Origin of the sequence: Pseudomonas farsensis (genome assembly GCF_014268805.2) — a bacterium.
GTDB lineage: Bacteria > Pseudomonadota > Gammaproteobacteria > Pseudomonadales > Pseudomonadaceae > Aquipseudomonas > Aquipseudomonas farsensis.
In genome coordinates, this window is sequence record NZ_JABWRF020000003.1 from 90,001 (window position 1) to 317,289 (window position 227,289).

Annotated in this window: 196 protein-coding genes and 4 pseudogenes (1 of these 200 only partly in view); 117 read left to right on the plus strand and 83 right to left on the minus strand. The window is 64.2% G+C overall.

Annotated features, from left to right (window positions below; translation table 11 throughout):
- Positions 1-127: 127 nt before the first annotated feature.
- Both HU719_RS16640 and aptA read right to left on the minus strand, forming a co-directional pair.
- On the minus strand, positions 128-1,621 hold the full coding sequence (locus HU719_RS16640; RefSeq protein ID WP_186521001.1) for a CoA-acylating methylmalonate-semialdehyde dehydrogenase: 1,494 nt from the start codon (positions 1,619-1,621) through the stop codon (positions 128-130).
- A gap of 73 nt (positions 1,622-1,694) precedes the next feature.
- A complete protein-coding gene (aptA, locus tag HU719_RS16645) occupies positions 1,695-3,041 on the minus strand; it encodes an omega-aminotransferase AptA (protein WP_186536750.1) in 1,347 nt (448 codons plus the stop codon).
- Positions 3,042-3,159: 118 nt separating this feature from the next.
- Here aptA and HU719_RS16650 point away from each other — a divergent pair, with 118 nt between their 5' ends.
- From HU719_RS16650 to HU719_RS16660, 3 genes are all read left to right on the plus strand, one after another.
- A complete protein-coding gene (locus HU719_RS16650) occupies positions 3,160-4,077 on the plus strand; it encodes a LysR family transcriptional regulator (RefSeq protein WP_186520999.1) in 918 nt (305 codons plus the stop codon).
- A gap of 91 nt (positions 4,078-4,168) precedes the next feature.
- Complete coding sequence (locus HU719_RS16655) at positions 4,169-4,831, plus strand: TetR/AcrR family transcriptional regulator (RefSeq protein WP_186520997.1); 663 nt, start codon at positions 4,169-4,171, stop codon at positions 4,829-4,831.
- Positions 4,832-4,840: 9 nt separating this feature from the next.
- A complete protein-coding gene (locus tag HU719_RS16660; protein ID WP_186536751.1) occupies positions 4,841-5,425 on the plus strand; it encodes an IMPACT family protein in 585 nt (194 codons plus the stop codon).
- Positions 5,426-5,701: 276 nt separating this feature from the next.
- On the opposite strand, the gene HU719_RS16665 is transcribed toward HU719_RS16660, so the two are convergent.
- Entirely contained in the window at positions 5,702-6,133 is a 432-nt protein-coding gene (locus HU719_RS16665; protein WP_186520994.1) for a hypothetical protein, read from the minus strand.
- Positions 6,134-6,221: 88 nt separating this feature from the next.
- Between HU719_RS16665 and HU719_RS16670 the strand changes: the two genes are divergently transcribed.
- From HU719_RS16670 to HU719_RS16685, 4 genes are all read left to right on the plus strand, one after another.
- Entirely contained in the window at positions 6,222-6,596 is a 375-nt protein-coding gene (locus tag HU719_RS16670; protein ID WP_186520993.1) for a MerR family transcriptional regulator, read from the plus strand.
- The gene (locus HU719_RS16675; RefSeq protein ID WP_186536752.1) at positions 6,593-7,279 is read left to right on the plus strand and encodes an SDR family oxidoreductase; all 687 of its coding nucleotides are present in this window, start codon (positions 6,593-6,595) and stop codon (positions 7,277-7,279) included. Before HU719_RS16670 ends, HU719_RS16675 begins: the two co-directional genes overlap by 4 nt.
- Positions 7,280-7,399: 120 nt before the next feature.
- Positions 7,400-8,755: an 8-oxoguanine deaminase gene (locus HU719_RS16680; RefSeq protein ID WP_186520991.1), complete on the plus strand. Its 1,356-nt coding sequence runs from the start codon at positions 7,400-7,402 to the stop codon at positions 8,753-8,755.
- An 82-nt stretch (positions 8,756-8,837) separates the two neighbouring features.
- A complete protein-coding gene (locus HU719_RS16685) occupies positions 8,838-9,791 on the plus strand; it encodes an adenosine deaminase (protein ID WP_186536753.1) in 954 nt (317 codons plus the stop codon).
- On the opposite strand, the gene HU719_RS16690 is transcribed toward HU719_RS16685, so the two are convergent.
- Positions 9,788-10,492, minus strand: coding sequence for an ArsR/SmtB family transcription factor (locus HU719_RS16690; RefSeq protein ID WP_186536754.1), 705 nt, complete (start codon positions 10,490-10,492; stop codon positions 9,788-9,790). The genes HU719_RS16685 and HU719_RS16690 overlap by 4 nt on opposite strands.
- Before the next feature lie 454 nt (positions 10,493-10,946).
- Here HU719_RS16690 and HU719_RS16695 point away from each other — a divergent pair, with 454 nt between their 5' ends.
- Positions 10,947-11,144, plus strand: a complete 198-nt coding sequence (locus tag HU719_RS16695; RefSeq protein ID WP_186520988.1) for a hypothetical protein — start codon at positions 10,947-10,949, stop codon at positions 11,142-11,144.
- On the opposite strand, the gene HU719_RS16700 is transcribed toward HU719_RS16695, so the two are convergent.
- Entirely contained in the window at positions 11,095-12,276 is a 1,182-nt protein-coding gene (locus HU719_RS16700; RefSeq protein ID WP_186536755.1) for a multidrug effflux MFS transporter, read from the minus strand. The two genes, HU719_RS16695 and HU719_RS16700, sit on opposite strands and share 50 nt — an antisense overlap.
- A gap of 96 nt (positions 12,277-12,372) precedes the next feature.
- The gene (locus tag HU719_RS16705; protein ID WP_186536756.1) at positions 12,373-12,570 is read right to left on the minus strand and encodes a heavy-metal-associated domain-containing protein; all 198 of its coding nucleotides are present in this window, start codon (positions 12,568-12,570) and stop codon (positions 12,373-12,375) included.
- Between the two features lie 146 nt (positions 12,571-12,716).
- Here HU719_RS16705 and HU719_RS16710 point away from each other — a divergent pair, with 146 nt between their 5' ends.
- The 5 genes and pseudogenes from HU719_RS16710 (at position 12,717) to HU719_RS23925 (ending at position 18,082) form a co-directional block, all read left to right on the plus strand.
- Positions 12,717-13,103, plus strand: a complete 387-nt coding sequence (locus HU719_RS16710; RefSeq protein ID WP_186520985.1) for a hypothetical protein — start codon at positions 12,717-12,719, stop codon at positions 13,101-13,103.
- A gap of 54 nt (positions 13,104-13,157) precedes the next feature.
- Positions 13,158-15,551 (plus strand): heavy metal translocating P-type ATPase, encoded by a 2,394-nt coding sequence (locus tag HU719_RS16715; RefSeq protein ID WP_186536757.1) that lies wholly within the window; start codon positions 13,158-13,160, stop codon positions 15,549-15,551.
- Complete coding sequence (gene cueR, locus HU719_RS16720; RefSeq protein ID WP_186520983.1) at positions 15,548-15,946, plus strand: Cu(I)-responsive transcriptional regulator; 399 nt, start codon at positions 15,548-15,550, stop codon at positions 15,944-15,946. The genes HU719_RS16715 and cueR overlap by 4 nt, the downstream gene beginning before the upstream one ends.
- 348 nt (positions 15,947-16,294) lie before the next feature.
- Positions 16,295-17,224 (plus strand): annotated as a pseudogene (locus HU719_RS23920) (cache domain-containing sensor histidine kinase); the annotation flags it as partial.
- A gap of 129 nt (positions 17,225-17,353) precedes the next feature.
- Positions 17,354-18,082, plus strand: a complete 729-nt coding sequence (locus HU719_RS23925) for a methyl-accepting chemotaxis protein (protein WP_422631733.1) — start codon at positions 17,354-17,356, stop codon at positions 18,080-18,082.
- Positions 18,083-18,130: 48 nt separating this feature from the next.
- Here the strand turns inward: HU719_RS23925 and HU719_RS16730 are convergent, their stop codons facing one another.
- Both HU719_RS16730 and HU719_RS16735 read right to left on the minus strand, forming a co-directional pair.
- Complete coding sequence (locus HU719_RS16730; protein WP_186520981.1) at positions 18,131-18,493, minus strand: hypothetical protein; 363 nt, start codon at positions 18,491-18,493, stop codon at positions 18,131-18,133.
- A gap of 77 nt (positions 18,494-18,570) precedes the next feature.
- Positions 18,571-19,848, minus strand: coding sequence for an acetyl-CoA C-acetyltransferase (locus HU719_RS16735; protein ID WP_186536759.1), 1,278 nt, complete (start codon positions 19,846-19,848; stop codon positions 18,571-18,573).
- 115 nt (positions 19,849-19,963) lie between these two features.
- Here HU719_RS16735 and HU719_RS16740 point away from each other — a divergent pair, with 115 nt between their 5' ends.
- The 7 genes from HU719_RS16740 to HU719_RS16770 all read left to right on the plus strand — a co-directional run bounded on the left by HU719_RS16740 (position 19,964) and on the right by HU719_RS16770 (position 26,681).
- Positions 19,964-21,316, plus strand: a complete 1,353-nt coding sequence (locus HU719_RS16740) for a 3-oxoacyl-ACP reductase (protein ID WP_186520979.1) — start codon at positions 19,964-19,966, stop codon at positions 21,314-21,316.
- Between the two features lies 1 nt (position 21,317).
- On the plus strand, positions 21,318-22,169 hold the full coding sequence (locus HU719_RS16745; protein WP_186536760.1) for a MaoC family dehydratase: 852 nt from the start codon (positions 21,318-21,320) through the stop codon (positions 22,167-22,169).
- Positions 22,170-22,233: 64 nt separating this feature from the next.
- Complete coding sequence (locus HU719_RS16750) at positions 22,234-22,539, plus strand: MazG-like family protein (protein ID WP_186520977.1); 306 nt, start codon at positions 22,234-22,236, stop codon at positions 22,537-22,539.
- Positions 22,536-23,285: a methyltransferase gene (locus HU719_RS16755; protein ID WP_186520976.1), complete on the plus strand. Its 750-nt coding sequence runs from the start codon at positions 22,536-22,538 to the stop codon at positions 23,283-23,285. Before HU719_RS16750 ends, HU719_RS16755 begins: the two co-directional genes overlap by 4 nt.
- A gap of 20 nt (positions 23,286-23,305) precedes the next feature.
- Positions 23,306-23,935 (plus strand): DUF4136 domain-containing protein, encoded by a 630-nt coding sequence (locus HU719_RS16760; RefSeq protein ID WP_186536761.1) that lies wholly within the window; start codon positions 23,306-23,308, stop codon positions 23,933-23,935.
- Between the two features lie 19 nt (positions 23,936-23,954).
- Positions 23,955-24,515, plus strand: coding sequence for a DUF4136 domain-containing protein (locus HU719_RS16765; protein WP_186520974.1), 561 nt, complete (start codon positions 23,955-23,957; stop codon positions 24,513-24,515).
- A 225-nt stretch (positions 24,516-24,740) separates the two neighbouring features.
- On the plus strand, positions 24,741-26,681 hold the full coding sequence (locus HU719_RS16770; RefSeq protein WP_367616477.1) for a pilus assembly protein TadG-related protein: 1,941 nt from the start codon (positions 24,741-24,743) through the stop codon (positions 26,679-26,681).
- Here the strand turns inward: HU719_RS16770 and HU719_RS16775 are convergent.
- Together HU719_RS16775 and HU719_RS16780 are read right to left on the minus strand one after the other, a co-directional pair.
- Positions 26,666-29,284 carry a PAS domain-containing sensor histidine kinase gene (locus HU719_RS16775; RefSeq protein WP_186536762.1) on the minus strand — a complete coding sequence of 873 codons (2,619 nt, stop codon included), beginning with the start codon at positions 29,282-29,284 and terminating at the stop codon, positions 26,666-26,668. The genes HU719_RS16770 and HU719_RS16775 overlap by 16 nt on opposite strands.
- The gene (locus HU719_RS16780) at positions 29,281-29,724 is read right to left on the minus strand and encodes a TadE/TadG family type IV pilus assembly protein (RefSeq protein WP_186536763.1); all 444 of its coding nucleotides are present in this window, start codon (positions 29,722-29,724) and stop codon (positions 29,281-29,283) included. Before HU719_RS16780 ends, HU719_RS16775 begins: the two co-directional genes overlap by 4 nt.
- A gap of 75 nt (positions 29,725-29,799) precedes the next feature.
- Here HU719_RS16780 and HU719_RS16785 point away from each other — a divergent pair, with 75 nt between their 5' ends.
- Together HU719_RS16785 and HU719_RS16790 are read left to right on the plus strand one after the other, a co-directional pair.
- A complete protein-coding gene (locus HU719_RS16785) occupies positions 29,800-30,270 on the plus strand; it encodes an A24 family peptidase (protein ID WP_186536764.1) in 471 nt (156 codons plus the stop codon).
- Positions 30,271-30,384: 114 nt separating this feature from the next.
- Positions 30,385-31,167: a response regulator transcription factor gene (locus HU719_RS16790; protein ID WP_189659961.1), complete on the plus strand. Its 783-nt coding sequence runs from the start codon at positions 30,385-30,387 to the stop codon at positions 31,165-31,167.
- 152 nt (positions 31,168-31,319) lie between these two features.
- Here HU719_RS16790 and HU719_RS16795 read toward each other — a convergent pair whose 3' ends face one another.
- The 8 genes from HU719_RS16795 to cpaB are packed head-to-tail and all read right to left on the minus strand — an operon-like array spanning position 31,320 to position 38,715.
- Entirely contained in the window at positions 31,320-31,574 is a 255-nt protein-coding gene (locus HU719_RS16795) for a DUF3613 domain-containing protein (protein WP_186536831.1), read from the minus strand.
- Positions 31,575-31,586: 12 nt separating this feature from the next.
- Positions 31,587-32,288, minus strand: a complete 702-nt coding sequence (locus tag HU719_RS16800; RefSeq protein WP_186536830.1) for a tetratricopeptide repeat protein — start codon at positions 32,286-32,288, stop codon at positions 31,587-31,589.
- Positions 32,289-32,299: 11 nt separating this feature from the next.
- Positions 32,300-33,187, minus strand: a complete 888-nt coding sequence (locus HU719_RS16805) for a type II secretion system F family protein (RefSeq protein WP_186536832.1) — start codon at positions 33,185-33,187, stop codon at positions 32,300-32,302.
- A 2-nt stretch (positions 33,188-33,189) separates the two neighbouring features.
- Positions 33,190-34,071, minus strand: coding sequence for a type II secretion system F family protein (locus tag HU719_RS16810; protein WP_186520183.1), 882 nt, complete (start codon positions 34,069-34,071; stop codon positions 33,190-33,192).
- Positions 34,068-35,324, minus strand: a complete 1,257-nt coding sequence (locus tag HU719_RS16815; RefSeq protein WP_186520180.1) for a TadA family conjugal transfer-associated ATPase — start codon at positions 35,322-35,324, stop codon at positions 34,068-34,070. Before HU719_RS16815 ends, HU719_RS16810 begins: the two co-directional genes overlap by 4 nt.
- A complete protein-coding gene (locus HU719_RS16820) occupies positions 35,321-36,511 on the minus strand; it encodes a CpaE/TadZ family protein (protein ID WP_186520179.1) in 1,191 nt (396 codons plus the stop codon). The genes HU719_RS16815 and HU719_RS16820 overlap by 4 nt, the downstream gene beginning before the upstream one ends.
- Positions 36,508-37,749: a type II and III secretion system protein family protein gene (locus tag HU719_RS16825; RefSeq protein ID WP_186536829.1), complete on the minus strand. Its 1,242-nt coding sequence runs from the start codon at positions 37,747-37,749 to the stop codon at positions 36,508-36,510. Before HU719_RS16825 ends, HU719_RS16820 begins: the two co-directional genes overlap by 4 nt.
- A gap of 18 nt (positions 37,750-37,767) precedes the next feature.
- Complete coding sequence (gene cpaB, locus HU719_RS16830; protein ID WP_186536828.1) at positions 37,768-38,715, minus strand: Flp pilus assembly protein CpaB; 948 nt, start codon at positions 38,713-38,715, stop codon at positions 37,768-37,770.
- Positions 38,716-39,001: 286 nt separating this feature from the next.
- Between cpaB and HU719_RS16835 the strand changes: the two genes are divergently transcribed.
- Both HU719_RS16835 and HU719_RS16840 read left to right on the plus strand, forming a co-directional pair.
- The gene (locus tag HU719_RS16835) at positions 39,002-39,184 is read left to right on the plus strand and encodes a Flp family type IVb pilin (protein WP_186520176.1); all 183 of its coding nucleotides are present in this window, start codon (positions 39,002-39,004) and stop codon (positions 39,182-39,184) included.
- Positions 39,185-39,208: 24 nt separating this feature from the next.
- Complete coding sequence (locus tag HU719_RS16840; RefSeq protein ID WP_186536827.1) at positions 39,209-39,610, plus strand: response regulator; 402 nt, start codon at positions 39,209-39,211, stop codon at positions 39,608-39,610.
- Positions 39,611-39,871: 261 nt separating this feature from the next.
- Here the strand turns inward: HU719_RS16840 and HU719_RS16845 are convergent, their stop codons facing one another.
- From HU719_RS16845 to pbpC, 3 genes are all read right to left on the minus strand, one after another.
- Positions 39,872-41,542: a ShlB/FhaC/HecB family hemolysin secretion/activation protein gene (locus tag HU719_RS16845; RefSeq protein ID WP_186536826.1), complete on the minus strand. Its 1,671-nt coding sequence runs from the start codon at positions 41,540-41,542 to the stop codon at positions 39,872-39,874.
- A 90-nt stretch (positions 41,543-41,632) separates the two neighbouring features.
- Complete coding sequence (locus HU719_RS16850; RefSeq protein WP_186536825.1) at positions 41,633-43,066, minus strand: collagen-like triple helix repeat-containing protein; 1,434 nt, start codon at positions 43,064-43,066, stop codon at positions 41,633-41,635.
- Positions 43,067-43,299: 233 nt separating this feature from the next.
- Positions 43,300-45,648 (minus strand): peptidoglycan glycosyltransferase PbpC, encoded by a 2,349-nt coding sequence (pbpC, locus tag HU719_RS16855; RefSeq protein ID WP_186536824.1) that lies wholly within the window; start codon positions 45,646-45,648, stop codon positions 43,300-43,302.
- 59 nt (positions 45,649-45,707) lie between these two features.
- Between pbpC and HU719_RS16860 the strand changes: the two genes are divergently transcribed.
- Entirely contained in the window at positions 45,708-46,001 is a 294-nt protein-coding gene (locus HU719_RS16860; RefSeq protein WP_186520171.1) for a hypothetical protein, read from the plus strand.
- 51 nt (positions 46,002-46,052) lie between these two features.
- On the opposite strand, the gene HU719_RS16865 is transcribed toward HU719_RS16860, so the two are convergent.
- Positions 46,053-50,957 (minus strand): alpha-2-macroglobulin, encoded by a 4,905-nt coding sequence (locus HU719_RS16865; protein WP_186536823.1) that lies wholly within the window; start codon positions 50,955-50,957, stop codon positions 46,053-46,055.
- Between the two features lie 301 nt (positions 50,958-51,258).
- Between HU719_RS16865 and HU719_RS16870 the strand changes: the two genes are divergently transcribed.
- The gene (locus tag HU719_RS16870) at positions 51,259-52,596 is read left to right on the plus strand and encodes an MATE family efflux transporter (RefSeq protein ID WP_186536822.1); all 1,338 of its coding nucleotides are present in this window, start codon (positions 51,259-51,261) and stop codon (positions 52,594-52,596) included.
- A gap of 288 nt (positions 52,597-52,884) precedes the next feature.
- Here the strand turns inward: HU719_RS16870 and HU719_RS23630 are convergent.
- From HU719_RS23630 to HU719_RS16890, 5 genes and pseudogenes are all read right to left on the minus strand, one after another.
- Positions 52,885-53,340: pseudogene (locus HU719_RS23630) on the minus strand (REP-associated tyrosine transposase).
- A gap of 164 nt (positions 53,341-53,504) precedes the next feature.
- A complete protein-coding gene (speA, locus tag HU719_RS16875) occupies positions 53,505-55,418 on the minus strand; it encodes an arginine decarboxylase (protein WP_186520168.1) in 1,914 nt (637 codons plus the stop codon).
- Positions 55,419-55,568: 150 nt separating this feature from the next.
- Positions 55,569-55,940 (minus strand): translation initiation factor Sui1, encoded by a 372-nt coding sequence (locus HU719_RS16880; RefSeq protein ID WP_186520167.1) that lies wholly within the window; start codon positions 55,938-55,940, stop codon positions 55,569-55,571.
- 210 nt (positions 55,941-56,150) lie between these two features.
- Positions 56,151-56,693 carry an NUDIX domain-containing protein gene (locus HU719_RS16885; protein ID WP_186520166.1) on the minus strand — a complete coding sequence of 181 codons (543 nt, stop codon included), beginning with the start codon at positions 56,691-56,693 and terminating at the stop codon, positions 56,151-56,153.
- A 1-nt stretch (position 56,694) separates the two neighbouring features.
- On the minus strand, positions 56,695-57,762 hold the full coding sequence (locus HU719_RS16890; RefSeq protein ID WP_186520165.1) for a DUF2333 family protein: 1,068 nt from the start codon (positions 57,760-57,762) through the stop codon (positions 56,695-56,697).
- Positions 57,763-58,011: 249 nt separating this feature from the next.
- Between HU719_RS16890 and HU719_RS16895 the strand changes: the two genes are divergently transcribed.
- The 6 genes from HU719_RS16895 to accC all read left to right on the plus strand — a co-directional run bounded on the left by HU719_RS16895 (position 58,012) and on the right by accC (position 66,639).
- Positions 58,012-59,628 (plus strand): response regulator, encoded by a 1,617-nt coding sequence (locus HU719_RS16895; protein ID WP_186520164.1) that lies wholly within the window; start codon positions 58,012-58,014, stop codon positions 59,626-59,628.
- Positions 59,629-61,091: 1,463 nt separating this feature from the next.
- Positions 61,092-61,874, plus strand: a complete 783-nt coding sequence (locus HU719_RS23930; protein WP_437179686.1) for a methyl-accepting chemotaxis protein — start codon at positions 61,092-61,094, stop codon at positions 61,872-61,874.
- A 456-nt stretch (positions 61,875-62,330) separates the two neighbouring features.
- Entirely contained in the window at positions 62,331-64,082 is a 1,752-nt protein-coding gene (locus HU719_RS16905; RefSeq protein WP_186537233.1) for a protein-disulfide reductase DsbD, read from the plus strand.
- A 175-nt stretch (positions 64,083-64,257) separates the two neighbouring features.
- Positions 64,258-64,710 carry a type II 3-dehydroquinate dehydratase gene (aroQ, locus tag HU719_RS16910; RefSeq protein ID WP_011535870.1) on the plus strand — a complete coding sequence of 151 codons (453 nt, stop codon included), beginning with the start codon at positions 64,258-64,260 and terminating at the stop codon, positions 64,708-64,710.
- Positions 64,711-64,810: 100 nt separating this feature from the next.
- A complete protein-coding gene (gene accB, locus HU719_RS16915; protein WP_186537232.1) occupies positions 64,811-65,266 on the plus strand; it encodes an acetyl-CoA carboxylase biotin carboxyl carrier protein in 456 nt (151 codons plus the stop codon).
- A 17-nt stretch (positions 65,267-65,283) separates the two neighbouring features.
- The gene (gene accC / locus HU719_RS16920) at positions 65,284-66,639 is read left to right on the plus strand and encodes an acetyl-CoA carboxylase biotin carboxylase subunit (RefSeq protein WP_186537231.1); all 1,356 of its coding nucleotides are present in this window, start codon (positions 65,284-65,286) and stop codon (positions 66,637-66,639) included.
- A 65-nt stretch (positions 66,640-66,704) separates the two neighbouring features.
- Here accC and HU719_RS16925 read toward each other — a convergent pair whose 3' ends face one another.
- Positions 66,705-68,555, minus strand: coding sequence for a sigma-54-dependent Fis family transcriptional regulator (locus HU719_RS16925; RefSeq protein ID WP_186537230.1), 1,851 nt, complete (start codon positions 68,553-68,555; stop codon positions 66,705-66,707).
- A gap of 280 nt (positions 68,556-68,835) precedes the next feature.
- Here HU719_RS16925 and HU719_RS16930 point away from each other — a divergent pair, with 280 nt between their 5' ends.
- From HU719_RS16930 to HU719_RS16990, 13 genes are all read left to right on the plus strand, one after another.
- Positions 68,836-69,891 carry an ATP-NAD kinase family protein gene (locus tag HU719_RS16930; protein WP_186537229.1) on the plus strand — a complete coding sequence of 352 codons (1,056 nt, stop codon included), beginning with the start codon at positions 68,836-68,838 and terminating at the stop codon, positions 69,889-69,891.
- Positions 69,892-69,913: 22 nt separating this feature from the next.
- The gene (locus HU719_RS16935) at positions 69,914-70,891 is read left to right on the plus strand and encodes a thiamine pyrophosphate-dependent dehydrogenase E1 component subunit alpha (protein ID WP_186520157.1); all 978 of its coding nucleotides are present in this window, start codon (positions 69,914-69,916) and stop codon (positions 70,889-70,891) included.
- Between the two features lie 33 nt (positions 70,892-70,924).
- A complete protein-coding gene (locus HU719_RS16940) occupies positions 70,925-71,947 on the plus strand; it encodes an alpha-ketoacid dehydrogenase subunit beta (RefSeq protein ID WP_186520156.1) in 1,023 nt (340 codons plus the stop codon).
- Positions 71,944-73,050, plus strand: a complete 1,107-nt coding sequence (locus tag HU719_RS16945; protein WP_186537228.1) for an acetoin dehydrogenase dihydrolipoyllysine-residue acetyltransferase subunit — start codon at positions 71,944-71,946, stop codon at positions 73,048-73,050. Before HU719_RS16940 ends, HU719_RS16945 begins: the two co-directional genes overlap by 4 nt.
- Positions 73,051-73,106: 56 nt before the next feature.
- Positions 73,107-74,171, plus strand: a complete 1,065-nt coding sequence (locus HU719_RS16950; protein ID WP_225917318.1) for a 2,3-butanediol dehydrogenase — start codon at positions 73,107-73,109, stop codon at positions 74,169-74,171.
- A 231-nt stretch (positions 74,172-74,402) separates the two neighbouring features.
- Positions 74,403-75,287, plus strand: a complete 885-nt coding sequence (gene prmA, locus HU719_RS16955) for a 50S ribosomal protein L11 methyltransferase (RefSeq protein ID WP_186537227.1) — start codon at positions 74,403-74,405, stop codon at positions 75,285-75,287.
- Between the two features lie 35 nt (positions 75,288-75,322).
- Positions 75,323-76,648 (plus strand): DUF3426 domain-containing protein, encoded by a 1,326-nt coding sequence (locus tag HU719_RS16960; RefSeq protein ID WP_186537226.1) that lies wholly within the window; start codon positions 75,323-75,325, stop codon positions 76,646-76,648.
- 574 nt (positions 76,649-77,222) lie between these two features.
- Positions 77,223-78,236, plus strand: coding sequence for a tRNA dihydrouridine synthase DusB (gene dusB, locus HU719_RS16965; RefSeq protein ID WP_186523445.1), 1,014 nt, complete (start codon positions 77,223-77,225; stop codon positions 78,234-78,236).
- On the plus strand, positions 78,233-78,553 hold the full coding sequence (gene fis, locus HU719_RS16970) for a DNA-binding transcriptional regulator Fis (protein WP_008093076.1): 321 nt from the start codon (positions 78,233-78,235) through the stop codon (positions 78,551-78,553). The genes dusB and fis overlap by 4 nt, the downstream gene beginning before the upstream one ends.
- A gap of 77 nt (positions 78,554-78,630) precedes the next feature.
- Positions 78,631-80,238: a bifunctional phosphoribosylaminoimidazolecarboxamide formyltransferase/IMP cyclohydrolase gene (gene purH / locus HU719_RS16975; RefSeq protein ID WP_186523443.1), complete on the plus strand. Its 1,608-nt coding sequence runs from the start codon at positions 78,631-78,633 to the stop codon at positions 80,236-80,238.
- 139 nt (positions 80,239-80,377) lie between these two features.
- Entirely contained in the window at positions 80,378-81,673 is a 1,296-nt protein-coding gene (purD, locus tag HU719_RS16980) for a phosphoribosylamine--glycine ligase (protein WP_186536260.1), read from the plus strand.
- 136 nt (positions 81,674-81,809) lie between these two features.
- On the plus strand, positions 81,810-84,575 hold the full coding sequence (locus HU719_RS16985; RefSeq protein WP_186536259.1) for a hybrid sensor histidine kinase/response regulator: 2,766 nt from the start codon (positions 81,810-81,812) through the stop codon (positions 84,573-84,575).
- 443 nt (positions 84,576-85,018) lie between these two features.
- Entirely contained in the window at positions 85,019-85,615 is a 597-nt protein-coding gene (locus tag HU719_RS16990) for a MarC family protein (protein ID WP_186520538.1), read from the plus strand.
- A gap of 9 nt (positions 85,616-85,624) precedes the next feature.
- Here HU719_RS16990 and cobJ read toward each other — a convergent pair whose 3' ends face one another.
- The 4 genes from cobJ to cobG are packed head-to-tail and all read right to left on the minus strand — an operon-like array spanning position 85,625 to position 89,976.
- Positions 85,625-87,313 carry a precorrin-3B C(17)-methyltransferase gene (cobJ, locus tag HU719_RS16995; RefSeq protein ID WP_186536258.1) on the minus strand — a complete coding sequence of 563 codons (1,689 nt, stop codon included), beginning with the start codon at positions 87,311-87,313 and terminating at the stop codon, positions 85,625-85,627.
- On the minus strand, positions 87,301-88,032 hold the full coding sequence (locus HU719_RS17000; protein ID WP_186520536.1) for a precorrin-2 C(20)-methyltransferase: 732 nt from the start codon (positions 88,030-88,032) through the stop codon (positions 87,301-87,303). Before HU719_RS17000 ends, cobJ begins: the two co-directional genes overlap by 13 nt.
- Positions 88,032-88,658 (minus strand): precorrin-8X methylmutase, encoded by a 627-nt coding sequence (locus HU719_RS17005; RefSeq protein WP_186520535.1) that lies wholly within the window; start codon positions 88,656-88,658, stop codon positions 88,032-88,034. Before HU719_RS17005 ends, HU719_RS17000 begins: the two co-directional genes overlap by 1 nt.
- Complete coding sequence (gene cobG, locus HU719_RS17010) at positions 88,651-89,976, minus strand: precorrin-3B synthase (protein WP_225917295.1); 1,326 nt, start codon at positions 89,974-89,976, stop codon at positions 88,651-88,653. Before cobG ends, HU719_RS17005 begins: the two co-directional genes overlap by 8 nt.
- Before the next feature lie 135 nt (positions 89,977-90,111).
- On the opposite strand from cobG, the gene cbiE reads away from it, so the two are divergent.
- The 7 genes from cbiE (at position 90,112) to HU719_RS17045 (ending at position 95,267) form a co-directional block, all read left to right on the plus strand.
- Positions 90,112-91,323: a precorrin-6y C5,15-methyltransferase (decarboxylating) subunit CbiE gene (gene cbiE, locus HU719_RS17015; protein WP_186536255.1), complete on the plus strand. Its 1,212-nt coding sequence runs from the start codon at positions 90,112-90,114 to the stop codon at positions 91,321-91,323.
- A complete protein-coding gene (locus HU719_RS17020; protein ID WP_186536253.1) occupies positions 91,316-92,410 on the plus strand; it encodes a cobalt-precorrin-5B (C(1))-methyltransferase in 1,095 nt (364 codons plus the stop codon). The genes cbiE and HU719_RS17020 overlap by 8 nt, the downstream gene beginning before the upstream one ends.
- Entirely contained in the window at positions 92,407-93,135 is a 729-nt protein-coding gene (locus HU719_RS17025; RefSeq protein ID WP_186536251.1) for a cobalt-precorrin-6A reductase, read from the plus strand. Before HU719_RS17020 ends, HU719_RS17025 begins: the two co-directional genes overlap by 4 nt.
- Before the next feature lie 82 nt (positions 93,136-93,217).
- Entirely contained in the window at positions 93,218-93,448 is a 231-nt protein-coding gene (gene vapB, locus HU719_RS17030) for a type II toxin-antitoxin system VapB family antitoxin (RefSeq protein ID WP_186520530.1), read from the plus strand.
- A complete protein-coding gene (gene vapC, locus HU719_RS17035) occupies positions 93,448-93,846 on the plus strand; it encodes a type II toxin-antitoxin system tRNA(fMet)-specific endonuclease VapC (RefSeq protein ID WP_186520529.1) in 399 nt (132 codons plus the stop codon). The genes vapB and vapC overlap by 1 nt, the downstream gene beginning before the upstream one ends.
- Before the next feature lie 104 nt (positions 93,847-93,950).
- Positions 93,951-94,385, plus strand: a complete 435-nt coding sequence (locus HU719_RS17040; RefSeq protein ID WP_186520528.1) for an NfeD family protein — start codon at positions 93,951-93,953, stop codon at positions 94,383-94,385.
- 27 nt (positions 94,386-94,412) lie between these two features.
- The gene (locus tag HU719_RS17045) at positions 94,413-95,267 is read left to right on the plus strand and encodes an SPFH domain-containing protein (protein WP_186536250.1); all 855 of its coding nucleotides are present in this window, start codon (positions 94,413-94,415) and stop codon (positions 95,265-95,267) included.
- A gap of 327 nt (positions 95,268-95,594) precedes the next feature.
- Here the strand turns inward: HU719_RS17045 and HU719_RS17050 are convergent, their stop codons facing one another.
- The 9 genes from HU719_RS17050 to HU719_RS17090 form a co-directional block, all read right to left on the minus strand.
- Positions 95,595-98,642, minus strand: coding sequence for a multidrug efflux RND transporter permease subunit (locus HU719_RS17050; RefSeq protein ID WP_186536293.1), 3,048 nt, complete (start codon positions 98,640-98,642; stop codon positions 95,595-95,597).
- A gap of 11 nt (positions 98,643-98,653) precedes the next feature.
- Complete coding sequence (locus HU719_RS17055) at positions 98,654-99,796, minus strand: efflux RND transporter periplasmic adaptor subunit (RefSeq protein WP_186519974.1); 1,143 nt, start codon at positions 99,794-99,796, stop codon at positions 98,654-98,656.
- Positions 99,797-100,012: 216 nt separating this feature from the next.
- On the minus strand, positions 100,013-101,110 hold the full coding sequence (locus HU719_RS17060; RefSeq protein WP_186536315.1) for a DUF1513 domain-containing protein: 1,098 nt from the start codon (positions 101,108-101,110) through the stop codon (positions 100,013-100,015).
- A 2-nt stretch (positions 101,111-101,112) separates the two neighbouring features.
- Positions 101,113-102,177 carry an imelysin family protein gene (locus HU719_RS17065; protein ID WP_186536294.1) on the minus strand — a complete coding sequence of 355 codons (1,065 nt, stop codon included), beginning with the start codon at positions 102,175-102,177 and terminating at the stop codon, positions 101,113-101,115.
- Between the two features lie 19 nt (positions 102,178-102,196).
- Positions 102,197-103,618 carry a di-heme oxidoreductase family protein gene (locus HU719_RS17070; protein ID WP_186536295.1) on the minus strand — a complete coding sequence of 474 codons (1,422 nt, stop codon included), beginning with the start codon at positions 103,616-103,618 and terminating at the stop codon, positions 102,197-102,199.
- Positions 103,619-103,835: 217 nt separating this feature from the next.
- A complete protein-coding gene (locus HU719_RS17075) occupies positions 103,836-105,170 on the minus strand; it encodes an imelysin family protein (protein WP_186536296.1) in 1,335 nt (444 codons plus the stop codon).
- Positions 105,171-105,330: 160 nt separating this feature from the next.
- Entirely contained in the window at positions 105,331-107,382 is a 2,052-nt protein-coding gene (locus HU719_RS17080) for a putative bifunctional diguanylate cyclase/phosphodiesterase (RefSeq protein ID WP_186536297.1), read from the minus strand.
- 270 nt (positions 107,383-107,652) lie between these two features.
- A complete protein-coding gene (locus HU719_RS17085) occupies positions 107,653-108,249 on the minus strand; it encodes a superoxide dismutase (RefSeq protein WP_186519979.1) in 597 nt (198 codons plus the stop codon).
- A gap of 222 nt (positions 108,250-108,471) precedes the next feature.
- The gene (locus HU719_RS17090; RefSeq protein WP_186519980.1) at positions 108,472-109,071 is read right to left on the minus strand and encodes a LysE/ArgO family amino acid transporter; all 600 of its coding nucleotides are present in this window, start codon (positions 109,069-109,071) and stop codon (positions 108,472-108,474) included.
- 91 nt (positions 109,072-109,162) lie between these two features.
- On the opposite strand from HU719_RS17090, the gene HU719_RS17095 reads away from it, so the two are divergent.
- From HU719_RS17095 to HU719_RS17105, 3 genes are all read left to right on the plus strand, one after another.
- A complete protein-coding gene (locus HU719_RS17095) occupies positions 109,163-110,059 on the plus strand; it encodes a LysR family transcriptional regulator ArgP (RefSeq protein ID WP_186536298.1) in 897 nt (298 codons plus the stop codon).
- 43 nt (positions 110,060-110,102) lie between these two features.
- Positions 110,103-111,098 carry an NAD-dependent epimerase/dehydratase family protein gene (locus HU719_RS17100; RefSeq protein WP_186536300.1) on the plus strand — a complete coding sequence of 332 codons (996 nt, stop codon included), beginning with the start codon at positions 110,103-110,105 and terminating at the stop codon, positions 111,096-111,098.
- A gap of 85 nt (positions 111,099-111,183) precedes the next feature.
- Positions 111,184-112,005 (plus strand): ATPase, encoded by an 822-nt coding sequence (locus HU719_RS17105; protein WP_186519983.1) that lies wholly within the window; start codon positions 111,184-111,186, stop codon positions 112,003-112,005.
- Between the two features lie 372 nt (positions 112,006-112,377).
- Here HU719_RS17105 and HU719_RS17110 read toward each other — a convergent pair whose 3' ends face one another.
- Positions 112,378-113,427 (minus strand): alkene reductase, encoded by a 1,050-nt coding sequence (locus HU719_RS17110; protein ID WP_186536302.1) that lies wholly within the window; start codon positions 113,425-113,427, stop codon positions 112,378-112,380.
- Positions 113,428-113,444: 17 nt separating this feature from the next.
- Positions 113,445-113,747, minus strand: coding sequence for an ArsR/SmtB family transcription factor (locus HU719_RS17115; protein WP_186519985.1), 303 nt, complete (start codon positions 113,745-113,747; stop codon positions 113,445-113,447).
- Between the two features lie 151 nt (positions 113,748-113,898).
- Between HU719_RS17115 and HU719_RS17120 the strand changes: the two genes are divergently transcribed.
- Positions 113,899-114,483 carry an acyl carrier protein phosphodiesterase gene (locus HU719_RS17120; RefSeq protein WP_186519986.1) on the plus strand — a complete coding sequence of 195 codons (585 nt, stop codon included), beginning with the start codon at positions 113,899-113,901 and terminating at the stop codon, positions 114,481-114,483.
- Here HU719_RS17120 and HU719_RS17125 read toward each other — a convergent pair.
- Positions 114,465-115,253 (minus strand): lysophospholipid acyltransferase family protein, encoded by a 789-nt coding sequence (locus HU719_RS17125; RefSeq protein ID WP_186536304.1) that lies wholly within the window; start codon positions 115,251-115,253, stop codon positions 114,465-114,467. The two genes, HU719_RS17120 and HU719_RS17125, sit on opposite strands and share 19 nt — an antisense overlap.
- Positions 115,253-116,008, minus strand: a complete 756-nt coding sequence (gene olsB / locus HU719_RS17130; protein ID WP_186536305.1) for an L-ornithine N(alpha)-acyltransferase — start codon at positions 116,006-116,008, stop codon at positions 115,253-115,255. The genes HU719_RS17125 and olsB overlap by 1 nt, the downstream gene beginning before the upstream one ends.
- A 194-nt stretch (positions 116,009-116,202) precedes the next feature.
- Between olsB and HU719_RS17135 the strand changes: the two genes are divergently transcribed.
- The 6 genes from HU719_RS17135 (at position 116,203) to HU719_RS17160 (ending at position 124,010) form a co-directional block, all read left to right on the plus strand.
- On the plus strand, positions 116,203-116,796 hold the full coding sequence (locus tag HU719_RS17135; RefSeq protein WP_186519989.1) for a YceI family protein: 594 nt from the start codon (positions 116,203-116,205) through the stop codon (positions 116,794-116,796).
- A gap of 1 nt (position 116,797) precedes the next feature.
- Positions 116,798-117,955: a phospholipase D-like domain-containing protein gene (locus tag HU719_RS17140; RefSeq protein WP_186519990.1), complete on the plus strand. Its 1,158-nt coding sequence runs from the start codon at positions 116,798-116,800 to the stop codon at positions 117,953-117,955.
- Between the two features lie 75 nt (positions 117,956-118,030).
- The gene (locus tag HU719_RS17145; RefSeq protein ID WP_186519991.1) at positions 118,031-118,609 is read left to right on the plus strand and encodes a DJ-1/PfpI family protein; all 579 of its coding nucleotides are present in this window, start codon (positions 118,031-118,033) and stop codon (positions 118,607-118,609) included.
- Between the two features lie 413 nt (positions 118,610-119,022).
- Positions 119,023-119,613, plus strand: a complete 591-nt coding sequence (locus HU719_RS17150; protein ID WP_186523525.1) for a GNAT family N-acetyltransferase — start codon at positions 119,023-119,025, stop codon at positions 119,611-119,613.
- Positions 119,614-119,794: 181 nt separating this feature from the next.
- On the plus strand, positions 119,795-123,694 hold the full coding sequence (gene purL / locus HU719_RS17155) for a phosphoribosylformylglycinamidine synthase (protein WP_186523526.1): 3,900 nt from the start codon (positions 119,795-119,797) through the stop codon (positions 123,692-123,694).
- Positions 123,695-123,698: 4 nt separating this feature from the next.
- Positions 123,699-124,010, plus strand: a complete 312-nt coding sequence (locus HU719_RS17160; RefSeq protein ID WP_186536306.1) for a YqfO family protein — start codon at positions 123,699-123,701, stop codon at positions 124,008-124,010.
- 299 nt (positions 124,011-124,309) lie between these two features.
- Here the strand turns inward: HU719_RS17160 and HU719_RS17165 are convergent, their stop codons facing one another.
- The 5 genes from HU719_RS17165 to HU719_RS17185 form a co-directional block, all read right to left on the minus strand.
- A complete protein-coding gene (locus HU719_RS17165) occupies positions 124,310-126,346 on the minus strand; it encodes a PhoX family protein (RefSeq protein WP_186536307.1) in 2,037 nt (678 codons plus the stop codon).
- Between the two features lie 137 nt (positions 126,347-126,483).
- On the minus strand, positions 126,484-130,926 hold the full coding sequence (locus HU719_RS17170) for a hemagglutinin repeat-containing protein (RefSeq protein WP_186536308.1): 4,443 nt from the start codon (positions 130,924-130,926) through the stop codon (positions 126,484-126,486).
- 28 nt (positions 130,927-130,954) lie between these two features.
- Positions 130,955-132,622: a ShlB/FhaC/HecB family hemolysin secretion/activation protein gene (locus tag HU719_RS17175; protein ID WP_186536309.1), complete on the minus strand. Its 1,668-nt coding sequence runs from the start codon at positions 132,620-132,622 to the stop codon at positions 130,955-130,957.
- 190 nt (positions 132,623-132,812) lie between these two features.
- Positions 132,813-133,370, minus strand: a complete 558-nt coding sequence (locus HU719_RS17180) for a L,D-transpeptidase family protein (RefSeq protein ID WP_186521253.1) — start codon at positions 133,368-133,370, stop codon at positions 132,813-132,815.
- A 24-nt stretch (positions 133,371-133,394) separates the two neighbouring features.
- On the minus strand, positions 133,395-133,946 hold the full coding sequence (locus HU719_RS17185; RefSeq protein ID WP_186536310.1) for an NUDIX hydrolase: 552 nt from the start codon (positions 133,944-133,946) through the stop codon (positions 133,395-133,397).
- Positions 133,947-134,082: 136 nt separating this feature from the next.
- Between HU719_RS17185 and HU719_RS17190 the strand changes: the two genes are divergently transcribed.
- From HU719_RS17190 to purT, 5 genes are all read left to right on the plus strand, one after another.
- Positions 134,083-134,682, plus strand: coding sequence for a CoA pyrophosphatase (locus HU719_RS17190; RefSeq protein ID WP_186521252.1), 600 nt, complete (start codon positions 134,083-134,085; stop codon positions 134,680-134,682).
- A gap of 46 nt (positions 134,683-134,728) precedes the next feature.
- Positions 134,729-135,253, plus strand: a complete 525-nt coding sequence (locus HU719_RS17195) for a gamma carbonic anhydrase family protein (RefSeq protein ID WP_186521251.1) — start codon at positions 134,729-134,731, stop codon at positions 135,251-135,253.
- Positions 135,246-135,452 (plus strand): DUF1289 domain-containing protein, encoded by a 207-nt coding sequence (locus tag HU719_RS17200; protein ID WP_186536311.1) that lies wholly within the window; start codon positions 135,246-135,248, stop codon positions 135,450-135,452. Before HU719_RS17195 ends, HU719_RS17200 begins: the two co-directional genes overlap by 8 nt.
- A gap of 78 nt (positions 135,453-135,530) precedes the next feature.
- Positions 135,531-135,998, plus strand: a complete 468-nt coding sequence (locus tag HU719_RS17205; protein WP_186521258.1) for a 7-cyano-7-deazaguanine/7-aminomethyl-7-deazaguanine transporter — start codon at positions 135,531-135,533, stop codon at positions 135,996-135,998.
- Positions 135,999-136,493: 495 nt separating this feature from the next.
- Positions 136,494-137,675 carry a formate-dependent phosphoribosylglycinamide formyltransferase gene (gene purT / locus HU719_RS17210; protein ID WP_186536312.1) on the plus strand — a complete coding sequence of 394 codons (1,182 nt, stop codon included), beginning with the start codon at positions 136,494-136,496 and terminating at the stop codon, positions 137,673-137,675.
- 92 nt (positions 137,676-137,767) lie between these two features.
- Here purT and HU719_RS17215 read toward each other — a convergent pair whose 3' ends face one another.
- The 3 genes from HU719_RS17215 to HU719_RS17225 form a co-directional block, all read right to left on the minus strand.
- A complete protein-coding gene (locus tag HU719_RS17215; RefSeq protein ID WP_186521246.1) occupies positions 137,768-139,072 on the minus strand; it encodes an MFS transporter in 1,305 nt (434 codons plus the stop codon).
- A gap of 242 nt (positions 139,073-139,314) precedes the next feature.
- Positions 139,315-140,502 (minus strand): transporter associated domain-containing protein, encoded by a 1,188-nt coding sequence (locus HU719_RS17220; RefSeq protein WP_186536313.1) that lies wholly within the window; start codon positions 140,500-140,502, stop codon positions 139,315-139,317.
- A 9-nt stretch (positions 140,503-140,511) separates the two neighbouring features.
- The gene (locus HU719_RS17225; RefSeq protein ID WP_186521242.1) at positions 140,512-141,321 is read right to left on the minus strand and encodes a cytochrome C assembly family protein; all 810 of its coding nucleotides are present in this window, start codon (positions 141,319-141,321) and stop codon (positions 140,512-140,514) included.
- Between the two features lie 769 nt (positions 141,322-142,090).
- Between HU719_RS17225 and ffh the strand changes: the two genes are divergently transcribed.
- The 11 genes from ffh (at position 142,091) to HU719_RS17280 (ending at position 152,053) form a co-directional block, all read left to right on the plus strand.
- A complete protein-coding gene (ffh, locus tag HU719_RS17230; RefSeq protein ID WP_186521239.1) occupies positions 142,091-143,467 on the plus strand; it encodes a signal recognition particle protein in 1,377 nt (458 codons plus the stop codon).
- A gap of 234 nt (positions 143,468-143,701) precedes the next feature.
- Positions 143,702-143,953 carry a 30S ribosomal protein S16 gene (rpsP, locus tag HU719_RS17235; protein WP_011535318.1) on the plus strand — a complete coding sequence of 84 codons (252 nt, stop codon included), beginning with the start codon at positions 143,702-143,704 and terminating at the stop codon, positions 143,951-143,953.
- A gap of 5 nt (positions 143,954-143,958) precedes the next feature.
- On the plus strand, positions 143,959-144,495 hold the full coding sequence (rimM, locus tag HU719_RS17240; protein WP_186521238.1) for a ribosome maturation factor RimM: 537 nt from the start codon (positions 143,959-143,961) through the stop codon (positions 144,493-144,495).
- 3 nt (positions 144,496-144,498) lie between these two features.
- Positions 144,499-145,251, plus strand: coding sequence for a tRNA (guanosine(37)-N1)-methyltransferase TrmD (gene trmD / locus HU719_RS17245; RefSeq protein WP_186521237.1), 753 nt, complete (start codon positions 144,499-144,501; stop codon positions 145,249-145,251).
- 42 nt (positions 145,252-145,293) lie between these two features.
- Entirely contained in the window at positions 145,294-145,644 is a 351-nt protein-coding gene (gene rplS / locus HU719_RS17250; RefSeq protein ID WP_011535315.1) for a 50S ribosomal protein L19, read from the plus strand.
- Positions 145,645-145,950: 306 nt separating this feature from the next.
- Positions 145,951-146,847 (plus strand): site-specific tyrosine recombinase XerD, encoded by an 897-nt coding sequence (gene xerD / locus HU719_RS17255; protein WP_186521236.1) that lies wholly within the window; start codon positions 145,951-145,953, stop codon positions 146,845-146,847.
- Between the two features lie 153 nt (positions 146,848-147,000).
- Positions 147,001-147,750 (plus strand): DsbC family protein, encoded by a 750-nt coding sequence (locus tag HU719_RS17260; protein WP_186521235.1) that lies wholly within the window; start codon positions 147,001-147,003, stop codon positions 147,748-147,750.
- A gap of 82 nt (positions 147,751-147,832) precedes the next feature.
- Positions 147,833-149,137 carry a homoserine dehydrogenase gene (locus HU719_RS17265; RefSeq protein ID WP_186521234.1) on the plus strand — a complete coding sequence of 435 codons (1,305 nt, stop codon included), beginning with the start codon at positions 147,833-147,835 and terminating at the stop codon, positions 149,135-149,137.
- A 169-nt stretch (positions 149,138-149,306) separates the two neighbouring features.
- Complete coding sequence (thrC, locus tag HU719_RS17270) at positions 149,307-150,716, plus strand: threonine synthase (RefSeq protein WP_186536846.1); 1,410 nt, start codon at positions 149,307-149,309, stop codon at positions 150,714-150,716.
- Positions 150,717-150,868: 152 nt separating this feature from the next.
- A complete protein-coding gene (locus HU719_RS17275; RefSeq protein ID WP_186521232.1) occupies positions 150,869-151,243 on the plus strand; it encodes a histidine kinase in 375 nt (124 codons plus the stop codon).
- 528 nt (positions 151,244-151,771) lie between these two features.
- Positions 151,772-152,053 carry a DUF3509 domain-containing protein gene (locus HU719_RS17280; protein ID WP_186523528.1) on the plus strand — a complete coding sequence of 94 codons (282 nt, stop codon included), beginning with the start codon at positions 151,772-151,774 and terminating at the stop codon, positions 152,051-152,053.
- Between the two features lie 136 nt (positions 152,054-152,189).
- On the opposite strand, the gene HU719_RS17285 is transcribed toward HU719_RS17280, so the two are convergent.
- Together HU719_RS17285 and HU719_RS17290 are read right to left on the minus strand one after the other, a co-directional pair.
- On the minus strand, positions 152,190-153,068 hold the full coding sequence (locus HU719_RS17285; RefSeq protein WP_186537473.1) for a TIGR02285 family protein: 879 nt from the start codon (positions 153,066-153,068) through the stop codon (positions 152,190-152,192).
- Between the two features lie 23 nt (positions 153,069-153,091).
- Positions 153,092-154,291, minus strand: a complete 1,200-nt coding sequence (locus tag HU719_RS17290) for a CaiB/BaiF CoA transferase family protein (RefSeq protein WP_186523529.1) — start codon at positions 154,289-154,291, stop codon at positions 153,092-153,094.
- Between the two features lie 150 nt (positions 154,292-154,441).
- Here HU719_RS17290 and HU719_RS17295 point away from each other — a divergent pair, with 150 nt between their 5' ends.
- From HU719_RS17295 to HU719_RS17305, 3 genes are all read left to right on the plus strand, one after another.
- Entirely contained in the window at positions 154,442-154,984 is a 543-nt protein-coding gene (locus tag HU719_RS17295; RefSeq protein ID WP_186523530.1) for a YaeQ family protein, read from the plus strand.
- Between the two features lie 30 nt (positions 154,985-155,014).
- Positions 155,015-156,724: a single-stranded-DNA-specific exonuclease RecJ gene (gene recJ, locus HU719_RS17300; protein ID WP_186537472.1), complete on the plus strand. Its 1,710-nt coding sequence runs from the start codon at positions 155,015-155,017 to the stop codon at positions 156,722-156,724.
- 280 nt (positions 156,725-157,004) lie between these two features.
- Complete coding sequence (locus HU719_RS17305) at positions 157,005-158,111, plus strand: NADH:flavin oxidoreductase/NADH oxidase (RefSeq protein WP_186537261.1); 1,107 nt, start codon at positions 157,005-157,007, stop codon at positions 158,109-158,111.
- A 1-nt stretch (position 158,112) separates the two neighbouring features.
- Here HU719_RS17305 and HU719_RS17310 read toward each other — a convergent pair.
- The 6 genes and pseudogenes from HU719_RS17310 to ydcS all read right to left on the minus strand — a co-directional run.
- A pseudogene (locus HU719_RS17310) lies at positions 158,113-158,220 on the minus strand (toxin-antitoxin system HicB family antitoxin); the annotation flags it as partial.
- Positions 158,221-158,359: 139 nt separating this feature from the next.
- Positions 158,360-159,784, minus strand: coding sequence for a gamma-aminobutyraldehyde dehydrogenase (locus tag HU719_RS17315; protein ID WP_186537260.1), 1,425 nt, complete (start codon positions 159,782-159,784; stop codon positions 158,360-158,362).
- A 16-nt stretch (positions 159,785-159,800) separates the two neighbouring features.
- Positions 159,801-160,607, minus strand: a complete 807-nt coding sequence (locus tag HU719_RS17320) for an ABC transporter permease (RefSeq protein ID WP_186522498.1) — start codon at positions 160,605-160,607, stop codon at positions 159,801-159,803.
- Complete coding sequence (locus HU719_RS17325; protein ID WP_186522497.1) at positions 160,597-161,532, minus strand: ABC transporter permease; 936 nt, start codon at positions 161,530-161,532, stop codon at positions 160,597-160,599. The genes HU719_RS17320 and HU719_RS17325 overlap by 11 nt, the downstream gene beginning before the upstream one ends.
- Complete coding sequence (locus HU719_RS17330; protein WP_186522496.1) at positions 161,529-162,554, minus strand: ABC transporter ATP-binding protein; 1,026 nt, start codon at positions 162,552-162,554, stop codon at positions 161,529-161,531. The genes HU719_RS17325 and HU719_RS17330 overlap by 4 nt, the downstream gene beginning before the upstream one ends.
- A 201-nt stretch (positions 162,555-162,755) precedes the next feature.
- Positions 162,756-163,895: a putative ABC transporter substrate-binding protein YdcS gene (gene ydcS, locus HU719_RS17335; protein ID WP_186522495.1), complete on the minus strand. Its 1,140-nt coding sequence runs from the start codon at positions 163,893-163,895 to the stop codon at positions 162,756-162,758.
- A gap of 199 nt (positions 163,896-164,094) precedes the next feature.
- On the opposite strand from ydcS, the gene HU719_RS17340 reads away from it, so the two are divergent.
- The 15 genes and pseudogenes from HU719_RS17340 (at position 164,095) to HU719_RS17410 (ending at position 180,546) form a co-directional block, all read left to right on the plus strand.
- Positions 164,095-164,778, plus strand: coding sequence for a tellurite resistance TerB family protein (locus tag HU719_RS17340; protein WP_186522494.1), 684 nt, complete (start codon positions 164,095-164,097; stop codon positions 164,776-164,778).
- A gap of 128 nt (positions 164,779-164,906) precedes the next feature.
- On the plus strand, positions 164,907-166,529 hold the full coding sequence (locus HU719_RS17345; protein ID WP_186537259.1) for a methyl-accepting chemotaxis protein: 1,623 nt from the start codon (positions 164,907-164,909) through the stop codon (positions 166,527-166,529).
- Positions 166,530-166,534: 5 nt separating this feature from the next.
- Positions 166,535-167,056: a chemotaxis protein CheW gene (locus tag HU719_RS17350; protein ID WP_186522492.1), complete on the plus strand. Its 522-nt coding sequence runs from the start codon at positions 166,535-166,537 to the stop codon at positions 167,054-167,056.
- Positions 167,053-168,297 carry a CheR family methyltransferase gene (locus HU719_RS17355; protein ID WP_186537258.1) on the plus strand — a complete coding sequence of 415 codons (1,245 nt, stop codon included), beginning with the start codon at positions 167,053-167,055 and terminating at the stop codon, positions 168,295-168,297. Before HU719_RS17350 ends, HU719_RS17355 begins: the two co-directional genes overlap by 4 nt.
- A 14-nt stretch (positions 168,298-168,311) precedes the next feature.
- Positions 168,312-168,959: a chemotaxis protein CheW gene (locus tag HU719_RS17360; protein WP_186522502.1), complete on the plus strand. Its 648-nt coding sequence runs from the start codon at positions 168,312-168,314 to the stop codon at positions 168,957-168,959.
- On the plus strand, positions 168,956-171,235 hold the full coding sequence (locus HU719_RS17365; RefSeq protein ID WP_186537257.1) for a hybrid sensor histidine kinase/response regulator: 2,280 nt from the start codon (positions 168,956-168,958) through the stop codon (positions 171,233-171,235). The genes HU719_RS17360 and HU719_RS17365 overlap by 4 nt, the downstream gene beginning before the upstream one ends.
- Positions 171,232-172,245: a chemotaxis response regulator protein-glutamate methylesterase gene (locus tag HU719_RS17370; RefSeq protein ID WP_186522489.1), complete on the plus strand. Its 1,014-nt coding sequence runs from the start codon at positions 171,232-171,234 to the stop codon at positions 172,243-172,245. Before HU719_RS17365 ends, HU719_RS17370 begins: the two co-directional genes overlap by 4 nt.
- 51 nt (positions 172,246-172,296) lie before the next feature.
- Positions 172,297-173,329, plus strand: a pseudogene (locus tag HU719_RS17375) (diguanylate cyclase domain-containing protein); the annotation flags it as partial.
- 414 nt (positions 173,330-173,743) lie between these two features.
- A protein-coding gene (gene prfB / locus HU719_RS17380; RefSeq protein ID WP_186522957.1) for a peptide chain release factor 2 occupies positions 173,744-174,839 on the plus strand; the annotation gives its coding sequence in 2 pieces (ribosomal slippage) (positions 173,744-173,815 and positions 173,817-174,839; 1,095 coding nt in all).
- A 92-nt stretch (positions 174,840-174,931) separates the two neighbouring features.
- A complete protein-coding gene (gene lysS, locus HU719_RS17385; RefSeq protein ID WP_186522959.1) occupies positions 174,932-176,434 on the plus strand; it encodes a lysine--tRNA ligase in 1,503 nt (500 codons plus the stop codon).
- A gap of 215 nt (positions 176,435-176,649) precedes the next feature.
- Positions 176,650-177,354: a TetR family transcriptional regulator gene (locus tag HU719_RS17390; protein WP_186522984.1), complete on the plus strand. Its 705-nt coding sequence runs from the start codon at positions 176,650-176,652 to the stop codon at positions 177,352-177,354.
- 27 nt (positions 177,355-177,381) lie between these two features.
- The gene (locus HU719_RS17395; RefSeq protein ID WP_186537337.1) at positions 177,382-177,930 is read left to right on the plus strand and encodes a hypothetical protein; all 549 of its coding nucleotides are present in this window, start codon (positions 177,382-177,384) and stop codon (positions 177,928-177,930) included.
- A gap of 120 nt (positions 177,931-178,050) precedes the next feature.
- Positions 178,051-179,328, plus strand: coding sequence for a flavohemoglobin expression-modulating QEGLA motif protein (locus HU719_RS17400; protein WP_186522964.1), 1,278 nt, complete (start codon positions 178,051-178,053; stop codon positions 179,326-179,328).
- Positions 179,300-180,223, plus strand: coding sequence for an alpha/beta hydrolase (locus HU719_RS17405; protein ID WP_186537336.1), 924 nt, complete (start codon positions 179,300-179,302; stop codon positions 180,221-180,223). Before HU719_RS17400 ends, HU719_RS17405 begins: the two co-directional genes overlap by 29 nt.
- Positions 180,220-180,546 carry a PA3694 family proteiin gene (locus HU719_RS17410; RefSeq protein ID WP_186537335.1) on the plus strand — a complete coding sequence of 109 codons (327 nt, stop codon included), beginning with the start codon at positions 180,220-180,222 and terminating at the stop codon, positions 180,544-180,546. Before HU719_RS17405 ends, HU719_RS17410 begins: the two co-directional genes overlap by 4 nt.
- 121 nt (positions 180,547-180,667) lie before the next feature.
- Here the strand turns inward: HU719_RS17410 and lptF are convergent, their stop codons facing one another.
- The 4 genes from lptF to HU719_RS17430 are packed head-to-tail and all read right to left on the minus strand — an operon-like array spanning position 180,668 to position 182,529.
- Positions 180,668-181,456, minus strand: a complete 789-nt coding sequence (gene lptF, locus HU719_RS17415) for a lipotoxin F family OmpA-related lipoprotein LptF (RefSeq protein ID WP_186522970.1) — start codon at positions 181,454-181,456, stop codon at positions 180,668-180,670.
- Between the two features lie 48 nt (positions 181,457-181,504).
- Positions 181,505-181,918, minus strand: a complete 414-nt coding sequence (locus HU719_RS17420) for a DUF4398 domain-containing protein (protein ID WP_186522973.1) — start codon at positions 181,916-181,918, stop codon at positions 181,505-181,507.
- Positions 181,909-182,154 carry a hypothetical protein gene (locus HU719_RS17425; protein ID WP_186537334.1) on the minus strand — a complete coding sequence of 82 codons (246 nt, stop codon included), beginning with the start codon at positions 182,152-182,154 and terminating at the stop codon, positions 181,909-181,911. Before HU719_RS17425 ends, HU719_RS17420 begins: the two co-directional genes overlap by 10 nt.
- A 30-nt stretch (positions 182,155-182,184) precedes the next feature.
- Entirely contained in the window at positions 182,185-182,529 is a 345-nt protein-coding gene (locus tag HU719_RS17430) for a pilin assembly protein (RefSeq protein WP_186537333.1), read from the minus strand.
- 145 nt (positions 182,530-182,674) lie between these two features.
- Here HU719_RS17430 and ppc point away from each other — a divergent pair, with 145 nt between their 5' ends.
- From ppc to HU719_RS17465, 7 genes are all read left to right on the plus strand, one after another.
- The gene (gene ppc, locus HU719_RS17435; protein WP_186537332.1) at positions 182,675-185,302 is read left to right on the plus strand and encodes a phosphoenolpyruvate carboxylase; all 2,628 of its coding nucleotides are present in this window, start codon (positions 182,675-182,677) and stop codon (positions 185,300-185,302) included.
- Between the two features lie 259 nt (positions 185,303-185,561).
- Positions 185,562-186,212, plus strand: a complete 651-nt coding sequence (adk, locus tag HU719_RS17440) for an adenylate kinase (RefSeq protein ID WP_186522981.1) — start codon at positions 185,562-185,564, stop codon at positions 186,210-186,212.
- 90 nt (positions 186,213-186,302) lie between these two features.
- Complete coding sequence (tsaB, locus tag HU719_RS17445) at positions 186,303-186,977, plus strand: tRNA (adenosine(37)-N6)-threonylcarbamoyltransferase complex dimerization subunit type 1 TsaB (protein ID WP_186522982.1); 675 nt, start codon at positions 186,303-186,305, stop codon at positions 186,975-186,977.
- A 566-nt stretch (positions 186,978-187,543) separates the two neighbouring features.
- Positions 187,544-187,831: a hypothetical protein gene (locus HU719_RS17450; protein WP_186522518.1), complete on the plus strand. Its 288-nt coding sequence runs from the start codon at positions 187,544-187,546 to the stop codon at positions 187,829-187,831.
- 3 nt (positions 187,832-187,834) lie between these two features.
- Positions 187,835-188,704, plus strand: coding sequence for a DUF72 domain-containing protein (locus tag HU719_RS17455; protein WP_186537248.1), 870 nt, complete (start codon positions 187,835-187,837; stop codon positions 188,702-188,704).
- A 31-nt stretch (positions 188,705-188,735) separates the two neighbouring features.
- Positions 188,736-189,566 carry an isocitrate lyase/PEP mutase family protein gene (locus HU719_RS17460; RefSeq protein ID WP_186537247.1) on the plus strand — a complete coding sequence of 277 codons (831 nt, stop codon included), beginning with the start codon at positions 188,736-188,738 and terminating at the stop codon, positions 189,564-189,566.
- Positions 189,567-189,572: 6 nt separating this feature from the next.
- Positions 189,573-190,262: an extensin-like domain-containing protein gene (locus tag HU719_RS17465; RefSeq protein WP_186522521.1), complete on the plus strand. Its 690-nt coding sequence runs from the start codon at positions 189,573-189,575 to the stop codon at positions 190,260-190,262.
- A gap of 2 nt (positions 190,263-190,264) precedes the next feature.
- On the opposite strand, the gene HU719_RS17470 is transcribed toward HU719_RS17465, so the two are convergent.
- A complete protein-coding gene (locus HU719_RS17470) occupies positions 190,265-190,885 on the minus strand; it encodes an energy transducer TonB (RefSeq protein WP_186537246.1) in 621 nt (206 codons plus the stop codon).
- Between the two features lie 95 nt (positions 190,886-190,980).
- On the opposite strand from HU719_RS17470, the gene HU719_RS17475 reads away from it, so the two are divergent.
- Positions 190,981-191,763, plus strand: a complete 783-nt coding sequence (locus HU719_RS17475) for a class I SAM-dependent methyltransferase (RefSeq protein WP_186522523.1) — start codon at positions 190,981-190,983, stop codon at positions 191,761-191,763.
- Between the two features lie 135 nt (positions 191,764-191,898).
- Here HU719_RS17475 and HU719_RS17480 read toward each other — a convergent pair whose 3' ends face one another.
- Complete coding sequence (locus tag HU719_RS17480) at positions 191,899-192,528, minus strand: TetR/AcrR family transcriptional regulator (RefSeq protein WP_186522524.1); 630 nt, start codon at positions 192,526-192,528, stop codon at positions 191,899-191,901.
- Between the two features lie 171 nt (positions 192,529-192,699).
- On the opposite strand from HU719_RS17480, the gene HU719_RS17485 reads away from it, so the two are divergent.
- Entirely contained in the window at positions 192,700-193,794 is a 1,095-nt protein-coding gene (locus tag HU719_RS17485) for an efflux RND transporter periplasmic adaptor subunit (protein ID WP_186522525.1), read from the plus strand.
- 6 nt (positions 193,795-193,800) lie between these two features.
- Positions 193,801-196,866: an efflux RND transporter permease subunit gene (locus HU719_RS17490; protein WP_186537245.1), complete on the plus strand. Its 3,066-nt coding sequence runs from the start codon at positions 193,801-193,803 to the stop codon at positions 196,864-196,866.
- Between the two features lie 155 nt (positions 196,867-197,021).
- Here HU719_RS17490 and HU719_RS17495 read toward each other — a convergent pair whose 3' ends face one another.
- The 3 genes from HU719_RS17495 to plsB all read right to left on the minus strand — a co-directional run bounded on the left by HU719_RS17495 (position 197,022) and on the right by plsB (position 200,773).
- Positions 197,022-197,711, minus strand: coding sequence for a DUF4197 domain-containing protein (locus tag HU719_RS17495; RefSeq protein ID WP_186522527.1), 690 nt, complete (start codon positions 197,709-197,711; stop codon positions 197,022-197,024).
- A 33-nt stretch (positions 197,712-197,744) separates the two neighbouring features.
- Positions 197,745-198,143 carry a YbaY family lipoprotein gene (locus HU719_RS17500; RefSeq protein WP_186522528.1) on the minus strand — a complete coding sequence of 133 codons (399 nt, stop codon included), beginning with the start codon at positions 198,141-198,143 and terminating at the stop codon, positions 197,745-197,747.
- Between the two features lie 140 nt (positions 198,144-198,283).
- Positions 198,284-200,773: a glycerol-3-phosphate 1-O-acyltransferase PlsB gene (gene plsB / locus HU719_RS17505; RefSeq protein WP_186522529.1), complete on the minus strand. Its 2,490-nt coding sequence runs from the start codon at positions 200,771-200,773 to the stop codon at positions 198,284-198,286.
- 232 nt (positions 200,774-201,005) lie between these two features.
- Here plsB and HU719_RS17510 point away from each other — a divergent pair, with 232 nt between their 5' ends.
- Positions 201,006-201,215: a cold-shock protein gene (locus HU719_RS17510; RefSeq protein ID WP_110992443.1), complete on the plus strand. Its 210-nt coding sequence runs from the start codon at positions 201,006-201,008 to the stop codon at positions 201,213-201,215.
- 71 nt (positions 201,216-201,286) lie between these two features.
- Here HU719_RS17510 and HU719_RS17515 read toward each other — a convergent pair whose 3' ends face one another.
- The 4 genes from HU719_RS17515 to HU719_RS17530 all read right to left on the minus strand — a co-directional run bounded on the left by HU719_RS17515 (position 201,287) and on the right by HU719_RS17530 (position 206,711).
- Positions 201,287-201,664, minus strand: coding sequence for a hypothetical protein (locus HU719_RS17515; protein WP_186522530.1), 378 nt, complete (start codon positions 201,662-201,664; stop codon positions 201,287-201,289).
- An 18-nt stretch (positions 201,665-201,682) separates the two neighbouring features.
- On the minus strand, positions 201,683-202,495 hold the full coding sequence (locus tag HU719_RS17520; protein ID WP_186522531.1) for a putative RNA methyltransferase: 813 nt from the start codon (positions 202,493-202,495) through the stop codon (positions 201,683-201,685).
- A complete protein-coding gene (gene dapE / locus HU719_RS17525) occupies positions 202,495-203,646 on the minus strand; it encodes a succinyl-diaminopimelate desuccinylase (protein ID WP_186522532.1) in 1,152 nt (383 codons plus the stop codon). Before dapE ends, HU719_RS17520 begins: the two co-directional genes overlap by 1 nt.
- 473 nt (positions 203,647-204,119) lie before the next feature.
- The gene (locus HU719_RS17530) at positions 204,120-206,711 is read right to left on the minus strand and encodes a glycosyltransferase (protein WP_186516722.1); all 2,592 of its coding nucleotides are present in this window, start codon (positions 206,709-206,711) and stop codon (positions 204,120-204,122) included.
- A gap of 242 nt (positions 206,712-206,953) precedes the next feature.
- Between HU719_RS17530 and tcdA the strand changes: the two genes are divergently transcribed.
- On the plus strand, positions 206,954-207,763 hold the full coding sequence (gene tcdA / locus HU719_RS17535) for a tRNA cyclic N6-threonylcarbamoyladenosine(37) synthase TcdA (protein ID WP_186536461.1): 810 nt from the start codon (positions 206,954-206,956) through the stop codon (positions 207,761-207,763).
- Position 207,764: 1 nt separating this feature from the next.
- On the opposite strand, the gene HU719_RS17540 is transcribed toward tcdA, so the two are convergent.
- The 4 genes from HU719_RS17540 to HU719_RS17555 form a co-directional block, all read right to left on the minus strand.
- Positions 207,765-208,178, minus strand: a complete 414-nt coding sequence (locus HU719_RS17540) for a SufE family protein (protein ID WP_186536460.1) — start codon at positions 208,176-208,178, stop codon at positions 207,765-207,767.
- Positions 208,175-209,380, minus strand: coding sequence for an aminotransferase class V-fold PLP-dependent enzyme (locus HU719_RS17545; RefSeq protein WP_186516725.1), 1,206 nt, complete (start codon positions 209,378-209,380; stop codon positions 208,175-208,177). The genes HU719_RS17540 and HU719_RS17545 overlap by 4 nt, the downstream gene beginning before the upstream one ends.
- 77 nt (positions 209,381-209,457) lie before the next feature.
- Positions 209,458-210,492, minus strand: coding sequence for a 2,3,4,5-tetrahydropyridine-2,6-dicarboxylate N-succinyltransferase (gene dapD / locus HU719_RS17550; RefSeq protein WP_186536458.1), 1,035 nt, complete (start codon positions 210,490-210,492; stop codon positions 209,458-209,460).
- 31 nt (positions 210,493-210,523) lie between these two features.
- Entirely contained in the window at positions 210,524-210,871 is a 348-nt protein-coding gene (locus HU719_RS17555) for an ArsC family reductase (RefSeq protein ID WP_186516728.1), read from the minus strand.
- Between the two features lie 292 nt (positions 210,872-211,163).
- Between HU719_RS17555 and HU719_RS17560 the strand changes: the two genes are divergently transcribed.
- A complete protein-coding gene (locus HU719_RS17560) occupies positions 211,164-212,810 on the plus strand; it encodes a Na+/H+ antiporter (RefSeq protein ID WP_186536457.1) in 1,647 nt (548 codons plus the stop codon).
- 143 nt (positions 212,811-212,953) lie between these two features.
- On the opposite strand, the gene HU719_RS17565 is transcribed toward HU719_RS17560, so the two are convergent.
- The 5 genes from HU719_RS17565 to map all read right to left on the minus strand — a co-directional run bounded on the left by HU719_RS17565 (position 212,954) and on the right by map (position 219,688).
- Positions 212,954-213,910 carry a zinc metalloprotease gene (locus HU719_RS17565; RefSeq protein WP_186516730.1) on the minus strand — a complete coding sequence of 319 codons (957 nt, stop codon included), beginning with the start codon at positions 213,908-213,910 and terminating at the stop codon, positions 212,954-212,956.
- Between the two features lie 173 nt (positions 213,911-214,083).
- Positions 214,084-214,806 (minus strand): M12 family metallopeptidase, encoded by a 723-nt coding sequence (locus HU719_RS17570; protein WP_186536456.1) that lies wholly within the window; start codon positions 214,804-214,806, stop codon positions 214,084-214,086.
- Between the two features lie 152 nt (positions 214,807-214,958).
- Positions 214,959-216,155: a succinyldiaminopimelate transaminase gene (gene dapC / locus HU719_RS17575; RefSeq protein ID WP_186536455.1), complete on the minus strand. Its 1,197-nt coding sequence runs from the start codon at positions 216,153-216,155 to the stop codon at positions 214,959-214,961.
- A 21-nt stretch (positions 216,156-216,176) separates the two neighbouring features.
- Positions 216,177-218,879, minus strand: coding sequence for a [protein-PII] uridylyltransferase (locus tag HU719_RS17580; RefSeq protein ID WP_186536454.1), 2,703 nt, complete (start codon positions 218,877-218,879; stop codon positions 216,177-216,179).
- Between the two features lie 26 nt (positions 218,880-218,905).
- Positions 218,906-219,688: a type I methionyl aminopeptidase gene (gene map / locus HU719_RS17585; protein WP_186516736.1), complete on the minus strand. Its 783-nt coding sequence runs from the start codon at positions 219,686-219,688 to the stop codon at positions 218,906-218,908.
- Positions 219,689-220,010: 322 nt separating this feature from the next.
- Here map and rpsB point away from each other — a divergent pair, with 322 nt between their 5' ends.
- The 8 genes from rpsB to rseP all read left to right on the plus strand — a co-directional run.
- Complete coding sequence (gene rpsB, locus HU719_RS17590; protein ID WP_186516738.1) at positions 220,011-220,748, plus strand: 30S ribosomal protein S2; 738 nt, start codon at positions 220,011-220,013, stop codon at positions 220,746-220,748.
- Between the two features lie 187 nt (positions 220,749-220,935).
- Positions 220,936-221,799 carry a translation elongation factor Ts gene (gene tsf, locus HU719_RS17595; protein WP_186516740.1) on the plus strand — a complete coding sequence of 288 codons (864 nt, stop codon included), beginning with the start codon at positions 220,936-220,938 and terminating at the stop codon, positions 221,797-221,799.
- 179 nt (positions 221,800-221,978) lie between these two features.
- Positions 221,979-222,722 carry a UMP kinase gene (gene pyrH, locus HU719_RS17600; protein ID WP_056796398.1) on the plus strand — a complete coding sequence of 248 codons (744 nt, stop codon included), beginning with the start codon at positions 221,979-221,981 and terminating at the stop codon, positions 222,720-222,722.
- Positions 222,719-223,276 (plus strand): ribosome recycling factor, encoded by a 558-nt coding sequence (gene frr, locus HU719_RS17605; RefSeq protein WP_186516742.1) that lies wholly within the window; start codon positions 222,719-222,721, stop codon positions 223,274-223,276. The genes pyrH and frr overlap by 4 nt, the downstream gene beginning before the upstream one ends.
- Positions 223,277-223,291: 15 nt before the next feature.
- A complete protein-coding gene (gene uppS, locus HU719_RS17610; protein WP_186516744.1) occupies positions 223,292-224,047 on the plus strand; it encodes a polyprenyl diphosphate synthase in 756 nt (251 codons plus the stop codon).
- Complete coding sequence (locus tag HU719_RS17615; RefSeq protein ID WP_186516746.1) at positions 224,047-224,862, plus strand: phosphatidate cytidylyltransferase; 816 nt, start codon at positions 224,047-224,049, stop codon at positions 224,860-224,862. The genes uppS and HU719_RS17615 overlap by 1 nt, the downstream gene beginning before the upstream one ends.
- Entirely contained in the window at positions 224,859-226,049 is a 1,191-nt protein-coding gene (gene ispC / locus HU719_RS17620; protein WP_186516749.1) for a 1-deoxy-D-xylulose-5-phosphate reductoisomerase, read from the plus strand. The genes HU719_RS17615 and ispC overlap by 4 nt, the downstream gene beginning before the upstream one ends.
- A 27-nt stretch (positions 226,050-226,076) precedes the next feature.
- On the plus strand, positions 226,077-227,289 hold the 5' portion of the coding sequence (gene rseP / locus HU719_RS17625) for an RIP metalloprotease RseP (RefSeq protein WP_186536453.1). The gene runs 140 nt beyond the window's last position; 1,213 of the gene's 1,353 nt are visible here — the first part of the coding sequence; its start codon is at positions 226,077-226,079; the stop codon falls past the right edge of the window.

Below are 227,289 nucleotides of genomic sequence, written 5' to 3' on the forward strand. Positions count from 1 at the left end.
TTGTCGCTGGAAGTGGGGCGCATTATAAGGGGATCTGAAACGGCGTCAACCCTTTATTTCAAGAAACTGAAATATAAGCGAAAACAAAGCGGGGAGGCCGTTTGGCCTCCCCGCTCTCATTCACCTATTAAAGGCTTGGGAACGCAAACTGCGACGCTTCGTGGCTGGCACGCTGCGGCCAACGCTGGGTAATCGCCTTGCGGCGGGTATAGAAACGCACCCCATCCGGCCCATAGGCATGCAGGTCACCAAACAGCGAGCGCTTCCAGCCGCCGAAGCTGTGGTATGCCACAGGTACCGGCAGCGGCACGTTCACACCCACCATGCCGACTTCGATCTCGTCACAGAACAGCCGCGCGGCCTCACCATCACGGGTGAAGATACAGGTGCCATTGCCATACTCATGGTCGTTGATCAGCTGCATCGCCTGCTCGAGGCTGTTCACCCGCACGATGCACAGCACCGGGCCAAAGATCTCTTCTTTATAGATGCGCATTTCAGGGGTCACCTTGTCGAACAAGGTGCCGCCGACAAAATAGCCATCTTCGTTACCCGAGACGCGGAACCCGCGGCCATCGACCACAAGCCTGGCGCCGGCGGCAACGCCGTCATCTATATAGCCAACGACCTTGTCACGCGCAGCTGCAGTGACCAGCGGCCCCATGTCCAGGCCACAGGACGTGCCGGCGCCGATCTTCAGGGCTTTGATCTGCGGCTCAAGCTTGGCGATCAACGCATCCGCCACCTGGTCACCCACGCACACCGCCACCGAAATAGCCATGCAGCGCTCACCACACGAACCGTAGGCTGCGCCCATCAAGGCACTGACGGCGTTATCCAGGTCGGCATCGGGCATCAGCACTGCGTGGTTCTTGGCGCCACCCAGCGCTTGTACGCGTTTGCCGCGCTTGGTGCCCTCGGCGTAGATGTACTCGGCAATCGGCGTAGAGCCGACGAAGCTCAAGGCTTTTACCTCGGGCGCCTCGATCAGCGCATCGACTGCTTCCTTGTCGCCGTGCACCACATTGAGGATGCCTTTAGGCAGGCCAGCTTCCAGCAGCAGCTGGGCGATGAACAGCGTCGAACTCGGGTCGCGCTCGGACGGCTTGAGAATGAATGCGTTGCCACAGGCGATGGCCAGCGGATACATCCACAGCGGCACCATGGCCGGGAAGTTGAACGGGGTAATCCCGGCAACCACGCCCAGCGGCTGGAAGTCCGACCAGGCATCGATGTTCGGCCCGACGTTGCGGCTGTATTCACCCTTGAGCACTTCAGGCGCTGCGCAAGCGAACTCGACGTTCTCGATACCGCGCTTGAGTTCGCCGGCAGCGTCTTCGAGGGTCTTGCCGTGTTCTTCGCTGATCATCTGCGAGATCTTGGCTTCGTTCTGCTCGAGCAACTGCTTGAAGCGGAACATCACCTGGGCGCGCTTGGCCGGTGGCGTATTACGCCAGGCCGGGAACGCGGCCTTGGCCGAATCGATGGCCTCTTGCACAGTCGCGCGGCTGGCCAGCTCGACCTTGCGTACCGCCTGGCCGGTCGACGGGTTGAAAACGTCGGTGGTGCGCTCACCTTTGCTGACCAGCTCGCCGTTGATCAAGTGCTGAACGATGCTCATGCATAACTCCTATAAAGAGGGCAGAAACCGGCGCGCGCCATATCAGCCGCGCCTGGCGTCGAAATCGGAAAAATCAGTCGACCTTGTTCAGGGCTTCGCCCACCGCGTCGAACAGGCGGTCCAGCTCCTGCGGCTGGGTATTGAAGGTTGGCCCGAACTGCAGGGTGTCGCCGCCGAAGCGCACATAGAAGCCGGCCTGCCACAGTTTCATTGCGGCCTCGTAGGGGCGCACGATGGCATCACCATCGCGGGCGGCAATCTGAATGGCGCCGGCCAGGCCGTAGTTGCGGATGTCGACGACATTCTTGGTGCCCTTGACGCCGTGCAGCAACTTCTCGAAGTGCGGCGCAAGATCAGCGGCCGACTGCACCAGGTTTTCCTTTTGCAACAAGTCCAGCGCCGCGATCCCGGCTGCGCATGCAACCGGGTGCGCCGAATAGGTATAGCCGTGGGGGAATTCGACCGCGTATTCAGGCGTCGGCTGGTTCATGAAGGTCTGGTAGATCTCGCCGGTGGCGATCACCGCGCCCATTGGGATGGCGCCGTTGGTGACCTGCTTGGCAATGCACATCAGGTCTGGGGTAACCCCGAAGGCTTCGGCACCGGTCATCGCGCCCATACGGCCGAAACCGGTAATCACTTCGTCGAAGATCAGCAGGATGTTGTGCTGGGTGCAGATTTCGCGCAGGCGCTTCAGGTAGCCCTTCGGCGGTGGCAGCACACCTGCCGAGCCTGCCAGCGGCTCGACGATCACAGCAGCAATGTTGGACGCGTCGTGCAGCTCGATCAGCTTGAGCATCTCATCGGCCAGGGCGATGCCGCCCTCTTCTGGCAGGCCCTTGCTGAAGGCGTTGGCCGGCAGCACGGTGTGAGGCAGGTGGTCGACATCGAGCAACTGGCCGAACATCTTGCGGTTGCCGTTGACCCCACCCAGGCTGGTGCCGGCGATATTCACGCCATGGTAGCCACGGGCACGGCCAATGATCTTGGCCTTGCTGGCCTGCCCCTTGAGGCGCCAGTAGGCACGCACCATTTTCAGCGCGGTATCGGCGCACTCGGAGCCCGAGTTGGTATAGAACACGTGGTTCAGGTCACCAGGCACCAGGTTGGCGATTTTTTCGGCCAGCTGGAACGACAGCGGGTGGCCGAACTGGAATGCCGGAGAGTAATCGAGCGTAGCCACCTGGCGCGCCACTGCGTCGGAGATTTCCTGACGAGTATGCCCCGCACCGCAGGTCCACAGCCCCGACAAGGCGTCGAAGATCTTGCGGCCCTTGTCATCGACCAGATAGTTGCCCTTGGCCGCCACGATCAGGCGCGGGTCGCGCTGGAAATTGCGGTTGGCGGTGTAGGGCATCCAGTGGGCATCCAGCTTGAGCTGGCTGGCCAATCCGGGATGGTCGGTTGCAGGCATGTTCATCGGCGGTTCCTCGTAGGACGATCGGGCAGCGATGGCTGTTGTTGCAGCTAAATTCGCATGACGATAAAGTCCGGAAAACCCAACATTTCTAACCTTCAGTCAGCAGCAGGCTAAACAGATGAGCCGACGCCCCGATGCCCTCGCCCAGGTCAGCGATTTCGATATCCGCCTGCTCAAGATCTATCGCAGCGTGGTCGAGTGCGGCGGCTTCTCGGCCGCCGAGAACGTGCTCGGCATCGGCCGCTCGGCCATCAGCCAGCAGATGAACGACCTCGAGCAACGCCTGGGCCTGCGCCTGTGCCAGCGTGGCCGTGCAGGCTTTTCGCTGACCGAGGAAGGCCGCGAGGTATACCACTCGGCCTTGCAACTGCTCAGCGCCCTGGAAAGTTTCCGCACCGAGGTCAACGGCCTGCACCAGCACCTGCGCGGCGAGCTGAACATCGGCCTGACCGACAACCTGGTCACCCTGCCACACATGCGCATCACCCATGCCCTGGCCGAGCTCAAGGACCGCGGCCCGGATGTGCGCATCCAGATCCGCATGATCGCCCCCAGCCAGGTAGAACAAGGCGTGCTCGACGGCAGCCTGCATGTCGGCGTGGTGCCGCAGACCAGCCCGCTGTCGGGCCTGGAATACCAGCCGCTGTACAGCGAACGTTCGCTGCTGTACTGCGCCGTCGGCCACCCGCTGTTCTATGCCGATGACCAGCAGGTCGACGACCAGCGCCTCAACAGCCAGGATGCCATCGCCCCCACGTTCCGCCTGCCGGCTGAAGTGCAGGCTCATTACCAGGCGCTGCACTGCACCGCCAGCGCCTCGGACCGCGAGGGCATGGCGTTTCTGATTCTCACCGGGCGTTACATTGGCTATTTGCCCGACCACTACGCCAGCACCTGGGTCCAGCAGGGGCGCCTGCGGGCACTCAAGCCCGCGCAGCGCTTCTATGACCTGAGCCTGAGCTGGGTAACGCGCAAAGGCAGGCGCCCGAACCTGGTGCTGGAGAGTTTTCTCGAGAGTCTGGCTGCGACACGCTGATGCCTGTGGCTGACGCAAACGCTTGTCACTTCGGCACAGGAAGGTAATCTGTCCGACAATTCGTTGCCAACGACCCTGTACGGAATCGTCCATGACCCTAGAAGTCCCTGCGCATCGCCTCTCCAATTCGGGCAAGCCCGCCGGCCGCATCCGCCAGAAGAACGAACAGGCCATCATCCAGGCCGCCGAGGACGAGTTCGCCCGCCACGGCTATAAAGGCACGAGCATGAACACCATCGCGCTCAAGGCCAACCTGCCCAAGGCCAACCTGCACTATTACTTCACCAACAAGCTCGGCCTGTACATCGCCGTGCTGAGCAACATCATCGAGCTGTGGGACAGCACCTTCAACGCCCTGAGCGTTGACGACGATCCAGGCCAGGCACTGAGCCAGTACATTCGCACCAAAATGGAATTCTCCCGGCGTAACCCGCAGGCCTCGCGCATTTTCGCCATGGAAGTGATCAGCGGCGGCGAGTGCCTGAGCGAGTATTTCAGCGCCGACTATCGCGAGTGGTTCCGTGGCCGCGCCGCGGTGTTCGAGGCCTGGATGGACGCCGGCAAAATGGACCGGGTAGACCCGGTGCACCTGATTTTCCTGCTGTGGGGCAGCACCCAGCACTACGCCGACTTCGCCACCCAGATTTGCCAGGTCACCGGCCGCAGCCGCCTGACCAAGCAGGACATCGAAGACGCCAGCAACAACCTTATCCACATTATTCTCAAAGGCTGCGGTATCAACCCGCCCGCCTGACCCGGACCTATGCCTTCTACCCTGATCGAGCTTTGCGAGTTCCGCGAGGAGATCCGCAAAAGCCGCTTCATCACCCTCGCCGGCCCCATCGCCAGCCCGGCCGAGGCCATGGCTTTCATCGAACGCCACAGCGACCTGGCGGCCACCCACAACTGCTGGGCCTGGAAGCTCGGCGGCCAGTACCGCAGCAGCGATGACGGCGAGCCTGGCGGTACCGCCGGCAGGCCGATCCTTGCCGCCATCGAGGCGCAGGACTGTGACCAGGTCGTGGTCCTGGTGATCCGTTGGTACGGCGGCATCCAGTTGGGCACCGGTGGTTTGGCCCGCGCCTACGGCGGCGGCGCCAACAAGTGCCTGCAGCAGGCACCCAAGCGGCTGCTGGTCGAACGCAGCGAGTTCCGTTGCAGTTGCAGCTTCAGCGAACTGGCGTTGCTCAAGCTGCGCGTGGCAGAACTGGACGGCCTGGTGCTGGACGAACAGTTCACCGCCAATGGCGTCGACCTGCACATCGCCTTGGGCGGCGCCCACCTGGCCCTGCTGCAACAACAACTGGCCGACCTCAGCCGTGGGCGCATCCTGCTCGAACCACGCTGAACATTGCCCACAACTACTGTGGGCCTGCCTGTGGATAAGCTTGGGGCTAATTGTTACAAGCCTTTAACTGCAAGGCTTGCAGGGCTTTGATCATATTTTGATCACAATCTTGTTACAGCGGCTTAATGCGCGCAGGATCAGTAAGTTATCCCCAGCTAGCGGCATATTCGAGACTGCATTCGGCCTTTGCCGTGGCGCCAAGCTTGCGCACAGTTACTGTGGAGCAGCCTGTGGATAACCGGTTAGCCATTGCGCCGGGCACAGGCGCAGCAAGCCCTACAGCGCAGCGATCATTTTTTGATCAGCTGGCTGTTCGTTTGCCACCGGCCACACCTGCAGCACCAGCCATACCAGTTCCAGCAGCAATATCACCGCAATCACTGGCGTTGCGCCCAATGCCAACGCATACGCCTGCCAAGTGGCAAACAGCAGCCGGCCCACTGCGTCATAACGGCCGAACTGGCGCTGCGGATCGCGGATACGCAACCACGCCCAGACACAAATGATCGACCCCATCAGGTTGCCCAACAGCACCTGAACCGGGTCGAATGCCGGCAGCGATCCGGCAAAGCCGAGCATCTGGTGCAACTGCCCCAATTGCTCATGCAACAAGGCAAAGGTCCACGGCGTGGCAAATGCCCCCGCAATCAGCAAGTCGTAAATGCCGCTGGCTCGCACCAGCTTGCGATACCCCTCAGAACTCCACATGACGCCTCCTGATCAATCATCGAAAGCGCGAGGCTAAAGCCTGGAGTATGCTCCAAGGTCAAGCCCTGTTAATTGGAAGGATTCCAGCATGCGTATCGGCGAACTGGCTCAGGCCTGTGACGTCAGCCGCGACACCCTGCGTTTCTATGAAGAACGCGGGTTGATCCGCGCCTATCGCCTGGCCAATGGTTACCGCGACTACCCCGCCGAAACCGCGCAGTTGGTACTGTTTATCCGCACCGCACAGCGCCTGGGCTTCAGCCTTGGCGAAATAGCCAGCAACGTCGAAGGGCTGTGGCAGACAGACAAACCCGACCAGGCCGTCAGCGCGCTGTTGCAGGACAAGCTCGCTCTGGTCGAAAGACGCCTGGACGAACTGCAGCAACTTCGCGCCGAACTGCGCCAACGCCTGACCCTCGCCTGCCCGCTTCGACCTGACCCTGTTCAAGGAGACCCACAATGACCGCAACCAAGACCGCCCTGATCATCGGCGCCTCCCGAGGCCTTGGCCTCGGGCTGGTGCAGCGCCTTAGCGAAGATGGCTGGCGCGTCACTGCCACGGTGCGCAACCCGCAACAACCTGGGGCCCTGGCTGACGTACCGACCGTGCGCATCGAACAACTGGAAATGAACGACACCGCCCAGCTAGACGGCCTCAAGCAACGCCTGGGCGGCGAAGTGTTCGACCTGGTGTTCATCAACGCAGGCGTCATGGGGCCGCTGCCGCAAGACCTAGAAAGCGTAAGCACCGAGCAAGTGGGCGAGCTGTTCATGACCAACGCCGTGGCGCCAATTCGTGTTGCCCGACGCCTGGCTGGTCAACTGCGTGAAGGTAGCGGCGTACTGGCGTTCATGAGTTCTATTCTGGGCAGCGTTGCGATTCCCGATGGTGGCGAGCTGTGCCTGTACAAGGCCAGCAAGGCCGCGCTCAACTCGATGATCAACAGTTTTGTGGTCGAGCTGCAGCGCCCTGACCTGTGTGTTCTGGCCATGCACCCAGGTTGGGTCAAGACCGACATGGGCGGTGAAAACGCCGAGATCGACGTGCACACCAGCACCCAGGGCATGCTCAAACAGATCAAGGCCAACAGTGGCAATGGCGGCCTGCACTTCATCAACTACAAAGGCGAAGCACTCACCTGGTGAATTGAAAGCCGCGGGGCGAGGCAGTAGACTCGACGCCTCGCCCCTTCGGCGGACCTGGATCAGCAGACAGGGCAACACTGAGCTGGCTAACCTGAACCCACTTTCAGAGGAGCCGGCACAATGCCTGCGATCCGCATCTGGTTGAAATCCCCCCTCGCCATCTTCACCGGCAACAGCAGCGACGCGCGCGGCGGCCTGGTCATCGAAGACGGCCGTATCAGCGAGCTGCTTGCAGCAGGCCAGGCCCCTGCCCTGCCCTGCGATCAGGTGTTCGACGCCCGCGAGCATGTGGTCCTGCCCGGCCTGATCAACACTCACCACCATTTCTATCAGACCCTCACCCGCGCCTGGGCGCCGGTGGTCAACCAACCGCTGTTCCCCTGGCTCAAAACCCTCTACCCGGTGTGGGCGCGGCTGACCCCGGCCAAGCTTGAGCTGGCAAGCCAAGTGGCCCTGGCCGAACTGCTGCTGTCCGGGTGCACCACCGCCGCCGACCACCATTACCTGTTCCCTGAAGGCCTGGACCACGCCATCGACGTGCAGGTCGAAGCCGTGCGCAAGCTGGGCATGCGCGCCATGCTCACCCGTGGTTCCATGAGCCTGGGCGAGAAGGACGGCGGCCTGCCACCGCAACAAACGGTGCAACAGGGCGAGGTGATCCTGGCCGACAGCCAGCGACTTATCCACAGCTACCACGAACGCGGTGACGGCGCGCGCATCCAGATTGCCCTGGCGCCCTGCTCGCCGTTCTCGGTCACCCCCGAGATCATGCGTGCCAGCGCCGAGCTTGCCGAAGAGCTCGACGTGCGCCTGCACACCCACCTGGCCGAGACCCTGGATGAAGAGGACTTCTGCCTGCAACGATTCGGCCTGCGCACCGTCGATTACCTGGACAGCGTCGGCTGGCTTGGCCCGCGCACCTGGTTGGCCCACGGCATCCACTTCAACCCCGATGAAATCGTGCGCCTGGGCGCCGCCGGCACCGGTATCTGCCACTGCCCAAGCTCGAACATGCGCCTGGCGTCGGGCATCTGCCCGACGGTGGACCTTGAGGCGGCCGGCGCAACGGTGGGCCTGGGTGTCGACGGCTCGGCCTCCAACGACGCCTCGAACATGATCCTTGAAGCGCGCCAGGCCTTGTACCTGCAACGCCTGCGCTACGGCGCCGAGCTGATTACCCCGCAGCGCGCCCTTGGCTGGGCCACACAAGGCTCAGCCAAGTTGCTCGGGCGCAGCGACATCGGCGAACTGGCCGTCGGCAAGCAGGCAGACCTGGCGCTGTTCAAGCTCGACGAACTGCGTTTTTCGGGCAGCCACGACCCGTTGTCGGCCTTGCTGCTATGTGGCGCCGACCGCGCCGACCGCGTCATGGTCGGTGGCCAGTGGCGGGTCATCGACGGCCAGATCGAAGGGCTGGACATCAAAGGCCTGATTGCTGACCACCGCCAGGCCGCCGCCCACCTGATCGCCGGCTGACGCCTGCACGCCTGGCCGGGCGCATTGCCTGGCCAGGCCCTGTAGAATGTCGGCCAACCGTACCTGACCGAGATTAGTAACTATGTATGACTGGCTGAACGCCTTGCCCAAGGCCGAACTGCACATGCACCTTGAAGGCTCGCTGGAGCCTGAGCTGCTGTTCGCCCTGGCCGAACGCAACAAGATCGCCCTGCCTTGGGCCGACGTTGAAACCCTGCGCGGCGCCTATGCGTTCAACAACCTGCAGGAATTTCTCGACCTGTATTACCAGGGCGCCGACGTGCTGCGCACCGAGCAGGACTTCTACGACCTGACCTGGGCCTACTTGCAACGCTGCAAGGCGCAGAACGTGATCCACACCGAACCGTTCTTTGACCCGCAAACCCATACAGACCGAGGCATCCCGTTTGAAGTGGTGCTCAACGGCATCAACCAGGCTCTTAAAGATGGCCGTGAGCAACTGGGCATCGGCAGCGGCCTGATTCTGAGCTTCCTGCGCCACCTGAGCGAAGATGAGGCAGAAAAAACCCTCGACCAGGCGCTACCGTTCCGCGATGCCTTCGTTGCCGTTGGCCTGGACAGCTCCGAACAGGGCCACCCGCCGAGCAAGTTCCGCCGCGTCTTCGACCGGGCCCGTAGCGAAGGCTTCCTGACCGTTGCCCACGCCGGCGAGGAAGGCCCGCCCGAGTACATCTGGGAGGCGCTCGACCTGCTGAAAATCCAGCGTATCGACCATGGCGTACGCGCCATCGAAGACGAACGCCTGATGCAGCGCATCATCGACGAGCAGATCCCGCTGACCGTCTGCCCGCTGTCCAACACCAAGCTGTGCGTGTTCGACCACATGAGCCAGCACAACATCCTCGACATGCTCGAACGTGGCGTGAAGGTGACGGTCAACTCCGACGACCCGGCCTACTTCGGCGGCTACGTCACCGAAAACTTCTACGCCCTGCACGAGCACCTGGGCATGACCCAAGACCAAGCACAGCGCCTGGCGCAGAACAGCCTCGACGCCCGCCTGGTCAAACCCTAACCCACCTGCCGCGAGACCGGCCTTGCGATGGCGCCGATCTGCCGCACACCGAGCGGGGGCACATGCAGCGCGCGGCCGCCGTCCAGTTCCTGCACCCAGCCGGATTGCAGGAACAACTTGAGCAAGGCATGCCCAAGGCTGCCGCCCAGATGCGGGCCTTGGTCGCTCCATTCGCTGCAATGGCACATCACGCAACCACGCTGGTGACCCGGCGCCAGAGCATCGATGAACACCCCCAGCGCTTCCAGCTGAGCCTTGCCACGCGAGCTGACACTCAGGTGGCTGGGTTCACCTTCCAGCCAGCTAGCGTCGAGCAGACGCTGGAGCAGCTGCGCGGCGATCTCGCCGCCCAAGTGGTCCCCACACAGGCGCGCCTTGCTTAGGGTCGGCGCAATGCGTAGCGGCGCCCGCGCTTGCGGGTGCTGGCCAAGCTGGATGCTGGCAAGCGCCTCGACCGCCGCCCCCACTTCGGGGGTTGCCAGGCGGAAATGGCGCTTTCGCCCGCGCACGTCGACACGCAGCAGGCCAGCTGCCACCAGCAACGAAAGGTGCATGCACGCCGACGATGTACTCAAGCCGATAGCCAACGCCAACTCATCGGTCGAGCGGGCGGAGCCATCTATCAGTGCCCAGAGCATGGCGCTGCGCTTGGGGTCGGCCATCATGCCGGCCACCTGGGTAATGCTGTTGACTGCATTCATGAAGCTCGAGTCCCTGAGTAGTGTCGTCTGGTTGGCTTGACGGACGCGCACCCTATCCGGCCGTCACGAAACACTCGGCGGTAAACGATGAGGGGGAAATGTCTCTCGCTGGCACTGGTCGTCGAGCGCAGTATAAGCCGCGCCCCACGGTAGGTTTTGTAGGCAAAATGGCATAGTGGCGTGGGCCGAATGGCGCGTTGTGGGGAGCCCCATGCAAGCCTGCGCAGGGGTAATTGCGCAGGAATACGAGCCCGCTTGAGGTGCAAGGCCCAGGGCGAAATATTTCCGACAGCTACCACGGGGCTGCCCCACACCCCTGTTCGTCATTTAAGGCGGGTAAAACAGAAAGCACCCGGCTGCGCCTGACCGTCAGTCAGCGCGACGTTTCCGGGCCTGGCAGATACAGGGGGCAGCGCTACACTGAGCCGCTCCTGCTCACTGGAGGTAGTTCAGCATGAAGATTGTCGTCAGTGCGTCGAACCGCAACCCCAATTGCCCGTGGCAGGTGCAGATGGACCAGCACCTGGTGAGTTTTCGCAGTGAAGCCGAGGCGCGCGCCTTCGTTGCCTTGCTGGAGGCCCGGCTGCGGGCCCCGCACCCGCTTATGCCAAGCGGCTGGCCTGAGCACGCCGGGTCAGCATTGCAACACTGACCACCAGCGCGCCACACAGGCTGACCACCAGCGCCATCGGCACGGCGCTGCCGTCATGCAGCACCCCGACCAGTGCCGCCGCAGCCGCGGCGACACTGAACTGCAGGCAGCCCATCAACGCCGAGGCACTGCCGGCGCGTGCGCCCTGGCCGCTCATGGCACAGGCCGAGGCGTTGGGGATGATGCAGCCAAGGCTTGAGATGCACACGAACAGCGGCACCAGCAGCGGCCACAACGCGGCCGGGCGCAACGCCGCCACGGCCAGCAATACCAGACCTGCCACCAGATACAGCCACACCGCCCGCGCCAGCAGAAACGCTGGGCCGCGCTTGGCCAGCAGGCGCGCATTGACCTGCGCCATCAATATGAAACCTGCGGCATTGGTACCGAACAGCCAGCCATAATGCTCAGGCGGCACGCCATACAGCTTGATGAATACGAACGGGGAGCCGGCGATATACGCGAACATGCCGGCAATGGCGATACCGCCGGTCAGCGCATGGCCGACGAACACCCGGTCACCCAGCAACCGCAGGTACTGGCGCAACGCCCCGGACAGCGGCTGGCGGACCATCTGCGGCGGCATGCTTTCGGGCAAACCAAGGCTGACGGCCACCAGGCACAGCGCACTGAACAGCCCCAAGGCGATGAAAATCGACTGCCAGCCGGCGACATTTACCAACACCCCGCCGAGCATCGGCGCCAATATCGGCGCAAGCCCCATCACCAGCATCAGTTGCGAAAACACTTTGGCCGAGGCCACGGCGTCGCACTTGTCGCTGACGATTGCCCGGGACAACACCATGCCCGCGCAGCCACCCAGCGCCTGAACGAAACGCGCCAAAACCAGGCTGTCGAGATTGGGCGCAAAGGCGCAGGCGAGCGAGGCCACAGTAAACAGCCCTACGCCGACCAGCAGCGGGATGCGCCGGCCAAAACGGTCGGCTACCGGGCCATAGGCCAACTGGCCCAGGGACAGGCCGAGAAAATACGCGGCCAGGGTGGTCTGCACATGCTGCTCGTCGGTGCCGAAAGCAAGCGCCATGGCCGGGAACGCCGGCAGATAGAAGTCGATCGCCAGAGGCCCGAACGCACTGAGGGCGCCGAGAATCAGCAGGGTACGCAGGTTCATGGATAATCCATAGCAGGCTAAGCAAGTGCGCTAGTCTACCTGCTGCTCACCCCCCCGCGATGAAAACCTTTGTAACAGTTACGGAGTAAATCCGTCTCAGGCCTCTTGCGCCTCATAACCCTCTTCACGAATGGCCGCCAGCAGTTGCGGGGCCTCCAGCACGCTCTGCACGCGCACCTGGCGGGCGGCCAAGTCGACTTCCACCTGCGCAGCAGCATCCTTTTCCTGAACTGCCCGCGTCACAGCCTTCACGCAGTGGCCGCAGGTCATACCTTGCACATTGAACACTTGCATCGGGGTTACCTCCTTCAGGGTTTGGCGCAGTTTCGACCTTGCCATCGGGGCAAGGTCAAGTTCTCTGCGTAACAGCCGGGGTGGAAATCCGCGCCCGGGTCGGCCAAGCTGCGCCTTTGACGACTTTGCCAAGCAGGAGATTCTTCATGATCAGGGCAGCATTTGGCCTTGTCGGGTTGCTGGGCGCGCTGGCCGTGGTGCCAACGGCCGGCGCCGAGGGCAACAGCGACTACAGCGTGCTGATCATTTCCCGGGAACGCCTGGAAGTGGCCACCACCTGCGAGATCGGCGTGTATCTGAACGACCAACTGTCGGGGCGGGTGTTCCAGGAACAGTCGACCTCGTTCAACCTGCCGCCAGGCCCGGTGGATGTCCGCCTGCGCCTGCTGCCTGGGCAAGCACCCGGTTGCTTGCCCGGCGTTGAAGACCAGCGCAGCACGCGTCTTACCCTGCAAGCCGGGCAGATCAACAAATACCGCATCGCCATGGGGCAATATGGCCTGGAGCTGAAGCGAGCCAGCCTCGGCTATTGACCTTGACCGCATGGCAAGGTTGATGCTGCTGGCCTGTCCACGGAGGAAACCGCCATGCCAGCATCCACCACCTTCGATCTGCCGATCACCGGCATGACCTGCGCAAGCTGCGCAGGCCGGGTCGAGCGCGCCTTGCGCAAGGTCACCGGTACCGAACAGGTCAGCGTCAACCTGGCCACCGAACAGGCCCGTGTCCAGGCCCCGGCCGAGAGCCTGCCGGCGTTGCTGGGGGCGGTGCGCGAGGCCGGGTACAGTGTGCCGACCCGCACCGTTGAATTGCAGTTGGGTGGCATGACCTGCGCCAGTTGTGCCGGGCGCATCGAACGCGCATTGGCCAAGCTGCCGGCCGTGGAGCAGGTCAGCGTCAACCTGGCCCGCGAGCGCGCCCATGTCCAATTGCTGCAAGGCGTCGATGAAACCCTGCTGATCAGCGCGGTAGAGAAAGCCGGCTACAGCGCCAGCCTGCCGCGTAGCCTCGACGATGAACAACACCTGGCCCAGCGGCGCCTGCGCAACGAGCGCCTGGCGGTAGGCGCAGCACTGTTGCTGGCACTGCCGCTGGTGCTGCCGATGCTGCTCGAACCCTTCGGCCTGCACTGGATGCTGCCAGCCTGGGCGCAGTTCGTGCTGGCAACCCCTGTGCAGTTCGTTCTGGGTGCGCGCTTTTATGTCGCCGCCGCCAAGGCCGTGCGCGCCGGTGCCGGCAACATGGACCTGCTGGTGGCGCTGGGCACCAGCGCCGGCTACGGGCTGAGCCTGTACCAGTGGGCCAACGCCCACCCCGGCATGCAACCGCACCTGTATTTTGAAGCTTCCGCCGTGGTCATCGCCTTGGTGCTGCTGGGCAAGTACCTCGAAAGCCGCGCCAAGCGCCAGACCGCAAGCGCCATTCGTGCCCTCGAAGCGCTGCGCCCGGAACGCGCCGTGCGCGTAAGCGAGGGCGTGGAACAAGAAGTCGCCATCAACCAACTGCGCCTGGGCGATCGGGTGCTGGTCAAACCCGGCGAGCGCTTCCCGGTAGACGGCCAGGTGCTCGAAGGCAGCAGCCACGCCGATGAGGCGCTGATCAGCGGCGAGAGCCTGCCGGTGCCCAAGCAGCCGGGCGACACCGTGACCGGTGGTGCAATCAACGGTGAGGGCCGCCTGTTGGTAGAAACCCGCGCGCTGGGCACCGAAACGGTGCTGGCGCGCATCATTCGCCTGGTCGAAGACGCCCAGGCGGCGAAGGCACCGATCCAGAAGCTGGTAGACCGAGTCAGCCAGGTGTTCGTCCCCGCCGTGCTGGTGCTGGCACTGCTCACCCTGCTCGGCTGGTGGCTGGCAGGCGCTGCGCTGGAGACGGCTTTGATCAACGCCGTCGCGGTACTGGTGATCGCCTGCCCCTGCGCGCTGGGCCTGGCCACGCCCGCAGCGATCATGGCCGGCACCGGCGTCGCAGCCCGCCACGGCATCCTGATCAAGGACGCCGAAGCCCTGGAGCGCGCCCATGCAGTCAACCGGGTGGTGTTCGACAAGACCGGCACCCTGACCTCCGGCAGCCCGCGCATCGTCCACCTGCAGGCCGTTGACCAGGGCCAGGCGCTGCGCCTGGCCGGTGCCCTGCAGCGTGGCAGTGAGCACCCGCTGGCCAAGGCGGTATTGGACGCCTGCGCCGAACGCGGCCTGGACGTGCCGCAGGTCAGCGACAGCCAGTCGCTCACCGGGCGCGGTATCGCCGGGCATGTGGATAACCTCGAGCTGGCCCTGGGCAACCGCCGCTTGCTCGATGAAAGCGCACTATCGCCCGGCGAGCTGGCCGCCAACGCCAGCGCTTGGGAAGCCGAAGGCCGAACCTTGTCGTGGCTGATTGAGCGCGGCGCGCAGCCACGGGTGCTGGGCCTGTTTGCATTTGGCGACAGCCTCAAGCCTGGCGCCGCCGAAGCCATCGGTGCCCTGCATCGGCGCGGCATCAGCAGCCACCTGCTGACCGGCGACAACCGTGGTAGCGCCAAAGTGGTCGCAGAGGCGCTGGGCATCGATGACGTGCATGCCGAAGTGCTGCCCGCCGACAAGGCCGCGACGGTCACGGCGTTGAAGCAGGACGGCGTGGTGGCCATGGTTGGCGATGGCATCAACGACGCCCCGGCGCTGGCCGCCGCCGATATCGGCATCGCCATGGGCGGCGGCACCGATGTCGCCATGCAGGCCGCTGGTATAACGCTGATGCGCGGCGACCCACGGCTGGTCCCGGCCGCGCTGGAAATCAGCCGCAAAACGTACGCGAAGATCCGCCAGAACCTGTTCTGGGCCTTCATCTATAACCTCGTCGGCATCCCGCTGGCAGCCTTCGGCTTCCTCAACCCGGTGCTGGCCGGCGCCGCCATGGCGCTGTCCAGCGTCAGCGTGGTGAGCAATGCGCTGCTGCTCAAAACCTGGAAACCCGCCAACATCGACCAGGAGACGCCATGAACATCGGCCAGGCGGCCCGCCGCAGTGGGCTTAGCGCCAAGATGATCCGTTATTACGAGTCCATCGGCCTGCTGCGCCCGGCGCAGCGCAGCGACAGCGGCTACCGGGTGTATCAGGCGCAAGACCTGCACAGCCTGGCGTTCATCAAGCGCTCGCGCGACCTGGGCTTCTCGCTGGACGAAGTGGCGCGGCTGCTGACCCTGTGGCAGGACCGTCAACGCGCCAGCGCCGACGTCAAAGCCCTGGCCATGCAGCATATCGATGAGCTCAACCGGCGCATCGAGGAGCTGGTGAGCCTGCGCGATACCTTGGGTGAACTGGTTGCCACTTGCCAAGGCGACGACCGCCCGGACTGCCCGATCCTCAAGGGCCTGGCCGATGGGTGTTGCAACTGAGACAGAACGCCGCCCCTACTGGGGCGGGCTTTTGCCCTGCCAGGACCGTGGCAAATCGCCTAAACGCGACAGTTTTCTTCCCAGCCGCGCCGCTGACCAACGAATTAGGCCTTAAGCGCTACATAAAGCACCGACCCTGCCGATGCCCTGATACCTGCCTGTGTCACGAAAAAAACAAATCTGGGAGCGTGGATGAACATCAAGCAAAAACTGACCTGGGCCTTTGCCGTCATAGCCGGCCTGCCCATCGTTTTGGTCGCCACCTTGGTGATCATCAACTTGCGTGGCGAAGCCCGTGACGACTTCCTAGATAACAGCAGCCGGGAAATTCGCCAGGTTGGCAACGCCATGAACATCTTCTTCCAGGCTATCGACCAGAACGTCGAGTACATCGCTTCGCAGCCGATGGTGGCCGCTACCGGCAGCAACCTGAACAAGTACATGAGCGCCGCCCCTTCCTATGATCTGGGCGACCAGGACAAGGGCGTGCTGGACTTCTTCACCCGCCTGGCAGCCGCCCACCCCGCCTATTCCTACCTGTCCTACGGCGTCAACGACGGTGGCTACGTCGGCTGGCCGGCTGGGCAGAAGTTCGTCAACTACGACCCGCGCACCCGCCCCTGGTACCAGTCGGCCATGGCCAACCCAGGCAAGACCCTGCGCACCAGCGCCTACTACTGGGCCGCCGACGACGCCGTGCTGATCAGCACCGTGCGCACCGTCGCCAACCAGCTCGGCAGCCCAGGCGGTGTGGTCAACATCGACGTGTCGCTCAAAGGCCTCACCGAGATCGTCAAGAAGATCAAGCTGGGCGACAGCGGTTACCTGATGCTGATCGAAAGCAACGGCAACGTGATGGTCGACCCGCGCGATGCCAGCCACAACTTCAAGCAGCTTTCCAGCCTCGGCGGCGGCTATGCCGAACTGGCCAAGGCCGGCAAAGGCCTGGTCGAAGTCGAGATCGACGGCGAGCGGTTCATGGCCAACGTCTACCCTGACGAGCAGTTGGGCTGGACCTTCGTCGGCCTGATCCAGGAAAACGAAGTGATGGCCAGCACCACCCGCCTGACCTGGCTGGTCGGCATCGTTGCCCTGGTACTCGCGGCCTTGTTCGCGGTAGTGGGCGCGACTTTCGCCAAGCTCATCGTACGCCCGATCAACAGCGTCACCAGCGGCCTGGAAGACATCGCCCAAGGTGAAGGCGACCTGACCCGCAACCTGGAAATCCGTGGCCGCGATGAAACCGCGCAACTGGCCAGTTGGTTCAACCAGTTCCTGGGCGCCATCCGCAGCCTGATCCAGCATATTGGCGCGGCAGCAGGGAAAATCCTCACCACCTCCACCAGTTCCACCCGCGTGTCCGGCGACATGGCCGAAGCCGCTGGCCGCCAGCGCGAAGCCGTGGACATGGTGTCGACCGCCTTCCACGAAATGGTTGCGACTGCCAACGAAGTGGCGCGTTCGTGCAGCCAGGCGGCGTTGTCTGCCGACAGTGGCCAGGCCCAGGCCCGCGAAGGCCAGCAGCAGATCGACGCCGCGGTACAAAGCGTCGACCGCCTGAGCCAGGAAATCGAACAATCGGCGCAGTCTATCCAGCAACTGGAACGCGACAGCAACGCCATCCAGTCGATCCTGGGAACCATCCGTTCGATTGCCGAGCAAACCAACCTGCTGGCGCTCAACGCGGCCATCGAAGCGGCCCGTGCCGGCGAGCAAGGCCGTGGTTTTGCCGTGGTTGCCGACGAAGTCCGCGCGCTGGCCAAGCGCACTGCCGACTCCACCGCCGAAATCGACGGCCTGCTGGGCAACCTGGCCAGCCGCACCGCCGAAGTGGCCGAGCAGATGCACGCCAGCATCGAGGTGTCGCAGCAGTCTGTCAGCCGCATTGGCATGGCCCGTGACAGCTTTGGGCAGATTCGTGAATCGGTGGATGTGATCCGCGACATGAACACGCAGATCGCCACCGCCGCCGAGGAACAGCACCAGGTCGCCGAGGACATCAACCGCCACATCAGCCAGATCCATGGTGATGCGCAGTTGGTTGCCGAACTGGCGCAGGCCGCACGGCAAGACTCCGAGAGCCTGGCAGGGCTGTCGAACGAGCTGGATACACTGGTGCGCCGCTTCCGCACCTGATCTTTGGAACCGCCGCTCCTACACAAGGCCGCGTAAAGTCCGGGCTGGTCATTTGAACCGGCATTCGCCCGGGCCCTGCCTCAGGGGGAAGCACTGCTCCCCCACCCACTCCCCCTCAGCGGCCGAGCGCTTGCCCGGCCGCGTCAGCCGGGCCCCGCCAGAGCTTCCGGTGACGTAGTCACACATCACGCTGTCCTTCCATAACCTTGCCCGGCTGAAGTGAAAGCGCTCAAGATCAGCGGCAACCGCCGTCGGATTGTAAAAACGCCAACCACCCGGTGCCTGGTAAACCAGCCCAGGTTGCCCGGCCACTTGCGTCTGGGTTATCTGCGCAACCGCAGGGCATTGTTCAGTCGCGCCTTGCGCGTTCAGCGCCAGCGTGAAGCCCGCCACTGCCATAAAGCCGCTCATCGCCACACTCCTCTGAAATGAGCAGCGAGTGTGGCGGCCACGCGCGTGCGCCAGCATCAGGAAGCGCTTACCCCAGCCTACCGCTCAACGATAGCCGTAACCCCCTGCCCGCCCGCTGCGCAGATAGAGATCAGCCCGCGCCCCTTGCCGCGTGTCGCCAGCAACTTGGCCATGTGCGCCAGAATACGCCCACCGGTGGCGGCAAACGGGTGGCCGGCGGCGAGCGAGCTGCCCTTGACGTTCAGCTTGCTGCGGTCGATCGCCCCAAGCGGCGCCTCCAGCCCTAGCCGGGTGCGGCAGTAATCGGCGTCCTCCCAGGCCCTCAGGGTGCACAGCACTTGGGCGGCGAAGGCTTCGTGGATTTCATAGAAGTCAAAGTCCTGCAGGCTCAGGCCGTTGCGCGCCAGCAGCCGTGGCACGGCGTACACCGGCGCCATCAGCAGCCCTTCGTGGCCGTGCACGAAGTCCACCGCGGCAGTTTCGCCGTCCACCAGATAGGCCAGCACCTTCAGGCCCTGCTGCTCGGCCCAGGCCTCGCTACCCAGCAGCACCAGCGACGCGCCATCGGTGAGCGGCGTCGAGTTGCCGGCGGTCAGTGTGCCTTGGCCGCTACGCTCGAATGCCGGCCTGAGCTTGGCCAGTTGCTCAAGGCTCAAGTCCGGGCGCAGGTTGTTGTCGCGGCTAAGCCCCTGGTACGGGGTGAGCAGGTCGTCGTGCCAGCCTTCAGCGTAAGACGCGGCCAGGCGCTGATGGCTGAGCAGCGCCAGTTCATCCTGCTCGGCGCGCTCGATGTGCCAGGTTTGCGCCATGCGCTCGCAGTGCTCGCCCATCGACAACCCGGTACGCGGCTCGCCGTTGCGCGGCAGTTCTGGCTTGAGATGGCCTGGGCGCAGTTTCAGGAAGGGCTTGAGGCGAGCAGCCAAGTCCTTGCCCCGGCTGGCCTGCAACAGTATCTGGCGCAGCCCTTCACTGACCGCAATCGGTGCATCGGACGTGGTATCGACACCCCCGGCAATGCCGCTGTCAATCTGCCCCAGGGCGATCTTGTTGGCCACCAGCAACGCCGCTTCCAGGCCCGTGCCGCAGGCCTGCTGAATATCGTAGGCCGGGGTTTGCGGGGCCAACCGCGAGCCCAGCACGCTCTCGCGGGTCAGGCTCATGTCGCGCGAATGCTTGAGCACCGCGCCCGCAGCGACTTCACCCAGGCGCAGGCCATGCAACCGATAGCGCTCCACCAGCCCTTCAAGCGCGGCGGTGAGCATCGCCTGGTTGCTTGCTTTGGCGTAGGCCCCATTGGAACGGGCGAAAGGGATCCGGTTACCCCCCAGGATCGCGACCCGGCGCGTTGAATGCATGCCTGTTCCTCCTGAAACAAATTGATCGATAAGCCTAGGCGGTTTTTGCCCTGTTCGAACGACCCTGCCACAAACATGGTCCACACTGCATGCTTGCCTTCAAGGAGACCCGTACATGAGCGATCGTTATCTCGGCTTTGCCAACTCCAACCTAGGCCGGCGCCTGGTCGATGCCCTCGGCCTGCCTTCGCCGGCGCCGCTGGAGCGCTGGCAGGCAGGCCGCCTGCGCCCGGTCGAGGGCGCACTGGTATTGGGCGGCGGTGCCCTGGCCGGCTACGTCGAAACGATTGCCCCGCGCTTGACCGGCGAGTGCTACAGCTTCAACGAGCCAAGCCTGTCGTCACCGGCCTGGGTTGCAGGGCTGGGGCCGAAACTCAAGGCGTTGGTGTTCGATGCCAGCCATTTGTCCGACAGCGATCAGCTCAAGCAGTTGCGCGAATTCTTCCAGCCGCTGCTGCGCAGCCTGGCGCCGAGTGCCCATGTCGTGATCCTCGGGCGCGCCCCGGAAACCCTCGGCGACGCCCACGCAAGCGTTGCCCAGCGTGCCCTTGAAGGTTTCAGCCGGTCACTGGGCAAAGAGCTGCGCAATGGCGCAACCGCCAACCTGCTGTATGTCGGCGCCGACGCCGAGTCGGGCCTTGAAGGTGCACTGCGCTTCTTCCTGTCGCCCAAAAGCGCATTCGTCTCCGGCCAGGTGCTGCGCCTGGGCCACTGCGCCACTGCGGTCGAAGACTGGACCCGCCCGTTGGCGGGCCGCCATGCACTGGTTACCGGTGCCGCTCGCGGCATCGGCGCCGCTATCGCCGAAACCCTTGCCCGTGACGGCGCCGAAGTGACCCTGCTGGATGTGCCGCAGGCACAGAAAGACCTCGACGCCATCGCCGCACGCCTGGGCGGCCGGGCGTTGGCGCTGGATATCTGCGCAGCCGATGCCGCCACCCAGTTGATCGAAGCCTTGCCGGGGGGCCTGGATATCGTTGTGCACAACGCAGGCATCACCCGCGACAAGACCCTCGCCAACATGACCCCCGACTACTGGGACTCGGTGCTGGCGGTCAACCTCAAGGCACCGCAGGTGCTCACCCAGGCGCTGCTGGACGCCGGCAAGCTGCACGACAACGCACGCATCACCCTGCTGGCCTCGGTCAGCGGCATTGCCGGCAACCGCGGCCAGGCCAACTATGCGGCCAGCAAAGCCGGGTTGATCGGCCTGGCGCAAGCCTGGGCGCCAACCCTTGCCGAGCGCGGCGCGAGCATCAATGCGGTAGCCCCAGGGTTTATCGAAACCCACATGACCGGCGCCATGCCCATGGGCCTGCGCGAGGCCGGGCGGCGCTTGAGTTCGTTGGGCCAGGGCGGGCTGCCACAGGATGTTGCCGAAGCCATTGCCTGGCTCAGCCAACCGGGCGCAGGCGCCGTCAACGGCCAGGTGCTGCGCGTGTGCGGCCAAGCATTGATGGGGGCCTGAGATGACCGCCAACTGGCTCGAAATACACCACCCCGACCCGCGCCTGAACCTGTACCTGCGCGCCTTGGGCAAACGCAAGATCAGCGGCGCCACGCTGCCCGAGCGCGGCTTGCGCTGCCTGCTGCGGATCGATGCCGGCAACCTTGGCGCCTATCGCAAGCTGTGCCACTTCGCCGACGAAGGGCGCCTGCCCGGCACCTACCCGCACGTAATGGCCTTTACCCTGCAACTGCAGCTGCTCACCGCCCCCGACTTCCCGTTCCCGCTGTTGGGCATGGTGCATCTGCACAACCGCATCGAAGTGCTGCGCCCGCTCGGCGGGGTCGATGCGCTGCGCTTCTCCGTGCATGCCGACAACCTGCAACCACACGCCAAGGGCGGCACCTTCGAGCTGGTCACTGAAGCCGCCGATGGGCTGGGGGTGCTGTGGCGCGAAACCAGCCGCATGCTGGTACGCGGGCTCAAGCTCGACGCCACTGCCACGCCAGCCCCCGAGGCTGAACCTGCGCCCCTGCCGCAAGCGACCCGCTGGTACGCCGACAGCGATATCGGCCGCCGTTATGCGCGGGTTGCCGGTGACTACAACCCTATTCACTTGAGCGCCCTGAGCGCCCGCCTGTTCGGCTACCCCAAGGCCATCGCCCATGGCATGTGGAGCCAGGCAATGGCACTGGCAGCGCTGCAGGGCCATCTGCCCAACGCCGGCTACAGCTTCGAAAGCACCTTCCTCAAACCGGTGCGCCTGCCATCGGAAGTGGTGCTCGGCGCCAGCGCACCTGGCCCATCCGGCCAATTGCGCCTGGATGGCCATGGCGGGTTGCTGCACATGCTCGGCAACTGGGGCTCGCTTTAGCGTTTGATGAAGGCTTGCTTTACATCGGACCCCACCGGAAGCTATGCGCCACGAGGAGACCCCGATGAACCTGCAAGAACTCACCGAACGCCTGCACCGCATCCGCGACACCAACGATTGGCGGGGCTTTCACAGCCCGAAGAACCTGGCCATGGCTGCCAGCGTCGAAATGGCCGAGCTGGTCGAAATTTTCCAGTGGCTCAGCGAAGACCAGTCGCGCCAACTGCCCGCCGAACAGCTCGCCCACGCAGGCCAAGAGGTCGGCGACATCGTCCTGTACCTGTTGCTGCTGTGCAGCGAACTGGGCCTGGACATGAATGAAGTGGTACGCGCCAAGCTTGCCGACAGCGAGAGGCGCTTCGCCAAATGAACGACCGTCACTTCGATGAACTGGCAACCCGCTTTGCCGAGAAGATCTACGGCGGCGCCAAGGGCGCGATTCGCCTGGCGGTGTTGCAGGCAGACCTTGCCGAAGCGCTGCCAGACCGCCCGTTGCGCGTGCTCGACATCGGCGCTGGGCTCGGCCACATGGCGCTGTGGCTGGCCGAACGCGGCCACCAGGTGACCCTCGCCGAACCCGCCGGCCCCATGCTTGAAGGCGCCCGCGCCCGCTTTGCCGAGGCGGGCCAGCAGGCGACGTTCATCCAGGCGCCCTGGCAGGCACTGCTCGGCCAGCTCACCGAGCCCTACGACGTGGTGCTGTGCCATGCGGTGCTGGAATGGTTGGCCGAACCCGAGAGCATCCTGCCGGTGCTGCACCAGCTCACAGCACCCGATGGCTGTTTGTCGCTGGCGTTCTACAACCGCGACGCGCTGGTGTATCGCAACCTGCTCAAGGGGCATTTCCGCAAATTGCGCAGCAACCAGCTGGCGGGCGAAAAACAAAGCCTGACCCCGCAAAAACCCCTTGATCCGCGCGAACTCCGGGCGCAACTTCAATTGTTGTGGCAGGTCGAAAGCGAAAGCGGCATCCGGGTGTTCCACGACTACATGCCCCGAGAGTTCCAAAGCAAGGCCGAGCTGCTCGACCTGCTGGAAATGGAACTGGCGCACCGTCGCCACCCAAGCTTTGCCGGGCTTGGCCGCTACTTGCACTGGGTCTGCCGCCCCCTCTGAGAACGCGGCCGGGAGGACACATGCTGTACCGTTCACTGTGCCTGGCCGTGCTTGCTCTGACCCTTGCCGCTTGCCAGAGCCCCAACCCGTACGTGGCCAGCGGCAAGCCGATCCCGCCGGCCCCGGCGCAGGCGGCCACGACCTTCGACGCCAGCGCCTACCCGGCCCCAGCGCGTGACTACGGCCGCTATCGCAGCTGGCGCTGGCGCGACAGCCAGGCACCTGGCGGCCTTGCCAATGCCAGCCCCGGCCAGCTTGCCGATGCGGTCAGCACTGCGCTCGATCAACACGGCCTGCGCCCGGCCCATGGCGGTGCGGCGGACCTTCTGGTGAGTGCGGACATTCGCCTGGAAAGGCGTCTGCGCCAAGTACGCGACTACGATTACTACGACCCCTACTACGGGCCTTCGAGCAGCGTTGGCTTTGGCGGCTACCGTAACGGCTACGGGGCGTATGGCAGCGTGCCGATCGTGCGCACCTACCAGGTCGAGGTGATGGTGGTGCGCATCGACCTGTTCGATGCGCGCAATGGCCAGCCGGTCTGGAGCGCGAGTGCCGAGAGCGGCAGCAGCAAGGGCTCCCCGCGCGATCGTGAAAACGCCCTGCGTGAATCGGTGAGCAAGGCACTGAGCGGCTATCCTCCCAGTTAACTGTTGACGGAGACTCATCATGTTGCGTCGTCTTGTTGTTCTGTCGTGCGTGTTGTTGCTAGCGGCGTGTGCAAGCAACAACGTGCAGCACGATTTCGATGCCAGCCGGGATTTTGCGGCCTACCGCAGTTGGGCCTGGCAAGAGCCGGGGTTGCAGTACCGGCCCGATGATCCACGGATCAAGAGCGACCTCACCGAACAGCGCATCCGCGAGGCGGTGGCTGACCAGCTCGACCAGCGTGGGCTGCGGCCGGCGCAGGGTAACGCCAAGGCCGACCTCAAGGTGCGCGCCTACTTGATCGTCGAGCAGCGCCAGCAGCAGGTCACCACCAATTACGGCGGGGCCTGGGGTGGTTATTGGGGCGGCTATTGGGGTGGGCCGATGTACAACGAGACGCGCAGCGTCGATTACAAGGTGGCGACCATTCAGGTCGACTTGTTCGATGGCAAGGATGGCAAGCTGGTCTGGCGCGGGAGCGCCGAGCAGATCATGAACAACTACCCGCCGAGCCCTCAGGAGCGTAATGCTGCGATTCAGAAAACGGTTACCCAGGTCATGAGTAACTACCCGCCCAAGTAAGGCCCGAACCAAACTGTTGCGGCCTCTGGTAGGAGCGGCCTTGTGCCGCGAAAGGGGTGCGTAGCAGCCCAGGCGATTCTGCATGATGCGCAGATCCTGGGGCTGCTTCGCACCCCTTTCGCGACACAAGGCCGCTCCTACAGACAAGGCAACCTGCCATCACCTTGACTACACTCCGCGCACAGCAGCCGTGCTGCCGGGCCTGTGGCCGGCAAAGGAGTGCCTGTGGTTCCCTGCTTCGCTGTGCGCCAACGCGGCGCGATCGGCTTGATGGCCACCCTTGTGCTGGGCCTTGCCCTGCTGTTCATGCTGCTGGCCGTCGACGGCGGTCGTCTTTACCTTGAACAGCGCAAACTGCAACGCATTGCCGACATGGCAGCACTGGAAGCGGCCGAGCACGGCGGCACCTGCACAGGCTCCGGCCCGCAAGCCACGGCGCTGGCACGCATCGCCGCCAGCCGTAACGGGCACGCCGCCAATGCGCCGCTGGTCGCCCGCTGCGGCTACCTGCAAACCGGTGCCGGCAGCATTCGCCGCTTCACCGCCGACAACGCCCGCAACGAGGCGATAGAAGTCGAGGTGCGCAACGCCGTCACCACCAGCGTCGCCGGCAGCCTGTTCAGCCTGGTCGATGGCGCCTTCCAGCCCACCACCAACCTGCATGCCAGCGCCGTCGCCGCATCACCACGCCCGCCCAAGGCAATGCTCAGTATCCGCTCCACCCTGGCCACTGTCAGTTCCAGCCAAGGCACGCTGCTCAACGGCCTGACCAAAGCGCTGGGCGGCAACCTGCAACTGGACCTGCTGGGCTGGCAGGGCATGGCCAATACCCAGTTGAGCCTGCTCAAGTACCTCGACCAACTGGCCGTGGACCTGCACCTCAATGCCGGTGACTATCAGCAACTGCTCAACCTCGACACCAGCGCTACCGTGCTGCTCAAGGCGGCAGCCAAGGTGCTGCAGCAAAACGGTGCTGCGGCCGATGTGGTCAGCAACCTCGGGCGGCTGGCCGCCGATCTGCCGGTTGGCGGCCTGAAACTGGGCGACCTGCTGGATGTTCGCAACGGCACCGGGCAGGCCGGGCTGGATGCCAACCTGCAATTGCTGCAACTGGTGCAAGGGGTGATCCAGCTGGCGGCGAGCGAGCGCGCAGCTACCGCCGAACTGCCAATCAGCGTGCTGGGGCTGGCCAACGGCAAGCTGTACCTGCGGGTGATAGAGCCGCAGCAGGTGTCGGCGGTGGGCGACCCGCGCAGCGATGATTTGCGCGTGCATACCGCGCAGGTGCGGGCGTTGATTTCACTCGACCTGCCTATCCTCAACAATGTTACCGGCCTTGCCAACGCCGTGCTCGACCTGGCCGGGCCGTTGACCAATGTGGTCAGCAACCTGCTCAGCCTCAACCTGCTCGGCACCGTGCAGTCGCTCACTTGCGCCCTCGCGGTGCCCTGCAAGGTCAGCGATATCAAGCTGCTGGACGGGGTAACCCACATCGATATCGGCATCGAAGTCGCAGAAGCCACCAGCCGCCTGCGGCCCATGCCTGCGGATGCCTACAGTTGCTCACCGAAGAGCCTGACAACGGTCACCCAGCGCTCGGCAGCCAAAATAGCCATCGGCAAATTCGAGCTCCCCGAGGACTTCCTGAACCAAGGGACGACCACCGTCAAAGCGCTGCCCTTGATCGACATCGGCACTAACGTCTGCAGTCGTCTGCTGGTTCTGCCGCCAAGCTGCGGTACCCGCGTGCCCTTCGCCGGCGGCGGTATTGGCCTGCGGGTGGACAGCAAGGTACTGGGCAGCAGCCCGAGCGCCAAACCCCTGATATTCAACAACCCACCCAACATTGGCCAGCCGCCGCTTTACCTGAGCGTCGACAGCGACCAGGCGCAGGTAGTGGCAAGCCTTTCAAGCACAGTGGCCGGCATTCATCTGGAAGCCTATCGCCCCGCCGCGAACAGCGGCCTGGGGCAGGTACTGAACCTGACCGCCGGCCTGCTCGACGGGGTCAAGACAATCCTCGAACCCTTGATCAAGAACCTGCTCAGCCCCGTGCTCGACCCGCTGGTCAATACCTTGCTCAAAGTGCTGGGCATCGATCTGGTCAACGCTCAGGTGGGCGCCAACCTCGATTGCAGCGGCGGCCACGCTCAACTGGTGCTGTAGAGCGGCAGCTCTACGCAAAAGCACGCGCCCTGGTCGCTGTTGCCAACGCTCAGGCGCCCGCCCATGTGGCTGACGATGCCGTGGCTCACCGAAAGCCCCAACCCGGTGCCGACACCCGCAGGCTTGGTGGTGAAGAACGGTTCGAAAATCCGCTCGTGCAGGTCCGCGTCGATGCCGCCGCCATTGTCCTCCACCAGTAGCCGCAGCCGCGAACCCTCGACCACTTGGCGCACGCGTATCCAACGCTCGGTGCGGGGCTGCTCCAGAAGGGCATCACGGGCGTTGACCAGCAGATTGATCAGCACCTGCTCCAACTGGTCGGGATGGCCAAGCACCTGCTCCAGCTGCGCAGGCGGCTCCAGCAGCAGGCTCACACCCTTGCCGCGCAGGCCTTCTTCGAGCAACGCGGCGGCGCCTTCAACGGCCGCCCAGGCGGCAAAACCCTGCTGCTCGACGGTCGACCTGCGCCCGTAGACCCGCATGTGCTCCACCAGCCGTTCGGCCCGTGCCACCTGCGCTTCGATGCGCTGCAGCTTGGTTTGCAACCAGGCACGGTCGACCTCGCCGTTTTGCAAGCGATTGAGCGCATTGGCCACGGCCATGCGCATCACATTGAGCGGCTGGTTGATCTCGTGCACAAGCCCTGTGGCCAGCTCGCCAAGGGTGGCCATCTTGGCCCCCTGCAACAGTTGCTGCTGGCTGCGCCGCACCTCGGTATTGTCGCGGCCCACAGCCTGGACTTCCAGCAGCCGGCCCTCTGCGTCGAACAAGCCCCGGTCAGCCCAGATCCACCAGGCGTGCTCACGCCCCGGCAGTTGCAGGCAAATCTCGGCGCTACTGACCGGCTGCTCGGGGGTCAAGGCCGACAGACGCAAAACAAACGCCTCGCGCTGGGCCTCGGACAGCCATTGACCAAGGTTCGCGCCCTCCAACTGCGCCACGCTGCAGTGCAGGTAATCGGCCAGCGGGCGGTTGGCGAACACCAGCGTAAGGTCCGGGCGATAGCGACAGATCATGGCTGGCGAGTCCTCCACCAGCACCCGATAGCGCTCCTCGCTCTGGCGCATGCGCTCGGCGGCGTCCGTGGCGTCTGTAACGTCCAGCCACAAACCGACGACCTCGCGCGGCTGGCCAAGGTCATCGCGCAGCAGGCGCGCTTCGTCAAGCATCCAGTGGTAGCCGCCGTGCACGTCACATAGCCGGTAACGGCTGCGTACATGGCCATCGCGCAGCAGGCTGCGGGTGCGCGCAAGCCACAGCGGGCGGTCGTCGGGGTGTACGGCCAGGCCCGGCTGGCGGGCCTGCTCACTGTCGCTGGCCCAGCCCAACAGCGGCGCCAGGCTGGCACTGAAAAATTCGCCGTGCAGCGCGCCTTCGGCGTAGCCCTGCACATAAATCACCGCAGGCGAGCTGGCGATCAGGTTTTCCAGCCGCGCCTGGGCGGCGCCGGCCTGCTGCTCTTGCTGCTTGAGGGCGGTGATGTCGAGGGCAAAACCGCGCAGGCGATTGCCCTGGCGCTGGCCGGCCAGGTGCAGCCAGCGCGGCGCCGCTTGGGCCAGGCGCAGGCTGAGGTTAAGGGCGTGGCCTTCCCGGGCCTGGGCCAGCGCCAGTTGCGCAGGCTCGCGGTCGGCGGGGTGCAGTTGCGCCAGCCATTGTTCAAGGCCCAGTCGTGGCTCAAGGCCAAACGCCACGGCCACCGCCGGGTCCAGCTGCAACTCGCCGCCCAGCGGCCATTCCCACCAGCCGGCGCCCAGTTGCTGTTGCAGGTCATCGAGCTGGCCGCTCTGCTGCTGCAATTGCTGGCGCCGGTAGCGGGCAAGCAACGGCTCGACCACCGTGCGCGCCAATGCCAGCGCCATATCCGCCGGGGGCAGGTTGGCGACATCGGCACACAACAGCCAGGCTTCGGTATCGCGGCCCTGGCGATAAGGCACCAGATACAACGCTGCGCCACCGCACAAGGCTTGCAGCTCGGGCTGGCCGACCACCTCCAGGGGCGCAGCGCCAGGCAATTGCTGTAGCCAGGCTTGCAGGCGGCTGTCATCGGGCCATGGCCACTGCGCCTCGCTACTGGCGTAGTGGCGCCAGCCGCCCGGCTCGCGCAGCAGCAGGCGCAGCGAACGGGCCTGCCAGTGCCCGGCAATCAGTTGCAACTGTTCACCGGTGGTCTGTACCAGGCGTTCGGCGCCGCATTCGCGCAGGGCGTTGCCGATTTCGCCGAACAACGGCCGTTGTCGGTCCCAGCGCTGCTCGCGCAGCAGGTCGCCGATGTCGAACAACTGCAACAGCCAGCCCTGGCCGTGGCGTTGCAGCCAGCCACGGGTATGCAGGGCATTGCCGGCCAGGGTGTTGAAGTCCAGGTCCAGCGGCAGCCCTTGCCAGTCGGCAGGCTCGCCTTCGAGCACCAGCAGGCTGTGCCGCGCCAGGTAGTCGTGTACCCGCGTCGCGCCTTGCGCGGGCAGCGCCAGCAGGCTGCGCAGGGGCCCGGCCAGGCGCTGCACCTTGGCGTGGTCGTCCAGCCAGAATTGCAGGCCCACCGCAGGCAGCGCCTGGCTATCCTCGTTGGCACCGCCACGCCAGCGGTCGAACAGGCTGCCGCTCATAGCTGCAGGCTCGCCTGGGCTTGCAGGCGCGGGGGCAGTCTGGGCACCTCGCCGATGCCCGGCAGCACCAGCACCGGCAGCACCCGCTCCAGCCGCTCACGCGGGTAGTCGATGCTGACGGTCAATAGCTTGTCCGCACCGATCAACACCCGCGTATCGGTGGCCAGGTTGAAGCCCAGCGCCGCCGGCATCCACGCCAGTTGCTGGCCGATCACCTGATGGGCCAGGGCCTGGACGTCCTGGGTATACGTGGCGCTGGTTGGGTCGACCGCCACACAGCGGCGCACCGCCTCGCTGCTGGCCTGGTTGAACGACTGCAGCATGAGCATTGGCAGCGCATAGCTGACAAGGCCATAGAACACCGCGAAAAACACCATGAATACTGCGACAAACTCGATGGCTGCCGCGCCTTTTTGTTGCCGGACCGGGCCTGCTTGCATGTTCGCGTCTACCCTGACAGTGAGACCTGCCTGACAGCATAGAAGTGATCAACGAATAGGGATGGCGATTTGCCAATGCACAGCATTGTTCTTTTGATGTGGCTTGCCTTGTGCAGCGAACAAGATGTCCGCGAACGTCAGATTTCCAATGCCCTCACCTTGGGCGTGGCCACCGCTGCGCTGGTGTGGCTGTTCGCCACCGGCCACAGCTGGATCGGCGCCGACGCCAGCGACGCGGGCTGGGCGCTGGCCATCGTCATGCTGCTGACCCTCCCCGGCTACATGCTCGGGCGCTTCGGCGCCGCCGACGTCAAATTGATGGGCGCCCTGGCACTGGCCACCAGCCCGCAATACGTGCTTGGCACCTTCATTGGAGCCGGGATAACCGTGGTGGTGTGGCTGCTGAGCCGGCGCAGGCTGTGGACCCTGCTCAACCCCAAGCTGAAAAAACGTTTGCAAACTATTGCTGAAACCCTCGGTGACAAGCAGCCATTCGCGCCTTACGTGTTGGCAGGCTTTCTGCTGACGTCCGTCTGGATCCAATAAGCCCGACTGAACGTCGAGTCGCGGTCTAGAGTCCATGAACATAATTGCAAAGTGCGACTACTGGTCGTGCTGCCAGAGCGACTGGCCCGGGAGCAGGGCCGATACAACAGGGAGTTGATCGTGAACAAAGCCGTCAGTGAGGTGAAAGTACTGGTTGTCGACGACCAGCCGTTGATCGTCGAAGAACTCTGTGAATACCTCGAAGCCAAGGGCTACCGCTGCGTGCCGGCCCACTCCACCGACCAGGCCATCGAGCGCTTCGAGGCCGATGACGGCATTGGCCTGGTGCTGTGCGACCTGCACATGCCCGAGCGCGATGGCATCGAACTGGTGCGTTCGCTCAAGCAGATCGCCGGCCACCAGCGCATGTTCGAGGCCATCATGCTCACGGGCCGTGCGGAGAAGCAGGATGTGATCCGTGCGTTGCGCGAAGGCTTCGCCGATTACTACCAGAAGCCGATGGACCTTGAAGAACTGCTAGAGGGCCTGCGCCATCAGGAAGAAGCGCTGCTGGAGCGGCGCCGCAACTTCCGCGAGCTGGGTAGCCTGAACCAGCGGTTGCAGGAGCTGGCCGAGTCGATCGACGACCTTTACCAGGATCTGGAAAAAGCCCGTGGCCAAGGCACCCACCGCCGCGCCACCGATGCTGCGGAAAGCGAATGGGAGTTGCCGCCAGCCTTCGAAAAGCTCTCACCGCGCCAGCTTGAGGTGGCGCGACTGGTGAGCAAGGGCAAGACCAATTACCAGATTGCGTGCGAGTTGGGCATTACCGAGAACACGGTAAAACTCTATGTCTCGCAGGTGCTGCGCCTGACCCACATGCACAACCGTACACAGCTGGCCTTGGCGCTGACGCCGAGGGCCTCGCCGGTGCATCAGCGGTTTACCACCCATTGAGGCCTGCCAGGGCCGGGGGGCGCTTCGCACCCCTTTCGCGACACAAGGCCGCTCCTACAGACGAACGCGACCTCCTGTAGGAGCGGCCTTGTGTCGCGAAAGGGGTGCGAAGCGCCCCCGGCGATCTAGCAGGACATAGCCAATACCAACCCTCAGTTGTTCGACGAATTAACCTTGGTCCACCGGTAAAAATCCGGTATCGCATACTTGTAGCTGTCCAACCAGCGCTGCATCGCCTGATCGCGCTCTTTATCGGTTTGCACCTGCGGCACAGGCGATGCCTGGCGATTGCTCGCCTGTACCTTCAGCCACGCCTCGGTGGCCGTTTCAGCCGGCCGCTGCGGCTCCTGCGCCAACACCGTCAGCGGCACCACCACACAAGCCAGCACACCCCAGAGTCTGTTCATGCCCACCCCCTTTCAGTTAACCAGCGCCGGCGGCTGCGCTGCGGCGGCCAGCGGACCACGTGCGCCAGCCTTGAGCCGGGCTGCCCGCGCCTGAGCCTCGGCAAACTGCGCAGCGCCCAGATGCAGGCGCCGCACCAGGTCCTCGGCCTGGTTCCAGTTGTCCTGCACCAGCAGCAGCGTCACCAGGTTGATCGCCGGTAGCGGGTTGTCATCCTTGAGCTCGATGGCGGTCAGAAACTCAAAGCGTGCCTGGGCATGCTGGCCAAGGTTCATCTGCACAACGCCCAGGTCGTTGCGCACTTTTTCATCGGTGGGCGCCAGGCGTACAGCGCGCTGCAAGTGGCGCAGCGCCTGCTGGTCGTCGCCGCGCGCCGAGGCAATCTGCCCCAGGCCATGTTCGCCCTCGGCTGCCAGGCAGCCACCGAGCAAGCTGCGGTACAGCGGCTCGGCCTCGTTGCGCCCCAGCAGGCGCAGCACTTTTGCCTTGCGCAGGCGCACCTGATCCAGGCTCTCGGGCAATTGCTCAAGGTGGGCAAGCCCGGCATGCGGGCGGCCTTCGTTGATCATCTGGTCGGCCATGTCCAGGCTCAGTTGCTGGTCGGCATCGGGCTTGCTGCAACTGCCCCCACCGAGCAGGCGGCTCAAGCCATCGGGCTGCTGGCCGGCACACCCTCCCAGCAGCAACAGGCCAGTGAACATCAAGATTGCTCGCATCGCGTTCTCCTTCACGACCCCAATGCCCGCGCCAGCGCGGAAAACCCTGGCCCGGCCAGCACGATCAGCAAGGCCGGAAACAGAAACACCATCATCACCGCCGACATTTTTGCCGACATTTTCGACACCCGCTCCTGCAAGCCGGTCAGGCGCCGGTCATCGAGCAGGTCCTTGAGCGCCTGCAGCGACTTCATCGAGCCACTGCCCTGCACCAGCAACTGCTGCAGGATCACGCAGGTATCGACGAACTCGTCCACCGCCAGCAGCCGCGCGGCCTTTTCCAGCTCGGGGCCGAGTGCCAGGCCCGAGTCGACGCGCTGCAACACCAGGCGCAATTCGGCACTGATGTGCGGCACCAGCGTGCGCCCCTCGTACGCCAGCACCCGCAGGGCCTGCTCCACCGCAAGCCCAGTCTCGAACAGAATGCGCAGCAGCGGGATCAGCAGCCCCACTTCAGCGCTGATGGTGCGTTGGCGCCGGGCAGCGGCCGCTGCCAGCAGGCGTTTGGGCAGCAGGTAACCGGCGCCCAGCGCGCACAGCACCATCACGCCCCAGCGCGCGCTGCGCTCACCGGGCAGGCCATGCACCAGCAGCAATGCCGCCCCGGTCGCCAGCAACGGCAGGCCCAGTTGCACCGCCGCAAACAGCGCCCGCTGGCGGGTGCGGCGCCAACCCAGGCGGTCGAGCAGGGTTTGGGTTTCGCTGTCCAGCCGTTGCAGGCGCAGGCCCAGCGGGCTGCTGCCCAGCCAGTGCAGCCAGTCACCGAGGCGCTCATCGCGGCCCAGGCGGCCCTGCAAACGCCGCGTCACCCGTCGCCGCGCCCGCCACTGCCGCGCCCCCTGCAGCGCCAGCAGGGCAAAGCCTGCCAACAGGCATAGCGCGCAGGCCAGCAAGGCGATGTTCACAGGCTTCTCATCATGCGCCACAACACCACGCAGCCAACGGCTTGCAGGGCGAAGGCGAACAGCAGCATGGTCTGGCCATGACGGTCTTGCCACATGGCCAGCAGATAACCGGGGTTGGCGAACATGAAGTAGCCGACCATGGCCAACGGCAAGGCGCCAAGAATCCATGCGGTGATGCGCGTTTCACCGGTCATCGCTCGCAACTGGCGGCCGCCCTGCTCGCGCTCACGGATCAGCTTGATCAGGTTTTCCAGCAGCTCGCTGGCGTTGCCGCCATGGCGCTGGTTGATACGCAGGCCCAAGGCAAACAGGCGCAGTTCATCCTGGCGATACAGCTCGGCCAGTTCATTGACCGCAACGTCCAGCGCCACGCCCAGTTGCACATTGCGCCGCACCCGCAGCATGGCCGAACGCAGCGGCTCGCGGGTGCTGTCGATGCCACCGAGCACCGCATCGTTGAGGGTGCGCCCGGCCTTGAGGCTGCGCACGCTGTAATCCAGCAGGCCGGGCAACTGCTGGATGATCTGCCGCAACCGCCGCCGGCAGCGCCAGATCAACCCGAGCCAGGCCAGCACCGGCACGCCAAGCAGCGCCAGCAGCCCACCTGCAGCACCTGCGCCCACGGCGGCCAGCAGCACCAGCCCCAACCAGGCGAACACCCAAGGGCGCAACTTCAACTCGCCCTGGGCGAAGCCTGCACGCAGCAGCATAGGGTCGAGCCAGTCGCGGCGAACCGCGACACTGCGCACCGCCAGGTAGGCGCTGCCCAACCGCTGCACGATGCGCTCTTGGCCCCGCTTGAGCAGGCCCAGGCGCACCAGCAGCAGCGCAACGCCCAGCAGCAGCGGCGCCAGTGCCAGCAGCAGCGGGCCCATCAGCGCAGGCCCTCGTGGCGCAGTTTTTCACCGGCAGGGTTCGGCGCTTCGCGCAGGAAGCCCTCGCCGCCACGCCGGTCGAGGCGAAACAGCACGTTGGTGACGTAGACATCGTCACGCACCCCGACCACTTCGAGAATTTCACTGACACAGCGCCGGCCATCGGCAAGGCGGGTCAGCTGGATGACTACATCGAGCGCTGCGCAGACCATCTGTCGCAAGGTCTTTTCGGCCACCTGGCGCCCGGTCAGGCCCACCAAGGTTTCCAGCCGCAGCAAGGCGTCCTGGGCACTGTTGGCGTGCACGGTACTCATCGAGCCGTCGTGCCCGGTGTTCATCGCCGTCAGCACATCGACCACCTCGGCCCCGCGAATCTCGCCAAGGATGATGCGGTCCGGGCGCATGCGCAGGGCGTTGCGGATCAGCTCGCTGGCTTTGATTTCGCCATTGCCCTCAGCGTTCGGCGGGCGGGTTTCCAGGCGCACCACATGGGGGTGGTTAAGCTGCAGCTCGGCAACATCCTCAATGGTCACCAGGCGCTCCTGGGGGGCGATCATCTGGCTGAGAATATTCAACAGCGTGGTCTTGCCGGTACCGGTGCCGCCACTGACCAGCACATTGCAGCGCTGGCTGACGGCCAGTTCAAGGAAGTCGAAAATCGCTTGGTCGATCGCCCGCGTGGCCAGCAGGTCGGCGCTCTTGAGCATGTCCTGGCGGAACTTGCGGATCGACAGGCACGGCCCGTCCAGGGCCACGGGCGGGATGATCGCATTGACCCGGCTGCCGTCGGGCATGCGCGCATCGACCATCGGCGACGACTCATCCAGGCGCCGCCCAAGGGGTGCGAGAATGCGCTGCATCACCCGCTCCACATGGTGCGCATCGATGAAGCGCAGGTCGGTCTGTTGCAGCAGCCCGCCGCGTTCGATGAATACCCGGTACGGGCCGTTGACCAGAATCTCGGTGACACTGGGATCGCGCAGCAGCACCTCCAGCGGGCCATAGCCGGTCAGCTCATCGACGATTTCCTCGCCCAGGCGCTCCATTTCGTAGCGCGACAGGGCCAGGCGCAGGCGCCCGACATAGTCGCCAACCTGTTCCAGCACGAACTGCGCCAGCGCTGGCCGCGCGCCTTCGAGCAGGTTGCGCCCGCTGTCTTCAATGGCATCGATCACATGGCGGTGCAGTGCTCGCTTGAGCACCTGCGGGTCGTTGCCGGCGTGGCGGGTACCGCCAAAAGGTTGCTCTTGGCTCATCGGCTACCCCACAAACGGCGCAGCCAGGTGGTGCTGGGCGGGGCCAGGTTTTCCGAGCGCCGCGCCAGGCGCTCGCCGAGGCTGCGCAGGGCTTGGGTGAGGCTTTCGCGCGGGGCCAGCTCGAACAGGCTCAAGCCCTGGTTCTTGGCGTTCAAGCGCACTTCAGGGCTGTACGGCAGCACCCGCAGCAGCGGCAGGCCGTAGCGCTTGGCCAGGGCTTCGGCGTCCGGGGCAACCTGGCGCAGGAAGCGGTCGACCAACAGGCTGGCGTGCTCAAGCTTGATGCCACGGTCGCGCCACTGTTCAAGTACATCAAGGTTGCGCCGGCAATCGATGATGTTCTGGTCGGTGTAGATGATCAGCTTGTCGCAGTGGCTGACGATGGTGCGCAGTGCCTCGCTGTCGGCCTGCCCGGTCAGGTTGACCACGATGTGCTGGAAATGCTGGCGCAAAGCGCTGAGCAGCATGTACAGCTCGGCGGCGCTGGTCTGCGTGAGCGCCTCGTCGGTGCCGGCATAGGCGAGGATGCGCAGGCCGCCTTTGTCGCCGGTGAAGGCACTGTCGATCAGGGTTGCATCAAGCCTGCGCAAATGGCGCAGCGCGTCACCGAAATGGAACGAGGCCTCAAGGCCCAGCAGCGCCAGGCTGTCGCCACGGGGCAGGCCCAGGTCGAGCAGCAAGGTCTGCTGGCCGCTTTCTTGTACTACCCGCGCCAGATGGGTGGTCAGCAAGGCGCCGTCGGCACTGCGCTGGGCGCCGTAGAGCACGGTCAGGCCGCCCAGGCTCGGGCTGTTGGCCACCGTCGGCAGGCGCTTGCCCAGGCGCCGCACCAGCCCGGCCACTTCGCTGGCCCGCGAGCCGTAGGCGACGAAGTCGCGGGCGCCGGCGCGCATCGCGTGCAGCACCAGCTGGTTATCCATGCCATCGCCCAAGGCAACGATAGCCAGCATCGGCTTGGCTTCCAGCATGCCTTCGATCAGCGCGCACTGGCCCACCAGTTGCTCGCGGTCCAGGCCAATGAACACCAGGTTGCTGAAGGTCATGTCGACCAGCGCCAGCAGCTCATCAAGGCTGCCGCCGCTGGCGCCGATCACTTGACCAAGCGGCGCCAGGGCGCCCTGCAGCCATTGCAGGTCGTCCTCGTTGCGGGTCAGTGCCAGGTAGGTGTGGTTCAGGCTTTCAGTCATTGGGATAACCCGCCACGGCCTTCGAAGTTGCCGTTTTCCAGAAAGAACAGCCGCCCCCAACTGGGGTCGTAGGTGCGCAGCGCCTCGCCGGGCAGCTCGGGCATGCGCGCATTGGCCGCCAGCGGTTGCACCAGGTGCGGGGTGACGATCATCAGCAGTTCGGTTTCCTCACGGTTGAGGCTGGACTGGCGGAAGAACGCACCGATGATCGGCAGGTTGCCCAGGCCCGGCAGCTTGTCGACGCTGGAGCGCACGTTGCTGCTGATCAGGCCGCTGATGATGAAGCTCTCGCCATCGGCCAGGGAAATACTGGTATCGGTGCGCCGTACGTTGAGCGCCGGGACCCGCGTGCCAGCGATGGTCACCGCGTTGTTGTAGTCCAGCTCGCTGACCTCGGGCGCCACCTTAAGGGTGATGCGGTTGCCGCTGACCACGGTCGGGGTCAGGGCCAGGCGCACGCCGAACTCCTTGTACTCGATGGACACGTTGTCGCTGCCGCTGCTGGGCACCGGGATCGGCACCTCGCCGCCGGCCAGAAAACTTGCGGTGAGGCCGCTGAGCACGGTCAGGCTGGGGCGGGCCAGGGTGTAGGCGAAACCGCTGTTCTCAAGGGCGTTGATCATCGCCAGAAAGCGGCTGCTGCCGCCGCCCCAGACAATGTTGAAGGCGTTGTCGTCAAGGGGGATGCTGCCCTGCACCAGCGGCACGTCGCCGGGGCGTACCGTGGTGCCGGGCACAGTACCGGGTGAGCCGATCAGGCTGTTGTTGGAGCCTTTGAAAAACAACCTGGCGCCTGCCTCCTTGTACTTGACCCGGCGTACCTCGACGAAGCGGATGTCGGCCTGCACCTGGGTCGGCAGCTCGGCCTGGCCTGCGGGCAATGCAGCCACCTCGGCCATGTCGGCACTGGCGCGGCCCTTGACGAACAGCATGGCGCGGTGCGGCGCTGCGCTGCAGGCGGTCCACAGCATCAGGCTGGTGCTGCCCTGCCCCACCGCCGTCAGCAGCACGGCCTGGGTGCCGCTGGCCTGCACGTCGGCGACCTTGGGCTCGCCGACGGCGGCGCGGGTGATTGCCACGGGCAAGCGCAGTTCCTGCTGCAAGCCTTGGTCGAGCTCGATCACCGAGGGCAGCCGGGTAAAGTCGGCGCAGCCTTTGCTCGCCGCCTGCGCCGTCGGCAGTTGGGCAAGGCACAAGACAGTCCAGAGCGGCACAAGACGACGCAACGTACGACGCATAAGTGCATCCTTGCTCGGTCAGGGTGTGGGGGTGGCAGCGCCCGCCTGGGCACCGCGGATAATCTGCATGGCCGGCGCGCCTGAAGGTACGGCGGCGCCAGCCACCGGCACCTGGGACAGCTGGCTGAAGCGGTACAGGTCACGGCTGGCGGCAAGCACTTGGGTATCGGCCTGCTGGCCTGCCCAGTAGCGCGCCAGCAATTGCTCATCGGCGCTACGCACCGCCAGGCGCAAGGTGCCGGCCTGGGCCGCCAGCATCAGGCGGCTGGCCAGCGCGGCGGGCACAGCCAGGCCGACGGTGCGCGTGGCAGCCCCGCTCATCGACTGCTGCTCGCGGCGTGCTTTCAAGTCTTCGGCACTTTGCGCAGGCCGGCCATCATTGGCCAGGCCCGTCTGCGAGTCGACGCTAAGCACGCGCAGCGCCGGCAGCACCACTTGCGCCGAGGCCTGCGGGTTGCTGTTCTCTTCGCGCAGAAACAACAACACGTCCACGTAATCGCCAGGGCGCAGTTGCCCGGCGGCGCCAATCACATCATCCACGGCGACCGCCACGGCGCGCTCGTGGGGGCGGATCATCCGTGCCAGCGGGCCGCCGGCGTGGAAGTTCGACTCCTCAAGCCAAGTGCCAGCAGCCAGCGGCCGTGCGCTGCTGCGGCCAAGCACCTGCTCGGGGCTGTGGAACGCTTCGCCCGGCACCACCTGCAGTTGCTCAACCAGCACATCATCGGCCGTGATCGGGGTATTGGCAGCGACCGCCTTGCGCAGCACCACGATGGGCGAGCGTGCAGGCTCCGGCGGTGCGGTGGGTGTGGGCGCTTGCTGCGGCGCCGCAGCACTGGCATCCACAGTTGGCGAGGGCACAGCAACCGGTTCGGCCGGGCGGCTCAGCCGCAGCCCCCAGTAACCAGCGAGCAGCGCGGCGACGAGGAAAAAGCCAGCCAGAATCATGGTCAAGCGACTGCTCATTTACGCCCTCCCTGAGCCCGGCCGAATACTGGCAATAAGTAACTATTTGGCTATTTCACCGTAGCGCAGGCCTGCCAATTCGCCATTAAGTGGCCAGCGTTTTTCAAGCCAGTAAATTGACAGTTCGAGAAAACAGGAACTTACGGACGCTGACCCAAACCACTACTTTTGCACTAATACCTTCTTACATTTGCAGCCTTCCCCAAGCCAGCGATGCTCTGATGGCAAAGGGGCAGTACTGACCCGGCCCCACGAGCGGCGCCCTCAAGTGCGCAAGGAGCAAACCATGCTGCTGCAACAAGTCATCTGCTACTGCAAAACATTCCTGCAACGCGAGGACGGTGCTTCGGGTATTGAATACGCGGTCATTGCGGCGATGGTCGCAGTGGTGCTCGCAGGCTTCGTGACGCCCATCTCGACCGAGGTGAGCGCCATCATGACAACCATCAAGAACGCTATCACCCAGTGACCTTCAAGCTTGAGGTAGCCGTCCATGCAGACCCTGCGTCAACAGATACTGCTGGTCGACGATGAGCAAGAGGCGCTGGAGGAGCTGGCAGAAATGCTCGAGGGCCAGGGTTTCTGCTGCCATACGGCAAGCTCGGTGAAGGCCGCCTTGCAGCAGCTCACCCGCCACCCTGATGTGGCGCTGGTGATCACTGACCTGCGCATGCCCGAAGAAAGTGGCATAGGCCTGATACAGCGCCTGCGTGACCATACAGCGCGCCAGCACCTGCCGGTGATCGTGATGTCGGGGCACGCGGATATGGACGATGTCAGCGACCTGCTGCGGTTGCAGGTACTGGACCTGTTTCGCAAGCCGATCTATCACGCACGGTTGCTGGAAACCTTGGATAACCTGTTCCCGCGGGTGTTGTTGCAGGCGGTGAAGTAGCGCGTTCGGCGTTCGGGGGCAGACCCGCATACGAAGGCCGCGCCGGGCATCATTGTCGCGTGTGGGCACCATTCTCTGTAGGAGCGGCCTTGTGTCGCGAAAGGGCTGCATAGCAGCCCCGCCGATATCAGCGTGGGGCAGAAATTATGGAGGCGCTTCGCACCCCTTTCGCGACACAAGGCCGCTCCTACGGAGAACGCCCACAGCCGCAGTATTGAACCCTGGCCCAGATTCCAGTTCGCGCCAACAACGACCTTTACCTCAGAGCTGATAACTAAAACTCAGGTTCACCCGCGGCCGTCGATTGAAGCTGTCCAACGCGATGTCGGACATAGGCTTGGCCACCTCCACGGCGATGTTGTAATAGCGCATGTCGCCCAAGCGCAGGCCAACCGCTGCCGACGACATGCGCGCCTTCTGCACGTCCAGCTCGTTGAACCACGCCCGCGCCGCATCCAGCACCACATAGGGCTGCAGCACCTTCACCCAGTCGCCTTCGCGGCGCAGGCTGTAGTTGATCTCGTAGGCCACCCCCCAACCTTTGTCGCCGGAGGCCTGGTCGCTGGGGTAGCCCCGCCCGAACGTCTGCCCGCCAAATACAGCGCGTTCGCTGTCAGGCAGGCTGTCGTTGCTCCAGTACCCCGCCGCCGAGGCTACGCCCTGCCACTGCTCGGTGAAGTTGTCGCTCTGCATGCCGGCAACCCGCAAGCGCAGAAAGTCCAGGTCGAGGTCGGCATTGCTGCGCGCGCCGAGCCGGTCAAGGCCTTGGTAAACCCCGGCACTGAGGATGCGCAGGCGATGGGCTTCGGCCTTGCGCCAGTCCGCTTCGAACGACAGTGCGCGGATGTCGGTCTGGCTGTCGAACTGCAACGGCGCATTGGCCACCTGGTAATCGATGCGATCGTTCACGGCATAGAACCGCCCGAGCACCTCGAACCATTCATTGGGTGAGGCAATCAGCACTTGGCTCAGGCCAATGGCGTAGCGCTCGTTCTCGCGGTGCTGGCTGAGCTGGTTACCATCTGCGAGGAGGATGCGCGCCCGCGGGTCACTGCGGTAGCGCGCCGCTGACAGTTGCAACCGCGAGCCTTCGTCATCGATGAACTGGCTGTAGTCGACCCGCAGGTAGTGCTCTTTGTCCTCGCCCGGCGGCACCAGCACGTTGGCGCTGAGCTGCTCGCCATAGCGGGTCTGGGCATTGCTGCTGGCGCCCAGCAGCGCCTGCAGGTCGTCGCGGCTGCTTTCGTTGAGGCTGAGGGTCGTGGTGAACGGCTTGCGCGCAGCCACCGCCACCAAGCGGGTGGCGCCATCGCTGGTGCCGGGTGGCGGTACCTCGGCACGGAAGGTCACGCCCGGTATGCGCGTAACCAGGCTGGTGTAGCGTTCGAAGGTCTTGCGGGTAAGGGGGCGCTCGGCCTTGAGCTTGTTCAGCAGCCGGTCGAGGTAGGCGCGCGACGAACCAATATCGCCCTCCACCTGCACGTCGCGAACGTAGCCCTCCACCAGCACCACCCGCACCCGGCCATCGGCGAAGTCCTGGGGCGGCAGATACGCGTAGGAAAGCAGGTAGCCGTCATCCTGATAACGCTGGGTGAGCCGTCGGGTCAGCTCGATCAGGTCGGCCAACGGGATCTCGCGGCCGATGACCGGCTGATAGTGGTCGCGCAGATCACCAAGGGGGTATACGGTGCCGCCCTCGAAGCGCACCTTGCGCACCTGCACCCGCGTGCTCATCAGCAACGTCTGTTGCGGTGCGCTGGCTGGGGCTGGCACCTGCAAACCCGCCGCGCCTGGGCGGTAGGCATCTACGGGCAGGTTGTTGCTGGGTAGCCGGCGCTCGGTGTCGTTACTGTTGAGAAAACCCGGCAGGGGTTCGGCCCAGGCCAGCTCGGCCCCGGCCAGCATCAATAAGGTCACGGCCATTCGGCGCATGCGGACACTCCATGATCCGGTTGAAGCAGGGACGCCCCCCGGCGTCCCTGGCACTGTTGCAAGCGTAGGTGCTGAGCTGGCTTACGGCCACTAGCGAGAAGCGCCAAGCAGACCACCCAGTCCGCCTAGCCCTTGGCCAGAGGCGCCGCCATTGACCAAGCTGCCGGCCTGGCCAACGGTGCCGCCCAGCGCGCCCACGGTGGTGCCGAGCTGGCTGACAACCGGGTTGCTGCTGGCGCCGCCCAATTGCGTGCCGACATGACCCACCGCTCCGCCGACCTGGTTCAGCACACCGGCCACTGGCGTACCGAGCCCGGTGCTGGCGCCGACTTGGCGGGTGACGCTGGCGACACCGCCGACCACCGGATTGAGGCCACCGCCCACTTGCTGGGTGAGCGCCGCAACCGGGGCGCCAGCGGCGTTGTTGGTCACGCCATTGCCGCCAAGCACAGTGCCCAACCGAGCGACAGTATTGCCCACTTGCACGGTGCTGCCGGCGGCGCTGGCCACTGCGCTGTTGCTGGTGCCGAGGCCAAGCCCGCTGCCCGCCCCTGCCACTACACCGCCGACGGTTTCCAGCAGGCCGGTACGCGCCTGGCCACCGGTCGGAGAAAGGCCCGCACTGGTGCCGACCAAAGCGCCAAGGTTACTGACCAGTTGCCCCGTGGTGTCGGTCACAGGGTTGCCGTTACCGGCGCCCGCAACCTGCTGGCCGGCCTGGCCGAGGGCATTGCCTACGCCATCGAGGGCCTGGTTGAGCGGGCCGGCAAGGCCGGTCTGGCGCGTGGCGTTGGCGGTGGTGTTTTCTACCAGCGAGACCACCGGCACCAACGCATCGCTCACGCCTTGGGTAGCACCAGACAACGGGCCGCTGGTGCCGATTGGGGTCAGCGTGTCGCCCAGCATGGTCACCGCCTGGCCCACCTGGTCAACGCCTTGCCCCGCGCCTGCGACCACCTGGTTGACCAGTGGCACCTGCTCGACCGGCGAGCCGCTGGCCAATGCCTGCAAGCCTTGGCCGAGCCCGGAAACACCGGTGCCGAGGTCGCCGGTGGCTGCGCCGACAACGCCCACTGTGGTGCCGACTGCGTTGTTGCCGCTACCGAGTTGGCCAAGGCCATCGCTCAGCCCGCTGCCAACCGTGTTCAGCGCAGTGCCAGTGGAGGACACCAACGCCCCCACCCCGCCCGTCAATGCCGTGCTGCCGGCGATGGGCAGGGCGCCGATGGCCTGGCCCAGATTGCTTACGCCATCGCCGAGCCCCGACACCGTGGTGCCGGCCTGGTCAACGATCTGCGCGGTTACCAGGCCGCCATCAGTTCCTCCACCGACACTGCCGTTGCCGCCGCCAGCGCCTGGGCCGCCGCCGGTTCCGCCACCACCACTGCCGCCGCCAGAGCTTCCCGAGGACGAGCCGTCCACCGCGCTGTGGCTGCCACCGCCGCCGCTACTGCATCCTCCAAGGCCCAGCGCCATGACTATCGTCAGCGCCGTAGCCGCCTTCATCCACGGTTGGTTGTTCATGGGAAGACTCCTGCTGCTACGTTGTTGTTGGAAAGCGCGGCGCTTGATTGCGCCTGCTTATCCCTACAGTCAGCAGTGAAGTCCCCGAGGTTCGAAACCGATAGCTCCCAACTTGGTATTAACCCTTGCGTTGGGTGCCTGTACAGGGTGCAAAAAGGTTGGTGTTTCAGACGCTTACAAAACGCAGGTCAGGGCCTACCACCAAGGGTGTAGGCCCAAGCGACTAGTCACCTTCACTCGCTGACCTGAAACTCGACGCGGGCCGTCTCGCCGCTCTCGTCCAGGGCGCTCAGTTCGATGCGGCCGGCCTGCTCGAAGTGCACCAGCAGGCTGTCCTGGCCCTGGGTCTCCCCCAACGGCTGCCCGTTGAGGAACCACCAGCGCCGGCCATTGCCGCCCAACGCCGAGACGTGCAATTGCAGCGGTTCGCTGGCACTGGCCGGGCGGCGCAGGTTGTCACCGCTGCGCACGCCGACAATCGCCAGCGGCGGCGCGCTGCCGGTAAGTTGCGGCGGGCAAGCAGGGTCAAGCGCAGGCAGGCGCGCACTGCGCCGTTCTGCCTTGGGCAGCCAGGGCTCAAGGGGCGCCGGCCACAGGGCGATGTCACGGGCAACGGCGCCTGGGCAACTGGCATCGACCCGCAACCCCTGCGCGTTGACGTAGACCGTATCGCGCAGGCCAAGCCCAAGCGGCTGGTCGGCAGCCTGCAGGGTTGGCGGCGTGGTGCCGTCCAGCGTCCAGGCAAACCGCTGGCGCCGGCAGTTGGGGTCCTGGCGGTTCATGGGCTGGCCCAATGGCCAACAGATCGCCGCCACCCCGACCGATGCCGGCACCGGTTCCACCGGCACCCGGATGCCACGCTGGGCATCGCGGTTGCTGAGCAGGTCGTGCACCTGCAGCATCAATGGCGCCGCCGAAGCCAGGCCGAATTGCCCCGGTACCGGCGTGCCGTCCGGGCGGCCGATCCACACGCCAATCAAGTAACGCGGCCCGACGCCCACCGACCAGGCATCGCGAAAGCCGTAGCTGGTGCCGGTCTTCCAGGCCAGTTGCGGGCGCTGCACCAGCTCGGCATTGGGGTCACGGTCCGGGCGCGCCTGGCCGCTGAGAATGCGCCGGGTAATCCACGCCGAGCCCGGCGACAGCAGGCGTTGCTCAACCAGAGGGTCCTGCGGTTGCAGGCGAATTCTGGCGCTGCGCCCTTCGCGGGCCAGGGCTGCGTAGCCGCCAACCAGTTCGTCCAGCCGGCTGCCGGCCCCGCCCAGAATCAACGAAAGGTTGGGTTCGGCCAGCGGCGGCAGGATCAACGGCACCCCGCCCATGCGCATCTGCGCGGCAAACCGCTTGGGCCCATAGGCTTCGAGCAGTTGCACAGCCGGCAGGTTGAGCGACAGCGCCAGCGCGGAACTGGCCGACACCGGGCCGCTGAAGCCCATCGAAAAGTTGCCCGGCCGGTAGTCGCCATAACGCCTTGGCACATCCTGCAGCAGCGACTCGGAGTGGATCAGGCCTTCGTCCATGGCCATGGCATACAGGAACGGCTTGAGCGTCGAGCCCGGCGAACGCAGCGCGTGGACCATGTCGACATGGCCAAAGCGGCGTTCATCGGCAAGGTCGATGGAACCCAGGTAAGCGCGCACCGCCATGTTCTGCGTCTCGACCACCAACAGCGCCGCCGAGGTGCGCTCAGGCAGGCGCGCGCGCCAGCCCAGCAGCAGGTCCTCCAGGCGCCGCTGCAACGCAGCATCGATGGTGGTGCGAATCAGGGGTGGGCTGTTGGCGCTGTTCAAGCGCCGCGCCAGCAACGGCGCCAGCGCTGGCTCCTGGCGCGGAGCCAGCAGCAGCGGTTCTTCACGGGCCTCGGCGATGCGCGCAGCTGGCCACACGTGGTATTCCTCCAGGCGTTGCAGCACCTTGTCGCGTGCACGCTGGGCGCGCTCGGGGTGGCGGTCCGGGCGCAGCCGGCTCGGGGCCTGTGGCAATACCGCCAGCAGCGCAGCTTCCGATGGCGTCAGGTGCATCGGCGACTTGCCCAGGTACGCCCAACTGGCAGCGGCCACCCCCTGCAAGGTGCCACCGAATGGCGCGCGGTCAAGGTACAGCTGCAGGATCTCGCGCTTGGACAGGTGCCACTCCAACTGCGCGGTACGCCATAACTGACGCAGCTTGCCGGCCAAGGTGCGGTCGTGCGGGTCGAGCAGGCGTGCCACCTGCATCGACAGTGTGCTGCCCCCCGACACCACGCGCCCGCCCCGCAGGTTCAGCCACGCCGCACGCGCCAGGGCCATCGGGTTGACCCCGGGGTGCTGGTAGAACCAGCGGTCCTCGTACGCCAGCAACGCCTCCAGGTACAACGGCGACACGTTCTCCTGGGTGACCGGATAGCGCCACACCCCCTCGGCATCGGCAAAGCGCCACAACGGCGTACCGTCCTCGGCAAGCACCACGCGGGCAAGGTCATCGCCGGGCATCGGCAACGGCCAGATACGGTCGGCGGCCCATAGCAACGCCACGGCCAGCAAGGCGCCGATGGCGATACGCTGGAGCATTCTTTTAACCTGCGGGCGGGCTAAGCTTGGCATCGGGAACTGACCGGGCCGGGTAATGGCCAAAGGCTTGAAGTGATCATCAGGAAGCGACTATGCACGTAGAAGGGTTTTTCGATTGGCTGGGCCAGGTGCTGGGGTCGGTGATCCGTTTCATCGTCGACGGCCTGAGCGGGCTGTTCAACCTGCTGGCCAATGCCGGCGGCAATTTCATCGATGGCCTGGCGCGGGCGCTGGGGATGGATACTTCGCTGGTCAGCATCCTGGCGTTGATCGTCGGGCTGCTGTTGCTGTATTCCGCGGTGCGCGCGTTCATGCGCGCATCGATCATCCTGGGCATCATCTGGGCGGTGCTTGGGTTGTGGGTGTTGAGCTGGGTGGTGCATTGATAGCCCGGGGGCGGCACTGCGCCGCCCCCGAGCAACGTTGATACACGCCCGTTAACGGCCGCGCACCACCATCTCACCCTGGCTGCTGCCCACCGCTTGCAGGTTAGGCCGGTACATCGACTCCACCTGCGGCGGCGGAATGCGGTAGCTGCCAGGGGTCACGGCACGGGCCAGGTACAGCAGGTGCGTGGTGCTGTAGCCGTCCAGTTTCAGCGCCGCGACGTAACGGTCATCGCGGTACTCCTGGTGCACCACGCTTGCGTTCTGCATCGAGTCGCGCCACTCCTTCACCGCCGAGCTGGCGTTGTCCAGGCTGGCAGCGCTTTGCGCAAGGTTCTGGTTTTCAAGCTCAAGGCCGGCCGGCAGCAGGTCGACCACCAGCGCGTCTGGCACGCTGTCCTGCGAACGCAGTGCCAGGTGCACCAGCACCAGCTCGCCGCTACGCAGGTTACGCACATCCAGTGCCTGGCCGTTCATGCCCAGGTACTCGCGGCGGATCTCCATGCCATTGCCACTGGCAGGCGGGGCCTGGCGTGGGTAGCCAGAGACAGTCAGTTGCTGGTAGATGGTGTCGCTGCCTTGGTTCTGTACGGTCAGCGGCGAGGCCAGCAACGGGCCTTCAAGCTTCATGCCCGAATCGGCATTGTCGAAATCGCGCACTTCACCGGCGCTGTCCAGACGCGCTTTCCAGCTGCTTTCAGGCTTGCCCAGCAGGCCACGGCCAGCGAGGAACAGCGCGTTACGCTCCTGGGTCGACAACCAGCGGTTGGCGGCCAGCTCATCGGACAACGCGAACAGGCGCTGGTCGACCTGATTGGCCGCCAGGTTGTTTTCTTGCAGCAGCGCCAGAATCAGCGCCTGGTCACGCAGGGCGCTGCCGTAGTCGGACAGCCAGCCTTTGCTGCGGCTGGCGGCAAGGCCGGCCTGCAGCGCCTGCTGCGCACGCGGTTTGTCGCCCATCTTGTCCAGGGCCACCGCCAGTTGCACCAGCGGCAGGCCCGACCGGGCGTCGGCGCGACGCTCGAACAGGCTGCGCAGCGCACCCAGCGGCGCCTGCTGACTACGCGCCAGCACCAGCGCCGCATAGGCCTGCACGGCAAAACGGCTGTGGTCGGCGTTCTGGGTGTAGCTCAACTCGATCAGGTTGCGCTCCTGCACATAACGCAGCAGGCGCTCGTTGGCCTTTTTCAGCGCATCGGCGGGTACGCCGTAGCCCTGCTCACGGGCGCGCATCAGGAAGTCGGTGACATAGGCCGTCAGCCAGTATTCCTCTTCGCTGTCCGAGCTCCACAGGCCAAAGCTGCCGTTGTAGCGCTGCATGCCCAACAGGTGCTCGATGCCCATCTCGATCTTGCGCTTGCGCACATCGGCCGGCTCGCCCTTGATGCCCAGGCGTTTGAGGCTGTCGGCGTCGGCGTACAGCGACGGGTACAGGCCGCTGGTGGTTTGCTCCAGGCAGCCGTACGGGTAGGCCTCAAGCGCGCGGATCTGCTCGGCAAGGTTCAGCGGCGGGCGGCTCGACAGCGCCAGGCTGGCTTCAAGGCCCGCCGGCTCGAACTCGGCCAGGTCGCTTTCCGGCAGGGTCCAGGGTTGGTCTTTGAGCGCCACACGGTAGTGCTTGAGCATGGCCGGGTAGGCCGGGCGGATGCCCAGGGTCCACTCGCGCTCGAAGGCTGTCGCGGTTTCGCCTGGCAGTTGCAGGCCGCTGACCTGCACCCGCACCTTGCCTTGGCCGAGGCCGCCCTGGGCCTGTACCGGGATCATCAGCGTGCTGCGCTGGCCTTCGGCCAGGCTGATGGTCTGCTGGGTGCTGCCGGTGAGGCTCAACTGGCCTTCGGTGAGCAGCTGCACAGTCAATTGCTGGGCACGCCCGGACAAGTTGGACAGGTCCAGCGCCAGGTTGGTGCGGTCGCCGCCGGCCAGGAAGCGCGGCGCCGACAGCTCGGCAATCAGCGGTGCCGCGACCACGGTCTTGCCCTCGGCCATGCCGAAGTGCTCGTCGGTCCAGGCCTGGGCCATCAGGCGCAGCTCACCGTTGAAGTCAGGGATATCGACCGTTGCCTGGCCTTCACCCTTGTCGTTCAGCGTAACCGGCAGGCTCTGCTGGGCCACGATGGTGACCGTGGTGTTGGGGCGCTTGCCGCCTTTGGCCATCGCCGCATCACCACCGAAGGCAAGGCTGGCCAGACGGCCTTGGCCGGCCTCGATCAGCTGGCCGTAGATGTCCAGTTGGTCGGCGCCATAGGCTTTGCGGCCGAACAGGCTGGCGAACGGGTCAGGGGTCTTGAAGTCGGTGATGTTGAGAATGCCCACATCCACTGCCGACAACAGCACGTGGATCTGCTTGGGCACGCTGCCGTCAGCATTGGCGGCCTTGAACTTCACCGTCAGCGGCTGTTTGGGGCGCATTTTTTCTGGCGCCTGCAGGCTCAGGGCAAGCTTGCGCTCGGCGCGGTCCAGCGGCAGGTGCAGCAAGCCGACGGCGCGTTTCGGCGTGGCGTTGGCCTTGCGCTCGCCCGGGCGGATCACCAGCGCGCTGATGTACAGGTCATGGCGGGCCCATTTCTTGTCGATGTCGACTTCGAAGGTTTTGCCTTCGACGGGTACGTCGATTTCCTGCCACCACAGCGGGCCATCGGCGGACTCGACCATCAGGTAGCCACTGCCTGCGGCAGGCGGGGTGATAGTGACTTTGGCGCTGCCGCCTTCTTTGTAGGAAGGTTTGTCCAGGGCGATCTTGACCTGGTCAGGGCGCACGGCGCCGCCTTCGGCGTTGTCCTGGGCGCGCCAGCCAGCCCAGAAGCGCTCGCTGGAAACCAACCCGGTCTGCGGGTCTTCAACCTCGACGCGGTACGGGCCCCACTCCACCTGGAAGCTCAGCTTGGCAGTGGAGCCGGCCTTGACGCTGAGGGTCTGCTCGTCCTGGGTGAGGAATTTCTCGTTGTAGTTGTAGCTCCAGCCGTCGCTCTGCGAGTAGTTCCAGTAGTAGTCGCGGCGCTCACGGATCAGGCGCACCTTGAGGTTGTTGGCAGCAAGCTTGTTGCCATCACGGTCGGCGACCAGAAACTCGAATTCGACCAGGCCGTTGCTGTCGGTTTCTTCGCCATCAAACAGGCCGCGCAGGCCCGGCAGGCGCTCGGCAGGCCAGATCGGCTGCTCGAGGCGGCGAGTGATCGGGCGGCCACCGGACTCTTGCAGGCTGGCCTGCACACTCAGTTGCAGCGGCGAGCGGGCCTCGCTCCAGCGGCTTTCGATGTCGATACGTGCCTTGCCGGCCTGGTCGAGGGTCACTTCGTCCAGTTCCAGGTCCTGGTTCAGCTCGGTTTCGGTAATTGCACCGAACTGGTAGCCCGGCAGCGCCTTGACCGCTTCACGCAGCGGGCGCACATAGGCCTGGCCGCTCAGGCGGTTGCCGGCAGCCGGGGCGCCATACAGATAGCGGCCGTTGACCTGGATGGTGGCGGTCTGTTCAGGCGACAGCGGCTTGCTGCTGCCTTTGAGTTCCAGCGCCAGGCGCTCGGGCAAGAAGTCCTCGACGAGGAATTCGTACACCTGCTTGCGCCCGCCGCCGAGGTCGAGCAGCAACTGCCAGCGGCCGGTCGGGGCCTCGGTGGCCAGTTGCAGTTGGTACTGGAACAGGCCGTTGGCATCGGCTTCCCAGACGAACTTGCGGCTGACCTGCTCGTCGGGGCGACGTACTTCGACGTTGACCGGCTGGGCTTTGACCGGCTTGCCATCCTGGTCACGCAGCAGGCCATTGAGCAGCACGGTCTCACCTGGGCGATACAGGTCACGTGGGCCAAAGATGAAGAACTGCAACGGGTTGGCTTGCGGGCCAGTGATGTCGAACTCGGCCAGGTCCAGCGCTGCGGTGTTCAGGCGCAGCAGCGTGGTGTGCACGCCCTGGGTTGCAATCAGGGTATCGGCCTTGGCCGTGATCGGCAGTTGCGCATGGCCGTCACTGTCGGTCTTGGCCTGGGCCAGCAGCTTGCCTTTGTCGTCGTGCAGCTCCAAGGTGACGCCGTTCAGCGCCTTGCCGCCTTCCAGCGCCTGGGCGAACACGTCGAGGCGGTCACGGTAGCGGTGCGCCGAGACGCCGATATCACTCAGGGTGAACAGCGTCGCTGGCTGCGAATAGTCGTAGGTCCCCGATGCGCGCATCACAGCCAGGTATACGCCTGGCTCCTGCAATTGCTTGATGCCGGCAATCGGCAGCAGCACGGTCTCGCGGGTGTTGCGCGCAGGGTTGAGGTCGAAGCGGCCGCCGTAGACCAGCTCGGCCATGTCCAGCAGTTCCTTGGACTGGTAGTAGTACAGGCTGCTGCTGCGCCCCCAGTTGGCCAGGAAGCTGGAGAGCATGTCCGGCTTGACCCGGAAGAACTCGACATCGACCTTGTCGACGTTCAGCGCGATCACCGGCAGGCCTTCGGCCACGCGGGTAGGCAGCAACGAACCGCGGCTGGCGAAGCCGATGGTGGCTTGCATGTCACGGGTTTCAAAACGGCTGACCGACTCGTTCTGCAGGCTGTTGCCGTTGACCGACAGCAGGCCTTTGTCGATGGTCAGGACCATCTTGCGCTGCGGCTCAAGGTGGCGCAGGCGCAGTTCCATCTGGTTTTCGGAGAGCTCCCAGGCGCCGTCGACCTTGCCCTTGACGGTGTCGACCAGGTGCAGCTTGGTGGCAAAGTCCTGGTTGGCATCGAGCGGCGCAGAAACGCTGACCGACAGCGTACTGGCGCCGTCCAGTTGCACTTCCGAGACGTCCAGCACGCTGAGCTCGCGGCCGGCATAACGCTTGGCCAGCACCGCCGGGTCTTCGCGTTTGGCCTGCGGTTTTTCTGCAGGTGCGGCGGCGGCGGGCGTGTCTACGGGGGCCGGCTGCTTGTCCGGCGTGGAGGAATCACAGGCACTAAGCAGGGCCAGCGCACAGGCCAGCAACAATCCTTTGTTGAGCATTTGAGAGAGAACTCTTCGGCAGCGTGTTTTGAGGGCAGCACTATAGCGCAACAACGGCAGGGTTTCCTGCTGATGCGCGGCGATTGAGACCGTGTTCGCGTCGAGGGGTTGCCTGCCCGGTACACTGTGTAGGCCATTGCTCTATACGCCTGATCCGCCCCCATCGCAGGCTGGCGCCAGCTCCCACAGTGAACTGCGTGGCTCTTGATCTTGTGGGAGCTGGCGCCAGCCTGCGATGAGGCCGGATCAGGCTGTCTGATAACCCTGAAACTTCCCACATCACCTTTACGCTGGAGCCCGCATGTCTGCACTGTCCGCCGCCTGGCGCCACCGCCCGACCCACCGCAGGGTCTGGGGCCTGGCCGCACCGATGATCCTGTCGAACGTATCGGTGCCGCTGGTGGCGTTGGTAGACAGCACGGTCATCGGCCACCTGCCCCATGCGCATCAACTGGGCGCCGTGGCGGTGGGGGCAATGATGTTCACCTTCATGGTCGGGCTGATGGGCTTCCTGCGCATGGGCTCCACCGGTTTCGCCGCCCAGGCCGCCGGGCGCGCCGACGGCGCCGCGCTGCGCCAGGTGCTGGTGCAAGGGCTGCTGCTGGCATTGGGCCTGGCCATGTTGATCGGCTTGCTGGCCATACCCTTCAGCCAGCTGGCGCTCAAGGCCATGCAGCCAAGCGAGGCGTTGCACACCGCCACCGAAGCCTTCTTCCATACCCGCCTGCTCGGTTTGCCCGCGGCGCTGGCCAGCTATGCACTGGTCGGCTGGTTCCTCGGCACGCAGAACGCCCGGGCGCCGCTGGCAATCCTGTTGAGCACCAACCTGCTCAACATCGCCCTGAACCTGTGGTTCGTACTTGGCCTGGACTGGGGTGTGGTGGGTTCAGCGCGGGCCTCGGTGATCGCCGAGTGGAGCGGCGCCTTGCTGGGCCTTGCCCTCACCCGCCCGGCGCTGCGCGCCTACCCGGGGCGCATCGCCTGGGCGGCACTCAAGCGCTGGCACGCCTGGCGACCGTTGCTGGCGGTGAACCGCGATATCTTTCTGCGCAGCCTGGCATTGCAGGTGGTGTTTCTGTTGCTCACCGTGCAGGGCGCACGGCTGGGCGAGGCCACGGTGGCGGCCAATGCGCTGCTGCTCAACGGCCTGTTGTTGACCGCTTATGCGCTGGACGGCCTGGCCCATGCGGTCGAGGCGCTGTGCGGCCACGCCATCGGCGCCCGTGACCGCCAGGCGCTGGTCCGCTCGCTGGTGGTGGCCTGCGCCTGGTCGCTGATTGTCAGCCTGGCATTTGCCGGGGCGTTTCTGTTTGGCGGGCATCTGTTCATCGACCTGCAGACCGATATCGCCAGCGTGCGCGCGGCGGCCTACCCGTACTTGCCGTACCTGGCCGTGTTGCCGTTGATTGCGGTGTGGAGCTATCTGCTGGACGGGCTGTTCATCGGCGCCACGCGAGCCCGTGAAATGCGCAATGCGATGCTCGCCTCGGTGCTGATCGCCCTGCCCTTCGCGCTGGCGCTGAAGGGGCTCGGCAACCACGGGCTGTGGCTGGCGTTTTTGGGGTTCATGGCGCTGCGGGCGGTGACATTGGGGTGGATGGGGTGGCGGTTGCAGCGGTGTGGGGGATGGGTGCGTTGAAGCTGGCCGGTAACCCGCCTTCAGGTAGGAGCGGCCTCGTGTCGCGAATGAAGGCAAAGCCCTCACCTGCAGACTCATATCCACAGTGCCTCAACAGTAAATTCGCAATCCAGGCGAGCCGACGTTAGTTCAGTCACGGATACACCCTAGGTGAGGGCTTCGCCCTCATTTCGCGACACAAGGCCGCTCCTACAACAGCAGGCTTGGTACTGACATCGCCGTATCACGCCCACGCGTGTAGGAGCGGCCTTGTGTCGCGAAATGAGGGCAAAGCCCTCACCGGCAGACTCACAGCCACACACAATCCCAATGTGGATAATCCCTGACCTTGCTGACCAATCCGGCACGCAACGGGTTAGCAATGATGTACCGCGCTGCCGCCCTGATATCCTCCTCACGGCGCAAAGCGCGGTCATGAAACCCAGGCTGCCAAATGTGCTGCCGGTCTGCACCGGCACGATACAGCGCACAACTGCTCCGGGATTTAAAAAGCGCACATCAAGCTACTCAGGCTGCCTTGCCCGAGCTCAATCAACCAGTGCAGATGATCGGGCATTAGTACCCAGGCCAATGATCGGCACTCTCCCTCTTCATCGCTCTTACGCAATTCCGGACAACCGCTCTGGCGAAGACGAAATCAGTGAACAGCGGGACGCGTTGACGAGTGATGGTGGTGAGCAGGTATAGACGGCCTAATTCTGACGTCCGACCAATTCGCAGGCGGTGATTACCTTGGCGGTCCATGTTGCACTCCCTTGAATATTGCATTCAAAGGTAGCTGTGAGGCCGAGGCTGGGCGGGATTAGTTCGTTTCTGGATGTGCAGTCGGTGAGGGCTTTGCCCTCATTTCGCGACACAAGGCCGCTCCTGCAAAGGTCGCATTACCTTCGCAGGAGCGGCACGGCCATTTACGAAGACAAATACGAAGACCGGGTCAACCCCAGGCGCAGCGCATCGAGGTACTGGGTGCGCTCGCGGGCGGTGATCTTGGCGCTGGCGACCTTGTCACGGTAATGCGTCATCAACTCCTCCGGCGACAGGTGCACATAGCGCAGCATGTCTTCGATGGTGTCGTGGGTCTCGATGCCGGCGTGGTGCACGCTGCCATCGGCGCTCTGGTAGATGTTCACCGAATCGGTATCACCGAACAGGTTGTGCATGTCGCCCAGAATTTCCTGGTAGGCCCCCACCAGGAACACACCCAGCAGGTAGTCTTCGCCCGCCTTGATCGAATGCACCGGCATGCTGGTCTCGATGCTCTGCTCGTCGACGTACTGGTTGATCTTGCCGTCGGAGTCGCAGGTCAGGTCCTGCAGCACCGCGCGGCGCATCGGCTCTTCGTCCAGGCGGTGCAGCGGAATGATCGGCAGCACCTGGCCAATCGCCCAGGTGTCCGGCAGGCTCTGGAATACCGAGAAATTGCAGATGTACTTGTCGGCCAGCTTGTCGTTGAGCTCGTCCAGCACCTGGCGGTGCGAGCGCTGGCGGGCTTTGAGCGAGTTGTGCAGGCGACGGCACACGGCAAAGTAGCATTGCTCGGCCAGGGCTTTTTCTGCCAGGGTGAGCTTGCCATCGGCATACTGCGCCGCCACGTCACCCATGTAGTGGGTGGCGCGCCAGTAGGTCTCGGTGACCATCTCGATATCGGTCGGGCCAAGCAGGTCGGCCAACCATTGCACGGTCTCGGGCAGCGCCTCTTTGTTCTCGATCACCGGCATCTCGTCGTTATGGCTCTCGACGTCGGTCACCTGGATAACCAGAATCGCGTGGTGGGCGGTCAGCGAACGGCCGCTTTCAGAGAAAATGTGCGGGTGCGGCAGGCCCTGCGCGTCGCAGAACTCCTTGAGCATGCCGACCACAACACCTGCGTAGTCGTCCATGTCGTAGTTGATCGAGCTGGCGTTGCGCGAGTGGGTACCGTCGTAGTCCACACCCAGGCCGCCGCCGACGTCGATATGGTCGACCGGCAGGCCCAGCGCGCGCAATTCGCCGTAATAGCGAATGGCTTCTTTGAAACCGTGCTGATAGTCGGCCAGGTTGGCGATCTGCGAGCCCATGTGGAAGTGCAGCAGGCGGATGCCTTGGTCCAGGCCTGCGTCACGGAAACGCTCGACCACCGAGATCAGCTGCGCGGCCGACAGCCCGAACTTGGACTTCTCGCCACCGGTGTCGGCCCACTTGCTAGACGCCAGCGACGACAGGCGCACACGCAAGCCAACCTGCGGCTTGACCTTGAGCTCGGCTGCTTCTTCGATCACCAGCGCCACTTCGGACTCTTTCTCGATGACGATGAATACGTTATGGCCAAGTTTCTGGCCCATCAGCGCCAGGCGGATGAACTCGCGGTCCTTGTAGCCATTGCAGACGATGGTGCCGCCCTTCGGAGCCAGTGCCAGCACCGCCAGCAGCTCAGGCTTGGAGCCGGCTTCAAGGCCAATGGAGACGTTCTGCGTGGCGATGATGTTTTCCACCACCGCCTCTTGCTGGTTGACCTTGATCGGGTACAGGGCGGTGTACTGGCTCTGGTACTCAAGGCGCGCAATGTTGGCATCGAAGGCGCCGGTCAGTTGCCGCACGCGGTCTTGCAAGATGTCCGGGAAGCGTACCAGCAGCGGCAGCGAAAGGCCGCTCTGGCGCAGCTCTTCGACCTGTTCGAACAGGTCGATGGGCGAGCTGTCCGGGCCGTTGGGGCGCACTTCGACGCGCCCGGCTTCATTGATGGCGAAATAACCCGCGCCCCAATGGCGGATGCCATAAACACTGCGGCTGTCGGCCACGGTCCACTGGCTACCATCGTCTTTGCGTGTGCGTCGTACGGACATTCAAGTCCCCCATAGATAAGTCGAAGACACTGCCCCACAAGGGGCGGGCGCAGTGTAGAAGCTGAAAATGACGATTCGTCCATGCCAGGGGTAGACCCTGCACACGCAACCGAGTTTAGAAAGCGCTGGTCAAAAAAACCCGTTGCAGCCTCAGCCGCCGGACTTTTTCGCCTTGAAGCCTTGTTTGATCAGCTCACCGAGCAACAGCTCGACGTGGTCGCCTTGAATCTCGATGACCCCGTCCTTGAGCGCGCCCCCGGTGCCGCAGCGGCGCTTGAGCGACGCGGCGAGCGCCTTGAGCGGCTCAGCGGCCAGCGGCACGCCGCTGATGGTGGTCACGGTCTTGCCACCACGGCCTTTGCTTTCGCGGCGCACACGGGCGATGCCATCCCCTTCGGGAATGGCCTGCTGGCTACAGATGCAGGCGTCCACGGGTTTGCCACAGTCAGGGCAGTGCCGACCGGCATCGGTGGAATATACGAGGCCGCCAAGGGCGGCGAGGGAAGAAGCTTTCTTGGCCACTTTTGTTCCTCGGTGCTGAGGACAAAAACTGGTCGACGGGAGCCGACCGCGAGGCCCCACTCTGGCAGGGGCGGCGCTACTGGCGCAACATCTGCGACAGCCCAAAAGGGCGCGCAGTGTAACGATAAATCTGACAGTTGCTAAGTACCGGATTGCGCCATTTTGCGAATGTTTTGCGACCCCCAAGCGGGCTTGCCCCGCGATGAAGCGCTACACGGTGCCCAGGCCAGCCTTGTAGCGCTGCAATGCCGCCAGCGAGTCCGGGCAATACGGCAAGGTCGCGCTATCGCGTTCGGCCTGCGCAACCGTGACAAAACGGGCCTCGATCACCTCTTCAGGCTGCAAGCGCAACGCCCCGTCCCACACCGCCGAAAACACCGCGCACCACATGCGGTTGTCTGGCTGGTCGAAGTAGAACCGTTCGTGAAAGCGCAGCGGCACGCCGCTCACGCCCAGCTCTTCTTCCAGTTCACGGGCCGCAGATTCGGCATAGCTTTCATCAGCACCGACCATGCCCCCGGCGGCGACATCCCAGAACCCGGGGTACAGCGCCTTGCTCAGGGTGCGGCGATGCACGCAGAGCAAGCCTTGGCTATTGAACAACAGGATGAACGTGCAGCGGCCGATCAGGCCGCGCTCGCGCAGGTCGGCCCGCGGCAAGGCGCCGAGGGGCTGGTCGTGCTCGTCCACCCAGACGACCAGCTCGGCATCCGAGGCCGCGCGATGTGCGACCTCGGCGGGGCTGATGGGCACCTCAGCCCTGCGACAGCAGTTGGCGAAGGTCAATCACCGCCGCGTTGGCACGGGAGATGTAGTTGGCCATGACCAGCGAGTGGTTGGCCCACATGCCGAAGCCGCTGCCGTTGAGCACCATCGGGCTCCACAGCGCTTCCTGCGAGGCTTCGAGCTCACGGATGATCTGCCGCACGCTGACCGTGGCGTTCTTCTTGGCCAGCACGTCGGCAAAGTCGACTTCGATGGCGCGCAGCAGGTGCGACAGCGCCCAGGCCTGGCCACGGGCTTCGTAGAACACGTTGTCGATCTGCATCCACGGGGTTTCGACCACCTCCTCGTCAACCTGTGGCGCCTGGCCGGCGATCACGGTGTCAGTCTTGGCGTTGGCGTTGAGCTTGACCCGGCCGACACTTGCCGACAGCCGCTGCGACAGCGAGCCCAGGCGGGTGGCGACATCGCCCAGCCAGTTGTTCAAGTTATCGGCACGGGTATAGAAGATCGCGCCCTGGTCGCCGCTGGCCAGGCGCGCCTGGTAACGGTTCAGCGACTTGATGCCCTCTTCGAACTCCGATTCGCTCGACGGCAGGATCCAGCTCTTGTGGTCGAAGTTGAAACGCGGCTCGGCCTTGGCCAGGTCGGCGTCTTCAGTGGACTGCGACTGCGAACGGGCGAAGTCCTTGCGCAGCGCCCGCGACAGGTCGCGCACCTGCACCAGCACGCCGTATTCCCAGCTCGGCATGTTGTCCATCCACAGGCCTGGCGGGAAGCGGTCGTTGGCGATGTAGCCGCCCGGCTTGTCGAGCAAGGTGCCGGCGACGGTCTTGAGGGTTTCGATGGTGGTGTAGCCGATGACCATTTTCTGGCCGTTGCGCTCGGCCGCAGCCTGGGCGTTCTGCTGAACCGGGAACAGGTCGGGTTCCTCGCTCCAGTACCATCCCAGGCCTATGCAGACCACGAAATAAACCCCCACCAGCACACCCAGGCCACGGCCCCAGAGGCCACCAAGGTAGCGACGGGAAGCAGTTTTGCGCGGTTCGGCCCGCTCACGGGGCGCGCTTTTGGCCTCGCGGTTTTTCCAGTCCAGCATGGCATTGTCCTTAATCAGTCACGACGGTTCAGAGGCTTTGACCACCAACAGTTGTCAGGGTGCCACGGCAAGCCCGAGTGCCAGCACTATAAAGCAGACGCCGCCGTTCGTATAAGCGACCAACGGGTCAGCAACTGAATATTCGGCCCTGAACACTTTGTTGATACGTGGCACTCGCTTGTAGGAAAAGCAGTGCTAGCATAGAGCCATCATCGAACCTGCAATCCTCCTCTAACAAGTAGCCAGGACATGACCCAACCAGCCGAGCCGAGCCACGAGCGCCTCAAGCAGCACTTTGCCCAACGGGTCATCCATCAAGCTCGGCAGATGCTGGAAATATGGCAGCGCCTGCACCGCGGCGAATGGTCGAGTGCCGACCTTGGCGAATTGCACGAGGCCAACCTGCGCCTGCAGCGCTATGCCGAGCGCTTCGAACAGCCCGAACACAGCAGCCTGTCGCAGGCCATCACCCAGACCTTGGGCGCTATCGAGGCCAATAGCGCCCGGCTCAACTCGGCGTTGATCGGCGAACTCAACAACCTCATGCAGCGCCTGTCGCGCACGGGCCTGCGCCGTGGCGACCAACTCGACAACGTGCCCCTGCCGCCGCTGCGCAAGCCGGTGTACATCGTGCTGCAGGACCACGAGCGCGCCGAGCGCCTGGCCCAGCAACTGGAATTCTTTGGCCTGACCGTGCAGGCGCTGTGCAGTGGCGAGGCGTTTCAGGCGTCGATGAGCGAGCGCCTGCCCTCGGCCATCGTCATGGATGTGGACTTCACCGGCCCCGGCATCGGCCTGCAGTTGGCCAGCCAGGCGCAGCAAGGCCTGGAGCAGCCAATCCCGCTGCTGTTCTTCAGCCTGCACGACACCGATACCCGCACGCGCCTGGCGGCTGTGCGCGCAGGCGGCCAAGAGTTTCTAACCGGCACCCTGGAGGCGTCCAGCCTGCTTGAGAAGCTCGAACTGCTGACCAGCGCGACCCAGTACGACCCGTTCCGGGTGCTGGTAATCGACGATTCCCGCGCCCAGGCGCTGAACACCGAGCGCCTGCTCAACAGCGCCGGCATCATCACCCGCAGCCTGACCGAGCCGACTCGCACCATGAGCGAGCTGGCCGACTTCCAGCCAGACCTTGTGATTCTCGATATGTACATGCCGGACTGCACCGGCGTGGAGTTGGCCAAGGTGATCCGCCACAACGATCGTTACGTCAGCGTGCCGATCATTTACCTGTCGGCTGAGGACGACCTGGACAAACAGCTCGATGCCATGAGCGAGGGCGGCGATGATTTTCTGACCAAACCGATCCGCGCCCGCCACCTGATCACCACTGTGCGCAACCGCGCCGCTCGCGCCCGCCATCTTAAGGCACGCATGGTGCGCGACAGCCTCACCGGCCTGTACAACCACACGCACATTCTGCAACTGCTCGAAGATTGCAGCTTCCGCGCACGCCGCGAGGGGCAGCCGTTGAGCTTCGCCATGCTGGATATCGACCACTTCAAGAAGATCAACGACCGCCACGGCCACCCCATGGGCGACCGGGTGATCAAGAGCCTGGCGTTGTTTCTCAAGCAGCGGCTGCGCAAGACCGACTACATCGGCCGGTATGGCGGCGAAGAATTCGCCCTGGTGATGCCCGACACGTCGCTGGAAGCGGCGTACAAGGTGCTGGACGAAATCCGCCGGCGCTTTGCCGAGATTCACTACCCCGCGCAGCCCCATGACCTGCAGTGCACGTTCAGCGCAGGGGTGGTGCAACTGGATGAACACCTCGATGCACCGACCATGGCCAGCGCCGCCGATGAAGCGCTGTACCGGGCCAAACATGCCGGGCGCAACTGCGTGGTACGGGTCGACAGGTAACGTCAGCATCCCAGGCGATGCGGCCCGTGTAGGAGCGGCCTTGCGTCGCGAAAGGGCTGCGTAGTAGCAGCCCCAGGATCTCGGCATCATGCAAGATCGCCGGGGCTGCTACGCAGCCCTTTCGCGACGCAAGGCCGCTCCTACACGGGCCGCGTGAAGCCTGCGCCGATACAGGCACAGTGCCACTTTTTCTGGCGCCAGCCCGCCGCCGTCATCACCACGTCACAAAACAGCAATAACTTCAGGCACTTACTTCTCCCCTCCGCAGGAAGTTCGCGGCTATGCGCCTGAAGTGGCTGACCAATTTCAATACCTTGTTGCTGGTAACCGTCTGCATCGCCCTGGGTGCAACCCTTTGGTGGTCGCAGCGCGCGCTGGAACGCCCCTATCAACTGATGGAGCGCTACCTGGGCCTGTCGCAGCAATTTCAGAACGACGCGGCGCGCAATACCCAGGCCTACCTGAGCAGCGGTGATGCCCTACGCCACGCGGCCGCCATGCAAGCCAATGAGCGCCTGCAAGCGGCACTCGTCGACTGGCCCGAGGCGCTGGCTGACAAGCTGCGGCCAAGCCTTGGAGACCTGCACGCCTTTACCGCCAACGAACTGCTCGCCGCCGGCAAGCTGGCAGGCGACCCGCAGGCGCTGTTGCTGCAAGCCGAGCGCGAACTGGGCGCCAACTTCGAGCAACTGGCCAACTATGCCCGTGACAGCCGCAGCGCCGATGCCGGCCGCTATCTCGCCCCGCTGCTGGACGCCGCGTTACACCTGGGCCGCCTGTCACTGGCACGCGACAAGCTGGTCAGCAGCGGCCGTGCGGAACTGGCCGGCGAGGTAGACCGCGAGCTGCAACTGATCGCCGCCCAGGCGCAGCTCATCGATGCCCTGCCGCTGCTGGGGGTAACCCGCGCCAGCGAATCCGGCGCCGATGACTTTGCCGCAATGATGGGCCTGGCGTCCGAGGCCAGCAGCGCGCAGGAAGACGTGGCCGTGGGCCTGAAACGCGAGCTGCAGAGCCTGGTAAAACGCTACCCCGGCGAACTGCAACGCACCCGCGAGCAGATCGAACGGCGCACCGCGCTGGCCGCCAGCACCCACCAGCGCCTCGACGCTGTGCAGCAGGCCATCGCCGGCCTTGAGCCTGAGGTGCGCGGCCAACACGCGATCATCGCCGCCGAAGTGCGCATCATCCAGGGCCTGATGATCGGCCTGATCCTACTGATTGCGCTGCTCATCGACACCTTGCAGCGGCGCCTGGCCCGCACCCTCACCAGCCTCGCCCCGGCCTTGTCGCGCTGGGCCGAAGGCGATTTTGCCCAGCCCATTGCCTTGGGCAAGACCAACCGTGAATTGCACGACATTCAAGAGTCGCTCAACCGCCTGCGCCAGTACCTGGTGGAACTGGTCGGCACCCTCCGCCACAACGCCGAGCAAGTGGCAGGCAGCAGCCACGCCCTGGCTGGCATGAGCAGCGCGCTGCACGATGGCGCCGAGCGCCAGGCCGGCGACACAGCGCAGATTCGCGATGCCTTGGGCGAGCTTGAGGCGACCATCCAACAGGTGGCCGGCGATGCCAGCGCTGCCGCCGACGCCAGCCGCCACGCAGGCCTGGCTGTGCAACAGGGCCAGGCGGTGATCGGCCAGAGCCTGTCGGGCCTGCGCGCGCTGGTGGATGAGGTGCAAGGCAACGCGCAGATGATCGAGCAACTGGCTGAAGAGTCGGCCACCATTGGCGGGGTGCTGACGGTGATTCGCTCGATTGCCGAACAGACCAACCTGCTGGCATTGAATGCCGCCATCGAGGCGGCTCGGGCGGGCGAGATGGGGCGCGGCTTTGCGGTGGTTGCCGACGAGGTGCGCTCGCTGGCCCAGCGCACCACGGGCGCTACAGGCGAAATCCAGGCGCTGATCGACCGCTTGCAACTGGCAGCGCGGGATTCGGTCGAGGGCATGCGCACGCAGCTTGAACACGCCGAAGCCACCGCTGAGCAGGCGCAGTCCGCCGATGGTGCGCTGGATGAGATCGTCGCGGCCATCCGCACCATTGCCGAGACAGCGGTGCGTATTGCCGATGTGACGGCGCAGCAGACGGGCGCAGTAAGCGAGATTCGCGATCACAGCGAGCGGATTCATGCGCTGGGCGGAGAGAACCTGCAACGTATCGGTGAAGGGCGCGAGCAGGGTGAGCAGTTGTTGCAGCTGGGCGGGGAGCTGAATACGGCGGTGCGGGCGTTCAGGCTTTCATAGGGCTCGGGGAGCCTGCTCCGGCCTCATCGCAGGCTGTCGCCAGCTCCCACAGGTTCAAGGCAGCGCCTCGGTATTGCGACTGTGCGCGGTCTCTGTGGAAGATTCTAGGGTTTTGTACAAGCCTGCTCTCGCCAGACACATCTCCTGATGGCGAGCTCCGTTGTGGCGAGCGGGCTCGTCCCGCGTTGGGCTGCGCAGCAGCCCCTGGGGTTTTCAGGGCTGCTGCGCACCCCAACGCGGGACAAGCCCGCTCGCCACAACTAACTATCGTTTCCCACAGGATTGGGGCCAGCCAGCAATGTAGCGGTTGAGCACGGTCTCTGTAGGAGCTGGCGACAACCTGCGATGCGCTGCGCGAGCGGCGCTCGATCCCACAGGCACTAAAAGACTCGCGGCAAACACCTGGCAGCCTTACCCAGTTATCATCCCCGCCAGGTTCCACCTAGCGAGTTGATCATGCGCCGCCTGTTTTTCCTGCTGCTTCTGCTGCTGTCCAGCCCCACGTTTGCCAACAGCCTGCTCGACAACCGCCCCAGCGCCAGCCTCGGCGCTGCCTCGCTGTCCAACAACGCTGACTTTCTCCCGGTCAACGAAGCGTTCGAACTGAGCCTGGTGCAGGCCGATGCCCACAGCATCAAGTTGCGCCTGGTCGCTACCGATGGCTATTACCTGTACCGCCACCGCTTGCAGTTTCACACCGAGCCTGCCGACATCAAGCTCGATGCCGCGCGCCTGCCCGAAGGCGAAGCCAAGCACGATGAATTCTTCGGCGATGTCCAGGTGTACCACGGCGTGCTCGACATCGAACTGCCACGCAACGACCCGCGTGCCTTCACCCTGCAGGTGGGCTACCAGGGCTGCGCGGAAAAAGGCCTGTGCTACCCGCCGCAAACCGCAAAACTCAGCATCGACGGCAGTGCGGCGCCCAGCACCCATGACTGGAGCTGGAAATCCCTGCTGTTGTTCTTCATTGCCGGCGTCGGCCTGAGTTTCACCCCCTGCGTGCTGCCGATGCTGCCGATCCTCTCGGGCGTGGTGCTGCGCGGGCAGGTCGGAGGGCTGCGCGGGTTCTCGCTGTCGCTCGCCTATGTGCTGCCGATGGCTGCCAGCTTTGCCGCACTTGGCGCGCTGATGGGTATATTCGGCGCCGGGCTCAACCTGCAGGCACGCCTGCAATCGGCCTGGGTGCTGGTGCCGTTTGCGGCGTTCTTCGTGGTGTTTGCCCTGGCCATGTTCGGCCTGTTCGAGCTGAAACTGCCGCAGGCCTTGAGCAACCGCCTGGACCAGGTCGCCAACCGCACCCAGGGCGGTTCGCTACTCGGGGCTGCAGTGCTCGGCGTGGTCTCCAGCCTGCTGGTTTCGCCTTGCGTTTCCGCGCCATTGGCCGGTGCTCTGCTTTATATAAGTGCCAGCGGCGATGCCTTGGGCGGCGCGCTGAAGCTGTTCGCCCTGGGCCTGGGCATGGGCGCGCCACTGCTGCTGGTGGCTACGGGTGGTGCTGCCTGGCTGCCGAAAAGCGGGCCATGGCTGAACACGGTCAAGAACGCCATCGGCGTAATGCTGCTGGGGGTCGCCATCGGCTTGCTCAGCCGGGTACTGCCGGGGCCGGTCACGCTGCTGCTGATCGGTTTTCAGGCAGCAGGCGTGGCGATCTTCCTCGGCGCCCTGGAGTGGGTGGTGAAAACCCCGCGCCAGCGCCTGGCGCAGTTGCTGGGCCTGGCATTGCTGGTATACGCCCTGGCCTGCTGGTACGGCGCCCTCAGCGGCCAGGGCGACCCGCTGCGCCCGCTGCCGCCAGCGCAAGCCGCAAGCACGGCGGCCAGCCCCCAGGCCGATGCCTGGCAGACCGTGACCAGCCCCGCCGCTCTCGATGCCGCACTGGCCCAGGCCAAGGCCGCCGGCCAACCGGTGCTGCTCGACTGGTATGCAGACTGGTGCATCAGTTGCAAAGTGATCGAGCACGAAGTACTCGAAGCCCCGCAGATCAAGCCGCAACTGGCAGCGTTCAAACTGCTGCGGCTGGACATCACCCAGAGCAACGCCGAACAACGCGCGCTGCTCGACCGCTACCGGCTATTCGGCCCGCCAGCGCTGATGTTCTTTGCAGGCAATGGCAGCGAACTGGGCGCTGAAAGGGTGGTTGGCGAGATAAACGCCGGCGAATTTGCCCAGGTGCTGGCGCGCGTTGGCGGCCAACTGCGTCTATAACTTCCTGCGGACGGGGAAAACCCGTTGCAAGTGACCAAAATTAATCATCCGGTCACATACTTTGCGTGAATCTCGGGCATCGTGCTGGCTATTGCCGGGAACTGGACACTCAGCGCCGGTTCCGGCATAGTCGCCGCGCTACGTCGAATTGCCCTACAAAACCAAGGAATCACAGATGGCAACACTACTGGTGCTGCACGGCCCCAACCTGAACCTGCTCGGCACTCGCGAGCCTGGCCACTATGGCGCGGCAACCCTGGCGCAGATCAATCAGGACCTGGAGCAGCGCGCTCGCGCCGCAGGCCACCATCTGCAATACCTGCAGAGCAATGCCGAGTACGAATTGATCGACCGTATCCACGCCGCGCGCAACGAAGGCGTGGACTTCATCCTGATCAATCCGGCCGCATTCACACACACCAGCGTCGCATTACGTGACGCGTTGCTTGCGGTGAGCATCCCATTCATCGAAGTGCACCTCTCCAACGTGCACAAGCGCGAACCGTTCCGTCACCACTCCTACTTCTCCGATGTAGCCGTGGGGGTGATCTGCGGCCTGGGCGCCACCGGTTACCGGCTGGCCCTGGAGTCTGCACTGGAACACCTGGCTGCCAACGCACAGCCCTGATGACACAAGGCCTTGGCCCCTGCGGGCCGAGGCCTGAAAGAAACGTTTTCGATACGTTTACAACTTACATCCCTGACCGAACCTTGGGAGTTGCTGATTAATGGATATCCGTAAAGTCAAGAAGCTGATCGAACTGCTGGAAGAGTCCGGCATCGACGAACTGGAAATCAAGGAAGGCGAAGAGTCCGTTCGCATCAGCCGTAACAGCAAGAACGCCGCTCCTCAGCAGTTCTACGCACCCGCCCCGATGGCCGCACCTGTTGCAGCTCCAGTGGCCGCTGCTGCTGCGCCAGTTGCCGAAGCTGCAGCCCCAGCCCTCAAAGGCACCGTGGTTCGTTCGCCAATGGTCGGTACCTTCTACCGCAAGCCATCGCCGACCTCGCCCAACTTCGCTGAAGTTGGCCAGAGCGTGAAGAAAGGCGACACCCTGTGCATCGTCGAAGCCATGAAGATGATGAACCACATCGAAGCCGAGATTGGCGGCGTGATCGACGCCATCCTGGTTGAAGACGGCCAGCCGGTTGAGTTCGACCAGCCGCTGTTCACCATCGTTTGATTCGCGGAGAGCCAACGATGTCTGGGAAGCTCGAAAAAGTTCTGATCGCCAACCGCGGGGAAATTGCCCTGCGGATCCTGCGTGCCTGCAAAGAGCTGGGCATCAAGACCGTCGCCGTGCACTCCACGGCCGACCGTGAACTGATGCACCTGGGCCTGGCAGACGAGTCGGTCTGCATCGGCCCTGCATCGTCCAAGGATTCCTACCTGCACATCCCGGCAATCATCGCTGCCGCCGAAGTGACAGGCGCTACCGCCATCCACCCAGGCTACGGCTTCCTCGCGGAAAACGCCGATTTTGCCGAACAGGTGGAAAAGTCCGGTTTCGCCTTCATCGGCCCGAAAGCCGACACCATTCGCCTGATGGGCGACAAGGTTTCGGCCAAGGACGCCATGATCAAGACCGGCGTACCGACCGTACCGGGCTCCGACGGCCCGCTGCCGGAAGACGAAGCAGAGGCACTGGCCATTGCCCGTAAAGTGGGCTACCCGGTGATCATCAAGGCCGCCGGTGGTGGTGGTGGTCGCGGCATGCGCGTGGTGCACAAGGAAGAGGACCTGATCGCCTCGGCCAAGCTCACCCGTACCGAAGCCGGTGCAGCCTTCGGCAACCCGATGGTGTACCTGGAGAAGTTCCTGACCAACCCACGTCACGTGGAAGTTCAGGTGCTGTCCGACGGCCAGGGCAATGCCGTTCACCTGGGTGACCGCGACTGCTCGCTGCAGCGCCGCCACCAGAAGGTACTCGAAGAAGCGCCGGCCCCGGGCATCGACGAGAAGGCCCGCCAGGAAGTCTTCAAGCGTTGCGTCGATGCGTGCATCGAAATCGGCTACCGCGGTGCCGGCACGTTCGAGTTCCTGTACGAGAACGGCAGCTTCTACTTCATCGAGATGAACACCCGCGTCCAGGTCGAGCACCCGGTCTCGGAAATGGTCACTGGCATCGACATCGTCAAGGAGATGCTCAGCATCGCCGCTGGCAACAAGCTGTCGTTCCGCCAGGAAGACGTGGTGATTCGTGGTCACTCGCTGGAGTGCCGGATCAACGCCGAAGACCCGAAGAAGTTCATCCCGAGCCCAGGCAAGGTCAAGCATTTCCATGCCCCAGGTGGCAACGGCGTTCGCGTCGATTCGCACCTGTACAGCGGTTACTCGGTTCCGCCGAACTATGACTCGCTGATCGGCAAGCTGATCACCTACGGCAAGGACCGCGACGAAGCCATGGCGCGTATGCGCAATGCCCTGGACGAGATCGTCGTCGACGGCATCAAGACCAACATCCCGCTGCACCGCGACCTGGTGCGTGATGAAGGTTTCTGCAAAGGCGGCGTCAACATTCACTACCTCGAGCACAAACTGGCCAACCAGGAGTGATCGCTGTAGCTGCATGAATAAACCCCGGCCTGGTGCCGGGGTTTTTTATTGCCCGCAAATCATGCTCAAGGCTTCATGCGCGGCATGTCGATACAGTGCTCATGCACCCGCCGATACAAGGTCGCCCGCGAAATCCCCAGCGCCCGCGCGGCATCGGCGGGTTTCCAGCGGTGGCGAATCAGCGCATCGAGCAGCATCTGCCGCGCCGGGCTGGAAACACCCTGCGCAGCCGGTGCGCAATTGGCCCGCAATTCCTGCGGCAAGTCCTCAAGGCGCACCTGCCCGCCCTCGCTGACCGCGCAGGCGTAGCGCAGCACCTGGCGCATCTGCCGCAAGTTGCCCGGCCAGCGGTACACCAGCAGCGCCTCCAGCGCGGCATCGGCCAGCACCACCTCGACCCCGCAGGCTGCCGCCTCCTCGCCCAGCATCTGCTGGATCAACGCCAGGCGGTCTTCACGCTCGCGCAACGGCGGCAGCTCGAAACGGGCGTTGGCCAGCCGAAAATACAGGTCCTCACGAAAACGCCCCTCGCTGACCATCGCCGCCAGGTCGCGGTGGGTGGCGCAGATCACCTGGATATCCACACGCTGGCGCCGCGCTGCGCCCAGCGGCGCCACCTCGCCCTCGGCCAGCACCCGCAGCAGGCGGGTTTGCAGGTTAAGCGGCATATCGCCGATCTCGTCGAGGAACAGCGTGCCGCCATCGGCCTGCTGCAACAGGCCCTGCATGCCCTTGCTCGACGCCCCGGTGAAGGCCCCGGCGACATAACCGAACAGCTCGCTTTCGATCAGGTTCTCGGGGATGGCCGCGCAGTTGAGGGTGACGAAGGGCCCGTCGCCCCGTAGGCTTTGCCGATGCAACTGGCGGGCAAATACCTCTTTACCGGCCCCGGTTTCACCCTGCACCAGTACCGCCAGGTTGCAGTCCTTGACGCGGATGGCCAGGCGCAACTGCTGCTCGATACGCCCATCCTGCGCAAGCTTGAGCGGCCGCGCCGGAGCACGCCGCTGCGGGGCGCTGACCCGGCCATACAAGCCGCCCCAACCGGCCAGGCGCTGGGCCGAAGCATCGTGGGCGCGGCGCAACTGGTCGGGGTCGAACAGCTCGCCGATATGCCCAGGCAAACGCCCGTCGCGCTGCATCAGGTGCTGGCGGGCCAGGCTGTTCAGCGCCAGCAGCCGGCCATCGCCATCCCACGCCAGCAGGTAGTCCGGCTGGCTCTCCACGTAGCCCGGCGTGCCATGGGCGCGCATCACCCAATGGCCTTGGGCGCTGTGCATGAAAAAGGCGTTTTCGATCTCGCGCGCGGTCTGCTCCACCAGTTGCCGGATCAGGTGCTGGCTGCGCCGGTCGTCGGGCGACTGCAAGGCCGACACATCCACCACCCCGAGCAGCTCGCCGGTCGGGTCGAACACCGGCGCGGCGCTGCAGGTCAGGCCGATGAAGGCGGCGCGAAAATGATCACGCTTGTGCACCGTGACCGGCGCCTTGCTGGTCAGCACCGCAGCCACGCCACAGGTGCCCTCCTCGCCTTCAGACCAGCAGGTGCCCAGGTACAGGCCGGCCTTGCGGCAGTCGTTGCGGATAGAGGATTCGACCCGGTAGTCGATGGTGCGGCCCTGAGCGTCGGTCAGCAACACGCAGTAGTCGGCGCCGCGCACCCGCTCATGCAGGCGCGCCACAGCATCGCTGGCAATACGCAGGAACAGTTCGGCGCGTTCGCGGCACTCGTTGAGCAGGCTTTGCGAAAGGATGCGCGGCCCCTGCTGGGAAGCAGGGTCGAGGCGATAAAGCTCCACCGAACGGCGCCAGGAGTCGAGGATCAGCGGCGGCACGGGAACCTGCGGCTGACGATCGACGTTTTTCAGCACCCGGCTGACGCAGTCGACATGGGCTCGGGAGTTCGCGGCAAGCATTGGGGCCCTCCGGTTCTCATTGTTCTTGTCGTTGTGCAGCCATTAAGCGCCAGGGCAATTGCCCCGACAAGTACTGCGTGATTACCGGCTGGCTTGAGACGCTGCGTCTCAGCGTCTCGCCGCCGGCAGGCCATGGCCGACACCCGGCGTCTCGCAGGGGGGCTGAGCCACGCAGGCCATCTTCGCCTTGAAAAGCTCTAGCACGGGCTTTACGAGCGTTATCAGCAAAGCTGGCACCGCGCTTGCTCAAGCCCTGACAAACAACAATTCGAGGTGCGCCATGCCGCAACCCGCCCCGACCGTCGGCATCATCGCCAACCCCGCCTCCGGTCGAGACCTGCGCCGCCTGACCGCAAGCGCCGGCCTCTACTCCAGTACCGACAAGGCCTCTGCCATCCAACGCCTGCTCGCAGCCTTCGGCGCCACCGGGGTCGAGCGGGTACTGATGCCCACCGACATGACCGGTATCGCCGCTGCGGTGCTCAAGGCCTGCGCCGGCCCCAACGCCCGCCAGCAGCACTGGCCGAAGCTGCAACTGCTTGACCTGCCACTGACCCAGACGGTCGCCGACACGCGCCTTGCCACCCGGCGCATGGTCGAGGCCGGGGTCGCGCTGATTGCCGTGCTGGGCGGCGATGGCACGCACAAGGCGGTGGCCGCCGAAGCCGCTGGCACGCCGCTGCTGACGCTGTCTACCGGCACCAACAATGCCTTCCCGGAACTGCGTGAGGCCACCAGCGCCGGGCTTGCCGGCGGCCTGCTGGCCTGCGGCCGGGTGCCGAGCAGCCTGGGCCTGCGCCGCAACAAACGGCTGCTGGTGGAGGTGCCCGAACAGCAACTGAGCGAATGGGCCTTGGTGGAAGTCGCGGTTTCGCCGCAGCGCTTCATCGGCGCCCGCGCCCTTAGCCACAGTGACGACCTGGTCGAAGTCTTCGCCTGCTTCGCCGAGCCCCACGCCATTGGCCTGTCGGCGCTGCTCGGCTTGTGGAACCCGGTGTCGCGCCAGGCACAGCATGGCGCCTGGGTACGCCTGAACCCCGGCGCCGAGCAGGCCCTGCTGGCACCGGTTGCCCCTGGCCTGGTGCAAGGCTGCGGCATCACCGCCAGCGGCATCCTCAACCCCGGCGAGCCCCATCGCCTGAGCCTGGCCTGCGGCACCTTGGCGCTGGATGGCGAGCGCGAGATCGAGTTTGCCGCCTGCGACACCCCGACCATCACCCTCGATACCTGCGGCCCGCTGACCGTGGACGTCGAGGCGGTGCTTGCGCATGCCGCCCGTCATCACCTGCTGGCGGTCCCCCGGGGCCACCGGCTGCACCCCGCAACCCCGTGTTGAGACAACCCTGGAGAACAACAAGATGTCCACTCACCTGAGCCCTGAACAGCTCCTGCATGCCTATGAAGTGATGCGCACCATCCGCGTCTTCGAGGAGCGCCTGCACGTGGAGTTCGCCACTGGCGAGATCCCCGGTTTCGTCCACCTGTATGCCGGCGAAGAGGCCAGCGCTGCCGGGGTCATGGCGCACCTGCGCCACAGCGACTGCATTGCCTCCAACCACCGTGGCCACGGCCACTGCATTGCCAAGGGCGTCGATGTGTACGGGATGATGGCCGAGATCTACGGCAAGAAGACCGGCGTGTGCGGCGGCAAAGGCGGCTCGATGCATATCGCCGACCTGGAAAAAGGCATGCTCGGCGCCAACGGCATCGTCGGCGCCGGCGCGCCTCTGGTGGCCGGCGCTGCGCTGGCGGCCAAGATCAAGGGCACCGACGACGTCGCCATCGTCTTCTTCGGCGACGGCGGTTCCAACGAGGGCGCGGTGTTCGAGGCGATGAACCTGGCCTCGGTGATGAACCTGCCGTGCATCTTCGTCGCCGAGAACAACGGCTACGCCGAAGCCACGGCCTCCAACTGGTCAGTGGCCTGCGACCACATCGCCGACCGCGCCGCCGGCTTCGGCATGCCGGGGGTGACCATCGACGGCTTCGATTACTTCGCCGTGCACGAAGCCGCAGGCGCTGCCATCGAACGCGCCCGCAGCGGCCAAGGCCCGTCGCTGATCGAGGTCAAGCTCAGCCGCTACTACGGCCACTTCGAAGGCGACGCCCAAACCTACCGCGCCCCGGACGAGGTGAAGAACCTTCGCGAGCAGCGCGACTGCCTGATGCAGTTCCGCAACAAGACCACCCGCGCAGGCCTGCTCAGCCCCGAGCAGCTCGATGCTATCGACGCCCGCGTGGCCGACCTGATCGAGGATGCCGTGGTCCGCGCCAAGGCCGCGCCCAAGCCGCAGCCCGCCGACCTGCTCAGCGACGTCTACGTCAGCTACCCCTGAGCCACAACAACAAGAACAAGCAGGAGAATCATCATGGCAAGAAAGATCAGCTACCAGCAGGCCATCAACGAAGCCCTGGCCCAGGAAATGCGCCGCGACAGCACGGTGTTCATCATCGGTGAAGACGTCGCCGGCGGTGCCGGTGCGCCTGGCGAGGACGACGCCTGGGGGGGCGTGCTCGGCGTGACCAAAGGCCTGTACCACCAGTTCCCCGGCCGCGTGCTCGATGCACCGCTTTCGGAGATCGGCTACGTCGGCGCGGCCGTGGGCGCTGCAACCCAGGGCCTGCGCCCGGTGTGCGAACTGATGTTCGTCGACTTCGCCGGCTGCTGCCTGGACCAGATCCTCAACCAGGCCGCCAAGTTTCGCTACATGTTCGGCGGCAAGGCCGTCACCCCGCTGGTGATGCGCACCATGTACGGCGCCGGCCTGCGCGCCGCCGCCCAGCACTCGCAGATGCTCACCTCGCTGTGGACGCACATTCCGGGCCTGAAAGTGGTCTGCCCGGCCACCCCCTACGACGCCAAGGGCCTGTTGATCCAGGCCATCCGTGACAACGACCCGGTGATCTTCTGCGAGCACAAGCTGCTCTACAGCATGCAGGGCGAGGTGCCCGAAGAGGTTTACACCGTGCCCTTCGGCGAAGCCAACTTCGTGCGCGATGGCGACGACATCACCTTGGTGACCTACGGGCGCATGGTCCACGTAGCGCTGGAAGCGGCCAACAACCTGGCGCGCCAAGGCATCGACTGCGAGGTACTGGACCTGCGCACCACCAGCCCGCTGGATGAAGACAGCATCCTGGAAAGCGTGGAAAAAACCGGCCGGTTGGTGGTGATCGACGAAGCCAACCCGCGCTGTTCGATGGCCACCGATATCAGCGCGCTGGTCGCGCAAAAAGCCTTCGCCGCCCTCAAGGGGCCGATTGAAATGGTCACCGCGCCGCATACTCCGGTGCCGTTCTCCGACGCCCTCGAAGACCTGTACATACCTGACGCGGCGAAGATCGAAGCAGCCGTGCGCAAAGTGATCGAAGGCACAAGGAGCGCCGCATGAGCCAGATTCTGACCCTGACCATGCCCAAGTGGGGGCTGTCGATGACCGAAGGCCGGGTCGATACCTGGCTGCGCCAGGAGGGCGATGAGATCAATACCGGCGACGAGATCCTCGACGTCGAGACCGACAAGATCAACGGCACGGTCGAGGCGCCGTTCAGCGGCACCTTGCGCCGCCTGGTCGCCCAACCTGACGAAACCCTGCCGGTGGGCGCGTTGCTGGCTGTGGTGGTGCAAGGCGAGGCCGATGAGGCCGAGATCGACGCCGTGGTGCAACGCTTCCAGGCCGAATTCGTCGCCGCCGAAGGCAGTGAGCAGGCCACAGGGCCGGTACCGCAAAAAGCCGACGTAGGCGGGCGCCTGCTGCGTTGGTTCGAGCTGGGCGAAGGCGGCACGCCACTGGTGCTGGTGCATGGCTTTGCCGGCGACCTCAACAATTGGCTGTTCAACCACCCGGCCCTGGCCGCCGAGCGCCGGGTGATCGCCCTCGATCTGCCAGGCCATGGCGAATCAGCCAAGGCCCTGCAACGCGGCGACCTGGATGAACTCAGCCAGGCCGTGCTGGCGCTGCTCGACCACCTCGACATCCCCCGCGCGCACCTGGCCGGCCATTCCATGGGCGGCGCGGTGTGCCTGAACCTGGCGCGCCTGGCGCCGCAACGGGTGGCCAGCCTGGGCCTGGTGGCCAGCGTCGGGCTTGGCGAAACCATCAACGGCCAATACCTGCAAAGCTTCGTCGCCGCCGCCAACCGCAATGCCTTGAAAGCACCGATGACGCAGCTGTTTGCCGACCCTGGCCTGGTGACCCGGCAGATGCTCGAAGACATGCTGCGCTTCAAGCGCCTTGAGGGCGTGCAACAGGCGCTGGAGCAACTGTCGGCCGCGCTGGCAGAAGGCGACCGCCAGCGCCACGACCTGCGCGCCGTGCTCGGCCAGCACCCGGCACTGGTGCTGTGGGGCAGCGAAGACGCGATCATCCCCGCCAGCCACAGCGACGGCCTGGACGCCGAAGTGCTGCTGGTCCCTGGGGCTGGCCACATGGTGCAGATGGAGGCTGCCGAGCAGGTCAACCAACGCCTTGCCGAGTTCTTGCGCAAACACTGAGGGTTTTCTTCGTGAGCCTGGAGACAACAACAATGAACGACCTGAGCCACACCCACATGCGCGCCGCCGTCTGGCACGGGCGCAACGATATCCGCGTCGAACAGGTGCCACTGCCCGCCGACCCACCGCCTGGCTGGGTGCAGATCAAAGTGGACTGGTGCGGCATTTGCGGCTCGGACCTGCACGAATATGTCGCAGGCCCGGTATTCATTCCGGTAGAAGCGCCGCACCCGCTGACCGGCATTCAAGGCCAGTGCATCCTCGGCCATGAGTTCTGCGGCGAAATCGTCCAGCTTGGCGAAGGCGTGCAGGGCTATGCGCTCGGCGACCCGGTGGCCGCCGACGCCTGCCAGCACTGCGGCACCTGCTACTACTGCACCCATGGCCTGTACAACATCTGCGAGAAGCTGGCCTTTACCGGGCTGATGAACAACGGCGCCTTTGCCGAGCGCGTCAACGTGCCGGCCAACTTGCTGTACAAACTGCCCGAAGGCTTCCCGCGCGAGGCCGGCGCGCTGATCGAGCCGCTGGCGGTAGGCATGCATGCGGTGAAGAAGGCCGGCAGCCTGCTGGGCCAGAACGTGGTGGTGGTCGGCGCCGGCACCATCGGCTTGTGCACCATCATGTGCGCCAAGGCTGCCGGCGCGGCCCAGGTGATCGCCCTGGAAATGGCCACGGCGCGCAAGGACAAGGCCCTGGAAGTGGGAGCAACGGCGGTGCTCGACCCAAGCCAATGCGACGCCTTGGCCGAAATCCGCAAGCTGACGGGCGGGCTTGGTGCTGATGTGAGCTTTGAGTGCATCGGCAACAAGAACACCGCCAAGCTTGCCATCGACGCCCTGCGCAAGGCCGGCAAATGCGTGCTGGTGGGGATTTTCGAGGAGCCGAGCTCGTTCAACTTCTTCGAATTGGTCTCGACCGAGAAGCAGGTGCTTGGGGCACTGGCGTACAACGGCGAGTTCGCCGATGTGATTGCCTTCATCAACGACGGGCGCCTGGATATACGGCCGTTGGTAACCGGGCGTATCGGGCTTGAGCAGATCGTCGAGTTGGGCTTTGAAGAGCTGGTCAACAACAAGGAGCACAACGTGAAGATCATCGTGTCGCCTGGCGGCGCTTAGCAGCACGATCCCCTGTAGGAGCGGCCTTGTGCCGCGAAAGGGGTGCGCAGCGCCCCCGGCGATGTCTGCGCGATGCAGAATCCGGGGGTGCGCAGCGCCCCTTTCGCGGCACAAGGCCGCTCCTGCAAGACCGCGTGCGGCTTCACTCCCTTTTAACGCCTGCGTGGCGTAAACTGGCGGCCTTTCGCGCAGCCTTGGGCTGCCCCTGTCGATTTACCTAAGGTGCCCGCCATGCCCTGGCTGCAAGTACGCCTGGCCATCAGCCCGGAACAAGCCGAAACCTACGAAGACGCCCTGCTTGAAGTGGGTGCGGTATCGGTAACCTTCATGGACGCCGAAGACCAGCCGATCTTCGAACCAGACCTCAACACCACGCCGCTGTGGTCGAACACCCACCTGCTGGCACTGTTCGAGGCCGATGCCCAGCCTGAGGCGGTATTCGCCCACCTGCGCCTGCTGACCAGCGCCGAGCTGCCCGAGCACCAGGCCGAGGTCATCGAAGACCAGGACTGGGAGCGCAGCTGGATGGACAACTTCCAGCCCATGCGCTTCGGCCAGCGCCTGTGGATCGTCCCAAGCTGGCACGAGGCCCCGGACAAAGACGCAGTCAACCTGCTGCTCGACCCGGGCCTGGCGTTCGGCACCGGCACCCACCCCACCACCGCACTGTGCCTGGAATGGCTTGACGGCCAGCAGCTCGACGGCACCCAGGTGCTGGATTTCGGCTGCGGTTCGGGCATTCTGGCCATCGCTGCGCTGCTGCTGGGCGCCGCTAAAGCGGTCGGTACCGACATCGACGTGCAGGCCATCGAAGCCTCCCGTGACAATGCCCAGCGCAACGGTATCGCTGACGACACGTTCGACCTCTACCTGCCTGAGCAGATGCCCGCCATGCAGGCCGACGTGCTGGTCGCCAATATTCTGGCCGGCCCGTTGGTCTCTCTGGCACCGCAGCTGTCCGGCCTGGTCCGCCCAGGTGGCCTGCTGGCGCTGTCGGGCATCCTTGCCGAACAAGGCGAAGAAGTGGCAGCCGCCTACACCGCCGACTTTGACCTGGACCCGATTGTCGTGCGCGACGGCTGGGTACGGATCAGTGGCCGTCGTCGCCAGGCCTGACTAGACTCAACCTCTGCACAACCCCGGATCGCCGCATGACCGACAGTTTCGTCACCCAGTGCCCGCATTGCCAGACCAGCTTTCGCGTCACCCACCATCAGTTGAGCGTGGCGCGCGGCGTTGTGCGCTGCGGCAACTGCTTGCAGGTGTTCAATGCGGCCAAGCAGTTGCTCGAGCAAAACCGCGCAGCCGCAGGCGTTGTGCCCGAAGCACCGCTGCCACCGGCCGAAACGCCGCAGGCCAAGGCGCCGGTCGTGCCTGTGGCACCGCCTGGGGACTGGGCGAACACGGCCAACGCGCTCGATGGCCTGGACCTCGACCAGGAACTGGCGCGCCTTGAGCGGCGCAGCCCCGGCGACCGTCGCGCACCCACGCCCAGTGCCACGCTGCACGCCCGGCGTGACGAGCACGGCAGCGACGAGCAGGACGACACACCGTTCGGCAACGCCACCGACGATCACCTCGAACCGGTAGAGCAGGTGCTGCAGGCCCCGGTGCTGGTTGAACAGCCAGAGCCTGAGCCGGAACCCGAGCCGGTTGTCGAAACGCGCACCGAGCCGACCTTCGGCGCCGTCGACATCGACCTCGACGACGAGCCGCCGCTGCGCTCGCAGCCGCTGGACGACGATCTCGACCTGCCGCCTGAGCGCGTGGCCAGCGATGACGAGCCGGCACCGGTCAGCGGGCTGTCGGCGCTGGATGACGAGGTGCGCAGTGAGCGCCTGTCGGCACGCGATGACGACGACCATCTGGATGAGCCTGGCGACAATGACCGCCTGGAACCCAGCCTTGCCAGCAAGCCCGAGCGAGTGCGCAAGGAGCCGCTGGTGGACGTGGTCGACGACCCGCTGCAACTGGGCTGGGAAAAACCCGCGCCAAACTGGGGCAAGCGCCTGCTGTGGGGGGCGCTGACGTTGTTGGCGGCAGGCCTGCTGGCCTTCCAGTACATCTGGTACCACTTCGACGAGATGGCCCGCCAGGACCAGTACCGCCCGTGGTTCCAGCAATTGTGCCCGACACTCGGCTGCCAGGTGCCGACCCGCGTCGACATCTCGCGCATCAAAAGCAGCAACCTGGTGGTGCGCAGCCACCCGGACTTCAAGGGCGCGCTGATCGTCGACGCGATCATCTACAACCGCGCACCGTTCGCCCAACCCTTCCCGCTGCTCGAACTGCGCTTTGCCGACCTCAATGGCCAACTGATCGCCAGCCGGCGCTTCAAACCCAGCGAGTACCTGTCGGGCGAACTGGCCGGCCGCGGCGAGATGCCAAGCCAGACGCCGATCCACATCGCCCTGGATATCCTCGACCCTGGGCCGAAGGCGGTGAACTACAGCCTGAGCTTCCGTTCGCCGGAATAACCCAAGGCGTAACGCACAGAGCGTGGGAGACCCCAGGCTTAGGGCAAGCTTGTGGTGGCCTCATCGCAGGCTGCCGCCAGCTCTCAAGGAATGTGGCTTGTCGCTATATAGGTGCCGTTTTACGCGGTCAGTGTAGGAGCGGCCTTGTGTCGCGATGGGCTGCGAAGCAGCCCCAGCGATTCTGGTGGGTGCACAGATCCTGGGGCTGCTTCGCAGCCCATCGCGACACAAGGCCGCTCCTACACAATCAAAAGCGAATTGCCCGAAACCATAGAATCTCCCACAGGAGCTCAGCCAGGCATCTCTATCGCGGCCCGGCGCTGTCTTTGTGGGAGCTGGCGCCAGCCTGCGATGAGGCCGGTACAGGGTTGCATATAACCGACGTGCGGACTTGACCCGCGAAAGTGACAGCACCGTTGCAGCGCACGCCTACTCCCACGCCACCCATGCAAATGTCATAAGCCGGCAACTGTTCAGATTTTATCCAAATCCTTCTTTATCCAGTCATCGAGAGCGGGTATCATGCCCACCCTTTTTCGACTCCAATGATTCGGCCCCACAACAGGGAACACCTATGTCGGCGGTACGCATCGGCCCTTATACATTGCACAACAATCTGATCCTCGCGCCCATGGCCGGGGTGACGGACCAGCCGTTCCGCACGCTGTGCAAACGCCTGGGGGCAGGCATGGTGGTGTCGGAAATGGTCAGTAGCGACATGAGCCTGTGGAACAGCCGCAAGTCCAGCCTGCGCCGCATCCATGAAGGTGATCCCGAGCCACGCTCGGTACAGATCGCCGGGGGTGATGCACAGATGATGGCCGCGGCGGCCCGGGCCAACGTGGCCGCTGGCGCCCAGATCATCGACATCAACATGGGCTGCCCGGCAAAAAAAGTCTGCAACAAGGCTGCCGGCTCTGCTTTATTGAGAGACGAAGCCTTGGTTACCGAGATCCTCCAGGCCGTGGTCGGCGCTGTCGAGGTCCCGGTAACGCTGAAAATTCGCACCGGTTGGGACCGGGCGAACAAGAACGGCCTGAACGTCGCGAAAATCGCCGAACAGGCCGGCATCCAGGCGCTTGCGGTACATGGCCGCACACGCGCCGACCTGTACACCGGTGAAGCCGAGTACGACACCATCGCCGCCATCAAGCAGGCGGTGTCGATCCCGGTATTTGCCAACGGCGATATCACTTCGCCAGAAAAAGCCCGGGCGGTGCTGGATGCCACCGGGGTCGACGGCCTGCTGATCGGCCGGGCTGCCCAGGGGCGGCCATGGATTTTCCGCGAGGTCGAGCATTACCTGCGCACGGGCGAGCACATGCCGGCCCCGGCGCTGGATGAAGTAGAACGCATTCTGCTGGAACACCTGGCCGCGCTACACGCCTTCTATGGCGATGTAATGGGCGTGCGGATTGCCCGCAAGCATGTCGGCTGGTACCTGGCAACCCGACCTGGCGGCAAGGAGTTCCGCAGCCAGTTCAACGCCTTGCAAGACACACAAGCGCAGTGCGCCAACGTTCAGGCCTACTTCGCCGAACGTCGACAGAGCCTTGGGACAGAGGACGAACAAGGGGTGGCCGCATGACGATGATGACCGAGACATTAGTGAGTGGAACAACGCCCGTGAGCGACAACGCCAACCTCAAGCAGCACCTGAACACGCCGAGCGAGGAGGGTCAGACCCTGCGCGACAGCGTCGAAAAGGCGCTGCACAACTACTTCGCCCACCTGGAAGGCGCGACCGTGACGGACGTGTACAACCTGGTGCTCTCCGAAGTCGAGGCGCCCCTGCTCGAAAGCGTGATGAACTACGTCAAGGGCAACCAGACCAAGGCCAGCGAAATGCTCGGGCTCAACCGAGGCACGCTGCGCAAGAAGCTCAAGCAGTACGATCTGTTGTAAGGCCAGAACCCCATACAAGAAAGGCGCTCATGCGAAGAGGCGCCTTTTTTTGACTTCACCGTGTTATGGAATCCGAAATGACCGACCAGACTACCCGCCTGCCGATCCGCCGCGCCCTGATCAGCGTCTCCGACAAGACCGGGATCCTCGAATTCGCCCGTGAGCTGCAACAGCTCGGCGTGGAGATCCTGTCGACCGGCGGCACCTACAAGCTGCTCAAGGACAACGGCGTCAACGCGGTGGAAGTGGCCGACTACACAGGCTTCGCCGAAATGATGGACGGCCGGGTCAAAACCCTGCACCCGAAAATCCACGGCGGTATCCTCGGCCGTCGTGGCACTGACGATGCCATCATGAGCGAGCACGGCATCAAGCCGATCGACCTGGTCGCGGTCAACCTGTACCCGTTCGAAGCCACCATCAACAAGCCAGGTTGCGACCTGCCGACCGCGATCGAGAACATCGACATCGGCGGCCCGACCATGGTCCGTTCGGCGGCGAAAAACCACAAGGATGTCGCCATCGTGGTCAACGCCGGCGACTACGCCGGTATCGTCGAGAGCCTCAAGGCCGGTGGCCTGACCTACGCCCAGCGCTTCGACCTGATGCTCAAGGCGTTCGAGCACACTGCCGCCTACGACGGCATGATCGCCAACTACATGGGCACCATCGACCAGGCCCGCGACACCCTGTCGACCGAAGACCGCAGCCAGTTCCCGCGCACCTTCAACAGCCAGTTCGTCAAGGCCCAGGAAATGCGCTACGGCGAGAACCCGCACCAGAGCGCGGCGTTCTACGTTGAAGCCAAAAAGGGCGAAGCGAGCATCTCCAGCGCCGTGCAGCTGCAGGGCAAGGAGCTGTCGTTCAACAACGTGGCCGACACCGATGCTGCACTTGAGTGCGTGAAGAGCTTCGTCAAGCCTGCCTGCGTCATAGTCAAGCACGCCAACCCGTGCGGCGTGGCGGTAGTGCCGGAAAACGAAGGCGGCATCCGCAAGGCCTACGACCTGGCCTACGCCACCGACACCGAGTCGGCCTTCGGCGGCATCATCGCCTTCAACCGCGAGCTGGACGGTGAAACCGCCCAGGCCATCGTCGACCGCCAGTTCGTCGAAGTGATCATCGCACCGAAAATCTCCCAGGCCGCCCGCGACGTCGTGGCTGCCAAGCAGAACGTGCGCCTGCTCGAATGCGGCGAATGGCCAGCTGAGCGTGCTGCCGGTTGGGACTTCAAGCGGGTCAACGGCGGGCTGCTGGTACAGAGCCGCGATATCGGCATGATCACTGCCGATGACCTGAAGATCGTCACCAAACGTGCACCGACCGAGCAAGAGGTGCATGACCTGGTGTTTGCCTGGAAAGTCGCCAAGTTCGTCAAGTCCAACGCCATTGTCTACGCCAAGCAGCGCCAGACCATCGGTGTCGGCGCCGGCCAGATGAGCCGCGTCAACTCCGCACGCATCGCTGCAATCAAAGCCGAGCATGCTGGCCTGCAGGTGCAGGGTGCGGTCATGGCCTCGGATGCGTTCTTCCCGTTCCGCGACGGCATCGACAATGCCGCCAAGGCCGGCATCAGCGCGGTGATCCAACCGGGCGGCTCGATGCGTGACGCCGAAGTGATCGCCGCAGCCGACGAAGCCGGCATCGCGATGGTCTTCACTGGCATGCGCCACTTCCGCCACTAATTGACTGCGGATTGCGTGGGAGCGGGCTTGCCCCGCGATAGCGTCAGCAAAGGCCACAACGTTGCCTTGCCTTACGTCATCGCGGGGCAAGCCCGCTCCCACGCAACGGTCACAGGTTTAGAGAACTCGAGGTTTTGACATGAAAGTTTTGATCATTGGCAGCGGTGGCCGCGAGCACGCCCTGGCCTGGAAAGTCGCCCAGGACCCACGGGTCGAGAAAATCTTCGTCGCCCCCGGCAACGCCGGCACCGCCACTGAAGCCAAGTGCGAAAACGTCGCCATCGATGTCTGCGCCCTGGAGCAACTGGCTGACTTCGCCGAAAAGAACGTCGACCTGACCATCGTTGGCCCGGAAGCGCCACTGGTGATCGGCGTGGTCGACCTGTTCCGCAGCCGTGGCCTTGACTGCTTCGGCCCGACCAAGGGCGCGGCCCAGCTGGAAGGCTCCAAAGCCTTCACCAAGGACTTCCTGGCTCGCCACAAGATCCCGACCGCCGACTACCAGAACTTCACCGAGATCGAGCCGGCCCTGGCCTATCTGCGTGAAAAAGGCGCGCCCATCGTGATCAAGGCCGACGGCCTGGCCGCAGGCAAGGGCGTCATCGTCGCCATGACCCTGCAGGAAGCCGAAGACGCCGTGCGCGACATGCTCGCTGGCAACGCGTTCGGTGAAGCCGGTTCGCGCGTGGTCATCGAAGAGTTCCTCGACGGCGAAGAAGCCAGCTTCATCGTCATGGTCGACGGCCACAACGTGCTGCCAATGGCCACCAGCCAGGACCACAAGCGCGTCGGCGACCAGGACAGCGGCCCGAACACCGGCGGCATGGGCGCCTACTCGCCAGCCCCGGTGGTCACCGCCCAAGTGCACCAGCGCGTGATGGACCAGGTCATCTGGCCGACCGTGCGTGGCATGGCCGAGGAAGGCAACGTCTACACCGGCTTCCTGTACGCCGGGCTGATGATCGACAAGGCCGGCAACCCCAAGGTCATCGAGTTCAACTGCCGCTTCGGCGACCCGGAAACCCAGCCCGTCATGCTGCGCCTGGAATCAAGCCTGGTGCTGCTGATCGAGGCGGCCTTCGCCAAGGCCCTGGACAAGGTCGAAGCACAATGGGACCCGCGCCCGAGCCTGGGCGTGGTCCTGGCAGCCGGCGGTTACCCGGGCGACTACGCCAAAGGTGACGTGATCAATGGTCTGGACGCTGCTGCCAAGATCGAAGGCAAGGTGTTCCATGCCGGCACTTCGCTCAAGGATGGCCAGGTCGTGACCAACGGCGGCCGCGTGCTCTGCGCCACCGCAATGGGCAGCACCGTTGCCGATGCCCAGCAACAGGCCTACCGCCTGGCCCGCGAAATCAGCTGGAACGCAAGCTTCTACCGCACCGACATCGGCTACCGGGCCATTGCCCGCGAGCGCGGTGAAGATCAGCAGTAAGGCTGCACCGAACAGCCGTGACGCGCTCGCGACACGGCCTTCGGCTCGTCGACAAGGCCCTTCTGGGCCTTGCCTTCGCCTTGGCGCGCCGCGCATAGTTGTTGCCTGGCTTATTTAGCTAAGAAAGGATTTCGTCGTGCCTCGGCTTCGGATTGCCACCGCCCTGATCGTCAGCTTGCTGGCCCTGCTTTGCCTGTTCCCGGCGCACGCCGATCAGGACGGCTGGTCTGCGCTGCTCGACGAACAAGCCAGCCTGCAGCTGTCCGATGTGCGCTCCGAGCGCTACCGCAACCAGTTCAGCCCGGTGGGCCTCGACGAACTGGAAGCCGCCCTGCCCGACCAGGCCCTGTGGTTGCACTACCGCCTGGAACCCACTGACCAGGAACAACTGGTCCGTATTTTTGCCCCCGATCTCTCGCGCCTTGACCTCTATGCCCTCGAAGGCGGCAGGCTGCTGCGCCAGCTGCACCACGGGCGTCAAGGCGACAACACCAGCCCCGACCTGCATGGCAGCGACCATGTGCTGCCGCTGCCGCGCAGCAGCCAGCCGGTAGATGTGTACCTGCGGCTGGTTTCCGAGCATCAACTGCGCCCAGCGGTGAGCCTGGAACCCTCGGCCCTGGCCGCCGCCGATCAAAGCCAGCCGCTGCTGTTCGGCCTGCTGTTTGGCGGCCTGGCCATGCTGATCGTGCACAACCTGATCCGCTTCGCCTACACCCGATCCAGCACCACACTGATTCTGGCGCTGTACCACGCGCTGATGCTGCTAAGCGCGCTGATTCTGCTCAACCTCAGCGGGCCGTGGTCGCACAAGTGGTACAGCGCCCAGACCCCGGCCGCCTACCTGACCCTGGTGCTGGCGTGCCTTGCCGGGCTGTACTTCACCCAGCACTTCTTTGCCCCCTGCAGTTCGGCGCGGCTCAACCGCCTGTTACAAGGCGAGATGCTGCTGGTGGCGGTGAGCGGCCTGCTGTTGCTGTTCGTCGACACCCTGCCGCTGAACCTGATGACCTACGCCCTGCTGGCCCTGGGCAGCGTCAGCATGCTGCTGGTCAGTGGCTACCACTGGCTCGGCGGCTACCGGCCGGGGCGGCTGTTTGCCGTGGCCATGCTGGTGTTCAACCTGGGCGGGCTGGTATTGCTGCCGGCCCTGCTGGGGCTGACCCGCACGCCAACGCCGTGGCTGCTGTGCATCCTGATGGCGTTGACCGTCGGCAGTGGCTTGCTGCTTAACCTGTCGGTCAGTGAGCGCCTGCGGCGCATCAGCGAGGAGCGTTTCAGCGCCAGCCGCGCCCTGGCAGCCAGCGACGCCGAAATAAACGCCAAGGCCGAATTCCTGGCCAAGATCAGCCACGAAATCCGCACGCCGATGAACGGCGTGCTGGGCATGACCGAGCTGCTACTGGGCACGCCGCTGTCGGTCAAACAACGCGACTATGTGCAGACCATCCACAGCGCGGGTAACGAGCTGCTCACCCTGATCAACGAAATTCTCGACATTTCCAAGCTCGAATCCCGGCAGATCGAGCTGGATGACGTGCAGTTCGACCTTAACGCGCTGATCGAGGACTGCCTCAACATCTTCCGCTCCAAAGCCGAGCAGCAGAACATCGAGCTGATCAGCTTTACCCAGCCGCAGGTGCCCCAAGTCATCAGCGGCGACCCCACACGGCTGCGCCAGGCACTGTCGAGCCTGCTGGAAAACGCACTTAAAAACACCGACCACGGCGAGATCCTGCTGGTGGTGGCGCTCGACCAGCGTGGCGAGGCCCCGCGCCTGCGCATAGCCGTGCAGGACAGCGGCGAGCCCATGGCTCCCGCCGAGCGTGACGCGCTGCTGCAGGCCGAACTGCACAGTCGGCATTTTCTTTCCAGTAACAAGCTCGGTGGCCACCTGGGCCTGATAATCGCCAAGCAGTTGATTGGCCTGATGCAGGGCGAGTTCGGCATCAAGACCAGCACCAGCATGGGCAACACGCTGTGGCTGTCGCTGCCGCTGGACCCACAGCGCCTGGAGCAGCCGCCCACCGACTTCGACGGCCCGCTGCGCGATGCGCGGGTGCTGGTGGTGGACGACAACGATACCTGCCGCAAGGTGCTGGTACAGCAATGCAGCGCCTGGGGCATGAACGTCAGCGCCGTGCCATCGGGCAAGGAGGCGCTGGCGCTGCTGCGCACCAAGGCGCACCTGCGTGACTATTTCGATGTGGTGCTGCTCGACCAGAACATGCCGGGCATGACCGGCATGCAGCTGGCCGCCAAGATCAAGGAAGACCCAAGCCTGAACCACGACATCCTCGTGGTCATGCTCACCGGCATCAGCAACGCGCCCAGCAAGGTGATTGCGCGCAACGCCGGCATCAAGCGCATTCTGGCCAAGCCGGTTGCCGGCTACACGCTAAAGACCACGCTTGCCGAAGAACTCGCCCTGCGTGGCCGCGAACAGGCCATGCCAGCATCGCCGGCCAGCGCGCCACAGCCGCTGCACCTGCCGGGCGACTTCCGCATTCTGGTGGCCGAAGACAACAGTATTTCGACCAAGGTCATCCGCGGCATGCTCGGCAAACTAGAGCTTCAGCCTGATACCGCCAGCAATGGCGAAGAAGCGCTGCAGGCCATGAAGGCCAAGCACTACGACCTGGTGCTGATGGACTGCGAAATGCCGGTGCTCGATGGTTTTACTGCCACCCAGCAACTGCGCGCCTGGGAGTCAGCCAACCAGCGCCCACGCACCCCGGTCGTCGCCCTGACTGCGCATATTCTTGCCGAACACAAAGAGCGTGCCCGCCTGGCGGGCATGGATGGGCATATGGCCAAGCCCGTCGAGCTGTCGCAATTGCGCGAGCTGGTGCAGTACTGGGCCGGGCAGCGCCAGGCGGTGCCTGACAGCCTGGCGCCATGAGCTCTGCGGTGTAGAGCACTCTAGGGTGCTGCACCGCCTGCACCGGCCTCATCGCAGGCTATCGCCAGCTCCCACGGAGACCGTGCTCAACCGCAACATTGCTGGTGTACCCGATCCTGTGGGAAACGATAGATAGTTGTGGCGAGCGGGCTTGTCCCGCGTTGGGCTGCGCAGCAGCCCTGAAAACCCAAGGGGCTGCTGCGCAGCCCAACGCGGGGCAAGCCCGCTCGCCACAAGGAGATATGTCTGGCGAAAACAGGGTTGTACAAAACCATAGAATCTCCCACGGAGACTGCGCACATTCGCAAAATTGAGACTTTGCCCAGATCGCGACAGCCTGCGATGAGGCCGGTGCAGGATTGCCAAGAAATCGTGCGCATGGCAAGCCCACGGCCAAGGCCCATGCTATACAGTTGCCACTTTCCACCTGCCGGACCATCCCCATGCTTCATGAGTTGTTCAGCGTCTACCTGAAGATGCTTGTGCTCTACAGCCCATTCTTCGTGCTGTCGTGCTTCATCAGCCTGACCCGCGGGCACTCCAGCAAAGAACGCAAGCAGTTGGCCTGGCGGGTGGCAATCGCCACGCTGATCGCCAGCGTGCTGCTGTACCTGTTCGGTCGGGTTATTTTCGGGGTGTTCGGCATTACTGCCGACGCCTTCCGCATTGGCGCAGGCTCGGTGCTGTTCATCTCGGCGCTGGCCATGGCCCAAGGCAAGTCGGCGATCCAGACCGACAACGTGCAGCAGGACGTAACCATCGTGCCGCTGACCATCCCGTTGACCGTCGGCCCCGGCACCATCGGTGCGCTGCTGGTGATGGGCGTGAGCCAGCCGCACTGGGACGACAAGCTGCTGGCCATCGTCAGTATCGCCCTGGCCAGCTTCACCGTCGGGCTGGTGCTTTACCTGTCGCACCGCATCGAGCGGATTCTGGGCGACCAGGGTTTGCAGATCGTCAGCCGCCTGATGGGGCTGTTCGTCTGCGCCCTGGCCGCACAGATCATCTTTACCGGCATCAAAGGCTATCTGGTGAACTAGCCCGGCATGTCAGTACCAGCGCGGGGTATAGACCCATTCACGGCCATCTGCGCGGTCGAAGCGGCAGGTGGTCGACGACCCCACCAGCACCATGGTGCGCATATCCACCATCTGCGGCTGCAACTCGGCCAGGCTGACCACTTTCAGCGTCTGCCCCGGCCTGCCGATATCACGCCCCAGCACCACAGGCGTCTGCCCGTCGCGGTGGCGGCGCACGATATCCAGTGCCACACCCAGCTGGTGCGGCCTGGATTTTGATATCGGGTTGTAGAACGCCAGCACCAGGTCGGCCTGCGCCGCCAGGTCCAGGCGCTTCTCGATGATCGACCAAGGCTTGAGGTTGTCCGACAGCGACATCACGCAGAAGTCATGCCCCAGCGGCGCACCCGCCTGTGCGGCGGTGGCCAGCGACGCCGACACCCCCGGCAGGATCTCCAGGTCAACCCGCTGCCAGGCGGGGTCGCTGGATGCGTGCAGCGCTTCGAGCACTGCAGCAGCCATGGCGAACACACCCGGGTCACCCGACGACACCACCACCACCGAGCGCCCTTGGGCGGCCAGTTCGAAGGCGTGCCGGGCACGCTGCATTTCTTCGCGGTTATCGGTGCAGTGCTGCACCTGGTCGTCGCGGAACGGGCCAGCCATGCGCACGTAGGTTTCATAGCCAAGGATGTCCTGCGCCCGCGCAAGCTCCGCCTTGACCGCTGGCACCATCAGCTCGGCAGCACCTGGGCCCAGGCCGATCACTGCCAGACGCCCGCGTGGGCGGCCCAGTTGCTGCACCGCAACCGGCGCTTCAGCGATAGCCAGCGCCAACCCCGCAGCAGACTCGATGCGCGCACCCGGCAGAGCAGCCGCAAGCAGTTGCTGCGCGGTGGCAGCGGGCGCGGCAAAGCGCAGTGGCACGTTGAGCGCCTGGGCCGCCTCATGCAGGGCGGGCTCGGCCATATCGTCCTCGCTTGCCAGCAGGCAGGCCAGCGCCGCCTCGGCGATACCCGCGGCGTGCAGGCTGTCGCGCACCTGTTGCGCCAGCCCGGTAGCGGCCCCCGGCAGCGCTACTACGACGCAGCGCGCATGGATCAACAGTTCGTCACGGCTGGCCGGGCGCAGCGCGCTGCCGACATGAATGGTACGCAGCGCCTGCTCGCTGGCCGGCAGTTGCGCCTGGTCCAGCCAAGGCGCACTGCCTTCAACGCGTACGCTTTCACCGGCCAGCAGGTCGGAAACAAAACGCTTGCCCTGCTCGATATCGGCAAGTGCATAGCCTTCAGGCGGGTTCAGCAGGCAAGTGCCAAAGCGCAGCTCGCCGCTGGTGGTAATGGCGGCGGCCACGCCCAACGCCTGGGCAATGTCCCGCGCCATCAGGTTCACCCCGCCGAGCCCTCCCAGCAAAGGCACCACGGCGCTGCCATCTTCGGCAACTACCAGCACCGGCGGCTCGCTGCCTTTCTCGTCGAGCAGCGGCGCCAGGGTACGGATGACGATACCGGCGGCGCACAGGGCAATGATCGGCGTGCCCTGCTGGTACAAGCCACGCAAGGTGTCGCCAAAGGCGCTGTAGTAAAGGTCGGCCTGCTCTACCCGGCCTTGCAGGCCATGGATCTGCGCCTGTGGATAACACTGCTGGATGCGTTGTGCGGTGGCCAGGCTGCCCGGGCCAAGAATCACGATTGCCGGTGCGCTGTTCATCCCTGCCATTTTTCACCCGGCACGATGATCAGCGAGAAGTAAGGCGAGGACTGTGGGTCGACCTCATCCAGCGGCACGATCTTCTGGTTGGCCATGGTCGCGCGCTCTACATACAGCGCACGCTCATGCAGACCCAGCTCGACCAGCACCTGGCGCACCTTGGGGAAGTTGCGCCCAAGTTTCATGATGACCGCCGCATCGGCATCGGCCAGGCGGCGTTTGAGCTCCTCGTGCCCCAGCACGCCGGAAAGCACGGTCAGGGTCTGGTTGCGGTACACCAGCGGCGCGCCCAGTACCGAGGCGCCGCCGAGCATCGAGCACACCCCTGGAATGACCTGGGCCTCGTAGCGTGAGGCCAGGCGGTCGTGCAGGTACATGTACGAGCCGTAGAAGAACGGGTCACCCTCGCAGATCACCGCCACATCGCGCCCGGCATCGAGGTGTTCGGCCACCTGCACGCTGGCTTCGTCATAGAAGTCGCTGATGACCTGCTCGTAGGACAGCGGCGCCGGCAGCGCTTCGGTGGTCACCGGGTACACCAGCGCCAGTTGGGTCTGCTCAGGCACCAGGTGCGCCTCGATGATGCCGAAGGCGTTGCCACGCTTGCCCTTGGCCACGAAGTACGCAACCACCGGTGCTTCGCGCAGCAGGCGCAGGGCCTTGACCGTGATCAGCTCCGGGTCGCCTGGGCCTACACCTAGCCCCAGCAGTCGTCCGCGTGCGTGCATCACTCCACCTCCGTGGCCAGGGCGTTGACGGCGGCGGCCGCCATCGCGCTGCCGCCCAGGCGGCCTTGCATGATCACGAACGGCACACCACGGCTGTCGGCGGCGAGCATCGCCTTGGATTCGGCGGCGCCGACGAAGCCAACCGGGAAGCCGAGAATCAAGGCAGGCTTCGGCGCGCCGGCGTCGAGCATTTCGAGCAGGTAGAACAGCGCGGTCGGGGCGTTGCCGATCACCACCACGCTGCCTTCAAGGTGCGGGCGCCACAGCTCGAGGGCCACCGCCGAACGGGTGTTGCCGGCGTCCTTGGCCAGGCCCGGCACGCTGGGGTCGCGCAGGGTGCAGATGACCGGGTTGCTGGCCGGCAGGCGGGCGCGGGTGATGCCTTCGGCGACCATGTGCGCATCGCAAAGGATCGGCGCGCCTTTGGCCAGGGCTTCACGCCCGGCGCTGCCCGCACCTTCGGAGAACTGTAAACCGTCGATGGCCTCGACCATGCCGCAGGCATGTATTACGCGCACGGCGAGTTTTTCGAGGTCGGCGGGGATCCGTTCCAGGCGAGCTTCTTCGCGGATGATGCGGAAGGAATTGCGATAGATCTCCTGACCGTCGCGGATGTAGTCAATCATCAAAATGCTCCGTCGGCAGGTCGAGCATGGCGCCTGCTTCTTCTGGGGTAAGGTCGGATGCGCGCAGCCTGCCGAAGCCTGGCACGCGCGCATCGCGCAAATAAAGGTCGTAGCGGCCCGGGCTTCGGGCCAGCAGGGTCGCCGGGGCGACGTGGGCCGCAGCGCAGGAGCGCGGGCAGGCCGACAGGTGCACAGCGCCCGGAGTGCCCAGGCGCAGCTGGGCGGCCAGGGTCACGGCATCGGCCTTGGTGTCGGCCAAGCCCTTGGCGCAGCCGCTGGCGCCGGTGCAGGCGGTCACCTGCGCCAGCGGGTGGTCTGTCGCGCAGAGCATGCCCTGCGCGGCCAGCGCCTGCACGGCCTGGTCGGCCTGATGCGGCGCCAGCGAAGGGATAATCACACTCTGCCATGGGGTCAGGCGCAGGCTGCCATCGCCCCACTGGCGGGCAATCGCGGCCAGGGCGCGCAGCATGGCGGGGCTCAACCGGCCCAGGGGTGGGGCCACGCCCAGCGCGGTGCCCTGGTGCTGCGCCAATACGCCCAGCCATGGGCTGTGGGCCGCAACGCGCCGCCAGCCGGCAGGGGCGTCACTGAAGCGCACAGACAGCCCTTGGAGAAAACGCGCCACCGGGTAATCGGCCAGCAACTGGCGCATGCGGGCTTGCTCCGGGGTCGCCAGGTCGAGAAAACCCTCAAGCACCGCACGCACCAACGCCAGGCCCTGCTCTGCCGGCACCATGCCCAGCGCCGGGCCATGCGCCGGGCAGCCGGCAAGGCCAAAGCACAGCCAGGTTTGCGCGCCTTGGCGAATGGCCGACAACCACAGGTCATGGGGGTGCTCGAGCATTGCCAGGTGCTCACCCCCGTCGAGCTGGACGGCGAACTTGGCCGACAACTGATGCAGGCGCGGGGTGGTTTCGAGCAGGTGCAGAATCTGCCCGGCCAATGGCTGGGTGTCGTACAGCATGCCCGCATCGAGCCCGGCCAGCGGGCTGAGCATCAGGTTGCGCACATCGTCGCCAGCGGCATCACGCGGGCCCAGGCCTGCCGCCAGCAGGTGCTCGATCAGCCCTGCGTGATCAGCGCCGATGCCGCGGATTTGCAGGTTGGCACGGTTGGTTGCCTCGATCACGCCCCCGGCGTAGCGCTCGGCGGCCAGGGCTACCGCTTCGGCTTGCTCGGCCAGCAGCCGCCCGCCGGCCAGTTTGATGCGGCAGATGCCGCCATCACGCGCTGCGACGATGCGCCACAACCCCGGGCAGGCCGAGGGGCGAGGCGAACGATCAGTGGGCTGGGCTTGCTTCAAAGGGGCATCCGGCAATCGTGAAAACGCGCTTGAGTATAGAAGGCGCGGTATTATGCCTGCTTTGTCCGGCGGCATGAAAAGCCGGTGGTCGACGCATCGTGAAAACCTGCCCCTGCGGCGGCCCGATGCACACCCCATGACGAGGAACAGATGGCCCCCTGGCTGACAGTAATAGGCATCGGCGAAGACGGTTTCAGCGGCTTGGGCAAGCAGGCCCGGCGCGCCTTGCTGGCGGCCACACGGGTTTTCGGCAGCCCTCGCCAGTTGGCCCTGCTGCCACGCTGCATCGGCGGCGAACGCCTGCCATGGCCGCGCCCGTTCTCCCTCGAACCGGTGCTGGCCTTGCAGGGTGAGCCGGTGTGCGTGCTGGCCAGCGGCGACCCGATGTTCTACGGCGTGGGCGCAAGCCTTGCCCGGCACGTGCCCGCTGCTGCCATGCAGGTGCTGCCGATGCCGTCCTCATGTGCGCTTGCCGCCGCCCGCCTGGGCTGGGCATTGCAGGATGTGCAGGTGGTATCGCTGGTGGCGCGCCCGCTGGCGGTACTCAACGGCCATTTGTTCAGCGGCCTGCGCCTTTTGCTGCTGAGCAACGACGAACACAGCCCCGCTGCCATCGCCGCGCTGCTGTGCGAGCGGGGTTTCGGCCCGAGCCGGTTGCAGGTGTTCGAGCATCTGGGCGGCGCCGCTGAACGCCAGTTGGCGGGCACCGCCGAGGACTGGCCGCACGGCGATATCGCCGCGCTCAACCTGGTCGCCATCGACTGCCTGGCCGCGCCCAATGCATTGCGCCTGCCGCGTGTCGCCGGCCTGCCGGACAGCGCCTTTCTGCATGACGGGCAGCTGACCAAGCGCGATGTCCGCGCCATCACCCTGGCACGCCTGGCACCGCAGCCCGGCGAGGTGCTGTGGGACGTCGGCGCAGGCTGCGGCTCGATTGGCATCGAGTGGATGCGCGCCCACCCCAGTTGCCGCACCCTCGCGATCGAGGCCGACGAAGGCCGCCAGGGGTTTATCGAACACAACCGCGATGCCCTTGGCGTACCGGGCCTGCAACTGATTCGCGGCAAGGCGCCACAGGCCCTGGAGGCGCTGGAGCAGCCCGATGCCGTGTTCATTGGCGGCGGCGTTACCCGCGAAGGCGTGCTCGGCCTGTGCTGGGAGCGCCTGCGCCCGGGTGGCCGGCTGGTGGCCAACGCCGTCACCTTGCAGAGCGAGGGGGTGCTTGCTCAGTTTCGCGATGCCCACGGCGGTGAGCTGACCCGCATCCACATCGCCCACACCCAGCCGCTGGGCGCCTTCGACACCTGGCGCCAGGCCTTGCCGATCACCCTGCTCGAGGTGGTAAAACCCTTCGATGCGTGAAGAAACCCGCGAACAGCCCGCGCCCCTGCGCAGCGGCCTGACCACCGGCAGTTGCGCCACCGCCACCAGCCTCGCGGCTGCACGCCTGCTGCTGACCGGCCAGCAGCACGACGCGGTCGCCATCACCCTGCCCAAGGGCAAGGTGGTGCAGATGCGCCTGGAGTTCTGCCGCCTGGCCGGCGAGCACGCCGAAGCCGGCACCCTCAAGGATGCCGGCGATGACCCCGACGTTACCCATGGCGCCTTGCTGTACAGCCAGGTGCGGCTGCTGGCCGAACCCGGCGTGCGCTTTGTGGCTGGCGTCGGCGTTGGCACCGTAACCCGGCCGGGGCTGGTGCTGGGGGTGGGGGAGCCTGCGATCAACCCGGTGCCACGGCGGATGATCACCGAGCACCTGCAACAACTGGCCTGCGACTGTAGCTACAGCGGCGGCTTCGAGGTCACGGTGAACGTGCGCGACGGCGAAGCGCTGGCGCTGAAAACCATGAACCCGCGCTTGGGTATTCTCGGCGGGCTGTCGATTCTGGGCACCAGCGGCATCGTCCGGCCGTTCTCTTGCGCCGCCTACATTGCCTCGATTCACCAAGGCATCGATGTGGCCCACACCAACGGCTACAGCCATATCGCTGCCTGCACCGGCAACGCCAGCGAGGACACCATGCGCCGTGTCTACGGCCTACCGGAAATCGCCCTGATCGAGATGGGCGATTTTGTCGGCGCCGTGCTCAAGCACGTGCGCAAGGTGCCGGTAGCGCGCCTGAGCCTGTGCGGCGGCTTCGGCAAAGTCAGCAAACTGGCCGCAGGCCACATGGACCTGCACAGCCGCCATTCCAGCATCGACCTGCCGCAATTGGCCGGCTGGGCTGCCGCCATCGGTGCCGATGCGGCGCTGCAACAGGCGATCATCGGCGCCAATACCAGCCAGCAGGCGTTGGCCTTGGCGCACGCAGCGGGCATCGCCCTGGGCGATGAAGTCTGCCGCCACGCCCTGGCCTTTGCCCGCAGCGTGGTGCCAGCGCAGGTACAGGTGGAGGTATTCGCCATCGACCGCCAGGGCGGCATTGTCGGCACGGCGGGCGTGACATGAGCGGGCGCATCCTGTTGCTCGGTGGGGTGACCGAAGCGCTGGCCATCGCTCGCACGCTGGGGCCCCAGCACATTTACAGCCTGGCCGGCGTTGGCCGCGTGCCGCAGGACCTCACCTGCCAGGTACGGGTCGGCGGTTACGGCGGCGCCGAAGGCTTGGCGCACTTTCTGCGCGAGCAGCATATCGAGCTGCTGATCGATGCCACCCACCCTTATGCCGCGCAGATCAGCGCCAACGCCGCCCTGGCTGCGCGCAGCGCCGGCGTTGCCTGTTGGGCGCTGCACCGCCCGGCATGGCAACCGCAGCCGGGCGATGACTGGCGAGAGGTTGACGACTGGGCCTGCCTGATCGAAGCCCTGGCGCCCTTCCGCCGGCCGCTGTTCACGCTGGGGCGCGAGCCGTTGCAGCACCTGGACGAAATCCCGCCGCAGCAGTTCTGGACCCTGCGCGCCCTCGAAGCCTGCCCCGGCAACGCCCGCTGCGAGGTGATCGGCGCCCGCGGCCCGTTCACCCTCGAAGGCGAACGCGCGCTCTTCGAACGCCGCCAGGTGGACGTGCTGATCAGCAAGAACAGTGGCAGCACGGCGACAGAACCCAAGCTTGAAGTGGCGCGTGAGCGCGGCGTGCCGGTGCTGGTTCTCAAGCGGCCGCAGTTGCCGGAGGTGGAGCGTACCTTTGATGAGCCAGCGGCATTGATAAGGGCCTTGGAGCAAGTCCAAGGCTGAAGGGTGGCGGTATATCCCATTGACATATCCAGCCCGTATCATAAACTTCGGACATACTTTTGCGCTTTAACGGAGACCGATCATGGAGCAAGGTGCAATCTTCAAAAGCAACCGTAGCCAGGCCATCCGCATGCCAAAGGCGCTCGCCCTACCCGATAACGTGACCCGCGTGGATATCATCGCCATTGGGCGCACCCGTGTCATCTCGCCTGCAGGCGAAGCGTGGGACAGCTGGTTCGAGGGTGACGACGTCACTGCAGACTACATGGCCAGCCGCGATCAACCTGCCGATCAGGAGCGAGAAGGGTTCTGATGCTCAAGTACATGCTTGACACCAATATCTGCATTTACACCATCAAGAGCAAACCCCAGCAGGTTCGCGATGCTTTCAACCGCCACCATGGGCAACTGGCCATAAGCACAGTGACGCTGATGGAGCTGGTCTACGGCGCCGAAAAGTCCGCCGCGCCAGCACGCAATCTTGCGGTGGTTGAAGGCTTTGCGGCACGGCTGGAGGTCCTCGACTATGACCAATCGGGGGCCGCACACACGGCACAACTGCGCGCCGAACTGGCAAAGGCAGGAACACCCATTGGCCCCTATGACCAGATGATCGCCGGCCATGCCAGGGCGCTCGGTCTTGTTCTGGTCACAAATAACCTGCGCGAATTTCAGCGCGTGCCGGGCCTGCGTGTGGAGGACTGGCTCTAACTGCCCGCGCTGGCAAGCCGCGCAATCTCGTAAGACAAGCCTGATGGCCTAGGGCCTTGCTCTTGGCGTAAACTCAGCGCCCCTCAACTGGAAGGCCCACCCATATGGAAATGCAATGGTGGATCTGGCTCGTCTTCGGCGTAGCCCTGATCTTGCTGGAACTGGTCCTGCCCACGTTCTTCATTCTCTGGTTCGGCATCGGTGCCGTGCTGGTGTCGCTGGTCGCTCTGCTCGCCCCAAGCCTGCAACTGGATATGCAGGGTTTGCTGTGGATCGTGTTCTCCTCGATCACCACCGTGGTGTGGTTCAAGGTGTTCCGCAAAAAGCCGGATGTGCGCTGGACCGCCGACAGCGTGATTGGCGAAGTCGGCCTGCTGACTGCCAGTGTCTCGCCGTTCCAGAAAGGCCGCGTGCGTTTCCAGAAACCGATACTTGGCAACGAAGAATGGATTTGTGTCGCCGATAGCGACATAGCCGCCGGCCAGCGCGTGCGCCTGGCCGCCGTAGAAGGCAATACTGCCCGCGTTACCCCCGCCTGAACCCCGTACTGACAGGAAGTTGCATACATGAACACCCTTATCATCGTCGGCACCCTCGCCGCTTTCGTCTTGATCACCGTCTTCAAAGGCGTACGCATCGTGCCCCAGGGCGAGGAGTGGATCGTCGAGCGCCTGGGCCGCTACCACAGCACCCTCAAGCCAGGCCTGAACATCGTCATCCCGTACATGGATGTTGTGGCCTACCGCCTGCCGACCAAGGACATCATCCTGGATGTGCAGCAACAGGAAATCATCACCAAGGACAACGCGGTGATCGTCGCCAACGCCCTGTGCTTTGCCAAGGTGGTCGACCCGCAGAAGGCCTCTTACGGGGTGCAGAACTTCTCGTTCGCCGTTACCAGCCTGACCATGACCTCGCTGCGCGCAATCGTCGGCGCCATGGAACTCGATGAAGCGCTGTCGAGCCGCGAGCAGATCAAGGCACGCCTGCGCGAGGCAATGTCCGAGCAGACCGAAGACTGGGGCGTGACTGTGCGCTCGGTTGAAATCCAGGACATCAAGCCATCGCCAAGCATGCAGGTGGCCATGGAACGCCAGGCCGCCGCCGAGCGTGAACGTAAAGCCGAAGTGACCCGTGCCGAAGGCGCCAAGCAGGCCGCCGTTCTGGAAGCTGAAGCACGCCTGCAGTCGGCGCGGCTCGATGCCGAGGCGCAGATCAGCCTGGCGCAAGCTTCGGCGCGCGCCATCTCGCTGGTCAAGGATGCGGTAGGCAGCGAGACCGTGCCGGCCATGTACCTGCTGGGTGAGCGTTATATCGGTGCCATGGAGAGCCTGGCCAGCAGCGACAACGCCAAGGTCGTGGTATTGCCTGCTGACCTGCAGGAAACCGTGCGCGGCTTGATGGGCCGCGGCAAGGCCTGATGCCGGCCACCGTTCTGAGCACGCTTGCACCGGCCTCATCGCAGGCTGTCGCCAGCTCCCACAGGTTCAAGGCAAGGCCTTGATATTGCGACTGTGCGCGGTCTCTGTGGGAGATCACCCAGCCCTTCGGGGCTGCGCTGTCGCGCAGAGAACTGGGCACCGTGGGAGCGGGCTTGACCCGCGATACCGGCGTAGCCGGTGCCATCCATCGCGGTGGTTCGGCATTCCGAGCAAGCCCGCTCCCACGTTTCCATTAAAATCAGTTAGTTAGCGTTTGTTCTATGGGAGCTGGCGCCAGCCTGCGATGGGGCCCTGGCAGCAAACCCATCAGCCAATGCCAGGCTCGCCTGCAGTGCGCCCCCGATGTGCTAGCAGCGTATACACACAAGGCAACACAAACAGCGTGAACAACGTCCCGATCGACATCCCCGTAGCAATCACCACGCCGATATCGAACCTGCTCACCGCCCCCGCACCGCTGGCCAGAATCAGCGGCACCATGCCGAATACCATGGCGGCGGTCGTCATCAGTACCGGCCGCAAGCGAATCGCTGCCGCTTCTTCGATGGCCGCACGTACCTCAAGGCCCTTCTCTTCACGCAGTTGATTGGCGAACTCGACGATCAGAATGCCGTGCTTGGTAATCAGCCCGATCAACGTCACCAGCCCCACTTGGGTGTAGATGTTCATGCTCGACACCCCGAGGAACAACGGCAGCAAGGCCCCGCAGATCGACAGCGGTACCGTGACCAGAATCACCAGCGGGTCGCGGAAGCTCTCGAATTGCGCCGCCAGCACCAGAAAGATCATCGCCAGGGCCAGGCCAAAGGTCATCCACAGCGCACTGCCTTCCTGCACGAATTGCCGTGCCGTGCCGGCATAGTCGATGGAGAACCCTTCCGGCGCCTCCTCGCGCGCGATGCTGCGCACGGTCTCCAGGGCTTCGCCCATGCTGACCAGCGGGAAACCTTGGATGATCGCCGAATTGAGCTGCTGAAACTGGTTGAGTTGCCGTGGCCGGGCGCGGTCACTGAGGGTAATCAGCGTCGACAGCGGCAACAGCTGGCCCTGTTCGTTTTTCACGTAGTAGCTGTTCAGCCAGCCGGGGTTGGCGCGGTATGGCCGCTCAACCTGGGCAATCACTTTGTAGCTGCAGCCCTCCAGGGTGAAACGGTTGATTTCCGCCTCGCCCAGCAGCGTGGCCAACGTGCTGCCGAGGGTATCCATCGAAACGCCCATCTGTGCGGCCTTGGCGCGGTCGATGTCGATCATGACCTCAGGCTTGTCGAAGGCAAGGTCGATATCCAGAAAGGCGAACTTGCCCGAGGCCTGGGCGCGTTCCTTGATGCGCTGGGTCACCTCAAGCAGCGCCGGGTAGTCGCCTGCAGTATTGATCACGAACTGGAACGGCAGGCCTTCGCCGGTGCCCGGCAGTGACGGCAGGTTGAAACCGAACACCTGCAGCCCGCCAATCTGCTCAAGCTGCGCCTGCACTTGTGGCAGCAGCTCCATTTGCGTGCGCTCACGCTCGTTCCAGGGCTTGAGCAGAAAACCACCGATGCCGCTCTGCACGCCGTTGAACCCGTTGATCTGGAACGAAGAGTAGTACTCGGGGAAGCGCTTGAAAATAGGGGTGAACTGGTCGGTGTAGGCGTTCAGGTAGTCCAGGTTGGCGGTCTGCGGCGCGCTGCTGATCATGAAGATCACCCCCTGGTCTTCATCCGGCGCCAGTTCGTTGCGGGTGAACATCAGCAACACCGGGATCAGGCACAGGATCAACGCGGCGAACACCAGCACTACCGGGCGGCTGTTCAGCGTGCCGTGCAGCAGCCGCTGGTAGCGGCCCTTTAGGCTGTCGAAAACGCGGTCCAGGCGGTGTGCCAGGCCGTGGTCGGACTGCTCCGGGCGCAACAGCAGGGCGCACATCATCGGCGACAGGGTCAGCGCCACGATGCCGGAAATCACCACCGCGCCCGCCAGGGTCAGGGCGAACTCCTTGAACAGCGCACCGGTGAGCCCGGTCAGAAAACCGATGGGCGCATACACCGCAGCCAGTGTGATGGTCATCGACACCACCGGCACGGCAATTTCCCGGGCGCCGTGCAGCGCGGCCTCCAAGGGTGGCTCGCCCTCCTCGATATGGCGGTGGATGTTCTCCACCACCACGATGGCGTCGTCCACCACCAGGCCGATAGCCAGCACCATGGCCAGCAACGTCAGCAGGTTCAGCGAATAGCCCATCATCTGCATGAAGAACAGCACGCCGATCATCGACAGCGGAATGGTCACCACCGGGATCAGCACCGAGCGCAGCGCGCCGAGGAACAGGAACACCACCACAATAACGATGAGCACGGCCTCGCCGAGGGTCTTGATGACCTCGTCGATGGAGGCCTGGATGAACAGCGTGGCGTCGTAGGCAATCGACACTTTCAGGCTCGACGGCAGCTGTTCTTCCAGTTGCGGCATGATCCGCCGCACTTCCTTGATCACCTCCAGCGGGTTGGCGGCCGGAGTGGCCTTGATGCCGATGTACACCGACGGCGTGCCGTCGAACGAGCTGACCGTGTCGTAGTTTTCGGCGCCCATTTCTATGCGTGCTACATCGCCCAGCAACACGCGGCTGTCGCCGCGGGTCTTGACCGGTAGCGCGGCGAACGCCTCGGCGGATTTCAGCTCGGTGGTGGCGTTGACGCTGGTGACCACGTACTCGCCTTTGACCTCGCCGGCGGCGGCAAGGAAGTTGTAACGGCGCACTGCATCGGTGACATCCAGCGCCGACAGGCCGAAGCCTGCAAGCTTTACCGGGTCGATCCAGATGCGCATGGCAAACACCTGGTTGCCGAGAATCTCTGCCTCGGCCATGCCGGGCAGGGTGGCAAGCTTGGGCTGGATCACCCGCGACAGGTAATCGGTGATCTGCGGGTTGCTCATTTCGGTGCTGTAGAAACTGACGTACATCAGCGCCGAAGCATCGGCAGCCTCTTTGCTCAGCACGGGGTCTTCGGCGTTTTGCGGCAGTTTGTTGCGCACCTCGTTGGCCTTGGCCAGCAGTTGCGTGAACAGGCGGTCGCTGTCGGCGCCGACCCGTGCGTAGACCGAAATCACCGAAAAATTCTGCCGGCTTACCGAGGTCATGTAGTCGATGCCGTCTGCACTGGCCAGGCTCTGTTGCAGTGGCTGGGTGATATAGCCCTGGATGGTTTCGGCGTTGGCGCCGGGGTAGGCGGTGGTCACCGTGATCAGCGCGTTTTCCATTTGCGGGTACTGGCGAATCTGCAGCTTGCTCCAGGCCTGCAACCCCAGCAGCAGTATCAGCAGGCTGACCACGCAGGCCAACACCGGGCGGCGGATGAACGGGTCAGTGAACGCCATGCCGGGGCTCCTCAGTTGGCGCCAGGCGCGGCGGGTTCAAGAGCGGGCTGGTCGCTGATACGAATGGCGGCCCCAGGCGTCAGCTTGAGTTGGCCTGCGGTAACCACCCGGTCGCCGGCCTGCAAGCCCTTGGTTACCACCACCCAGCCATCGCGGCGCTCGCCGGTTTGCACGGTGCGCTGCTCGGCAACCAGTTGCCCCTGGCCGTCGGCGCTGGTGTCTGGCTTGCCGTCCTTGTCCTTTTTAGCGCCGATCACATAGACCGAATTGCCATACAGGGTGTAGGTAATGGCGTTTTCCGGTACCACCACTTGCGGGTGTGGGTCGGGCAGCAGCACCTGCAGGCTTGCGAACATACCGGGCAGTAGCTTGCCATCGGGATTGGCCAGGGTGGCGCGCAGCAGCAGGTTACGCGTGCTTTCCTCGACCTTGGGGTTGATCGCGCTGAGGCTGGCCGGGAAGGTCTGGCCGGGGTAGGCGGCCACCTGCACCTGTATCTGTTGGCCCAGGCTCAGTTGCGGCAGGGCTTGCTCGGGCACGTTGAAGTCGACGTACAGGCTCGACAGGTCCTGCAGGGTGGCGATCACCGTGCCGCTGGCAAGGTAGGCGCCGACGTCGACCTGGCGGATGCCGATGGTGCCGCTGAACGGCGCGCTGATGCTCTTTTTCTTCAGCGACGCCTTGAGCTGGTCGACCACGGCCTGGTTACGCCGGTACTGGGAGCTGAGGCGGTCGAACTCGCCGCGGGAGATGGCCGAGTCTCCGACCAGTTGGCTGCCGCGCCCGTAGTCGACTTTGGCCAGCCCCAGGTCGGCCTGGGCGGTGCCCAGCAGCGCGGTTTCCTGTTCGTTGTCCAGTTGCAACAGCAACTGGCCAGCCTTGACCTGCTGGCCGGACTCGAAATGCAGTGACTTGACCGTGCCTGCCACTTCCAGGCTCAGTTCCACGCCCTGATAGGCCTTCAGGCTACCCACCGCCGGCAGGCGCTGCTGCCACTGGCGCAACTGCGCCTCGCCCGCAGCCACGCTCACCGGCGGCTTGGGCTGGGAGAACTGCTGAATCTGCTGGTAGATGGAGAAGCCCTTGATGGCCCCCAGAATCAACACGATCAGCACGACGATGGCCAACATGATCAGCATGCGCCGGCGCAGCATGGTCCGGTTCCTTGGCGATGGAATTGCTATGAGCGAGGCACGAACACGGGGCGTCCTGCCCACGGGTGATGGGGCAAGTATTGTCCAGATTCAGGAAAAGGGGAGGGCGTTGCTGGCGTTCGCGAAATAACGCCGGCCAGGCCACGCGGTCGGTGTAGGAGCGGCCTTGTGCCGCGAAAGGGCCGCAGAGCGGCCCCAGCGGTTGCGGTGTTGCCATCAAGCCAGATGCAGATGGTTATCCCAGAACCCCGAAGGCAGGTTCAGCGGTTGCCCGACCAGCTCAGGCTTGCGGCAATCATAGTAGCGGCAGCGCCCTTGCCCGGAGGTAACGACAAAACCATCTTTCACCGCCCCCACCCCGGCGCAGTCGGGCATCGGTGCATCAAGCTTCACCGCGCCGCTGTCCAGGTCCCAGATAAACAGCCGGTTGGCCCGTGGCGCAGTCAGCGCCACCAGACGCAGGTCGCTGTGGATGGCGACGCTGGCGGTGTACTGGGCCATCGCCTGCAACTGCCGCTCGGGCACCGGGAAGGCTTTGAACGGCTCGCCCGGGCGCTTGATCGCCAGCAACTCGGCCGTTTCGTGCGCACCGCCCATGAACTGCTGGCAGGCGGCGATGGTGCCATCGGTGCCCACCGCAAGGTGGCGCACGCTGTTCATCTGCTGGGCCAGCGTCTCTTTGCTCAACAACGTGCCATCACGCTGCATCAGCACCAGGCTCGGCTGCATGGCGTCGAGGTTCATTTCCACCCGGCTCTCGGCCTCGGTGCGAATGCCGCCGTTGGCCACTACCAGGGTTTCGCCGTCGGGCAGCCAGGCCAGTTCATGCGGGCCTATGCCATGGGTCGACAGCTCGCCGCTGTGCACCAGGCGCTCACCCTCGAAGCGGTACACCCCCAGCACGCCACGCCCGGGGTCGGTGGTGTCGTTCTCGGTGGTGTACAGCCATTCGCCGCCCTTGTGGATAACTGCATGGCCGTAGAAGTGACGCTGCGGTTGCGCGGTGAGAGTCTGCAGCAGGCGGCCGTCGCGCAGGTCCAGCAGGTAGCTCTCTGTGCCAGGCCTGCGGGCCACGAACAACGCGATGGGCAGCGTGGGGTGGTTGATGATCGCGTGGCAACGCTGGCCGACCTCGGTGCTGAACACCTGGCTGCCGTCCAGGCGAAACCCGACGGCGTAGTGCTTGCCGTCGGCATCGTCCCGCGCCGAGAGCAGCAGGGGCTCGCTGCCTTTGTTGCGCAGCAGGCTCCAGCCCCCCAGGGTCAGGGCACTGAGCACAACGCTACCGAGTTTGATCGCCTGGCGTCGCAGCATCATCAGTCACCGTCGTTGGCGTTGAAGCCCAGCTGGATATTCAGCGCCTTGGCCAGTTCACCTTCATGCAGGCGATGAACGACGTTGAGGCTGTCGTAGATCTGCGTGAGTTTCTGCTGGCCGGCGTCATCGGCCAACAGCTCGCCGAGGGTCTGCTGGTTGGCATCGAGCAGTTTGAAGGCCGCAGCGTAGGCGTCGTCGATCTTCTGCGCCAGTGGCGCCTGGTCTTTGCCCAGCAGGCCGCGCAGGCCCTGGTTGTCGACTCCGACCCAAACGGCCTGGGCGGCTTTGAGCGAAGCTTCCAGGCTTTTGAGCGACGAGTGGCTACGCCAGGCTTCGGCTTGCAGCGGCTGTGGGATGCCCTTGCTCAGGCGGCCCATGGGGGCACCGAGCTTTTTCTTCAGGGTGTCCAGCGCAGTCACCTGGGCACGCAGCAGGTCGGCGATGGCCTCGTGGGAGTCGGCATAGCGCTGGTTGGGGAACTTGGTCATCTGCGAGAGCATGCCGTCGGTGCTGTTCCAGCCTTTGAGAATCTCTTCGGCCAGGGCTTGCTGGTGCTCGGCGATGGCCACCAGCAGCGGGCAGTAGCGGGCCTTTTGCTCGGCGCTGGCGACGTCGGGCTTGCTGTCGAACAGGATGTACTCGTAGGCCGACAGGCCGCGCACTACCACGCTGGCTTTACCCAGCGATTCCTTGTCGACCGGCTTGTCGCCGTTGACCAGTTGCTCGACCTGGCGGCCCACCAGGTTTTTCTTGTCGGGCCAGAACTGCACCTGCCAGGCGCGGTTGCCTTCGGCCAGCGGGCCCACCAGCAGCGGCTGCAGCTCGGCCCAGGCTTTCTGTGCGTTGAGGAAGTCGGCGCGGGCGTTGTCCAGCGAGGTCTTGCCTTCGCAATAGGCCAGGGCGCTGGCGGCCAGGGCGCGGTCGGCTTCGACCCAGCGGCTGTAGGTCGGCAGGATCACCTGCTTGGCGATGGCCGAGGAGGTGACGGCCTGCGGGTCCTGCGGCGAGCAGGCGCCCAGGGCGATGGCGGCGAGGCTGGTGAACAACAGCTTGGGTCGGAACATGCCCGGCTCCTTGTGCGTTTTAAAGTGAATTCAGAAACGCCAGCAGCGCGGCGCGCTGCTCGGCATTGAACGTCAGAACCTGGTCGCGCGCCGCCTGGGCTTCGCCGCCGTGCCAGAGCACGGCTTCGAGCAGGTTGCGGGCGCGCCCGTCATGCAGAAAACGGCTGTGCCCGCTTACGGTTTCGGACAGGCCCACACCCCACAGCGGGGCGGTGCGCCAGTCCTGGCCATTGGCGGCAAATTCGGTGCGCTCATCGCTAAGGCCCGGGCCCATGTCGTGCAGCAGCAGGTCACTGTACGGGCGGATCACCTGGCCGGCCAGTTCTGGCTCATGGGCGTCGGCAGCGGTGGTGAACTGCGGGGTGTGGCAGCCTTGGCAACCGGCCTCGAAGAACAGGTTCTTGCCAGCCAGCACTTGCGGCGCGTCGACGTTGCGCCGGGCCGGAACACCCAGGTTGCGGGTATAGAAGGTGACCAAGCGCAGGATGTTGTCGCTGACTTCCTTCTCGCCATCCTGCCCGTCGCCGTTGGGCGCTGCCAGGCAGTCAGTCTGCGCCGGGGTACAGTCGTCCTTGGGTTGCAGCGTGCTGGTCAGGCCCATGTCGCCGGCGAAGGCGTGCACGTTCTGCTGGTTGACGTTGGGTTGCCCGGCCTTCCAGCCGAAACGCCCGACCACGGTCTTGCCTTGGGCGTCATCCCACACCCGGTTGGCGCGGCCACGGATGCCATCGTGGTTGCGGTCGTCCGGGTCTTCGTTGGCCAGCAGGTCTGCTTCGGGGATGGCTTCCAGCAGGCCAAGGCCGATCATCGGTGGCGCTACCCGGGCCGAAAAGCGCGTGTCGGGGTGCATCGGGCCATAGCCGAGCTGGGTGATCTGCAGGGTCGGGCGTTGCAGTTCGACCTTATGGCCATCCTTGAAGGTGACAGTAAGGCTGTCGTAGTTCACCCGCACCTTCCCTTCAGGGGCCACGCCTGGGATGGCCATGTCCTGCAACTGCGTGCCGTAGACCGGCTCGGGGACCACGCCGATGCGTTCGATTTCGCGGGCGAGGTAGGGCTGGTCGGGGATCGACAGGCGCACCAGCATGGATACCGCGTTGCTGTCGTCAGGCGCTGGCGGGTGGCCACGGCCATCGCGCACGTGGCAGTTCTGGCAGGCGTTGGTATTGAACAGCGGCCCCAGGCCATCGCGGGCGGTGGTGGTGCTCGGGGCGATCACCCAAGGGCTGCGAAAGAAGCTGTTGCCCACGGAAAAATCCAGGCGCCGTTCTGGCGACAGGTTGGCAGAAGGCAATGAATAGGCATTGCGATCACTGCGCTGCACCGTTGCCTGGCCACCGGAAAGGGCTTCACCGGGCTCGGCCTGGGTGAAACGCGGCGCGTCGTCACAGGCGGCGAGGGCGAGTGCCAGTAGCAGGGGGCTTAGGCGGAGCAAGGACATCGGTGATCCTGGGCGAGGGCGAAAAACCGGCGTGCAAGCTTAGCAAAGTGGGGGGCATTGAATAAGAGCAATTTGCAATTGCTGGATGAAATCGCTAGCGATTGGCCCACTGCGTAGGCGCGGCACAAGGCCGCTCCTACATGGCATCCGCATGGCCGCTGAGCGCAAAAAAGGCGGTCCGAAGGCCGCCTCTGTGGTTAAACCACCACCGCGTGGATCAGAACTCGTGATCAGCGGTGTCCGGGTTCAGGTTGGAGATGCCCAGCTTGCCTGCGGCCTGTTCGATGGCACCGGTCTGCTTGACCAGCGAAGCGATGGCGTCGCGCACGATCTGGTTGCCAGCAGTGTTGTCGGCGGCGATCAGTTGGTCGTAGTGCTCGCCTTTGAGGGCGTGGTCGACCATGACCTGGATCTTCGCCTCGGTGGCTTCAAGGTCAGCCTTCAGCGTGGCGTCTGCCGCAGGGTCGGCCTTGGCCACCAGCGACGACAGGCTCGGGCCGGTCAGCTTGCTGCCGTCGACACGGGTGTATTCGCCCAGGTAGACGTTGCGGATACCCTTGGCGTCATAGAAGTGCGAGTAGTGGGTGTTGTCGCTGAAGCAGTCCTGCTCGTCTTCCGGCGAGTTGGCTTCCAGCGAGACCTTCATGCGCTCGCCGGCCAGTTCGCCCAGCGACAGGCTGCCCATGCCGAACAGCATCTTGCGCAGGCCGTCGTTGACAGGCTCCGCTTCCAAGGTGGCGCGGTAGTTGTCGGCGACGTTCGGTGCCCAGTTGCCGACCATCTCTTCGAGGTCTTTGACCAGCAGCTCGGTGACCGCCTTCAGGTAGGCGCGGCGGCGTTCGTTGTGCCCGCCAGTTGCGCCTTTGCCTTCGAGGTAGTCAGACACCGGGCGTGCGCCAGCGCCAGGGCCGGTGCCGTTGAGGTCCTGGCCCCAGAGCAGGAATTCGATGGCGTGGTAGCCGGTCGCAACGTTGGCTTCCGAACCGCCCAGCTCGTTCAGGCTTGCCAGTTTTTCAGGGGTGATGTCCTTGACGTCGACCTTCTCTTCGCCCACCTGGATCTGGGTGTTGGCGATGATGTTGGCGCTGGCCGCCGGGTTGCCCAGGGCGTGCTCGTAGCTCTTGTCGACGTAGTCGATCAGGCCTTCGTCCAGGGGCCAGGCGTTAACCTGGCCTTCCCAGTCGTCGATGATGGTGTTGCCAAAGCGGAACGCTTCGCTTTGCAGGTACGGTACGCGGGCAGCGACCCAAGCCTCTTTGGCGGCTTTCAGGGTTTCTTCGCTCGGCTTGGCGAGGAAGGCGTCTACTGCGTTTTGCAGGGCCTTGGCAGTGCTCAGCGAGTCGCTGTAAACGGCGTAGACCATCTCGGTGTAATGCTTGACCACGGCCTTGCCAGCGGCTTCATCGACCGCGCCAGGGGCTGCAGCGGTGGTGCTGGCAGCAGCAGGGGCCTGGGCTTGCGGGGCAGCAGCCTTGTCGTCCTTCTCGCCGCAACCGGCGAGGGCGATGGCGATGGCCAGCAGACTGGCGGAGGCCAGAGGCATACGAATCATTGTGGGTTTCCTGCGTCGTGTGGTTGGACCAGAGGGTTGGGCCGTGCGCCTTGGCACGCGAAACTACAACATCATGCGAAAGATTTGCATTTGCTGTAAAGGGGCGCTGGCGCATTTCACGCAAACGCCCGTTTACACCAAGGGCAATAAAGACGGGGGGTTACAGGACCGAAACCTGGTTGCGTTGCGCCTGGCGCAGGAACGCAGTCAGCTCGCGCGCCGGCAGCGGCTTGCTGTAGTGGTAGCCCTGACCCTCATGGCAGCCCTGGGCAATGATGTAGGTTTCCTGCTCGCTGGTTTCGACGCCCTCGGCGATCACCTGCATGCCCAGGCTCTTGCCCAACTGGATGATGGCGCGAACGATGGTGGCGTCGTCATCGTCGTCGAGCAGGTCCTGGACGAAGCTCTTGTCGATCTTGATCTTGTCCAGCGGCAGCGATTTCAGATAACTCAGCGACGAGTAGCCGGTGCCGAAGTCGTCGATGGCGATCATCGCCCCGGAGCGGCGCAGGCTCAGCAGGTGCTGTGCTGCGGTGCTGATGTCTTCCATCAGGCCGGTTTCGGTGACTTCCAGCTCCAGGCTGCGCGGCGGCAGGCGATAAGCCTGCAACAGGTTGTTGACCACCCGTGGCAGCTCGCTGTGGTGCAGTTGCACCGTGGACAGGTTGACTGCCATGCGTAGCTCTGTGAAACCCAGGTCGTGCCATTCGCGCAGTTGCTTGCAGGCTTGGTCGAGGACCCATTCGCCAATGCTGATGATGCTGCCGTTCTGCTCGGCCAGCGGGATGAACTGGTCCGGCGGCACCAGGCCAAGCTGCGGGTGCTGCCAGCGCAGCAGGGCCTCGACGCCGACCACGCGGTGGTCGCGGTAGCTGATCTGTGGCTGGTACACCAGGTACAACTGGTTGCGCGGCAAGGCTTCGCGCAGGTCTTTTTCAAGCTCGCGGCGCCGGCGCATTTCGCTGTCGACGCTGGCGATATAGAACTGGTAGCGGTTGCGCGAGCGGGCCTTGGCCAAGGTCATGGTCTGCTCGGCTTTTTGCAGCAGTTTTTCGGTGCTGTCGCCGTCTTCGGGGAACAGCGTGATACCGATGGTGGCGCGCAGGCGAATTTGCTGGTGGTCGAGGTCGAACGGCGCTTCGAGGTCGTCAAGAATGCTTTGCGCCAGCTCTGCGGCCTCGTAGGGCTGCTCGATATTGGCCTGCACCAGGGCGAATTGGTCGCCGCCCAGCCGGGCCAGGGCGCCGAGGCGGCCGCTGTGGGCGCGCAGGCGGTCGGCGAGGGCCAGCAACAGTTGGTCGCCCACCTGGTAGCTGAATTGTTCGTTGATGCCTTTGAAGTCGTCCAGCCCGACGCACAGCACCGCCACCCGGTGTTGCAGGCGGCCGCCGTCGGTGAGGATCTTGTCCAGTTGCTGCTGCAGTTGCTGGCGGTTGGGCAGGCCAGTGAGGAAGTCGTACTGGGCCATGCGTTGCAGGCTGTTTTCGGCTTCGTGGCGCAAATGGGTGTTGCGCTCGATCGAGGCCAGCAACTGGTTGGCGGTGTTTACCCACAGGCCCAGTTCGTTGCGTTCGTGGCCTTTGAGCAACGGGATCTGGTGCTGGCTGGGGTGATCCGGGTTGATGTTGGTCAGGTGCTCGATGATCTTTGACAGCGGCTTGGTCAGCAGCCAGTGGTACACCAGGTACAGCACCAGGCCCATGGCCAGGGCGCGCAGCACGCCAGAGACGAAAATGATCACGGCGTTGATCAAGAAGCCCTCGCCATAGGCGCTGGTGTCCAGGGTGATGCTGAGGTCGCCGTAATACTCGCTATAAGGGCCGCGGCCGACCAGTTGGGTGGTGTAGGTGCGTTCCTGGCCCAGAATCGGGTCGGTGAGCCAGCGCATGGACATGTCACGCAGCGGGCGGGATTTTTCGGCCAGCATGGTTTCGTTGGGGTGGCCAATGGAGGCCATGCGCACCGACTCATCCTGGAACAAGCCTTCCATGACCTGCATGCCCATTTCGCGGTCGAGGCTGTACACCGCCTGGGTAGACGGGTCGCGGAACATGTCGAGGATACGCTGCGCGTCGCTGTTGATTGCCTGGCGGGTCTTGTAGACGTCATAGACGATCTGCGCGCAGCTAAGCACCACGCCGACTGCCAATGCCGAGAGCAACACCACCCTGAGCAACTTCACCGACAAGCTGTTGCGAAATTCCAGCTTCAAAGGGGATTCCTTAATCCATGCGCATGCCATTATTTTGCCATTAACTGTGGCATCAGGGTATCGACCGATTGCGCTTGCGGGCAACTCGCCCGTCGGCGGTGTTGCCCTTGGCTCTGTATCGGTTGAGTGGCCGTGCGACTTGAGTGCGCTGCGTCAGCTTTCCAGAAAATTGATGTTAGCGCGCTCTGCGCGCTGAGCAAGCCTTTGAAGGTGGATAAAGGGCGAAAAAAAACCCGGCCGAAGCCGGGTTTTTGCATGGCGCGCTGTGCGTCAGGCTTTGAAGGTCTTGCCTTCGAACTGCTCGGCGACGAACGCCCAGTTGACCAGGTTCCAGAACGCCTCGACATACTTCGGACGGACGTTGCGGTAGTCGATGTAGTAGGCGTGTTCCCAGACGTCGCAGGTCAGCAGCGGGGTATCGCCGCTGGTCAGCGGGCAGCCAGCGCCGATGGTGCTGGCCAGAGCCAGGGAACCGTCAGCTTTCTTGACCAGCCAGCCCCAGCCGGAACCGAAGGTGCCAACCGAAGTCTTGGTGAACTCTTCCTTGAACTTGTCGAAGGAACCGAAGGCGGCGTTGATGGCCTCAGCCAGGGCGCCAGTGGGTTGGCCGCCAGCGTTCGGGGCCAGGCAGTTCCAGTAGAACGAGTGGTTCCAGACCTGGGCTGCGTTGTTGAAGATGCCACCCGAAGAAGTCTTGACGATTTCTTCCAGGGTCTTGCCTTCGAATTCGGTGCCCGGGACCAGGTTGTTCAGGTTCACGACGTAGGTGTTGTGGTGCTTGTCGTGGTGGAACTCCAGGGTTTCCTTGGAGATGTGCGGCTGCAGGGCATCGTGGGCGTACGGCAGCGGCGGCAATTCAAAAGCCATGGTGTCTCTCCTGATTCAGGTCTGTTTGCGGGTTGCGCCAGGCCTCACGGGTGGCCTGTATGAACGTCGGCGAGTTTGTACTCTTTGCGACGCAAGTGCCCGATCATAGCACCGGGGTAGGCGCATAACCACGCAACAACTATAGGGATTAATGCGAGCTGCAAGCGGCTAGCTGCACGTTACACGCGCGTTCGCCGGGGCTTGCCGCTTGAAGCTTGCAGGTCACGAGAAGATCAGTTGCGCTGCTACCGCGAACATCATCACCGCCACCATCAAATCCAACAGCCGCCAGGTGGTGGGACGCGCCAGCCACGGCGCGAGCCAGGCAGCGCCCAGGGCGAGGGTCGAGAACCACACCAGCGAGGCGCTGGCGGCGCCCGCCACATAGGCCCCCGGCATGCTCTGCTGGGCACCGAGCGAGCCGATCAGCAGCACGGTGTCCAGGTAGACGTGGGGGTTGAGCAGGGTGACCGCCAACGCGCTCAACAACACCGCCCTGCGCGAGCGCACACCCTGGCCTTGCTGGTGCTGCAGGCTCTGTTTCGAGCAGGCGCTGCGCAGCGCCTTGGCGCCGTACCAGATCAGGAACACCGCGCCGCCCCAGCGGGCAACGGCCAGCAAGGTCGGGTTGTGCGCCAGCACGGTGGCCAGGCCGAACACCCCGGCCGCTACCAGAATGGCGTCGCAGATGATGCACAGCGCAGCCACCGGCAAATGATGTTCACGGCGCAAGGCCTGCGCCAGCACGAAGGCGTTCTGCGCGCCAATGGCCATGATCAGGCCGAAGGCCACCAGCATGCCGTTCAAATAGCTTTGCCACATGGCGAAATACTCCACAAAAGATGCTGGCCATTGTGGCGAGGCGGGCTGTATAAGAAAAACAAATAGAGCTGATCCGGTATTAGAGAAATTAATGTTTGACTACAAGTTGCTCGCCGCCCTGGCTGCGGTGATCGAACAAGGCGGCTTCGAGCGTGCCGCCCAGGTGCTCGGGCTTTCGCAGTCGGCGATCTCCCAACGCATCAAACTGCTCGAAGCCCGGGTCGGCCAGCCGGTGCTGGTACGCGCCACCCCGCCCAGCCCGACCGACGTCGGCCGGCAGTTGCTCAACCACGTCCAGCAGGTGCGCCTGCTCGAACGCGACCTGCAGCGCCAGGTACCGGCGCTGGACGAGGAGGGCATGCCGGAACGCCTGCGCATCGCCCTCAACGCCGACAGCCTGGCCACCTGGTGGGCGGGGGCGGTGGGTGCGTTCTGCGCCGAACAGCGCCTGCTCACCGACCTTGTGGTCGAGGATCAGGACGTCGGCCTCAGGCGCATGCGCGCCGGTGAAGTGGCGGCGTGCCTGTGCGGCAGCGAGCGGCCTGTGGCAGGTGCGCGTAGCCTGGCACTGGGGGCGATGCGTTATCGCGCCTTGGCCAGCCCGGCGTTCATGGCGCGGCATTTTGCAAAGGGGTTCGACGTTGCCCGGCTGGCGCGTACCCCGGCCATCGTCTACGGCCCGGACGACTTCCTGCAGCACCGCTACCTGGCGTCGCTGGGCATCGAGGACGGTTTCCTGCATCACCTGTGCCCGTCCTCCGAAGGTTTTCTGCGCATGACCGAGGCAGGGCTGGGCTGGGGGCTGGTGCCGGAGTTGCAGGCCCGTGAGCAGTTGGCCAGTGGTCAACTGGTGGAAATCTGCCGCGATACCCCCATCGATGTGCCGTTGTACTGGCATCATTGGCGCAACGGCGGGCAATTGCTCGCGCAACTGACCGAACACCTGCGCCACGCGGCGCGCGACTGGCTGGTGCCGTTGCAGGCGTAGCCGGCGTCAGTAGCATCTGAAATCTGGCAAGGCGGAGTGGTACATGCGAATTCTGGTCACCGGCGCAAGCGGCTTCATTGGCGGGCGCTTTGCGCGTTTTGCCCTGGAGCAGGGCCTTGAGGTGCGGGTCAACGGCCGCCGCACGGAGGCTGTCGAGCACCTGGTCAAGCGTGGCGCGCAGTTCATCCCAGGCGACCTTGGCGATGCCGAGCTTGCCCGGCGCCTGTGCCAGGGCGTCGACACGGTGGTGCATTGTGCCGGTGCGGTGGGCACCTGGGGGCGCTATCAGGATTTCCATCAGGGCAACGTGGTGGTGACCGAGAACGTCGTCGAAGGCTGCATAAAGGAGCATGTGCGGCGCCTGGTGCACCTGTCATCGGCTTCGGTGTATTTCACCGGCCGCTCACACACGGATATTGCCGAGGAGCAACTGCCACGGCGCTTTCACGGCCACTACGCGCTGACCAAGCGCCTGGCCGAGCAGAAAGTCTTCGGTGCCCAGGAGTTCGGCCTTGAGGTGCTGGCGCTGCGCCCGCGGCTGGTGACCGGCGCAGGCGATGCGAGCATTTTTCCGCGGCTGTTGCAGATGCAGCAGAAGGGCCGTGTGGCGATCATCGGCAATGGCCTGAACAAGGTCGATTTCACCAGTATTCATAACCTCAACGATGCCTTGCTCAGCGCGCTGTTCGCCGATGAACAGGCGTTGGGCCAGGCCTACAACATCAGCAACGGCCACCCGTTGCCGTTGTGGGACGTGGTCAATTACGTGATGCGGCGCATGAACCTGCCCCAGGTCACGCGTTACCGCAGCTACGGGCTGGGCTACAGCCTTGCGGCGCTCAACGAGGCGGCGTGCATGCTCTGGCCTGGGCGCCCGCAACCGACCCTGAGCCGCACCGCCATGCAGGTCATGAGCCGCGATTTCACCCTTGATATCAGCCGCGCCCGGCAGCATCTGGACTATCGCCCGCGTACTGATATCTGGGCCGCGGTGGATGAATTCTGCACCTGGTGGCAGGCGCAGGCGGGCAGGCGCTGAACCACCTGCCTGGATGATGTTCATAAGTGCGCCGCTTCGGCGGTTTATACTCATGCCTCTTTGCTATCACCGTGGTTGAATGCCCATGCGTAACGACGCCCGAGACGATTTTGACGATGTGCCTGCGCTGCGTGCAGGCACCCCCGATGACGACGAGTTGCTGCCTGCCCACGTTGCGCGCAGCCGCCAGCAAGCGGCGCGCCCGCGCAGCAACGGCCCGCTGTGGGCGTTGCTGGGCGCAGCGTTCATCGCCCTGGGCGGGCTTGGCTGGTGGAGCTTTCAGCAGATTTCGCTGATGGAGCAGCAGCTGGTTGCCACCCAGGAGAGTTTTGCCCGTATCAGCGAAGACGCCGCCGGGCGCTTGCAAGCGATCAGTGGCAAGGTCGAAGCCAGTGAGTCTAGCAGCAGCACCGGCAGCGAAGCGTTGAAACTGCAGATCCGCCAGTTGCAGGCCAGCCTTGCCGAGCAGAACAAGCAGCAGCAGGGCGTTGCTGGTCAGGCCGGTGACCTGGGCAAGCGCCTGGAGCAGGTGCTGGCTGATACCCGTGCGCAGCAAAAAGCGGTGACTGAGCTGCAAAGCCAGTTGCAGGCCCAACTCAAGGCAGTGAATGCCGAGCTTGCGGCGCTCAAGTCCGGGCAGTTGGATGGCGGCAAGCTCGATGGCCAGGTAAAGAGCCTGAGCACTGAGCTGGCGGCGTTGAAGAAGAGCAACCCGACTGCGGCGATCGAAAGCCTGGAGCAGGATGTGCTGGTGCTCAAGACGCAACTGGAGAACCGCCCTGCGGCCAACGCCAGTGGCGCTTCGGTGCAGGAGTTCGATGCATTCCGTGGACAGACCACGCGCAATATCAGCACGCTGCAGAGCCAGATCCAGAACCTTCAGCAGCAGATCAACGCACGGCCTTGAGGGCTGGCTTGCTCGGAGTGCCGAAACACCGCGTTTTTGCCAGATCAGGCAACCCAACTCGGCCTGCTTGCCTGATCGCGGCATAGGTATCTACACCGTTTCGCACTCCGACACATCTTCTCGTGGCGAGCGGGCTTGCCCCGCGTTGGGCTGCGCAGCAGCCCTGAACCCCATCATCTTCAAAGCGTGCGCACAAACGCTGCGAACTGCTGTATCCCGTAGCCGCTGGCTGTTTTTCTGCAGCCATCAGGGCTGCTTCGCAGCCCAACGCGGGGCAAGCCCGCTCGCCACAAAACCCACTTGCCACGAAGGCCGAGCTTCCGGTGTTTCAGGAGGCGCAGAACCCAGGCGGCAAACCCGTGACGCCCGTGATCACAACCGCGGGTAATCGATATACCCCACAGCCCCGCGCCCATAAAACGTCTCCGGTCGGGCCTGGTTCAGCGGCGCATCAGCCTCAAGCCGCGCGGGCAAGTCCGGGTTGGCGATAAACGGCACGCCAAAGGCCACGGCATCTGCCGTGCCTGCTGCCAACGCGGCATTGGCACGGGCTTTGTCGAAGCTCTCATTGGCGATATAAACCCCGCCAAACGCCGCCTTGAGCTGCGGGCCAAGGCTGTCTTCTGCCTGTTTCTCGCGCGAGCAGATAAACGCAATGCCACGCTTGCCCAGCTCGCGCGCCACATAGGTAAAGGTCTCGGCGCGGTTCGCATCGCCCATGTCATGGGCATCGGCGCGTGGCGCCAGGTGCACGCCGACTCGCCCGGCCCCCCACACATCGATGACCGCATCGGTCACCTCCAGCAGCAGGCGTGCGCGGTTTTCCAGCGAGCCGCCGTAGCGGTCAGTGCGCTGGTTGGTGGTGCTTTGCAGGAACTGATCAAGCAGGTAGCCATTGGCGCCGTGGATCTCGACGCCATCAAAACCCGCCGCCTTGGCGTTTTCGGCACCACTGCGGTAAGCCTCGACGATATCGGCGATTTCTTCGGTTTCCAGCGCACGGGGCGTGGGGTAATCGCTCAACGGGCGCACCAGGCTGACATGGCCCTTGGGCTGGATCGCGCTAGGCGCCACCGGCAATTCGCCGCCCAGGTACGAAGGGTGGGAAATACGCCCCACATGCCACAGCTGCAGGAAGATCCGCCCGCCCGCTGCGTGTACCGCCTTGGTCACGTTGTGCCAGCCGCGCACCTGCTCGTCGTTCCAGATACCCGGCGTGTCGGGGTAACCCACACCCATCGCCGTCACCGAAGTGGCCTCGCTGAGGATCAGCCCGGCGCTGGCGCGCTGCACATAGTATTCGGCCATCAGCGCGTTGGGCACGCGGCCGTCGTCGGCACGGCAGCGGGTGAGCGGCGCCATGATGATGCGGTTGGGGAGTTCGAGGTCGCCAATCTTGATCGGGTCGAAAAGCGTGGTCATTACGGTTACCTGCCTTGTCAAAGCGCTTGGCGCAGTTGTTCGAGAAACGCCTGGATGGTGTCGTCGTTGCGTTTGAAGAAGTGCCACTGGCCGACCTTCTGGCTGCTGATCAGCCCGGCACGCTGCAAGGTCGCAAGGTGCGCCGATACGGTCGATTGCGAGAGCCCGCAGCGTTGGTCGATCTGGCCGGCGCAGACGCCGTTTTCGGTGCTGTGGTACTGGTCGGGGAACTGCGTGGCTGGGTCTTTCAGCCAACTTAGGATTTCGCGGCGCAGCGGGTGGGCCAGCGCTTTGATGATTTCGTCGAGATCGGGTGCCATGACGTGCGGCTCGTGGGGTGCGGTATATCGCGATAAGGCGAAATCTATATCGATGGTTGCCGATATACAAATACCCAGAGGTTCTGATGTCAGCTTCAATCGGTATATCGCGTTATAACGATATAGGCGATGGCGATGCTAGACTGCGCCCATGAATTACCTCGCACACCTGCACCTCGGCGGCCCGGCGCCGCAACAACTGCTCGGCAGCCTGTATGGCGATTTCGTCAAAGGCACGCTGCAGGGGCGTTTTACCCCAGAGCTTGAAGCGGCGATCCGCCTGCATCGGCATATCGACAGCTACACCGACAGCCACCCGCTGGTGCTGGCAGCGCTGGCGCGCTTCCCCAGTGAGCGGCGGCGGTTTGCCGGTATTGTGCTGGATGTGTTTTTTGACCACTGCCTTGCACGGCACTGGCACGATTACGCCGACCAGCCGCTGGCGGATTTTACTGGCCGCTTTTACCGGGTGCTGCTTGCCGAACCGCAGTTGCCAGAGCGCCTGGCGCGCATTGCGCCCTATATGGCCGCGGATGACTGGTTGGGCGCCTACGGCGATTTTGCAACGCTTGAGCAGGTGTTCCGTGGCATTGCCCGGCGGCTGTCGCGGCCTGAAGGGTTGGCCGGGGTGATGGCCGAGCTTGAGCGGTTGTACCAGCCTTTGCTGGGGGATTTTCGCGAGTTTTACCCGCAGTTGCAGGCATTTGCGGCGGCGCGTCACGCCGCCTTGGCGTGACTGCGCGGCCGCGGTGCCAGCTGCTCGGCACCGAACAGCGCCTGGTGAATGGCCTGCTGTGCCTGCAAGGCCAGCACCGCACGTTCCTTGCCGGCGCTGGTAAGCGCGGGCAGCAGTTCGATGCGCACCTGGCCACGGGGCTGGGCGAACAGCCTGAGCAGGTGCGAGACCAGGTCGTCATTGCCAATGAACGGAGCGATCGGGTCGCTCTGCCCATCGCGCAGGTAGCTGATGGCCACCGGCTGCACGCCGACGCCCTGATCGATGGCGCCTGCCAGCAAGCGGCCATGGAAAGTGCGCAGGGAGCGGCCGTCGGTGGTGGTGCCTTCAGGGAATATCAGCAGCGGGCGTTGCTCGGCTAGCTGCGCGCTGATCTGCTCGCGCAGGCGCTGCCCGTCGCCACCGCCGCGGCGGATGAACAGCGTGCCGGCTTTTTCCGCCAGCCAACCGGCCAACGGCCACTGGCGCACTTCAGCCTTGGACAGAAACGACAGCGGGGCGAGCATGCCGAGCAGCGGGATGTCGGTCCACGACACGTGGTTGCTGACCCACAGCATCGGCCGTTGCGGCAGCGCGCCGTGCACGCTCACCTCGAATGGCAGCGCCGCCACCAGCCGTTGCATGAACCAGCGGCTCCAGCGTTGGCGCCGTTCAAATGGGGTTTTAAGGCCCAGGCGCTCGCCCATGGCGATGCAACTGGCCATGCCGGTACCCAGGCTGAGTACCGCAAACAAACGCAGCAGGCGGGCGCAGGCCCGCAGGCCCGGCATCAGACCGCCGCCTTGAAGTGGCGTGCGTAGCGCGGGCAGAGCTCGTCGCGTTTGAGCAGGATGAACACGTCGGCCACCTGGAAGTCTTCGTCCCAGCACGGCTCGCCACAAATCTTCGCGCCCAGGCGCATGTAAGCCTTGAGCAGCGGCGGCATCTCGGCGATGACATTGCCGGGCAGGGCAAGGGTAGGCAGCGGTTTTTTCGGCTCTGCGCGCAGGTGCTCGTTGCACAGGTAGCGGTCGCGCAGGCGCTGCATGATCGCGTGGGCCTGGATGCCGCCGTCCTGCATCGGAATGCTGGCGCAGCCCATCAGGTAGCTGTAGCAGCCTTCGTTGAGCACCTCGGCCAACTCGCCCCACAGCACCGCGATGGTGCCGCCGTTGCGGTAGTCCGGGTGCACGCAGGTGCGGCCCAGTTCCAGGATCGGCCCTTGCAACTGGCGCAGGCCATGCAGGCTGAATTCTTCTTCGCTGTAGAAGCGGCCCAGGCTGCTGGCGGCCTGGTGGTCGAGCAGACGGGTGGTGGCGACCAGTTTGCCGCTGGCCAAGTCGCGCACCCCGATGTGGCGGCAGTGGATGTCGTAGTCATCCATGTCCAGGCCCAGTTCTGCGCCCTTGAGCCTGGCCTTGAATTCACCACTGAATACGTTGAAGCGCAGTGCTTGTGCTTCCTGCAGCGCGTCTACGCCGACCAGGCGTTCGGCTTGCAGACGGCGTTCAGGGCTGTTGTCGCCAGAGCGAGCGATCCGAGTCATTGCGAGTCTCCATGGGCCAGCCAAAGGGGTGCGGCCGGTCGGCTTCGTTGTGCAAAGTCAGCCTAGGTAGACCCGGTGTCACCCCCGTGAACCTTTGGTGATGCTTGCGTGACAGGCCCTCGGCGCAGGATCGGCAGCTTGCTGCCGTGAAACCGTGCGGGTAATGTTGGCGGCCTTGTGTCACAGGATTTCACATGTTCAAGCCGTCCCGTCTGTTACCCGCATTGCTGCTGCCGCTGTTCATGCTTGCCGGTTCGCCTGCCCAGGCCAACTGGCATCTGGACGGTGAGTCGTCGCGGCTGTCCTTTATTACTGGCAAGAACGGCGAAATTGCCGAGGTCAACCGCTTCCTTGTGCTGCATGGCAAGGTAGACCGCAAAGGCGCGGCCGAGCTCAGCATCGAGATGGACTCGGTGAGCAGCGGTATCCCGCTGCGCGATGAGCGCATGCGCGACAACCTGTTCGAAGTCGAGCGCTTTGCCGAAGGCAAGGTGCAGGCACAGATCGACCTGCGCCCGATCAACGACCTGGCCGACGGCGCTCAGCTGGAGCTGCGCCTGCCGGTGAGCGTCACCCTGCACGGCCAGACCCACAGCTATAGCACCTTGCTGCTGGCGACCCGGCTGGATGAGCGGCGCTTCCAGGTAGTGACCCTGGAACCGTTGGTGCTGCGCGCCGAAGACTTCGGCCTGCTGCCGGGGCTTGCCGAGCTGCGCAAGCTGGCCGGGCTCAAGTCGATCAACCCGTCGGTGCCGGTCAATGCGGTGCTGATCTTCAACGCCCGCTGATATGCCGGGGCCGATCTTCCCGTGGCGCGATGGCAACAGCTTCGAACTGCTGATCGACGGCCCTGAATTCTTCCCGCGCATGCTGCAGGCCATCGCCACTGCCGAGGTCCAGGTGGACCTTGAGCTGTACCTGGTCGAAGGCGGAGCTTGCGCCGAGGCGGTGGTCGAAGCGCTGGAGCAGGCGGCGCGCCGTGGCGTAAGGGTGCGCTGCCTGTTCGATGACTACGGTTCGCTGGCCTTCCCGGCACTTTTGCGCGAGCGCCTGAGCGCAGCTGGCGTGTACTTGCGCTGGTACAACCGCCTGCGCTGGCGGCGCGGTTTGCGCAACCTGTACCGCGACCATCGCAAGCTGCTGCTGGTAGACGGGCGCTGGGCGGTGGTGGGCGGCACCGGGGTTACCGACGAGTTCTGGCAACCGCAGCAGCCGGTAAGCGAATGGCACGAGGTGATGGTGCACATGCAGGGGCCGATCGTCAGCGATTGGCAGCTGTTGTTCGACCGCCAGTGGCACGCCAACCAGCGCCGCACCGCCTGGCGCCCGCCAGAGAACTTCGGCCTGCCGCGTTTGCCACGGGTCCCGGTCGAGGGCCAGGGGTTGGGCCGGGTGGCCTACGCTGATGCTCGCCAGCACAAGGACATCCTGCACGCGCTGGTACGTGCGCTGAACAGCGGCCAGCGGCGCGTCTGGCTGGCCACACCGTATTTTCTGCCGACCTTCAGCGTGCGCCGCTCGCTGCGCCGCGCCGCGCAGAAAGGCATCGATGTGCGCCTGCTGCTCACTGGCCCGCGCACCGACCACCCGGCGGTACGCTACGCCGGCCACCGTTACTACCCACGCCTGCTGCGCGCGGGGGTGCGGATCTTCGAGTACCAGCCGTGTTTCCTGCACCTGAAGATGGTGCTGGTGGATGACTGGGTGAGCGTGGGTTCGTGCAATTTCGACCACTGGAACCTGCGCTTCAACCTGGAGGCCAACGTCGAGGCGCTGGACCCTGCACTGACCGCAGCCGTTGCCGCGAGCTTTGCGCGCGATTTCGAGCAGAGCCTTGAGGTCGACCTGGCCCGCTGGAATTCCCGGCCGTTGTGGCGGCGGGTCAAGCAACGCGTGTGGGGCTGGCTGGACCGTTTGGTCGCGAACCTGCTGGACCGACGCGACTAGCGGCGTATATCGCCAATCGGCAAAGCGGACTAAGGTGCTTTGGGTTGTTCCCCTGCACTGGAAGGAGTGGATGCGATGATGGCGAAGAAGATTCTCATGCTGGTCGGTGATTACGTCGAGGATTACGAGGCGATGGTGCCGTTCCAGGCCCTGACCATGGTCGGCCATACCGTGCACAGCGTGTGCCCGGACAAAGTCGCGGGGCAGACGGTGCGCACCGCGATCCACGATTTTGAGGGCGAGCAGACCTACAGCGAGAAGCCTGGGCACAACTTTGCCCTGAACTTCGACTTCGTCCAGGTGCGCGCCGAAAGCTACGACGCGCTGCTGATTCCCGGTGGCCGAGCGCCTGAATATCTACGCTTGAACGACAAAGTGCTGGGCCTGGTGCGTGCATTCGACAAAGCCGGCAAACCGATTGCTGCGGTGTGCCACGGTGCGCAGCTGCTGGCGGCGGCGGGCGTGCTGGAGGGGCGTGAGTGCAGCGCGTACCCGGCGTGCGCGCCAGAGGTGCGTCTGGCGGGCGGCACCTTCATCGACATTGCCGTGGACCAGGCCCATGTAGACGGCAACCTGGTTACAGCCCCGGCCTGGCCGGCGCACCCGGCGTGGCTGGCGGCGTTCTTGAAGGTGCTGGGGACGCGTATCAGTTGATGGCGCAGGCGCTGAGCAAGCCTGTACTGGCCTCATCGCAGGCCCTGCTCAACTGCAACATTGCTGGTTGGACCCAATCCTGTGGGAAATGATAGAGAGTTGTGGCGAGCGGGCTTGCCCCGCGTTGGGCTGCGCAGCAGCCCTGAAAACCCAAGGTAATCCCTGGGCTGCGGCGCAGCCCAACGCGGTGCAAGCCCGCTCGCCACAAGGAGATATGTCTGGCGGGAACAGGCTTGTACAAACCATAGAATCTCCCACGCAGCCCGCGCGTGCTTGATCTTGCGCCAACATTGCGGTGATGGAGAAATACCTGTCGCGCAGGGGTAAGGCCGGGGTGCCCAGCCGGTGTTAGGGTTTGTCCTCAGGCCCGGTTCATCCGAGCGCGTCATCCACATCGAGAACCCACGCCCCGCATGGAAATACGCCTGCTGCATGGCGCTGCCATCGCGCCTTATATCGATGACCTCGCTCGCCTGCGCCTGACGGTGTTCCGCGAGTTCCCCTTCCTCTATGACGGCACACAGGCCAACCAGGCAGAATACCTGGCAAGCTACGCCCAATCCGGGCGCAGCCTGGTAGTGCTGGCGCTGGACGAAGGCCGAGTGGTCGGCGCCTCCGCAGGCCTGCCCCTGGTCGACGAAAGCCCAGAGTTCCAGCAACCCTTTCTGGCCCAGGGCCGCGACCCTGCCAGCGTGTTCTATTTTGGCGAGTCAGTGCTGCTGCCGGCCTATCGCGGCCAAGGGCTTGGCGTTCGCTTTTTCATCGAGCGCGAGTCCTACGCACACAAACTGGCCGAATTCGACTACTGCGCCTTCTGCGCCGTCGAACGCCCGGCCGGGCACCCACGCCGTCCACAGGACTACAAGCCACTGCACGGCTTCTGGCGCAACCGCGGCTTCCTGCATGAGCCATCGCTGCGCACCTCCTACAGCTGGCGCGACCTGGACGAGCGCGAGCAGTCGGCCAAGATCATGTCGTTCTGGCTCAAACCACTACCGGCCTGAAGGCCGCCGGCAGGGCATTGCACAGGGGAGGCTGCAAGCGGCAGATCGCCCGGTTTTTTCTGACCCCGAAGTCCGGTTCCGCCGCCCGGCAGCACAGGCTTCGAGCGGGTGCCGAAAGCTTGGAATTTAGGCTAGAATGCACGGCCTCTAAGCACACCCCTTCCCTGAGGCTGTCCCGACGATGTTGATCCTGCGCGGCGCTCCTGCCCTTTCTGCCTTTCGCCACGGTAAATTACTCGAGCAACTGAGCCAGAAAGTCCCCGCTGTTACTGGTTTGTATGCCGAATTCGCCCACTTCGCCGACGTTGACGGCGAGCTGACCGCCGACCAGCAGCAGGTGCTGGGGCGTCTGCTCAAGTACGGCCCGAGCGTGCCGGTGCAGGAGCCCAACGGGCGCCTGTTCCTGGTCGTTCCGCGCCTGGGCACTATCTCGCCGTGGGCGAGCAAGGCCAGCGACATCGCCCACAACTGCGGCCTGCAGTCGATCCAGCGCCTTGAGCGCGGTATCGCCTACTACGTTGCCGGCAGCCTCAGCGATGCTGACGCACACGCCATCGCCGCCGAGCTGCACGACCGCATGACCCAGCGCGTGCTGGCCAGGCTCGAAGACGCAGCCGATATGTTCAGCCACGCCCAGCCGCGCCCGATGACTTCGGTCGATGTGCTCGGCGGTGGCCGCGCAGCGCTGGCGCAAGCCAACGTCGACCTGGGCCTGGCCCTGGCCGAAGACGAGATCGACTACCTGGTCGAGGCCTTCCAGGGCCTCAAGCGCAACCCGAACGACATCGAGCTGATGATGTTCGCCCAGGCCAACTCCGAGCACTGCCGCCACAAGATCTTCAACGCCAGTTGGGACATCGACGGCCAGGAGCAGGAAAAAAGCCTGTTCGGCATGATCAAGAACACCTACCAGATGCACAGCGAAGGCGTGTTGTCCGCTTACAAGGACAACGCCTCGGTCATCGTCGGTAGCGTTGCTGGTCGCTTCTTCCCGAATCCTGAAACCCGCCAGTACGGCGCGGTGCAGGAGCCGGTGCACATCCTGATGAAGGTCGAGACGCACAACCACCCGACCGCCATCGCCCCGTTCTCCGGCGCCTCCACCGGCTCCGGTGGCGAAATCCGTGACGAAGGCGCGACTGGCCGTGGCGCCAAGCCCAAGGCCGGCCTCACCGGCTTTACCGTGTCCAACCTGCGCATCCCTGGCTTCGAACAGCCTTGGGAGCAGGCCTACGGCAAACCTGAGCGCATTGTCGATGCCCTCGACATCATGATCGAAGGCCCGCTGGGCGGCGCTGCGTTCAACAACGAGTTCGGTCGCCCGGCCCTGACCGGCTACTTCCGTACCTTCGAGCAACGCATCAATACCCCCCACGGCGAAGAAGTGCGCGGCTACCACAAGCCGATCATGCTCGCCGGCGGCATGGGCAACATCCGTGAAGACCACGTGCAAAAGGCCGAGATCACCGTTGGCGCCAAGCTGATCGTGCTCGGTGGCCCGGCCATGCTGATCGGCCTGGGCGGCGGCGCTGCTTCGTCGGTGGCTACCGGCGCAAGCTCTGCAGACCTGGACTTCGCATCGGTCCAACGCGAAAACCCGGAAATGGAACGCCGCTGCCAGGAGGTCATCGACCGCTGCTGGCAGCTGGGCGATGCCAACCCCATCGCGTTCATCCACGACGTCGGCGCCGGTGGTATTTCCAACGCCTTCCCGGAGCTGGTCAACGACGGTGGCCGTGGTGGCCGCTTCGAACTGCGCAACGTGCCCAACGACGAGCCGGGCATGGCCCCGCACGAAATCTGGAGCAACGAATCGCAGGAACGCTACGTGCTGGCGGTCAGCGCCGAAGACTTCGAGCGCTTCCAGGCGATCTGCGAGCGCGAGCGCTGCCCGTTCGCGGTAGTCGGTGAGGCCACGGCAGAGCCGCACCTGACCGTTACCGACAGCCACTTCGACAACACCCCGGTGGACATGCCGCTGGACGTGCTGCTGGGCAAGCCGCCGCGCATGCACCGTTCGGTCACCCGTGAAGCCGAGCTTGGCGATGATTTCGACCCAAGCGGGCTGGACCTCAAGGACTCGGTCGAGCGCGTTTTGCGCCACCCGGCCGTGGCCAGCAAGAGCTTCCTGATCACCATCGGCGACCGGACCATCACTGGCCTCGTTGCCCGCGACCAGATGGTCGGCCCGTGGCAGGTGCCGGTGGCCGACTGCGCCGTGACCGCCACCAGCTTCGACGTCTACACAGGTGAAGCCATGGCCATGGGCGAGCGTACTCCGCTGGCCCTGCTCGACGCCCCGGCGTCCGGGCGCATGGCGATTGGCGAGGTACTGACCAACCTGGCCGCTGCACGTATCGACAAGATTTCCGACATCAAGCTGTCGGCCAACTGGATGTCGGCTGCCGGCCACCCCGGTGAAGACGCGCGTCTGTACGACACCGTCAAGGCCGTGGGTATGGAGCTGTGCCCGGAGCTGGGCATTACCATTCCGGTCGGCAAAGACTCGATGTCGATGAAGACCCAGTGGAACGAAGCGGGCACCGACAAGAGCGTAACCTCGCCGATGTCGCTGATCATCACCGGCTTTGCACCCGCTACCGACGTGCGTAAAACCCTTACCCCGCAACTGCGCATGGACAAGGGCGAAACCGACCTGATCCTGATCGACCTGGGCCGCGGGCAGAACCGCATGGGCGCCTCGATCCTGGCGCAGACCCACGCCAAGCTTGCCAGCGCGGCCCCTGACGTGGACGACGCCGAAGACCTCAAGGCGTTCTTCGCCGTGATCCAGGGCCTCAACGCCGACGGCCACCTGCTGGCCTACCACGACCGTTCCGACGGCGGCCTGATGACCACCGTGCTGGAAATGGCCTTTGCCGGCCACTGCGGCCTGGAGCTTGAACTCGATACCCTGACCAGCAAGGCCGAGAAAATCGCGGCCATTCTGTTCAACGAAGAGCTCGGCGCGGTTATCCAGGTTCGCCAGGATGCCACCCCGGACGTGCTGGCGCAGTTCAGTGCCGCGGGCCTGGGCGAAGATTGCGTCGCAGTGATCGGCCAGCCGATCAACAACAGCGAAGTGCTGATCAAGTTCGAAGGTAAAGAGCTGTTCAAGGGCGACCGTCGTACCTTGCAGCGCCAGTGGGCCGAGACCAGCTACCAGGTCCAGCGCCTGCGTGACAACGCCGACTGCGCCGACCAGGAATTCAACCTGCTGCTCGAAGAAGAAAACCCGGGGCTGTCGGTCAAGCTCGGCTTCGACGTCAATGACGACATCGCCGCGCCGTACATCAAGAAGGGCGTGCGCCCGCAAGTGGCGATCCTGCGCGAGCAGGGCGTCAACGGCCAGGTCGAGATGGCTGCCGCCTTCGACCGCGCAGGCTTTGCCGCCATCGACGTGCACATGAGCGACATCCTTGCCGGTCGTGTTGACCTCGAAGCGTTCAAGGGCCTGGTGGCCTGCGGCGGCTTCTCCTATGGCGACGTGCTTGGTGCTGGCGAAGGCTGGGCCAAGTCGGCGCTGTTCAACGCCCGTGCCCGTGATACCTTCCAGGCCTTCTTCGAGCGCACTGACAGCTTCGCCTTGGGCGTGTGCAACGGTTGCCAGATGATGTCCAACCTGCACGAGCTGATCCCTGGCACCGAGTACTGGCCGCACTTCGTGCGCAACCGCTCGGAGCAGTTCGAGGCGCGCGTGGCCATGGTCGAGGTGCAGAAATCCAACTCGATCTTCCTGCAGGGCATGGCCGGTTCGCGCATGCCGATCGCCATCGCCCACGGTGAAGGCCATGCCGAGTTCGCCAGCGAAGAGGCACTGCTCGAAGCCGACCTGTCCGGTTGCGTGGCGATGCGTTTCGTCGACAACCATGGCAAGGTCACCGAGGCCTACCCAGCCAACCCGAACGGCTCGCCGCGCGGTATCACCGGCCTCACCAGCCGCGATGGCCGTGTGACCATCATGATGCCGCACCCTGAGCGTGTGTTCCGCGCTGTGCAGAACTCCTGGCGCCCGGATGAGTGGCAGGAAGATGCCGCGCTGATGCGTATGTTCCGCAATGCGCGGGTGTGGGTGAACTAAGGGCGTGTACAAACTCGCCTTCTTTGTCCCCGACAGCCATGTCGAGGTGGTCAAGGCCGCTGTGTTCGCCGCTGGCGGCGGGCGCATCGGCGCTTATGAGCACTGCGCCTGGCAAGTGCTCGGCCACGGCCAGTTTCGCCCAATGCACGGCAGCCAGCCGTACCTTGGGCAGGCGGGTGAGGTGGAGCGGGTCGAGGAGTGGAAGGTCGAGTTGGTCGTGGCCGATGAGCTGATTGTTCAGGTCGTTGCCGCGCTCAAACAGAGCCACCCTTATGAAGCACCGGCTTATGAGGTCTGGCCGCTGGCCGATTTCTGAGGCATATCTCACCCACCCCGCGCTTGGCATTGGGATCGAAGCATCCCCTGCTGAACGCTGGAAGATAGACAGTTGTGGCGAGCGGGCTTGTCCCGCGTTGGGCTGCGCAGCAGCCCTGAGGGTTACCCTTGGGTTTTAGGGCTGCTGCGCAGCCCAACGCGGGGCAAGCCCGCTCGCCACGAGAGATATGTCTGGCGATGGAATCTCCCACGCAGCTAAAACCTGCATGGGAGATTCTTTGGCCTTGTGCAAGCCTGCGATGAGGCCGGTGCAGGGGTTCAAAGAACCCCGCGATGCACTCAGGCCGTACCTATTTCCCCGCCATCAAGCCGCTGGATCACCACGGTCGAGGAGCGTGGGCGCACCTTGCTGCCGGCAGGCGTGACGTCGGTTGCAACGTCCGTGGACGGCCAGTTCTGCGGGTGCTGGATATTGACGAACAGCGTCTTGTTGTCGGGGGTGAAGGTTAGCCCGGTGACTTCGCAGCCGGTGGGGCCGACGAAGAAGCGCCGCAGGTCCGCCTGGTTCTGCGCATTCACGGGCACTTGCTTGCCGTTGGCATCCACCAGGTCGGTCGGGATCACGGCCAGCAACTGGTCGTTGGTATAGCGGGTCACGCTTTCTTCGCTATTGTCGGTCTCGATCCACAACACGCCACGGCTATCGAAGCTCATGCCGTCGGGGCTGGCGAACTGGTTCATTTCGGTCAGGCCGGAGCGGTTGATATCGGCCGCGCCATCGGCGTTGGCGCCGAAAACAAAGATGTCCCAGTTGAAGCGCTGCTGATCCTCGCTGTCGTGCCAGCGGATGATGTGGCCATGGCGGTTGGGGCCGCGTGGGTTGGCCTTGTCGGTTTTGTCCGGGCTGCGCGCGCTGTTGTTGGTCAGGGTCAGGTAGGCGTCGCCGTTGAGCGGGTTGACGGCGGTCCACTCGGGGCGGTCCATGGGCGTGGCGCCCACGGCATCGGCAGCGCCACGGGTGTTGATGATGATGCCCGGGAGGTCGCCAAACAGCGCGCCCAGGGGCTTGCCGTCGCGGGTCGGCGTGGTGATATCCAGCAGCAGCCAGTCGCCACTGCCGTCGGCGTTGAAGCGCGCGACGTACAGCTTGCCTTTGTCCAGGTACTTGGTGCCGGTGGCAAGGCGGTCGGGGGCCTTGGCGTCGGCCGGGTCCCACAGGGCGTCGGAGACGAACTTGTACAGGTATTCGTTGTTGGAGTCGTCGCCGGTGTACCAGACCAGCGGCTTGCCCGCCACCGCCAGGCCCGGGCAGCAACCTTCATGGCGCATGCGCCCCAGCGCCGTGCGTTTTACCGCGCGGGTGGCGCTGTTGTACGGGTCGATCTCGACGATATAGCCGTAGGTGCTGGCTTCGTTGCGGTAGTCGTCGCTGGCACTGGCGCCGGACGGGGTGATGTCGAAGCGGGCGAATTCGTCGTCGAACTCGCTGGCATCACCGGCGGCGCTTTCCCAGCGGTACTGGCTGGCGCCGGTGGCAACACCGATGCGCACCTGGTCGGCAGGGCGGGGGGCGTTATTGACGAAAATACCCGGCCAGTTCTCCTCGCACGTCAGGTACGTACCCCATGGGGTATAGCCATTGCCGCAGTTGTTGTTGGTGCCTCGGCACTCGACCCCGGTGGGTGAGAAGCGCGTGCGTACATGCTCGGTGCCGCGCAGGGGGCCGGCGATATCCATCACCGTGGCGGTGGTGAAACGCCGGTTCAGCGGGTCGTTGTCGACCACCTGCCATCGCCCGCCGACCTTGCGGATACGGATCACGCCTGCGCCGTGGGCGTTGATTTCCTTGCGCACTTCTTCGGCCGGCCGCTGGCCGCTCAGGGCGTTGGTCGGGCCGTTGGGGTGCAGCGCTGCGGTATCGATGTACTCGAAATTGATCGCCAGCAGGCCGTCGTCGGAGCTGCCGTCGATGGGGAAGAAGCGCATGCCGTCGTGGTGCATGCCCATGGCGTTGGCCTGGTCGCTGGCGCTGTTGCTGCCATCGGCCAGCCACGGCCTGCCGCTGCTGTTGATCGGCGTGCCCCAGGGCGCCAGCACGTGGGCGCTGTAGCCGGGGGCGATAGCGCAGGCATCGGTGCGCGAACCCTTGATCGAGGCAAAGCCGAGCTTGGGTTTGGCTGACGCAGGCGGGGCAGGTGGTTTGCCAGGCGACAGATCGAGACAGCCGCCAAGGCCTGCACCAGCAATCATGGCGATGGCCGCCCCAAGGCTGCCGCGGATTACGCTGCGCCGGCTCAGGTAGGCGTCCATGACGCTTGCCATCGGCGGGTTGGCGGAACGGTTGCGGTCCAGGTTATCGCCGCTGTCTCGACTCATCAGGTGTCCTTTCTAGTAGGTTTGTGCGCAGGGGAAAGACTGTAAAGCGCAAATATGATGTTTAGGTTGCTGGAGGGGGCATTAGCCCCCCCCGCACTTCAGGCCCGGGCAGTGGTCGGCTGCCCGGGCTGTTCTGCTTACGGCTTGGCGTCTATTTTCGAGGCCAGTTGCGCGCTGCGGTCGTAACCGCTGGTGCGCAGCAGGCCAAGGTCGAGGGCGTTTTCGCCTTCGGCCGCGCCTTTGCTTTTGAGGCTGTCCAGCACCGCCGTGCCGAGGTCTACCGGCGCATTGCTGACGTCGAACGACACATCGCGGCGATAGTCGCGCCCGCTCAGGGTTTCACGGCTGACATCGCTGCCACCCAAGTCGACTGCACCTTCGGCGGATTTCAACGCGGCCCCAACCAAGCGTGTATCGCCGCCGACTTTGAGGTCGATGCCTTGAGCGCCGCTCAAGGTGGTCTGGCGAGCCACGGTGTCGCGCTGTTGCTGGCTGACATCCGCCTTCAACGTCGGCGACAAGCCAGGCTCTGTTCGGGCCAGGGCCTTGCCGGCTTTCTCCTGCACCTTGCCAGCGGCAGGGCCGGCCAGCGATGAGACGGCATTGATATGGCCTTGCGGGTTTTTCTCCTGGCTCAGGCGCCCATCGACATTGACCGTCAAGCTGTCGATGCGGTCTTTGCGGCTGGCCACCAGCAGGTCGCCGCCGACAGTGCCACTGATGCGCTCGGCATCAAGCTTGGCGCCTTCGATGCGGGTGTCGCCGCGGCTGTTGATGTCGATCTGGTCGGCGCGCAGGGTGCTGTCGCTCCAGCTCTGGTTATCGCGCTTGTCCAAGGCCACTTGCACCCGGCCATGCAGGCCACGGATATCCTGATCGGCCGTTTCCCCGCGGTTGAGCTTGAAACCGGCCCCCGCACTGATGTCGCGGTTGTCGTAGCGCTCGTGCTGGTTGGACGCCTCTACCTGCAGGCCGCCGTTGCGGGCGGTCAGGCCGATTGATGCGGCATTGGCCTGCAGCCCTTGAACCTGCAGTGCGATGTCCTCGCGGGCAAGGCTGGTGAGCTGCAGTGCCTGCTTGGCGGTGAACTGTGCATTCACCGCCTGGCTTGCGTTTTCATCTACCTTGGCGCTCGTGGCATGGCCGCCCACGCCACCACCCTTGCCTGTGCCTGCGGTGCCCGCCATCTCGACACCGCCGCCGAGTGTGTCGCCCACGGCTTCGTGGCTGTCGTTGGCGGCCAGCACTTTCAATACGCCGTCGCTGTGCAGGTTGATATGACCGCCCGCGTCAATGCGGGTGCCTTCCAGGGTGAGGTCACCGCTGCTGACCACCTCTACCGGGCCCTTGGCGACGATGCTGCCGACCTGGGCCTTGCTGTCGTCGCTTTGGTACGTACTGTGGTCGGCATAGGCGCGTACGTCGGCACCGGTGCTGCCAGGGCGATTACCGCCTTTGGCCCAAAGGCTGGTGTCGAGCTGGGTTTTGCTGTGGTGGGTGTGGTCATGGGCTGCGTCCAGCGTCAGGGTGCCGGCGCCGGTCACCTTGACCGCGCCGTCGCCGCCGTCCATGCGGGTGCCTTCGTAGCGCCCGTCACTGCCCAGTTGCACCTGTATACCGGTCTGGCCGCTCAGGCTGCCAGGGCGGGCGAGGCGGGTGGTTTGGTTATCGTCCAGGGTGGCGTACTTGCCTTCGACGCGAGCGTTGATATCTTCACCGGTGCTGGTGTCTACCCGCAGGCCCCCAGCGATATCGGTACGTTGCACGCGCGTGCTCTGCTGGTCTTGGGCTGCCAGCAACTGGTGCTCGTTGGCGTCGATCTGCAGCTGCCCGGCAGTGCCTGTGTATTGGGTGCCCTGGTCTTCTATACGCCCCGCCTGGATGTGGGTGCTGGTACCACTAAAAGAGGCAGGCTGTGCGGTACTGCTGGTGTCGGCCTGCGTCCGAGCCAGATGCCCGACGGTAGCATCGGCGCCTACGCTGGGTGGCGCCATGGCATCCTCGACGCCGGCCTGCTGGAAGCGCGCACCTTCACGGCCCTCGACCAGGCGCTCGATCGGCCGGGAGATATCCCGGTACTCGATGCTTGCGCCCAGGCTGCCTTGCCAGTTGCTGGTGGACTCTTCGCGTTCATGGGTGTCGGCAGCGGCGCGGTTTTCGATGTGCTCGGCGTTCACCAGCAATTGGCCCTCGGCGTTCACCTTGGCGCCTTCGGTCGCCAGATGGGGGGTGTCGATAAGCAGGTTACCGCTGGCGCTCAGCTCGCTGCGCCGAGCACTGCCAGTGCTTTCGCGCAGGTCGGTCTGGTTGCGGTGGCCCTCGAAAGCGCTGCCGACCCGGTCGATGCCGCCGGTTACCGCCAGGTCGCCGCCGCTGATGGTGGTTTTTGTTTGGCTTTGCTGGGTGTCCTGCGCCGCGTTCAGCTCGACCTTGGGCGCCTTGAGTGTCAGGTCGCCTGCGGTGGCCTTGACCTGTGCTGCATTGGCCACCAGCCGGGTATCGCTGCGCACGTCGACCTTCGCCCCGCTCAGGGTACTGGCGACTTGTTCAGTGGCTGACTGGTGCTGCTCGCGGTTCTCGACCTGGTAGCCGACCTTGGCGTCGTACTGCCGCGAACCGGGCTTGCCATCCTGGGCTTGCTGGGTCTGGCTCGCGCTGGCGGTGAGGGAGCGCTGCTGGTTGTTTTGTGTGTGGCTGCTGGTGGCTTCGGCGCTGTCCAGGTGCACGTCGCCTTTGGCGGTGACTTCGAGCGCCTGCCCGGCGGCCACCTGGGCGCCTTTGAGGCTCAGCTCCCCGGCACTGGCCAGGCGCAGGTTGGTGCTGGAGCGCACATCGCTGACCAGAACCTGCTGCGTGTCGCTGTTGTTCTCGCTGCGGCTGCCCAGCAGGCCGAAGAGCTGGCTGTCACTGGTGGTGTCCTGCGACCGGCGTGTGCTTTGCGCTGCGCCCACCTCAAGCCCGGCCTTGTCGCTGTAGAGCACGGCATCGCCGGCGCTGCTGACCGAGCTGCCCTTGATGGCCATGCTATCGGCGCTGACCGTCAGCTTGCCCTCGGCCCTTACCGTGCTGCCGACGGCCTGGCTGCCTTGGGTGTCGTTGCCCTTGCGGTCGCCGAAGAATGTGCCGGAGACCAGGTCGCCACGGTAGTCACGCTTCTGGCCGCTGTCCTGCATCGCCTGTTCGCCCACCTCTACCTGCGCGGCCTGCAGTTGCATGTCGCCCTGGCTGCTGAGGTTGCTGGCGCTGATTTTCAGCTGTTTGCCGGCCGTTGCGGTCAGGTTGCCGGCTTCAAGCGAGCTGCCGTTGGCGCGTTCGGTGTACTGCTCGCTGTCGCTGTCGCCGCGCCACAGGTGCTTGCGGTGGCGAACCTGTTCCTGGACCTTGCTGCTGTCGACACCTGCCGAAATGTCGAGGTTGCCTTCACTGTGCAACGCCAACGTAGTGCCCGCCTTGAGCTTGGCGGCGGTCATCTGCAGGTCGCCACCGGAATCCAGGCTGAGGCCTTCGTTCGCTTGCAGCGCGGTGCCTTGCTGGGTGCTGTCGGTTTGCGTGCGGTCGCGGCTGTAAGTCTCGGTGGTGACGAACCACCAGCGTTTGTCCCAGGCCTCACGGTCCTTCTTCACCTGCTCTCGGGTCTTGGCGTTGAGTACCAGCTTCTGCCCGGCCTTGGCCTTGATTTTTTTCGCCTTGGCCTGGGTGCCGGTGAATTCCAGGTCGCCTGCCGAGCTGATACTCAGTTCGTCGTCGCTGAACAGCTCGACGTCGCCCACCTGCACCCCGGCGCCTTCTGCGGTGCTGATCACGCGGATGCGCCCGGCGCGCATGGCACCGAACAGCCTGGCATCAATGCTCGACGGGGTGCCGGGCAGGTGCTGCAGCACTTCGCCGCTGGCGGCGTCGATACGGTTGCGCCCGAGGGTAAAGGTGGCGACCCCTTCGTTTTTCAGCGGGCCCTCGATGTGCACGCGCGGTGCGATCAGGTCCAGTGCGCCTTTAAGGTTGCTCAAGCCGCCAGCCTGCACGTGCAAGATGCCCTCGGCGTTCAAGGTGTCGAGGTATTTGATGCGCTGGTCTTCGATCACCGGGGTGCCTACCAGAAAGCCGGCCTGGGTGTTATTGATGAAACTGCCACCATTGATGGTGATGCCGTTGGGGTTGGCGAGAATGTAATCGGCTGGGCGACCGAGAATCTCTTGCGGGCCTTGGATCAACGAAGCCTGGCGGCTGATCACCTCGTTCAGGATGATGGCGGCAGCCTGGCCGTGGAACTGTGGGTTGGCCTGCAGGACGCTGCCGGTGAGCACCGACTGCCCGGCCTGTAGGGCGTTGTTCAGCACCAGGCCCTGCGAGTCGACGTTGTAGGCCTGGTACTGGTTATGGGAAAGGCCAGTGGCGTTTGGCGGCACGATGTTGACTACCGGCACGCCATTGGCATCGCTGACAATGGGCGTGCCGCCCGGGCCGGTACTGGGTTGCAGGCCTTCGCTGGCCTGCAGGGCAGGAGGGGCGAACAGGCACAGCAGGATGGCCAGGCGCAGAGGGTCGGGGCGCAAGAGGCTGGGTGGGGTGTGATGATTCACGTTGGTTTCCTTTCTTTTTGTGGGTGAATCAGAGTTCCAGGGTCCACTCAAGGCCCCAGAAACCGGGTTCGAGCGCCTTTCGCGCGCGGTCGCTGGCGTACAGCGCGCGCTGGTAGTCGAGGCGGATGCGATTGCTTGGCAGGGTCAGTTCCAGGCCGATGGCACTGCCGGCCAGGCGTTGTGAGGGGGCATTGCGTTGGAGCTGGGCCCAGCCCAGGTCCAGGCCGAGGTAGGGGCGCAACTGCACGGTGGGCGATGACGGCAGGTTGAAGGGGTAGCTCAGGGTGTTGCGCCAGACCGCGCCCCTTGAGCCGGCTACGGCATGCTGGCGTACGCCGCGCACACTGTTGTTGTCATTGAGCGACAACTGCTCGACGGTGGGCAGGTAGTCGCGGCTGTATTGCAGGTTCAGTTCGCTCTGCCAGCGCCATGGCCGTTGCGGTGGTGCCTGGGCCAGGTACAGCAGGCTGGCGCGGTACTTGCGAAAGTCCGGTTGCGGGGCGCCGCGCCCGACGGCTGCGTGGTCGGCGCCCAAGGCGTCGAGGCCTTGAGCCAGGCCCAACGAGGCGCTCCACACGCCATGCTCGAGCCACAACAGGTTGAGCCCTGCATCAAGGGTGGTGAGCGCGTCGGTTTGCAGTTGAACCCGCAGCCCCGAGACTTCGTTGATCAGCCGCTTGCTCTCCAGGCGCATGCCGGCGCTGAGCATGCCCTGCTGGCTGCGCCACAGCACGCGCTCTGCACCCAGCGCATTGAAACGGCTGCCGCCGCTGGCTAACTGCCCGGCTGGCAAGGGTGAGCGGTAGCTCAACTGGCTGCTGCTGAGGGTGAAGCTCCAGGGGCCGTAAGGGATGTTGTAGTACAGGCTTACGCCCTGGCTTTGGCCGGGGGGCTGGAGCACGGTCGACGACAGCGACAGGCGCAGGTCGTCATTGAGCCCCAGCGGGCTGTCCACGCCGAGCCCAAGGTTAAGGCGATGGCGCCCGGTGAGCTCGCTGCCGCGGTTGTCGAAACGCCCTTCCAGGTGCACGCGCCTGCCGACTTTGTGCGGGGTGATGGCTATTTGGGTGGCACCACGGCCCTGGCCGGGGATCAGGTCGGCGGTGAGGTCATAGGCGCGCAGGCGGTTGAGCTGGTCGAGGCCCTGCTCCAGGTCGGGCAGGTGCAAGGGCTGGCCGAGCAGTTTCGGGAAGGCACCCCGTAACGACAGCGGGGCGGTATCGGTCAGCTCGATGGACTCAACGTAGCCTTCGTCAATGAGAATATCCAGCGGTTGGTCGGCCTGAGGGATTTTTCGCAAGTAAGGGCGGGCCAACGGGTAGCCCGCTTCGACGTAACGCGCGGTGAGCGCTCGCAGCAGCCGGTTGATGGCGGTAACGCCCATGCAGGCTGGCAGCAGCGGGTGCAGTTTGCGCTTCAGCTCGCTGGCTGATAGCCGCCGATTGCCCGTCAGGCGTAGCCCGGAAACCGGCAGGCAGGGCTCTATGGCGCCGTCGGGCGACGGCCCCTCAGGCGTGCGGGTGGTGGGTAACTGGCGCTCCCAACGCTGCAAGCGCTGTTGTTGTTCCAGTTGTTCGGTTGCCTGGCGCTGCTCGCGCAGTTGCTGGCTGGCAGGGTTTGCGCCGTGGGCGATGGGCAAGCAGACGAGGGTCGACAGCAGGCCGGCGACGAAGAGTTTCAGGGCAGGTTTGAGCATGGAAAATCCCGCAATGCGTGTACGAATCAGGTACTCGATTGCGTGGATTTTATGGCTTTGACCAGTCGGCTGAATGCGGTCCCGTGCCCTGTTGGGCGTAGGACAAAGGCAAGAAGGGTGTAGGGGATTTCTTGGCGGAGAGACCGGGAATCAGCAGGCGCTCAGGGCCGGGGCATTCAAGGCAGCGCTGTCATGGCCTGATTTCAATCAACGTGCCGTCCTTCACCAGGCTCCACACTTCGCGCATGTCGGCGTTACGCATGGCGATGCAGCCTTCGGTCCAGTCCAGGGTGTGGAAGTACCACTCCGGGTATTCCTCGTCGAGGGGCGTGCCATGGATCATGATCATGCTGCCGGCGCTTACCCCTGCACGCCGCGCCTTGGCGGCGTCGGTGATGTTCGGGTAGGAGATGTGCATGGCCAGGTTGTAGCGGCTGCTGGCCTTGCGCCAATCGAGCCAATACAGGCCTTCTGGGGTTTTCTTGTCGCCCTCGCGCTCCTTGGCGCCCTTGGGCTGCTTGCCCAGGGAAATGCGGTAGGTCTTGAGCGGCTCGCCACGGCTGATCAGTTGCAGGCGCCGTTCGGACTTGAGCACCAGCACCTTGTCGATCGCCTGCAACTGCGGGCTGGGCGTGGCCGGGGCGGCAGGCTGCACGGCCGATTGTGGCTTGCGGATGATGGTTTCGGTGAAGGCTGCTTGCGACACCGAGGCGACACTTAGGCAGAAAAGGGCAAGCAACCAGCGCATGAAACCGTATCCCTGAAACTTGAGTTAAGTTGGCGACGAAACGTTCATCGGCGGCAGGTACTCGTGGCCTATGGGGTAGTGCTGCCGGATGCGGTCGCGATAGTAGCATTCTAGTGTGCGGGTGACGGTGCGAAAAGCCAGCTCCGCCCAAGGGATCTCGTGCTCCTCGAACAGGCGCACTTCCAGGCTCTCGACGCCCACGGCGAAGTTCAGGTCGGCAAGTTCTGCGCGAAAGAACACATGCACCTGGTCGATATGCGGCAAATCGAACAGTTGATAGAGGGCTGTTGCGCCCACGCGGGCGCAGGCTTCCTCTTCGGTTTCGCGACGGGCGGCGGCGTCGAGGGTTTCGCCGTTTTCCATGAAGCCTGCGGGTAAGGTCCAGAACCCTCGGCGTGGCTCGATGGCGCGCCGGCACAGCAGCACCTGGCTGCCCCAGGTTGGCAGCACCCCGGCGACGATATTGGGGTTCTGATAATGGATGGTATGGCAGTGGTCGCAGACATGGCGCAGGCGGCTGTCGCCCTCGGGGGTTTTCAGAGTGACGCTGTGGCCGCACGCGCTGCAGAATTTCATGCTTACATTCCTTTGGGGTCGGGCTATCTTGGCGCGCTCGGCCTGCTCACCGCAAGCGGCCAGCGGGCGGGGGGCTTGGGTGCCTCACGGCTTTTGGTGCATCATGCACGGCAGGCTTTGGATACGAGAGTGCGCAATGCTGGACGAGCTTCTTCGCCGAATGAGCAACCACACCCCGGCTTCGCTGGAGGTGGACCGGCGCTTCCCGGAGGCGGCGGTATTACTGCCCATCACCCGTAGCGAAGAACCGCAGCTGGTGCTCACGCTGCGCGCCAAGGGCCTGTCGACCCACGGCGGCGAAGTGGCGTTCCCCGGTGGCCGGCGCGACCCCGAAGACCCGGACCTGGTGTTTACGGCCCTGCGCGAAGCCGAAGAAGAAATCGGCTTGCCGCCGGGCCTGGTCGAGGTGATCGGCCCGCTCAGCCCGCTGATTTCGTTGCATGGGCTCAAGGTGACGCCGTTCGTCGGCTTGATCCCGGATTACGTCGAGTACCGCGCCAATGATGCAGAAATCGCGGCGGTGTTCACCGTTCCGCTGGCGTTTTTCCGCCAGGACCCGCGTGACCACACCCACCGTATCGATTACCAGGGGCGCAGTTGGTATGTGCCCAGCTACCGCTACGAGGGTTATAAAATCTGGGGGTTGTCGGCGATCATGATCGTCGAGCTGGTCAACCTGCTGTACGACGCCGGCATCAGCCTGCATCAGCCGCCAGAGCGTTTCATCCAGAACTGAGCAGGGTTCACCCTGCCGCGCTGCGTTCAACCGTGAGGAACGACACATGAAATACCGCTTGGGCGACCTGCGCGTCGAGACCCACCCCAGCAGTTGGGCCGCGCCTACCGCCACGCTGATCGGCAAGGTGCGCCTGCAGGCGCGTGCCAGTGTCTGGTTTGGCGCGGTGCTGCGCGGTGATAACGAGCTGATCGACATCGGCGAGGACAGCAACGTCCAGGACGGCACGGTGATGCACACCGACATGGGTTCGCCGCTGACCTTGGGCCGCGGTGTGACCGTTGGCCATAACGCCATGCTGCATGGCTGCACGGTGGGCGACTACAGCCTGATCGGCATCAACGCGGTGATTCTCAACGGGGCACGCATCGGCAAGCATTGCATCATCGGCGCCAATGCGCTGATTCCCGAAGGCAAGGAAATCCCCGACGGTTCGTTGGTGATGGGCTCGCCGGGCAAAGTGGTGCGCGAACTCAGCGAGCAGCAGATGCGCATGCTCGAGGCCAGCGCTGCCCATTACGTGCACAACGCCCAGCGTTATGCCCGCGAGCTGGTGGCCGACGATGACTGACACCGCCCCCCGCGAACGGCCGGTGGCATCGCCTTGTGTCAGTGTCTGTGCGCTGGATGAGCAAGATATCTGCACCGGCTGCCAGCGTACGGTCGATGAGATCACCCGCTGGGGGAGCATGGATAACCAGCAGCGCCGCGCGGTGCTGACGCTATGCCATGAGCGGGCGGTGGCGGCGGGGCTGATGCTCGGCCTGTAGCCCAGGGCCATGCAATGGTTTACCCATGCCCGCGCTGGCGCTAATCTGTGCGGCTTGCCCAACGAACCCTTCGGCCCCATGTTCTATCTCATCGCCTATATCAGCAGCGTGGTGCTCATCAACTACGCCTTCTCCAGCGCTCCGCACCTGGACGTGATCTGGTCCGCCTGGGGCGGGCTGGTGTTCATCCTGCGCGACATGGTGCAGACCCGCTATGGCCATGGCGCGCTGGTGGCGATGCTGGCGGCGCTGGTGCTGTCCTATGTGACCTCGGAGCCGGCTATCGCGTTGGCCAGTGCCACGGCGTTCTTCATTTCCGAGCTGATTGACTGGCTGGTGTTCAGCGTCACCCGGCGCCCGCTGCGCGACCGGCTGTGGCTGAGTTCGGCGCTGAGCATTCCGGTGGACACCTTTATTTTCTTCGGCATGATTGGCGCGCTGACGCCCGTGGTGGTCGGCACGGCCATGGCCTCGAAGTTTGCCGGGGTGACGGCGGTATGGCTGATCATGGCCTGGCGCGCTCGGCGTGCGGTGGTTGTCGGCTGACCTTGCAGGTGCAGCGCGCTGCCACGCCGAGTGTTGGGGCACAGTTCCGTGCAGGCTTGTTATGGCCTCATCGCAGGCTGTCGCCAGCTCCCACGCAGGCCCTGCCCAACCGCAACATTGCTGGTGGGTGCCAATCCAGTGGGAAATGATAGACAGTTGTGGCGAGCGGGCTTGCCCCGCGTTGGGCTGCGCAGCAGCCCTGAAAACCCAAGGGGCTGCTGCGCAGCCCAACGCGGGACAAGCCCGCTCGCCACGAGGAGATATGTCTAGTGGGAACAGGCTTGTACAAAACCATAGAGTCTCCCACATGATCTGAGGCAGACCTCGATATTGTGGCTGAGAGCGGTCTTTGTGGGAGCTGGCGCCAGCCTGCGATTGGGTTATCTGCTGTAGCACAAAGCGCCAACAAACCCTCGCCCGGGTGTAGAATACCGGTCCTTTTTCAGCGGGCCGCGCCACGTGCCGCGCCGCCCCGGACGCCTTCGAGGACCTGAAATGACCCGTATCGGAACCCCATTGTCGCCGACCGCGACCCGTGTACTGCTGTGCGGCTGCGGCGAGCTGGGCAAAGAAGTGGTAATCGAACTGCAGCGTCTGGGCGTCGAAGTAATTGCCGTTGACCGCTACGCCGATGCCCCGGCCATGCAGGTCGCGCACCGCAGCCATGTGGTCAACATGCTCGATGGCGTTGCCCTGCGCGCCGTGATCGAGGCCGAAAAGCCGCATTATATCGTCCCTGAAATCGAAGCCATCGCCACCGCGACCCTGGTCGAGCTGGAAAGCGAAGGCTTCAATGTGGTGCCGACTGCCCGCGCCACTCAGCTGACCATGAACCGCGAAGGCATCCGCCGCCTGGCTGCCGAAGAGCTGGACCTGCCTACCTCGCCGTACCACTTTGCCGATACCTTCGAGGACTACAGCAAGGCGGTCGCCGACCTCGGCTACCCCTGCGTGGTCAAGCCGGTCATGAGCTCCTCGGGCAAGGGCCAGAGCCTGCTGCGCAGCGCCGCTGACCTGCAGCAGGCCTGGGACTACGCCCAGGAAGGCGGCCGCGCGGGCAAAGGCCGGGTGATCATCGAAGGCTTCATCGACTTCGAATACGAAATCACCTTGCTGACCGTGCGCCACGTCGGTGGCACCACGTTCCTTGCGCCGGTCGGTCACCGCCAGGAGAAGGGCGATTATCAGGAGTCCTGGCAGCCCCAGGCAATGAGCGCCAAGGCGCTGGCCGAGTCGCAGCGTGTCGCCCAGGCGGTCACCGATGCGTTGGGCGGCCGTGGCCTGTTTGGCGTTGAGCTGTTCGTCAAAGGTGATCAGGTGTGGTTCAGCGAAGTCTCGCCGCGCCCGCACGACACGGGCCTGGTGACGTTGATCTCGCAAGACCTGTCGCAGTTCGCGTTGCACGCCCGCGCCATTCTTGGCCTGCCGATCCCGGTAGTGCGCCAATTCGGCCCATCGGCCTCGGCGGTCATCCTGCCTGAGGGCAAGTCGCAGCAGACCAGTTTCGCCAACCTGGGCGCCGCCCTGAGCGAGCCGGACACTGCCATCCGCCTGTTCGGCAAGCCAGAAATCAACGGCACCCGCCGCATGGGCGTCTGCCTTGCCCGTGACGAGTCGATCGAAGCCGCCCGCGCCAAGGCCACCCGCGCAGCGCAGGCGGTCAAAGTCGAGTTCTAAGCGGCAATGCATCGCGGGGCAAGCCCGCTCCCACAAAAGCAGCCTTCATGCATGCTGTGGGAGCGGGCTTGCCCCGCGATGGTTTCAGCGCCTCAAAGCTCGTTATTGCGTGTCTCTTTCAGGCATAGCACGGCAATCAGGCTGATCACCGCCGCCGCCGACACATACCCCCCAACCCAGCTCAACCCACCCATGCTGACCAACTGCTGGGCAAAGAACGGTGCCGCCGATGCGCCGACGATGCCGCCCAGGTTGTAGGCCGCCGAAGCGCCGGTATAACGCACGTGGGTCGGGAACAGCTCAGGCAGCAACGCGCCCATCGGGGCGAAGGTTACCCCCATCAGGAACAGCTCGATGCTCAGGAACAGCGTCACCCCGGCGGTGGAGCCCGAGGTGAGCAGCGGCTCCATGGCAAAGCCCGAAGCAATCGCCAGCAGGGCGCCGGTGATCAGCACCGGCTTGCGCCCGTAGCGGTCGCTGAGCCAGGCCGACAATGGTGTGGCCAGGGCCATGAACACCACGGCGAAGCACAGCATGCCGAGGAAGGTCTGGCGGCTGTAGCCCAGGGTATTCACCCCGTAGCTCAGCGAGAACACCGTCGAGATATAGAACAGCGCATAGCACACCACCATCGCCGCCGCGCCCAGCAGGGTTGGCAGCCAGTACTGGGCGAACAGCTCGACCACCGGCAGCTTGACGCGCTCCTGGCGCGCCACGGCCTTGGCGAACACTGGGCTTTCTTCAAGCTTCAGGCGAACGTACAGGCCGACCAGCACCAGCGCTGCGCTGAGCAGGAACGGGATGCGCCAGCCCCACTCGCGGAACTGCTCGTCACTGAGCACTAGGGCCAGTGTCAGGAACAGGCCGTTCGCGGCCAGAAAACCAATCGAGGGGCCCAGTTGCGGGAACATGCCGAACCAGGCGCGCTTGCCCTTGGGCGCATTCTCGGTGGCCAGCAGCGCCGCGCCGCCCCATTCACCGCCCAGGCCCAGGCCTTGGCCGAAGCGCAGCACGCAGAGGATGATCGGTGCCCAGATGCCAATGCTGTCATAGCCCGGCAGCACGCCGATCAGCGTGGTCGATACACCCATCAGCAGCAGCGAAGCCACCAACGTGGATTTTCGGCCAATACGGTCGCCAAAATGGCCGAACAGCGCCGAACCTAGCGGCCTGGCCAGGAAGGCGATGCCAAAGGTGATGAACGCCGCGAGCATCTGCACGGTGCCAGAACCCGACGGGAAGAAAATCGGCCCGATTACCAAGGCTGCAGCCGTGGCGTAGACGTAGAAATCGTAGAACTCGATGGCGGTGCCAATAAAACTGGCGGTAGCCACCCGCGCAGGCGAGTTGACCGGGGGCGCCTCGGCAGGTTCGGCGTAGGTGCTGCTGGAAGTCATTTTGGTAGGTCCCTGACAGTCGATGCTCCATGGGGCACGGCAAAGCGACAGGCGCAAAGCGGCCGGAGCGTATTGTTATGGTTCGCTCACTTACGATGGCCCGGGGGTAAGAAGGCGGGGGCGGGCTGTTCGGGGTGGTGAAGCAGCGCGCAGGGCGTGTCAGTGTGGCGTACTGGCCGCGCGGCGCCGTTTGCGGATAGCAGGCGTGGCGGCGGGAGCTGGGTAAGCGTGACCGAGTATAGCTATCGGGTCACGGTCCAGACCAGTACCTTGCTTGCGCAATTGTCCTCGGTTTCGAGGATTTCCAGGCGATAGCGGCCGATTTTCAGGCACACCGCGCTTTCGGGGATGCTTTCCAGTGCTTCGGTGACCAGCCCGTTGAGGGTTTTCGGCCCGCCATCGCAGGGCAGGTGCCAGCCCAGGGTGCGGTTGATTTCGCGCAATGAAGCGGCGCCCTCGATGACAAAGCGCCCGTTTTCCTGTGGGTGTACGTGGGGGTTTTCCAGGCTTTGTTCGTCTTCGAATTCCCCGACGATTTCTTCGAGGATGTCTTCAAGGGTGACGATGCCCAGCACTTCGCCGTATTCGTCCACCACCACGCCCATGCGCCGCTGTTGCTTGTGGAAGTTCAGTAGCTGCATCTGCAGCGGCGTGCTTTCGGGCACGAAATACGGTTCGTAGCAGGCACCGCGCAGCGCCTCCAGGGTGAGTTCGGCGCGCGGCAACAGGTGGCTGATGAGCTTGGTGTTGAGCACCGCCTCAACCTGGTTGATGTCGTTGTGATACACCGGCAGGCGGGTATGACGGCTGACGATCAATTGCTCGATGATGTGTGCGATGGGCTCGTCGAGGTTGATGCCATCTACCTCGTTACGCGGTACCAGGATGTCATTGACGGTGATCCTGTCCAGCGCCTGCAAGCCTTCGAGCAGGCCGTGGCGGGGCGGCTCGTGCTGTTCGTCTTCGTCGAAGTCGTCGGTTTCCTGCGGGTGCAGGGCGGTGGCGGTTGGCTGCACGCGAAACGGCCGCAGGATCAACCGGGCGATGCCGTCAAGCAGGCAGGCCAGCGGCTGCAACAGCATCAGCGGCAGCTTGAGCAGGCTGGCGCCGAGGCTCACGAAGGCGTGCGGGTTGCGCCGGATCAGGCGTCGCGGCAGGTATTCGGCGAACACCAGCAGGGCGAGCGCACCGCCAAGGCCGGCCATCCAGAAACCATGCTCGCCGCTGTAGCGTTGCCCGATCAGGCAGGCCAGGCCCAGCACCAGCAGCTTGCCAAGGCAGGCGCACAGTACCAGCGCCTGGGCGGGCAGGGCGGGTTCGGCATGGCCGTTGAGTTGCTGGCGTGCGCTGTCTACGGCAGTAAACAGCGCCGACCACAGCAGGGCCAGAGCGAGGGTGCCGAGCAGCGGGGCGTACGGCAGGCTATCCATGGGCGACCGTCAGATGTGCAGGATGAATTCGCGGACCAGCTTGCTGCCGAAATAGGCCAGCATCAGCAGGCAGAAACCGGCCAGGGTCCAGCGGATCGCCTTGTGGCCACGCCAGCCCAGGCGCGTGCGGCCCCACAGCAGCACGCTGAACACCACCCATGCCACGCAGGCGAGCAGGGTTTTGTGGACCAGGTGCTGGGCAAACAGGTTGTCGAGGAACAGCCAGCCCGACAGCAGCGACAGCGACAACAGTACCCAGCCGGCCCAGAGGAAGCCGAACAGCAGGCTTTCCATGGTTTGCAGCGGCGGGAAGTTGCGAATCAGGCCGGACGGGTGCTTGTTTTTCAGCTGGTAGTCCTGCAGCAACAGCAGCAAGGCCTGGAATACGGCGATGGTGAACAAGCCGTAGGCCAGGATCGATAGCAGGATATGCGCAAGAATGCCGGGTTCTTCATTGACCAGCGGCACGGTGCCGGCCGGTGCGAACTGCGCCAGCAGCGCGGTGACGGCACCCAGCGGGAACAGCAGCACCAGCAGGTTTTCTACCGGAATGCTCAGGCACGCGAGCAGGGTCAGGGCAATGACGGCCACGGCGATCAGGCTGGCGGCGCTGAAGAAATCCAGGCTCAGGCCCAGCGGCGTGATCAGTTGGAAGAACAGCGCGCCGGCTTGGGCGGCTACCGCCAAGGCACCGATAGCGCCCAGCAGCCGTTTGTCGGCGCGGGCGCCACGGGCCAGGCCGGTTGCCTGATAGACGGTCGCGGCCACATAAAGGAAGGCGGCGATGAGATTGGGGATGAGGCTGGGTGAAGAGAGCATAAGTCCTGGGAGGCAAGCCCTAAAGAGACGGAGTTTGGCATAGAACTCGCGGTTCTAGGAAGCCTGCTGCTGTCGGTCTCTGTGGGAGGTTCTATGGTTTTGTACAAACCTGTTCCCGCCAGACACATCTCCTTGTGGCGAGCTCCTTTGTGGCGAGCGGGCTTGTCCCGCGTTGGGCTGCGCAGCAGCCCCTGGGGTTTCAGGGCTGCTGCGCAGCCCAACGCGGGACAAGCCCGCTCGCCACGACTCTTTATCATTTCCCACAGGATTGGGTCCAACCAGCACTGTTGCGGTTGAGCACGGCCTGCGTGGGAGCTGGCGATAGCCTGCGATGAGGCCGGTGCAGGTTTGCTGATGTCTGTGGTTTTGAGATGTTTATGCGCATTCATTTTTGATGTCGACGCTTAGTCACCTTTGCGCCCTTACGGCGGGTTACTTTGCTCTTGGCTAGGCGCCCCCGGCCAAAGTAACCAAAGCCGCTCGCTCCCATCATCAGTCCCGCTCGTGGCGGGATCACCTCCCTACGCAAGCCCTGCGTTCGGCCTCCTGAAGTCGCACTTTGCGTCGCCTGAGCTATCGCGCGCTTAGAAGCAAGATCAAGAGCGTGTGCGCTGTGCTGTCGGGCCACCGAATATCTATCGGCCAGGTGCGAAGGTGTGCGCAGCAGGCAGTCTCCGCTATAATCGCCGCCTTGTTGTGCCTGGCGGGTGTGCATTTCCCCCCACGGCACCTGAAAAACCTCGGCTCAACTAGGCCTGAAAGGATCACCATGTTCGAAAACCTGACCGACCGCCTGTCACAGACGCTGCGCCATGTCACCGGCAAGGCCAAGCTGACCGAAGACAACATCAAGGACACGCTGCGCGAAGTGCGCATGGCCCTGCTCGAGGCCGATGTTGCCCTGCCGGTGGTCAAGGATTTCGTCAACAGCATCAAGGAACGCGCCGTCGGCACTGAAGTGTCGCGCAGCCTCACGCCAGGCCAGGCCTTCGTCAAGATCGTCCAGGCCGAACTCGAAAGCCTGATGGGCGATGCCAACGAAGAGCTGGCGCTGAACACCACGCCACCTGCGGTGGTGTTGATGGCCGGCCTGCAAGGCGCGGGCAAGACCACCACCGCCGGCAAGCTGGCCCGCCACCTCAAAGAGCGCAAGAAGAAAAGCGTCATGGTGGTGTCCGCCGACGTTTATCGCCCGGCGGCGATCAAGCAGCTCGAAACCCTGGCCAATGACATCGGCGTGACGTTCTTCCCGTCCGATATCAGCCAGAAGCCGGTCGACATCGCCGAGGCCGCCATTCGCGAAGCACGGCTCAAGTTCATCGACGTCGTCATCGTCGATACCGCCGGCCGCCTGCATGTCGATACCGACATGATGGACGAGATCAAGGCCCTGCACGCCGCGGTCAAGCCGATCGAAACGCTGTTCGTGGTCGACGCCATGACCGGCCAGGACGCCGCCAACACCGCCAAGGCCTTCGGTGATGCCCTGCCGCTGACCGGCGTGGTGCTGACCAAGGTCGACGGTGACGCCCGTGGCGGTGCCGCGCTGTCGGTGCGCGCCATTACCGGCAAGCCGATCAAGTTCATCGGTATGGGCGAGAAGTCCGAGGCCCTGGAGCCGTTCCACCCTGACCGTATCGCCTCGCGCATCCTCGGCATGGGCGACGTGCTCAGCCTGATCGAGCAGGCCGAGCAGAACATCGACAAGGCCAAGGCCGACAAGCTCGCCAAGAAGCTCAAGAAGGGCAAGGGTTTCGACCTCGAAGACTTCCGCGACCAACTGCAACAAATGAAGAACATGGGCGGCCTCGGCGGGCTCATGGACAAACTGCCGAGCATCGGCGGCGTCAACCTGTCGCAGATGGGCAACGCCCAGGGCGCTGCCGAGAAGCAGTTCAAGCAAATGGAAGCGATCATCAACTCCATGACCCCTGCCGAGCGCCGTGACCCTGACCTGATCAGCGGTTCGCGCAAGCGCCGTATCGCCCTCGGTTCCGGCACCCAGGTGCAGGACATCGGTCGGCTGATCAAGCAGCACAAGCAGATGCAGAAGATGATGAAGAAATTCTCCACCAAGGGCGGCATGGCCAAGATGATGCGCGGCCTGGGTGGGATGCTGCCAGGTGGCGGCATGCCGAAGATGTAATCGAATCAGGCGGGTCTTCCTTATAGAAGGAAAACCCGCCAGACCCCCGCACTGGCGGGGACACTGCCGCCATTTGGCGGCTTCAACCGGCAAAAATGAACGGTGGGCCATGTGCTTGCCGAAAAAGGCATTTGCAAATGTCCGTGTATTCCCCGAGAATATGCGGCCTTTTGGGCACGCGTGTGCCCATTGGGCATTCAGTTTTGCAGCACCGACTATAGGAACGATGTTCACATGGTAACCATCCGTCTTGCCCGTGGCGGCTCCAAGAAGCGCCCTTTCTACCACCTGACCGTGACCAACTCGCGTAACGCCCGTGACGGCCGTTTCGTTGAGCGCGTTGGCTTCTTCAACCCGATCGCATCGGGCGCCGAAGTCAAACTGTCGGTCAACCAAGAGCGCGTCACCTACTGGCTGAGCCAGGGCGCACAGCCGTCTGAGCGTGTTGCTCAGCTGCTGAAGGAAGCTGCCAAGGCTGCAGCCTGAGCAGTATGAACGCGACGCCAGAAAAGCCTGACGATCTGATCGTTGTAGGCAAGATTTTTTCGGTACACGGCGTTCGCGGCGAGGTGAAGGTGTATTCCTTTACCGATCCGATTGAAAACCTGTTGGATTACCCGCGCTGGACGCTCAAGCACGAAGGCAAGGTAAAACAGGTCGAGCTGGTTAGCGGTCGTGGCTCCCAAAAGGGCCTGGTCGTTAAATTGAAAGGCCTCGAGGATCGTGAAGAAGCCCGTCTTCTGAGCGGCTTTGAAATCTGCATACCGCGGAGCCTTTTGCCCAACCTGGCCGCTGACGAGTACTACTGGTACCAGTTGGTAGGTCTGAAGGTCATCAACCAGGACGAACAACTGTTCGGCAAGGTCGATCACCTGTTGGAAACCGGCGCAAACGATGTATTGGTGGTCAAGCCTTGCGCAGGCAGCCTGGATGATCGCGAGCGTCTGTTGCCCTATACCGGGCAGTGCGTGCTGGCAATCGACCTCGAAGCCGGTGTGATGCGAGTCGAATGGGATGCGGATTTCTAACCGATGGGTAGCCTTCGTGTAGACGTCATCACGCTGTTCCCTGAGATGTTTTCGGCCATCACCGAGTACGGCATTACCAGCCGCGCGGTGAAACAGGGGTTGCTGCAAGTGACCTGCTGGAACCCGCGGGACTACACCACAGATCGCCACCACACCGTGGATGATCGGCCGTTTGGCGGTGGTCCGGGCATGGTGATGAAAATCAAGCCTCTGGAAGACGCTTTGGCTAGCGCCAAGCAAGCGACCGGAGCATCGGCAAAGGTAATTTACCTTTCGCCGCAAGGCCGCAAGCTGAATCAGCAAGCGGTCAAAGGCCTGGCCGAACAGGAATCGTTGATCCTGATCGCCGGTCGTTATGAAGGCATCGACGAGCGTTTTATCGAGGCTCATGTCGATGAAGAGTGGTCGATTGGCGACTATGTGCTTTCCGGTGGCGAGCTGCCGGCCATGGTACTGATCGATGCGGTTACGCGGCTGCTGCCCGGAGCTTTAGGGCATGTGGACTCGGCGGAGGAAGACTCTTTCACCGACGGTCTGCTGGATTGCCCGCACTACACCCGACCTGAGGTGTATGCGGATCAGCGTGTTCCCGACGTGTTGCTAAGTGGCAACCATGCACATATCCGGCGATGGCGGATGAAGCAGTCCCTTGGTAGGACCTTCGAACGACGCGCCGATCTTCTGGAAAGTCGCTCACTTTCTGGAGAAGAGAAGAAGCTGCTCGAGGAATATCTCCGCGAGCGGGACGATAGTTAAACGTATCGATGGTGGATCACGTATCCATCTTAGGAGCACAGCATGACTAACAAAATCATCCAGCAGCTCGAAGCCGAGCAGATGAGCAAGGAAATCCCAACCTTCGCACCAGGCGACACCGTTGTCGTCCAGGTTAAAGTGAAGGAAGGCGATCGCTCGCGTCTGCAGGCATTCGAAGGCGTCGTTATCGCCAAGCGTAACCGCGGTCTGAACAGCGCCTTCACCGTGCGCAAGATCTCCAGCGGCGTTGGCGTTGAGCGTACCTTCCAGACCTACAGCCCGCAGATCGACAGCCTGGCCGTGAAACGTCGTGGTGACGTGCGTAAAGCCAAGCTGTACTACCTGCGTGACCTGTCCGGTAAAGCAGCTCGCATCAAGGAAAAACTGTCCTGAGGACAGTTTGACCGGTGGCCCAGGCCGCCGTGCGAGAGAAAAAGCAGCCTTCGGGCTGCTTTTTTGCTTTCTGGGCTTTATCGAGGCGCGCAACCGCCTGTGTTCATGCTGTGGTTTTCAAGAGCCTGTCCGGGCCTCATCGCAGGCTGTCGCCAGCGCCCACAAAGACCGCGCACAACCACAATATAGAGGCGAGCCCGGATTTTTGTAGGAGCTGGCGACAGCCTGCGATGAGGCCAGTACAGACAATCTACAACCTGCTGTGAAACACTGAGCCCCTTAAACAGTCGGTACATCAAGCCCCCAATGCCCGCCCTCGACCACCCCCTGATCGACCAATTCCTCGACGCCCTCTGGCTGGAAAAAGGCCTGTCCGACAACACCCGCGCGTCCTACCGCAGCGACCTGGCCTTGTTCAATGGCTGGTTGCAGGAGAAAGGCGTGGCGTTGCCCGATGCTGGCCGCGAGTTGATTCTCGATCATCTGGCCTGGCGTTTCGACCAGGCCTACAAACCCCGTTCGACAGCGCGTTTTCTGTCCGGCGTACGCGGTTTCTACCGCTACCTGCTGCGCGAGCGGATGATCGCCGTCGACCCGACCTTGCAGGTCGACATGCCGCAACTGGGCAGGCCATTGCCCAAATCCCTGTCAGAGGCGGACGTTGAAGCCTTGCTGCAGGCCCCGGAGCTGGGCGAGGCCATCGGCCAGCGCGACCGCGCCATGCTGGAGGTGCTGTATGCCTGCGGCCTGCGCGTCACCGAACTGGTCAGCCTGACCCTCGATCAGGTCAACCTGCGTCAAGGTGTGCTGCGGGTGATGGGCAAAGGCAGCAAGGAGCGCCTGGTGCCCATGGGCGAAGAGGCAGTGGTATGGATCGAGCGCTACCTGCGCGACGGCCGCGCCGAACTGCTCAATGGCCGCCCCAGCGACGTGCTGTTCCCCAGCCTGCGCGGCGAGCAGATGACCCGCCAGACCTTCTGGCACCGTATCAAGCACCATGCTCGCGTGGCCGGCATCGACAAGCCGCTGTCGCCGCACACCCTGCGCCATGCCTTTGCTACCCATCTGCTCAACCACGGCGCCGACCTGCGCGTGGTGCAGATGCTGCTGGGCCACAGTGACCTGTCCACCACGCAAATCTACACCCATGTCGCCAAAGCCCGCCTGCAACAGCTGCATGCCCAGCACCATCCGCGTGGATGAATGAAATTCATGTTCTGCCGAGTGGCGCGTGAGGGATCATTCTGCACCCCTCTGTTGTGGTAGGCTTGGGCGGTTTGTTGCAAGGGCCGTCGCAACGCCGCGATCCACTCGCAGGCTCGCTTGCCCGGCCCCGTCCGCCTTCAGGAGTACCCCATGCGCGTGACCCAGATTTTCGCCGCCGCCGCTTTGGCGTTGGCCAGCACTTTTGCCTTCGCCGCAGCCACCGACAGCAATGCCGGGGCCGAGCAGGCCATCCGTAAATCGTTGCAGAACCTGTCGCTGGAAGTGCCGGTCGAGAGCGTTGCCAGCAGCCCCGTCAGTGGGCTCTACGAGGTCAAGCTGCAGGGCGGCCGCGTACTGTACGCAAGCGGCGATGGCCAGTTCGTGATGCAGGGCTACCTGTTCCAGATCCAGGACGGCAAACCCGTCAACCTCACCGAAAAAACCGAGCGCCAGGGCATTGCCAAGCTGATCAACGGCATCCCGGCTGGCGAAATGGTCGTGTACCCGGCCAAGGGCGAGACCAAGTCGCATATCACCGTATTCACTGACACCACCTGCCCGTATTGCCACAAGCTGCACGCCGAAGTGCCCGAGCTGAACAAGCGCGGCATCGAAGTGCGTTACGTCGCCTTCCCGCGCCAGGGCCTGGGCTCGGCCGGCGATGAGCAACTGCAGGCAGTGTGGTGCTCCAGCGACCGCCGCGCGGCGCTGGACAAAATGGTCGATGGCAAGGAAATCAAAGCTGCCAAGTGCACCAACCCGGTCGGCAAGCAGTTTGCCCTGGGCCAGTCGATCGGCGTCAACGGCACGCCGGCCATCGTGCTTGAAAGCGGCCAGGTGATTCCGGGCTACCAGCCCGCACCGCAAGTGGCCAAGCTGGCCCTGGCGGCCGGCAAGTAATCAATTCAGTACGCCGTCGTCATGGGGTGACGGCATGTTTCACGGTCGGCGCAGGCGCCGGCCGTTCAATGGGGAGTTCACAGTGAAACCGGTCAAAGTAGGCATCTGTGGGTTGGGGACCGTCGGTGGCGGTACCTTCAATGTACTTCAGCGCAACGCCGAGGAGATTGCCCGCCGTGCCGGGCGCGGTATTGAAGTGGCACAGATTGCCATGCGCTCGCAGAACCCGAACTGCCAGATTACCGGTACCCCCATTACCGCTGATGTGTTCGACGTTGCGACCAATCCCGAGATTGATATCGTCATCGAGCTGATCGGTGGCTACACCATCGCCCGCGACCTGGTGCTCAAGGCCATCGAAAACGGCAAGCATGTGGTCACTGCCAACAAGGCGCTGATTGCCGTGCATGGTAACGAGATCTTCGCCAAGGCCCGCGAGAAGGGCGTCATCGTTGCCTTCGAGGCAGCCGTGGCGGGCGGTATCCCGGTGATCAAGGCCATCCGCGAAGGGCTGTCGGCCAACCGTATCAACTGGCTGGCCGGCATCATCAACGGCACCGGCAACTTCATCCTCACCGAAATGCGCGACAAGGGCCGTACCTTCCCTGACGTGCTGGCCGAAGCCCAGGCGCTGGGTTACGCCGAAGCCGACCCGACCTTCGACGTCGAAGGCATCGATGCGGCGCACAAGCTGACGATCCTGGCGTCCATCGCCTTTGGCATCCCGCTGCAGTTCGACAAGGCCTACACCGAAGGCATCACCCAGCTGACCACAGCTGACGTGAACTACGCCGAGGCCCTGGGCTACCGCATCAAGCACCTTGGTGTGGCCCGTCGTACTGCCGATGGCATCGAGCTGCGCGTGCACCCCACGCTGATCCCGAGCGACCGCCTGATCGCCAACGTCAATGGCGTGATGAACGCAGTCATGGTCAATGGCGATGCCGCAGGCTCCACCCTGTATTACGGCGCCGGCGCCGGCATGGAGCCGACTGCATCGTCGGTGATCGCCGACCTGGTCGACGTGGTTCGCGCCATGACCTGCGACCCGGAAAACCGTGTGCCGCACCTGGCATTCCAGCCAGACTCGCTGTCGGCCCACCCGATCCTGCCGATCGATGCGTGCGAAAGCGCCTATTACCTGCGCATCCAGGCCAAGGACCATCCGGGCGTGCTGGCCCAGGTTGCCAGCATCCTGTCGGAGCGCGGTATCAACATCGAGTCGATCATGCAGAAGGAAGCCGAGGAGCAGGACGGCCTGGTGCCGATGATCCTGGTCACCCACGGTGTGGTCGAGCATCGCATCAACGACGCCATTGTCGCCCTGGAAGCCCTGCAGGACGTGGTTGGCCCGGTAGTGCGCATCCGCGTCGAACAGCTCAACTAAGCGGCAAGCCTCACGCTGCAAGCTGCAAGATGAAGCAGTTCGGTGTTGGGGCTTTGATCAGATTACCTATGCGGCAAGGTTGCAGTGCAGGGCGCAAGAACAACGCCAGTCGGCTCTTTCTTGTAGCTTGCAGCTCGCCACTTGCCGCTCAAACCAAAGGTTTGCACCCATGCGCTATATCAGTACCCGCGGCCAGGCTCCGGCCCTGAACTTCGAAGACGTGCTGCTGGCTGGCCTCGCCACCGATGGCGGCCTGTACGTTCCCGAAAACCTGCCACGCTTCACCCAGGAAGAAATCGCTTCCTGGGCAGGGCTGCCGTACCACGAGCTGGCTTTCCGAGTGATGCGCCCGTTCGTCACCGGCAGCATCGCCGATGCCGACTTCAAGAAGATTCTCGAAGAAACCTACGGCGCCTTCGCCCACGCGGCGGTTGCGCCGCTGCGTCAGCTCAACGGAAACGAGTGGGTGATGGAGCTGTTCCACGGCCCAACCCTGGCGTTCAAGGACTTTGCCCTGCAACTGCTCGGCCGCCTGCTCGACCACATTCTGGTCAAGCGTGGCGAGCGTGTGGTCATTGTCGGTGCCACCAGCGGTGATACCGGCTCTGCCGCCATCGAAGGCTGCCGCCGTTGCGACAACGTCGACATTTTCATCCTGCACCCGCACCAACGTGTGTCGGAAGTGCAGCGCCGGCAGATGACCACCATCCCGGGCGATAACATCCACAACATCGCCATCGAAGGCAACTTCGATGATTGCCAGGAAATGGTCAAGGCCAGCTTCGCTGACCAGTCCTTCCTCAAGGGCACTCGCCTGGTGGCGGTCAACTCGATCAACTGGGCACGGATCATGGCCCAGATCGTCTACTACTTCCATGCAGCGCTGCAGCTGGGTGGCCCGGCGCGATCGGTGGCGTTCTCGGTGCCAACCGGCAACTTCGGCGACATCTTTGCCGGCTACCTGGCGCGCAACATGGGCCTGCCGATCAGCCAGCTGGTGGTCGCGACCAACCGCAACGACATCCTGCACCGCTTCATGAGCGGCAACCAGTACGTCAAGGACACCCTGCACCCGACGCTGTCGCCGTCGATGGACATCATGGTGTCGTCCAACTTCGAACGCCTGCTGTTCGACCTGCACGGGCGCAACGGCGCAGCGATTGCCGAATTGATGGCCAACTTCAAGCAAGGTGGTGGTTTCAGCGTCGAGCAAGACCGCTGGACCGAAGCCCGCAAGCTGTTCGACTCGCTGGCAGTGACCGACGAGCAAACCTGCGAAACCATCGGCGACGTGTTCGCAGCGACGGGTGAAGTTCTCGACCCGCACACCGCGATTGGCGTCAAGGCCGCCCGCGAGTGCCGCCGCAGCCTCGACACGCCGATGGTGGTGCTCGGCACCGCCCACCCGGTCAAGTTCCCGGAAGCGGTGGAAAAGGCCGGTGTTGGCAAGGCGCTGGAATTGCCCGCTCACCTGAGCGACCTGTTCAGCCGCGAAGAGCGCTGCACGGTTCTGCCGAACGACCTAAAAGCTGTTCAGGCATTTGTCAGCCAGCACGGCAACCGCGGCAAGCCGCTGTAAGCATCGGTTGTTATCTGGGGGCCGCTTTGCGGCCCCTTTGCTTTTCCCCTCTCAATCCCGGCCGTTTCGGCAGGCTTGATCGGACTTTTCCTATATATCGCAGGCCGCCGCTTTCATTAAGGTGCGAGCTTCATTTATTCAGGGAGAGGCCGATGCGCAGCCTCCATGTCCTCATCCATCAGGCCCGCCCCTTTCACCAGATCCTCCTGCACCAGGCGTTCAATGCCCAGGGGGTGTTCAACGTGCGCCTGAGCGACGACCTCGAAGACACCGCTGCGCGCCTGGGCCGTGAACAGGTGGTCGATGTGCTGGTGCTCGATCAGGGTATGCCTGAAGGGTGCGCACGGTCCTTGTTCCAGCACCTGCAGCCCGGCGCTGCGCCGAGGGCGCTGTTGTTTGTGGGGCAGGGCAGTGACCAGACCCGCGACCTGGCCCGGGAAGCCCGCAAGCGTGGGTTTCGCGTGGTCGGCGAGCTGGCTTGGCCGATGTCGACGGTAGCGCTGGAAAAGGCCTTGGCGCGGGTGTAGCAAGGTAGCCTGGGGCGGCCCTATCACAGGCTGGCGCCAGTTCCCACAGGATTTCAGTCAGACATCTCTATAAGGACTGGCGCAGTATATGTGGGAGATTCTATGGTTTTGTACAAGCCTGTTCCCGCCAGACATATCTCCTTGTGGTGAGCGGGCTTGCCCCTTGGGTTTTCAGGGCTGCTGCGCAGCCCAACGCGGGACAAGCCCGCTCGCCACAACTGTCTATCATTTCCCATAGGATTGGGTCCAACCAGCAATGTTGCGGTTGCGCATGGCCTCTGTGGGAGCTGGCGCTAGCCTGCGATGCGCCGCGCAAGCGGCGCCCAATCCCATAGACGGTAAAGTTCTTTCGGCTAATCCTCCAGCCTTCTCTCGGCGCCGACGGTAATGGCTAAAGCAACCAGGGCCATTGCGCGAAACTGTCATCTTGCTCCGGCATGCTCGGTCTAGCCGCATGGCCGTGCGAACTTTCCTGCAAGCGCGATGGTCAGTTTTGATATCTCCCCCCCCAGACAGCGAGTGATCCGGATGGAAAGAATCTGCAGACTGCTCAACGATGCCCTGACCCCTTACCAAACCACGCTCGGCAACCTCGACGCCGATGGCACCGTCCAGCTCACGCTGCATGACGAACATGGCGGCCTGATCCTGCAACGCAAGGTGGCTGTGCGCCAGCTACTGGAACAGCACCTGCTCATCGACCTGGTCGATGGCCTGCACCGCGACCTGCAAATTGCCGAAGGTCGCCTGCAGCCCTGCGTGATCGCGGCCCTGCAACACCAACGTCAGCCCCAGGGAACCTTTGCCTGACACGCGTATCAGAAATATCGAGGCCAGCTTGACGGTGCTTTGCTCCGGTATTCGTCAGGTTGTCCCGGGAGCCCCCAAGGCTTTCGCTTGACCCCGGCCGTTCTCCCCAGCGCCCGGGGTTTCTTTTTGCCTGGCTTCAGGGAACGGGCGGTGCGTCGGCTGCGGAGCTTTCGAAAAACTCCCGAGCCTGGTGCAGATAGCTGCTTTGCAGTTCCGGTTCCAGCCAGCGCGCGTACAGGCCAGGCAAGGTGTCGCGGCGAAGGGCTGGCAGCAACTTGTCGATACGGGCAATCGCCTGGCGGCCCAGGTCGGTGTTGGAGCAGCCCACGCGCAAGAACTGGTACTGCTTGACGCCCTTGATGGGGTAGAAATCGTAATCCTCGGCCGCACCGCCCTGCTGCTGGATCAGGTAGCGGATCTCGGGCCAATACCCGAGCACTATCTGCAGGCGGCCCAGTTGCTGCATTTGCAGCAGGCTGGCAGTGGCCTCGGTACCATAGTGGCGGCTCAAGGCCTGCTCGGGCAAACCGCGCAGTATGTCGTCTACCTGAGCGCTGTAGCTGCGCTGGGCCACGATGCCCAACTTGAGCTGGCTGTGCGCCAATAGCGGGGCAAGGTCAACCTGGTGCTGCTCAAGGTAAGGCGCCAGCAGCGCCTTGTCCTGCTTGCGCACCACCAGGCCGCTGCTCATTACCCCGAGCAACGGCTTGGAGAAGGTGACGTAGGCTGCGCGTTCCGGGGTCCACAGCAGGGTCGGGTCGCAGGTGAAACTGGGCTCCTGAAGCATCTGGATACCGCGTGCACGGTTGACCCGCACCACGCTGTGGTCGTACTCCGGCATCTGTGCGATCAGCATGGGCAGCATCTGGTCGACCACGCCCTGGCCTTTGGCAGCCCCTTCGAAAATGGTGAACGGCGGCAAGTCACGGACCAGCCACAGCAGGCGTTCGCGGGCGTGTGCCTGGGGTGCTGCAAGGGTGCTCAGCAGCAGGCAGGCGAGGGCGCTCAGGCGCAGCACTGGGCGGGGGCCTGGCGCGGTCAGACCGCGCCGCTCTCACGCAGACGGGCGATGGCCGCCGCGTCGTAACCCAGGGCGCCAAGCACGGCGGCGGTGTGCTCGCCGAGTTGCGGGCCGACCCATTCGGCAGAGCCTGGGGTATCGGAAAGCTTGGGCACGATGCCCGGCATCTTGAACGGCTTGCCGTCCGGCAACTTGGCCTGAAGGAACATCTCACGGGCCAGGTACTGCGGGTCGCTGAACATGTCCTCGGCAGAATAGATGCGGCTGGCCGGCACCTCGGCCTTGTTCAGTGCCTGCATGACCTGCTCCAGTGGCAGGCTGTTGACCCAGCGGTCGATCACCCCGTACAGCTCGTCACGGCGCGCATCACGGCCATCGTTGCTGGCCAGCGAGGCATCTTCGGCCAGGTCGTCGCGGCCGATGGCGTGCATCAGGCGCTTGAAGATCGCATCGCCGTTGGCGCCGATCTGTACATGGCGGCCATCGGCGCTGGTGTGGATACACGAGGGCGTGATGCCGGGCATGATATTGCCGGTGCGTTCGCGGATAAAACCGAACACGTCGAACTCCGGCACCATGCTTTCCATCATGGCGAAGATCGCCTCGTACAGCGCCACATCCACCACTTGCCCAAGGCCTGCGTTGACTTCGCGGTGACGCAACGCCATCAGCGCGCCGATCACGCCCCACAGGGCGGCAATCGAATCACCGATGGAAATGCCGGTGCGCACCGGCGGGCGGTCCTCAAAGCCTGTGATATAGCGCAGCCCACCCATGGACTCACCGACGGCGCCGAAGCCTGGCTGGTCTTTCATCGGGCCGGTCTGGCCGAAGCCCGACAGGCGCACCATCACCAGGCGCGGGTTGAGCGCATGCAGCACGTCCCAGCCCAGGCCGAGCTTTTCCAGCACGCCGGGGCGGAAGTTTTCGATCAGGATGTCGGCCTCGGCGAGCAGGCGCTTGAGCACCTCGATACCCTCCGGGTGCTTGAGGTTGAGGGTCAGCGACTGTTTATTGCGCGCCTGCACGAACCACCACAGCGATGTACCCTCGTAGAGCTTGCGCCACTTGCGCAGTGGGTCGCCGCCGTCGGGCGATTCGACCTTGATCACCTCGGCCCCGAACTCGGCGCAGATGCGCGAGGCGAACGGGCCGGCAATCAGGGTGCCAAGCTCGATGACTTTGAGGCCTGCGAGGGGTTTGCTGGGCGTTGGCATGGGGCGTCCGTGGTGAATGCGCTAAAACGGAGGTTTTATCACAGCTCGACGGCGTCAGGTACTGTCGTGGCGCACGGGCAAATGCGCCGCCGCCCTCGGCGGCCAGATCGGGTAGACTGTGCGCCTTTATTTTCAACGAAGCCCGCGTCCATGGCCCAGCCGTCCACTACCTACAAATTCGAACTGAATCTGACCGACCTTGACCGCGGCGTGTACGAAAACGTACGCCAAACCATCGCCCGGCACCCTTCGGAAACCGAAGCGCGCATGGCCGTGCGCTTGCTGGGCTACGCGCTCTGGTACCACGAGCAGTTGGAATTTGGCCGCGGTCTGTCGGATGTCGACGAAGCTGCCTTGTGGGAAAAAAGCCTGGACGACCGCATTCTGCACTGGATCGAAGTCGGCCAGCCTGACGCTGACCGCCTGACCTGGTGCTCGCGCCGTACCGAGCGTACCAGCTTGCTGGCCTATGGCAGCCTGCGGGTATGGGAAGGCAAGGTACTGGGTGCCGTGAAGAACCTGAAAAACCTGAACATTGCCGCTGTGCCCCAGGACGTGCTGGAAGTCCTCGCCAAGGATATGCCGCGTACCCTCAAGTGGGACGTCATGATCAGCGAAGGGACCCTCTTCGTCACCGACGACCGTGGCCAGCACGAAGTGCAACTGCAATGGCTGCTCGGCGAGCGCGGCTGAGCCGATCCACCCCTGATTACCGAAGACCCCATGCGTATCGAACCCCGTCCCCTGCCGTCGACACTGCCCTTGCTGGGCAACCTGCCACCTTTGCTGACCCGTCTGTACGCCGCGCGCGGCGTGCAATCCGAGGCCGAGCTGGACAAGAGCCTGGCGCGGCTGTTGCCTTACCAGCAGCTCAAGGGCATCGACGCTGCGGTGGAACTGCTGGTGCAGGCGCTGGACCAGCGCCAGCGCATTTTGATCGTGGGCGACTTCGACGCCGATGGCGCCACTGCCAGCACCGTCGGCGTGCTCGGCTTGCGCCTGCTGGGCGCAGCCCATGTCGATTACCTGGTGCCCAACCGTTTCGAGTATGGCTACGGCCTGACCCCTGAAATCGTCGAAGTTGCGCTACAGCGCCAGCCGCAGCTGTTGATTACCGTGGACAACGGTATTTCCAGCGTCGAGGGCGTGGCAGCGGCCAAGGCCGCAGGCCTGACGGTGCTGGTCACCGATCACCACCTGCCGGGCAATGCGTTGCCTGCCGCCGATGCCATCGTCAACCCGAACCAGCCGGGCTGCGAGTTCCCCAGCAAGTCGTTGGCGGGTGTCGGGGTGATTTTCTACGTGCTGATGGCGCTGCGCGCGCGCCTGCGCAGCCTCGGGCGCTATGCCACTGAGCCGCAGCCGAACATCGGCGAGTTGCTGGACCTGGTCGCGCTGGGCAGTGTGGCCGACGTGGTGCCGCTGGATGCCAACAACCGCATTCTGGTGCACCAGGGCCTCGAGCGTATCCGCGCCGGCCGTGCACGGCCTGGGCTCAAGGCCATTCTGGAAGTGGCCCGACGTGACTACCGACGCATTACTTCGACCGACCTGGGCTTCATTCTCGGCCCTCGGCTCAACGCCGCCGGGCGCCTGGACGACATGAGCCTGGGCATCGAATGCCTGTTGTGCGACGACGAGGCGCTGGCGCTGGACATGGCGCAGCAACTGGATGGCCTGAACCAGGACCGCAAGTCCATCGAACAGGGCATGCAGCGCGAGGCACTGGCGCAGCTCAAGGACTTGCCGGTGGAGTCGATGCCGTACGGGTTGTGCCTGTTCGATGCCGATTGGCACCAAGGTGTGATCGGCATTCTGGCTTCGCGCTTGAAGGAGCGCTACCACCGCCCGACCATCGCCTTCGCCGACGCCGGTGACGGCGTGCTCAAAGGCTCGGCGCGTTCGGTGCCGGGTTTTCATATCCGCGACGCACTGGACGCGGTAGCGGCGCGGCACCCAGCGTTGATCAGCAAGTTTGGCGGGCACGCCATGGCGGCTGGCCTGTCCTTGCCCGAGGGTAATTTCCCTGCATTTTCCGAAGCGTTCGATGAAGAAGTCCGGCGCCAATTGTGCGAAGAAGACCTGACCGGCCGTCTGCTTTCAGACGGCAGCCTGGCGGTAGAGGAATTCCACCTCGACCTCGCCAAGGCCCTGCGCAATGCCGGCCCCTGGGGCCAGCACTTCCCCGAGCCGCTGTTCCATGGCGTGTTCCAGTTGCTCGAACAGCGGGTGGTGGGCGAGCGGCACCTGAAGGTGGTGCTCAAGAGCGAATGCGGTTCGGTGCGCCTGGACGGCATTGCCTTCGGCATTGATCGCGACGTCTGGCCAAACCCTACCGTGCGCTGGGTAGAGCTGGCCTACAAGCTCGATGTGAATGAGTTTCGGGGTAATGAGAGTGTGCAACTGATGATTGCGCATATCGAGCCGCGGTGACTTGGGCTGTGCTCTAGAGTGTAGGAGCGGCCTTGTGTCGCGAAAGGGCTGCGTAGCAGCCCCAGTACTCGGCCTTATGCAAAATCGCTGGGGCTGCTACGCAGCCCTTTCGCGACACAAGGCCGCTCCTACACTGACAGTGTGAAGCCGGTACCTGCTACCGCCAGAAAAAACCGAACCCCACCCCCATGGTCTAGTCTCAATCAAACCGGTACCGGCCCCCCACTCACAACGAACGCCCGGCCCGGCAAACCATTTGGAGTCCTTGGGAGGTGCCCTCATGAGCCTGTTGCTTGAGCCCTACACCCTGCGTCAGCTAACCCTGCCCAATCGCATTGCCGTATCGCCAATGTGCCAGTATTCAGCCACTGATGGCTTGGCCAATGACTGGCATCTGGTCCACCTCGGCAGCCGCGCCGTCGGCGGCGCGGGGCTGGTGATCACCGAAGCGGTCGCCGTCACACCGGACGGGCGCATTACCGCCGAAGACCTCGGCCTGTGGCACGACGCGCAGATCGCCCCGCTGCAACGCATCACCCGCTTTATCACCGCCCAAGGTGCCGTCCCCGGCATTCAGCTCGCCCACGCCGGGCGCAAGGCCAGCACCCATCGACCCTGGCTGGGCAAGCACGGCAGCGTCAAAATCGAAGACGGCGGCTGGCAACCTGTCGGGCCTTCGAAGATCGCCTTCGACCCCGAACACACCGCGCCCCGTGAGCTCACCACCGGCGACATTCAGGGTATCATCGACGCCTTCGTCGACGCGGCCCGGCGGGCGCTGACGGCAGGCTTCAAAGTGGTCGAAATCCACGCCGCGCACGGCTACTTGCTGCACCAGTTTCTTTCGCCGCTGAGCAACCAGCGCCGCGACGAGTACGGCAGTTGCTTCGAAAACCGCATCCGCCTCACCTTGCAGGTCACCGAAGCGGTGCGCAACGTCTGGCCCAAGGAGCTGCCGCTGTTCGTGCGGGTATCGGCCACCGACTGGGTAGAGGACGGCTGGAACCCTGACGAAACCGTCGAGCTGGCGCGGCGCCTGCGGGTGCTGGGTGTGGACCTGATCGATGTGTCCTCCGGCGGTACCTCGGTCAACGCCGAAATACCCACCGGCCCCGGTTACCAGACCCGTTTCGCCGAACGCGTGCGTAAAGAGTCGGAAATTGCCACCGGCACCGTCGGCATGATCACCGAGCCGGCCCAGGCCGAGCACATTCTGCGTACCGGCCAGGCCGACCTGATTTTCCTTGCCCGCGAACTGCTGCGCGACCCGTACTGGCCGCTGCATGCCGACGATGACCTGGGCGGTAACAAGGCCACATGGCCGGCCCAGTACCAGCGCGCCACTCACCGTGCCAACCCGATTCATGAGTCGGACTTGCGCGATTGATTCAGCGGCAGGCCGCTTGATAGAGCGTGTCGCTGACCCATTGGTTGATGCTTTTTTGCGCCAGCTCGGCCTTCGCTGCCACGCGGGCGTGGAGGGGCGGCTTCAAACGTTTGCCGGTAGTTTTTCAGCGCCCATTAGACCGAGCGCCGCCCGCGCGGCGCTCGGTCTAATGGGCGCTGAAAACCTTTCGGCGAACATCTGCGCAAAACCGCCGGCTAAGCCCCTCAGCCGGCCACTTCAATTCACCCTCAATGCTTGAACATCACATGCCGCACGCAGGTGTAGTCCTCCAGCCCATACATCGACATATCCTTCCCATACCCTGAGCGCTTCTGCCCGCCATGGGGCATTTCACTGACCAGCATGAAGTGGGTATTCACCCAGGTGCAGCCATACTGCAAGCGCGCCGCCAGGCGGTGGGCGCGGTTGCTGTCGCGGGTCCACAGCGATGACGCCAGGCCGTATTCCGAGTCATTGGCCCATTGCAGCGCCTGGGCTTCATCGCTGAAGCGGGTCACCGAGACCACTGGGCCAAACACTTCAGTGCGCACGATCTCGTCATCCTGCAAGGCATCGGCCAGTACGGTCGGCTCGAAGAAGAACCCCTCGCCCGGTATTGCCTTGCCCCCCGTCACCAGGCGGATATGCGGCTGGTCAACGGCGCGTTGCACCAGGCCCGCCACTTTGTCGCGGTGCTGGGCGCTGATCAGTGGGCCGAGTTCGGTGTCTGGGGCGTTCTGCAGGCCGGGCTTGATGCTGGCTACCGCTTCGCCCAGGCGCTCGACGAACTGCTCATAGATGCCGTCCTGCACGTACAAGCGACAAGCGGCGGTGCAATCCTGCCCGGCGTTGTAAAAGCCAAAGGTGCGAATGCCTTCGATGGCAGCGTCCACATCGGCATCGTCGAACACCAGCACCGGCGCTTTGCCGCCCAGCTCCATGTGGGTGCGCTTCACGCTGTCGGCCGTGGCGCCAATGATGTGCGCGCCCGTGGCAATCGACCCGGTCAGCGACACCATGCGTACCTTGGGGTGAGTGACCAGCGGGTTACCGACCGTCTGGCCACGGCCGAAGAGGATGTTCAGTACCCCGGCCGGCAGCACGCCCTGCAGCAGCCCACCGAGGTGCAGCGCGGTCAGCGGCGTCAGCTCGGACGGCTTGATCACCACGGTGTTGCCAGCGGCCAGGGCCGGGGCGATCTTCCATGCCAGCATCATCAGCGGGTAGTTCCACGGGGCGATGGAGGCGACCACGCCCAGCGGGTCGCGGCGCACCATCGAGGTGTGCCCGGGCAGGTACTCGCCGGCCGCCGAGCCGCCCATGCAGCGGGCGGCACCGGCGAAATAGCGGAATACATCGGCGATGGCCGGGATTTCGTCATTCAGCGCCGCGCTATAGGGCTTGCCGCAGTTGTCCGACTCAAGCTTGGCCAGCGCCTCGCCGTGGGCTTCGATGCTATCGGCAATCGCCAGCAACGCGGCTGCGCGCTCTTTCGGCGGTGTTTGCGACCAGCCGTCGAACGCCTGGTCGGCCGCGCGCACGGCGATATCGACCTGGGCCTCGGTGGCTTCCTTGATCTGCGCCAGCGCCTGGCCGGTGGCGGGGTCGAGGACTGTCCACACGGCGCCTTCACCGTCCACCAGGCGGCCGTTGATCAACATTTGGGTTTGCATTGGGAGCTCCTTTTGGTCATTTGCCGCTGCCCGCAACGCTTTCACCGCCACGGGTCAGGTAATAGGCGCCGAGAATCGGCAGCATGGTGACCAGCATTACCAGCATGGCGACCACATTGGTCACCGGCACATCGCGCGGGCGGCTGAGCTGGTTGAGCAGCCAGATCGGCAAGGTGCGTTCGTTGCCGGCTGTAAAGGTGGTGACGATGATTTCGTCGAAAGACAGCGCGAACGCCAGCATGCCGCCCGCCAGCAGGGCCGAGCCGAGGTTGGGCAGGATGATGTAGAGGAAGGTTTGCCAGCCGTCGGCGCCCAGGTCCATCGAGGCCTCGATCAGGCTCTGCGACGTGCGCCGCAGGCGGGCGATGACGTTGTTGTAGACGATCACCACGCAGAACGTCGCGTGCCCGACGACGATGGTGAACAGCCCAGGTTCCACCCCCAGGCGCTTGAACGCCGACAACAGGGCGATGCCGGTGATGATGCCAGGCAGCGCGATGGGCAGGATCAGCATCAGCGAGATGGCTTGCTTGCCAAAAAAGCTGCGCCGGTACAGCGCCGCAGCGGCCAGGGTGCCGAGTATCAGCGCGATCAACGTGGCCAGGCAGGCCACCTGCAACGACAGCGTGATCGCCTGGAGCACGTCGGGGCGGGCGAGGGCGACGCTGAACCACTTCCAGGTCAGGCCCTTGGGCGGGAAGCTGAACGCTGCGTCCTCGGTATTGAACGCATACAGCAGGATGATCAGGATCGGGAAGTGCAGGAATACCAGCCCGCCCCACGCCGCCAGGCGCAGGCCCCATGAGGCGCGGTCAGAGTGCATCGAAGGCCCCCAGGCGTTTGACGATGGACAGGTACACGGCGATCAGCACGATCGGCACCAGGGTGAACGCCGCCGCCATCGGCATGTTGCCGATGGCGCCTTGCTGGGCGTACACCATGCTGCCGATGAAATAGCCCGGCGGGCCGACCAGTTGCGGCACGATGAAGTCGCCCAAGGTCAGCGAAAAGGTAAAGATCGAGCCGGCCGCGATCCCTGGGACCGCCAGGGGCAGCACCACCTGCATGAAGGTTTGCCGGGGTTTGGCGCCGAGGTCTGCCGAGGCTTGCAGCAGCGACGGCGGCAAGCGTTCCAGCGAGGCCTGGATCGGCAGGATCATGAACGGCAGCCAGATATACACGAACACCAGAAACCGCCCCAGGTGCGAGGTGGACAGCGTACTGCCGCCGACACCAGGTATGTCCAGCAGCAACTGCAGCAGGCCCTCCAGGTGCAGCCGTTGCACAAACCACTGCGCCACGCCGCCCTTGGCCAGCAGCAGGGTCCAGGCGTAGGTCTTGACGATGTAGCTGGCCCACATCGGCATCATCACCGCGATATAGAAAAACGCTTTGGTGCGGCCTGTGGTGTAGCGCGCCATGTACCAGGCAATCGGGAAAGCCAGCGCGGCGCTGGCCAGCGACACTGCCACCGCCATGCTCAAGGTGCGCAGGATGATGTCGAAGTTGGCGGGGTTGAACAGCGCGGCGAAGTTGACCAGGGTCAGTTCGGGGGTGACCGTCATCGAGAAGTCGTCGAACGTGTAGAAACCCTGCCACAACAGGTTCAGCAACGAGCCCAGGTAAATCGCCCCAAACCACAGCAGCGGCGGTATCAGCAGCATCAGCAGGTACAGGTTCGGGCGCCTGTACAGCAGGTTGCCCAGGCGCCGCAGCGGGGTGCCGGTAGTTGCCACTGCCACGCTCATGCCGGGGTTTCCTTGAGTGACGTCATCGCCGCCCGAGGCCAGTGGGCCAGTACTCGCTGGCCGGGTTGCCAAGGCTGTGGCTGCGCCAGCCACTGGTCGTTGGCCTGGCTGACGGCCAGTAGCTGGCCACTGTCGAGGACGATTTCCAGGCGCGTGGCGCTGCCTTGATACTGCACATCGCGGAGCACCCCGGCGACCTGCACCTCATGCGGCCCTGGTTGGCCATCGAGGCGGATGTGCTCAGGGCGGATCGAGAACGGCTGGGCACTGCCGCTCAACTGTTCGGCAATTGCCCCGCGCAGCACATTGGAGGTGCCGACGAATTCGGCAACGAAGGTGGTGGCAGGCTGCATGTACAGGTTGCGCGGGGTATCGACCTGTTCGATGCGACCACGGTTGAACACCGCCACCCGGTCAGACATCGACAGGGCTTCGGTCTGGTCGTGGGTGACGAAGATGAAGGTGATGCGGAGCTTGCGCTGGAGCTTTTTCAGCTCGCCCTGCATCTGCTCGCGCAGCTTCAGGTCCAGCGCGCCGAGCGGTTCGTCGAGCAGCAGCACGCGCGGCCGGTTGACCAGCGCCCGGGCCAGGGCCACGCGCTGGCGCTGGCCCCCGGAAAGCTGCGCCGGCTTGCGCGTGGCGTAGCCGTCCAGGGCAACCATGGCCAGCGCTTCGTCGGCCCGGGCATAGCGCTCGGCCTTGGCCACGCCCTTGACCTTCAGGCCGTAGGCGACGTTGTCGCGCACGTTCATGTGCGGGAACAGCGCGTAGTCCTGGAACACCGTGTTGACGTCACGCAAGTACGGCGGCAGGCCAGCGGCTTCGCTGCCGTGGATGCGGATCGAGCCGCTGCTGGGTTGTTCGAAGCCTGCTATCAGACGCAGGCAGGTGGTCTTGCCCGAGCCTGAAGGGCCGAGCATCGAGAAGAACTCGCCGTCGAGGATGTCGATACTCACCTGATCGACGGCTTTGACCTCACCGAAGGTGCGCGATACCTCGGTGAACTGGACGGCTGGTGGCATGGTGCGGCTCCGGTAGGATGACAACAGATTCATCGCCAGCTCCCGCAGAGAGCTCGCTTTTGATTGTGTGTAGGAGCGGCCTTGTGTCGCGAACGGGCTGCGTAGCGGCCCCAATGCCTCGGCCTCATGCACAATTTTCGGGGCTGCTGCGCAGCCCTTTCGCGGCACAAGGCCGCTCCTACATAGCCTGCGATGGGGGCCTCAGCGCCCGCCCATGATGGCGATGTAGTCTTGGGTCCAGCGGCTATAAGGCACGAACTTGCCGCCCTCGGCCTGCGGGGTTTTCCAGAAGGCGATCTTGTCGAAGTTGTCGAACCCGTTGGTCTTGCACCCCTCGGCGCCCAGCAGTTCGCTGCCCGTGCAAGCCGCCGGCACCGCGGGCAACGAGCCGAACCAGGCCGCCACATCGCCTTGCACCTTGGGCTGCAGCGACCAGTCCATCCACTGGTACGCGCAGTTAGGGTGCTTGGCCTCACTGTGCAGCATGGTGGTGTCGGCCCAGCCGGTGGCGCCTTCCTTTGGTACCACCGACGCCACCGGCTGTTTATCGGCCTGCAGGCCGTTGACCATGTAGCCCCACGAGCTGGTCGCGGCCACGCCTTCATTCTTCACATCGCTCATTTGCACCGTCGCGTCATGCCAGTAGCGGTGGATCAGCGGCTGTTGTTTGCGCAGCAGCTCAAGCACCGCCTGGTACTGCTTCTCGGTCAGTTCGTAGGGGCTCTGGATGCCCAGTTCAGGCTGGGTTGTTTTCAGGTAGAGCGCAGCATCGGCGATGTAGATCGGCCCGTCGTAGGCCTGCACGCGGCCCTTGTTCGGTTTGCCGTCTGGCAGGTTCTGCGGTTCGAACACCACGCTCCAGCTGGTAGGCGGGGTTTTGAATACTTCGGTGTTGTACAGCAGCACGTTCGGGCCCCACTGGTAGGGCGTGCCGTAGACCTGGTCCTTGACCACGTACCAGGCGCCGTTTTGCAGGCGCGGGTCGAGGTTCTTCCAGTTGCCGATCAGCGCGGTATTGATCGGCTGCACACGCTTGCCGGCGATCAGCCGCAACGAGGCATCACCGGACGCTGTGACCAGGTCGTAGCCGCCCTTGGTCATCAGGCTGACCATTTCATCGGAGGTGGCGGCGGTCTTGACGTTGACCTTGCACCCGGTCTGCTTTTCGAAACCGGTGACCCAGTCATAGGCCTTGTCGCTGTCGCCGCGCTCGATGTAGCCGGGCCAGGCGATGATGTCCAATTGCCCCTCGCCGGCGCCGAGCTTCTGCGGCAACCCCGCAGCCTGGGCGCCGGCGCTGGCCAGCAAGGCGCCGAGCAAAACGGTCGTGTGCACTGACATGGTGATCCCTCTTGTTGGACATTATGGTCGGGGCAGTGGTCGAGCAAAGGGTGCGGCATGCGTGAGCCGGGTTGGCCAGATCGAGTCTAGTCGGCTTTTGGCGGTGCTCGGTGCAACATCCAGAAGCATTTACCCAGGTGGCGAAGGGCGCTTGGCGTCTTACTCTGGTGGCCTATTTTTCGTGTGTGGAGGCTTGCAGATGAACACCCGGGGTTTGCTCGATCAGTTGCTCAAGTCCGGCCAGGAAATGCTCGGCAATCAACTCAACAAAGGCAGCAAGCCCGCTGCCGGGGGCGGCCTGGGCGGGCTGCTGTCGGGGGCAGGGGGCGGCGCGCTGGCAGCCGGTGCCATGGGCCTGCTGATGGGTAACAAGAAAGCGCGCAAATACGGCGGCAAAGCGCTTACCTATGGCGGCCTGGCTGCGCTTGGCGTGCTGGCCTACAAAGCCTATGGCAACTGGCAGGCGCGCCAGGGCACGGGCAACCACGAACCGCAGACCCTCGACCGCGTGCCGGTGGCCCAGGCCGAGCAACACTGCCAGGCGGTACTGCGGGCGCTGGTGGCGGCGGCCAAGGCGGACGGCCATATCGATGACCGCGAGCGGGCGTTGATCGAAGGCGAGTTCACCCGCCTGGACAGCGACCGCGAGCTGCAAGGTTGGCTGCATGCCGAACTGAACAAGCCGCTGGACCCTGCCGAGGTGGCGCGCGCAGCGCAAACCCCGGAGATGGCCGCCGAGATGTACCTGGCCAGCGTGATGATGGTCGATCAGGAGAACTTCATGGAACGCAGCTACCTCGATGAACTGGCGCGGCAATTGCGTCTGGACCCAGCGCTGCGTCAGGAGTTGGAAAGCCAGGTCCGGCTTGCTGAAGGTCAATGAAGTAGCGGATTGCCAGCCACTGCGGCATGGGCGCCTGAATAGAGCAGCATTCAGCCAAATAAGCGTAGGGCGCCTAGGCTATACTTCAGCGATTTTTCCCGCTCGTGACGAATTCCTGAGGGCTGAATGTGAAGAACTGGACACTGCGCCAACGGATCCTGGCAAGTTTTGCCGTGATCATCGCCATCATGTTGCTGATGATCGTGGCCGCCTATTCGCGGTTGCTGGCAATTGAATCCAGTGAACAGAAAGTCGGCTCTGACAGCCTTCCAGGGGTTTACTACAGCTCGATGATCCGCAGTGCCTGGGTCGACAGCTACGTCACCAGCCAGCAATTGGTGGGGCTGTCCAACCACCGTGAAATGACCCCGGCCGACCTCGAACTGTTCAAGAGCTTCGATGACCGCCTGACCCAGCACATGGCCAGCTACCAGGCCACCATCCGTACCTCTGAAGACCAGGCTGCCTTCGATGCCTTCACCCGGCAAGCGCAGGAATACATCAAGCTGGTCGGCCGGGTGCTGGATACCTACCGCAACCGTGACTACGACGAGGCCCAGCGCCTGATTGCCGACGTGCTCACCCCGGCCTGGGCCGAGGGCCGCAAGCACCTGAACACGGTGATCGAGCGCAACCGCGATTCCGCCGATGCCGCAACCAACGACATCGCCGCCGCCGTTGCCACCGCCAAGGTCAGCATGCTGGTGTCGCTGCTGCTGGCCATCGTCGCTGCCGGTGTGTGCGGGCTGCTGCTGATGCGTACCATCAGCGCGCCGATGCAGGCTATCGTCCACGCCCTCGACCGCCTGCGTTCGGGCGACCTGAGCATGCGCCTGAGCCTGGACCGCAAGGATGAGTTCGGCGCCATCGAAAGCGGCTTCAACGAAATGGCCGAGTCGCTGGCAGGGCTGGTGTCTCAGGCCCAGCGCTCCTCGGTGCAGGTGACCACGTCGGTGACCGAAATTGCCGCCACCTCCAAGCAGCAGCAGGCCACCGCAACCGAAACCGCCGCCACCACCACCGAAATCGGCGCTACCTCGCGCGAGATTGCCGCCACTTCCCGCGATTTGGTGCGCACCATGACCGAGGTCACCAGTGCCGCCGACCAGGCCTCGAGCCTGGCAGGCTCCGGCCAGCAAGGGCTGGCGCGCATGGAAGAGACCATGCACCAGGTGATGGGCGCCGCCGAGCTGGTCAACGCCAAGCTGGGCATCCTCAACGAGAAAGCCGGCAACATCACCCAAATGGTGGTGACCATCGTCAAGGTGGCCGACCAGACCAACCTGCTGTCGCTCAACGCCGCCATCGAAGCCGAGAAGGCCGGCGAATATGGCCGTGGCTTTGCGGTGGTTGCCACCGAGGTGCGGCGCTTGGCCGACCAGACTGCCGTGGCGACCTACGACATCGAACAGATGGTGCGCGAGATCCAGTCGGCGGTGTCGGCGGGGGTCATGGGCATGGACAAGTTTTCCGAAGAGGTGCGCCGCGGCATGTTCGAGGTGCAGCAGGTGGGCGAGCAGCTCAGCCAGATCATCCATCAGGTGCAGGCGTTGGCGCCGCGGGTGTTGATGGTCAACGAAGGCATGCAGGCCCAGGCCACCGGCGCCGAGCAGATCAACCAGGCCTTGGCGCAGCTTAGCGATGCCAGCACCCAGACGGTGGAGTCGTTGCGCCAGGCAAGCTTTGCCATCGATGAACTGAGCCAGGTGGCTGCCGGCCTGCGTGGCGGTGTGTCGCGCTTCAAAGTCTGACGACGATGAAAGACCTGTTCCCGCGCGAAACCCGCACGGCCCCTGCCAAAGGCGTGCTGTACCTGCAGTTTCGCATCAACCAGCAGCGCTTCGCCCTGGATGTGCGCGAGGTGCTCGAGGTATTGCCGCGCCGGCCGCTCAAGCCTATCGCCCAGGCCCCTGCGTGGGTTGCCGGGGTGCTTGCCCATCGCGGCGTGCTGGTGCCGGTCATTGATGTTTCGGCGCTGAGCTTCGGCGCGCCAGCCCCGGCGCGCAGCAGTACCCGGCTGGTGCTGGTCAATTACCAGGGCGACCCGCTGCAACCTGGCCAGCAGCTGGGGCTGATTCTGGAACAGGCCACCGACACCCTGCGTTGCCAGCCCGATGAGTTCCAGCCGTACCACCTGGATAATGGCCAGGCGCCGTATCTGGGCCCGGTGCGCCAGGATGAGCGCGGCCTGTTGCAGCGTATTTGCGTCAACGACCTGTTGCCCGACGCCGTGCGCCAGTTGCTCTACCCCAGCCAGAACGGGCAGGTGCCGACATGAGCGAACAGCTTTTTTTCCGGTTTTTGCAGGAGCGCATCGGCCTGGATGTCGAGTCGGTGGGCGCGCCCATGGTCGAGCGCGCGCTGCACCAGCGCTGCGCTGCCGTGCAGGCCGCCGACCTTGACGACTACTGGCTGCGGCTGCGCCAGTCGGCCGCCGAGCAGCAGGCGCTGATCGAGGCAGTGATCGTCCCCGAGACCTGGTTCTTTCGTTACCCCGAATCCTTCAGCGCGCTGGTGAGCCTTGCGCACAAACGCGCGGCGGAGCTTGGCGGTGCTCGCCCACTGCGCATCCTCAGCCTGCCGTGTTCTACCGGCGAGGAACCCTATTCGATTGCCATGGCCTTGCTCGACGGCGGCCTGTGCCCGCCGGCCTTTGCCATCGACGGCATGGACATCAGCCCCAATTCGGTGGCCAAGGCGCAGCAGGGCGAGTACGGGCGCAACTCGTTCCGTGGCAGTGACCTTGCGTTTCGCGAGCGCCACTTCACAGATATGGGCGACGCCCATCGGCTCGATGACCGGGTGCGCCGCCAGGTCACGCTGCAAGCCGGCAACGTGCTCGACCCTGCGCTTTCAAGCCGCGAAGGCCTGTACGACTTTGTGTTTTGCCGCAACCTGCTGATCTATTTCGATGTGCCGACCCAGCAGCGCGTGTTCGAGGTGCTCAAGCGCCTGACCCACGCCGATGGTGTGCTGTTCATCGGCCCGGCCGAGGGCAGCCTGCTGGCACGCCTGGGCATGCGCCCGGTGGGTATACCCCAGTCGTTTGCCTATGTGCGCCGCGAAGAAGCCCCCGCGCCGCCGCCCGTTGCGCCCGCGCCCTTGCGCCCGCACCTGGCGCCGCTGCCGGCCAGAACCCCGGTGTTGCCGTTGCGCACCGCGCCCCCTGCACCGGCCCCACGGCCAACTCCGGCGCGCGACGGCGAGGCGCAGTTGCTGGCCAGCATTGCCCAGGCCGCCAACAGCGGCGACAGCCGCCAGGCCCGCGCCGATTGCGAGCGCTACCTGCGCGAGTTCGCCCCCAAAGCCCAGGTTTACTGCTGGCTGGGCCTGCTCAGTGACACCGAAGGTGACCCCGCGCAGGCGATCACCCATTACCGCAAGGCCCTGTATCTAGAACCGCAGCACCCCGAGGCGCTGATGCACCTGGCCGTGCTGCTGGCCGCGCAAGGCGACGACGCCGGCGCCCGGCGCCTGCAAGAACGTGCGGCGCGGGCCGGCAGGGAGTCTGAACGATGAGCCTAGGCATCGACATGCAAGTGATCGCCGAACAGCAGGACATCGATGACTGCTGGAACCGTATCGGCGTGCACGGTGATAAACAGTGCCCATTGCTGGAGCGGCATATCCATTGCCGTAACTGCGAGGTTTACGCCAGCGCCGCCACGCGCCTGCTCGACCGCTACGCGCTGGTCGGTGACGACAGCTTCGACGCGCCGCCTGTGCTGCAAGAGGTTGCCACTGGCCGGTCGATGCTGCTGTTCCGTCTGGGCGAAGAATGGCTGGCGCTAGCCACCGCCTGCCTTGCCGAGATCTCGCCGCTGCAAGCGGTGCACTCGCTGCCGCATCAGCGTTCGCGGGTATTGCAGGGCGTGGCCAATGTGCGGGGTGCCCTGGTGCCGTGCCTGTCGCTGGCCGATCTGCTGGGTGTTGCCGTGGAATCGGGCGCACCGCGCAGTGGGCGCAGCATGCCGCGCATGCTGATCCTTGCCGCTGACGGCGGGCCGGTGGTGGTGCCGGTGGATGAAATCGACGGCATTCACCGCCTCGACCCTGCACAGCTCGACCAAGGCCGCGACACTGCCCATTTCACCGCTGCCGTGCTGCAGTGGCGCAACCGCAGCGTGCGGGTGCTGGACGAACAACATCTATTGCAAGCTGTGAAGCGGAGCCTTTCATGACCCCCGAGCAAATGCGTGATGCTTCGCTGCTCGAACTGTTCAGCCTGGAGGCCGAGGCGCAGACCCAGGTGCTCAGTGCTGGCCTGATGGCGCTGGAGCGCAACCCGGCGCAGCCTGACCAGCTTGAAGCCTGTATGCGTGCGGCGCACTCGCTCAAGGGGGCGGCGCGCATTGTCGGCATCGATGCTGGCGTCAGCGTCGCCCATGTCATGGAAGATTGCCTGGTCGCGGCACAGGAAGGGCGCCTGCTGCTGCGCCCCGAGCATATCGATGCGTTGCTGCAGGGCACTGACCTGTTGATGCGCATCGCAACGCCCGGTGATCAAGGCGGGGAAGCTGCGGTGCCGGGGTTCGTCGCACAACTGACAGCGCTGCTGGACCCCTCGGCAGCACCGCTCACCGCCATTGTGCCTGCGCCATTGGCGGTGCCGCTGCCGCCCTTGGCCGAGCCTGCCGTGCTCGGCGAAACACTCGCAGAACCCGAGCCGACGCCCCCCCGCAAGCCTGGCAAGCGCCCGGCCGAAGGCGGCGAGCGGGTGCTGCGGGTGACGGCCGACCGCCTCAACAGCCTGCTCGACCTGTCGAGCAAGTCGCTGGTCGAGACCCAGCGCCTTAAACCGTATCTGGCCACCTTGCAGCGCCTCAAGCGCATGCATGGCCAGGGCATGCGCGCACTGGACGGCCTCAAAGGCCAGCTCGAAGACAGCGGCCAAGGCCCTGAAGTGCTGCAGGCGCTGGCGCAGACCCAGCAGTTGCTGGCCGAAACCCAGCAGATTCTGCTGCAACAGGCCGCCGACCTGGATGAGTTCGGCTGGCAGGCCAGCCAGCGCGCGCAACTGCTCTATGACACAGCGCTCGCCTGCCGCATGCGGCCATTGGCCGATGTCTTGACCGGGCAGAGCCGCATGGTCCGCGACCTGGGCCGTTCACTGGGCAAACCGGTGCGGCTGGTAGTCGAAGGCGACAAGACCCAGGTTGACCGCGATGTCCTCGAAAAGCTCGAAGCGCCGCTGACCCACCTGCTGCGCAACGCCGTCGACCATGGCATCGAATTGCCGGAACGGCGCCTGCTGGCCGGCAAGCCCGCCGAGGGTACGCTGCGTCTGCGCGCCTCGCACCAGGCCGGGCTGCTGATTCTGGAACTGTCCGACGACGGCGCCGGTATCGACCTGGCGGGGCTGAGCCGCAGCATCGTCGAGCGCCGCCTGTCGCCGGCCGAAACCGTGGCGCAGATGAGCGAAGCAGAGCTGCTGACGTTTCTGTTCCTGCCGGGGTTCAGCCTGCGCGATACCGTCACCGAAGTGTCCGGGCGCGGTGTTGGCCTGGATGCGGTGCAGCATATGGTGCGCGAGCTGCGCGGCGCCATCGAGCTGACCCAGGTCGCCGGCCAGGGCTGCTGCTTCCATCTGGAAGTGCCGCTGACGCTTTCGGTGGTGCGCAGCCTGGTGGTGGAGGAGGGCGGCGAAGCCTATGCCTTCCCGCTGGCGCATATCGAACGCACCCTTGATGTCCCATCCGAGGCCATCGTGCAGATCGAAGGCCGTCAGCATTTCTGGCACGAAGACCGCCACATTGGTTTGGTCGCCGCCAGCCAGTTGCTCAACCGCCCGGCGTCCCAGCGCGAAGGCCAGCACCTGCGGGTGGTGGTCATTCGCGAGCGCGACCAGTTGTATGGCGTGGCGGTGGAGCGGTTGATCGGCGAGCGGGTGCTGGTGGTGATGCCGCTCGACCCGCGCCTGGGCAAGGTTCAGGACATTTCTTCGGGCGCCTTGCTCGACGATGGCTCGGTGGTGTTGATCATCGATGTCGAGGACCTGCTGCGCTCGGTCGAGAAGCTGCTCAGTACCGGGCGCCTGGAGCGTATCGAGCGCGGTGCCAGCGCGGCCAGGGGCGTGGTACGCCGGCGTGTGCTGGTGGTCGACGACTCGCTCACCGTGCGCGAGCTGCAGCGCAAGCTGCTGACCCATCGCGGCTACGAAGTGTCGGTGGCCGTTGACGGCATGGACGGCTGGAACGCCCTGCGCAGCGATGATTTCGACCTGCTGATTACCGATATCGACATGCCGCGCATGGACGGTATCGAACTGGTTACCCTGGTGCGCCGCGACCACCGCCTGCAGTCGTTGCCGGTGATGGTGGTGTCGTACAAAGACCGTGAAGAAGACCGACGACGTGGACTGGATGCCGGCGCCGACTATTATCTGGCCAAGGCCAGCTTCCATGATGATGCGTTGCTGGATGCCGTCGAGGAATTGATCGGAGGTGCTCAGGGATGAAAATCGCCATCGTCAATGACATGCCCATGGCCGTCGAGGCGCTGCGCCGCGCCTTGGCCTTCGAGCCTGCGCACCAGGTGGTGTGGGTGGCCAGCAACGGCGCCGAAGCGGTGCAGCACTGCGCCGAACTGACCCCGGACCTGATTTTGATGGACTTGATCATGCCGGTAATGGATGGCGTCGAGGCCACCCGGCGGATCATGGCCGAGACCCCGTGCGCCATCGTTATCGTCACCGTCGACCGCAAGCAGAACGTGCACCGGGTGTTCGAGGCCATGGGCCATGGCGCCCTGGATGTGGTCGACACCCCGGCACTTGGCGCGGGCGACCCGCGTGAAGCGGCGGCGCCGCTGCTGCGCAAGATCCTCAACATTGCCTGGCTGATCGGCCAGCAACGGCCCAGCGCACCACGGGCGGTAACCACGCCCTTGCGCGATGCCTCGCAGCGCCAGGGCCTGGTGGCGATTGGTTCGTCCGCCGGCGGCCCTGCGGCGCTCGAAGTGCTGCTCAAAGGGCTGCCGCGCGAGTTCCCCGCTGCCATCGTGCTGGTCCAGCACGTTGACCAGGTATTTGCCGCCGGCATGGCCGAGTGGCTGTGCTCGGCCAGCGGCCTGCCGGTGCGTCTGGCCCGCGAAGGCGAGCCGCCGCAGCCGGGGCAGGTGCTGCTGGCCGGCACCAACCACCATATCCGCCTGCTGCAGAACGGCCAGCTTGCCTACACGGCGGAGCCGGTGAACGAGATCTACCGGCCTTCCATCGACGTGTTCTTCGAGAGCGTGGCGCGCTACTGGCGCGGCGATGCGGTGGGTGTGTTGCTCACCGGCATGGGCCGTGATGGCGCCCAAGGGCTCAAGCTGATGCGCGAACAGGGCTTTTTGACCATCGCCCAGGACCAGCACAGCAGTGCGGTGTACGGCATGCCCAAGGCAGCTGCGGCAATCAACGCAGCCGTGGAAATCCGCCCGCTGGAGCGGATCGCCACGCGACTGATGGAAACCTTTTCGAAATGACCATATGCAATGCTCAACCCGGCGCGGCCGGCAGTGGGCGGGTGACTAGCGATGAATGATCTGCCAACCGACGGTCTGATGACCACCAACGACAATTCGGCGATGGTCCTGCTGGTCGACGACCAGGCGATGATCGGTGAAGCAGTGCGCCGTGGGCTGGCCCACGAAGACAACATCGACTTCCATTTCTGTGCAGACCCGCATCAGGCGGTGGCCCAGGCCATGCGCATCAAGCCGACGGTGATCCTGCAAGACCTGATCATGCCGGGCCTCGATGGCCTGACGCTGGTGCGCGAGTACCGCAACAACCCGGCTACCCAGGACATCCCGATCATCGTGCTGTCGACCAAGGAAGACCCGCTGGTCAAGAGCGCAGCCTTTGCCGCCGGGGCCAACGACTACCTGGTCAAGCTGCCGGACACCATCGAGCTGGTGGCGCGCATTCGCTACCACTCGCGCTCCTACCTCACCTTGCTGCAGCGCGACGAGGCCTACCGCGCCTTGCGCGTCAGCCAGCAGCAGTTGCTCGACACCAACCTGATGCTGCAGCGGCTGATGAACTCCGACGGCCTGACCGGGCTGTCCAACCGCCGCCATTTCGATGAATACCTTGAGCTGGAATGGCGCCGGGCCATGCGTGAACAGCAGCAACTGTCGCTGTTGATGATCGATGTGGACTATTTCAAGTCGTTCAACGACAGCTTCGGCCATTTGGCCGGCGACGAGGCGCTGCGCCAGGTGGCCGCGAGCATCCGTGGTTGCTGCGCGCGCCCAAGCGATCTGCCGGCGCGCTACGGCGGCGAGGAATTCGCCCTGGTGCTGCCCAACACCTCGCCAGGCGGGGCGCGACTGGTGGCCGAGAAGCTGCGCCAGAGCATCATGGCGCTGAACATCCCGCATGTGGCGCCCGAGGAGGGTTCGCACCTGACCGTGAGCATTGGCCTTGCCACGCACACCCCGGCCCAGGGCAGCCATTGCCGTCAGCTCATCTCGGCTGCTGATAAAGGCCTCTACCTGGCCAAGCACAACGGGCGCAACCAGGTCGGCATCGCCTGATCGCGGGCTATCGCCAGCCCCACAGGGATCGCGTCAGCTGCGATATGGGTGCCTGGCTCAATTCCTGTGGGAGATTCTATTGTTTCGGGCAAGTCGCTTTTGATTGTGTAGGAGCGGCCTTGTGTCGCGAAAGGGCTGCGAAGCAGCCCCAGCGATTCTGGTGGGTGCTCAAATCCTGGGGCTGCTTCGCAGCCCTTTCGCGACACAAGGCCGCTCCTACACTGACTGCGTAGACGGCATCGAGAGGGTGATGGGAGAACTCTGTGGGAGCTGGCGCTAGCCTGCGATTAGGCCAGTATGGGCTTGTGCAGAACCCTGGAATCTCTCACAGAGTGAATGGCCGTGGCAGCGGGCCATACCTGCCAAGCGGGTCTGCCGCCATGATCCAGACTCGGTTATACTCGCGGGCTTTTCACCGAATTCGCAAGAGAGCTGCCCGCCCATGGAAATCCAACCGATTCTGAACACCATCAAGGACCTTACCGAGCGTTCCCAGTCCATTCGGGGGTATCTTTGACTACGATCACAAACATGATCGTCTAGTCGAAGTAAACCGCGAGCTGGAAGACCCGGCCGTCTGGAACAAGCCCGAATACGCCCAGGCCCTGGGCCGTGAGCGGGCCATGCTGGCGCAGGTGGTCGAGACCCTCGACAAGCTGTCCGGCGGCCTTGCCGACTGCAAGGACCTGCTCGACATGGCCGTCGAGGAAGGCGATGAAAGCGCTGCCAGCGATGTCGTGACCGAGCTGCAAGGGCTCGAGGAATCCCTCGCCCTGCTTGAGTTCCGTCGCATGTTCAGCGGCGAGATGGACCCGAACAACGCCTACCTGGACATCCAGGCCGGCTCCGGTGGCACCGAGGCCCAGGACTGGGCCAACATCCTGCTGCGCATGTACCTGCGCTGGGCCGACAAGCGCGGCTTCGACGCCACCATCATCGAGCTGTCCGAAGGCGAAGTGGCTGGCATCAAGGGCGCCACCGTGCACATCAAGGGCGAATACGCCTTTGGCTGGCTGCGTACCGAAATCGGCGTGCACCGCCTGGTGCGCAAGAGCCCGTTCGACTCCGGCGCCCGCCGCCACACCTCGTTCTCGGCGGTGTTCGTCTCGCCCGAGATCGACGACAAGGTCGAAATTGAGATCAACCCGTCGGACCTGCGCATCGACACCTACCGCTCCTCCGGCGCCGGTGGTCAGCACGTCAACACCACCGACTCGGCGGTACGTATCACCCACGTCCCGACCAACACCGTGGTTGCCTGCCAGAACGAACGTTCCCAGCATGCCAACAAAGACACCGCCATGAAAATGCTGCGGGCCAAGTTGTACGAGCTGGAAATGCAGAAGCGCAACGCCGCCTCGCAAGCCCTCGAAGACAGCAAGTCGGACATCGGCTGGGGCCACCAGATCCGCTCCTATGTGCTGGATGACTCGCGCATCAAGGACTTGCGGACCGGTGTCGAGCGCAGCGACTGCACCAAGGTCCTCGACGGCGACATCGACCAGTACCTCGAAGCGAGCCTCAAGCAGGGGCTGTAAGCATCTACGCCGTGGCAGGCCCGTGGGAGCGGGCTTGCCCCGCGATCCCTCACCCGCGAGGGCAACGAATACCTGATGGAAACAATGACGACATGAGCGACCTCAAGACCGAAGCGCAAGACCTGCAACAGGAAGAAAACGCCCTGATCGCCCTGCGCAAGGAAAAACTTGCTGCCGAGCGCGCCAAGGGCAATGCCTTCCCCAATGACTTCCGTCGCGACAGCTACTGCAACGACCTGCAGAAGCAATACGCGGACAAGACCAAGGAAGAACTGGAAGCTGCAGCGATCCCGGTCAAGGTGGCTGGCCGCATCATGCTCAACCGTGGCTCGTTCATGGTCATCCAGGACATGACTGGGCGCATCCAGGTCTACGTCAACCGCAAGACCCTGCCCGAAGAAACCCTGGCCGCGGTCAAAACCTGGGACCTGGGCGACATCATCAGCGCCGAAGGCACCCTGGCCCGTTCCGGCAAGGGCGACCTGTACGTCGAAATGACCCAGGTACGCTTGCTGACCAAATCGCTGCGTCCGCTGCCGGACAAGCACCACGGCCTGACCGACACCGAGCAGCGCTACCGCCAGCGCTACGTCGACCTGATGGTCAACGAAGACACCCGCCACACCTTCCGTGTGCGTTCGCAGGTGATCTCGCACATTCGCAAGTTCCTCATCGAGCGCGACTTCCTCGAAGTCGAAACGCCGATGCTGCAGACCATCCCGGGCGGCGCTGCGGCCAAGCCGTTCGAAACCCACCACAACGCCCTGGACATGGCCATGTTCCTGCGCATCGCGCCGGAGCTGTACCTCAAGCGCCTGGTGGTCGGTGGTTTCGAGAAGGTCTTCGAGATCAACCGCAACTTCCGTAACGAAGGCGTCTCGACCCGGCACAACCCCGAGTTCACCATGCTCGAGTTCTACCAGGCCTACGCCGACTACAACGACAACATGGACCTCACCGAAGAGCTGTTCCGCGAGCTCGCACAACTGGTGCTGGGCAGCACCGACGTGCCGTACGGCGACAAGGTGTTCCACTTCGGCGAGCCGTTCGTGCGCCTGTCGGTGTTCGACTCGATCCTCAAGTACAACCCTGAGCTGACCGCCGCCGACCTGCAGGACGTCGACAAGGCCCGCGCCATCGCCAAGAAGGCCGGCGCCAAGGTGCTTGGCCACGAAGGCCTGGGCAAGCTGCAGGTGATGATTTTCGAAGAACTGGTCGAGCACAAGCTGGAGCAGCCGCACTTCATCACCGAGTACCCGTTCGAAGTCTCGCCGCTGGCCCGTCGCAACGACCAGAACCCAGCTGTGACCGACCGCTTCGAGCTGTTCATCGGTGGCCGCGAAATCGCCAACGCCTACTCCGAGCTCAACGATGCCGAGGACCAGGCCGAGCGCTTCCTGGCCCAGGTGGCCGAGAAGGACGCCGGTGACGACGAAGCCATGCATTACGACGCAGACTTCGTGCGGGCCCTGGAATACGGCATGCCGCCGACTGCCGGTGAAGGCATCGGCATCGACCGCCTGGTGATGCTGCTGACCAACTCGCCGTCGATTCGCGATGTGATCCTGTTCCCGCATATGCGTCCACAGGCTTGATTGAGCTGAACGAGCCGCCTTTCGAGGCGGCTTTTTCTTGCCTGCCATCGCGGGGCAAGCCCGCTCCCACACAGAGGGCTGCCCCTAAGAAGTTGGACACCAATCCGATTCCTTGTGGGCAGTCCACAGCGTGGGAGCGGGCTTGCCCCGCGATGAGGCTCGCGCTGCCAGCATCTGACTAGAATTCATGAGGTGACTTCACCGTGAATCCCGCTATACCTCACCAGGGCGCTGCCGGCATCGCCAGCGCCGTTGCCGAAAGCGTGCAGTACCAGGGCCGCAAGACCGCCCGCCAGGGCAGCGAGCAGCGCCGCCAGCAAATCCTCGACGCGGCCATGCGCATTGTCGTGCGTGATGGAGTGCGCGGCGTGCGCCATCGTGCGGTGGCCGCCGAAGCCGGTGTGCCGCTTTCGGCCACCACCTACTATTTCAAGGACATCCAGGACTTGCTGGCCGATACCTTCGCCCAGTACGTCGCCCGCAGCGCCGACTACATGTCCAAGCTGTGGGCCAATACCGAGGTGCTGTTGCGCCAGTTGCTGGCCCAAGGTGACGGCACGCCACAAGCGCGGGCTCGGCTGGTGGATGATGTGGCGCGCATGACCGCCGACTACGTGATCCGCCAGTTGCACAACCGCCGCGACTTCCTCATGGCCGAGCAGGGCTTTCGCCAAGAGGCGCTGTTGTGCCCGCGCCTGGCTGAGCTGGTGTGTGCCCATGAACAGATCCTGCTGCATGGCGCCCGGCAGATGCTGCAGGTGGTGGGCTCGCGCCAGCCCGAGCAGGACGCGCAGATGTTGACGGCGATAATCGAGCAGATGGAATATCAGGGGCTGCTCAAGGGCGCTGATGCGCAGGCCGATGAGCAGATGCTCGCTATTCTTGTCCGATACCTGCAGATGGTGCTGGCTTCGGCCTGAGGCGACCGAATTCTCAAGGAGAACCTGATGAAAGCCTGGCGTGTGATGCTGTTGAGCGTGTCCTTTCTCTTGCTGGGCGGCTGTCTGGTGACCTTTCACGAGCCGCTGCCGGCCAACCAGGCCGCGCCCAAGGGGCTGCTCGGCAAATGGAGCAGCAAGGACGCCTGGGGCGAGCCGCTCAAGCTTGTGATCAGCCGCAGCGGCGCCGATGCCTACAAGGCCGTGGCCACCGCCAAGGGCAAGGCGCCTGAGGAATACGTGTTCACTGTGTCGCGCCACGGCAACCGCTGGTACTTGTCTGCCGGGGTGCCCAAGCGCCTGGGCGGCAACTTCCTGATTGGCGGTTTCGATATCGTCGAAGGCAAGGAACTGGTGGTCTACAACCTTGACGTCGAGCAGGTGCAGCAGGCGCTTGCGCAAAAAGAGCTGAGCGGGCGCAGCATCGAGGTGCCGGAAGACAACGGTGACGGCGTACTGATCGACAGCCCCGCCCAACGTGTGCTGGCCTACCTCGACGACCCGGCCAACTCCGACCTGTTCGTCGAAGTGGCGCGCTTCCAGCGGTCCGGTAAATAGCCCTGATCCAGTGGGTATGGACTGCACCCAGGAAATTGGACACGCATCCAATGCCTTTGGGGCAGCCCCGTACGTGGGAGCGGGCTTGCCCCGCGATGAGGCACAAACAAGGAGTTCCCGGTGGACGATTACCAACAAACCATCCGCACCCTCTCTGACCGCATCGTCGCCGCGCAGACGCCGATCCGCGTACTCGACGCGGTGAAATGGGACGACGGCATCCGTCAGGGCTTTCTCAAGGGCAAGGGCAAGGAGCCGCCAGCGGTCGACCGCGCCTACTACCAGAGCCGCCCGCTGGGTTTCGACTCCAGCGCCGTAAAAGCCGAATTCCAGAGCATCGAGCGCGATATCACCCGGCAACTGGGGCAGTTCAACCCAGTCGGGCAAATCATGAAACGCATGTGCAAGGAGTACCGCATGGTGGTGCGCATGCTCGAAGCGCGCGGCACCGAGGACTTCGGGCTGATCTCGCAGGAACTCTACGGCGCCGCCTCCGATGCATTCCATGCCGGCGACCCGACCTTGGCCGACCTGGGCCTGATGCTGTCCAACTACCTGGACAACATCGACGGCCGTGGTGACCTCAAGGACGAGCCGAAAAACCTCACGGCCAAGGAAGCGGTGGATATCCTCCAGCGCCGCCTGAACAAGGTGTTCGGCGAGGCCGAAGGCACCATCCGCGTGTTCGAGTCCGACGGCATCGTTGCCGACGCCGCTGCCGGTGCCGACTACATCAAGGTGCGCGCCGATGCCATGTTCAACAGCCGCGACGTACGCGCCCTTGAAGTGCATGAAGGGCTGGTCCACGTGGGCACCACGCTCAATGGCCTGAACCAGCCAATCTGCACCTTCTTGGCCAAAGGCCCGCCGTCTTCGACGGTGACCCAGGAAGGCCTGGCGATTCTGATGGAGGTCATTGCATTTGCCTCCTACCCAAGCCGCCTGCGCAAGTTGGCCAACCGCACCCGGGCGATCCACATGGTCGAGGAGGGGGCTGATTTTCTGCAGGTGTTCGAGTTCTTCCGCGAGCAGGGTTTCGAGCTGTCGCAGAGCTACAGCAACGCCAGCCGTGTGTTCCGGGGTTCGGTGCCAAATGGCCTGCCATTTACCAAGGACTTGTCCTACCTCAAGGGCTTCATCATGGTTTACAACTACATTCAGTTGGCCGTGAAGAAGGGCAAGCTTGAGCAGATCCCGCTGCTGTTCTGTGGCAAGACCACCCTTGAAGACATGCGCACGCTGCGCCAACTGGTCGAAGAAGGCCTGGTGGAGCCGCCCAAGTACCTGCCCGAGCAGTTCCGCGACCTTAATGCGCTGTCGGCGTGGATGTGCTTCTCCAACTTCCTCAACCACCTGAGCCTTGACCGCATTGAAGCCGACTATGCGAACATTCTTTGAATGCTTGCGCTGCCTGGCCCTTGGCATGTTGCTGCTGGGGCTCGGCGGTTGCAGCAGCCTGCTGTTCTTCCCCGAACGCGGCCAGCCGTTCACCCCTGCACGGGCCAAGCTCGAGTACCGCGACGTCACCCTGACCACCGCCGATGGCATACGCCTGCACGGCTGGTGGCTGCCGGCCAAGGCCGGTGTCGCGGTCAAGGGCACGGTGCTGCACCTGCATGGCAACGGTGGCAACCTGGCCGGCCATCTGGGCGGCAGCTACTGGCTGCCGGAGCAGGGCTATCAGGTGCTGATGATCGACTACCGCGGCTACGGCCTGTCGCAAGGCGCGCCGAGCCTGCCTGCGGTGTATCAGGATATCGCCGCTGCCATGGCCTGGCTGCAAGCCGCCCCCGAGGTGCAAGGCAAGCCGCTGGTGCTGCTGGGCCAGAGCCTGGGCGGGGCAATGGCCATCCATTACCTGGCAGAACACCCCGAACAGCGCCAGCGCTTCAGCGCACTGGTGTTCGACGGCGTGCCAGCCAGCTACCGCGATGTCGGCCGCTTTGCCTTGAGCACCTCGTGGCTGACCTGGCCATTGCAAGTGCCGCTGTCATGGCTGGTGCCCGACGGTGACAGCGCGATCCGCTCGATCGAACAACTGCAAAGCCCGCCGAAACTGTTCTTCCAGAGCATCGATGACCAACTGGTACCCATGGCCAACGGTATAAGGCTGTATCAGCACGCCCCGGTGCCCAGGGTGCTGCAGCTGACCCGTGGCGGCCATGTGCAGACCTTCGCCGACCCAACCTGGCGTGAGGTGATGCTGCGTTTTCTGGATGACCCGACCCACTTCAACGGCCTGCGTCGCCTGGCCGAAGTGCCCAACTACCCTGACGAGAACACCAAGCAATGAGTGAAGAACGCAACGCCATCCCGCTGATCCTGACCGGTATCGGTAGCATCATCGTGACGGTGGGGGCCCTCTGGTATTACGGCTACCTGCATTTCGCCAAGCCTGAAGATGCCCTGTTGTTGCAGGATTTCACCATGCTCAAGACCATCCCTGGCGAGGACTACAAAGTCTCGCTGACGCCTGCGGCGCAGGTGGCGCAGTGTATTGATGGGGTTCTGGTGCTGTTCGATACCGAGCAGAAGGGGTTGAGCGGGGTGCTGGTGGATGACCGCAAGCGCGCTGTGCGGTGTGTGGGGCAGGAGACGCCCCAGCAGGTGCAGTAACAGCTGGGGCCGCGTTGCGCCCCATCGCGGCACAAGGCCGCTCCTACAGGGGTTTGAAACGCCTCTGCAGGAGCGGCCTTGCGCCGCGAAAGGGCTGCAAAGCAGCCCCCATTGACCCGCCTTACTGCGCCTGGCTCATCGAACGTGGCGCAACTGGCTGGTTGTCGTTGGAAATGGTCACTTCCACACGGCGGTTTTGCGCACGGCCCGAGTTGCTGGTGTTGTCGGCAACCGGGTATTCCTTGCCGTAGCCCTGGGCGACGATGCGCGCTGGGTCTACACCTGCGCGAACCAGTGCCATGCGCACAGCGCCGGCGCGGCGCTCGGACAGCGACTGGTTGTAGCTGGCAGAACCGACGCTGTCGGTGTAGCCCTCGACGATCACCTTGCGCTCAGGGTTTTCCTGGAGGAACTGAGCCAGCTTGGTGACGTTCGGCAAGGCGCTGCTCTTGAGCTCGGCCTTGTTGAAGTCGAACAGCACATCGCCGAAGGTCACCAGCGTACCGCGGTCGGTCTGCTTGGCGTTCAGGCTGTCCTGCAGCTTCTTGATCTGGGCGTCACGGGCATCGAGCTTGGCCTGGGCGCGCTGTGCGGCGGAGTTTTTAAGCTCGGCTTCTGCGGTGCGCAGGGCGATGGTCTGCTTGGCCACTTCGACACGCTGATTGGTCAGGTAGGCCAGTTGGTCGACCTTCTTCTCGTCCTCACGGTCCATGTAGGCTTTGTCAGCCTTGTTCAGCCAGTCTTGGGCGTCCTTGGTTTCCAGCGCCGCCACCTGGGTGGACTGCGGGTCGCTTTGCAGCGCCGAGAAGTTGGTACGGGCCGACTCCAGGTTGGCGTTCGGGTCGTGGGAGCAAGCAGCCAGGCCAACGCTCAGGGCCAGCAGGGCGGGAATCATGACGTAATTGCGCATAGTGTTCATCCTTTGATCTTTAACGAAAGCTCACGTGGCGAGGCAGGCTTATTCAGCGCTGCGCAGGCCTTCCTCACGCACGTCCTGAACACCCTGGCGGGCGTCCTGCACGGCTTTCTGGGCCTTGGCTGCCTGCGCTTTGCGCTCGGCTACACGGGCGTCCCATTCAGCCTGTTCGGCCAGTTTCTTGGCCTCATCGTACTTCTTGTCGTGCATGGCGATTTCGGCTTGCTTGAACTTGTCCTGGGCCGCTTTCATTTCCACAGCCGCGAACTCGGTGCCGCCCGCGCTGACTGCCGAATTGACCGCCGACTGGGTGACGGCGTATTGCTCGGTAGGCGGCTTGCCAGCACAACCGGCCAGAACCAGGCTGCTGCCCAGGGCCAGTGCGGCCAGCTTGAGCCCGCGCAGAGGGGTGGAGGAGGGGTTTACGATGCGGGTCTTCATGGTGGTCAACTCCATTGGGTCACTCCTGTTAACGACGATGGCCACAAAGGGTTCATCGCTGTTTCCCTGTATCTGGGCGAGGGCTGCAACGCCCGTGTTTGCAGGGTTTGGCCGTGATGGCTATTGGCTGTGACCGAAGCGGTTTTGCGATAGTTCAGAAAAAACTGCGCGCTAAATACTTTTTTTTCTGACTGATTGGTCAGCGCTGGCAAGGTGGAACTTTGCGCGCCGAAGGCGGTATCGCGGGCCATTTTTTGCTGGCCCGCGATCAGCTTGAAGGGCTAGTTTTGCTCGTCGTCATGGGCGCTGCCAAGGGCGTGCAAATGCCTGCGCGAGAGCGCCAGAAAGCGCGGCGTGGCGCCGACGTCTTCATACAGCGGGTCGCCTTCCTCGTCGGTTGAAATCACCTGCTGGCCCTTGATGTAGGGGAAGCTGGCTTCCAGTTCTTCAAGCGCAGCGCCGACCAGTTCGCCCAGCAGTTCTTCAGCGGTGCGCTTGGGGTACATGTCGATCAGCGCAGCCAGGCGCGCTTCCGATTCGATGTCCAGGTGCAAGGTGTGACCAGTGGGGCTTAGGCGTCCTGCGGCGTTCTGTTCCCAGTGCTGGGCGAGTTCGCGGATTTTCATGATGACCTCTGTCAAAGCCTTTGAAGGGGCATAACTTCGGATTGGCTGTACTCACTTTAGTTGCTTTGGCCGTTCCCGGCTTGCCAGGCGCAGGCGCCAGTGGGCACTCTTGGGGGCATGCTGTTTCCTGGAGTGGAGAAGGCCGATGAGCGATATTGATCAGCGCTTGCGTGAGGATGTGCATCTGTTGGGTGAACTGCTGGGCGAAACCATTCGCCAGCAGCATGGCGAGGCGTTTCTGGACAAGATCGAGGCCATCCGCCACAGCGCCAAGGCCGACCGCCTGGAGGAGGGCGAGCAACTGAGCTCGACCCTGGACGACCTGCCCGAACAAGACTTGCTGCCGGTGGCGCGGGCCTTCAATCAGTTTCTCAACCTGGCCAACATCGCCGAGCAGTACCAGCTGATCCGCCGCCGCGATGCCCACCAGCAGGAACCGTTCGAGGCGCGCGTGCTGCCCGAGTTGCTGGCCCGGTTGCAGGCTGAGGGGCACGGCAATGACGCCCTGGCCCGGCAACTGGCGCGGCTGGACATCGAGCTGGTGCTGACGGCGCACCCCACGGAAGTTGCGCGGCGCACGCTGATCCAAAAATACGACGCCATCGCCGCGCAACTGGCCGCCCAGGACCATCGCGACCTGTTGCCTGCCGAGCGCCAGCAGGTGCGCGAGCGCCTGCGTCGGCTGATCGCCGAAGCTTGGCACACCGAAGAAATCCGCCGCACCCGGCCCACCCCGGTGGATGAAGCCAAGTGGGGCTTTGCGGTGATCGAGCATTCGCTGTGGCAGGCGATTCCAAGCCATCTGCGCAAGGTCGATGCCGCGCTGCACCATGCAACCGGCCTGCGTCTACCGCTGGAAGCCGCCCCGGTGCGCTTTGCCTCATGGATGGGCGGCGACCGCGACGGCAACCCCAATGTCACCGCAGCCGTCACCCGTGAAGTGCTGTTGCTGGCGCGCTGGATGGCCGCTGACCTGTTCCTGCGCGACATCGATAACCTGGCTGCCGAGCTTTCGATGCAGGCGGCCAGTGCTGCGCTGCGCGAGCAGGTGGGTGACAGCGCCGAGCCGTATCGGGCCTTGCTCAAGCAACTGCGCGACCGCCTGCGCGCCACCCGCGCCTGGGCACACGCTTCACTGAGCGCGGCCCAGCCTGCCAGCGCCGCGGTGCTGGTGGACAACCGCGACCTGATCGCCCCGCTGCAACTGTGCTACCAGTCGCTGCATGAGTGCGGCATGGGTGTGATCGCCGATGGTGCGCTGCTTGATTGCCTGCGTCGGGCGGTGACCTTCGGCCTGTTCCTGGTGCGCCTGGACGTGCGCCAGGACTCGGCACGCCATCGCGATGCGCTGTCTGAAATCACCGATTACCTGGGCCTTGGCCGCTACGCCGACTGGGACGAGGAGCGGCGCATTGCGTTCTTGCAGGCCGAGCTGAAAAACCGCCGGCCGCTGCTACCGGCGCATTTCCAACCCCAGGCCGATACTGCCGAAGTGCTCGCCACCTGCCGTGAGGTCGCCGCAGCGCCCGCCGCCTCATTGGGCTCGTACGTCATCTCGATGGCGGGCGCTGCCTCTGACGTGCTGGCGGTGCAACTGCTGCTCAAGGAAGCTGGCCTGACCCGGCCGATGCGCGTGGTACCGCTGTTCGAAACCCTTGCCGACCTGGACAACGCAGGCCCTGTGATGCAGCGCCTGCTCGGCCTGCCGGGCTATCGCGCAGGGCTGCACGGCCCCCAGGAAGTGATGATCGGCTATTCCGATTCGGCCAAGGACGCCGGCACCACGGCCGCGGCCTGGGCGCAGTACCGCGCGCAGGAGAACCTGGTGCGCATTTGCCGTGAGCACCAGGTTGAACTGTTGTTGTTCCATGGCCGGGGTGGCACGGTGGGGCGCGGTGGTGGCCCGGCCCATGCGGCGATTCTGTCGCAGCCGCCAGGCTCGGTGGCGGGGCGGTTCCGCACCACCGAACAGGGCGAGATGATCCGCTTCAAGTTCGGCCTGCCGGGGATCGCCGAACAAAACCTCAACCTCTACCTGGCGGCGGTGCTGGAGGCGACCCTGCTGCCGCCACCGCCGCCGCAACCGGCCTGGCGCGAGTTGATGGACCAGTTGGCCGCCGACGGGGTCAAGGCCTACCGCCAGGTGGTGCGCGAGAACCCGGACTTCGTCGAGTACTTCCGCCAGTCCACCCCGGAGCAGGAGCTTGGCCGCCTGCCGCTGGGCAGCCGCCCGGCCAAGCGCCGTGCCGGTGGCATCGAGAGCCTGCGGGCTATCCCGTGGATCTTCGGCTGGACCCAGACCCGCTTGATGCTGCCGGCCTGGCTGGGTTGGGAAACCGCGCTGAACAACGCGCTGGCCCGTGGCCAGGGCGAAATGCTGGCGCAGATGCGCGAGCAGTGGCCGTTTTTCCGCACCCGCATCGACATGCTGGAAATGGTGCTGGCCAAGGCCGATGCACAAATTGCCGAGGCGTACGACCAACGTCTAGTGCAACCGGAACTGCTTCCTTTAGGTGCACAACTGCGCGACCTATTGTCGCAGTCATGCCAGGTCGTGCTCGGCCTGACTGGGCAGCCGGTGCTACTGGCGCATAGCCCCGAAACGCTGGAATTCATCCGCCTGCGCAACACCTATCTGGACCCACTGCACCGCCTTCAGGCCGAGCTGCTGGCCCGCTCGCGCAGCCGCGAAGCCGCTCTGGACAGCCCGTTGGAGCAGGCCTTGCTGGTGACGGTGGCCGGCATCGCAGCGGGCCTGCGCAACACTGGCTGAATAGCAGGCGGGTGCTTGCCGCCGGTTGCGCCCAGGTGCGCCGGGCGGCAACTGCGCGTTCGGTTGCGCCAGGCGCAACCGCCACCTGTGCAGGCTGCGCCGCAGCCTTTGTTGCCACTTTGGGACGCTTGTCGGGGGGGCGGGTGCTGTGTATCTTGAGCAGCCTTCTGACCGAATTTGCGGTCTCGTCCGATTTTCCCGGAGTTGGCCTTGTGCGCCGAATCCGTTGATTTGCATAAAAAAATATGAGGAGCACAAGATGCGCGTAATTCTGCTGGGAGCTCCCGGGGCCGGTAAAGGTACTCAGGCAAAGTTCATCACCGAAAAGTTCGGTATCCCCCAGATCTCCACCGGTGACATGCTGCGTGCTGCCGTCAAGGCCGGCACCCCGCTGGGTCTGGAGCTGAAAAAAGTCATGGACGCCGGCCAACTGGTCTCCGATGAGCTGATCATCAACCTGGTCAAGGAGCGCATCGCCCAGCCAGATTGCGCCAATGGCTGCCTGTTCGACGGCTTCCCACGCACCATCCCGCAAGCAGAAGCCATGGTCGCTGCCGGTGTCGACATCGACGCCGTGGTTGAAATTGCCGTGGACGACGAAGAAATCGTCGGCCGCATGGCTGGCCGCCGCGTGCACCTGGCCTCGGGCCGCACCTACCACATCCAGTACAACCCGCCGAAAGTGGAAGGCAAGGACGACGTCACTGGCGAAGACCTGATCCAGCGCGACGATGACAAGGAAGAGACCGTGCGTCATCGCCTGTCGGTCTACCACACCCAGACCAAGCCGCTGGTGGACTTCTACCAGAAGCTGTCCGCTGCCAATAACGGCAAACCGAAGTACAGCCACATCGAAGGTGTCGGCTCGGTGGACGCGATCACTGCCAAGGTGCTGGCAGCCCTGAGCTGATCCACCACCACGCATAACCACGGCCCGCTTGCGGGCCGTTGTCGTTTATACTGCCGCCCTTTCCCTCTTGATGCCTGGATACCCCGTTCGATGACCACCTTGCTGGCCCTGGATACCGCCACCGAAGCCTGTTCCGTTGCCCTGTTGCATGACGGCAAGGTGACCAGCCATTACGAGGTGATCCCGCGCATGCATGCGCAAAAGCTGCTGCCGATGATCAAGCAGTTGCTGGCCGATTCCGGGGTTGCGCTGGGCGCGCTGGACGCGATTGCCTTTGGCCGTGGGCCGGGTGCGTTCACCGGTGTGCGCATTGCCATCGGTGTGGTCCAGGGGCTGGCCTTTGCCCTCGACCGCCCGGTGCTGCCTACCTCCAACCTTGCTGCCCTGGCGCAGGGCGCGTTGCGCCGGCATGGCGTGCAGCAGGTGGCGGCCGCTATCGATGCGCGCATGGATGAAGTGTATTGGGGTTGCTATGCGGCAGAGCAGGGCGAGATGCGCCTGCTCGGCCAGGAGCAGGTGATTGCACCCGAGCGGGTAGCGCTGCCGCCGGCCGTTTCTGGCGATTGGTACGGTGCTGGCACCGGCTGGGGCCTGGCGGATCGCCTGGCCGTGCAGTTGGCCGCCAGCGACGCAGGTGCGCTGCCCGATGCCCAGGACATCCTCAGCCTGGCGCGCTTTGCCTGGGCGCGCGGTGAGGCGGTGGCGGCTGACCAGGCGCAGCCGGTGTACCTGCGCGATAACGTGGCCACGCCCAAGGCGCGCTGATGGCTTGCTCGTGAGGCAGCACGCTTGCTGTTTTGTGCAAGCATGTACTGGCCTCATCGCAGGCTGTCGCCAGCTCCCACATAGCCCGCCCATCCCATATCGATGCCGTCTACGCGGTCAGTGTAGGAGCGGCCTTGTGTCGCGAAAGGGCTGCGAAGCAGCTCCAGGATCTGAGCAACCACCAGAATCGCTGGGGCTGCTTCGCAGCCCTTTCGCGACACAAGGCCGCTCCTACACGATCAAAAGCGACTTGCCCGAAACCATAGAATCTTCCACAGGATCTGGGGAAGGCCCCAATATTGCGACTGTACGCGGCCTCTGTGGGAGCTGGCGACAGCCTGCGATGAGGCCAGCACAAGCCTGCACAGACCTGCGCCGCATGACTCGGTGTGAGAGCGGGCCCTAGGATTTTCGGCAAGAAGTTGCATCAAGATGCCCCGCATTTCGTCGGCTATCGCCGTTGGTGATAAACCTTTTGCTTGATCTGTGGTCCAGTTATCGTTCGGGCATTAGCGAGGGATCTCTGATGCTGCTAAATTGCCATCATTGATCCTGAGTGTAATGCCATGCGCATCGACGGCTTCTCCTCACCCAGCTACCCCATCAAACGCACACCGCGCAAAGCGCCGGTGCGTGATGATGCGGTCGACGATGAAGCCGATATCACCGACGAGCCCGAGCCGCAGCAAACGCACAGCAACCGCCGCTCCAGCAACCTGCCGGCGCGCCAGCAAGACATGATCTTCCCCCGCGCGCGCGACCGCCGCACCGCGACCGCCCTGGCCAGCTACCTGGCTACCGCAGGCTTTACCGAATGGGACATGGAAGTACTGGGGCTCGACCTGTACATTTGACGGATGACTCCGTCCCCATTGCCCTATTTCATCGGTTGCCCCTCCTGGAGCGAAAACGCCTGGCGTGACTACCTCTACCCAGCCGACGCCCGCGCCACCGACTACCTCGGCCTGTACAGCCAAGTGTTCAACGCCGTTGAAGGCAACACCACCTTCTACGCCCGCCCAGCACCAGCAACCGTAGAACGTTGGGCCAGCACCATGCCGCTCGGCTTTCGCTTTACCGCCAAGTTCCCGCGTGACGTCAGCCATGTCGATGACCTGCGTGCACAACTGGACGCCGCCCTGGATTTCACCCGCCTGATGGCCCCGCTCGGCGCCCGCGTGGCGCCTTACTGGTTGCAGCTGCCGGCGCAGTTCGGGCCGGCGCGGTTGGGCGAGCTTGCCTGGTTTCTGGATGAGCTGCAGGTGCCGGTCGCGGTCGAGGTGCGCAACCAGGCGTTCTTCGCCAAGGGTGAGCAAGAGCGCCTGCTCAATCGCCTGCTGTACGAGCGCGGCGTGGAGCGCATCTGCCTCGACCCGCGTGCACTGTTCAGTTGCACCTCGCGCGAGCCCGGCGTGCTGCACGCCCAAGCCAAGAAGCCCAAAGTGCCGCCGCGCCCCTGTGCGTTCAGCCAGCACCCGCAGGTCCGTTTCATCGGCCACCCAGAGCTGGCAGCCAACGAACCGTTTCTGGCCCCTTGGGTCGACAAGGTCGCCGGCTGGGTTGAAGAGGGCCGCAGCCCCTATGTGTTCCTGCACACCGCTGACAACTACCAGGCTGCCGCCCTGGCCAAGCGTTTTCACCAGTTGCTGATGGCGCGGCTGCCGGGCCTTGCTGCGCTGCCGGAATTGCCGCGTGCGCCCGAGGTCGAACAGCTGGGCTTACTTTGACGAATGACTGATGATTGCCGGAGGTTGAACCATGGATGTGCAAACCCTGCGAGCCGAAGCCTTCAAGGCGCTGCATGAGCGTGATGGCGCGTTCGTGATGGCCAATCCTTGGGATGCAGGCTCTGCCAGGCTGCTGGCTAGCCTCGGTTTCGAAGCCCTGGCCACCACCAGTGCGGGGCTGGCGTTCAGCTTGGGGCGGCCTGATGCCGAAGGGGCATTGAACCTGGATGAAACCCTGCAAAACGCAGGCGTCATCGTCAATGCCACACCGCTGCCGGTGGCGGCGGACCTGGAGAACGGCTTTGGCGACACGCCACAGCACTGCGCCGACGCGATTCTGCGTGCTGCCGAAATCGGCCTGGTGGGCGGCTCCATCGAGGACGCCAGTGGTATCGCCGAGGCGCCGATCTACGACTTTGAACTGTCGGTAGCTCGCGTACGAGAAGCGGTGCGCGCTGCACGCAGCTTGCCGTTCCCGTTCACCTTGTGCGCGCGCGCCGAGAACCTGCTGCATGGCCGTGTGGACCTGAACGATACCATCGCACGGCTGCAGGCCTATGCCGACGCAGGCGCCGATGTGCTGTACGCCCCGGGGCTGCGCACTGCCGAGCAAGTGCGCAAGGTGGTGGAGGCGGTCGCGCCGAAACCTTTGAATGTGCTGATGGGCATGGCCGGCGTGGCGCTTAGCGTGGCTGAGTTGGAGGAACTGGGGGTCAAGCGCATCAGCGTCGGCTCCTCGCTGGCCCGCGCTGCCTTGGGCGGCCTGCAGCGCGCAGCACTGGAAATCCGCGACCAGGGCACCTTCACCTACGGCGAACAGGCCTTGCCGTTCGACCAGCTCAACGACCTGTTCCGCCGCTGAGGCCCTATGCGTAAAGCGTTGTTACTGCTGTTGGGCCTGCTGCTGGTGGCAGGCCTTGCCTGGCAACTCGGGCTGCGCCCGGCGGATGCCTGGAACCCCTGGGCCGTGCTGGACGTGCGCCAGCCGCCGAACCTGCTGACGCCCTACAAGCTGTCGCGCCTGCGCAACGACCCCGAGCTCTGCCGCCAGGCGCTGCAAACCTCTGCGTTGCGTGTGCGCCAGCAGGCCGACAGCGCAGCGAATGCCAATTGCCCGCTGCAAAACGTATGGCGGGTCGAGGCCGGCCAAGCGCGGCTGAGCAGCAGTTTCCTCGCGACTTGCCCGCTGGCGGTGGCATATGCACTGTTCGAGGAGCATGGCCTGCAGCCGGCCGCGCAGCGCGTCTTTGGCCAGCCGGTGGTGCAGGTCGATCATCTGGGCAGTTTTGCCTGCCGCAACATGTACCACCGCAAGCAAGGCCGGTTGAGCCAGCACGCAACCGCCAACGCGCTGGATATCAGCGGTTTTCGCCTGAAGGACGGCCAGCGCATTGTGCTGGCCAAGGACTGGAAAGGCGACGGGCCCAAGGCGCAGTTTCTAAGGCAGGTGCAGGAAGGGGCCTGTGACAGTTTCGATACGGTGCTGGGGCCGGCCTATAACGCGGCGCATCACAACCATTTTCATCTGGACATGGGGCTGTGGCAGATCTGCCGCTGAACTCAGGCGTAGACGCGCACGTTGTTCAGCACCACCGGGCGCGCCCAATGGGTGTCGAACTCAAGGTCGTTCTGCTGCTTGGCCAGGGTCGTGTCATCGAACGGCTCAGGCGCTGGGTCGAGCAGGTTGCGCTCAAGTTCAGCGATAGGCAGGTGTAGCGGGCGCGGCGAGCCGGCAGGGCCTGGCTCATCCAGCGGATGGCCCTGGCTCATGACCACCGGGCGCAGCCAGCTGGTGTTGAGGTCGAGCTGGCGCTGTTGCTCGATCAGTTCGGCGGCGCCAAATGGCTCCGGTGCAGGCGGCAGGAATTTCGCTTCAAGCTCGGCCTTGGGCAGGAACAGGGGTTCAGGCGGGGCGACTTCGGTGTCTTGCACCGGCAGTGCGCGCTGGGTTTCGATCAGTGCCAGTGCCTTGGCACCACCGACAGGTTCGCCGCTTTCCTGGTCGTACTGCACCAGCGCCTGGCTGAAGCTGTCGACCTCGACTTCCTGCTGCTCGGCCATCGCGCTGGCGAAGAAATCCTGCCACAGGTGGCTGACGCCACCCAATGCCTGGGTATTCTGTCGACCGTAGTTGCCGACAGGCGACAAGTAGGTCAAACCGATGGGAAGAGTATCTGTCATGGCAGTCGCGCGCGTTGTGCTCTGGCAGAATAGCGGGATATTCGCTTTATCGGCCTTGGCCGGGCTTTCATTAATTTTTTCGAGTGCGTGAACCGATGGTTGAGCAAGTGCAGGGCGCAGGTATCCGGGTCGAGGCGTTGGCGCCGCAATTTCAGGCCCAGGCGCAGCAATGGGCCGCACGCCTGGGTTTGCCGTTGGTTGCCGAGAACGCCGAATTTGCCGTGCAGTTTGGTGAAGATGGCCTGCAGATCCAACAACTTGGCCCGCAGGCACCGGGCCCTGTTCGGGTCGATTTCGTCGAAGGCCAGGCGGCGCACCGGCGCTTGTTCGGTGGCGGCAGCGGGCAGATGATCGCCAAGGCCGTGGGCATCGCCCAGGGCGTGCGCCCGCAGGTGCTCGACGCCACCGCAGGGCTTGGCAAGGATGCCTTCGTGCTTGCAAGCCTGGGCTGCCAGATGACCCTGATCGAGCGCCAGCCGTTGGTTGCTGCCTTGCTCGAAGATGGCCTGGCTCGCGCCCGGGGTGATGGCGAGGTGGGTGCAATCGTCGAGCGCATGCGCCTGCTCGGCGGCAATTCGATCGAGCGCATGCGCAACTGGGAAGGGGAGCCGCCGCAGGTGATCTACCTGGACCCAATGTTCCCGCACCGCGACAAGAGCGCGCTGGTGAAAAAAGAGATGCGCGTGTTCCGCCCGCTGGTTGGCGATGACCTGGATGCGCCGGCCCTGCTTGAGGCCGCTTTGGCGCTGGCCACCCATCGGGTGGTGGTCAAACGGCCGCGCAAGGCGCCGATCATTGATGGGCCCAAACCGAGCCATAGCCTTGAGGGCAAGTCGAGCCGGTATGACATCTACCCGAAGAAGGCTTTGAAGGCCTGATCGAGCCCAGGCAGGAGATCACCCAGCCCTTCCGAGCAAGCCCGCTCCCACGTTTCTATGAAAATCAGTTAGTTGGCGTTTGTTTTATGAGGGCTGGCACCAGCCTGCGATGAGGCGGGCCTGTCAATCGAAGGGCTAAAGTCGGTAGGCCCGCACAAAGACCCCCACCACCTCCCGCACATGCGCCTCGGCTGCCTCCCCCTCCAGCGGCCCGGCACACCCCAGCAACAACCGGTAATCCGGCGCACCTTTGACCAAGCAGAAAAAATGCTCCGCGGCATGCAGCGGATTCTCGATGCGCAGCAACCCGCGCTCGTCGGCCTGGCGCAACAGCGCTTCCATGCCTGCCAGCACCTGCTTGGGCCCGGCTTCATAGAAGTACTGCCCGAACCCCGGGTCATGGCTGCCTTGCGCCATGATCAAGCGGCTGAGCTTGACGGCCTCGTCGCTGCTGATCAATGCCTGGAAGCCGCGGGCGATTTTCAGCAGTACCTCTTCCACCGGCACCCCGTCGGGGTAGGCAAAGATCAGGTCCGGCAGTTGAATCTGGCAGGTAGCCATGACCGCCGCTGCAAACAGCGTCTGTTTGTCGGTGAAATGGCTGTACACGGTGAGTTTTGAAACACCTGCCGCCGAAGCGACTGCATCCATGCTGGTGTTGGCGTAGCCAAGGCTGAGAAACAGCGACTTGGCGGCTTCAAGGATGGCCTCGCGCTTGGCCAGGTCCTTTGGCCGGCCTGGGCCGATGGGTGCGTCGTTGGGCATGGGGAACCGTATGGGCTGTAAAAGGTGGCCATATTACCGGGTCACGGGCAATTCGGGGGCTGCCCGCTAATCTGGTTTTTATCTCGGGCAGTGCTTCCCGGAGGCGTTTGGCTGATTTAGTATACTCGCCAGTATAAATATTGCTGCGCCCACTGCCCAAGGTCTTCCATCATGTTGCGTCTTGCGTTGTCGTTCGCCTTGCCCACTGCTCTTGTGTTGCTCACTGCCTGCGGCCAGGAGGCCGCGCCACCTGCTGCGCCGCGCCCGGCGCTAGTGGTTCAGCCACAACCGGCAGGGGCTTCGGCCGACAGCTACCCCGGGGAGGTGCGGGCGCGGTTCGAGCCGGAGCTTGCGTTTCGTATCGCCGGCAAGGTGAGCAAACGCCTGGTCGAAGAGGGCCAGCGGGTCAATGCCGAACAGGCCCTGGCCGAGCTGGACCCACAGGATGTGCGCCTGCAACTGGAAGCCAACCGCGCGCAATTGGCTGCTGCCGAAGCCAACCTGGCGCTGGTGCGCGCCGAGCGTGAGCGCTACCAGAAGCTGCTCGACCGGGGCATGGTCAGCCATTCGCAGTTCGATAACGCCGAAAACCTCTACCGCGCAGGCTTGGCCCGCCTCAAGCAAGCCAAGGCCGAGGCGGATGTCGCCGGCAATCAGGCTGCGTATGCCGTGCTGCGTGCGCCGCAAGCCGGGGTGATTGCCAAGCGCCAGGTTGAAGTGGGCCAAGTGGTCGCGGCTGGGCAGACCGTGTTTACCCTCGCCGCTGATGGCGAACGGGAAGTAGCCATCGGCGTGCCAGAGCAGCAGTTCGCCCAGTTTGCCGTGGGCCAGGCGGTGAGCGTTGAGCTATGGTCGCACCCCAACCAGCGCTTCGAAGGGCGTATCCGTGAGCTGTCGCCTGCGGCAGACCCTCGTTCGCGCACCTTCGCCGCCCGCATCGCCTTTACCGGCAAGGCGCCGGCGGAATTGGGCCAGAGCGCACGGGTGTTCATCGCCCATGCCGAGCAGGCACCGTTGGCCGTGCCGCTGGCGGCGGTCAGCGCCGAGGGCGGGCAGGCGTATGTGTGGCGGGTCGGCAAGGACAACCGTCTGCAACGGGCTGCCGTGCGCCTTGGCGCCTACGGTGCCGAAAGCGTGCCCGTGCTCGAAGGCCTGCAGGCTGGCGACTGGGTGGTTGCCGCCGGAGGCCATGTGCTGCGCGAAGGCCAGCAGGTGCGGCCAGTGGACCGCAACAACCGTGACGTGAACCTGGCGGGCAAGGAGTAGGTCAGCATGGGTTTCAATCTTTCTGCCTGGGCGCTGCGCAATCGCCAGATCGTGCTGTTCCTGATGATCCTGCTGGCTGCGGTCGGCGCTGTTTCCTACACAAAGTTGGGGCAAAGCGAAGACCCGCCGTTCACCTTCAAGGCCATGGTCATCCATACCCAGTGGCCGGGGGCCAGTGCCGAGGAGGTCTCGCGCCAGGTTACCGAGCGTATCGAGAAGAAGCTCATGGAAACCGGCGAGTACGAGAAAATCGTCTCGTTCTCGCGCCCCGGTGAGTCCGAGGTCACCTTCGCTGCCCGCGATTCGCTGCACTCCAAGGATATCCCCGAGCTGTGGTACCAGATCCGCAAGAAGGTCGAGGACATCCGCCACACCTTGCCGCCCGAGGTCAAAGGCCCATATTTCAATGATGAATTCGGCACCACGTTCGGCAATATCTACGCCCTGACCGGCCCAGGTTTCGATTACGCGGTGCTCAAGGATTACGCCGACCGCGTCCAGGTGCAGTTGCAGCGGGTCAAGGACGTCGGCAAGGTCGAGTTGGTCGGGCTGCAGGATGAAAAAATCTGGATCGAGCTGTCCAACACTAAGCTGGCCACCCTTGGCGTGCCGCTGAGTGCGGTGCAGCAGGCCCTGCGCGAGCAGAACGCGGTAACCACCGCCGGCTTTTTCGAGACCCCCAGCGAGCGCCTGCAATTGCGCGTCAGCGGGCGTTTTGACAGTGTCGAGCAGATTCGCCAGTTCCCCATTCGGGTCGGCGACCGTACCTTCCGTATCGGCGATGTCGCCCAAGTGCAGCGCGGCTTCAATGACCCACCCGCCCCGCGCATGCGTTTCATGGGTGAAGACGCCATCGGCCTTGCGGTGTCGATGAAAGATGGCGGCGATATTCTGGTGCTGGGCAAGGCCCTTGAAGACGAGTTCGCCCGCCTGGCGCGCAGCCTGCCGGCTGGCATGGAGCTGAGCAAGGTGTCTGACCAGCCCGCAGCGGTGAAGGCCGGGGTGGGGGAGTTTGTCCAGGTGCTGGTCGAGGCGCTGGCCATTGTGTTGCTGGTGAGCTTCTTCTCGCTCGGCGTGCGTACAGGCCTGGTGGTGGCGCTGGCGATCCCGCTGGTGCTGGCCATGACCTTTGCCTTGATGCACTACTTCGGCATCGGCCTGCACAAGATTTCCCTTGGCGCGCTGGTGCTGGCGCTGGGCTTGCTGGTGGATGACGCGATCATCGCGGTCGAGATGATGGCGATCAAGATGGAGCAGGGCTACGACCGCCTCAAGGCCGCCAGTTACGCCTGGACCAGCACAGCGTTCCCGATGCTCACTGGCACCCTGATTACCGCTGCGGGCTTCTTGCCCATTGCCACGGCGGCGTCGAGTACCGGCGAGTACACCCGGTCAATCTTCCAGGTGGTGACCATCGCGCTGCTGACCTCGTGGGTAGCGGCGGTGCTGTTCGTGCCGTACCTGGGCGAGCGCCTGTTGCCAGACCTGGCCAAGCGCCACGCGGCCCGCCACGGCAGTGACGGGCAGGCCCCGGACCCTTATGCCACGCCGTTCTACCAGCGCGTGCGGCGCGTGGTGGGCTGGTGCGTGCAGCGGCGCAAGACGGTAATCGTGCTGACCATCGCGGCGTTTGTCGGCAGCATCCTGCTGTTTCGTTTCGTGCCCCAGCAGTTCTTCCCGGCCTCGGGCCGCCCTGAGCTCATGGTCGACCTCAAGCTTGCCGAAGGCGCTTCGCTGAACAACACCGCCGAGCGCGTGCGCCAGTTGGAGGCGATGTTCAAGCAGCAGGAGGGCATCGATAATTTCGTGGCCTATGTCGGCACCGGCTCGCCGCGCTTTTACCTGCCGCTTGACCAGCAACTGCCAGCGGCCAGTTTTGCCCAGTTCGTGGTGCTGGCTAAATCCATCGATGAGCGCGAACGCCTGCGTAGCTGGCTGATCGCGACGCTCGACGAGCAGTTCCCCGACCTGCGTGGCCGTGTCACGCGCCTGGAAAACGGCCCGCCGGTGGGCTACCCGGTGCAGTTCCGGGTAACCGGCGAGCACATCGAAAAAGTCCGCGCCCTGGCCCGCGAGGTGGCGGCGAAGGTGCGCGAGAACCCGCATGTGGTCAACGTGCACCTGGACTGGGAAGAACCCAGCAAGGCGGTGTACCTGAACATCGACCAGGACCGCGCCCGCGCCCTCGGGGTGAGCACTTCGCACCTGTCGAGTTTCCTGCAAAGCTCGCTGACTGGCAGCAACGTCAGCCAGTACCGCGAAGACAACGAATTGATCGAGATTGTGCTGCGCGGCACCGAACAGGAACGCCGCGAACTGGGCAACCTCGCCAGCCTGGCACTGCCGACCGACAACGGCCAGAGCGTGGCGCTGAGCCAGGTGGCAACGCTTGAATACGGCTTCGAAGAAGGGGTGATCTGGCACCGCAACCGCCTGCCGACAGTCACCGTGCGCGCCGATATCTACGACAACACCCAGCCGGCCACCTTGACCCACCAGATTCTGCCGACCCTGCAACAGATCAAGACCGCTTTGCCGGATGGCTACCTGCTGGAGGTGGGCGGCACGGTCGAGGATTCCGAGCGCGGCCAACGTTCAGTGAACGCCGGCATGCCGCTGTTCATCGTGGTGGTGCTGAGCCTGCTGATGATTCAGCTGCGCAGCTTCTCGCGGATGTTCATGGTGTTCCTCACCGCGCCTCTGGGGCTGATTGGCGTGACCCTGTTCCTGCTGGTATTTCGCCAACCGTTCGGATTCGTGGCGATGCTGGGCACCATTGCCCTGGCGGGCATGATCATGCGCAACTCGGTGATTCTGGTCGACCAGATCGAGCAGGACATCGCCGCAGGGCTGGGCCGTTGGGAGGCGATCATCGAAGCGACAGTACGGCGCTTCCGGCCTATCGTGCTGACGGCATTGGCGGCGGTACTGGCGATGATTCCGCTGTCGCGTAGCGTGTTCTACGGGCCGATGGCGGTGGCGATCATGGGCGGCTTGATCGTGGCGACGGTACTCACCCTGTTGTTCCTGCCGGCGCTGTATGCGGCGTGGTTCAGGGTGAAGAAGGGCTGACGCGGGTTGCTTTTGAATGTGTAGGAGCGGCCTTGTGCCGTGAAAGGGCTGCGTAGCAGCCCCGGGATTTTTGCATCACGCGAATATCCAGGGGCTGCTGTGCAGCCCTTTCGCGACACAAGGTCGCTCCTACAAAACCCGCATGCAATAGCGCTTCAAAGCGCGCCAAACACCTTCTTGGCAATGCTGGTAGCAGCCTGGGCAGGGTTCTTGCGAATAGTCTCTTCCTGCTTGGCGATCATTTCGAACAGGCCATCGAGGGCTTTTTCGGTCACGTAGCTCTCGATGTTGGCGCTCTTGGCGTCGACCACCCCCAGGCTTGCGGCCTGGCCTGCGAAGTTGTTGTACTGCTTGGCCAGCCCCACTTGGTCGGTGGCTTGTTTCACGATAGGCAGGAACTTGGCGCGGATCTGCTCGCGGCTGCTCTTGTTGAGGTACTGGGTAGCCGAGTCGTTGCCGCCGCTGAGGATGCCCTTGGCGTCGGTCACGGTCATCTTCTTCACGGCATCCAGCAACAGTGCCTGCGCCTGCGGCACAGCGGCCTCAGCGGCTTTGTTCATGCTGTTTTCCAGGGCATCGACCTGGTCACCTTTACCAAACATCTTCATCGCCTTTGCGGCCTTGCCCAGCTTGCCCGGCAGCTCGATGCGCACATCGGGGTTGTTGTTGAAGCCACCCGGGGTGCTCAGTTGCTTGACGGCAACCTGGGCGCCTTGGCTGAGGGCGTCTTTCAGGCCGGTGGAGGCGTCACCTTGGGACAGGTCGCCAAGCGACAAGGCCATGGCGCTGGCCGACAGCAGCAGGCCGGCACACAGGGTGGTGAAGCGCAGGGAGGTGCGAAGCATGGAGGTTTCCTTGTGAACGGAATGGAACGGGGTTCAGCGCACCGGGTCGACCTTGATCCGCAGCGGTTGCGGGTCTTGGCCGTCCAACGTCACGCTATGGTGCTCGGTGTTAATGAACAATAGCTCGCCATCGAGTTCAATGCGCGCGCTCACCGCGTAGCTGTGGCCCGGCATGATCTGTTCTAGATCGTAGCTTAAGCTAAACGGCAGTGGCACGTTGCCTTCGACCGGCCCAGCTTGCGATGCCAGGATCACGGACGATGCGTCCGCCCACGATACGTCTTCCAGGCTCACGCTCAAGTGGGCGCCCAGTGGCAGGGCGATGCGCTGCATGTAGAACACTTCGCCTTCGAGGGTGGTGTAGCACGCAGGTGGGGAGTCTGAACTGGCTTCGGGAAGGTTGGCGCTGCGTGGGGTAATGAACTCTTTCATGTAATCTCCGTCGTTTGAGGGGGCTTGGTTTATGCCCACCCCGGACGTTAGTGGGTTCACTACAGGCAGCGCAGGGGGAATTTCGCTCACTCAGTGGCGGCCATGCGGGAGTGCGGGGCTGCAGTGCAGCCCTCTGTAAATTACTCAGCCAGTACCGTGTGCGCCTGATCTTCCTGGTGCAACGCCACTTGGCGAATCGACAGGCGCAGCTCTGCCGACAGCACGCGCTTGGCCGCACCTTCGGCCAGCTCGCCGAGCTTGCTGTGATAACCCAGCTTGCCGTCGGCATCGGGCGTGAGCACGCCTTCGCGCACCAGGGTCTGGATGAAGTGGCGGAACAAGGTCTTGTCGAAAAACTCTGGGGCATTGAGCCCATGCAGAATCGACAGGCGCTGCGCCATCATCACGCACAGCTCTTCGAGTTGCTCGGCGCTCAGGCTGTGCTGGCCGCTGTTGAGCAGCAGCGAGGTGGCCATGTAGAAGCGTTGCAGGGTCTGGGTGATGGTGCGTGCCAGCAGGGTCAGCAGCACGAACTGGCGCGAGCTGGGCGCCGGGCGCAGGTACACGCCATTTTCGAAACGCAGCAGGCCCTGCTCGACCAGCGCTGCCAGCCATTGGTCGATCACCTCGTCCAGCTCTGCAGGCTCCCAGCGCAGGAACAGCTCAGCCTGCAAATAGGGGTACAACGCGGTGACGTAGCGCCCGATCAGTTCGCGGCTGATGCGCGAGCTGCTTTGGAAGAAGCTGGCCAGTAGCCCCGGCAGGGCGAAAATGTGCAGCACGTTGTTGCGGTAATAGGTCATCAGCACCGCATTGCCTTCATCCAGGTACAGGATGCGGCCCATCGCGTCCTTCTGCTCGGCCAGCAGGTCCATGCCCAGTACGTGGCTGATCATGGCGGGGCCATCGCCTTCGGGCAGGGTGGTGTGCGCCGAATAGGGCACTTGGCGCAGCAGCGTCATGTACAGGTCGAGAACCCGCACCAAGGCGCGTTCGTCCAAGGCCATGCGGCTGGTGGACAGCAGTGCCATGGCCACCAGGTTGACCGGGTTGACCGCCGCCGCACCGTTGAGGTGGCGGGCCACGGTCTCGCCAAGGCGGGTGGTGGTTTCGTTGAGCCAGGCCGGGCGGTATTGCGGCGCCAGGTCCTGGATGCGCCACTCCGGCTGGTGCTGGTCGAGGAAACCGGCCAGGCGGATCGGCTCGCCGAAGTTCACGGCCACCTGGCCAAAGCGCTGCCTGAGCGCGCCAATGACCTTGAAGATGTCAAAGATCGACTCTTTTTTCTTGCTCGCCCCGCGCAGCTCGCCCAGGTAGGTGCGCCCTTCGAGTACCCGCTCATAGCCGATGTACACCGGCACAAACACGATGGGGGTCCGCGAGGAGCGCAGGAAGCTGCGCAGGGTGATGGCCAGCATGCCCGGGCGTGGCTGCAGCATACGCCCGGTGCGCGAGCGGCCACCTTCGACGAAGTACTCCACCGGGAAGCCCTTGGTGAACAGGGTGTGCAGGTATTCGTTGAACACGGCGGTGTACAGCGGGTTGCCCTTGAAGGTGCGGCGCATGAAGAACGCGCCGCCACGGCGCAGCAGGCTGCCGATCACCGGCATGTTGAGGTTGATGCCGGCGGCGATGTGCGGCGGCGTCAGGCCATTGCGGAACAACAGGTACGACAGCAGCAGGTAGTCGATATGGCTGCGGTGGCACGGCACGTAGATCACTTCGTGACCGGGGGCGATGCCTTGGACCTGCTCGATGTGGTTGACCTTGATGCCGTCGTAGATTTTGTTCCAGAACCAGCTGAGCACCACCTCAAGGAAGCGGATGGCGGTGTAGGTGTAGTCGGATGCGATCTCGTTGCCGTAGTGCAGCGCCTTGGCCTCGGCCTTGGCGTAGGAGATGTTCTCGCGTTCGGCTTCCTCGCTGATGGCCTGGCGCACCAGCGGATCACGGATCAGCCCTTTGACCAGATTGCGCCGGTGCGAGATGTCCGGGCCGATGACCGCGGTCTTGAGGTTGCGAAAATGCACGCGCATGACGCGCTGGGCCATGCGCACGGTGCGTTCATGGCCTTTGTTGTGGTCGACCAGCTCACGCAGGTGAATGGGCGCCGAGAACTGCACGCGGGTCTTGCGCCCCAGAATCAGAATGCTCAGCAGCCGGCGCAGGCGCCCGGTGACGGCCCAACTGTCGGCGAACAGCAGCTTCCACGGGCTTGATTCACTGGCCGGAGTCTGCCCCCAGAACACGCTGACCGGGATGATTTGCGCGTCTTCTTCGGGGTGTTGGGTAATTGCCGATACCAGCCGCTCCAGGGTCGGCGGTGCGCCGCGTTTGTCCTGGCGGCCGAGCCAGTCGGGGTCGGGGGTGAGGTAGAAGAACGCCGCGGCTTCCTGCAACGGCCCAACCACGACGGGGAGCACCGGGCGCGGCAGCCCCGCTTTGGTGCATTCGTGGTCGATCACGGCAAGGTCGGTGAGCGACGGCGAGGGCAGGGCATAGAACACCGGGCGGCTGCGGTCGAGCTTGAGGGTGAGTGAGGACTGGTTGATGGTCTCGGAGCGCACCCACAGGTACAGGACGCGGCGCAGGGCGCCGAAGATCAGGCGGCGCAAGGGGGAACGGGTCATCGAGTCATTGCCCTGGCTAAGGGGTTTCGGGGTTTTTCCATGGCGTTAGTCTGCCGTATCTGCGTAAGTTCAGCAAAAATCGGCATAAACGCGGGGCGTCATCAAATATTTTTCTGGCCTGCCATATACTCGGCCTGCCGCTTGCTTGGTATTCACCCAAGCGGCGACGGCGCAGGTGGTGAGCCTGGGCCGGCAAGGCGATCTTCAAAAAAAAAAAACCGGAGTAGTTCAGATGTCGTCTCGTGAGACTGGGAATGTGAAGTGGTTCAACGATGCCAAGGGTTATGGCTTCATTCAGCGCGACGGTGGGGCGGATGTGTTCGTCCACTATCGGGCTATCCGCGGAGAGGGGCATCGCACCCTGGTCGAGGGGCAACAGGTGGAGTACGCATTGGTGCAGGGCCAGAAAGGCCTGCAGGCTGAAGACGTCGTCGGTCTCTGACCCTTCAAGCCTCAAGCTGCAAGCTTTCCGTGGAGCTTGCAGCCTGATGCGATCCAGCTTGCAGCTTGCTCTCAGTGTGTGCGCCAGGTGATTTCTTCTTCGCCGTCGGCGCTGATCCGTACCCAGCGGTCGGCATCTTCTTCCCCGTCTTCTTCAGCCCAGCTACCCGGTGCACAGCGCACTTCGACGTTGAGTGCGGCAAAGGCTGCGCGGGCGCAAGCGATGTCATCGGCCCAGGGGGTGTGCTCGCTTTCCAGGTACAGGCTGTTCCATTTCCCTACAGCCTTCGGTAACCAAGTGACCGGAATGTTACCGGCCATGCACTTGAAGGTCTGACCTTTCTGCTTCCATTCGCTGCACGGGCCCAAGGCCTGGGCGAGCCAGTCGGCGATCTGCTTGTGATCGACGTCGGCGTCTTTCAGATAAATTTCGATATCGGGTTGGCGCATTGGGGGCTCCGGGTGTGCTCAGTCTTGGCGCACAAAATAGTCATAACGCATGGAAACCGTCACCTCGAACGGCGCGGCCTGGTCGATCACCTGGGCGCGCTTTTCGGCGCTGGCGCGCCAGCCGTGTGGCGTCATGGCCAGCAGGTCGGCGCGGGCCTTGGGCGCGGCCAGGCTCAGACGGAATTCGAGCACTTCGCTGTGGGCGTGGGCCATGCCTTGGGGGACCAGGGCCAAGTGCTTGTCATCGGCGTAGGGGCGCACTTCATCGTAGAGCACTTCACGCAGTTCCATCAGGTGGCCGCTGGTCGGGCCTACCCGCATCAGGCCGCCACCCGGCGCCAGCAGGCGCTTGGCTTCGGCCCAGTCGAGCGGGCTGAACACACTGGCGATAAAATTGCAGCTGACATCGGCCATCGGCACGCGGGCCATGCTGGCGACCATCCAGGTGAGTTGCGGTGCGCGCCGGCAAGCGCGCTTGACCGCTTCGCGGGAAATATCCAGCGCATAGCCGTCAGATGCGGGCAAGGCTTGGGCGAGCAGGGCGGTGTAGTAGCCCTCGCCGCAACCGATGTCCAGCCAAGTGCGCGGCGCACGCTCGGCGGCCAGGGCTGCCAGGCGTTGCGCGACCGGGGCGTAGTGGCCGCCGTCGAGAAAATCCCGGCGCGCCTCGACCATGGCCTGGTTGTCGCCGGGGTCGCGGCTGTTCTTGTGCTGCACCGGCAGCAGGTTCAGGTAACCCTGGCGAGCGCGGTCGAAACGGTGGCCGGCCGGGCAGGCGACGCCATTGTCGAGCGGCGCCAGCGGCGCCTGGCAAAGTGGGCAGGCAAGCATCAGGCGAGCAACCGTACCAGGGTCTGGTAGTAGATTTCAGTCAACAGGTCGAGATCGCTGGCCAGGATGCGCTCGTCCACCTGATGGATGGTGGCGTTGACCGGACCAAGCTCGACGACCTGGGTACCCATGGTGGCGATGAAGCGCCCATCGGAGGTGCCACCGCTGGTGGAGGCCTGGGTGTCGCGGCCGGTGACCGCCTTGATGCTCGACGACACGGCATCGAGCAGCTCGCCCGGTTCGGTCAGGAACGGCAGGCCCGACAACGCCCAGTCGATGCTCCAGTCCAGTTGGTGCTTGTCGAGAATCGCCGCCACCCGCTGTTGCAGGCCTTCGACGGTGGACTCGGTGGAGAAGCGGAAGTTGAACAATGCGCTCAGCTCGCCTGGCACCACATTGGTGGCGCCCGTACCGGAATTGAGGTTGGAGATCTGGAAGCTGGTGGGCGGGAAGAACGCGTTGCCTTCGTCCCAGTGCTCGGCGGCAAGCTCGGCCAGCGCTGGCGCTGCCAGGTGGATTGGGTTGCGCGCCAGGTGCGGGTAGGCCACGTGGCCTTGCTTGCCGCGCACGGTCAGCTTGGCACCGAGCGAGCCGCGACGGCCGTTCTTGACCACATCACCCAGCAAGTCGGTGCTCGACGGTTCGCCGACGATGCACCAGTCCATGCGCTCGTTGCGCGCCTTGAGCACTTCCACCACCGCCTTGGTGCCGTGGTGTGCCGGGCCTTCTTCGTCGCTGGTGATCAGGAAGGCGACCTTGCCGCGATGGTTGGGGTACTGCGCGACGAAGCGCTCGCAGGCGACCACCATCGAGGCCAGGCTGCCCTTCATGTCGGCGGCGCCACGGCCGCAGAGCATGCCGTCCTGGTCGATCAGCGCATTGAACGGCTCATGTTGCCACTGCTGCACCGGGCCGGTCGGTACCACGTCGGTGTGGCCGGCGAAGCACAGCACCGGGCCTTCGCCAGTGCCATGGGTGGCCCAGAAGTTGTCGACGTCCTCGATACGCATGGGTTCGAGCTTGAAGCCTGCGGCGCCGAGGCGATTCATCATCTGGGCCTGGCAGTCGGCATCGACCGGGGTGACCGATGGGCGACGGATCAGGTCGCAGGCCAGTTGCAGGGTAGGCGAAAGCTCGGCTGGGGCCGTCATGGGGTACTCCGGGGCAAGGCAAGGCGGGGAAATCTGAGGGGCGTTATCTTATATCAAACACGTTGCGCCGACACGGTGTAGTGGGCGTGGGAGCCGCAATCCTGCACTGGGCTCATCGCAGGCTGTCGCCAGCTCCCACAAAAACTGTGCCCGGCCTCGGCATCATGGCCCGGCGCAGTCTTTGTGGGAGATTCTATGGTTTTTGTACAAGCCTGTTCTCGCCAGACATATCTCCTTGTGGCGAGCTCCCTTGTGGCGAGCGGGCTTGCCCCGCGTTGGGCTGCGCAGCAGCCCATTGGGTTTTCAGGGCTGCTGCGCAGCCCAACGCGGGACAAGCCCGCTCGCCACAACTCTCTGTCATTTCCCACAGGATTGGGCCCAACCAGCAATGTGCGGTTTTGCAGGGCCTGCGATGAGGCCAGAACAGGCTTGCACACAACCATGAAATATCCACAGGCCGGGCCCGAGCAGCATCACACTGCTGGCGCTTGGGCAGCCTCCTGCACCGGCTTGGGTAGCGACGACAGGAACGCCATCACCAGCGCCGCCAGATACGGCAACGACTGCACCAGCAACATCGCTACCCAGAAGCGCATGTCCGAGCTCGGCAGCCCCTGCACCAGGCAAATGCCGGCAGCAGCGCCCCACAGCATGAGCATGATGAACAGCTCCTCGCGCGCTTCGGAAATCGCCACCAGCAGCCCGTGGCTGTCGGCATTCTTCGGCGTGCGGAAGAACGGCATGCTGCTGGTGAAGAACCCGTACAGCACCGCCTTGGCAATGGTGTGCGACAGCGCAAGCCCGGCCAACGCGGCGGCAAAGGCGTCCTTGAGGTTGACCCCCACCGCGCGGCGGTACAGGAACACGATCTTGCCCACTTTGAAGAAGAACAGCGCCAGCGGCGGGATGGCAAACATCATCAGCGGCGGGTCCACCCGGTGCGGCACGATGATCATCGCCGCCGACCACAACAGCGCGCCGACCGTGAAGAAGATGTTCATGCCATCGGCAATCCACGGCAGCCAGCCGGCCAGGAAGTGATAACGCTGGCCGCGGGTCAGCTCGCTGCCCTTGCCGCGCAGCAGTGCGCCGGCATGGTGCTTGATGATCTGGATGGCCCCGTAGGCCCAGCGGAAGCGCTGTTTCTTGAAGTCGATGAAGGTGTCGGGCATCAGCCCCTTGCCGTAGCTGTTATGGGCATAGGCAGCCGAGAGGCCTTTTTCGAACACCCGCAGGCCCAGCTCTGCGTCTTCGCAAATGCACCAGTCGGCCCAACCCAGCTCTTCGAGCACACTGCGCCGGGTCATGGTCATGGTGCCATGCTGGATGATCGCGTCACGGTCGTTGCGGGTGACCATGCCGATGTGGAAGAAGCCCTTGTACTCGCTGTAGCACAGCTTCTTGAAGGCGCTTTCGTGCTGGTCGCGGTAATCCTGCGGCGATTGCACCACGGCGATTTTCGGGTCGGCGAAGTGCGGCACCATATGCTTGAGCCAGTTGCGGTCGACGCAGTAGTCCGAGTCGATCACCGCAATCACCTCGGCATCCTTGGCGGTGTGCGGCAGCAGGTAGTTCAGCGCGCCGCCCTTGAAACCGGCCAGGGGCGCGACGTGGAAGAACTTGAAGCGTTCGCCGAGCTTTTCACAATGGGCTTTGAGCGGCTCCCAGACCGCCGGGTCCTTGGTGTTGTTGTCGATCACCAGCACTTCATAGTCGGGGTAGTCCAGTGCGGCCAGGGCATCGAGGGTCTGTTTGACCATCTCGGGCGGCTCGTTGTAACACGGCACATGCACCGACACCTTCGGCCGGTAGGCGCTGTCACCCTGCACCGGCAGGAACTCGCGCCGGCGCTTGTGTATCCATACCGCCTCCGCAAGCTCATGGGCCTCGGTCAGCAGCACGATGAACACGCCCAGCGCCCCCAGGGCCAGCAACACGCCCACCGTCAGGCTGAACCAGGTGCTGTACTGCTGGCTGTAGTCGTAGGCGATCCACACCAGCACCGACCCGCACAGGAAGGTGATGAAGGTCAGGAACGTTCGCCCGCGCTGGCGCAGCGCCGAGCCGTCGATCAACAGCACCGTCAGGGCAATCATCGCCAGCACGACCGAGGCCACGGCCAGGGCGCGCCACTGCGGGATGGCCACGATCGGCCCTTCGAAATTGAATTTCTGCTGGCGCTCGGCGTTGTACACGCCCCAGTAGGCGCCCACCGAACCTTCGTCACTGGCCTTCCACGGTTGGTCGTAGGCTTCGATCACGAAGTAGTTGTAGCCGCGCCGGTTGAGGGTATTGACCAGGGTGCGCAGGTAGATGGCCTGGTCGGCCTGGGTGGCGTCGGCACCGCCGCGCATGCGGCCATTGCTCGGCCAGCCCACTTCCGAGAGCAGCAGTTGCTTGCGCGGGAACTGTTTGCGCAGGTCGCGGGCGCGGTCCAGCACGAACTGCACCGAATCCTTCATCGGCACGAATTCCCAGTAGGGCAGGATGTGCGCGGCGATCAGGTCGACGTGCTTGGCCAGCTCCGGGTGGTCCTTCCAGATGTGCCACTGCTCGCTGGTAGTCACCGGCACCTTGACGGCCGCACGGACCCGGTCGAGGTAGCCGATCAGTTGTTCGGGGGTAACTTCTTCACGGAACAACGCCTCGTTGCCCACCACCACGCGCACCACGCTGCGCGAGGTGTTGGCCAGGCCAATGGCCTTTTCGATCTCGCGCTCGTTGCGCTCAAGGTCCGGGCTGATCCAGATGCCCAGGGTGACACGCATGCCCAGCTCTTCGGCCAGGCGGGGTACCTCGGCCTGGGTGCCTTCGACGGTATAGATGCGGATGTTGTCGGTCAGCTTGTTGAGCTGCTCCAGGTCCTGGCGCATTTCGTCTTCGGTGGGGTACTGGCCCTTTTGCGGGCTTTCACCCAGGCGAAATGGCGAGTACGAAAAGCCGGAAATCTGCTCAGGCCAGGCAGGGGCGGTCACCGGGCGGTTGATCAGCGCCCAGAACCCGGTAAACAGCGCGGCGATGGCAAGAACCACCACCAGATTGAGGCCGAATTTGCGTGAAGACATAGGTGTACGAGGTTCCGAAGAGGGGAGCGGGCGGGGCCTTCGGGGTGTAAGTCCTACACTGCCTTAGGAAGGTGCAGTGTTGGATTTTCGTTTTCGCATAAGGTTCTGAGCCCGCTCGGTTGTCGTCCAGATCTTTTTCATTTGTAGGACATTAAAGCAGGCTTGGTGGGACAGATGCTAACGATAGCCCCCTAACGGGCTGCTTGGCCTATAATGCGCGCCGGTTTTTTCAGGGGCGAACCATGAGCACAGAAGATCCACGCTTTGCCGGCGTCGCCCGGCTGTACGGCGATGAGGGGCTGCAACGCCTGGGCCGCGCCCACGTCGGTGTGGTCGGTATCGGCGGCGTTGGCTCGTGGGTGGCCGAGGCCCTGGCGCGCAGTGGCGTCGGTGAAATCAGCCTGTTCGACCTCGACGATGTCTGCGTCAGCAATACCAACCGCCAGGCCCATGCCCTGGACGGCCAGGTCGGGCGGGCCAAGGTCGAAGTGATGGCCGAGCGCCTGCGGGCCATCAACCCGGCCTGTGCGGTGCATGCGGTGGCTGATTTCGTCACCCGCGAAACCATGGCCGAGTACATCACCGAGCAGATGGACTGCGTGGTGGACTGCATCGACAGCGTGATGGCCAAGGCTGCGCTGATTGCCTGGTGTCGCCGGCGCAAGATCGCCGTGGTGACCACCGGTGGGGCGGGTGGGCAGATCGACCCGACCCAGATCCAGGTCGGTGACCTCAACAAGACGTTCAACGACCCGCTGGCCTCGCGGGTACGCTCCACGTTGCGCCGCGACTACAACTTCTCGCGCAATACCAGCCGTAACTATGGCGTGCCGTGCGTGTTCTCCAGCGAGCAACTGCGCTACCCCAAGGGTGATGGCAGTGTGTGCCTGCAGAAGAGCTTTGTCGGCGAAGGCGTGCGCCTGGACTGCTCGGGCGGTTTTGGTGCGGTGATGATGGTGACCGCGACCTTTGGCATGGTGGCCGCGAGCAAGGCCATCGAAAAACTGGTGGCCGGTGCGCGGCGCCCGGCAGAGCGGGCCAAGGCTGAGTGAGTTACTGCGCCTGACGCTGTAGCTCGGCCATGCGCTGCAGCACCGCGTGCAGCCCATTGCTGCGCGAGGGCGAAAGCTGGCGCTCCAGCCCAAGCTGGGTGAACCACTCGCGCAAGTCCAGTGCCGACAGCTCATCACTGGCAAGGCCCTGCACGCGCACCAGCAGCATTGCCAGCAGCCCGCGCAACAGCCGCGCGTCGCTGCTGGCCTTGAACTGCCAGCCGCCGTCCTGCTGGCGGGCGACCAGCCACACCAGGCTTTCGCAGCCGTGTACCCGGTTTGCCTCGGTCTTTTCGCTGTCCGCCAACGGTTCGAGGCGCTCGCCCCACTGCATCAACAGGCGCGCCCGCTGCTCCCAGCCGCGGGCTTGAGTGAAGCTCTCAAGCGCCTGGCTGGCTTGGCTTGGCAGGCTCATCGCAACAGCTCCAGGCCTTGGTCGAGCGCCTCGAAGAAGCGCTGCACATCGTCACCATCGCTGTACAACCCAAGCGACACGCGGATTGCCCCCTCCAGCCCCAAGCCCTTGAGCAGCGGCATGGCGCAATGATGCCCGGCCCGCACGGCAACGCCCTGCTCGGTGAGCAGGTGGGCGATATCGGCGTTGTGCACGCCTTCGATGACGAAACTGGCCAGCGCCGCCTGTGGCGCGCCAAGCACGCGAATACCCTCGCGCTCGGCCAGCCCGCGCAGCAGCGACTGGTGCAGGGCGGCTTCGTGGCGGCCAATGGCATCGGCGTCGAGGCTCGCCAGGTAATCCAGCGCCGCGCCCAAGCCAATCACCGCGCCAATCGGCGGCGTGCCGGCCTCGAAACCCAGAGGCGCCGGGCGAAAACTGGCGCTTTGGTAATCCGCCTGCTGCACCATCTCGCCGCCAAACTGCCAGTGGCGTAGCAGTGCCAGGGCCGACTCCCGGCCGTACAGCACCCCGACACCCTCCGGGCCATACAGTTTGTGGCCGGAAAATACATAAAAGTCGCAGCCCAACTGCTGCACATCGTGGCGGCCATGCACCACACCTTGTGCGCCGTCTACCACTGTCAGTGCGCCTTGGGCGCGGGCGTGGCTGAGCAGCGGCTCAAGCGGTTGCCAGGTGCCGAGCACATTGGACAGTTGGCTGACTGCCAGCAACCGTGTGCGCGGGCCGATCAGTTGCAAGGCCTGGTCGAGGTCGATGCGGCCCAGCTGGTTGACCGGCAGGACCACCAGCTTGAGGTTGCGTCGCTGCGCCAGTTGTTGCCAGGGCAGCAGGTTGGCGTGGTGCTCCAGGGCGCTGACGGCGATTTCATCACCGGCCTCGAAACGCCACTCAAGGCCGTAGGCCAGCAGGTTCAGCGCCGAGGTTGCGCCGTGGGTGAAGACGATCTGCCGGGCTTGCGCGGCATTGATCCAGGCGGCCACTTTGTCGCGGCTACCTTCGAACGCCTGGGTCGCCAGTGCGCCAGGCAAATGCTGGGCACGGTGCACATTGGCAGCGCCATGGCTGTAGTAATGGTTCAGGGCGTCGAGCAGGGCTTGGGGCTTCTGCGTGGTGGCGGCGCTGTCCAGGTAGGTCTGGTGCTGCCGTTGCAAGGCGCTGATGGCGGGAAAATCGGCACGCCAGGGGGAGGGCTGGAACATGTTTGCGGGGCCTGGAATGAAAAATCGGGTCTGGCGTTGGGCCAGACCCGATCTTATCACTTCACACCTGACGGTTCTCAGTTGTGGGCGTGCAGCGCCTCGTTCAGCTCGATGGCCGACTTGTGGGTCTTGCACTCCACAGCGCCGTTGAGCGAGTTGCGACGGAACAGCAGGTCGGTCTGGCCGGCCAGGTCACTGGCCTTGACCACTTTGACCAGCTCGTTGTGTTCGTCGAGCAGGTTCACCTTGGTACCGGCGGTGATGTACAGGCCGGCCTCGACGGTGTTGCGGTCGCCCAGCGGGATGCCGATACCGGCGTTGGCGCCGATCAGGCAGCCTTCGCCGACCTTGATGACAATGTTGCCGCCGCCCGAAAGCGTGCCCATGGTCGAGCAGCCGCCGCCAAGGTCTGAGCCTTTGCCGACGAACACGCCAGCGGAAACCCGGCCTTCGATCATGCCTGGGCCTTCTGTGCCGGCGTTAAAGTTGACGAAGCCTTCGTGCATGATGGTGGTGCCTTCGCCGATGTAGGCGCCCAGGCGCACACGGGCGGTGTCGGCGATACGCACGCCGGCCGGGACCACGTAGTCGGTCATCTTCGGGAACTTGTCCACCGAGAACACTTCCAGCAGCTCGCCCTTCAGGCGCGCTTCCAGCTGGCGCTCGGCCAGCTCGCTGAGGTCGACGGCGCCCTCGTTGGTCCAGGCGACGTTCGGCAGCAGCGGGAAGATGCCGGCCAGCGATACGGCATGTGGCTTGACCAGGCGGTGCGACAGCAGGTGCAGCTTGAGGTAGGCCTCTGGGGTGGAGGTCAGTGCAGCGTCTTCGGCCAGTACGGTAGCCACCAGCGGCTTGTGGCTTTCGGCCAGGCGGGTCAGCAGCGCGCCCTGGGCGGCATCGACAGCTTTGACGGCATCGGCCAGCTGCGCGGCCTGGGCGTTGCTGAAGGCGATGGCCTGGTTGCCACCCTGGTAACCGATGACCGGGGCAATGGCGGCGATCAGCTCGGCGCTTGGGTTGAGCAGGGGCTGTGCGTAGAAGACTTCCAGCCAGGCGCCCTGGCGGTTTTGGGTGCCGACGCCGAAGGCCAGGCTGAATGCAGTATTGGACATGGGATTACCTCGTACTAAATAGAATAGGGGCTCAGGCCAGGGCGGCGGCGTACAGGTCGGGCTTGAAGCCCACCAAGGTGCGCTCGCCAAGGTCGAGCACCGGGCGCTTGATCATCGACGGTTGGGCCAGCATCAGTTCGACGGCCTTGGCCTGGTCGAGGTCGGCTTTGCTGGCGTCGTCGAGTTTGCGGAAGGTGGTGCCGGCACGGTTGAGGATGACTTCCCAGCCGTGTTCGCTGCACCAGCGGTTCAGGCTGTCACGGTCGATGCCTTGAGCCTTGTAGTCGTGGAAATCGTAGGCGATGGACTGTTCTTCGAGCCACGTTCGCGCCTTTTTCATGGTGTCGCAGGCTTTGATGCCGTAAAGAATGTAAGTCATGTAATCAAAGGGTCAGGCTGGTTTCCCCAAGGCCTCCCCGGTTTCTCCCGAAAATGAGTCGCGCGATTATGCGACATCGGTTCGTACTGCGCCACGCCCGGCGGCGCTTGGGCAGTTTTGCAAGGTGTTTGGGCATCATTATGTTACATATTGGCCGGCCGGCTGCGACCATGGTGCAGCGGCCCCAGCGGGCGCTGGCCGTTACCATCGCGGGGCAAAGCGGTTGGCATTAGCCCATGGCCGTGTTTCACCCTGAAGTAGCACACCCGTTGATAAAGGAAGTGATTAGCCGATGCAGTCCGCCTACACCGTCCTCATCCTGCTGACGCTGGTAAGCCTGTCGAAACTGGTCGGGCGGATGATTCCGCTGCCGCTCCCGCTGGTGCAGATCGCCGCCGGTGCCTTGCTCGCCTGGCCGACGCTGGGCCTGCATGTGGCCCTGGACCCTGAGCTGTTCCTGTTTCTGTTCCTGCCGCCGCTGTTGTTCGCCGATGGCTGGCGCATTCCAAAGCGCGAGCTGTGGCGCATCCGCGGCCCGGTGGTGGCGCTGGCGGTGGGGTTGGTGTTGTTCACCGTGGTGGGCGCCGGCTACTTCATCCACTGGCTGCTGCCGAGCATTCCGTTGCCAGTGGCCTTTGCCTTGGCAGCGGTGCTGTCGCCAACTGACGCCGTGGCGGTCTCGGCCATTGCCCAGGACCGGCTGCCCACGCCGCTGATGCATATGCTCCAGGGCGAGGCGCTGATGAATGACGCTTCGGGCCTGGTGACTTTCAAGTTCGCCCTGGCTGCCGCCATTACCGGCGTGTTCTCGCTGGCTGATGCCAGTTTCAGCTTCGTGCTGGTGGCCTTGGGTGGGCTGGCGGTGGGCGTCGCCCTGAGCTGGCTGATCGGCCGCCTGCGCGCCTGGATGATCGCCCGCGGCTGGGATGACCCGGCCACCCACGTCGTGTTCATGCTGTTGCTGCCGTTCGCCGCCTATGTGCTGGCCGAGCGCCTGGGCGTGTCGGGTATTCTCTCGGCGGTGGCGGCCGGCATGATGCAGAGCTGGCTCGACCTGCTGCCCCGCCAGACCAGCACGCGCCTGCTCAACCGCAGTGTCTGGTCGTTGCTCGAATTTGCCTTTAACGGGTTGATCTTTCTGCTGCTGGGCCTGCAGTTGCCCGACATCATCAAGGCGGTGGTCAGCCATGAAGCCACGGTCTGGCCGACGCTTGCCTGGCGCTGCCTGGATGTACTGGCGATCTTCGCCGCCCTGATCGTGCTGCGGTTCATCTGGGTGCAGAGCATCTGGCGCTCGATTGGCGCGGTGCGGCGCTGGCGCGGCAAGCCGGCGCTGGTGCTGATGCCCACTGCGCGCTCCTGCTGGCTGCTGACCCTGGGCGGGGTGCGCGGTGCGGTAACCTTGGCCGGTGTGATGTCGGTGCCCTTGCTGATTGGCGCAGGCCAGGCCTTCCCCGAGCGCGACCTGCTGATTTTCATTGCCGCCGGGGTGATTCTGCTATCGCTGATCAGCGCCTGCATCGCTTTGCCGTTGCTGCTGCGTGGCATCACCAAAAGCCCTGATGAGCGCTTGCAGCAGGAGGTTCAGGACGCCTGGCGGCGCACGGCAGAGGCCGCTATCCATGCCTTGGAGGCTGAAGAAGTGATAGACGCCAGCGCGCCCCAGGATGCCGCCCAGGCAACCCTTGCCACGGAGCTTAAGGCGCGCTTGATGGCCGAGTACCGCGATGAGCTGGACAGCTACAACGACACCGCCGAGGCCCGCGCCCTGGCCGAACAGATGGACCTGCTCGAACGCAGATTACGGGTGCGTGCCCTGCGCGCCCAGCGCCTGGAACTGTACAACCTGCATCGCCAGCACCTGGTGGGTGATGAGGTGGTGCGCCAGGTGCTGGGCGAGTTGGACATGAGCGAGGCCAATCTGGGGCATATTAAGTAGCGGGCTTGGTTGCAGAGCGTCGAGCGGTCGAGGCGGACGAAGAACTCATCCACGCTTATGAACCCGTCGCTGTCGATGTCGACCTGCTTGATGATCTCATCGAAAGCCGCCTCGCTATAGGTGTCGCTCCCGGCCAGGCGCAGCTACTCCACAGATACTTTGCCGTCCCCGTGGTGGTCCGGCTCCAGTAGCGTTTGCCGCGCTGCGTCACAGCTGTCGGCGTTGCACTCTGCTACAAGGTCGTTAACGAGAGGTTGCAGAGTGGCAGGGTCTACTCGGCCAGGGTAGGCCATGGCGATGGCCTGTTTGTCTTTTTGGCTGAGCACGTAGCTGGCCGCAATTTCATAACCGTCCAGCGTGTCGGCCTTGTCGATTGCGTAATGCATGATCGACTTCTTGTCGTAGCGCAGGACGATGCGGTCGTCGGCGTCTGGCGCACGGAAATAGTTTGCTTGCAGGGCCTCTTCGATGCTGTTTGCGTATAGCGCGGCGTCCATGTTGCCCTGGGGTCTCTGCTCAATCAGCTTGTCGCGCAGTGCATCCACGTTCCACGGAATATTGGCATCCGGGTGCAGGTGCTCGTGATGCAGGCCCAAGGCATGGCCGAACTCGTGCAGTACGGAGCGGTTGATCAGGTTCCTCGCGACTTCACGAGATTGCGCGTCGAGGGGCAGGAGTGGGTCCTCGGGGTCTTCTGGGTCTTCGGGGTATTCGTCAATGACCCAATCGTAGTAAGGGCTCGGATCGAGGGTCATGGTTTCGTAGTCGTACTCACCCTCGCTGTTGCCAACAATACTGTGGTTGAGCAATGGCGGCCCGTCGCTGCTGATACGAATCTGCGCACTGAAATCGTCGTCTTCACGCAGCTCGAATTGCAGATTGGCATAGTCCAGCCATTGACGGGCAGTCTCATACACGTGCTGCTTGAAGTCAGGGTCGGGGTCATCCAGAAACGAGATGCCCAGCGTTTGGCCAGGTGTCCACAGTACCGAACGCACGATGAGCGAGCGTTTTTTACGTGGCGCTGCCTGGGTGGGTTTGGTGGGTTCTAGCAGCTGCTGCAGGGTATGGGCAGCTTTGGCATTCAGCGTGTTGGTCATTGCGGTGCTCTCCAGATTGACGGAAAAGCAATATGCAGGGGCTGTGCAGGGGCAGGGCGGTAGCTATTGCTATTCCGGCAGCCTTGCTCAGGGGCAAGGCTGCCGGTGATCGGCGCTGCTCTCAAGCGGCGCGCGCAGGTGGCTCTGCTGCTCGGCAGAGGCCTGCCAGCTGATTATCTACCTGGGTACAGGGTGCGGGCGGCCTGCTTGTCCTTCTCGCTCAGCCGCAGGTTCAGGCCTGTTTCATAGTCGCCCAGGGTGTGCGTCTGCAGGACCGCGTAATGCATGATCGATTCCGGGTCATAAGGCAAAACCTTAAGATTCTCCTGCGGCATCGGCAGAAAATTATCCGCCAGCTCCGCTTCCATCTTGTCTTCGATTTCCTCATCAGGAACGCCTTCATCGGCAAGAATGCCCCGGATCAGGCTACGCAGCGCTTCCAGATCCCAGGGGATGTTGGCTTCTGGGTGTTGATGCTCGTGATGCAGGCCGAGCGCGTGGCCGAATTCGTGAAGAACCGTGTGTTCGAACAGGTCGTGGCCCGGTGGGCAGCCAATCAGCATGCTGGCGCCTTCCTGTTGCATCGACTGGGTACCCTGCAAGCTGAAACTGGCGTTCTCGGGGCCGATCCGGATTTCGGCGGTGGCGTCCTCATCGTCGACCCGTTCGAACTGAAGGTTGGCGTACTCCAGCCATTCGCTGGCAGCCGCGAATATTGCCTTTTTGACGTCGTCTTCGGTTTGGTCCACGAAGGATATTCGCAGGTTCTGGCCTGGGGTCCAAAGACGGGATGGCTCGCTTATCGAGCGCTTGCGTCGCGAGCGCGATGCCGCGGCAGGTGCAGACAATTTCTTGCGGATGGAATGTACAACATTGTTAATCAGGGCGTCGCTCATGTCATGCGTCCTCGTTGAATGAGGGTGACAGGATCAGCGCAGGGTGGGGCGGGCGGGTGTTATTTATGTAGTGCGTCGGCAGATGACGTCACGTTGCTTGATGGGCCTAGGGGCGTGCCTGGCTGTGGTGCAGGCCGCCCCCACCCAGCGGATCAACGTGCTTGCAGGAACGCGCGAATCCGCTCGGCAGCCTCGATGCATTCGGCCAGTGGCGCAACCAGCGCCATGCGCACACGCCCGGCACCCGGGTTGACGCCATCGACCTCACGGGACAGGTACGAGCCTGGCACCACGGTCACGTGCTCAGCGGCGAACAGGTCGCGGGTGAACTCGGCGTCGCAGGCATTTACCTTGGCCCACAGGTAGAAGCTGCCATCCGGGCGCTGTACGTCCATCACCGGCTGCAGGATGTCGAGCACGGCATCGTACTTGGCGCGGTACTGGTCGCGGTTTTCACGCACATGGGCTTCGTCGTTCCAGGCCGCGATGCTGGCCAGTTGCGTTTGTACCGGCATGGCGCAGCCGTGATAGGTGCGGTACAGCAGGAACGGCTTGATGATGCTGGCGTCGCCCGCCACGAAGCCCGAACGCAGGCCCGGCAGGTTGGAGCGCTTGGACAGGCTGTGGAACACCACGCAGCGGGCGAAATCGCTGCGGCCAAGCTCGGCGCAGGCACTGAGCAGGCCGGGAGGCGGGGTGGCCTCGTCAAAGTACAGCTCGCTGTAGCATTCGTCGGCGGCGATCACGAAGTCGTGCTCATCGGCCAGGGCAATCAGCTTTTTCAGGGTTTGCATCGGCACCAAGGCGCCGGTGGGGTTGCCTGGCGAGCACAGGAACAGAATCTGGCAGCGCTGCCACACCTCGGCAGGCACTGCGTCGAAGTCCGGGTTGAAGCCGTTGTCTTCAAGGCACGGCAGGTAGTGCGGGGTAGCACCGGCCAGCAGCGCTGCGCCTTCGTAGATCTGATAGAACGGGTTGGGGCTGACCACCAGCGCGTCGTCGCTGCGGTTGACCACGGCCTGGGTAAAGGCGAACAACGCTTCGCGGGTGCCGTTGACCGGCAGGATGTGGCGCTCGGCGTCTAGCCACCCGGCTGGCACGTTGAAGCGCCGCTCGCACCACTGGCCAATGGCCTGGCGCAGGGCCGGCAGGCCCAGTGTGCTCGGGTACACCGCCAGCTTGTCGAGGTTGTCGACCATGGCCTGGGCGACGAACGCCGGCGAGGCATGCTTCGGCTCACCGATCGACAGGGCGATGGCTTGTTTGCCCGCTGCCGGGGTGACGCTGGCGAGCAGGGCACGCAGTTTCTCGAACGGGTAGGGCTGAAGCTGGGTCAGGGCGTGGTTCATCGGCGCAAGGTCTCGTAATCGTCAAAAGGTGATGCGGTTCGGGCTGGCTTCGCTGGCCGGTGCGGCTTGTAGCTGCTGGACGATGGCTTCCTGCAGGCGGCTGCACAGTTGCGGGTCGGACAGCGGCTGGTTGTCGGCATCGGTGATGAAGAACACGTCTTCTACCCGTTCGCCCAGGGTGGCGATCTTGGCGTTCTGCAGTGACAGGTCGAACTCCAGGAAGATGCGCCCCAGACGCGCCAGCAGGCCTGGGCGGTCAGGGGCGGTGATCTCGAGGATGGTCACCGCGCGTTGGGCGTCGTTGAGAATCGTCACCTGCGGGGCAAAATTGAAGTGCTTGAGCTGGCGCGGCACCCGGCGCTGAATGATGGTCGGGTAGTCCTCGGGGTTGCGCAGCGCTTCGGTCAGGCCATCGCGGATCTGTTTGACCCGCTGCGGGTTGTCGCCAATCGAGCCACCGTCGTTGTCGAGCACTATATAAGTGTCGAGGGTGAACTGGCTGCTCGAGGTAATGATGCGGGCGTCATGGATGTTCAGGTTGAGCTGGGACATCGCGGCCACGGTCACGGCGAAGAAGTCATGCTGGTCGGGGGCATAGATGAAGATCTGCGTGCCGCCCTCGAACTCGCGCCGGGTGGTTTCCTTGATCAGCACCAGCGGGCCGCCATCTGCCGGCTGCTGCAGGATGGCGTCGGTGTGCCAGGCCACATCGGCGGCATTGTGCTTGAGGAAGTAGTCGTCGCCCAATTGCGACCACAGTTGCTCGACGTCGTCCGGGTCGGTGCCTTCGCGTACCAGAATGTCCAACGCTGAGCTTTGCGTCTGGCGGATCTGTTCTTCGCGGTCCAGCGGGTTTTCAAGGCCGCGGCGCAGCGCGCGCTTGGTCTCGGTATAAAGCTGGCGCAACAGGCTGGCACGCCACGAGTTCCAAAGGCTGGGGTTGGTGGCGTTGATGTCGGCGACGGTCAGCACGTAGAGGTAGTCCAGACGGGTTTCGTCGCCGACATGCAGGGCAAAGTCGTTGATCACCTGCGGGTCGGAGAGGTCCTTGCGCTGGGCGGTGGTCGACATCACCAGGTGGTTCTGCACCAGCCAGACGATCAGCCGGCTGTCCCAGGCGGGGAGTTGATGGCGCTCGCAGAACACCTTGGCGTCCACCGCACCGAGTTCGGAGTGGTCGCCTTGGCGGCCCTTGCCGATGTCGTGGTACAGCCCGGCCAGGTAGATCAGCTCAGGCTTGGGCAGGTGCCCCATGAGCTTGCTGGCCAGCGGGAATTTCTCCGAAACCGGCGTGTACTGCAGCTTGCGCAGGTGCTTGATGAGGTTGAGGGTGTGCGCATCGACCGTATAGATGTGGAACAAGTCATGTTGCATCTGCCCGACGATCAGGCCGAACTCCGGCAGGTAGCGGCCCAGGATGCCATAGCGGTTCATCCGCCGCAGGTTGCGGTGAATGCCGATTTCACACTTGAACAGCTCGATGAACAGGCTGGTGTTACGGATATCGTTGCGGAACTTGTCGTCGATCAGGTGCCGGTGTTCACGCAGCAGGCGCACCGTGTCGGCGCGTACGCCTTTGATCTCGGGGTGCTGGGCCATCAGCACGAAGATTTCGAGCATGGCGAACGGGGTGCGCTGGAACACCTTCGGGTTGGCCGCTTCTATATAACCGTCATGCAGGCGGAACCGCGCGTTCAGCGGCTGCGTGGTGCCGCTGTCGTCATCGGCCAGAATGACTTCTTCGAAATGCTGGATGATCAGGTCGCACAGCTGGCTGATGCTCATCACCACCCGGTAGTACTGCTGCATGAACTGCTCGATGGCGCGCTTGGGGTTTTCGTCGCCGTACCCCAGCAGCCCGGCAATGCTGCGCTGGTGGTCGAACAGCAGGCGGTCTTCGGCGCGCCCGGCAAGCATGTGCAGGGCATAGCGCACCCGCCACAGAAACGCCTGGGATGACGCCAGCAGCTCGTTTTCGCTCTCAAGCAAAAAGCCTTCGCCGGCCAGGGCATGCAAGTTGAGCGTGCCGTACTGGCGACGGGCTACCCACAGCACTGTCTGGATGTCGCGCAACCCGCCCGGCGAGCCTTTGACGTTGGGCTCCAGGTTGTACTCGGTGTCGTTGTACTTGTGGTGGCGGGCCTTGAGTTCGGCGCGCTTGGCCAGGAAGAACTCCCGGCTTGGCCACATGTGCGCGGTGCTGGTCACCTCGAGCATGCGCAGGCGCAGTGGCTCGGGGCCGGCGATGGTGCGGCTTTCCATCAGGTTGGTGATGATGGTCAGGTCGGCCCGGGCTTGCTCGGCGCATTCGGCAACGCTGCGAACGCTCTGGCCGACTTCAAGGCCGATGTCCCACAACAGGGTCAGGAAGCGTTCGATGGCGTCGCGGTACTGCTCGTGGTCGGCGTCGCTCAGCAGGATCAGCAGGTCGATGTCCGACCAGGGGTGCAGCTCGCCACGGCCGTAGCCGCCCACCGCCACCAGGGCGATGCCGTCCGGGTTGCCCCAGTCGAATTGCTGCCAGGCCTGCTGCAGGATGTTATCGACGAACCAGGCGCGATCCTCGATCAGCCGGCGAATCTCGCCACCTTCGCGAAAGCGCCGGTCGAGCACTTCGCCCGCCATGCGCAGGGCCTTCTTGAAGGCTGCAATGGGGCTGGACTTGAGGGCCAGTTCCGCCTGGAACTGGCCGCGGTCGAACAGCTCGGAATCCACCTGGGGCATCGAGTCGCGTTCCTGTTGGCTGGGCGTCAGGCCGAAATGCGCGGCAGGGTGTCATCCTTGCGCAGGGTAAAGATCTCGTAGCCGGTCGCGGTCACCACGAGGGTGTGCTCCCACTGCGCCGAGAGCTTGCGGTCCTTGGTGATGGCGGTCCAGCCATCGCCCAGCACCTTGGTGTCGGCCTTGCCCTGGTTGATCATCGGCTCGATGGTGAAGGTCATGCCTTCCTTGAGCTCCATGCCGGTGCCGGCGCGGCCGTAGTGCAGGATTTGCGGCTCTTCATGGAACACCTTGCCGATGCCGTGGCCACAGAACTCGCGCACCACCGAAAAACCATTTTTTTCGGCATGCTTCTGGATCACTTCACCGATGTCGCCCAGGCGGCAGCCAGGCTTGACCAGCTCGATGGCCTTGTAGAGGCATTCCTGGGTGACCTTGGACAGGCGCTCGGCCCATGGCGCAACGGTGCCGACGTGGAACATGCGGCTGGTATCGCCGTGGTAGCCGTTCTTGATCACGGTCACGTCGATGTTGAGCGTGTCGCCATCCTTGAGCGGCTTGTCGTTGGGGATGCCGTGACAGACCACGTGGTTGATCGAGGTGCAGATCGACTTCGGGTAGCCCTTGTAGTTGAGCGGTGCCGGGATCGCCTGCTGGACGTTGACGATGTAGTCGTGGCAGATGCGGTCGAGCTCTTCGGTGGTGACACCGGGCTTGACGTGCTCTTCGATCATTTCCAGCACTTCGGCGGCCAGGCGGCCGGCGATGCGCATCTGTTCGATGTCTTCTGCGGTCTTGATGGTGACGGTCATTACAGGCTCTCTAGCGGCGCCGCGTACGGCGCGAACGATACGGAAAGGCCTCATTCTAACAGAGGGTGGCCGCAAACAGGCAGCACGGCCCGGCGCAGGGCGCTTTTGCAGGTTGCAGTCGCCTTGAACGGCAAGCTGCTTAAAGTCAGTTCCGTCCGGGCGCGGTCTGTGGTATAAAGTGCGCCGCTTTCAGGGGACGACCCCTGTGAGCTTAAACCCACACACGTGTCGACACGATGGCCTGGGTGCCCCGCTTCCTACGGACGCGCGGGTTGGTCATTGGGATGCGTGGAGGCCCAACCCGACTTATCAAGGAACTATCATGTCCCAAGTCAACATGCGCGATATGCTGAAGGCCGGTGTGCACTTCGGTCACCAGACCCGTTACTGGAACCCGAAAATGAACAAGTTCATCTTCGGTGCGCGCAACAAGATTCACATCATCAACCTGGAAAAAACCCTGCCTATGTTCAACGACGCCCTGGCGTTCGTAGAGCGTCTGGCTCAGGGCAAGAACAAGATCATGTTCGTCGGCACCAAGCGTTCCGCCGGCAAGATCGTCGCCGAGCAAGCTGCTCGTTGCGGTTCGCCATACGTTGATCACCGCTGGTTGGGCGGCATGCTGACCAACTACAAAACCATCCGTGCATCGATCAAGCGTCTGCGTGATCTGGAAGTCCAGGCTGAAGATGGCACTTTCACCAAGCTGACCAAGAAAGAAGCCCTGATGCGTTCGCGCGATCTGGAAAAACTGGATCGCAGCCTGGGCGGCATCAAGGACATGGGCGGTCTGCCAGACGCTCTGTTCGTCATCGACGTTGATCACGAGCGCATCGCGATCACCGAAGCCAACAAACTGGGTATCCCGGTTATTGGTGTTGTCGATACCAACAGCAGCCCAGAAGGCGTTGACTACGTCATTCCAGGCAACGACGACGCCATTCGCGCCATCGAGCTGTACATGACTTCGATGGCTGACGCTGTCATCCGCGGCCGCAACCACGTTGCTGGCGGCACCGAAGTCTACGCTGAAGAAGCGGCTGCACCTGCTGCTGAGTAATAGGCGCTAGCGTCTGACTTGGCACGCAAAAAGGGGGCTTGGCCCCCTTTTTGCCACCTTGAAATCCTGCTGCAGCAACCGCCCCGCATCATGGGTGCGCAGATGCACAAGGCAGCGGATTCGCAGAATTTTAACGCCCGTCACAAGCGGGTGGAATGGTTGAAAAACTTTCCAAGAGGATTTTGAAATGGCAGCAATTACTGCAGCGCTGGTCAAAGAACTGCGCGAGCGTACTGGCGAAGGCATGATGGATTGCAAAAAGGCCCTGGAAAAGGCCGACGGCGACATCGAAAAAGCCATTGACGACATGCGCGCCTCGGGCGCCATCAAGGCCGCCAAAAAGGCTGGCAACGTCGCTGCCGAAGGCGCTATCGCCATCAAGGCCGACGACAAGTCTGCCGTGCTGGTCGAAGTCAACTCGCAGACCGACTTCCTGGCCCTGCAAGACGACTTCAAGACCTTCGTCGCTGAAAGCGTCGAGCAAGCCTTCGCCGATAAGCTGACCGATGCCGCTCCGCTGATCGCTTCCCGTGAAGCTGCTCGCGAAGCCCTGGTTGCCAAGGTTGGCGAAAACGTCAACATTCGCCGCCTGGTGCGCGTTGAAGGTGACGTTGTCGGCACCTACCTGCACGGCAACAAGATCGGCGTTGCTGTGGTTCTGAAAGGCGGTGATGTTCAGCTGGCCAAAGAAATCGCCATGCACGTTGCAGCTTCGAACCCGGAATTCCTGGATGCATCGGAAATCTCCGCCGAAGCCATCGAGCGCGAGAAAGCCGTCTTCCTGCAGCTGAACGCTGACAAGATCGCTGGCAAGCCAGAAAACATCGTTGAGAACATGATCAACGGCCGTATCACCAAGTTCAAAGCCGAAGCGTCGCTCAAAGAGCAAGCCTTCGTCATGAACCCGGAGATCAAAGTCGGCGAACTGGCCAAGAAAGCCGGTGCCGAAATCGTTTCCTTCACCTACTTCAAAGTAGGCGAAGGCATCGAGAAGCCGGTCGACAACTTCGCTGAAGAAGTTGCTGCCCAGCTGGCTGCTGCCAAGCAGTAAGACAGCCCCGTCTGTCGCCCCAAAGAGGCTGCCCGCTCACGCGCGCAGCCTCTTTGTCAAAACGAGCAACGGTTTATAAGCCCGTTGCTCGCTGGCACTGAAGCAGTGCCACGCTACAGTTAGCAGGCTGCAAACAGCCCGCACGAATTTTCTACAGTACGCCGCAGGAGAGACTCGCAATGGCTCAGCAGGTGAGTGGTCGCCAACCTCGCTATAAACGCATTTTGCTCAAACTTAGCGGCGAGGCCCTGATGGGCTCGGAAGACTTCGGGATCGACCCGAAGGTGCTCGATCGCATGGCCCTGGAAGTCGGCCAGTTGGTTGGTATCGGTGTCCAGGTTGGCCTGGTGATCGGTGGTGGCAACCTGTTCCGCGGTGCAGCGCTCAGCGCAGCCGGCATGGACCGTGTTACCGGTGACCACATGGGCATGCTGGCCACGGTGATGAACGCCCTGGCCATGCGCGACGCCCTGGAGCGCTCGAACATCCCGGCGCTGGTCATGTCGGCCATTTCCATGGTCGGTGTCACCGATCATTACGATCGCCGCAAAGCTATTCGTCACCTCAACTCCGGTGATGTGGTAATTTTCTCCGCCGGTACCGGCAACCCGTTCTTCACCACCGACTCCGCAGCCTGCCTGCGCGCCATCGAAATCGATGCTGACGTGGTGCTGAAGGCGACCAAGGTCGATGGCGTGTACACTGCCGATCCATTCAAGGACCCGCATGCCGAGAAATTCGATCACCTCACCTACGACGAGGTGCTCGACCGCAAGCTCGGCGTCATGGACCTGACCGCAATCTGCCTGTGCCGCGACCACAAGATGCCATTGCGGGTATTCAACATGAACAAGCCTGGCGCCCTGCTTAACATCGTGGTGGGTGGCGCTGAAGGTACTCTGATCGAGGAAGGCCAAGCATGATCAACGACATCAAGAAAGACGCGCAGGAGCGCATGGGCAAGTCCATCGAGGCGCTGGGTCGCCACCTGGCTTCCATCCGCACCGGCCGTGCCCACCCAAGCATCCTGGACAGCGTCAAGGTCACGGCCTGGGGCAGCGAAATGCCGCTCAACCAGGTGGCTGCGATCAGCGTCGAAGACGCGCGCACCCTGAAGATCGTCGCCCACGACAAGAACCTCAGCGCCGCCATCGAGAAGGCCATCCTGACCTCGGACCTGGGCCTGAACCCGTCCAGCGCCGGCACCACCATCCGTGTGCCGATGCCTGCCCTGACCGAGGAAACCCGCAAGGGCTACACCAAGCAGGCCAGCGCTGTCGCCGAAGACGCCAAGGTCGCCGTGCGCAACGTGCGCCGTGACGCCCTGGCCGACCTCAAGAAGCTGACCAAGGACAAGGCCATCAGCGAAGACGAAGAACGTCGCGCTGCTGACGAGATCCAGAAGCTGACCGACAAGTTCGTCGCCGATGTCGACGCTGCGTTCAAAGCCAAGGAAAAGGACCTGTTGGCCGTCTAAGGTCGAGGTTTCTTAATGGAAAAGACCAAGCTGGCGGCACCGGGTTCGGTGCCGCGTCACGTCGCTATCATCATGGATGGCAACAACCGCTGGGCGAAGAAGCGTCTGCTGCCCGGCGTTGCCGGGCACAAGGCTGGCGTGGATGCCGTCCGTGCGGTGATCGAGGTGTGCGCCGAGGCGAAGGTCGAAGTGCTCACCCTGTTCGCCTTCTCCAGCGAGAACTGGCAGCGCCCGGCCGAAGAGGTCGGGGCGTTGATGGAGCTGTTCTTCACCGCTTTGCGCCGTGAGGCGCGGCGCTTGAACGACAACAACATTTCGCTGCGTATCATTGGCGACCGCTCGCGCTTTCACCCTGAATTGCAGGCGGCAATGCGCGAAGCCGAGGCGGCCACTGTTGGCAGCAACCGTTTCATCCTGCAGATCGCGGCCAATTATGGCGGCCAATGGGATATCGCCCAGGCTGCACAGCGGCTGGCGCGCGAGGTCCAGGCTGGGCATCTGCGCCCTGAGGACATCACCCCCGAGCTGCTGCAAACTTGCCTGGCAACCGGCGACCTGCCGCTGCCGGACCTGTGCATCCGTACCGGTGGTGAGCGGCGTATCAGCAATTTCCTGCTGTGGCAGCTGGCCTATGCCGAGCTGTACTTCTCCGACCTTTTCTGGCCGGACTTCAAACACGAGGCCATGCGCACCGCGCTGGCCGATTTCGCTTCGCGCCAGCGCCGCTTCGGTAAGACCAGCGAGCAGGTCGAGGCTGGAGCCCGTGCTTAATGCTTAAACAACGCATCATTACCGCGCTGATCCTGCTGCCGGTCGCCCTGTGCGGCTTCTTCCTGCTCAACGGCGGGGACTTCGCACTGTTCATCGGCCTGGTGGTGACGCTGGGTGCCTGGGAATGGGCGCGTCTGGCCGGGCTTGCAGCCCAGCCGCTGCGCATTGCCTACGCCGCTGTCGTCGCCGGTGGCCTGATGCTGCTGTACATCTTGCCGGAGCTTGCACCGTGGGTGCTGGGCGCCTCGGTGATCTGGTGGGCGCTGGCGACCTGGCTGGTGCTGACCTATCCACGCAGCAACGAAATGTGGGCCAGCGCCGCCTGTCGTCTGCTGATCGGCCTGCTGGTGCTGTTGCCGGCCTGGCAAGGGTTGGTGCTGCTCAAGCACTGGCCGCTGGGCAACTGGCTGATCCTCGCCGTCATGGTGCTGGTGTGGGCTGCCGATATCGGCGCGTATTTCTCCGGGCGTGCCTTCGGCAAGCGCAAGCTGGCACCGCAGGTCAGCCCCGGCAAGAGCTGGGAAGGTGTCTATGGCGGCATGGTGGTCAGCCTGCTGATTACCCTGGGCGTTGGCCTGAGCCGCGACTGGAGCATTGGCCAACTGCTGCTGGGCCTGTTGGGCGCGGTAGTGGTGGTGATGTCGTCGGTGGTCGGTGACCTGACCGAAAGCATGTTCAAGCGCCGCGAGGGCATCAAGGACAGCAGCAACCTGTTGCCGGGCCATGGCGGCGTGCTTGATCGCATCGACAGCCTGACCGCCGCCATCCCGATGTTCGCCGTGCTGCTGTGGGCTGCTGAATGGGGTGTGATGTGAGTCATCCGCAGCGCATTACCGTGCTGGGGGCCACCGGCTCCATCGGTTTGAGCACCTTGGATGTCATCGCCCGTCACCCGGACCGCTACCAGGTATTCGCGCTGAGCGGCTATTCGCGCGTCGATGAGTTGCTGGCCCTGTGCCTGCGCCATCGCCCGGCGTTTGCCGTGCTGCCCAGCAGCGAGGCTGCTGCGCGGCTGCGTGAAGGGCTGCGGGCTGCGGGCTGTGACACCGAAGTGCTGGAAGGCGAGGGTGGCTTGTGCCAGGTGGCGGCGGCCCCGGAAGTGGATGCGGTGATGGCGGCCATTGTCGGCGCAGCGGGTTTGCGCCCGACGCTGGCGGCGGTTGAAGCCGGCAAGAAGGTGCTGCTGGCCAACAAAGAGGCCCTGGTAATGTCCGGGGCGCTGTTCATGGACGCGGTGCGCCGCAGTGGCGCGGTACTGCTGCCCATCGACAGCGAGCACAACGCGATTTTCCAGTGCATGCCCGGCGACTACGCCCGTGGCTTGAGTGCGGTCGGGGTGCGGCGCATCCTGCTGACGGCCTCAGGCGGCCCGTTCCGTGAAACGCCGGCTGCTGCGCTGCAGGATGTTACCCCCGAGCAGGCCTGCGCCCACCCCAATTGGTCGATGGGGCGCAAGATTTCCGTCGATTCGGCGAGCATGATGAACAAGGGCCTTGAGTTGATCGAGGCCTGCTGGCTGTTCGATGCAGCGCCGAGCCAGGTAGAAGTGGTGGTGCACCCGCAGAGCGTGATCCACTCGCTGGTCGATTACATCGACGGTTCGGTGCTCGCTCAGTTGGGTAACCCGGACATGCGCACCCCCATTGCCAATGCCTTGGCCTGGCCTGAGCGCATTGACTCGGGCGTTGCCCCGCTGGACCTGTTCAGCATCGCCCGTCTGGATTTCCAGGCCCCCGACGAACAGCGCTTCCCTTGCCTGCGCCTGGCGCGTCAGGCTGCCGAGGCCGGCAACAGTGCACCAGCGGTGCTCAATGCCGCCAATGAAGTGGCGGTCGACGCCTTCTTGCAGCGGCGCATTCGCTTCCCCGAGATCGCGAGTATGATCGAGCAGGTACTGGAGCAAGAGCCTGTGCTGCCTGTTGCCACGCTCGATGCCGTATTCGCTGCCGACCAACGTGCCCGGGAGCTTTCCCGCGAGTGGCTGCGGCGCCACGGCCGCTGACCGCCAGCACGCCACCGGAGAACTGACATGTCTGCGCTTTACATGATTATTGGCACCCTGGTGGCACTGGGCGTGCTGGTCACGTTCCACGAGTTTGGCCACTTCTGGGTGGCGCGCCGTTGTGGCGTGAAGGTATTGCGCTTCTCGGTAGGCTTCGGCACGCCGCTGCTGCGCTGGCACGACCGCCACGGCACCGAGTTCGTGGTCGCGGCAATTCCGTTGGGCGGCTACGTCAAGATGCTCGACGAGCGCGAAGGCGACGTGCCGGCGGCGCTGGCCGGGCAGTCGTTCAACCGCAAATCGGTCCGCCAGCGTATCGCCATCGTCGCGGCGGGGCCCATTGCCAACTTCCTGCTGGCCATCCTGTTCTTCTGGTTGATCGCCATGTTGGGCACCCAGCAGGTGCGCCCGGTCATCGGCACGGTCGAGTCGGGCAGCCTGGCGGCGAGCGCAGGCCTGGTTGCCGGGCAGGAAATCGTCGCCATTGACGGCAAACCGACCAACGGCTGGTCGGCGGTCAATCTGCAACTGGTACGCCGGCTGGGTGAAAGCGGCACCCTGCGCGTCAATGTGCTGGATGAAGGCGCAACCACGCCGCGCCAGTACGACATTGCACTCAATGCCTGGCTCAAGGGCGCCGACGAGCCTGACCCGATTACCTCGCTGGGCCTGCGCCCATGGCGCCCTGCGGTGCTCCCGGTGCTGGCCGAGATTGACCCGCAAGGGCCGGCGGCTGCGGCCGGGCTCAAGAGCGGTGACACCTTGCTCGCCCTGGATGGCGCGGCGCTGGCCGACTGGCAGCAAGTGGTCGATGCGGTCCGAGCGCGCCCTGACAGCAAGGTCAGCCTGCGTATCGAGCGTGATGGCGCCCAGTTGGATGTGCCGGTAACCCTGGCTCGCAAGGGCGAGGGCAAGGCTGCCGGGGGTTACCTGGGGGCAGGCGTGAAAGCCGGCCAGTGGCCAGCGCCGATGCTGCGCGAGGTCAGCTACGGTCCGCTCGATGCGGTAGGGGAGGCCTTCTCGCGTACCTGGAACATGAGCGTGCTCACCGTTGAATCGCTGAAGAAAATGCTCTTCGGGGAGCTCTCGGTAAAAAACTTGAGCGGACCGATAACCATTGCTAAAGTGGCGGGCGCTTCAGCCCAGTCGGGTATCGGGGATTTCCTGAATTTCCTGGCCTATCTGAGCATAAGCCTAGGGGTTCTGAATTTGCTGCCCATCCCGGTACTGGATGGCGGCC

What these genes read in the sequence shown, in the direction of transcription:
- aroQ (WP_011535870.1), top strand. Translation starts at nt 64,258, where the DNA reads ATGGCAACACTACTGGTGCTGCACGGCCCCAACCTGAACCTGCTCGGC.
- HU719_RS16960 (WP_186537226.1), top strand. Translation starts at nt 75,323, where the DNA reads ATGACCGACAGTTTCGTCACCCAGTGCCCGCATTGCCAGACCAGCTTT.
- HU719_RS17580 (WP_186536454.1), bottom strand. Translation starts at nt 218,879, where the DNA reads ATGCCCCAGGTGGATTCCGAGCTGTTCGACCGCGGCCAGTTCCAGGCG.
- HU719_RS17040 (WP_186520528.1), top strand. Translation starts at nt 93,951, where the DNA reads ATGGAAATGCAATGGTGGATCTGGCTCGTCTTCGGCGTAGCCCTGATC.
- HU719_RS17070 (WP_186536295.1), bottom strand. Translation starts at nt 103,618, where the DNA reads ATGTCCTTGCTCCGCCTAAGCCCCCTGCTACTGGCACTCGCCCTCGCC.
- HU719_RS16640 (WP_186521001.1), bottom strand. Translation starts at nt 1,621, where the DNA reads ATGAGCATCGTTCAGCACTTGATCAACGGCGAGCTGGTCAGCAAAGGT.
- dusB (WP_186523445.1), top strand. Translation starts at nt 77,223, where the DNA reads ATGTCGGCGGTACGCATCGGCCCTTATACATTGCACAACAATCTGATC.
- HU719_RS17325 (WP_186522497.1), bottom strand. Translation starts at nt 161,532, where the DNA reads ATGAGCGTGGCAGTGGCAACTACCGGCACCCCGCTGCGGCGCCTGGGC.
- accC (WP_186537231.1), top strand. Translation starts at nt 65,284, where the DNA reads ATGTCTGGGAAGCTCGAAAAAGTTCTGATCGCCAACCGCGGGGAAATT.
- HU719_RS17045 (WP_186536250.1), top strand. Translation starts at nt 94,413, where the DNA reads ATGAACACCCTTATCATCGTCGGCACCCTCGCCGCTTTCGTCTTGATC.
- HU719_RS16950 (WP_225917318.1), top strand. Translation starts at nt 73,107, where the DNA reads ATGCGCGCCGCCGTCTGGCACGGGCGCAACGATATCCGCGTCGAACAG.
- recJ (WP_186537472.1), top strand. Translation starts at nt 155,015, where the DNA reads ATGCGTATCGAACCCCGTCCCCTGCCGTCGACACTGCCCTTGCTGGGC.
- HU719_RS17060 (WP_186536315.1), bottom strand. Translation starts at nt 101,110, where the DNA reads ATGCTGCGACGCCAGGCGATCAAACTCGGTAGCGTTGTGCTCAGTGCC.
- HU719_RS17540 (WP_186536460.1), bottom strand. Translation starts at nt 208,178, where the DNA reads ATGAGCCTGCCAAGCCAAGCCAGCCAGGCGCTTGAGAGCTTCACTCAA.
- HU719_RS17520 (WP_186522531.1), bottom strand. Translation starts at nt 202,495, where the DNA reads ATGCTTGCCTGCCCACTTTGCCAGGCGCCGCTGGCGCCGCTCGACAAT.
- HU719_RS16815 (WP_186520180.1), bottom strand. Translation starts at nt 35,324, where the DNA reads ATGAGCCAAGAGCAACCTTTTGGCGGTACCCGCCACGCCGGCAACGAC.
- HU719_RS17555 (WP_186516728.1), bottom strand. Translation starts at nt 210,871, where the DNA reads ATGACTTACATTCTTTACGGCATCAAAGCCTGCGACACCATGAAAAAG.
- HU719_RS16710 (WP_186520985.1), top strand. Translation starts at nt 12,717, where the DNA reads ATGATCAGGGCAGCATTTGGCCTTGTCGGGTTGCTGGGCGCGCTGGCC.
- dapD (WP_186536458.1), bottom strand. Translation starts at nt 210,492, where the DNA reads ATGTCCAATACTGCATTCAGCCTGGCCTTCGGCGTCGGCACCCAAAAC.
- HU719_RS17430 (WP_186537333.1), bottom strand. Translation starts at nt 182,529, where the DNA reads ATGAAAATCCGCGAACTCGCCCAGCACTGGGAACAGAACGCCGCAGGA.
- ppc (WP_186537332.1), top strand. Translation starts at nt 182,675, where the DNA reads ATGAGCGATATTGATCAGCGCTTGCGTGAGGATGTGCATCTGTTGGGT.
- HU719_RS16905 (WP_186537233.1), top strand. Translation starts at nt 62,331, where the DNA reads ATGCGCCGCCTGTTTTTCCTGCTGCTTCTGCTGCTGTCCAGCCCCACG.
- tsf (WP_186516740.1), top strand. Translation starts at nt 220,936, where the DNA reads ATGGCAGCAATTACTGCAGCGCTGGTCAAAGAACTGCGCGAGCGTACT.
- rpsB (WP_186516738.1), top strand. Translation starts at nt 220,011, where the DNA reads ATGTCCCAAGTCAACATGCGCGATATGCTGAAGGCCGGTGTGCACTTC.
- HU719_RS16990 (WP_186520538.1), top strand. Translation starts at nt 85,019, where the DNA reads ATGCTTCATGAGTTGTTCAGCGTCTACCTGAAGATGCTTGTGCTCTAC.
- HU719_RS17180 (WP_186521253.1), bottom strand. Translation starts at nt 133,370, where the DNA reads ATGCGCTGGTTGCTTGCCCTTTTCTGCCTAAGTGTCGCCTCGGTGTCG.
- HU719_RS17075 (WP_186536296.1), bottom strand. Translation starts at nt 105,170, where the DNA reads ATGATTCGTATGCCTCTGGCCTCCGCCAGTCTGCTGGCCATCGCCATC.
- HU719_RS17470 (WP_186537246.1), bottom strand. Translation starts at nt 190,885, where the DNA reads ATGACAGATACTCTTCCCATCGGTTTGACCTACTTGTCGCCTGTCGGC.
- HU719_RS17490 (WP_186537245.1), top strand. Translation starts at nt 193,801, where the DNA reads ATGGGTTTCAATCTTTCTGCCTGGGCGCTGCGCAATCGCCAGATCGTG.
- HU719_RS16860 (WP_186520171.1), top strand. Translation starts at nt 45,708, where the DNA reads ATGCACGTAGAAGGGTTTTTCGATTGGCTGGGCCAGGTGCTGGGGTCG.
- HU719_RS16820 (WP_186520179.1), bottom strand. Translation starts at nt 36,511, where the DNA reads ATGACTGAAAGCCTGAACCACACCTACCTGGCACTGACCCGCAACGAG.
- HU719_RS17190 (WP_186521252.1), top strand. Translation starts at nt 134,083, where the DNA reads ATGCTGGACGAGCTTCTTCGCCGAATGAGCAACCACACCCCGGCTTCG.
- HU719_RS16655 (WP_186520997.1), top strand. Translation starts at nt 4,169, where the DNA reads ATGACCCTAGAAGTCCCTGCGCATCGCCTCTCCAATTCGGGCAAGCCC.
- rpsP (WP_011535318.1), top strand. Translation starts at nt 143,702, where the DNA reads ATGGTAACCATCCGTCTTGCCCGTGGCGGCTCCAAGAAGCGCCCTTTC.
- HU719_RS16680 (WP_186520991.1), top strand. Translation starts at nt 7,400, where the DNA reads ATGCCTGCGATCCGCATCTGGTTGAAATCCCCCCTCGCCATCTTCACC.
- HU719_RS17125 (WP_186536304.1), bottom strand. Translation starts at nt 115,253, where the DNA reads ATGCCGGGCCTGCGGGCCTGCGCCCGCCTGCTGCGTTTGTTTGCGGTA.
- HU719_RS16895 (WP_186520164.1), top strand. Translation starts at nt 58,012, where the DNA reads ATGACCCAACCAGCCGAGCCGAGCCACGAGCGCCTCAAGCAGCACTTT.
- HU719_RS16740 (WP_186520979.1), top strand. Translation starts at nt 19,964, where the DNA reads ATGAGCGATCGTTATCTCGGCTTTGCCAACTCCAACCTAGGCCGGCGC.
- HU719_RS16745 (WP_186536760.1), top strand. Translation starts at nt 21,318, where the DNA reads ATGACCGCCAACTGGCTCGAAATACACCACCCCGACCCGCGCCTGAAC.
- HU719_RS17410 (WP_186537335.1), top strand. Translation starts at nt 180,220, where the DNA reads ATGAGTGAAGAACGCAACGCCATCCCGCTGATCCTGACCGGTATCGGT.
- HU719_RS16940 (WP_186520156.1), top strand. Translation starts at nt 70,925, where the DNA reads ATGGCAAGAAAGATCAGCTACCAGCAGGCCATCAACGAAGCCCTGGCC.
- tcdA (WP_186536461.1), top strand. Translation starts at nt 206,954, where the DNA reads ATGAGCACAGAAGATCCACGCTTTGCCGGCGTCGCCCGGCTGTACGGC.
- HU719_RS17465 (WP_186522521.1), top strand. Translation starts at nt 189,573, where the DNA reads ATGCGTAAAGCGTTGTTACTGCTGTTGGGCCTGCTGCTGGTGGCAGGC.
- HU719_RS17090 (WP_186519980.1), bottom strand. Translation starts at nt 109,071, where the DNA reads ATGTGGCAAAGCTATTTGAACGGCATGCTGGTGGCCTTCGGCCTGATC.
- HU719_RS17560 (WP_186536457.1), top strand. Translation starts at nt 211,164, where the DNA reads ATGCAGTCCGCCTACACCGTCCTCATCCTGCTGACGCTGGTAAGCCTG.
- lysS (WP_186522959.1), top strand. Translation starts at nt 174,932, where the DNA reads ATGAGCGACCTCAAGACCGAAGCGCAAGACCTGCAACAGGAAGAAAAC.
- HU719_RS16925 (WP_186537230.1), bottom strand. Translation starts at nt 68,555, where the DNA reads ATGCTTGCCGCGAACTCCCGAGCCCATGTCGACTGCGTCAGCCGGGTG.
- HU719_RS17395 (WP_186537337.1), top strand. Translation starts at nt 177,382, where the DNA reads ATGAAAGCCTGGCGTGTGATGCTGTTGAGCGTGTCCTTTCTCTTGCTG.
- dapE (WP_186522532.1), bottom strand. Translation starts at nt 203,646, where the DNA reads ATGACGGCCCCAGCCGAGCTTTCGCCTACCCTGCAACTGGCCTGCGAC.
- HU719_RS16700 (WP_186536755.1), bottom strand. Translation starts at nt 12,276, where the DNA reads ATGAACCTGCGTACCCTGCTGATTCTCGGCGCCCTCAGTGCGTTCGGG.
- HU719_RS17020 (WP_186536253.1), top strand. Translation starts at nt 91,316, where the DNA reads ATGCGTGAAGAAACCCGCGAACAGCCCGCGCCCCTGCGCAGCGGCCTG.
- HU719_RS16870 (WP_186536822.1), top strand. Translation starts at nt 51,259, where the DNA reads ATGTCTGCACTGTCCGCCGCCTGGCGCCACCGCCCGACCCACCGCAGG.
- cbiE (WP_186536255.1), top strand. Translation starts at nt 90,112, where the DNA reads ATGGCCCCCTGGCTGACAGTAATAGGCATCGGCGAAGACGGTTTCAGC.
- HU719_RS16660 (WP_186536751.1), top strand. Translation starts at nt 4,841, where the DNA reads ATGCCTTCTACCCTGATCGAGCTTTGCGAGTTCCGCGAGGAGATCCGC.
- vapC (WP_186520529.1), top strand. Translation starts at nt 93,448, where the DNA reads ATGCTCAAGTACATGCTTGACACCAATATCTGCATTTACACCATCAAG.
- HU719_RS17320 (WP_186522498.1), bottom strand. Translation starts at nt 160,607, where the DNA reads ATGCACTCTGACCGCGCCTCATGGGGCCTGCGCCTGGCGGCGTGGGGC.
- HU719_RS16705 (WP_186536756.1), bottom strand. Translation starts at nt 12,570, where the DNA reads ATGCAAGTGTTCAATGTGCAAGGTATGACCTGCGGCCACTGCGTGAAG.
- HU719_RS17565 (WP_186516730.1), bottom strand. Translation starts at nt 213,910, where the DNA reads ATGACCAACACGCTGAATGCCAAAGCTGCCCATACCCTGCAGCAGCTG.
- HU719_RS17120 (WP_186519986.1), top strand. Translation starts at nt 113,899, where the DNA reads ATGAATTACCTCGCACACCTGCACCTCGGCGGCCCGGCGCCGCAACAA.
- HU719_RS16650 (WP_186520999.1), top strand. Translation starts at nt 3,160, where the DNA reads ATGAGCCGACGCCCCGATGCCCTCGCCCAGGTCAGCGATTTCGATATC.
- HU719_RS17420 (WP_186522973.1), bottom strand. Translation starts at nt 181,918, where the DNA reads ATGGAGTTGACCACCATGAAGACCCGCATCGTAAACCCCTCCTCCACC.
- pyrH (WP_056796398.1), top strand. Translation starts at nt 221,979, where the DNA reads ATGGCTCAGCAGGTGAGTGGTCGCCAACCTCGCTATAAACGCATTTTG.
- HU719_RS17115 (WP_186519985.1), bottom strand. Translation starts at nt 113,747, where the DNA reads ATGGCACCCGATCTCGACGAAATCATCAAAGCGCTGGCCCACCCGCTG.
- HU719_RS17495 (WP_186522527.1), bottom strand. Translation starts at nt 197,711, where the DNA reads ATGCTTCGCACCTCCCTGCGCTTCACCACCCTGTGTGCCGGCCTGCTG.
- HU719_RS17195 (WP_186521251.1), top strand. Translation starts at nt 134,729, where the DNA reads ATGAAATACCGCTTGGGCGACCTGCGCGTCGAGACCCACCCCAGCAGT.
- HU719_RS17515 (WP_186522530.1), bottom strand. Translation starts at nt 201,664, where the DNA reads ATGCGCCAACCCGATATCGAAATTTATCTGAAAGACGCCGACGTCGAT.
- HU719_RS17085 (WP_186519979.1), bottom strand. Translation starts at nt 108,249, where the DNA reads ATGGCTTTTGAATTGCCGCCGCTGCCGTACGCCCACGATGCCCTGCAG.
- olsB (WP_186536305.1), bottom strand. Translation starts at nt 116,008, where the DNA reads ATGACTCGGATCGCTCGCTCTGGCGACAACAGCCCTGAACGCCGTCTG.
- HU719_RS17215 (WP_186521246.1), bottom strand. Translation starts at nt 139,072, where the DNA reads ATGACTTCCAGCAGCACCTACGCCGAACCTGCCGAGGCGCCCCCGGTC.
- HU719_RS16675 (WP_186536752.1), top strand. Translation starts at nt 6,593, where the DNA reads ATGACCGCAACCAAGACCGCCCTGATCATCGGCGCCTCCCGAGGCCTT.
- HU719_RS16850 (WP_186536825.1), bottom strand. Translation starts at nt 43,066, where the DNA reads ATGAACAACCAACCGTGGATGAAGGCGGCTACGGCGCTGACGATAGTC.
- HU719_RS17050 (WP_186536293.1), bottom strand. Translation starts at nt 98,642, where the DNA reads ATGGCGTTCACTGACCCGTTCATCCGCCGCCCGGTGTTGGCCTGCGTG.
- HU719_RS17145 (WP_186519991.1), top strand. Translation starts at nt 118,031, where the DNA reads ATGATGGCGAAGAAGATTCTCATGCTGGTCGGTGATTACGTCGAGGAT.
- adk (WP_186522981.1), top strand. Translation starts at nt 185,562, where the DNA reads ATGCGCGTAATTCTGCTGGGAGCTCCCGGGGCCGGTAAAGGTACTCAG.
- HU719_RS17295 (WP_186523530.1), top strand. Translation starts at nt 154,442, where the DNA reads ATGGCCCAGCCGTCCACTACCTACAAATTCGAACTGAATCTGACCGAC.
- HU719_RS16840 (WP_186536827.1), top strand. Translation starts at nt 39,209, where the DNA reads ATGCAGACCCTGCGTCAACAGATACTGCTGGTCGACGATGAGCAAGAG.
- HU719_RS16785 (WP_186536764.1), top strand. Translation starts at nt 29,800, where the DNA reads ATGCACAGCATTGTTCTTTTGATGTGGCTTGCCTTGTGCAGCGAACAA.
- HU719_RS17480 (WP_186522524.1), bottom strand. Translation starts at nt 192,528, where the DNA reads ATGCCCAACGACGCACCCATCGGCCCAGGCCGGCCAAAGGACCTGGCC.
- HU719_RS16935 (WP_186520157.1), top strand. Translation starts at nt 69,914, where the DNA reads ATGTCCACTCACCTGAGCCCTGAACAGCTCCTGCATGCCTATGAAGTG.
- HU719_RS17140 (WP_186519990.1), top strand. Translation starts at nt 116,798, where the DNA reads ATGCCGGGGCCGATCTTCCCGTGGCGCGATGGCAACAGCTTCGAACTG.
- HU719_RS16735 (WP_186536759.1), bottom strand. Translation starts at nt 19,848, where the DNA reads ATGCATTCAACGCGCCGGGTCGCGATCCTGGGGGGTAACCGGATCCCT.
- rplS (WP_011535315.1), top strand. Translation starts at nt 145,294, where the DNA reads ATGACTAACAAAATCATCCAGCAGCTCGAAGCCGAGCAGATGAGCAAG.
- HU719_RS16750 (WP_186520977.1), top strand. Translation starts at nt 22,234, where the DNA reads ATGAACCTGCAAGAACTCACCGAACGCCTGCACCGCATCCGCGACACC.
- HU719_RS17315 (WP_186537260.1), bottom strand. Translation starts at nt 159,784, where the DNA reads ATGCAAACCCAAATGTTGATCAACGGCCGCCTGGTGGACGGTGAAGGC.
- speA (WP_186520168.1), bottom strand. Translation starts at nt 55,418, where the DNA reads ATGTCCGTACGACGCACACGCAAAGACGATGGTAGCCAGTGGACCGTG.
- HU719_RS16845 (WP_186536826.1), bottom strand. Translation starts at nt 41,542, where the DNA reads ATGCGCCGAATGGCCGTGACCTTATTGATGCTGGCCGGGGCCGAGCTG.
- HU719_RS17110 (WP_186536302.1), bottom strand. Translation starts at nt 113,427, where the DNA reads ATGACCACGCTTTTCGACCCGATCAAGATTGGCGACCTCGAACTCCCC.
- ydcS (WP_186522495.1), bottom strand. Translation starts at nt 163,895, where the DNA reads ATGTCAGTGCACACGACCGTTTTGCTCGGCGCCTTGCTGGCCAGCGCC.
- HU719_RS17200 (WP_186536311.1), top strand. Translation starts at nt 135,246, where the DNA reads ATGACTGACACCGCCCCCCGCGAACGGCCGGTGGCATCGCCTTGTGTC.
- map (WP_186516736.1), bottom strand. Translation starts at nt 219,688, where the DNA reads ATGACCGTCACCATCAAGACCGCAGAAGACATCGAACAGATGCGCATC.
- HU719_RS17370 (WP_186522489.1), top strand. Translation starts at nt 171,232, where the DNA reads ATGAAAATCGCCATCGTCAATGACATGCCCATGGCCGTCGAGGCGCTG.
- HU719_RS16665 (WP_186520994.1), bottom strand. Translation starts at nt 6,133, where the DNA reads ATGTGGAGTTCTGAGGGGTATCGCAAGCTGGTGCGAGCCAGCGGCATT.
- purH (WP_186523443.1), top strand. Translation starts at nt 78,631, where the DNA reads ATGACCGACCAGACTACCCGCCTGCCGATCCGCCGCGCCCTGATCAGC.
- HU719_RS16695 (WP_186520988.1), top strand. Translation starts at nt 10,947, where the DNA reads ATGAAGATTGTCGTCAGTGCGTCGAACCGCAACCCCAATTGCCCGTGG.
- HU719_RS16715 (WP_186536757.1), top strand. Translation starts at nt 13,158, where the DNA reads ATGCCAGCATCCACCACCTTCGATCTGCCGATCACCGGCATGACCTGC.
- HU719_RS17150 (WP_186523525.1), top strand. Translation starts at nt 119,023, where the DNA reads ATGGAAATACGCCTGCTGCATGGCGCTGCCATCGCGCCTTATATCGAT.
- HU719_RS16945 (WP_186537228.1), top strand. Translation starts at nt 71,944, where the DNA reads ATGAGCCAGATTCTGACCCTGACCATGCCCAAGTGGGGGCTGTCGATG.
- HU719_RS17485 (WP_186522525.1), top strand. Translation starts at nt 192,700, where the DNA reads ATGTTGCGTCTTGCGTTGTCGTTCGCCTTGCCCACTGCTCTTGTGTTG.
- rimM (WP_186521238.1), top strand. Translation starts at nt 143,959, where the DNA reads ATGAACGCGACGCCAGAAAAGCCTGACGATCTGATCGTTGTAGGCAAG.
- HU719_RS16670 (WP_186520993.1), top strand. Translation starts at nt 6,222, where the DNA reads ATGCGTATCGGCGAACTGGCTCAGGCCTGTGACGTCAGCCGCGACACC.
- HU719_RS17425 (WP_186537334.1), bottom strand. Translation starts at nt 182,154, where the DNA reads ATGGCCCGCGATACCGCCTTCGGCGCGCAAAGTTCCACCTTGCCAGCG.
- HU719_RS16760 (WP_186536761.1), top strand. Translation starts at nt 23,306, where the DNA reads ATGCTGTACCGTTCACTGTGCCTGGCCGTGCTTGCTCTGACCCTTGCC.
- HU719_RS17460 (WP_186537247.1), top strand. Translation starts at nt 188,736, where the DNA reads ATGGATGTGCAAACCCTGCGAGCCGAAGCCTTCAAGGCGCTGCATGAG.
- HU719_RS17545 (WP_186516725.1), bottom strand. Translation starts at nt 209,380, where the DNA reads ATGTTCCAGCCCTCCCCCTGGCGTGCCGATTTTCCCGCCATCAGCGCC.
- HU719_RS17055 (WP_186519974.1), bottom strand. Translation starts at nt 99,796, where the DNA reads ATGCTGCGCCGGCGCATGCTGATCATGTTGGCCATCGTCGTGCTGATC.
- ffh (WP_186521239.1), top strand. Translation starts at nt 142,091, where the DNA reads ATGTTCGAAAACCTGACCGACCGCCTGTCACAGACGCTGCGCCATGTC.
- aptA (WP_186536750.1), bottom strand. Translation starts at nt 3,041, where the DNA reads ATGAACATGCCTGCAACCGACCATCCCGGATTGGCCAGCCAGCTCAAG.
- tsaB (WP_186522982.1), top strand. Translation starts at nt 186,303, where the DNA reads ATGACCACCTTGCTGGCCCTGGATACCGCCACCGAAGCCTGTTCCGTT.
- HU719_RS17220 (WP_186536313.1), bottom strand. Translation starts at nt 140,502, where the DNA reads ATGGATAGCCTGCCGTACGCCCCGCTGCTCGGCACCCTCGCTCTGGCC.
- HU719_RS16765 (WP_186520974.1), top strand. Translation starts at nt 23,955, where the DNA reads ATGTTGCGTCGTCTTGTTGTTCTGTCGTGCGTGTTGTTGCTAGCGGCG.
- cueR (WP_186520983.1), top strand. Translation starts at nt 15,548, where the DNA reads ATGAACATCGGCCAGGCGGCCCGCCGCAGTGGGCTTAGCGCCAAGATG.
- HU719_RS17290 (WP_186523529.1), bottom strand. Translation starts at nt 154,291, where the DNA reads ATGCCAACGCCCAGCAAACCCCTCGCAGGCCTCAAAGTCATCGAGCTT.
- HU719_RS17280 (WP_186523528.1), top strand. Translation starts at nt 151,772, where the DNA reads ATGGAAAGAATCTGCAGACTGCTCAACGATGCCCTGACCCCTTACCAA.
- HU719_RS16775 (WP_186536762.1), bottom strand. Translation starts at nt 29,284, where the DNA reads ATGAGCGGCAGCCTGTTCGACCGCTGGCGTGGCGGTGCCAACGAGGAT.
- HU719_RS16780 (WP_186536763.1), bottom strand. Translation starts at nt 29,724, where the DNA reads ATGCAAGCAGGCCCGGTCCGGCAACAAAAAGGCGCGGCAGCCATCGAG.
- HU719_RS17360 (WP_186522502.1), top strand. Translation starts at nt 168,312, where the DNA reads ATGCAAGTGATCGCCGAACAGCAGGACATCGATGACTGCTGGAACCGT.
- HU719_RS17500 (WP_186522528.1), bottom strand. Translation starts at nt 198,143, where the DNA reads ATGAAAGAGTTCATTACCCCACGCAGCGCCAACCTTCCCGAAGCCAGT.
- HU719_RS16890 (WP_186520165.1), bottom strand. Translation starts at nt 57,762, where the DNA reads ATGCTGGACTGGAAAAACCGCGAGGCCAAAAGCGCGCCCCGTGAGCGG.
- HU719_RS17355 (WP_186537258.1), top strand. Translation starts at nt 167,053, where the DNA reads ATGAGCGAACAGCTTTTTTTCCGGTTTTTGCAGGAGCGCATCGGCCTG.
- HU719_RS17305 (WP_186537261.1), top strand. Translation starts at nt 157,005, where the DNA reads ATGAGCCTGTTGCTTGAGCCCTACACCCTGCGTCAGCTAACCCTGCCC.
- HU719_RS16930 (WP_186537229.1), top strand. Translation starts at nt 68,836, where the DNA reads ATGCCGCAACCCGCCCCGACCGTCGGCATCATCGCCAACCCCGCCTCC.
- HU719_RS16795 (WP_186536831.1), bottom strand. Translation starts at nt 31,574, where the DNA reads ATGAACAGACTCTGGGGTGTGCTGGCTTGTGTGGTGGTGCCGCTGACG.
- HU719_RS17530 (WP_186516722.1), bottom strand. Translation starts at nt 206,711, where the DNA reads ATGTCTTCACGCAAATTCGGCCTCAATCTGGTGGTGGTTCTTGCCATC.
- lptF (WP_186522970.1), bottom strand. Translation starts at nt 181,456, where the DNA reads ATGCGCAATTACGTCATGATTCCCGCCCTGCTGGCCCTGAGCGTTGGC.
- HU719_RS17065 (WP_186536294.1), bottom strand. Translation starts at nt 102,177, where the DNA reads ATGTTCCGACCCAAGCTGTTGTTCACCAGCCTCGCCGCCATCGCCCTG.
- purT (WP_186536312.1), top strand. Translation starts at nt 136,494, where the DNA reads ATGACCCGTATCGGAACCCCATTGTCGCCGACCGCGACCCGTGTACTG.
- HU719_RS17260 (WP_186521235.1), top strand. Translation starts at nt 147,001, where the DNA reads ATGCGCGTGACCCAGATTTTCGCCGCCGCCGCTTTGGCGTTGGCCAGC.
- dapC (WP_186536455.1), bottom strand. Translation starts at nt 216,155, where the DNA reads ATGAACCACGCCCTGACCCAGCTTCAGCCCTACCCGTTCGAGAAACTG.
- HU719_RS17340 (WP_186522494.1), top strand. Translation starts at nt 164,095, where the DNA reads ATGAACACCCGGGGTTTGCTCGATCAGTTGCTCAAGTCCGGCCAGGAA.
- HU719_RS17185 (WP_186536310.1), bottom strand. Translation starts at nt 133,946, where the DNA reads ATGAAATTCTGCAGCGCGTGCGGCCACAGCGTCACTCTGAAAACCCCC.
- accB (WP_186537232.1), top strand. Translation starts at nt 64,811, where the DNA reads ATGGATATCCGTAAAGTCAAGAAGCTGATCGAACTGCTGGAAGAGTCC.
- thrC (WP_186536846.1), top strand. Translation starts at nt 149,307, where the DNA reads ATGCGCTATATCAGTACCCGCGGCCAGGCTCCGGCCCTGAACTTCGAA.
- HU719_RS17000 (WP_186520536.1), bottom strand. Translation starts at nt 88,032, where the DNA reads ATGCACGCACGCGGACGACTGCTGGGGCTAGGTGTAGGCCCAGGCGAC.
- HU719_RS16685 (WP_186536753.1), top strand. Translation starts at nt 8,838, where the DNA reads ATGTATGACTGGCTGAACGCCTTGCCCAAGGCCGAACTGCACATGCAC.
- HU719_RS17100 (WP_186536300.1), top strand. Translation starts at nt 110,103, where the DNA reads ATGCGAATTCTGGTCACCGGCGCAAGCGGCTTCATTGGCGGGCGCTTT.
- uppS (WP_186516744.1), top strand. Translation starts at nt 223,292, where the DNA reads ATGGAAAAGACCAAGCTGGCGGCACCGGGTTCGGTGCCGCGTCACGTC.
- HU719_RS16835 (WP_186520176.1), top strand. Translation starts at nt 39,002, where the DNA reads ATGCTGCTGCAACAAGTCATCTGCTACTGCAAAACATTCCTGCAACGC.
- HU719_RS23930 (WP_437179686.1), top strand. Translation starts at nt 61,092, where the DNA reads ATGAGCAGCGCGCTGCACGATGGCGCCGAGCGCCAGGCCGGCGACACA.
- prmA (WP_186537227.1), top strand. Translation starts at nt 74,403, where the DNA reads ATGCCCTGGCTGCAAGTACGCCTGGCCATCAGCCCGGAACAAGCCGAA.
- purL (WP_186523526.1), top strand. Translation starts at nt 119,795, where the DNA reads ATGTTGATCCTGCGCGGCGCTCCTGCCCTTTCTGCCTTTCGCCACGGT.
- cpaB (WP_186536828.1), bottom strand. Translation starts at nt 38,715, where the DNA reads ATGAGCAGTCGCTTGACCATGATTCTGGCTGGCTTTTTCCTCGTCGCC.
- HU719_RS16755 (WP_186520976.1), top strand. Translation starts at nt 22,536, where the DNA reads ATGAACGACCGTCACTTCGATGAACTGGCAACCCGCTTTGCCGAGAAG.
- HU719_RS17330 (WP_186522496.1), bottom strand. Translation starts at nt 162,554, where the DNA reads ATGCCACCAGCCGTCCAGTTCACCGAGGTATCGCGCACCTTCGGTGAG.
- HU719_RS16865 (WP_186536823.1), bottom strand. Translation starts at nt 50,957, where the DNA reads ATGCTCAACAAAGGATTGTTGCTGGCCTGTGCGCTGGCCCTGCTTAGT.
- frr (WP_186516742.1), top strand. Translation starts at nt 222,719, where the DNA reads ATGATCAACGACATCAAGAAAGACGCGCAGGAGCGCATGGGCAAGTCC.
- plsB (WP_186522529.1), bottom strand. Translation starts at nt 200,773, where the DNA reads ATGACCCGTTCCCCCTTGCGCCGCCTGATCTTCGGCGCCCTGCGCCGC.
- vapB (WP_186520530.1), top strand. Translation starts at nt 93,218, where the DNA reads ATGGAGCAAGGTGCAATCTTCAAAAGCAACCGTAGCCAGGCCATCCGC.
- HU719_RS17135 (WP_186519989.1), top strand. Translation starts at nt 116,203, where the DNA reads ATGTTCAAGCCGTCCCGTCTGTTACCCGCATTGCTGCTGCCGCTGTTC.
- HU719_RS17455 (WP_186537248.1), top strand. Translation starts at nt 187,835, where the DNA reads ATGACTCCGTCCCCATTGCCCTATTTCATCGGTTGCCCCTCCTGGAGC.
- HU719_RS17510 (WP_110992443.1), top strand. Translation starts at nt 201,006, where the DNA reads ATGTCGTCTCGTGAGACTGGGAATGTGAAGTGGTTCAACGATGCCAAG.
- HU719_RS23925 (WP_422631733.1), top strand. Translation starts at nt 17,354, where the DNA reads ATGGTGTCGACCGCCTTCCACGAAATGGTTGCGACTGCCAACGAAGTG.
- HU719_RS17365 (WP_186537257.1), top strand. Translation starts at nt 168,956, where the DNA reads ATGACCCCCGAGCAAATGCGTGATGCTTCGCTGCTCGAACTGTTCAGC.
- HU719_RS17005 (WP_186520535.1), bottom strand. Translation starts at nt 88,658, where the DNA reads ATGATTGACTACATCCGCGACGGTCAGGAGATCTATCGCAATTCCTTC.
- fis (WP_008093076.1), top strand. Translation starts at nt 78,233, where the DNA reads ATGACGATGATGACCGAGACATTAGTGAGTGGAACAACGCCCGTGAGC.
- HU719_RS16800 (WP_186536830.1), bottom strand. Translation starts at nt 32,288, where the DNA reads ATGCGAGCAATCTTGATGTTCACTGGCCTGTTGCTGCTGGGAGGGTGT.
- HU719_RS17025 (WP_186536251.1), top strand. Translation starts at nt 92,407, where the DNA reads ATGAGCGGGCGCATCCTGTTGCTCGGTGGGGTGACCGAAGCGCTGGCC.
- HU719_RS17570 (WP_186536456.1), bottom strand. Translation starts at nt 214,806, where the DNA reads ATGAGCGACGCCCTGATTAACAATGTTGTACATTCCATCCGCAAGAAA.
- HU719_RS16690 (WP_186536754.1), bottom strand. Translation starts at nt 10,492, where the DNA reads ATGAATGCAGTCAACAGCATTACCCAGGTGGCCGGCATGATGGCCGAC.
- HU719_RS17450 (WP_186522518.1), top strand. Translation starts at nt 187,544, where the DNA reads ATGCGCATCGACGGCTTCTCCTCACCCAGCTACCCCATCAAACGCACA.
- HU719_RS17205 (WP_186521258.1), top strand. Translation starts at nt 135,531, where the DNA reads ATGTTCTATCTCATCGCCTATATCAGCAGCGTGGTGCTCATCAACTAC.
- pbpC (WP_186536824.1), bottom strand. Translation starts at nt 45,648, where the DNA reads ATGCCAAGCTTAGCCCGCCCGCAGGTTAAAAGAATGCTCCAGCGTATC.
- HU719_RS17275 (WP_186521232.1), top strand. Translation starts at nt 150,869, where the DNA reads ATGCGCAGCCTCCATGTCCTCATCCATCAGGCCCGCCCCTTTCACCAG.
- HU719_RS16730 (WP_186520981.1), bottom strand. Translation starts at nt 18,493, where the DNA reads ATGAGCGGCTTTATGGCAGTGGCGGGCTTCACGCTGGCGCTGAACGCG.
- HU719_RS17225 (WP_186521242.1), bottom strand. Translation starts at nt 141,321, where the DNA reads ATGCTCTCTTCACCCAGCCTCATCCCCAATCTCATCGCCGCCTTCCTT.
- HU719_RS17165 (WP_186536307.1), bottom strand. Translation starts at nt 126,346, where the DNA reads ATGAGTCGAGACAGCGGCGATAACCTGGACCGCAACCGTTCCGCCAAC.
- HU719_RS17175 (WP_186536309.1), bottom strand. Translation starts at nt 132,622, where the DNA reads ATGCTCAAACCTGCCCTGAAACTCTTCGTCGCCGGCCTGCTGTCGACC.
- HU719_RS17350 (WP_186522492.1), top strand. Translation starts at nt 166,535, where the DNA reads ATGAAAGACCTGTTCCCGCGCGAAACCCGCACGGCCCCTGCCAAAGGC.
- trmD (WP_186521237.1), top strand. Translation starts at nt 144,499, where the DNA reads ATGGGTAGCCTTCGTGTAGACGTCATCACGCTGTTCCCTGAGATGTTT.
- cobJ (WP_186536258.1), bottom strand. Translation starts at nt 87,313, where the DNA reads ATGGCAGGGATGAACAGCGCACCGGCAATCGTGATTCTTGGCCCGGGC.
- xerD (WP_186521236.1), top strand. Translation starts at nt 145,951, where the DNA reads ATGCCCGCCCTCGACCACCCCCTGATCGACCAATTCCTCGACGCCCTC.
- HU719_RS17105 (WP_186519983.1), top strand. Translation starts at nt 111,184, where the DNA reads ATGCGTAACGACGCCCGAGACGATTTTGACGATGTGCCTGCGCTGCGT.
- HU719_RS17475 (WP_186522523.1), top strand. Translation starts at nt 190,981, where the DNA reads ATGGTTGAGCAAGTGCAGGGCGCAGGTATCCGGGTCGAGGCGTTGGCG.
- HU719_RS16825 (WP_186536829.1), bottom strand. Translation starts at nt 37,749, where the DNA reads ATGCGTCGTACGTTGCGTCGTCTTGTGCCGCTCTGGACTGTCTTGTGC.
- HU719_RS17615 (WP_186516746.1), top strand. Translation starts at nt 224,047, where the DNA reads ATGCTTAAACAACGCATCATTACCGCGCTGATCCTGCTGCCGGTCGCC.
- purD (WP_186536260.1), top strand. Translation starts at nt 80,378, where the DNA reads ATGAAAGTTTTGATCATTGGCAGCGGTGGCCGCGAGCACGCCCTGGCC.
- HU719_RS17095 (WP_186536298.1), top strand. Translation starts at nt 109,163, where the DNA reads ATGTTTGACTACAAGTTGCTCGCCGCCCTGGCTGCGGTGATCGAACAA.